The 222996-nt window shown below is 68.9% G+C and carries 223 protein-coding genes, 2 tRNA genes and 5 pseudogenes (1 of these 230 only partly in view); 146 read left to right on the forward strand and 84 right to left on the reverse strand.

Features of this window, described 5'->3' with window-relative positions; all coding sequences use genetic code 11:
* The 3 genes from G406_RS45900 to G406_RS0109910 all read right to left on the reverse strand — a co-directional run.
* Positions 1-200, reverse strand: a 200-nt coding sequence (locus G406_RS45900) for a hypothetical protein (protein ID WP_037075945.1), incomplete at its 3' end; no start/stop codon positions are given.
* 210 nt (positions 201-410) lie between these two features.
* Positions 411-2084, reverse strand: coding sequence for an FAD-dependent oxidoreductase (locus G406_RS45905; RefSeq protein WP_037075947.1), 1674 nt, complete (start codon positions 2082-2084; stop codon positions 411-413).
* Positions 2081-2479: a nuclear transport factor 2 family protein gene (locus G406_RS0109910; RefSeq protein WP_028933703.1), complete on the reverse strand. Its 399-nt coding sequence runs from the start codon at positions 2477-2479 to the stop codon at positions 2081-2083. Before G406_RS0109910 ends, G406_RS45905 begins: the two co-directional genes overlap by 4 nt.
* A 195-nt stretch (positions 2480-2674) precedes the next feature.
* On the opposite strand from G406_RS0109910, the gene G406_RS0109915 reads away from it, so the two are divergent.
* From G406_RS0109915 to G406_RS0109930, 4 genes are read left to right on the forward strand one after another with little or no spacing between them, the layout of a single operon-like run.
* A complete protein-coding gene (locus G406_RS0109915; RefSeq protein ID WP_051341893.1) occupies positions 2675-3955 on the forward strand; it encodes an amidase in 1281 nt (426 codons plus the stop codon).
* A gap of 28 nt (positions 3956-3983) precedes the next feature.
* Positions 3984-4865, forward strand: coding sequence for a nitrilase family protein (locus G406_RS0109920; RefSeq protein ID WP_028933705.1), 882 nt, complete (start codon positions 3984-3986; stop codon positions 4863-4865).
* A 12-nt stretch (positions 4866-4877) separates the two neighbouring features.
* Positions 4878-6065 (forward strand): hypothetical protein, encoded by a 1188-nt coding sequence (locus G406_RS0109925; RefSeq protein WP_051341894.1) that lies wholly within the window; start codon positions 4878-4880, stop codon positions 6063-6065.
* Positions 6066-6083: 18 nt separating this feature from the next.
* Positions 6084-6872 carry an alpha/beta fold hydrolase gene (locus G406_RS0109930; RefSeq protein WP_028933707.1) on the forward strand — a complete coding sequence of 263 codons (789 nt, stop codon included), beginning with the start codon at positions 6084-6086 and terminating at the stop codon, positions 6870-6872.
* A gap of 137 nt (positions 6873-7009) precedes the next feature.
* On the opposite strand, the gene G406_RS0109935 is transcribed toward G406_RS0109930, so the two are convergent.
* Genes G406_RS0109935 through G406_RS0109955 form a run of 5 tightly spaced genes read right to left on the reverse strand, consistent with a single transcriptional unit; the run spans position 7010 to position 15182 of the window.
* Entirely contained in the window at positions 7010-7663 is a 654-nt protein-coding gene (locus G406_RS0109935; RefSeq protein ID WP_037075948.1) for a response regulator, read from the reverse strand.
* Positions 7660-9558, reverse strand: coding sequence for a hybrid sensor histidine kinase/response regulator (locus G406_RS53820; protein ID WP_051341895.1), 1899 nt, complete (start codon positions 9556-9558; stop codon positions 7660-7662). Before G406_RS53820 ends, G406_RS0109935 begins: the two co-directional genes overlap by 4 nt.
* Positions 9555-11456: a hybrid sensor histidine kinase/response regulator gene (locus G406_RS53825; RefSeq protein WP_051341896.1), complete on the reverse strand. Its 1902-nt coding sequence runs from the start codon at positions 11454-11456 to the stop codon at positions 9555-9557. Before G406_RS53825 ends, G406_RS53820 begins: the two co-directional genes overlap by 4 nt.
* Positions 11457-11502: 46 nt before the next feature.
* Positions 11503-13254: a hydantoinase B/oxoprolinase family protein gene (locus G406_RS0109950; RefSeq protein WP_028933709.1), complete on the reverse strand. Its 1752-nt coding sequence runs from the start codon at positions 13252-13254 to the stop codon at positions 11503-11505.
* Complete coding sequence (locus G406_RS0109955; RefSeq protein ID WP_028933710.1) at positions 13251-15182, reverse strand: hydantoinase/oxoprolinase family protein; 1932 nt, start codon at positions 15180-15182, stop codon at positions 13251-13253. The genes G406_RS0109950 and G406_RS0109955 overlap by 4 nt, the downstream gene beginning before the upstream one ends.
* 283 nt (positions 15183-15465) lie before the next feature.
* Here G406_RS0109955 and G406_RS0109960 point away from each other — a divergent pair, with 283 nt between their 5' ends.
* Positions 15466-15717: a hypothetical protein gene (locus G406_RS0109960; protein WP_156934764.1), complete on the forward strand. Its 252-nt coding sequence runs from the start codon at positions 15466-15468 to the stop codon at positions 15715-15717.
* Between the two features lie 28 nt (positions 15718-15745).
* Here G406_RS0109960 and G406_RS0109965 read toward each other — a convergent pair whose 3' ends face one another.
* A complete protein-coding gene (locus G406_RS0109965) occupies positions 15746-16240 on the reverse strand; it encodes a hypothetical protein (protein WP_156934765.1) in 495 nt (164 codons plus the stop codon).
* A 295-nt stretch (positions 16241-16535) separates the two neighbouring features.
* Between G406_RS0109965 and G406_RS45920 the strand changes: the two genes are divergently transcribed.
* Positions 16536-17207 carry a L,D-transpeptidase gene (locus tag G406_RS45920; protein WP_084215934.1) on the forward strand — a complete coding sequence of 224 codons (672 nt, stop codon included), beginning with the start codon at positions 16536-16538 and terminating at the stop codon, positions 17205-17207.
* Positions 17208-17671: 464 nt separating this feature from the next.
* Here the strand turns inward: G406_RS45920 and G406_RS0109975 are convergent, their stop codons facing one another.
* Positions 17672-18088, reverse strand: coding sequence for a MerR family transcriptional regulator (locus G406_RS0109975; RefSeq protein ID WP_028933713.1), 417 nt, complete (start codon positions 18086-18088; stop codon positions 17672-17674).
* Positions 18089-18171: 83 nt separating this feature from the next.
* Here G406_RS0109975 and G406_RS45925 point away from each other — a divergent pair, with 83 nt between their 5' ends.
* The 3 genes from G406_RS45925 to G406_RS0109990 are packed head-to-tail and all read left to right on the forward strand — an operon-like array spanning position 18172 to position 22900.
* The gene (locus G406_RS45925; protein ID WP_051341897.1) at positions 18172-19350 is read left to right on the forward strand and encodes an MFS transporter; all 1179 of its coding nucleotides are present in this window, start codon (positions 18172-18174) and stop codon (positions 19348-19350) included.
* Positions 19351-19400: 50 nt separating this feature from the next.
* Positions 19401-21161 carry an ABC transporter ATP-binding protein gene (locus G406_RS0109985; RefSeq protein WP_028933714.1) on the forward strand — a complete coding sequence of 587 codons (1761 nt, stop codon included), beginning with the start codon at positions 19401-19403 and terminating at the stop codon, positions 21159-21161.
* The gene (locus G406_RS0109990) at positions 21158-22900 is read left to right on the forward strand and encodes an ABC transporter ATP-binding protein (RefSeq protein WP_028933715.1); all 1743 of its coding nucleotides are present in this window, start codon (positions 21158-21160) and stop codon (positions 22898-22900) included. The genes G406_RS0109985 and G406_RS0109990 overlap by 4 nt, the downstream gene beginning before the upstream one ends.
* Positions 22901-22994: 94 nt before the next feature.
* On the opposite strand, the gene G406_RS0109995 is transcribed toward G406_RS0109990, so the two are convergent.
* The 6 genes from G406_RS0109995 to G406_RS0110020 all read right to left on the reverse strand — a co-directional run bounded on the left by G406_RS0109995 (position 22995) and on the right by G406_RS0110020 (position 28678).
* A complete protein-coding gene (locus G406_RS0109995) occupies positions 22995-23420 on the reverse strand; it encodes a hypothetical protein (protein WP_028933716.1) in 426 nt (141 codons plus the stop codon).
* Complete coding sequence (locus G406_RS0110000; protein ID WP_028933717.1) at positions 23417-24046, reverse strand: TetR/AcrR family transcriptional regulator; 630 nt, start codon at positions 24044-24046, stop codon at positions 23417-23419. Before G406_RS0110000 ends, G406_RS0109995 begins: the two co-directional genes overlap by 4 nt.
* A gap of 28 nt (positions 24047-24074) precedes the next feature.
* Positions 24075-25982: an ABC transporter ATP-binding protein gene (locus tag G406_RS0110005; protein WP_037075949.1), complete on the reverse strand. Its 1908-nt coding sequence runs from the start codon at positions 25980-25982 to the stop codon at positions 24075-24077.
* A 31-nt stretch (positions 25983-26013) separates the two neighbouring features.
* Positions 26014-26895: a hypothetical protein gene (locus tag G406_RS0110010; protein ID WP_028933719.1), complete on the reverse strand. Its 882-nt coding sequence runs from the start codon at positions 26893-26895 to the stop codon at positions 26014-26016.
* Positions 26896-26928: 33 nt separating this feature from the next.
* Positions 26929-28236 (reverse strand): preprotein translocase subunit SecY, encoded by a 1308-nt coding sequence (gene secY, locus G406_RS0110015; RefSeq protein WP_028933720.1) that lies wholly within the window; start codon positions 28234-28236, stop codon positions 26929-26931.
* Between the two features lie 91 nt (positions 28237-28327).
* The gene (locus G406_RS0110020) at positions 28328-28678 is read right to left on the reverse strand and encodes a hypothetical protein (RefSeq protein ID WP_028933721.1); all 351 of its coding nucleotides are present in this window, start codon (positions 28676-28678) and stop codon (positions 28328-28330) included.
* Here G406_RS0110020 and G406_RS45930 point away from each other — a divergent pair.
* Positions 28668-29402 (forward strand): adenosylcobinamide amidohydrolase, encoded by a 735-nt coding sequence (locus G406_RS45930; protein WP_211241101.1) that lies wholly within the window; start codon positions 28668-28670, stop codon positions 29400-29402. The two genes, G406_RS0110020 and G406_RS45930, sit on opposite strands and share 11 nt — an antisense overlap.
* A 96-nt stretch (positions 29403-29498) precedes the next feature.
* Here the strand turns inward: G406_RS45930 and G406_RS0110030 are convergent, their stop codons facing one another.
* The 6 genes from G406_RS0110030 to G406_RS58335 form a co-directional block, all read right to left on the reverse strand.
* Positions 29499-30929, reverse strand: coding sequence for a cytochrome P450 (locus G406_RS0110030; protein WP_028933722.1), 1431 nt, complete (start codon positions 30927-30929; stop codon positions 29499-29501).
* A 112-nt stretch (positions 30930-31041) separates the two neighbouring features.
* Positions 31042-31296: a DUF4177 domain-containing protein gene (locus G406_RS0110035; protein ID WP_028933723.1), complete on the reverse strand. Its 255-nt coding sequence runs from the start codon at positions 31294-31296 to the stop codon at positions 31042-31044.
* Positions 31297-31305: 9 nt separating this feature from the next.
* Positions 31306-32763, reverse strand: a complete 1458-nt coding sequence (locus G406_RS0110040; protein ID WP_028933724.1) for a PucR family transcriptional regulator — start codon at positions 32761-32763, stop codon at positions 31306-31308.
* On the reverse strand, positions 32760-33803 hold the full coding sequence (locus tag G406_RS0110045; protein ID WP_028933725.1) for a DUF917 domain-containing protein: 1044 nt from the start codon (positions 33801-33803) through the stop codon (positions 32760-32762). The genes G406_RS0110040 and G406_RS0110045 overlap by 4 nt, the downstream gene beginning before the upstream one ends.
* Positions 33797-35104, reverse strand: coding sequence for a hydantoinase/oxoprolinase N-terminal domain-containing protein (locus G406_RS0110050; RefSeq protein WP_169736669.1), 1308 nt, complete (start codon positions 35102-35104; stop codon positions 33797-33799). The genes G406_RS0110045 and G406_RS0110050 overlap by 7 nt, the downstream gene beginning before the upstream one ends.
* Positions 35105-35329: 225 nt before the next feature.
* On the reverse strand, positions 35330-36769 hold the full coding sequence (locus G406_RS58335; protein WP_211241102.1) for a sigma-70 family RNA polymerase sigma factor: 1440 nt from the start codon (positions 36767-36769) through the stop codon (positions 35330-35332).
* A 172-nt stretch (positions 36770-36941) separates the two neighbouring features.
* Here G406_RS58335 and G406_RS0110060 point away from each other — a divergent pair, with 172 nt between their 5' ends.
* Positions 36942-37655, forward strand: a complete 714-nt coding sequence (locus G406_RS0110060; RefSeq protein ID WP_037075988.1) for an SDR family oxidoreductase — start codon at positions 36942-36944, stop codon at positions 37653-37655.
* Between the two features lie 163 nt (positions 37656-37818).
* Positions 37819-39657, forward strand: coding sequence for an AMP-dependent synthetase/ligase (locus G406_RS45940; RefSeq protein WP_156934767.1), 1839 nt, complete (start codon positions 37819-37821; stop codon positions 39655-39657).
* Here G406_RS45940 and G406_RS0110070 read toward each other — a convergent pair.
* A complete protein-coding gene (locus G406_RS0110070; RefSeq protein WP_211241103.1) occupies positions 39654-40244 on the reverse strand; it encodes a TetR/AcrR family transcriptional regulator in 591 nt (196 codons plus the stop codon). The two genes, G406_RS45940 and G406_RS0110070, sit on opposite strands and share 4 nt — an antisense overlap.
* 90 nt (positions 40245-40334) lie before the next feature.
* On the opposite strand from G406_RS0110070, the gene G406_RS55170 reads away from it, so the two are divergent.
* From G406_RS55170 to G406_RS0110105, 7 genes are all read left to right on the forward strand, one after another.
* Positions 40335-41552 carry an MFS transporter gene (locus G406_RS55170; protein WP_084215941.1) on the forward strand — a complete coding sequence of 406 codons (1218 nt, stop codon included), beginning with the start codon at positions 40335-40337 and terminating at the stop codon, positions 41550-41552.
* Complete coding sequence (locus tag G406_RS0110080; RefSeq protein ID WP_037075950.1) at positions 41518-42447, forward strand: MBL fold metallo-hydrolase; 930 nt, start codon at positions 41518-41520, stop codon at positions 42445-42447. The genes G406_RS55170 and G406_RS0110080 overlap by 35 nt, the downstream gene beginning before the upstream one ends.
* Before the next feature lie 13 nt (positions 42448-42460).
* Positions 42461-43387 (forward strand): fumarylacetoacetate hydrolase family protein, encoded by a 927-nt coding sequence (locus G406_RS0110085; RefSeq protein ID WP_028933730.1) that lies wholly within the window; start codon positions 42461-42463, stop codon positions 43385-43387.
* A 226-nt stretch (positions 43388-43613) separates the two neighbouring features.
* Positions 43614-44786: an alpha/beta fold hydrolase gene (locus G406_RS0110090; protein ID WP_169736670.1), complete on the forward strand. Its 1173-nt coding sequence runs from the start codon at positions 43614-43616 to the stop codon at positions 44784-44786.
* Between the two features lie 78 nt (positions 44787-44864).
* Positions 44865-45071 (forward strand): hypothetical protein, encoded by a 207-nt coding sequence (locus tag G406_RS0110095; protein WP_028933732.1) that lies wholly within the window; start codon positions 44865-44867, stop codon positions 45069-45071.
* Positions 45072-45125: 54 nt separating this feature from the next.
* Positions 45126-45317 (forward strand): hypothetical protein, encoded by a 192-nt coding sequence (locus tag G406_RS0110100; RefSeq protein WP_028933733.1) that lies wholly within the window; start codon positions 45126-45128, stop codon positions 45315-45317.
* An 88-nt stretch (positions 45318-45405) separates the two neighbouring features.
* On the forward strand, positions 45406-46662 hold the full coding sequence (locus tag G406_RS0110105; protein ID WP_028933734.1) for a cytochrome P450: 1257 nt from the start codon (positions 45406-45408) through the stop codon (positions 46660-46662).
* A 62-nt stretch (positions 46663-46724) separates the two neighbouring features.
* Here G406_RS0110105 and G406_RS0110110 read toward each other — a convergent pair whose 3' ends face one another.
* The gene (locus tag G406_RS0110110) at positions 46725-48032 is read right to left on the reverse strand and encodes an MFS transporter (protein ID WP_028933735.1); all 1308 of its coding nucleotides are present in this window, start codon (positions 48030-48032) and stop codon (positions 46725-46727) included.
* A 304-nt stretch (positions 48033-48336) separates the two neighbouring features.
* Here G406_RS0110110 and G406_RS0110115 point away from each other — a divergent pair, with 304 nt between their 5' ends.
* Positions 48337-48786: a universal stress protein gene (locus tag G406_RS0110115; RefSeq protein WP_028933736.1), complete on the forward strand. Its 450-nt coding sequence runs from the start codon at positions 48337-48339 to the stop codon at positions 48784-48786.
* A 43-nt stretch (positions 48787-48829) separates the two neighbouring features.
* Here G406_RS0110115 and G406_RS0110120 read toward each other — a convergent pair whose 3' ends face one another.
* The 3 genes from G406_RS0110120 to mhpA are packed head-to-tail and all read right to left on the reverse strand — an operon-like array spanning position 48830 to position 52135.
* Positions 48830-49753 (reverse strand): VOC family protein, encoded by a 924-nt coding sequence (locus tag G406_RS0110120; protein ID WP_028933737.1) that lies wholly within the window; start codon positions 49751-49753, stop codon positions 48830-48832.
* A 3-nt stretch (positions 49754-49756) separates the two neighbouring features.
* Entirely contained in the window at positions 49757-50608 is an 852-nt protein-coding gene (locus G406_RS0110125) for a fumarylacetoacetate hydrolase family protein (protein ID WP_028933738.1), read from the reverse strand.
* 21 nt (positions 50609-50629) lie between these two features.
* Positions 50630-52135 (reverse strand): bifunctional 3-(3-hydroxy-phenyl)propionate/3-hydroxycinnamic acid hydroxylase MhpA, encoded by a 1506-nt coding sequence (gene mhpA, locus G406_RS45950; protein ID WP_037075953.1) that lies wholly within the window; start codon positions 52133-52135, stop codon positions 50630-50632.
* 85 nt (positions 52136-52220) lie between these two features.
* Between mhpA and G406_RS45955 the strand changes: the two genes are divergently transcribed.
* Positions 52221-52952, forward strand: a complete 732-nt coding sequence (locus G406_RS45955) for a GntR family transcriptional regulator (protein WP_051341899.1) — start codon at positions 52221-52223, stop codon at positions 52950-52952.
* 360 nt (positions 52953-53312) lie between these two features.
* Here the strand turns inward: G406_RS45955 and G406_RS0110140 are convergent, their stop codons facing one another.
* Positions 53313-53942: a TetR/AcrR family transcriptional regulator gene (locus G406_RS0110140; protein ID WP_028933739.1), complete on the reverse strand. Its 630-nt coding sequence runs from the start codon at positions 53940-53942 to the stop codon at positions 53313-53315.
* Between the two features lie 182 nt (positions 53943-54124).
* Here G406_RS0110140 and G406_RS45960 point away from each other — a divergent pair, with 182 nt between their 5' ends.
* The 15 genes from G406_RS45960 to G406_RS0110215 all read left to right on the forward strand — a co-directional run bounded on the left by G406_RS45960 (position 54125) and on the right by G406_RS0110215 (position 70087).
* Positions 54125-54931 carry a hypothetical protein gene (locus G406_RS45960; protein WP_156934768.1) on the forward strand — a complete coding sequence of 269 codons (807 nt, stop codon included), beginning with the start codon at positions 54125-54127 and terminating at the stop codon, positions 54929-54931.
* A gap of 15 nt (positions 54932-54946) precedes the next feature.
* Entirely contained in the window at positions 54947-55996 is a 1050-nt protein-coding gene (locus G406_RS0110150; protein WP_028933740.1) for a hypothetical protein, read from the forward strand.
* On the forward strand, positions 55993-57564 hold the full coding sequence (locus G406_RS0110155; protein WP_037075954.1) for a phytoene desaturase family protein: 1572 nt from the start codon (positions 55993-55995) through the stop codon (positions 57562-57564). The genes G406_RS0110150 and G406_RS0110155 overlap by 4 nt, the downstream gene beginning before the upstream one ends.
* Before the next feature lie 2 nt (positions 57565-57566).
* Positions 57567-58643, forward strand: a complete 1077-nt coding sequence (locus G406_RS0110160) for a phosphotransferase family protein (protein ID WP_028933742.1) — start codon at positions 57567-57569, stop codon at positions 58641-58643.
* A 275-nt stretch (positions 58644-58918) separates the two neighbouring features.
* Positions 58919-59581 carry an ABC transporter permease gene (locus G406_RS0110165; protein WP_245607072.1) on the forward strand — a complete coding sequence of 221 codons (663 nt, stop codon included), beginning with the start codon at positions 58919-58921 and terminating at the stop codon, positions 59579-59581.
* Between the two features lie 69 nt (positions 59582-59650).
* The gene (locus G406_RS0110170) at positions 59651-60391 is read left to right on the forward strand and encodes an ABC transporter permease (RefSeq protein ID WP_245607078.1); all 741 of its coding nucleotides are present in this window, start codon (positions 59651-59653) and stop codon (positions 60389-60391) included.
* Positions 60392-60424: 33 nt separating this feature from the next.
* Entirely contained in the window at positions 60425-61660 is a 1236-nt protein-coding gene (locus tag G406_RS0110175) for an MlaD family protein (RefSeq protein WP_037075958.1), read from the forward strand.
* On the forward strand, positions 61657-63075 hold the full coding sequence (locus G406_RS0110180; protein ID WP_028933746.1) for an MlaD family protein: 1419 nt from the start codon (positions 61657-61659) through the stop codon (positions 63073-63075). Before G406_RS0110175 ends, G406_RS0110180 begins: the two co-directional genes overlap by 4 nt.
* A 2-nt stretch (positions 63076-63077) precedes the next feature.
* Complete coding sequence (locus tag G406_RS0110185; protein WP_028933747.1) at positions 63078-64355, forward strand: MlaD family protein; 1278 nt, start codon at positions 63078-63080, stop codon at positions 64353-64355.
* A 2-nt stretch (positions 64356-64357) separates the two neighbouring features.
* On the forward strand, positions 64358-65776 hold the full coding sequence (locus G406_RS45965; protein WP_156934769.1) for an MlaD family protein: 1419 nt from the start codon (positions 64358-64360) through the stop codon (positions 65774-65776).
* A gap of 17 nt (positions 65777-65793) precedes the next feature.
* Complete coding sequence (locus tag G406_RS45970; RefSeq protein ID WP_051341903.1) at positions 65794-67089, forward strand: MlaD family protein; 1296 nt, start codon at positions 65794-65796, stop codon at positions 67087-67089.
* Positions 67090-67153: 64 nt separating this feature from the next.
* Positions 67154-68443: an MlaD family protein gene (locus tag G406_RS0110200; RefSeq protein ID WP_028933748.1), complete on the forward strand. Its 1290-nt coding sequence runs from the start codon at positions 67154-67156 to the stop codon at positions 68441-68443.
* 13 nt (positions 68444-68456) lie between these two features.
* Positions 68457-69197, forward strand: a complete 741-nt coding sequence (locus G406_RS45975; protein WP_051341905.1) for a hypothetical protein — start codon at positions 68457-68459, stop codon at positions 69195-69197.
* A gap of 8 nt (positions 69198-69205) precedes the next feature.
* The gene (locus tag G406_RS0110210) at positions 69206-69799 is read left to right on the forward strand and encodes a cytochrome c oxidase subunit 3 (RefSeq protein ID WP_028933749.1); all 594 of its coding nucleotides are present in this window, start codon (positions 69206-69208) and stop codon (positions 69797-69799) included.
* Between the two features lie 6 nt (positions 69800-69805).
* The gene (locus tag G406_RS0110215) at positions 69806-70087 is read left to right on the forward strand and encodes a cytochrome C oxidase subunit IV family protein (protein WP_028933750.1); all 282 of its coding nucleotides are present in this window, start codon (positions 69806-69808) and stop codon (positions 70085-70087) included.
* Here the strand turns inward: G406_RS0110215 and G406_RS45980 are convergent.
* The 3 genes and pseudogenes from G406_RS45980 to G406_RS0110230 form a co-directional block, all read right to left on the reverse strand.
* A pseudogene (locus G406_RS45980) lies at positions 70080-70796 on the reverse strand (dienelactone hydrolase family protein). The gene G406_RS0110215 and the pseudogene G406_RS45980 overlap by 8 nt on opposite strands.
* A 21-nt stretch (positions 70797-70817) precedes the next feature.
* The gene (locus G406_RS0110225) at positions 70818-71432 is read right to left on the reverse strand and encodes a dihydrofolate reductase family protein (protein WP_028933751.1); all 615 of its coding nucleotides are present in this window, start codon (positions 71430-71432) and stop codon (positions 70818-70820) included.
* Between the two features lie 74 nt (positions 71433-71506).
* Positions 71507-72193: a TetR/AcrR family transcriptional regulator gene (locus G406_RS0110230; RefSeq protein WP_169736671.1), complete on the reverse strand. Its 687-nt coding sequence runs from the start codon at positions 72191-72193 to the stop codon at positions 71507-71509.
* 89 nt (positions 72194-72282) lie between these two features.
* Between G406_RS0110230 and atpB the strand changes: the two genes are divergently transcribed.
* The gene (gene atpB / locus G406_RS0110235) at positions 72283-72987 is read left to right on the forward strand and encodes a F0F1 ATP synthase subunit A (RefSeq protein WP_028933753.1); all 705 of its coding nucleotides are present in this window, start codon (positions 72283-72285) and stop codon (positions 72985-72987) included.
* A gap of 16 nt (positions 72988-73003) precedes the next feature.
* Here atpB and G406_RS0110240 read toward each other — a convergent pair whose 3' ends face one another.
* Positions 73004-74527 (reverse strand): HNH endonuclease signature motif containing protein, encoded by a 1524-nt coding sequence (locus G406_RS0110240; protein ID WP_156934771.1) that lies wholly within the window; start codon positions 74525-74527, stop codon positions 73004-73006.
* A 373-nt stretch (positions 74528-74900) separates the two neighbouring features.
* On the opposite strand from G406_RS0110240, the pseudogene G406_RS45985 reads away from it, so the two are divergent.
* From G406_RS45985 to G406_RS0110260, 3 genes and pseudogenes are all read left to right on the forward strand, one after another.
* Positions 74901-76237 (forward strand): annotated as a pseudogene (locus G406_RS45985) (fatty acid desaturase).
* Positions 76234-76407, forward strand: a complete 174-nt coding sequence (locus tag G406_RS0110255) for a rubredoxin (RefSeq protein WP_028933756.1) — start codon at positions 76234-76236, stop codon at positions 76405-76407. The pseudogene G406_RS45985 and the gene G406_RS0110255 overlap by 4 nt, the downstream one beginning before the upstream one ends.
* Positions 76408-76424: 17 nt before the next feature.
* Entirely contained in the window at positions 76425-77021 is a 597-nt protein-coding gene (locus G406_RS0110260; RefSeq protein ID WP_051341907.1) for a TetR/AcrR family transcriptional regulator, read from the forward strand.
* Here the strand turns inward: G406_RS0110260 and G406_RS0110265 are convergent.
* Both G406_RS0110265 and G406_RS0110270 read right to left on the reverse strand, forming a co-directional pair.
* A complete protein-coding gene (locus tag G406_RS0110265) occupies positions 77018-77416 on the reverse strand; it encodes a cupin domain-containing protein (protein WP_028933758.1) in 399 nt (132 codons plus the stop codon). The genes G406_RS0110260 and G406_RS0110265 overlap by 4 nt on opposite strands.
* Positions 77417-77493: 77 nt before the next feature.
* Entirely contained in the window at positions 77494-77844 is a 351-nt protein-coding gene (locus G406_RS0110270) for an avidin-fold protein (protein WP_028933759.1), read from the reverse strand.
* 83 nt (positions 77845-77927) lie between these two features.
* Between G406_RS0110270 and G406_RS0110275 the strand changes: the two genes are divergently transcribed.
* The 8 genes from G406_RS0110275 (at position 77928) to G406_RS0110310 (ending at position 84724) form a co-directional block, all read left to right on the forward strand.
* Complete coding sequence (locus G406_RS0110275; RefSeq protein WP_037075961.1) at positions 77928-78728, forward strand: enoyl-CoA hydratase/isomerase family protein; 801 nt, start codon at positions 77928-77930, stop codon at positions 78726-78728.
* Between the two features lie 4 nt (positions 78729-78732).
* Positions 78733-78927, forward strand: coding sequence for a ferredoxin (locus G406_RS45990; protein WP_037075963.1), 195 nt, complete (start codon positions 78733-78735; stop codon positions 78925-78927).
* 425 nt (positions 78928-79352) lie between these two features.
* Complete coding sequence (locus tag G406_RS0110285; RefSeq protein ID WP_028933761.1) at positions 79353-80429, forward strand: DODA-type extradiol aromatic ring-opening family dioxygenase; 1077 nt, start codon at positions 79353-79355, stop codon at positions 80427-80429.
* Entirely contained in the window at positions 80426-81262 is an 837-nt protein-coding gene (locus G406_RS0110290) for an alpha/beta fold hydrolase (RefSeq protein ID WP_028933762.1), read from the forward strand. The genes G406_RS0110285 and G406_RS0110290 overlap by 4 nt, the downstream gene beginning before the upstream one ends.
* The gene (locus tag G406_RS0110295; RefSeq protein WP_028933763.1) at positions 81259-82554 is read left to right on the forward strand and encodes an aromatic ring-hydroxylating oxygenase subunit alpha; all 1296 of its coding nucleotides are present in this window, start codon (positions 81259-81261) and stop codon (positions 82552-82554) included. The genes G406_RS0110290 and G406_RS0110295 overlap by 4 nt, the downstream gene beginning before the upstream one ends.
* On the forward strand, positions 82551-83054 hold the full coding sequence (locus G406_RS0110300) for an aromatic-ring-hydroxylating dioxygenase subunit beta (protein ID WP_051341908.1): 504 nt from the start codon (positions 82551-82553) through the stop codon (positions 83052-83054). The genes G406_RS0110295 and G406_RS0110300 overlap by 4 nt, the downstream gene beginning before the upstream one ends.
* Before the next feature lie 62 nt (positions 83055-83116).
* A complete protein-coding gene (locus tag G406_RS0110305) occupies positions 83117-83890 on the forward strand; it encodes an SDR family NAD(P)-dependent oxidoreductase (protein WP_028933765.1) in 774 nt (257 codons plus the stop codon).
* 9 nt (positions 83891-83899) lie between these two features.
* Positions 83900-84724, forward strand: a complete 825-nt coding sequence (locus tag G406_RS0110310) for a 2-keto-4-pentenoate hydratase (RefSeq protein ID WP_028933766.1) — start codon at positions 83900-83902, stop codon at positions 84722-84724.
* 133 nt (positions 84725-84857) lie between these two features.
* Here the strand turns inward: G406_RS0110310 and G406_RS0110315 are convergent, their stop codons facing one another.
* Together G406_RS0110315 and G406_RS0110320 are read right to left on the reverse strand one after the other, a co-directional pair.
* On the reverse strand, positions 84858-85193 hold the full coding sequence (locus G406_RS0110315) for a GatB/YqeY domain-containing protein (RefSeq protein ID WP_028933767.1): 336 nt from the start codon (positions 85191-85193) through the stop codon (positions 84858-84860).
* A gap of 10 nt (positions 85194-85203) precedes the next feature.
* Positions 85204-85680 carry an Lrp/AsnC family transcriptional regulator gene (locus G406_RS0110320; RefSeq protein ID WP_028933768.1) on the reverse strand — a complete coding sequence of 159 codons (477 nt, stop codon included), beginning with the start codon at positions 85678-85680 and terminating at the stop codon, positions 85204-85206.
* A gap of 104 nt (positions 85681-85784) precedes the next feature.
* Between G406_RS0110320 and G406_RS0110325 the strand changes: the two genes are divergently transcribed.
* Positions 85785-86396 (forward strand): LysE family translocator, encoded by a 612-nt coding sequence (locus G406_RS0110325; RefSeq protein ID WP_028933769.1) that lies wholly within the window; start codon positions 85785-85787, stop codon positions 86394-86396.
* On the opposite strand, the gene G406_RS0110330 is transcribed toward G406_RS0110325, so the two are convergent.
* Entirely contained in the window at positions 86393-87316 is a 924-nt protein-coding gene (locus G406_RS0110330) for an alpha/beta hydrolase (protein WP_028933770.1), read from the reverse strand. The two genes, G406_RS0110325 and G406_RS0110330, sit on opposite strands and share 4 nt — an antisense overlap.
* A gap of 118 nt (positions 87317-87434) precedes the next feature.
* On the opposite strand from G406_RS0110330, the gene G406_RS0110335 reads away from it, so the two are divergent.
* The gene (locus G406_RS0110335; RefSeq protein WP_028933771.1) at positions 87435-87866 is read left to right on the forward strand and encodes an SRPBCC domain-containing protein; all 432 of its coding nucleotides are present in this window, start codon (positions 87435-87437) and stop codon (positions 87864-87866) included.
* Positions 87856-88194: an ArsR/SmtB family transcription factor gene (locus tag G406_RS0110340; protein WP_028933772.1), complete on the forward strand. Its 339-nt coding sequence runs from the start codon at positions 87856-87858 to the stop codon at positions 88192-88194. Before G406_RS0110335 ends, G406_RS0110340 begins: the two co-directional genes overlap by 11 nt.
* A 165-nt stretch (positions 88195-88359) precedes the next feature.
* On the opposite strand, the gene G406_RS0110345 is transcribed toward G406_RS0110340, so the two are convergent.
* Positions 88360-88992 (reverse strand): maleylpyruvate isomerase family mycothiol-dependent enzyme, encoded by a 633-nt coding sequence (locus G406_RS0110345; protein WP_028933773.1) that lies wholly within the window; start codon positions 88990-88992, stop codon positions 88360-88362.
* 1 nt (position 88993) lies between these two features.
* Positions 88994-89881: an alpha/beta hydrolase gene (locus G406_RS0110350; RefSeq protein ID WP_028933774.1), complete on the reverse strand. Its 888-nt coding sequence runs from the start codon at positions 89879-89881 to the stop codon at positions 88994-88996.
* Positions 89882-89959: 78 nt separating this feature from the next.
* Between G406_RS0110350 and G406_RS0110355 the strand changes: the two genes are divergently transcribed.
* The 3 genes from G406_RS0110355 to G406_RS0110365 are packed head-to-tail and all read left to right on the forward strand — an operon-like array spanning position 89960 to position 92553.
* Positions 89960-90607, forward strand: a complete 648-nt coding sequence (locus tag G406_RS0110355; RefSeq protein ID WP_028933775.1) for a TetR/AcrR family transcriptional regulator C-terminal domain-containing protein — start codon at positions 89960-89962, stop codon at positions 90605-90607.
* Positions 90608-90661: 54 nt separating this feature from the next.
* Positions 90662-91348, forward strand: a complete 687-nt coding sequence (locus G406_RS0110360; protein ID WP_028933776.1) for a FadR/GntR family transcriptional regulator — start codon at positions 90662-90664, stop codon at positions 91346-91348.
* Complete coding sequence (locus tag G406_RS0110365; protein WP_028933777.1) at positions 91345-92553, forward strand: CynX/NimT family MFS transporter; 1209 nt, start codon at positions 91345-91347, stop codon at positions 92551-92553. Before G406_RS0110360 ends, G406_RS0110365 begins: the two co-directional genes overlap by 4 nt.
* A gap of 120 nt (positions 92554-92673) precedes the next feature.
* Here G406_RS0110365 and G406_RS0110370 read toward each other — a convergent pair whose 3' ends face one another.
* The 6 genes from G406_RS0110370 to G406_RS0110395 all read right to left on the reverse strand — a co-directional run bounded on the left by G406_RS0110370 (position 92674) and on the right by G406_RS0110395 (position 98727).
* Entirely contained in the window at positions 92674-94053 is a 1380-nt protein-coding gene (locus tag G406_RS0110370) for an FAD-dependent oxidoreductase (protein ID WP_028933778.1), read from the reverse strand.
* A 277-nt stretch (positions 94054-94330) separates the two neighbouring features.
* A complete protein-coding gene (locus tag G406_RS0110375; protein ID WP_028933779.1) occupies positions 94331-94804 on the reverse strand; it encodes a MarR family winged helix-turn-helix transcriptional regulator in 474 nt (157 codons plus the stop codon).
* 23 nt (positions 94805-94827) lie between these two features.
* Complete coding sequence (locus G406_RS0110380; protein WP_028933780.1) at positions 94828-95931, reverse strand: cysteine--tRNA ligase; 1104 nt, start codon at positions 95929-95931, stop codon at positions 94828-94830.
* A gap of 135 nt (positions 95932-96066) precedes the next feature.
* Entirely contained in the window at positions 96067-97107 is a 1041-nt protein-coding gene (locus G406_RS0110385) for an NAD(P)-dependent alcohol dehydrogenase (RefSeq protein WP_028933781.1), read from the reverse strand.
* A gap of 67 nt (positions 97108-97174) precedes the next feature.
* The gene (locus tag G406_RS45995; protein WP_037075965.1) at positions 97175-98422 is read right to left on the reverse strand and encodes an RNA polymerase sigma factor; all 1248 of its coding nucleotides are present in this window, start codon (positions 98420-98422) and stop codon (positions 97175-97177) included.
* Entirely contained in the window at positions 98419-98727 is a 309-nt protein-coding gene (locus G406_RS0110395) for a YciI family protein (RefSeq protein ID WP_211241110.1), read from the reverse strand. The genes G406_RS45995 and G406_RS0110395 overlap by 4 nt, the downstream gene beginning before the upstream one ends.
* 184 nt (positions 98728-98911) lie before the next feature.
* On the opposite strand from G406_RS0110395, the gene G406_RS55550 reads away from it, so the two are divergent.
* The 3 genes from G406_RS55550 (at position 98912) to G406_RS0110415 (ending at position 101116) form a co-directional block, all read left to right on the forward strand.
* Complete coding sequence (locus G406_RS55550) at positions 98912-99394, forward strand: RDD family protein (protein ID WP_051341910.1); 483 nt, start codon at positions 98912-98914, stop codon at positions 99392-99394.
* A gap of 85 nt (positions 99395-99479) precedes the next feature.
* Entirely contained in the window at positions 99480-100502 is a 1023-nt protein-coding gene (locus tag G406_RS0110410; protein WP_084215949.1) for an extracellular catalytic domain type 1 short-chain-length polyhydroxyalkanoate depolymerase, read from the forward strand.
* 8 nt (positions 100503-100510) lie between these two features.
* Positions 100511-101116, forward strand: coding sequence for a TetR/AcrR family transcriptional regulator (locus G406_RS0110415; protein ID WP_028933784.1), 606 nt, complete (start codon positions 100511-100513; stop codon positions 101114-101116).
* A 138-nt stretch (positions 101117-101254) separates the two neighbouring features.
* On the opposite strand, the gene pepE is transcribed toward G406_RS0110415, so the two are convergent.
* A complete protein-coding gene (gene pepE, locus G406_RS0110420) occupies positions 101255-101941 on the reverse strand; it encodes a dipeptidase PepE (RefSeq protein ID WP_028933785.1) in 687 nt (228 codons plus the stop codon).
* A 134-nt stretch (positions 101942-102075) separates the two neighbouring features.
* On the opposite strand from pepE, the gene G406_RS0110425 reads away from it, so the two are divergent.
* From G406_RS0110425 to G406_RS0110435, 3 genes are all read left to right on the forward strand, one after another.
* Positions 102076-103119, forward strand: coding sequence for an AraC family transcriptional regulator (locus G406_RS0110425; protein ID WP_028933786.1), 1044 nt, complete (start codon positions 102076-102078; stop codon positions 103117-103119).
* 108 nt (positions 103120-103227) lie between these two features.
* A complete protein-coding gene (locus G406_RS0110430) occupies positions 103228-104436 on the forward strand; it encodes an acyl-CoA dehydrogenase family protein (protein ID WP_028933787.1) in 1209 nt (402 codons plus the stop codon).
* A gap of 25 nt (positions 104437-104461) precedes the next feature.
* The gene (locus G406_RS0110435; protein WP_028933788.1) at positions 104462-105757 is read left to right on the forward strand and encodes a cytochrome P450; all 1296 of its coding nucleotides are present in this window, start codon (positions 104462-104464) and stop codon (positions 105755-105757) included.
* A gap of 69 nt (positions 105758-105826) precedes the next feature.
* On the opposite strand, the gene G406_RS0110440 is transcribed toward G406_RS0110435, so the two are convergent.
* Positions 105827-106636: an IclR family transcriptional regulator domain-containing protein gene (locus G406_RS0110440; protein ID WP_425414579.1), complete on the reverse strand. Its 810-nt coding sequence runs from the start codon at positions 106634-106636 to the stop codon at positions 105827-105829.
* Positions 106637-106771: 135 nt separating this feature from the next.
* Here G406_RS0110440 and G406_RS0110445 point away from each other — a divergent pair, with 135 nt between their 5' ends.
* The 7 genes from G406_RS0110445 to G406_RS0110475 all read left to right on the forward strand — a co-directional run bounded on the left by G406_RS0110445 (position 106772) and on the right by G406_RS0110475 (position 112814).
* Positions 106772-107335 carry a flavin reductase family protein gene (locus tag G406_RS0110445; RefSeq protein WP_028933790.1) on the forward strand — a complete coding sequence of 188 codons (564 nt, stop codon included), beginning with the start codon at positions 106772-106774 and terminating at the stop codon, positions 107333-107335.
* 37 nt (positions 107336-107372) lie between these two features.
* The gene (locus tag G406_RS0110450) at positions 107373-108932 is read left to right on the forward strand and encodes a 4-hydroxyphenylacetate 3-hydroxylase family protein (RefSeq protein WP_028933791.1); all 1560 of its coding nucleotides are present in this window, start codon (positions 107373-107375) and stop codon (positions 108930-108932) included.
* A gap of 28 nt (positions 108933-108960) precedes the next feature.
* Entirely contained in the window at positions 108961-109812 is an 852-nt protein-coding gene (gene catA / locus G406_RS0110455) for a catechol 1,2-dioxygenase (RefSeq protein WP_028933792.1), read from the forward strand.
* 70 nt (positions 109813-109882) lie between these two features.
* The gene (locus tag G406_RS0110460) at positions 109883-111007 is read left to right on the forward strand and encodes a muconate/chloromuconate family cycloisomerase (RefSeq protein ID WP_028933793.1); all 1125 of its coding nucleotides are present in this window, start codon (positions 109883-109885) and stop codon (positions 111005-111007) included.
* 4 nt (positions 111008-111011) lie between these two features.
* On the forward strand, positions 111012-111287 hold the full coding sequence (gene catC / locus G406_RS0110465) for a muconolactone Delta-isomerase (protein WP_028933794.1): 276 nt from the start codon (positions 111012-111014) through the stop codon (positions 111285-111287).
* A gap of 196 nt (positions 111288-111483) precedes the next feature.
* Positions 111484-112164 carry a 3-oxoacid CoA-transferase subunit A gene (locus G406_RS0110470; RefSeq protein WP_028933795.1) on the forward strand — a complete coding sequence of 227 codons (681 nt, stop codon included), beginning with the start codon at positions 111484-111486 and terminating at the stop codon, positions 112162-112164.
* Positions 112164-112814, forward strand: coding sequence for a 3-oxoacid CoA-transferase subunit B (locus G406_RS0110475; protein WP_028933796.1), 651 nt, complete (start codon positions 112164-112166; stop codon positions 112812-112814). Before G406_RS0110470 ends, G406_RS0110475 begins: the two co-directional genes overlap by 1 nt.
* A 7-nt stretch (positions 112815-112821) precedes the next feature.
* Here the strand turns inward: G406_RS0110475 and G406_RS0110480 are convergent, their stop codons facing one another.
* Positions 112822-113346 (reverse strand): winged helix-turn-helix transcriptional regulator, encoded by a 525-nt coding sequence (locus G406_RS0110480; RefSeq protein WP_028933797.1) that lies wholly within the window; start codon positions 113344-113346, stop codon positions 112822-112824.
* A gap of 104 nt (positions 113347-113450) precedes the next feature.
* Here G406_RS0110480 and G406_RS0110485 point away from each other — a divergent pair, with 104 nt between their 5' ends.
* The 6 genes from G406_RS0110485 (at position 113451) to G406_RS0110510 (ending at position 119083) form a co-directional block, all read left to right on the forward strand.
* Positions 113451-114035, forward strand: coding sequence for a dihydrofolate reductase family protein (locus G406_RS0110485; protein ID WP_245607073.1), 585 nt, complete (start codon positions 113451-113453; stop codon positions 114033-114035).
* Positions 114036-114318: 283 nt separating this feature from the next.
* A complete protein-coding gene (locus G406_RS0110490; RefSeq protein WP_028933799.1) occupies positions 114319-114957 on the forward strand; it encodes an HD domain-containing protein in 639 nt (212 codons plus the stop codon).
* 25 nt (positions 114958-114982) lie between these two features.
* Positions 114983-116227, forward strand: coding sequence for an MFS transporter (locus G406_RS46005; RefSeq protein WP_169736672.1), 1245 nt, complete (start codon positions 114983-114985; stop codon positions 116225-116227).
* The gene (locus G406_RS0110500) at positions 116209-117132 is read left to right on the forward strand and encodes an NADP-dependent oxidoreductase (protein ID WP_028933800.1); all 924 of its coding nucleotides are present in this window, start codon (positions 116209-116211) and stop codon (positions 117130-117132) included. The genes G406_RS46005 and G406_RS0110500 overlap by 19 nt, the downstream gene beginning before the upstream one ends.
* 167 nt (positions 117133-117299) lie before the next feature.
* Positions 117300-118247: an LLM class F420-dependent oxidoreductase gene (locus G406_RS0110505; protein ID WP_028933801.1), complete on the forward strand. Its 948-nt coding sequence runs from the start codon at positions 117300-117302 to the stop codon at positions 118245-118247.
* Complete coding sequence (locus G406_RS0110510) at positions 118244-119083, forward strand: SDR family NAD(P)-dependent oxidoreductase (RefSeq protein WP_051341914.1); 840 nt, start codon at positions 118244-118246, stop codon at positions 119081-119083. The genes G406_RS0110505 and G406_RS0110510 overlap by 4 nt, the downstream gene beginning before the upstream one ends.
* 91 nt (positions 119084-119174) lie before the next feature.
* Here G406_RS0110510 and G406_RS0110515 read toward each other — a convergent pair whose 3' ends face one another.
* Complete coding sequence (locus G406_RS0110515) at positions 119175-120419, reverse strand: haloalkane dehalogenase (protein ID WP_051341915.1); 1245 nt, start codon at positions 120417-120419, stop codon at positions 119175-119177.
* A gap of 158 nt (positions 120420-120577) precedes the next feature.
* Between G406_RS0110515 and G406_RS0110520 the strand changes: the two genes are divergently transcribed.
* Complete coding sequence (locus G406_RS0110520; protein WP_037076006.1) at positions 120578-121570, forward strand: GlxA family transcriptional regulator; 993 nt, start codon at positions 120578-120580, stop codon at positions 121568-121570.
* Between the two features lie 224 nt (positions 121571-121794).
* Here the strand turns inward: G406_RS0110520 and G406_RS53840 are convergent, their stop codons facing one another.
* Positions 121795-122376, reverse strand: a complete 582-nt coding sequence (locus tag G406_RS53840; protein WP_028933805.1) for a TetR/AcrR family transcriptional regulator — start codon at positions 122374-122376, stop codon at positions 121795-121797.
* An 84-nt stretch (positions 122377-122460) separates the two neighbouring features.
* On the opposite strand from G406_RS53840, the gene G406_RS0110530 reads away from it, so the two are divergent.
* The 5 genes and pseudogenes from G406_RS0110530 to G406_RS46025 all read left to right on the forward strand — a co-directional run.
* Positions 122461-123444, forward strand: coding sequence for a DUF7065 domain-containing protein (locus G406_RS0110530; protein ID WP_028933806.1), 984 nt, complete (start codon positions 122461-122463; stop codon positions 123442-123444).
* 19 nt (positions 123445-123463) lie between these two features.
* Entirely contained in the window at positions 123464-124525 is a 1062-nt protein-coding gene (locus tag G406_RS0110535; RefSeq protein WP_028933807.1) for a phosphotransferase, read from the forward strand.
* 150 nt (positions 124526-124675) lie between these two features.
* Positions 124676-126217, forward strand: a complete 1542-nt coding sequence (locus G406_RS46015) for a class I adenylate-forming enzyme family protein (protein WP_051341916.1) — start codon at positions 124676-124678, stop codon at positions 126215-126217.
* Positions 126214-126981 (forward strand): enoyl-CoA hydratase/isomerase family protein, encoded by a 768-nt coding sequence (locus G406_RS46020; RefSeq protein ID WP_037075966.1) that lies wholly within the window; start codon positions 126214-126216, stop codon positions 126979-126981. The genes G406_RS46015 and G406_RS46020 overlap by 4 nt, the downstream gene beginning before the upstream one ends.
* A gap of 37 nt (positions 126982-127018) precedes the next feature.
* Positions 127019-127579, forward strand: a pseudogene (locus tag G406_RS46025) (acyl-CoA dehydrogenase family protein); the annotation flags it as partial.
* Here the strand turns inward: G406_RS46025 and G406_RS46030 are convergent.
* From G406_RS46030 to G406_RS46040, 5 genes are all read right to left on the reverse strand, one after another.
* Positions 127542-128840, reverse strand: coding sequence for an FAD-dependent oxidoreductase (locus G406_RS46030; protein WP_342666207.1), 1299 nt, complete (start codon positions 128838-128840; stop codon positions 127542-127544). The pseudogene G406_RS46025 and the gene G406_RS46030 overlap by 38 nt on opposite strands.
* The gene (locus G406_RS59515; protein ID WP_342666208.1) at positions 128837-129094 is read right to left on the reverse strand and encodes a 4Fe-4S dicluster domain-containing protein; all 258 of its coding nucleotides are present in this window, start codon (positions 129092-129094) and stop codon (positions 128837-128839) included. Before G406_RS59515 ends, G406_RS46030 begins: the two co-directional genes overlap by 4 nt.
* A complete protein-coding gene (locus G406_RS46035) occupies positions 129091-131280 on the reverse strand; it encodes a molybdopterin-containing oxidoreductase family protein (RefSeq protein ID WP_051341918.1) in 2190 nt (729 codons plus the stop codon). The genes G406_RS59515 and G406_RS46035 overlap by 4 nt, the downstream gene beginning before the upstream one ends.
* Positions 131280-132434: an aromatic ring-hydroxylating oxygenase subunit alpha gene (locus G406_RS0110565; RefSeq protein WP_028933808.1), complete on the reverse strand. Its 1155-nt coding sequence runs from the start codon at positions 132432-132434 to the stop codon at positions 131280-131282. Before G406_RS0110565 ends, G406_RS46035 begins: the two co-directional genes overlap by 1 nt.
* Positions 132435-132503: 69 nt before the next feature.
* Positions 132504-133163 carry an O-methyltransferase gene (locus tag G406_RS46040; RefSeq protein ID WP_051341919.1) on the reverse strand — a complete coding sequence of 220 codons (660 nt, stop codon included), beginning with the start codon at positions 133161-133163 and terminating at the stop codon, positions 132504-132506.
* Positions 133164-133318: 155 nt separating this feature from the next.
* Here G406_RS46040 and G406_RS0110575 point away from each other — a divergent pair, with 155 nt between their 5' ends.
* Positions 133319-133927, forward strand: coding sequence for a TetR/AcrR family transcriptional regulator (locus tag G406_RS0110575; RefSeq protein ID WP_028933809.1), 609 nt, complete (start codon positions 133319-133321; stop codon positions 133925-133927).
* Positions 133928-134003: 76 nt separating this feature from the next.
* On the opposite strand, the gene G406_RS46045 is transcribed toward G406_RS0110575, so the two are convergent.
* Complete coding sequence (locus G406_RS46045) at positions 134004-134651, reverse strand: TetR/AcrR family transcriptional regulator (RefSeq protein ID WP_051341920.1); 648 nt, start codon at positions 134649-134651, stop codon at positions 134004-134006.
* A 117-nt stretch (positions 134652-134768) separates the two neighbouring features.
* Here G406_RS46045 and G406_RS0110585 point away from each other — a divergent pair, with 117 nt between their 5' ends.
* Positions 134769-135599 (forward strand): mycofactocin-coupled SDR family oxidoreductase, encoded by an 831-nt coding sequence (locus G406_RS0110585; protein WP_028933810.1) that lies wholly within the window; start codon positions 134769-134771, stop codon positions 135597-135599.
* A 3-nt stretch (positions 135600-135602) separates the two neighbouring features.
* Here G406_RS0110585 and G406_RS53845 read toward each other — a convergent pair whose 3' ends face one another.
* Both G406_RS53845 and G406_RS0110595 read right to left on the reverse strand, forming a co-directional pair.
* Positions 135603-136217, reverse strand: a complete 615-nt coding sequence (locus tag G406_RS53845; RefSeq protein ID WP_051341921.1) for a TetR/AcrR family transcriptional regulator — start codon at positions 136215-136217, stop codon at positions 135603-135605.
* Positions 136218-136303: 86 nt separating this feature from the next.
* Positions 136304-137092, reverse strand: coding sequence for an SDR family NAD(P)-dependent oxidoreductase (locus G406_RS0110595; RefSeq protein WP_028933811.1), 789 nt, complete (start codon positions 137090-137092; stop codon positions 136304-136306).
* A gap of 131 nt (positions 137093-137223) precedes the next feature.
* Between G406_RS0110595 and G406_RS0110600 the strand changes: the two genes are divergently transcribed.
* Positions 137224-138426, forward strand: a complete 1203-nt coding sequence (locus G406_RS0110600) for a cytochrome P450 (RefSeq protein ID WP_028933812.1) — start codon at positions 137224-137226, stop codon at positions 138424-138426.
* A 41-nt stretch (positions 138427-138467) separates the two neighbouring features.
* Here G406_RS0110600 and G406_RS0110605 read toward each other — a convergent pair whose 3' ends face one another.
* On the reverse strand, positions 138468-139091 hold the full coding sequence (locus tag G406_RS0110605) for a TetR/AcrR family transcriptional regulator (protein WP_028933813.1): 624 nt from the start codon (positions 139089-139091) through the stop codon (positions 138468-138470).
* Between G406_RS0110605 and G406_RS59350 the strand changes: the two genes are divergently transcribed.
* From G406_RS59350 to G406_RS46095, 23 genes are all read left to right on the forward strand, one after another.
* Positions 139090-139212: a hypothetical protein gene (locus tag G406_RS59350; RefSeq protein ID WP_281172419.1), complete on the forward strand. Its 123-nt coding sequence runs from the start codon at positions 139090-139092 to the stop codon at positions 139210-139212. The genes G406_RS0110605 and G406_RS59350 overlap by 2 nt on opposite strands.
* Before the next feature lie 92 nt (positions 139213-139304).
* On the forward strand, positions 139305-140174 hold the full coding sequence (locus tag G406_RS0110610) for an SDR family NAD(P)-dependent oxidoreductase (RefSeq protein ID WP_028933814.1): 870 nt from the start codon (positions 139305-139307) through the stop codon (positions 140172-140174).
* A 32-nt stretch (positions 140175-140206) separates the two neighbouring features.
* Complete coding sequence (locus G406_RS46055; protein ID WP_084215954.1) at positions 140207-141712, forward strand: aldehyde dehydrogenase family protein; 1506 nt, start codon at positions 140207-140209, stop codon at positions 141710-141712.
* Positions 141709-141909 carry a ferredoxin gene (locus tag G406_RS0110620; protein WP_028933815.1) on the forward strand — a complete coding sequence of 67 codons (201 nt, stop codon included), beginning with the start codon at positions 141709-141711 and terminating at the stop codon, positions 141907-141909. The genes G406_RS46055 and G406_RS0110620 overlap by 4 nt, the downstream gene beginning before the upstream one ends.
* Positions 141910-141916: 7 nt before the next feature.
* Positions 141917-142861, forward strand: coding sequence for a PDR/VanB family oxidoreductase (locus G406_RS0110625; RefSeq protein WP_028933816.1), 945 nt, complete (start codon positions 141917-141919; stop codon positions 142859-142861).
* 119 nt (positions 142862-142980) lie between these two features.
* A complete protein-coding gene (locus G406_RS0110630) occupies positions 142981-144192 on the forward strand; it encodes an aromatic ring-hydroxylating oxygenase subunit alpha (RefSeq protein ID WP_028933817.1) in 1212 nt (403 codons plus the stop codon).
* Positions 144193-144216: 24 nt separating this feature from the next.
* Complete coding sequence (locus tag G406_RS0110635; RefSeq protein WP_028933818.1) at positions 144217-145212, forward strand: N-acetyltransferase; 996 nt, start codon at positions 144217-144219, stop codon at positions 145210-145212.
* Positions 145202-145945: a Zn-ribbon domain-containing OB-fold protein gene (locus G406_RS0110640; protein WP_028933819.1), complete on the forward strand. Its 744-nt coding sequence runs from the start codon at positions 145202-145204 to the stop codon at positions 145943-145945. Before G406_RS0110635 ends, G406_RS0110640 begins: the two co-directional genes overlap by 11 nt.
* A 16-nt stretch (positions 145946-145961) precedes the next feature.
* On the forward strand, positions 145962-147137 hold the full coding sequence (locus G406_RS0110645; RefSeq protein ID WP_028933820.1) for a thiolase C-terminal domain-containing protein: 1176 nt from the start codon (positions 145962-145964) through the stop codon (positions 147135-147137).
* Positions 147138-147170: 33 nt separating this feature from the next.
* Entirely contained in the window at positions 147171-148694 is a 1524-nt protein-coding gene (locus tag G406_RS0110650; protein ID WP_028933821.1) for a class I adenylate-forming enzyme family protein, read from the forward strand.
* A 25-nt stretch (positions 148695-148719) separates the two neighbouring features.
* Positions 148720-150297: an aldehyde dehydrogenase family protein gene (locus tag G406_RS0110655; RefSeq protein WP_051341922.1), complete on the forward strand. Its 1578-nt coding sequence runs from the start codon at positions 148720-148722 to the stop codon at positions 150295-150297.
* Positions 150298-150411: 114 nt separating this feature from the next.
* Entirely contained in the window at positions 150412-151653 is a 1242-nt protein-coding gene (locus tag G406_RS0110660) for a cytochrome P450 (RefSeq protein ID WP_028933823.1), read from the forward strand.
* A 200-nt stretch (positions 151654-151853) separates the two neighbouring features.
* A complete protein-coding gene (locus tag G406_RS46060) occupies positions 151854-152903 on the forward strand; it encodes an ABC transporter ATP-binding protein (protein ID WP_037075967.1) in 1050 nt (349 codons plus the stop codon).
* Between the two features lie 306 nt (positions 152904-153209).
* Entirely contained in the window at positions 153210-153917 is a 708-nt protein-coding gene (locus G406_RS0110670; RefSeq protein WP_245607074.1) for an MlaE family ABC transporter permease, read from the forward strand.
* The gene (locus G406_RS0110675) at positions 153917-154771 is read left to right on the forward strand and encodes an ABC transporter permease (protein ID WP_028933825.1); all 855 of its coding nucleotides are present in this window, start codon (positions 153917-153919) and stop codon (positions 154769-154771) included. The genes G406_RS0110670 and G406_RS0110675 overlap by 1 nt, the downstream gene beginning before the upstream one ends.
* Before the next feature lie 7 nt (positions 154772-154778).
* Entirely contained in the window at positions 154779-156041 is a 1263-nt protein-coding gene (locus G406_RS46065) for an MCE family protein (RefSeq protein WP_051341923.1), read from the forward strand.
* A complete protein-coding gene (locus tag G406_RS46070) occupies positions 156041-157324 on the forward strand; it encodes an MCE family protein (RefSeq protein ID WP_064742888.1) in 1284 nt (427 codons plus the stop codon). The genes G406_RS46065 and G406_RS46070 overlap by 1 nt, the downstream gene beginning before the upstream one ends.
* Positions 157321-158391, forward strand: coding sequence for an MCE family protein (locus tag G406_RS0110690; RefSeq protein WP_028933826.1), 1071 nt, complete (start codon positions 157321-157323; stop codon positions 158389-158391). Before G406_RS46070 ends, G406_RS0110690 begins: the two co-directional genes overlap by 4 nt.
* Positions 158391-159650 carry an MCE family protein gene (locus G406_RS46075; protein WP_051341924.1) on the forward strand — a complete coding sequence of 420 codons (1260 nt, stop codon included), beginning with the start codon at positions 158391-158393 and terminating at the stop codon, positions 159648-159650. The genes G406_RS0110690 and G406_RS46075 overlap by 1 nt, the downstream gene beginning before the upstream one ends.
* 11 nt (positions 159651-159661) lie before the next feature.
* Positions 159662-160939, forward strand: a complete 1278-nt coding sequence (locus tag G406_RS46080; protein WP_245607075.1) for an MCE family protein — start codon at positions 159662-159664, stop codon at positions 160937-160939.
* Positions 160939-162342 carry an MCE family protein gene (locus tag G406_RS46085; RefSeq protein WP_051341926.1) on the forward strand — a complete coding sequence of 468 codons (1404 nt, stop codon included), beginning with the start codon at positions 160939-160941 and terminating at the stop codon, positions 162340-162342. The genes G406_RS46080 and G406_RS46085 overlap by 1 nt, the downstream gene beginning before the upstream one ends.
* Entirely contained in the window at positions 162339-162872 is a 534-nt protein-coding gene (locus G406_RS46090) for a hypothetical protein (protein ID WP_051341927.1), read from the forward strand. The genes G406_RS46085 and G406_RS46090 overlap by 4 nt, the downstream gene beginning before the upstream one ends.
* Positions 162869-163408 carry a hypothetical protein gene (locus G406_RS46095; protein WP_051341928.1) on the forward strand — a complete coding sequence of 180 codons (540 nt, stop codon included), beginning with the start codon at positions 162869-162871 and terminating at the stop codon, positions 163406-163408. The genes G406_RS46090 and G406_RS46095 overlap by 4 nt, the downstream gene beginning before the upstream one ends.
* On the opposite strand, the gene G406_RS0110720 is transcribed toward G406_RS46095, so the two are convergent.
* Positions 163409-164863: a wax ester/triacylglycerol synthase domain-containing protein gene (locus tag G406_RS0110720; protein ID WP_051341929.1), complete on the reverse strand. Its 1455-nt coding sequence runs from the start codon at positions 164861-164863 to the stop codon at positions 163409-163411. It abuts the gene before it with no gap.
* A 98-nt stretch (positions 164864-164961) separates the two neighbouring features.
* On the opposite strand from G406_RS0110720, the gene G406_RS0110725 reads away from it, so the two are divergent.
* From G406_RS0110725 to G406_RS0110730, 4 genes are all read left to right on the forward strand, one after another.
* The gene (locus G406_RS0110725) at positions 164962-165966 is read left to right on the forward strand and encodes an alpha/beta hydrolase (protein WP_028933828.1); all 1005 of its coding nucleotides are present in this window, start codon (positions 164962-164964) and stop codon (positions 165964-165966) included.
* Entirely contained in the window at positions 165858-166181 is a 324-nt protein-coding gene (locus tag G406_RS59680; protein ID WP_425414581.1) for an ATP-grasp domain-containing protein, read from the forward strand. Before G406_RS0110725 ends, G406_RS59680 begins: the two co-directional genes overlap by 109 nt.
* Before the next feature lie 69 nt (positions 166182-166250).
* Entirely contained in the window at positions 166251-166811 is a 561-nt protein-coding gene (locus G406_RS56695; protein ID WP_156934773.1) for a hypothetical protein, read from the forward strand.
* A gap of 249 nt (positions 166812-167060) precedes the next feature.
* Positions 167061-167363 carry a hypothetical protein gene (locus G406_RS0110730; RefSeq protein WP_028933829.1) on the forward strand — a complete coding sequence of 101 codons (303 nt, stop codon included), beginning with the start codon at positions 167061-167063 and terminating at the stop codon, positions 167361-167363.
* 940 nt (positions 167364-168303) lie between these two features.
* On the opposite strand, the gene G406_RS59520 is transcribed toward G406_RS0110730, so the two are convergent.
* From G406_RS59520 to G406_RS56700, 3 genes are all read right to left on the reverse strand, one after another.
* Positions 168304-169884, reverse strand: a complete 1581-nt coding sequence (locus G406_RS59520) for an ABC-three component system protein (protein WP_342666210.1) — start codon at positions 169882-169884, stop codon at positions 168304-168306.
* Between the two features lie 148 nt (positions 169885-170032).
* On the reverse strand, positions 170033-170308 hold the full coding sequence (locus G406_RS59685) for an ABC-three component system middle component 6 (protein WP_425414580.1): 276 nt from the start codon (positions 170306-170308) through the stop codon (positions 170033-170035).
* Entirely contained in the window at positions 170281-171213 is a 933-nt protein-coding gene (locus tag G406_RS56700; RefSeq protein WP_156934774.1) for an ABC-three component system protein, read from the reverse strand. The genes G406_RS59685 and G406_RS56700 overlap by 28 nt, the downstream gene beginning before the upstream one ends.
* Before the next feature lie 253 nt (positions 171214-171466).
* Between G406_RS56700 and G406_RS0110750 the strand changes: the two genes are divergently transcribed.
* Positions 171467-172018, forward strand: a complete 552-nt coding sequence (locus G406_RS0110750) for an NUDIX domain-containing protein (RefSeq protein WP_028933832.1) — start codon at positions 171467-171469, stop codon at positions 172016-172018.
* On the opposite strand, the gene G406_RS0110755 is transcribed toward G406_RS0110750, so the two are convergent.
* Complete coding sequence (locus tag G406_RS0110755; RefSeq protein ID WP_037075970.1) at positions 172001-173125, reverse strand: NsdA family TPR-like regulatory protein; 1125 nt, start codon at positions 173123-173125, stop codon at positions 172001-172003. The genes G406_RS0110750 and G406_RS0110755 overlap by 18 nt on opposite strands.
* 155 nt (positions 173126-173280) lie before the next feature.
* Positions 173281-173652 (reverse strand): hypothetical protein, encoded by a 372-nt coding sequence (locus G406_RS0110760; RefSeq protein WP_028933834.1) that lies wholly within the window; start codon positions 173650-173652, stop codon positions 173281-173283.
* Between the two features lie 163 nt (positions 173653-173815).
* Here G406_RS0110760 and G406_RS0110765 point away from each other — a divergent pair, with 163 nt between their 5' ends.
* From G406_RS0110765 to G406_RS46110, 4 genes are read left to right on the forward strand one after another with little or no spacing between them, the layout of a single operon-like run.
* Positions 173816-174112 carry a helix-turn-helix domain-containing protein gene (locus tag G406_RS0110765; RefSeq protein ID WP_051341930.1) on the forward strand — a complete coding sequence of 99 codons (297 nt, stop codon included), beginning with the start codon at positions 173816-173818 and terminating at the stop codon, positions 174110-174112.
* The gene (locus tag G406_RS46105; RefSeq protein ID WP_051341931.1) at positions 174109-174483 is read left to right on the forward strand and encodes a WhiB family transcriptional regulator; all 375 of its coding nucleotides are present in this window, start codon (positions 174109-174111) and stop codon (positions 174481-174483) included. The genes G406_RS0110765 and G406_RS46105 overlap by 4 nt, the downstream gene beginning before the upstream one ends.
* Entirely contained in the window at positions 174480-174806 is a 327-nt protein-coding gene (locus G406_RS0110775; protein WP_028933836.1) for a hypothetical protein, read from the forward strand. The genes G406_RS46105 and G406_RS0110775 overlap by 4 nt, the downstream gene beginning before the upstream one ends.
* Positions 174803-177013 carry a hypothetical protein gene (locus tag G406_RS46110; RefSeq protein WP_156934775.1) on the forward strand — a complete coding sequence of 737 codons (2211 nt, stop codon included), beginning with the start codon at positions 174803-174805 and terminating at the stop codon, positions 177011-177013. The genes G406_RS0110775 and G406_RS46110 overlap by 4 nt, the downstream gene beginning before the upstream one ends.
* A 193-nt stretch (positions 177014-177206) precedes the next feature.
* On the opposite strand, the gene G406_RS56705 is transcribed toward G406_RS46110, so the two are convergent.
* Together G406_RS56705 and G406_RS0110790 are read right to left on the reverse strand one after the other, a co-directional pair.
* A complete protein-coding gene (locus tag G406_RS56705; RefSeq protein WP_156934776.1) occupies positions 177207-177896 on the reverse strand; it encodes a hypothetical protein in 690 nt (229 codons plus the stop codon).
* Positions 177897-177990: 94 nt separating this feature from the next.
* Positions 177991-178356 carry a hypothetical protein gene (locus tag G406_RS0110790; RefSeq protein ID WP_028933837.1) on the reverse strand — a complete coding sequence of 122 codons (366 nt, stop codon included), beginning with the start codon at positions 178354-178356 and terminating at the stop codon, positions 177991-177993.
* A 661-nt stretch (positions 178357-179017) separates the two neighbouring features.
* Here G406_RS0110790 and G406_RS0110800 point away from each other — a divergent pair.
* Together G406_RS0110800 and G406_RS56710 are read left to right on the forward strand one after the other, a co-directional pair.
* Positions 179018-180199, forward strand: coding sequence for an NsdA family TPR-like regulatory protein (locus G406_RS0110800; RefSeq protein ID WP_028933839.1), 1182 nt, complete (start codon positions 179018-179020; stop codon positions 180197-180199).
* Positions 180200-180253: 54 nt separating this feature from the next.
* Entirely contained in the window at positions 180254-181201 is a 948-nt protein-coding gene (locus G406_RS56710) for an HNH endonuclease signature motif containing protein (protein WP_156934777.1), read from the forward strand.
* A gap of 106 nt (positions 181202-181307) precedes the next feature.
* Here the strand turns inward: G406_RS56710 and G406_RS0110810 are convergent, their stop codons facing one another.
* The 3 genes from G406_RS0110810 to G406_RS56715 all read right to left on the reverse strand — a co-directional run bounded on the left by G406_RS0110810 (position 181308) and on the right by G406_RS56715 (position 183310).
* Positions 181308-182843, reverse strand: a complete 1536-nt coding sequence (locus G406_RS0110810) for a tyrosine-type recombinase/integrase (RefSeq protein ID WP_028933841.1) — start codon at positions 182841-182843, stop codon at positions 181308-181310.
* Positions 182844-182919: 76 nt separating this feature from the next.
* Positions 182920-182995, reverse strand: a tRNA-Arg gene (locus tag G406_RS0110815).
* A 171-nt stretch (positions 182996-183166) separates the two neighbouring features.
* Positions 183167-183310, reverse strand: coding sequence for a hypothetical protein (locus G406_RS56715; protein ID WP_156934778.1), 144 nt, complete (start codon positions 183308-183310; stop codon positions 183167-183169).
* A 226-nt stretch (positions 183311-183536) separates the two neighbouring features.
* On the opposite strand from G406_RS56715, the gene G406_RS0110825 reads away from it, so the two are divergent.
* On the forward strand, positions 183537-184166 hold the full coding sequence (locus tag G406_RS0110825) for a maleylpyruvate isomerase family mycothiol-dependent enzyme (protein WP_028933842.1): 630 nt from the start codon (positions 183537-183539) through the stop codon (positions 184164-184166).
* Here the strand turns inward: G406_RS0110825 and G406_RS0110830 are convergent.
* Entirely contained in the window at positions 184143-185927 is a 1785-nt protein-coding gene (locus G406_RS0110830) for a chloride channel protein (RefSeq protein ID WP_037075974.1), read from the reverse strand. The two genes, G406_RS0110825 and G406_RS0110830, sit on opposite strands and share 24 nt — an antisense overlap.
* A complete protein-coding gene (locus G406_RS0110835; protein ID WP_028933844.1) occupies positions 185924-186400 on the reverse strand; it encodes a MarR family winged helix-turn-helix transcriptional regulator in 477 nt (158 codons plus the stop codon). Before G406_RS0110835 ends, G406_RS0110830 begins: the two co-directional genes overlap by 4 nt.
* A 74-nt stretch (positions 186401-186474) precedes the next feature.
* Between G406_RS0110835 and bluB the strand changes: the two genes are divergently transcribed.
* The 4 genes from bluB (at position 186475) to G406_RS0110855 (ending at position 190009) form a co-directional block, all read left to right on the forward strand.
* A complete protein-coding gene (gene bluB / locus G406_RS0110840) occupies positions 186475-187116 on the forward strand; it encodes a 5,6-dimethylbenzimidazole synthase (protein ID WP_028933845.1) in 642 nt (213 codons plus the stop codon).
* Positions 187117-187141: 25 nt separating this feature from the next.
* On the forward strand, positions 187142-188020 hold the full coding sequence (locus tag G406_RS46120) for a lytic transglycosylase domain-containing protein (protein WP_211241107.1): 879 nt from the start codon (positions 187142-187144) through the stop codon (positions 188018-188020).
* Between the two features lie 123 nt (positions 188021-188143).
* Positions 188144-189133 (forward strand): adenosine deaminase, encoded by a 990-nt coding sequence (locus G406_RS0110850; RefSeq protein WP_028933847.1) that lies wholly within the window; start codon positions 188144-188146, stop codon positions 189131-189133.
* Positions 189134-189142: 9 nt separating this feature from the next.
* Entirely contained in the window at positions 189143-190009 is an 867-nt protein-coding gene (locus G406_RS0110855) for an NAD(P)-dependent oxidoreductase (RefSeq protein ID WP_028933848.1), read from the forward strand.
* 3 nt (positions 190010-190012) lie between these two features.
* Here the strand turns inward: G406_RS0110855 and G406_RS46125 are convergent, their stop codons facing one another.
* Positions 190013-191278: a L,D-transpeptidase gene (locus tag G406_RS46125; protein WP_169736673.1), complete on the reverse strand. Its 1266-nt coding sequence runs from the start codon at positions 191276-191278 to the stop codon at positions 190013-190015.
* 182 nt (positions 191279-191460) lie between these two features.
* Here G406_RS46125 and G406_RS0110865 point away from each other — a divergent pair, with 182 nt between their 5' ends.
* From G406_RS0110865 to G406_RS53850, 3 genes are all read left to right on the forward strand, one after another.
* The gene (locus G406_RS0110865; RefSeq protein ID WP_028933849.1) at positions 191461-192150 is read left to right on the forward strand and encodes a response regulator transcription factor; all 690 of its coding nucleotides are present in this window, start codon (positions 191461-191463) and stop codon (positions 192148-192150) included.
* A gap of 67 nt (positions 192151-192217) precedes the next feature.
* Positions 192218-193615 (forward strand): HAMP domain-containing sensor histidine kinase, encoded by a 1398-nt coding sequence (locus G406_RS0110870; protein ID WP_028933850.1) that lies wholly within the window; start codon positions 192218-192220, stop codon positions 193613-193615.
* A 118-nt stretch (positions 193616-193733) separates the two neighbouring features.
* Positions 193734-195578 (forward strand): trypsin-like peptidase domain-containing protein, encoded by a 1845-nt coding sequence (locus G406_RS53850; protein ID WP_156934779.1) that lies wholly within the window; start codon positions 193734-193736, stop codon positions 195576-195578.
* A 544-nt stretch (positions 195579-196122) separates the two neighbouring features.
* Here the strand turns inward: G406_RS53850 and G406_RS0110880 are convergent.
* The 3 genes from G406_RS0110880 to G406_RS0110890 are packed head-to-tail and all read right to left on the reverse strand — an operon-like array spanning position 196123 to position 198118.
* A complete protein-coding gene (locus tag G406_RS0110880) occupies positions 196123-196764 on the reverse strand; it encodes a class I SAM-dependent methyltransferase (protein WP_245607076.1) in 642 nt (213 codons plus the stop codon).
* Positions 196761-197462 carry a TIGR04282 family arsenosugar biosynthesis glycosyltransferase gene (locus G406_RS0110885; protein WP_028933852.1) on the reverse strand — a complete coding sequence of 234 codons (702 nt, stop codon included), beginning with the start codon at positions 197460-197462 and terminating at the stop codon, positions 196761-196763. Before G406_RS0110885 ends, G406_RS0110880 begins: the two co-directional genes overlap by 4 nt.
* On the reverse strand, positions 197459-198118 hold the full coding sequence (locus G406_RS0110890; protein ID WP_028933853.1) for a glycosyltransferase family 2 protein: 660 nt from the start codon (positions 198116-198118) through the stop codon (positions 197459-197461). Before G406_RS0110890 ends, G406_RS0110885 begins: the two co-directional genes overlap by 4 nt.
* A 126-nt stretch (positions 198119-198244) precedes the next feature.
* On the opposite strand from G406_RS0110890, the gene G406_RS0110895 reads away from it, so the two are divergent.
* The 5 genes from G406_RS0110895 (at position 198245) to G406_RS0110915 (ending at position 202579) form a co-directional block, all read left to right on the forward strand.
* Positions 198245-198973 (forward strand): response regulator transcription factor, encoded by a 729-nt coding sequence (locus tag G406_RS0110895; protein ID WP_028933854.1) that lies wholly within the window; start codon positions 198245-198247, stop codon positions 198971-198973.
* Between the two features lie 16 nt (positions 198974-198989).
* Positions 198990-200027, forward strand: a complete 1038-nt coding sequence (locus tag G406_RS0110900) for a sensor histidine kinase (RefSeq protein WP_156934780.1) — start codon at positions 198990-198992, stop codon at positions 200025-200027.
* 152 nt (positions 200028-200179) lie between these two features.
* Positions 200180-201502 carry a molybdopterin-dependent oxidoreductase gene (locus G406_RS0110905; protein WP_084215957.1) on the forward strand — a complete coding sequence of 441 codons (1323 nt, stop codon included), beginning with the start codon at positions 200180-200182 and terminating at the stop codon, positions 201500-201502.
* On the forward strand, positions 201502-201957 hold the full coding sequence (locus G406_RS0110910) for a hypothetical protein (protein WP_037075976.1): 456 nt from the start codon (positions 201502-201504) through the stop codon (positions 201955-201957). The genes G406_RS0110905 and G406_RS0110910 overlap by 1 nt, the downstream gene beginning before the upstream one ends.
* Positions 201958-201997: 40 nt before the next feature.
* Positions 201998-202579 carry a Uma2 family endonuclease gene (locus G406_RS0110915; RefSeq protein ID WP_084215958.1) on the forward strand — a complete coding sequence of 194 codons (582 nt, stop codon included), beginning with the start codon at positions 201998-202000 and terminating at the stop codon, positions 202577-202579.
* Here the strand turns inward: G406_RS0110915 and G406_RS0110920 are convergent.
* Positions 202569-203636, reverse strand: a complete 1068-nt coding sequence (locus G406_RS0110920; RefSeq protein WP_028933859.1) for an NAD-dependent epimerase/dehydratase family protein — start codon at positions 203634-203636, stop codon at positions 202569-202571. The genes G406_RS0110915 and G406_RS0110920 overlap by 11 nt on opposite strands.
* A 74-nt stretch (positions 203637-203710) precedes the next feature.
* Here G406_RS0110920 and G406_RS0110925 point away from each other — a divergent pair, with 74 nt between their 5' ends.
* Positions 203711-204205 (forward strand): MogA/MoaB family molybdenum cofactor biosynthesis protein, encoded by a 495-nt coding sequence (locus G406_RS0110925; protein ID WP_425414583.1) that lies wholly within the window; start codon positions 203711-203713, stop codon positions 204203-204205.
* 6 nt (positions 204206-204211) lie between these two features.
* On the forward strand, positions 204212-204397 hold the full coding sequence (locus tag G406_RS0110930; RefSeq protein ID WP_028933861.1) for a hypothetical protein: 186 nt from the start codon (positions 204212-204214) through the stop codon (positions 204395-204397).
* Between the two features lie 303 nt (positions 204398-204700).
* On the opposite strand, the pseudogene mscL reads toward G406_RS0110930, so the two are convergent.
* Together mscL and G406_RS0110940 are read right to left on the reverse strand one after the other, a co-directional pair.
* Positions 204701-205084: pseudogene (gene mscL / locus G406_RS58795) on the reverse strand (large conductance mechanosensitive channel protein MscL); the annotation flags it as partial.
* 28 nt (positions 205085-205112) lie between these two features.
* Entirely contained in the window at positions 205113-205784 is a 672-nt protein-coding gene (locus tag G406_RS0110940; RefSeq protein ID WP_084215959.1) for an SAF domain-containing protein, read from the reverse strand.
* Positions 205785-205994: 210 nt separating this feature from the next.
* Here G406_RS0110940 and G406_RS59690 point away from each other — a divergent pair, with 210 nt between their 5' ends.
* Positions 205995-206186: a hypothetical protein gene (locus G406_RS59690; RefSeq protein WP_028933863.1), complete on the forward strand. Its 192-nt coding sequence runs from the start codon at positions 205995-205997 to the stop codon at positions 206184-206186.
* 14 nt (positions 206187-206200) lie between these two features.
* Here the strand turns inward: G406_RS59690 and G406_RS59695 are convergent.
* Both G406_RS59695 and G406_RS46140 read right to left on the reverse strand, forming a co-directional pair.
* Positions 206201-206440 (reverse strand): annotated as a pseudogene (locus G406_RS59695) (FmdB family zinc ribbon protein); the annotation flags it as partial.
* Positions 206388-207074, reverse strand: a complete 687-nt coding sequence (locus G406_RS46140) for a 5-formyltetrahydrofolate cyclo-ligase (RefSeq protein WP_084215961.1) — start codon at positions 207072-207074, stop codon at positions 206388-206390. The pseudogene G406_RS59695 and the gene G406_RS46140, both read right to left, overlap by 53 nt.
* A 165-nt stretch (positions 207075-207239) precedes the next feature.
* On the opposite strand from G406_RS46140, the gene G406_RS0110955 reads away from it, so the two are divergent.
* The 10 genes from G406_RS0110955 (at position 207240) to G406_RS0111000 (ending at position 217168) form a co-directional block, all read left to right on the forward strand.
* Positions 207240-208151, forward strand: coding sequence for a UTP--glucose-1-phosphate uridylyltransferase (locus G406_RS0110955; protein WP_028933864.1), 912 nt, complete (start codon positions 207240-207242; stop codon positions 208149-208151).
* Positions 208148-209374 carry a molybdotransferase-like divisome protein Glp gene (glp, locus tag G406_RS0110960; protein ID WP_084215975.1) on the forward strand — a complete coding sequence of 409 codons (1227 nt, stop codon included), beginning with the start codon at positions 208148-208150 and terminating at the stop codon, positions 209372-209374. The genes G406_RS0110955 and glp overlap by 4 nt, the downstream gene beginning before the upstream one ends.
* A gap of 9 nt (positions 209375-209383) precedes the next feature.
* Positions 209384-210046 (forward strand): GNAT family N-acetyltransferase, encoded by a 663-nt coding sequence (locus G406_RS0110965; RefSeq protein WP_028933866.1) that lies wholly within the window; start codon positions 209384-209386, stop codon positions 210044-210046.
* Between the two features lie 122 nt (positions 210047-210168).
* Positions 210169-211083 carry a hypothetical protein gene (locus G406_RS0110970; RefSeq protein WP_028933867.1) on the forward strand — a complete coding sequence of 305 codons (915 nt, stop codon included), beginning with the start codon at positions 210169-210171 and terminating at the stop codon, positions 211081-211083.
* A gap of 42 nt (positions 211084-211125) precedes the next feature.
* Positions 211126-211198, forward strand: a tRNA-Ala gene (locus tag G406_RS0110975).
* Positions 211199-211902: 704 nt separating this feature from the next.
* Entirely contained in the window at positions 211903-214656 is a 2754-nt protein-coding gene (locus tag G406_RS46145) for a sensor histidine kinase (RefSeq protein WP_051341938.1), read from the forward strand.
* The gene (locus G406_RS0110985; RefSeq protein WP_028933868.1) at positions 214653-215078 is read left to right on the forward strand and encodes a roadblock/LC7 domain-containing protein; all 426 of its coding nucleotides are present in this window, start codon (positions 214653-214655) and stop codon (positions 215076-215078) included. The genes G406_RS46145 and G406_RS0110985 overlap by 4 nt, the downstream gene beginning before the upstream one ends.
* A 16-nt stretch (positions 215079-215094) precedes the next feature.
* Positions 215095-215472, forward strand: a complete 378-nt coding sequence (locus tag G406_RS0110990) for a DUF742 domain-containing protein (RefSeq protein ID WP_211241108.1) — start codon at positions 215095-215097, stop codon at positions 215470-215472.
* 49 nt (positions 215473-215521) lie between these two features.
* Positions 215522-216043 (forward strand): GTP-binding protein, encoded by a 522-nt coding sequence (locus tag G406_RS0110995; protein WP_245607077.1) that lies wholly within the window; start codon positions 215522-215524, stop codon positions 216041-216043.
* Between the two features lie 9 nt (positions 216044-216052).
* Complete coding sequence (locus G406_RS0111000; protein ID WP_028933871.1) at positions 216053-217168, forward strand: LLM class flavin-dependent oxidoreductase; 1116 nt, start codon at positions 216053-216055, stop codon at positions 217166-217168.
* A gap of 45 nt (positions 217169-217213) precedes the next feature.
* Here the strand turns inward: G406_RS0111000 and G406_RS0111005 are convergent, their stop codons facing one another.
* The 3 genes from G406_RS0111005 to G406_RS0111015 form a co-directional block, all read right to left on the reverse strand.
* Positions 217214-218005 (reverse strand): MIP/aquaporin family protein, encoded by a 792-nt coding sequence (locus G406_RS0111005; RefSeq protein WP_028933872.1) that lies wholly within the window; start codon positions 218003-218005, stop codon positions 217214-217216.
* Between the two features lie 160 nt (positions 218006-218165).
* Entirely contained in the window at positions 218166-218981 is an 816-nt protein-coding gene (locus G406_RS46150) for a phosphotransferase family protein (protein ID WP_051341939.1), read from the reverse strand.
* Positions 218982-219061: 80 nt separating this feature from the next.
* On the reverse strand, positions 219062-219499 hold the full coding sequence (locus G406_RS0111015; RefSeq protein ID WP_028933873.1) for a CBS domain-containing protein: 438 nt from the start codon (positions 219497-219499) through the stop codon (positions 219062-219064).
* Positions 219500-219641: 142 nt separating this feature from the next.
* Between G406_RS0111015 and G406_RS0111020 the strand changes: the two genes are divergently transcribed.
* From G406_RS0111020 to G406_RS0111035, 4 genes are all read left to right on the forward strand, one after another.
* A complete protein-coding gene (locus G406_RS0111020; RefSeq protein ID WP_028933874.1) occupies positions 219642-220481 on the forward strand; it encodes a transglycosylase SLT domain-containing protein in 840 nt (279 codons plus the stop codon).
* A 62-nt stretch (positions 220482-220543) separates the two neighbouring features.
* Complete coding sequence (locus tag G406_RS0111025; RefSeq protein ID WP_037075977.1) at positions 220544-221602, forward strand: ABC transporter substrate-binding protein; 1059 nt, start codon at positions 220544-220546, stop codon at positions 221600-221602.
* Entirely contained in the window at positions 221599-222423 is an 825-nt protein-coding gene (locus G406_RS0111030; protein WP_028933876.1) for an ABC transporter ATP-binding protein, read from the forward strand. Before G406_RS0111025 ends, G406_RS0111030 begins: the two co-directional genes overlap by 4 nt.
* A protein-coding gene (locus G406_RS0111035) for an ABC transporter permease (protein WP_028933877.1) crosses the window boundary here: on the forward strand, positions 222420-222996 show its 5' end (the start). Its footprint extends 998 nt past the window's final position; 577 of the gene's 1575 nt are visible here — the first part of the coding sequence; it begins with the start codon at positions 222420-222422; its stop codon lies beyond the right edge, outside the window. Before G406_RS0111030 ends, G406_RS0111035 begins: the two co-directional genes overlap by 4 nt.

Genomic DNA, 222996 nt, shown 5'->3' on the forward strand with positions numbered 1-222996 from the left:
GCGGCTTTGGCGACGACTCCGCGTTCGGCGAACTCGCCTTCGGCGTCTAGGCGGGAGATGAGGTACAGCTCGTTGTAGCGGGAGCGGCGTTGGATGTGGTGGCGTTCGTATTGCAGTCGGTCGATCAGTTCTTGACCCGCGCACGCGTGCAACGCCGAGACCCCGTTTGGGGTGTCGGTGTGGAGCACGGTTTCGGTCATAACCCTATGGTCTCAGGGGGGTCTGACAGTTTTGCAGCAAAATCCGGGGTTCGAGCGAAGAAAGTTTTAGAGAAGTTGAAGCCCCGGAGGTTGCGTCGCCGACGTACCCGGCGACGGTCCCCGACCCGCGAGCCAAAGGCGCAGGCTGGGTGCCTGCTGACTGGCTGTTGTTGCTGTTTAAAGATTGTTACTGCAAACAAATTCATTCTGTTAGTGGCCGGCGCGGCAATGGTGTGCGGCGATGTAGCCGAACGTGGCCCCTGTGGATATGGAAGCGCCGGGACCGGGATACGTGTGGCCCATGACGGTGGCGGCGCAGGTCCCGGCGGCGTACAACCCGGGGATCACGGACCCGGACGTGTCCAGGACGCGGGCGTTCGAATCGGTCACCAGGCCGCCGGTCGTGCCGACGTCGCCGGGATAGCAGGGCACCGCGTAGAACGGCGCGGCCTCGATCGTGCCGAGTGCCGGATTCGGCACGGTGCGAGGGTCGGCCAGGTAGCGGTCGTAGGCGCTGTCGCCTCGATGGAAGTCCTCGTCCACGCCGCGTACGGCCATGTCGTTGAAGCGGGACACCGTCGTGCGAAGACCGGGAGGGTCGATGCCGCACGCCGTGGCCAGGCCCTCCAGGGTCTCCGAACGGCGCAGGTAGCCCTGGCGGATCAGGGTGCGAGGGGTCAGCCCGGCGATCATGTCGCCGAGGCCGTAGCGGCGTCGGTGGCGCGAGTCCAGCACGAGCCACGCCGGTATCGAGGGCACGGAACGGTTGCGGTGGTACAGCGCCTGGCCGAACCGGGCGTAGTCCACGGACTCGTTGACGAACCGCTGGCCGCTCGAGTCGACGACGATGCTGTGCGGCAGGCAGCGGTCGTACAGGTGCATCTCGCGGGTGCCGTCGGGGCGCACCGAGGTGCCCATCCAGATTGCCTCGTCCATCAGGTCCACCGCGCCACCCACGGCCTGACCGGCGAGGATGCCGTCACCCATGTCGCCGGGGCCGGCAAGCGTCCAGGCCGTGCTCGCCGGCGCGGGCCCGTACTGCTTGCGCATGACGTCGTTGTGGCTGAAGCCGCCGCTGGCCAGCAGGACCGCACCGCAGCGGATCGTCGCGGCGGTGCCGTCGGGTAGCGCCAGCGCCGCGCCGGTCACCGCGGTGCCGTCGTGCACCAGTTCGGTGAGCGCGACCTCCGTGTGCACCGGAATGTCACGCTGGACCAGCGCGTGCAGCAGGCTGCCCATCAGGCCGGCGCCCAGCCCGTCGGGGCGTCGCCCGCGCAGCCGGCCGCCGAGCGCCCGACCGGCGATGCGGCCGACCGTGGTGACACCCGCGCGGGTGCGGGTCACGACGTTCGCCGCCGCGACCTCCTCCATGTGGATCGGTACGCCGGGGAACAGGTTGCGTCTGCGCAGCAACGGGCGCCACGGGCCGAGGCGGTTCAGGTCGAACGTGGCCATTCGCACCGAACGGCCCTGCGCCAGGCCGCCGGGGTGCTCGGGGTAGTAGTCGCTGTAGCCGGTGCATCGCCGCAGGTCCAGGCCCTGGGTGCGCAGGAACGTCAGCATCTTCGGGCCGTGGGAGAGGAATGCTTCGCGGCGCGCCACCGAGGACGGCGGCGTCGGATCGCCCAGCACCGCGTCCAGGTACGCGCGGGACAGCTCGGCCGAGTCGGGGACGCCCTCCTCGCGCTGCAGCGGGTTGTTCGGCACCCACAGCAGCCCGCCGGACATGGCGCTGTTGCCGCCGATCAGCGCGGTCTTCTCGATCACAACCGGACGCAGGCCGCGCGCGTGCGCGGTCAGTGCCGCCACCGCCCCGCTGACCCCGGAACCGACGATCAGCAGGTCCGCCTCGGCCGGTACCGGCCGGTCCCCTGGCGAGATCATGCGCGCGGGACGGCGAGCGAGCGCGCGGTGTGCGCGAAGATCGACAGCTGGGCGATCCTGCCGTTCTCGATGTCCGCTCGCTCGATCAGCTCCACGAGTTCGCCGGTGTGTTTGTCCGGCAGCCCGATGGTCGTGTAGACGGTGTTGCCGTCGGCGTGGATCTCGCCGACGACGAGCCCGGCAAGGTCGGCGTGCGGGGCCATCGCGGCCAGCAGCGCGGCGAAGCCCTCGCTGCCTCGGTAGTCGCCGCCGTAGGGCAGGAAGTCCGGCTCGCTCACCACGACGTCATCGGTGAAATACGAGGTCAGCGCTGCCATGTCGCCGCGAAGCGCGGCGTCGTAGAAGTCACGCAGGAGTGCGCGGTTCTGCTCGGTCAGCGTCTGCGTCGACGTCATGCTGCACTCCAGGAGAGAAGCGGGTACTTACTAGCTAAAGCACGCTATTGCCCGGCCCGGGCACGGGTCAAGACATCCGAACGGTCTTGACAAGCGGCCGCGGTGGTGGCTTTGATTGCCCAAACGTTTGGGCGCCGAAAGTGTGAACGGCCGCGCGAGATACCCAAACGATTGGGCTCATCGAGGAGGTCAGTGATGGCGACCGTTGCCGAGTGGGGTGGACAGCTGCGGGCAGGCACGGTGTCGGTCGAGTCGCTCGTCGAGGACGCCCTCGCGGCCGCCGACCGTGCCCAGGCCCTCAACGCGTTCGTCACCGTGGACGCCGACGGAGCACGGGCCGCCGCACGCACCGCGGCCGCGGAGCTCGCCGACGGCGTCGACCGGGGTCCGCTGCACGGCATCCCGGTAGTGGTGAAGGACATGCTCGACACCCGGGGGCTGCGCACGACGATGGGCTCGCGGCACTTCGCCGACCGGGTCCCGACCGAGGACGCCGAGCTGGTGCGCAGGCTGCGCGACGGCGGAGCGGTCGTCCTCGGCAAGACGACGACCCACGAGTTCGCCTACGGACCGACCGGTGACCGAAGCGCGAACGGTCCGGCGCGCAACCCGCACGACCCGGGCCGGATGTCCGGCGGGTCCAGCGCGGGCGCGGCCGTGGCGGTCGCCGCCGGTGTCGTCGGGCTGAGCATCGGCACCGACACCGGCGGCTCGGTGCGAGTGCCGGCCGCCTGCTGCGGCGTCGTCGGCTTCAAACCGACCCACGGCGTGCTCGACACCCGAGGCGCCTTTCCGCTGGCCCCGTCGCTGGACACGCTCGGGGTGCTGGCCGGCTCGGTCGCCGACTGCGCACTGTTCTGGCGGTTCATGACCGGCACCGCCGAGGCGTCCAGCACACCCGCGCCGCGCATCGGCTGGGTGTCACCGGAGCAGCTGCACCCGACCGATCCACGTGTCACCGACACCGCGCTCGGCATGCTGGCGCGGTTCGACAAGGCGGAGGTGCGGCTGCCGTTCGTCGAGGAGCTGCGCTGGTCCTACCGCGCCATCCAGAGCTGGGAGGCCACCGGCATCCACGCGCAGCGGATGGCCGACGCCCCGGAACTGTTCGACGCCGAGGTGCTCGCCAGGCTGCGCGACGCCGCCACCGTCACCCACGACGACTACGAACGAGCCGCGCGGCACCGCGACGCCGCGCACCGGGCGTTCGACCTGCTGTGGCAGCAGCACGACCTGCTCGCGCTGCCCACCGTCCCCATCACGGCGCCGCCGATCGGCGTCAGACAGCTGCCCCTCGGTGACACCACGATCGACGTGCGCGCGGCACTGCTGTCGCTGACCAGCCCGTTCAGCGTGCTAGGCCTGCCCGCGCTCAGCGTGCCGGCCGGGCTGGTCGACGGCCTGCCGGTCGGGCTGCAGCTCGTCGCACCGCGCGGCCAGGAACAGAAGCTCCTGAACTTCGCCGACCAGCTCTAGAACCAACCCAACGAAGGGAACCCGTTCGATGCCCACCAGCCTGATCGCCGCTGCAGCCGTCCAGTTCGACCCCCAGGTCGGACTGGAGAACCGCGACGCGAACCTGACCCGCACCGTCGAGCTGATCAACCAGGCGGCCGACGAAGGAGCGCGCCTCGTCGTGCTGCCCGAGCTGGCCACCACCGGCTACGGGTTCGAGACCAGGGACGAGGCGTACGCGCACGCCGAGCCGGTGCCGGACGGCCCGGCCGTGCAGGCCTGGATCCGGCTCGCCGAGCAACGCGACCTGTACATCGTCGGCGGCGTCGCCGAGTCCGACGGCGTCGACCTCTACGACACCGCGGTGCTGATCGGCCCGGACGGATTCATCGGCAAGTACCGCAAGACGCACCTGTGGAACCACGAGAAGCTGATCTTCGAGCCAGGCGACCTCGGTCTGCCGGTGTTCCACACCCGCATCGGCCGGATCGGCCTGCTGATCTGCTGGGACATCTGGTTCCCCGAGGTCGCCCGCATCCTCGCCGTGCAGGGCGCCGACCTGATCTGCAGCGTCAACAACTGGGTGTGGACCCCGCCGCCGCTGTTCGACGAGTCCGGCCGCTGCATGGCCGCGTACCTGACGATGACCGCCGCGCACGTCAACAACGTCCCGATCATCGCGGCCAACCGGGTCGGCAAGGAGCGCGGCGGCAGGTTCCTCGGCTGCTCGCTCATCGCGGGCAGCAACGGCTGGCCCCTCGGCGACGTCGCGTCCGCCGAGGACGACGCGATCGTGCACGCCGAGCTCGACGTCGTCGCGTCCCGGTCCGCGCTCATCTGGAACGACCTCAACGACCTAGCCAGGGACCGAAGGACCGACCTGTACGAGCCACTGCTGGGATATCGGCGCGGCGACGCGCTGCCGCGCTGAGCGGAGCCGACGATGACTCGTCGAACCGAGGAGATCGCCGGGACACCGACGGTGACCGCGTCCGCACTGACGGCCCGGCTGGCCGCCGCCACAGCGCTGGTTGGGGTCACCGCCCTGTCGGCCTGGCTGCTGGCCAGAGCCACCGGCTCGCTGCCGCACCTGCTGCCCGACTACGCGCAATGGCAGGACCAGGCGTATCGCACCGTCCCGCAGTTCCTGCGGTGGTGCCTCGGCGACCTGACCGAGGCACAGTTCTACAAGTCCGGGATCGGTGCGCTCGGGCTGCTCGCCGGCGCGTGGCTCGCCCACCGGGGCTGGCGGGCCGGCAAGCGGTGGGCCGGCTTCCCGATCTGCGGCGGCAGCGGGCTGTGGCCATGGGTGCTGGCATCGGCGTCGCTCGGGGTGCTGCTGTCGAACCTCGTGTGGGGCGCCTCGATACCGGCCACCGGCGCGTGGCAGCCGACGTTCGTGCCGTTCGTCTCGGTCCCGCCCGCGATCGTGCTGGTCTACGGCGCCGGGACGGCCGTGGCGCTCACCGGCGCCGTGCTCGGCGCGCTGCTGACCACACCGATCGCACTGCTGATCGTCAACCTGGTCTGCTACCCGCTGCACCTGCCCGCCGTCATCGGCAGCGTGACCAGCATGTGGATCGGCGCGCTGCTCGCGTTCGGTCTGTGCCGGCACCTGCCGTGGATGCGTCGTCCGGCACCCGCACCGGCGATGGCGGCCCCGGTGCATCACGGACCGGTCTGGGTGGTTCGCCGGGTGCTCGCCGACTTCACCGAAGCCCCGTTCTACGGAAACGAGCTGGCCACACTGGGGCTCGTGGCCGGCACGGTGCTGAGCTACCTGCTGAACCCGGCGACCCCCGCCTACGGCAGCGGTCTGCTCCCGGCGATGCTCACCGCGCAGACCCTCGCCGCGACCGTCGCCGTGCTGGTCTACCGCCGCTGCTGGGCCAGGCACGGCTGGTACCCGACGTTCGTGCCCGTCGTGTCGGTCGCCCCGGCCGCCGTGCTCGCCTACGGCGCGACCGTCCCGGCGATCGTGCTCGGCCCGGTGCTCGGCGCGCTCGCCGGACCCCCACTCGCGGCCGCCATCGCGCGGCGGCTGCCGGCGAGCCTTCCGCCGTTCATCGGCTGCGTCGCCGCCATGACGGTGTGCGGCCTGGCCATCCTCCCGCTCCTCGGCCTGCTGTAGAGAAAGGACTGTTCCCCCATGCCAGACATGCACTTCGACCGAGACGGCACGGTGCTCACCGCGACCCGACGAGACGGCGAGGGCCCGCCGCTGCTGCTCGTACCCGGGGTGATGGCGGACGCCGCGACCTGGCAGGCCGTCGTCGACGCGATCGACCTGCCCAACCCGGTGATCACGCTCAACCGTCGCGGCCGGGCCGGCAGCGGGCCGCTCGGTGACAGGTACTCGGTCCGGACCGAGATCTCCGACCTGCACCGGGTCATCGACGACCTCGGTGGGGAAGTCGAGCTGTTCGGGTGGAGCTACGGCGGGTTGATCGCGTTGGAGACCGCCGCCGAGCGGGGGGATGTGCGGTCGGTCGTCGCGTACGAGCCGGTGTCCGCTCCGTTCGCTCCGCATGCCGTTCCGTTGTTGCGGGAGGCGCTGGGACGCGGGGACCTCGATCGGGCCGTGGAGATCGTCAACCTGGACGTGTCGGGGTTCTCCCCGGAGTACGTGGCCGATCTGCGGCGGGAGCCGGTGTGGGCGGTCCTGCGGGAGCTTGCCGGGCCGTTGGCGCGGGAGCTGGCGGCGATCAACGACTTCCGGGTGGATGCGCAGCGGTATCGGGCTCTCGACCCGGTGCCGGTGACGTTGCTGCTGGGGGAGGTCAACGAGGGGCTTGCGCCCTACGGGACGGCGTTCTCGGTGTTCGCGGACGCCTTGCCGAAGGCCGAGGTGGTTCGGTTGGCGGGGGAGGGGCATCTCGCGCACGCGACCGCGCCGGGGGTGCTGGGTGCACAGGTAGCGGCCGCCGTGCGTGGCTGAGTTCGGAGATCCCGTGAGTGGCAAGTGGTCCTATAGCGCCACTCGCCACTCACGACCAAAATGCGGTCGTGAGTGGCGAGTGGTGCTACGCCTTCGGCGCCCCTTCGGGGTAGGACCACTTGCCACTCACGGGGCACTCACGTGAGGAGGCCTCTGCGGATTGCCGCTGCCACTGCTGCTGCTCTGTCGGAGACGCCCAGTTTGTCGTAGGCGTGTTGCAGGTGGGTTTTCACCGTTGCGACGCTGATGTGCAGTTCGGTGGCGATCGACTGGGCCGAGCCGCCGTCGGCCGCGAGGTTCAGGATGTCCAGCTCACGGCTCGTCAGCACCGGGCGGGGCTCGGCCTGCTGGGTGCGCAGCTCACCCGCGAGGCCGAGCTGCGCGCCGGGGGAGATGACGATGCCACCGCCCGCGATCTGCAGGATCGCGTCGGTGATGGTGTCCGAGGACGCGGCCTTCTCCAGATAGCCGCGGGCACCACCCGCGATCGCCCGGAAGACGCTTGCGCTGTCCACATAACCGGTGAGGATCACCGAGCGGGTCTCGATGCCCTCCCGGGTGATCGTCTCGACCAGCTCCAGCCCACCGAGGTCGGGCAGCTGCAGGTCGAGGATCGCGATGTCGGGCGGCGACTGACGTAACCGGCTCAACGCGGAACGGCCGTCCCCGACCGAGGACACCACCCGAATCCGCGGGTGGTCGTCCCAGAGCCGGACCAGTCCGTCCCGGTACACCGGGTGGTCGTCGGCGACCAGAACCCGGATCGGAGCGTCGGCTGGGTCGCTGTTCATGAGGGCGTCAGTGCCTTCCGTACCGCGAGTGCGAAGTTCAGAACGTCGAGCGGCTTCGTGAGGTAGTCGACGATGCCGGCCTCTTCGAGCTCGGCGATGCGACTCGGGTCGGCCTCCCCCGAGACGACGATGACCGGAATGGTACTGGTGCGTGGTTCCGACCGGAGCCGCCGCAGCACCTCCGCGCCGTCGGGCCCGGTGTCACCGTCGTCCAGGTTCAGGTCGAGCAGAACGAGCTCGGGCTGGTGCTGACGAGCCAGGCTCAACCCCAGCTCACCGCCCGCCGCCGCGAGCAGGCTCAGCCCGCCCATACGGTCGAGGATGTTCCCCACGAGCGCCCGGCTGGCCTCGGTGTCCTCGATGTAGAGCACCCTGGCCAGCCCCGGCCCGGTGCCGATCAGCTGCTCGGCGACCGAGTCGGGCAGCTCGTCGCCGGCAGCCGGCTCCTCGGCGAGCGGCAGCTCGAGGTAGAACGTGGACCCCTCGCCGGGTGCGGTGTGCAGGACGTCGACGCTTCCGCCCATCTCCTCGACCAACCGCCTGGTCAGCGCGTGCCGCAGCAGGCTGGCACCGGGCATCGGCCCGCTGTGCTCGAGCGTGGCGAACGGGGTGAACAGCCGGGCCGCGTCGTCCGGGTGGAAGCCGTGGCCGGTGTCGGTGACCAGGAACCGCAGGTGGTCGTCGACGACCTTGCACCGCACCCGGATCGCGCCGGCCGGCCGGTTGTGGGTGATCGCGTGGGACAGCATGTTGATCAATGCCTGCTTGAGCCGTCGCTGGTCGGCGCGCACGTAGCTGTGGAGCGCGCCGTGCAGGTCACTGGTCAGCTCGATGTCCTGCTCGTGCGCGATCGGACGCATCAGCTCCAACGCCTCGCGCAGCGGCACGGCGGCGTGCACCGGACCCAGCGCGAGCCCCGGCGCCCCCGCTTCGATCCAGCTGAGGTCGAGCACCTCGTTGACCAGTCGCAGCAGGTGCTCGCCCGCCTCCAGGATGTGCGTCACGTGAGCCGAGGCCGTGGACGGCAACGAACCCATCCGCAGCAGCTGACCGAACCCGATGACCGCGTTGAGCGGGGTGCGCAGCTCGTGGCTCATCCGGGACAGGAAGTCGCTCTTCGCCCGGTTCGCGCGTTCCGCCTCCTCCCGCGCCTGGCGGGTCTGGTTCGCGGTTCTCTTGCGGTCGGTGATGTCGGTCGAGATACCGCCGAGTGCCACCGGCCTGCCGTGATCGTCGAACAGCGGGAACTTGATCGTCAACATCGCGCGGTCGCCGTGCGGATCGACGCCGTCCATCCGGGGGAACGGCTCCTCGAACTCCATCGACCGCCCGGAGGCGATCACCCGCCGGTCGTTCGCCCGGTACACCCGCGCGGCCTCGGTGGGGAACAGCTCGTGATCGGTACAACCCAGCAGCGAGTCGGCCGGGCGGTCCAACCAGCTCTCGAAGAACCGGTTGACCACCAGGTAGCGTCCGGTCAGCGACTTGATGTACATGACGGCGGGCGCGTGGTCGACGAGGTCGCGCAGCTGCTTCACGGTTCCGCGCAGCTCGCGTTCCTTGCCGGTCATGTCCTCCAGCTGCAGCACCGAGTAGGCGCCGGCCGTCGGCAGGATGCGCACGTGCAACCGCATCGGGCGGTCGCCGCCCACGAGGACCAGGTGTCGGCCGTCCCTGCGTACGGCCGCGTCGAGGTCGTCACCGGCGGGCCACACGATCGGCAGCTCGCTGAGCTTGCGCCCGATGACGTCGTCGGGCGGGATGCCGAGAGCCGACGCGAAGGTGTCGCTCGCGGCGAACATTCCGGGGGAGTGCAGCAGCGCGGTGGGCAACGGTGCATATTTCAGGCTGAGCAGGATCAGCGAGAGTCTCTCGTTGTGGAGTCGTTGGTTCACGAACGCTCCTCCTCTGGCCGCAACGCGGTGCGGACGGCGAGCGCGAAAGCGAGGAGGTCGAGCGGTTTCGTGAGGTAGTCGGCGACTCCGGCGCGTCGCAGCTGTTCGATCCGGCCCGGACTCGCGTCGGCGGAGACGACGATCACCGGAATTCCGCTGGTGACCGGATCGGCACGCAGCAGGTCCAGCACCTCGGCGCCGTCCATGTCGGGCAGGTGCAGATCGAGCAGGATCAGCTCGGGCCGGTTCTGTCTGGCCAGTCGTACACCGCTGCTGCCCTTGGTAGCGGTCAGCACCGTGAGGCTGCCCATCCGCTCGATGATCTTCTCGACGAGTTCGATGTTGGCCTGGGTGTCCTCGATGTAGAGCACTGTCGCGGACTGGCCGGAGTCGGTGCCGAACGAGCCGGTCGCGCGCTGTGGCACCGGGTCGGGAGCCCGCGGCACCGCCACCGGTGACGTGCTGGACGGCAGGTCCACGAAGAAGGTCGAGCCGACCCCTGGCGTCGAACTCTGCACACCGACCGTGCCGCCCATCTGCTCGACGAGCTGGCGGGTCACCGCGAGCCCGAGCCCGCTGCCCTCCCTGACCGCGTTCTGGGGCTCCAGCCGGACGAACGGGGTGAACAACCGACCGACGTCGCGCCCGCTGATGCCCTGGCCGGTGTCGCTGATCAGGAACCGCAGATGTGCGCGGCCGACCTCGCAGCGCGCGCGTACCGTTCCGCCCGCGCGGTTGTACTTGATCGCGTTGGACAACAGGTTCAGCAGGACCTGGGTGAGCCGTCGGGGGTCAGCGAGCAGGTGGTGGCGCGACTCCGGCAGATCGGCGGTCAGCTCGACGCCCCGTTGCCGGGCGATCGGCTCGATCAGCTCGATCGCCTCGCTCAATGCTGAGGCGGCCGACACGGTGGCGAGGGTGGGTGCCGGCGCGGTCCCGTCACTCCAGCTCTCGTCGAGCACGTCATTGACCAGTCGAAGCAAGTGCTGGCCGGCATCGAGGACCCGTTGGACGTGCCCACGCTCCTCGGAGCCGAGCTCCTCCAGCCGCAACAGCGCGCCGAACCCGAGGATCGCATTGAGCGGGGTGCGCAGCTCGTGGCTCATCCGGGACAGGAACTCACCCTTCGCCCGGTTGGCGCGCTCCGCCTCGTCCCTCGCCTGACGAGCTTCCCGCTCCTCCCGTTTCCGGCGGCTGATGTCGGTGCAGATCGCCCCGACCGCATACGGTCTGCCACCGTCGTCGAGCAGCGGGAACTTGAGTGACAACCAGGCTCCGTCGGTGACGTCCGCGTCCGGACGGGCCGCGACGAACGGCTCCTCGACCTCCAACGCTCGACCGGTGCGCAGCACCTCAAGATCGTTGGCCCGGTACGCGTTGGCGGCGGCAGGCGGGAAGTGGACGAGGTCATCGGTGCCGATCACCTGTTCGGGCGGCAGGCCGAACACCGTCATCCACCCCTTGTTGACCATGAGCATTTCACCGTCGAGACCCTTGATGAACATCAAGGCCGGGAAGTTGTCCACCAGCTCCAACAGCCGGTTCGCGGTGCCCCGGAACTCCTCCTCCCAACCGGACAGGTCCTCGAACTGCACCACCACGTGACTCTTCGCGGTCGGGACGACGGCGGCATGCAGCATCATCGAGCGGCCGTCCGGCAGGAGCACCCGGTGGCGGCCGCCGCCGCGGGTCACCGCGTCCAGATCGCCGTCGTCCGCAAGCTCCAGCGGCAGCTCGCTGAGCTGGCGGCGGAGCACGTTGTTCAGCGGTACGCCCAGCATCTCGGCGAAGCTGCCGCTGGCGACCTGGATTCCGTGCGGCCCGAGGAACGCGCTGGGTAGCGGGCTGAAGCGGCTGGAGAGTGCCGCGATGTCGAACGCCCCCGGCGGTCTGGCCACGATCTACGAGCCCCCTGTCGTCGGCCCGACGGCCGATGCGGCCGGGTCAGACCGGGTTCGGCGCTCCCCGCAACCGTGCGGTTGCCGCCTCATCCACCACAAGCGTCCCACGAACCCCTGTGCCGGCAAAGGCCACGCGGTAGATCTCGATGGCGCGGTCAATGGAGACGATGCCGGCGAGCACATCATCTAGAACACGTTCTGGTTCTCGTGTCCGTGGGTCACCGTACCCGCCGCCGCCCGCGTGATGTTGGCCGATCAGCTCACCGGGGGCCAGCTCCACGCGGCCGATCGGGGCGATCTCCGTCTCGTCGGTCCGATCGCGGTCGGAGCGGAAGGGAACCGTGCGCGCGGCCGCGCCGCCGCCCTGGGCGCCGTGCGGCGGGAAGCTCACGTCGTCGGTGGTGTAGCTCGCGGTCAGCTCGTCCCATTTGGGTCCGTACCGCACGGTCAGGCCAGGGGCGCCCCGGCGACGCCCCGCGCCCTCGGAGTCCTGGCGGACACGTACCTCCTCGACCCGGATCGGGAGTCGCAGCTCGACCAGCTCGACGCTGTCCCGCGCGGTTGGCCCGCCGGTCACCAGACCGTCGGTGGTCGACGTCGCCGCGCTGCTGCGCGACCCGAGATGTAGCTGGTCAGTGACGGGTTCGTGGCCGCGTCGCCGGTCGACACCGGTCACCACCGCGTAGCCGGGACCGAGCCCGGTCGCCGCCTCGCCCGCCCCGAAACCGTCCCATCCGTCGGCGATGGTCCGCTCCGTGGTCACGGCCAGCCGATCGGCGAGAGTGGCCGCCGAGACCGAGTGCGGGAAGGCGGGGCGGCCGATGATGCAGTTGTCCCGCAGCAGGACCCGGACCCGGCGGAACGACCCGGAGTTCGCCGGGATGCCCGGCCCGAGCGAGGCGAACACGGCCGCGACCGTGCTGCTCACCGTTCGCGCCTCGGACTCGTTCAACCCGGCGGGCACACAGTCGATGTTGTCGCGCAAATCGACTGTGATGCGTGCGTCCGCCGGGTCGGCGGTGACCGTCACGTTGAGCGGGATGCCGTCCGGCAGCACCCCGTCGACCGGGTCGTGCGCCCCGTAGCCGGTGACCGTGCCGGCGGGCAGCCGTTCGACGGCGTGCGCCATCCGCGTCTCCGAGTAGTCGAACCAGTCGGCGAGGAAGTCACGCACCACCCGTACCCCGTAGCGGGAGCACAGCTCGGTCAGCCGGGTCTCGCCGATCCGGGCGGCGGCGACCAGGCCCCGGTAGTCGGCGTACCAACGGTCGGGACGGCGGATGCGGGCGCGGCACAACCGGACCATGTCGTCGACGTCGGCCCGGTCGCGCTGGATCCGCACGCACGGGAAGATCAGGGCGCCGTCGTGGTAGACGTCGCTGGTGTGGAGCTGGCCGGAGAACGGGTCAGCGGCGCCCGCGTCCGCCTGGTGGGCCTTCGCCAGCGCGGTGAACACGTGCTCACCGTCGTGGAATATCGGGACGAGCACCGTGTGATCGGCCGGGTGCGAGTTGCCCAGGTACGGGTCGTTGTGCAGGTAGGCGTCGCCGTCCGCGAGATCGGGGTGCAGCTCGGTCAACGACTCCGACATCAGCTGCGCGCCGAACAGCTGACCCGGGGACGCCGATGTGGTCGCCACCAGGTCGTTGGCCTCGGTCGTCACCGCGCAGGAGAACCCCGACTCGCGCGCCAGCATGCCGCTGCTGCCCGTGCGCAGCAGGGATCGGCCCATCTCACGGACCGCGCCGGCCAGCCGGTCGGCCAGGACGGCGAGCAGGATCGGGTCGGTCCTCACGACACCGGCACCGGGCCGGGACTGATCAGGTGGTCGCCGTTGTCCGCGATGGTGAGCCGGTCCCCGGGGTGCAGGACGAGCGTGCTGAACGGCTGACGGACGACGGCCGGCCCGGTCACTTTCGTCCCCGGGGTCAGCGGCCAGCGCGCGGGCAGCGCATCCGGACCGTTCTCCAGCGAGGCGACGGCGCGGACCTGCCAGACGAGACATTCCACCCGCTGCCCCGGCTCCCGCGTCGAGTGCACCCGCTCGTGGTTGCGATGGAAGGAGTCGAGCAACGCCGCGATCCCGGCCAGCCCTCGGAACCGGGAGACCGGCAGCCGGGTCTGCAGCACGGTCAGCTCACCCGGGTAGCGCGCGTGCACCGAGAACACCTTGTGGCTGGTCACCGACCCGAGCGCGGTGGCCTTCTCGAGGAACCGGTCGGCGCGGTCCTCGATGTCGCTCAGCAGCTCGTTGATGTGACCGGCGGCGAACGAGTCGCTCTCGGTGTAGCCGGTCGTGTGGAAGTCACGGATGACGTCGGCGTGCAGCGCACCGGCCGCCGCCAGCACCGGCGACACGCTGGGCAGCACCATTCGGGCGCAACCCAGCTCGCGGGCGAGAGCCACGATGATCAGCCCGGCCGCTCCGCCACCGGCGACGAGCGTCGTGTCCCTCGGATCGACGCCGTGCGCCGCCGCGAGCCCCCGGATCTCGGTGACCGCGCGCTGCGCGGCGATCACCATGGCGCCCCGCGCCGCGTCCTCGACGGCCAGGCCCAGGGCAGCGGCCACCGGCTCCCACGCGGCCAGCGCCGCCTCGGCGTCCAGCGGCATACGACCGTCGAGGAATCCCTCCGGATCGAGATACCCGAGAACCAGGGCGGCATCGGTCAGCGTCGGAAGAGTGCCACCGGTGCCGTAGCAGGCGGGCCCCGGCGACGACCCCGCGCTGTCCGGACCGATGTTCATCAGCCCGGCGTCGTCGACCGAGGCGATCGAACCACCGCCGACCCCGATGCTGCGTGTGTCGACGGCCCCGGTGCCGGTGGCGGCGGGGGTGCCGCCGCTCACCAGGCTGACATCGAAGGTGGTGCCGCCGATGTCGCAGATCAGCAGCTCAGGGCCGTACCGGCAGGCGTGCAGCGCCGCGGCGGCCGCCATCGAGGGGCCGCCGCGCACACTGTGGATCGGCTGTTCGGTCACCAGCTCGACCGGCCAGGCGCCCCCGAGGTCGGTGCCGCCGAGCAGCATGCCGGTGAACCCGACCGAGGCGAGGTCGGAGGCGAGCGTGTCGAGAACCCGGCGGATCAACGGCTTGAGCGAGGCGTCGACCACCGTGCGGTGCGCCCGGATGCACTCCGGCGGCACCGGGTCGAGCTGGTGCGACAGCGTCACCGGGATCCGGGGCAGCTCGCGCGCGAGCAGCTCACCGATGCGCAGCTCGTGCTCCGGGTTGCTGATCGACCAGAGCAGGCTCACCCCGATCGCCTCGACGTCCAGCGCCCGGCACCGCGCCGCGATCTCCAGCACGCCGTCCTCGGCCAGCGGGGTGAACACCGAACCGTCGCTGTCGGTCCGCTCGTCGATCTCGAAGGTGAGGTGACGGGGCACGTACGGCGGTGCTCCTCGGCCACCGCCGACCTCGCGCAGCAGCAGGGTGTCGGCGAAACCCCGGGTGGTCAGGAAGGCCGTTCGTGCCGCGCCGCCCTCGACGACCGCGTTGGTGGCATGGCTCGTGGTGTAGACGAGGGACGCGGTGTCGCGCAGCAGCTCGACGACGTCGAGACCGAGAGTGCCGGCGATCGGTGCGAGCGCGCGTGTGACCGCGGCGTAGGCGCGCCCCTCCGGACCGCTCGCCTTGTCGATGTACTGCCTGCCGCTCTCGTCGCACACGACGACGTCGATGAACGTTCCCCCGACGTCGACGGCGATGCGGTACGTCACTCCGGCCCCCCGCCGCACTGTCGTTCGTGTACCAAGCATCGGCCGGGGGACAGCCGACCTGTATCGGCCGATCGAATCAATAAAGGGATGAGTCGGTATCCGACAGACGGATGACCCTCGCACTACCGTGAATCGGCCTGGATTCCCACCAGTCGCACGAGTGCTGATCAGGCCGCATCAATGGCCAGATGGAGGTGGGCGAGTTCTTAACTTTCCCGCACAATTAGGCACGGCTCACCCCGGTGGGTAATCGATATCCCGACGAGTGGAGGCGACGCACCCGATGATCCAGGTCGATGGCGCGCTAGATGATGTCCTGCCCGAGTTCCACGTGTCCCGTACGTCCGACGAGGACGGGACGGAGGCTGTGGAGGTGAGTGCGCTGACCGAAGCCTCGACCCTCGTCGCGGCCGGTCACTGGCTGGAGCGAGAAGCCGCCGAGGGGCGCGGGCGAATCCTCGAGGACCTGGACTGGAGCCTTCCCGGAGTGCGCTCGGTCGGCTACACGATGATCCTGACCGTGTCGCCGGCCTGAACCGGCGACACGGTCAGGACCTCGGTTCTCAGCCGGTAGGTGCGGCGATGACGCCCGGACCACCGGTGTTGCCGAACGAGGGCTGGCTGTTGGCCCCGCGCACGGCGTCGTTGACGATGGGTGTGCCGGGCGGCTGTGCCGGGTGTGTGCCGGCGAAGGTGGGGTGGGCCTTGTTGGGTCCGCGCACCGCGTCGTTGACGATGGGTGTGCCGGGCGGCTGTGCCGGGTGTGTGCCGGCGAAGGAGGGGTGGCCCTTGTTCGGTCCGCGCACCGCCTCGTTCACGATCGGCGTTCCGGCGGGCTGGACCGGGTGTGTGCCGGCGAAGGAGGGGTGGCCCTTGTTGGGCCCGCGCACCGCCTCGTTCACGATCGGGGCGCTGGCCTGGCACGGGTGCAACCCGCCGAGCCGGAGAATCGTGTTCGGCCCCCGGGGACCGAAGGCGGGCGGGGCCGGCAGTGTGTCGCAGCTGTCCGACGCCGCGGCCGGGTGCGGGGAGGCGGTCGCGGCGGAGGCCGTACCCATCGGCAGGAGTGTGGCGGCGATCACAACGGCCGAGCCTGCACCGATGCGAGAGAAACGGTTCAAGGGAAGGCCCCTATCGAAGATCGTGTGTAGGTCCACTATTACCTCGTCAGTAGCTGAGAAAACCTTAGCGACTCGCCGGGAAACTGGCGAACACGCCGCGTCCCTCAGCTGACTGTCAGCGTCGTACAGCAACCTTCTGGGCGGTTCGTACGTCAACCATCGTGGAAGCCGAGTTTCCCCAGAGCTCGGTGGCGGGCGAGTGGCCCGCACACGAATTCCTGAGAGGTTGTGGATGTCCAGCTATCGCCGTACGGGTAGTCCGGTTCGGTCGCGGGTCGCGGTGGTGACGGGCGGGGTCGCGGTGCTCACGGCCGCGGTCGGTGCCGTGTTCGCCGTCCCCGCGCTCGCCGCGACACCGGCCGAGGTGGCCGCCGCGACATCCGCACCCGTCGCCGGCACCCCCTGCACCGCGGCCGCGAGCGCGTGTGTGGACGTCAACAAGCGGAAGGCCTGGCTGATCAAGGCGGGCAAGGTCGTGCGCGGGCCGGTCACGATCGCCACCGGCGGGAAGGGCGAGGAGACCCCGACCGGCGACGTGTTCCGGGTCTACCGCAAGGACAAGGCGCACACGACGGCCGAGTTCAAGCTGCCCAACGGCAAGCCGGCCCCGATGCCGGACTCGGTGTTCTTCGAGGACGGCGGCATCGCATTCCACGCGGGCGACCCGAAGCGCGCATCCGCCGGCTGCGTGCACCTGGGCCTGACCGACGCCGAGGCGTTCTACAACTTCCTGCAGATCGGCGACCACGTGCAGGTCAAGGACGGCCCCGTGGCCGCCCCCGGCCCAGGAGCGGCCAGCGCGTCGAAGAGCGACAAGCACGACGACGGCGACAACGACGACGATGACAGCGGCGACGACGGCGATAGCCACCACCATCACGGCGACGATGACGACGACGACTGAGCCACCACCACTCCCCGCGAGTCGGGCACCACAGCACACCGGGTCGGGCACCTGAGCACACGCAACCCCGTTCCGCCCACCTCGCAGACCCCGATGCTGCGTCGCAGACACTGCAGCGTCTGCGACGCAGCATGACCCTCTGCGAGCTGTGACGGTTGTGATGGTGGTGACCACTGGTGCGAAGTCGCCTCAAAGGGTGCGGCGCAGCCGTGCCCCACGCAGTACACCAGCGGGCACGGCGCAGCCGCCACCGGAGAAAGCTGCCCCTGACAAGGCGCCGCAGATTTCACCTTTCCCCGCGATCCTGGCCTGCAGGGACAGCACCCCACCCCACGGAATCCACCAACTCACGCGGCGGAATCTAGCGACTCGCGCGGACGGAATCCCCGACTCGCGGTGCTGAGGCGCCCGACTCGCGGTGCTGATGTGCCCGACTCGCGGGGTAGGGGGTAGGGGGTAGGGGGCTAGTTGACCATTGCCCAGGGGCGGCCGGCTGTTGTCGCCTCGCGCAGGTAGGGGCAGTCGTCGGCCGGGTGTTCGTCCGGGCAGGTGAGCAGGTGCTCCAGGTGCTGGCGCGCCGCCTCCAGGCGTTGCTGCTGCAGGGTGATCGCGTCGATGCGCTCCTGGACCACCGCGCGCCAGGTCCGTTCGCCGTCGTCACCGGCCAGTACCAGCGCGATCTCGTCCAGGCTCATCGTCCCGGCCTCGCGCCACATCTGGATCAGGCCGATCCGATGCAGCTCGCCGGGCCCGTACCGGCGCCAGTTGCCGCGGCGCTGAGCGGGGGCGATCAGGCCGCGTTCCTCCCAGTACCGCAGCGTCGACTCGGCGAGACCGAAACGGCGCGCCGCCTCGCCTATCCCGACCAACCCGTCGTTCATCCGCGCGAATCCTCCGCAAGGGCTTGATCTCAAGCCGACTTGAAATGCTCTCCTTAGGCGACCCTAACAAAAAGGACGTACGCGTGAGGTTGCTGCTGGTCATCGGATCGCTGTACCTGGTGACCAACATCGGTTTCTCGTTCTTCTTCTTCGCGCTCGGCACGATCCTGCTCGAAGGCGGCGTCTCGACCGGGACGGTCGCGCTGATCAACCTGCTCGGTATCGCCTACTTCGGCCGCATGCTGATCGGCCCGGTCGTCGACCGGTTCGCGACCTACCGGACCTGGCTGATCACGACGCAGGTCGTGCTGGTCGCGGTGCTGCTCGCGCTGACCCCGCTGGACCCGGTCGCCGACCTTCCGGTGACGGTCACCCTGATGGTCGTCGTGCTGGTCGTCTCGGCGTTCCACGACACCGCGCTCGGCGGCCTCGCGGTGCGGCTGCTGCCGCCGACCGCCCGAGGGCTGGCGAACGGGATCCAGATGGCGTCCGCGAGCGCGTCGATCATGATCGGCTCCAGTGGCGCGCTGCTGCTGTACGCCCGCGCGGGCTGGGCCGTCACGGTGCTCGTTCTGGCCGGGGTGTTCGTGGTCCCGCTGATCGTGCTCACCCGGCTGCATGAACCGCCCGGCACGAGAGCGGAACGCGCCGGCCCGACGTGGCCGGTGCTCGTCGGTTTCTTCCGGCGGCCGAGGATGGCGATGTGGGCGCTGGTGATCATCCCGTTCTTCTATCTCGGTGACTGGCTGGCCACCGCGACGCAACCGGCGATGCTGCTCGCCGCGCACTGGCCGCTGGAGGACATCGCGCTCGCCCAGTCGCTCGCGCTCGTGGCGCAGATCGTCGCCGCGCTGGTCACCGGTGTTGCCGTCACCCGCTTCGGGCATGTGTGGTCCGCGCTGCTGATCGGGATTCTCGGGATCGTCGCCCTGGCCGGGCTGGTGCCGCTGGCGACCGGACGAGGAGCGGTCGGGTTCACCGTGGCGGCGATGGTGCTGCTGTCGGTGGTGTTCGGTGCCCGGCTCACCTGGATCGCCACCGTCACGATGGACCTGGCTCGCAGCTCTTCCGCCGCGACCGACTACGCCGTGCCGATGTCGGTCGACGGCATCTGCGTGACCCTCGCGGGCTCGGCGGGGCTCGCGCTCGCCGGCGGTGTCGGGTTCGTCTGGCTCATGGTCATCGCGATCGTGTTCGCGGTGGCGAGCACCCCGTTCACGACCCGCTGGATTCACCGCACCCTTGACCTCAAGCCGACTTGAAGTGTTCTGGTTAGGCAGTCCTAAGTACCACTGTCCGAACTAGGAAGCACATGACAACGACAGCGCCACCATCGGACCGGGGCGCGGCGGCACGGCTGCTGCGCCCGGTCCGTCCCCAGCTGATCGCGTGCGCGGTGCTGTCCGCGCTGGGCGCGGCGGCCGGGTTCGCTCCCTACATCGCCATCGCGGAGATCGCCAGAGCCGCGCTCACCACCACCCTCGACGGCCCGACCGTGTGGCTCTGGGTCACCGTGGGCGCGCTCGGCGCAGGGCTGCGGCTCGTGCTGGTCTTCGCCTCGTCCCGTCTGGGGCACTACGCGGACGCCGCGATCCTGCACACCGTGCGTACCCAGGTCGTACGGCACCTGGGTTCGGTCCCGCTCGGCTGGTTCCGCACCGCCGGCTCCGGCCAGGTCAAGAAGGTGATGACCGACGACCTGGAGGAGATGCACCACGTGATCGCCCATGCGCTGGGCGAGGTGGTCGGCGCCGCCACCGCGATCGCCATCGGGTTCGGCTACCTGGTGTTCGTGGATGTGCGGCTGGCGCTGCTCGCCATGGCGGTGCTGGTCGTGATGGCGGTGTTCTTCCAGACCGCGATGCGGTCCATGCCGTCCCACATCGCCCGCCTGGTCGCCGCCGAGGGTCGGATCAGCGCCGCGAGCATCGAGTACGCCGACGGGATCACCGTGGTCAAGACGTTCGGCGGGAGCGAGCGCACCGGTGGCCGCATCCTGGACAAGTTCGCCGACGCGGTCACGGAGAACACCGAGGCGATGCGTGTCTGGGTCACCGAGACGCGCTACAGCTCCGCGATCAGCAGGCTGCTGTGCTCGGAGATGGCGGTGTTCGCGGTCGTGATGGTCGCGGGGGTCTACCTCGTCAGCAGCGGCAGCCTCGCCATGGCCGACCTGCTGCCGTTCCTCGTCGTCGGCATCGGCCTTCCGACGTCGATCGTGCCCGCCGTCCACGGGATTCAGGGCCTGCGCAAGGGCCGGGTCTCCGCCGGCCGGATCGAAGCGCTGCTCGCCCGCCCACCGCTTCCCGAGCCGATCCAGCCCCGGTTGCCGAAGGGGCACCACATCGAGTTCGACCGGGTGTCCTTCTCCTACGACGGCTCGACCGACGCGGTCACCGACGTCAGCCTCAGCTGCGCACCGGGCTCGGTCACCGCGCTGGTCGGCCCGTCCGGCGCGGGCAAGTCCACCCTGGCCGCGCTGCTGCCCCGCTTCTACGACGTGACCGGCGGCGCGATCCGGGTCGGCGGTGTCGACCTGCGGGACATGCCGCACGCGACGGTGCTGTCCTCGATGTCGCTGGTGTTCCAGGACGTCACCCTGCTGCGCGACACGGTCGCGGAGAACATCCGGATCGGCAGGCCCGACGCGACCGACGAGCAGGTGCGGGGCGCGGCCACCTCGGCGCGCATCCACGAGGTGATCGAACGGCTGCCGGACGGCTACGACACGGTGTTCGACGCGGCCGGGGGTGGCCTGTCCGGCGGGGAGCTGCAGCGGCTGACCATCGCCAGGGCCATCCTGTCCGACGCGCCGATCGTCGTGCTCGACGAGGCGACCGCCTCGCTGGACGCGGACAGCGAGTCCGCCGTACAGGACGCGCTCGCCGAGCTGGCCGTCGGCAAGACGGTCCTGGTCATCGCGCACCGCTTGCACACGATCGTCGACGCCGACCAGATCGTCGTCCTCGACGAAGGCCGGGTCGCCGAGATCGGCACCCACGCGGAGCTCCTCGCGCGCGGCGGCCGGTACTCCCGCATGTGGCGCGCCCAGCAGATCGGAGCAGCGGCATGATCCGCCATCTCTTCCGGCTCTACCCGCACCCCGGACTGCTCGTGCGGCTCGGCATGCTGCACGCGGTGCTCGCCGTGCTCCAGGGGCTGCTGCTCGGTCTGCTCGTGCCGATCCTGCGCGCACTGCTGCAACCGCGCCCGGACTTCGCCGCCGCCACCCCGTGGCTGGTCACCGGCGCGATCGGCATGGTCGGGTACGTCGTGCTCAACGTGACCGCGACGCCGGTCGGGTTCGCGGCGAGCATGCAGCTCTCCGCGCAGCTGCGCCACCACCTGATGGCGCACGTGACGACCCTGCCGCTCGGTTGGTTCGGCACCGAGCAGAAGGCACGCCTGTCCCGCACGGTCACGACCGCGGCAGGCAACATCGCCACGCTGGCCGTGACGATCGGTGCGCCCGCGATCACCTGCACGCTCGTCCCGGCGACCGTGCTGGTGGTGACATTCCTGGTGGACTGGCGCATGGCGCTGCTGCTGTTGCTGGTCGCGGCGCTCGCGGTCCCCACACTGCGCCGTGCCGGCCGCATCGCCTCGACGTCGGAGGAGGAGCTGGAGGCCGCGGCCACCGAGATCGCCGGTCGCGCGATCGAGCTCGGCCAGGCCCAGCCGGTGCTGCGGGCCGCCGGCCACGGTGCCACCGGCAGTGCGCGCATGCGTGCCGCGCTGGACGAGCACCGCCGCAGCTACCGCGTGGGCCTTCGCCGCTCGATGGTCCCGGACCTGACCTACACCGCGGTGGTCATGCTCGGTTTTGTCGCCGTGCTGGTGCTCGGCTCGGTGTTCCTGCTGAACGGGACGCTCCCGGTCGCCGAGGCCGTGGCGCTGGTGGTGCTCGCGGTCCGTTTCCTGGAGCCGCTGGCCAACCTGATCGAGCTCATCGGGGCGCTGCGCGCGTTGGACAACAACATCACCCGGGTCGAGACGATCCTGACCGTGCCCGCGCTACCGAAGGCGGAGAACCCGGTGCGGAACCTGGAGCATTCGGGCATCGAGTTCGTCGGCGTGACCTACCGGTACGCGCCCGATGCGGCACCCGCGCTGGACGACGTGTCGCTGCACTGCCGGCCGGGCAGCACCACCGCGCTCGTCGGACCGTCCGGTTCCGGCAAGACCACGGTGACCCGGCTCATCGCCCGCTTCTTCGACGTCGACTCCGGCTCGGTGCGGGTCGGCGGCGTGGACGTCCGCGAGCTCGACCAGGCGGCACTGCTCGCCGAGATCGCCATCGTCTTCCAGGATGTCTACCTGTTCGACGACACGATCGAGGCGAACCTGCGCCTGGCCAGGCCGGACGCCACCGACGCCGAGCTGGCGGAGGCCGCGCGCGCCGCGCGTCTCGACGAGGTCGTCGACCGGCTGCCGAACGGCTGGCGGACCCTCGTCGGCGAGGGCGGCAGCGCGCTGTCCGGTGGGGAACGTCAACGGGTGTCGATCGCCCGTGCCTTCCTCAAGCAGGCGAGCATCGTGCTGATCGACGAGGCGGGCTCGGCGCTGGACCCGGAGAACGAGGGCGCGGTGAGCGACGCGATCGCCACCCTGGCGAGCGACCCGAACCGCACGGTCATCGTCATCGCGCACCGCCCCGCGACCCTGGCGACCGCGGACAACGTGGTGGCACTGGACAACGGCCGCGTCACCGAGACCGGCCACCCCGAGGTCCTGCGTCTGGCACACGGTCCCTTCGCCCACCTCTACACCCAGTACGAACAGGCCAGAGGCTGGCGCATCACCGCCAGGTGAGCGGGCCCTGCCCGTACCGACCTCGCAGAGCGTCGTGTCGCGTCGCAGATGCTGCAGTGTCTGCGACGCGACGTGACGCTCTGCGAGGTCGGGCTCAGCGTCTGTGCGCACTGCTTCGGGCGTCATGCGGGGTGAACTTCGGGTCGGACAGGAAGGTGTGCAGGGCCGGGCCCGCCGCTGCCAGGCCCAGCACCAGGCCCAGTGCGACGATCATGCTGGATGCGCTGGTCCAGTAGCTGAGCGTCCAGTCGGCCAGCAGCGCGACCGCGATCAGGGCGATCTTCGCCGCGACCATCCTGGGCAGCGACATCTCCTCCAGGATGCCGGGCGGTGCTCCGGCCGCGGCCCGTTTCTTCCGCGCCCGCAGGATCAGCGGGACCGCCACCGCTACCAGGACCAGCGCACGCACGGCGTGTTCCCAGGCGGGCTCGCTCGCGTGCGCCACCCAGATGACGCCCAGGACCAGCCCGATCGCGCCGTAGCGCAGGCGCAGTGCCCGGGTGTCGGTGTGGTCGGTCATTTCTTCTCCTCCAGTCCGGTGAACAACCAGTGGACGGCCTGGCCGAACAGCTGCGGCGGCACGCTGTCCGGGTCCAGCCTGCGTTGCTGGACCAGGCCGTTGAACAGCGCGAACAGCACGGTGGTGACCGTCTCGGCCGGCACGTCCGACGTGATGCCGCGACGAGCCATACCGGCGCTGACCGAACCGCGCATGGCGTCGCGTTGCTGTGCGACGCGGTCCGCCATCGCGTCGAGCGCGTGCGGATTGCGCACCGCGTACAGCCAGAACTCGGCCTGCAACTGCGCGAAGTCCGTGTCCTTGTCCGCGATGTCGACCATGAACCGCCCGAGCGCGGTGATCGGGTCGTCCTCCTCGCGGCGCTCGATGATCTCGTGCGCCCGCGCGGTACGTTCCCGGACCCGGGCGGACTGCAGCTCCAGGAACAGCTCCTCCTTGTTCCCGAAGTTCGAGTACAGCGCACCGATCGAGTAGCCGGCTGCTTCGGCGATCTCCTCGACGGATGCGCCGGCGAACCCCTTGCGGGCGAACACCTGGGCGGCCGAGGCGAGCAACCTCTCGCGGGTCCGGGCCTTCGCCTCCGCCCTGCTCAGCCGTCTGGGCGGCTCTGTCGCTTCGTCATTCACATAGCGAAGGATATTCAGATAGCGGTCACTATGTCAAATAGGCGTGCGCTTGGATGGCGAACAGCTGCTGGTAGGTGCCGCCCGCCGCGATCAGCTGCTCATGGGTGCCCTGCTCGGTGATCCGCCCGTGCTCCAGCACGACGATCGCGTCCGCCGTTCGGATGTTGGCCAGCCGGTGCGTGATCAGCACGGTGATCCGGGGATGCCCGTCGCTCCGGTCGGTCGACAGCTCGCGCAGCGCACTGAACACCGCGTGTTCGGCGCGCGCGTCCATCGCCGAGGTCGGCTCGTCGGCGACGACGACCGCGGCGTCCCGGTAGATGCCGCGAGCGACGCTGATCCGCTGCCACTGCCCACCGGACAGGTCGTGGCCCGCCTGGAACTCGCGGGACAACATCGTGTCGTTGCCCCTGGGGAGCCCGGCGAGGACGGCGTCCGCACCGGACCGGGCGCCCGCGTCGTCGAAGGCGCTGCCGTCCGGGTCGTGGCGATCGAGTCTGCCGATCCGGATGTTGTTCGCCGCGGTCACCGGCCAGCGCAGCGGATCCTGCATGACCACCGCGACCCGGTCGTGCAGCGCGGCCGAGTCGAGGTGCTCGGTGCTGACGCCGTCCCACTCGACCGTGCCCTCGCGCGGCAGGTACAGGCCGGTGATCAGCTTGGCCAGGGTGCTCTTGCCCGACCCGTTCTCGCCGACCAGTGCCACGATCTGGCCGGCGCGCAGCGTCAGGTCGATGCCGTGCAGCACGTCCTCGTCCTGCGCCGGATAGCGGAACGACACGTTGCGCAGCTCGATGACCGTCGGGTCGGTGGTCAGCTCGCGGGTGGCGGGCTTGCGGCGGCGAGCGGCGATGTCGGTCAGGCAGTCGCGGTAGAGCTCGATGAAGACACCCACCTCGAACAGGTTGCTGACCGCGAACACCCCGTTGCTGATCGACTGGTTCGCGGTGCGCATCGCCACGGCGGCCGTCCCGGCGAGGGCGAGCGGCAGCCAGCCTCGGTAGATCATCAGGCCCAGCGCCGCGTACCCGCAGGCGGTGCCGATCCCGGCGAGTCCCTGGCCGGCGGTGGCCAGCACGTTCTGGCGGTTCCGCACCCGGATGGCCTCGAGGGTCAGGTGCTCGGTGATCCGCCGGTGCTCGCCGGTCAGCCGCTGCTCGACGGTGAAGGCCCGGATCTCGGCGGCGCTGTCCCGGCGGGACATGAGGTGCGAGGTGACGTCCTGGCGCCGCACGTGCGAGGACCGCCGGACGAACGAGGCGACGCCCTCCTGCGCTTGCCGCAGGCTGGCCCAGGCCTGCGGCAACGCGCTCAGCGCGACGAGCGGGGCCAGCGCCGGATGCAGCACACCGGCGGCCACCACGGCCGCGAGTACCGAGACGATCGCGGTGAGCAGGGTCCCGGCCAACCGCGAGCCGTTCTGGATCATGTAGAGGCCGCGCAGGCTGGCGCGTTCCACCAGCGAGGTGAAGTCCGGGTCGTCGAAGGCCAGCAGGTCCACCGTGACCAGGCCGGAGAACAGGTCGTCCTGCGCGCGCTGCTCGATGCGGGGCGTCAGGTGCGCCCAGAGCGCACCTTTCGCGGCCTGCAGCAGCCCGCGCACCATCAGCACCGCCGCCACCCAGACCAGCGCGGGCAGCGCCGCCAGCACCCGCTCCGGTGTGGGCCCCTCGGCGAGCAGCTGGACGAACACCGTCGCGGTGGCGAGCAGGCCCAGCGCGGTGGCCGCCGCCCCGGCCAGCTCCACGGCCAGCGCGGACAGGGTGAGCCTCGGCGCTGCCCGCCACGCGAACGACGTCAGCACGGCCATGGTCCTGGGAGCCGCACCCGCGACCGTCCAGACACTCGCCCTGGCCTGGGCTTCGTACGCCTCCGCCCAGAACGGGATCTTCAGGTCGTCCGTGCCGATCAACGGTGCCGCATCCCCCGAGTGCATCGTTATATTCTCGGGTGCCTGTCGACCGGTTTCAGCTGTCCGAGAGGGCCTTCATCAGTTCGGAGTAGCCGTCGGCGAGCTTGCGCAGCAGTGCCGCCGCGCGTGGCCGGTCGTCGACGAGGACCGGGTACTGCAGCGCGCCGACGATCACCGCCTGCCGGCCGAGCACCTCGGCGACCCCGGGGTGTCCGGCGCCGCCGAGGCAGGTGGCCGCGTCGACGAGGCGGTGGGCGCCGACCTTGATGGCGAACTGCACGAGATGGGCGCGCAGCTCCTCATTCAGACCCATTTCGATTGCCTCGGCGAGCTGGTGCGCGGCGGCCGCCGAATTCCCTCGCGTCAGCCAATTCTTGGCATTCGGCAATGAATTCGTCAGAGCGTCGCGGATCGGCACGTCGCGGACCTTGTGGAATTCGGTGCGCATCGTGAACGGCTCGTGCGGATAGCCGACCGACTCGGCGCGCCAGGCGTCGAGGAAGTTCCCGACCGGTAGCGTCGCGAACGGGAAACCCTGCGGGTCGTGGAAGCGGACGACGTCGCCGTCCACGCCGAGCACGACGAGGAAGTGATCGGCTCCGACCAGGTCGCCGGCATCCGGAAGGTGGGCGAGATGCTCCATCGAGACCGGCCCTACCAGCAGCGGGCCGGCGCGGCGCAGCCGATCGGCCGCGGGCTCGCCGGTGACCGTGGTGCAGGTCCAGCCGAGCAGCTCGATCGCGGCGTCGAGCCCGATCTCCGGGGTCCAGCCGTCCGGGTCGAAGAACGGCTGGCTCGGGTCGGCCATGGACATCCCGAAAGGCGAACCGGTCAGCACCTCGATCACCGAGGCCGAAGGTGCTGCGTCCGCGCCGAGCGACATGGCGAGTGAATTCGCGTAACAATAGGGACCGGAACCGATGTACGGCGTACTCATGACTCGACCGTAGCATTTTCAGCCTATTTTCGTTCATCGCAGAAAGCCTTCGTAATTGCGCTGCATCAGCTGCGCCTCGATCCTTTTCACGGTGTCGAGCCCGACCCCGACCATGATCAGGACCGAGGTGCCGCCGAACGGGAAGCTCTGGCTCTGGGAGCCACCCGTGACGCCGAGGAAGAAGTCCGGCAGCACCGCCACGGTCGCCAGGTACAGCGAGCCGGGCAGCGTGATGCGGTTCAGCACGAACCGCAGGTGCGCGGTCGTCGGGTTACCCGGCCGGAAGCCGGGAATGAAGCCGCCGAACTTCTTCATCTCCTCCGACCGTTCCTTCGGGTTGAACGTGATCCCGACGTGGAAGTACGTGAAGAAGACGATCAACGTGGCGTACAGGGCGATGTGCGTCCAGCTGGACTGATCGGCCAGATGGGACTGGACGAACCGGCCGAACCCGCTGTCCGGGCCCGCGACCTGCGCGGCCATGTTCGGCAGGAACAGCAGCGAGCTGCCGAAGATGACCGGGACGACACCGGCCTGGTTGACCTTGATCGGCAGGTAGGTCGACGTGCCGCCGTACATCCGGCGGCCGACCATCCGCTTGGCGTACTGCACCGGGATCCGACGCTGCGCCTGCTCGACGAACACGACGCTGACGATGATCGCCAGGCCGAACAGACACAGTCCGGCGAACACCAGCGGGCCGGCGTTGGTCAGGATGGCCGAGGCCTCGGTAGGCAGGCGGTGCGCGATCGAGGTGAACATCAGGATCGACATGCCGTTGCCGAGCCCCTTCTCGGTGATCAACTCGCCGAACCACATGAGCAGCGCGCTGCCGGCCACCATGACCAGCACGGTGATCGCCATGGTGAGTGGGCTGGTGTCCGGGAAGACCGGCAGCTGGCACCCGCCGAACAGCTGACCACTGCCGGCCAGCGCGACCACGCCGACCGCCTGCAGCGTGGCGATGCCGATGCTCAGGTAGCGGGTGTACTGGGTGAGCGTCGCCTGGCCGCTGCTGCCCTCCTTCTTGAGCTGTTCGAAGCGGGGGACGACCACGGTGAGCAGCTGAACCACGATGCTCGCGGTGATGAACGGCATGATGCCGACGGCGAAGACCGACAGCTGCAGCAGCGCGCCGCCGCTGAACAGGTTGAGCAGCGCGAACACGTCCGGGCCGCCGGTCGTGTCGGTCTGGGCCATGCAGCGCTGGACGTTCGGGAACGAGACGCCCGGCGCCGGGATCGCCGCGCCGAGGCGGTACGCGACGACGACGGCCAGGGTGAAGAGGATCTTTCTGCGCAGGTCCGGGGTGGCGAACGCGGACCGGAATGCTCCGAGCATGAGGTGTCCTGTCGACTCAGGCAGCGCGGCACAGGGCGTTCGAGGGCGCCATGGATGGAGGTGCCGCGAAGAGATGCGGAAAAGGGGAGCGTCAGATCCGCGTGGCGGGCGGTGCGCGCCCTGCCTGGGGTGACCAGGTTCCGGTGCGCTCACCGGCGACGAAGCCGCTGGTCAGGGGTGCGCTGAGAGCCGTGAGCGCGACCGGTGTGCTCGGCTGGTCGGTCCATCCGGACGGCGTGGCGAGATCGGGGGAGGCCGAGGTGTCGGTGTGGCCGAGCAGGACCGCGTGCGGTGTCGCACTGGTGGCGGCCGCGGCGGCGGACACCGCCGACGTGGTCGGGACGGTGGTGCCGGTGACGAGGAACGTGGTGGCCGCGGCGAGCGCCGCGAACAAGGCACCGAACAGACGACGCGGAGCGCGCCGAGCCCGGGTGTGGTCCACGGCACCGTTCTACCAGAGCCGGGGAACAATGCTGCGCATGGAGTGGGAGCTGCACACACGGGAGGAGCCGGGCGCGCTGCTCACCTCCGCGCTGTGGTGGGCCGGGCCGGGCCTGCGGATGATCTCGTCGGCGATCCTCGGCGGCGGTATCGGCACGCGCGAATGGGTGCTGAACGCGCAGGTCCCCGGTGGCTACTCGCGCACGGACCCGGACGTGCACCTGACCGAACTGGCGGCGTCCCATGGTCTGCTCGGGCCCGGCGTCGGGCTGATGACCGCCGCGCACGTCGCCGGCATCGTGCGACGCCGCGACGAGGGGGTCGAGGCCGCCGCGACGGTCGGGCTGCGGGTGCCGACCTGGGCTGCCGCGCCGGTAGGCGCGGTGGACCGGGAGCTCGCGCCGGTGGTGCGCACCGACCACCCGTACCGGCCGGGCACGATCAACATCGTGGTCTCGGTTCCGGTCGCGCTCACCGACGCCGCACTGGTCAACGCCGTGGCCACCGCGACCGAGGCGAAGACGCAGGCCCTGCTGGAGGTCGGCTACGCGGCGACCGGCACCGCGAGCGACGCGGTCTGCATCGCGGCGCCGCTCGACGGTCTCCCGGAGCCGTTCGCCGGCCCCCGTTCCGAGTGGGGCGCCCGAATCGCCCGGGCAGTGCACTCAGCGGTCCATGCGGGCGCAACCACAGACGCCCGCCTCCGATCCGCCGCTGTCTCCTGACCCACACCGCGCACCGTCCGCCCACACCGCGCTCTGTGCACACCGCGCGCCGTGGCCACAACGTGCGCGGCGTCGCCGTGAGGTGCGCGGGGTGGCTCAGGTGGTGGCGTGCTCCTGGTTCGGGAGGGGCTCCAGGGTGATGGGGAGGCCGTCCAGGGGCATGGGGCCGGTTCCGTAGCCGATGGGGGGCTCGTAGTCGGCGGGGACGGTCCAGCGATGCCCCAGCAGGAGCTGGTGCATGATCGCCTTGATCTCCATCGTGCCGAAGTGCATGCCGATGCACTTGTGCACGCCGCCGCCGAACGGGGCCCACGCGTAGCGGTGCACCTTGTCCTCGCGGCGGTCCTCCGCGAAACGGCCGGGGTCGAACTCGTCCGGGTTCGCCCACACCTCACCCTGGCGCTGCGAGGCGTACGAGCTGGCGACGATCATCGCGCCCGCCGGGATGTGGTGGCCGAGGATCGAGGTGTCCCTGAGCGCCTTGCGGAACAACCCGCCGACCGGCGCGTTGAGCCGCATCGCTTCCTTCATCACCTGGTCCAGCGTGGTCAGCTGGTCCAGGTCGGTGAACTCGATGGCGTCGCGGCCCAGCGCGCGTGACTCGGCGCGGGCCTTCTCCTGCCATTCCGGGTACCTGCCGAGGTAGTAGCCCATCATGGCCAGCGTGATCGTGCTGGTGTCGTGCGCCGCCATCATCAGGAAGATCATGTGGTTGACGACGTCGTCGTCGCTGAACGTCTCACCCTCGTCGCTGCGCGACTGGCACAGCACGGTGAACAGGTCGTCGCCCTCGCCGGCGCGGTGCGCGTCGAGCCGGTCGCGGAAGTACTTCTCCAGCACCCGGCGGCCGCGCAGGCCCCGGTGCCAGTTGCCGCCGGGGACGTCGGACCGGATCGCGGTCTGACCGCCCCGCACCGCGTCGATGAACGCCTTGGTGATCCGGTCGGCGTCCGCGCCGACCGACTCGCCGACGAACACCTCGTTGGCGATGTCGAGGGTGAGCTGCTTCGCCGCGCTGTACAGCTCGAACCTCGCGCCCGGCCGCCACTCGTCCAGCACGGTGGCGATCTTCGGGTTCATGACGTTCAGGTAGCCGATGAGGCGGGGCCGGACGAAGGCCTGCTGCATGATCCGGCGGTGCTGCAGGTGCTGCTCGAAGTCCATCAGCAGCAGCCCACGATGGAAGAACGGGCCGATCAGGTACTCGTAGGCGCCCTCGGAGGAGAACGCCTTGTCCGCGTTGGTTGCGACCTGCTCGACACCTTCCGGGCTGACGACCGTGATCATGTCGGTGCCGAACACACGGCTCCAGTACACCGGTCCGAACTCCGCGCTGCGGCGCCTGCTGAACGCCAGCGAGTCGTAGACCGTGCTCAGTGCATGACCGACGAGCGGGGCGCCCGGCTCGCCGAGGACGGGCCGCAGCGCGGGGTCGGGCGACTCCGCGAGCGGTCTCGGCGAGCGCTGCACCTTCCCGACGAGTGCCACCACCGTCGACCGCATCGAGTTGATCAGTGCACTCGTCATGGACACCTCCGGCTGTGCGGCAAGCGCTATAGCAGCAGCATAGAGGAATCTCTTGTATCCGCAAACGCGTGATCGCTGATTTGTGCGGTGGCCGAAGCCGGAATCAGGACACCTAGTGGGCGCGGCGTTTGAAGATCAGCGTGAGTTCACTGTCGTCCAGAGCGGACTCGCGGCGCTCGCACAGTTCCCAGCCGTGCGCGCCCATCTGGTTCAGCTGGTTGCGGACGTTGTCGAGACACTGCCACCCGTCGGAGAACGCGACCGTGGCGTACTCCCAGAGCGGTGCGGACAGCGGTGGCGGTGTCAGGTACCGGCCGAGGTCCGTCGAGTACTGGACCGAGTGTTCCTTCTGTTGCGTTCGCGACATCCGAGCGCCCTACCCCCGTTGATCGTTCTCCCCTGTGGAGCGCAAGAGTAGATGGCATGCCAAGTGGATCGCGAGCCGGTCCGGCAGCTCGGCGGGGTCGATTCCGAGCGTCCGCAGCCGCTGGGCCCTGGCGGTGATCGTGTTGCGATGCACACCGAGCAGCTCCGCGGCCGCCGAGGTGGAACCGCCGGTGTCGAGCAGCGCGCCGAGGGTCCGTAGCAGGCCAAGGTCCGGGTCGTTGCTCAGCAGCGTGTCCAGCGCGCGCCGCGCCGCGCGGGTCAGGTCGGTCGGCAACGCGGCGAGCAGAGCGTTCGGTGTGACCGTGCCGTGCCTGGCGACGAGACCGGGAGCGCCGCCGCGTGCGAGGGCCGCCGCATCCGTCGCGGCGGACAGCCCCTCGGCGAGACCGGCGATCCCGTCGAGCACCGGACCGACCCCGCCGACCAGCGGAACAAGGTCGTTCACCTCGGCCACCAGCGCCTCGACCGAACCGATCGTGTCGTCCGGGTCCTCGGCCGGGAGCCAGGTCACCCACGCGGTGCCGGAGCGGGCGAGCATCGGCGCTCCGCCGGCCGAGGCCCACGCGGCGGGCACCTCGGCGCCGTCGCCCGGGCCGGTGAGCGCGACGGGCAGGACCCGGCCGCGCAACGGCCAGCCGAAGCCGGCGCAGCGCCGCGCCAGTACCGAGCTGCTCGGTACGGTGCCGGTGCGGTCCAGATGTTCCAGCAGCCGCCCCAGCACCTCACCCGCCAGCCGGTTGTCGAGGGTCGCGGCCAGCCGGTCGGCGAGCAGCCGGGTCGCGATCAGCGGAGCGGCCATGCCCAGCGCGATGCGCACGGTCCGGCGCAGGCCGTCGGAGTCCGTCGAGAGCGCCGCGACCAGACGCACGCCGTCCGTCACCGTCCGGACCTCCGGCTCGTCGTCCGCCTCGGCGCCGGTGTCGCCCGCCAGCACGCCCTGATGTGTCGAGACCAGCGCGAACCGGGTCGCGGGCACCGTCCGATGCAGGGTGTCCAGCACGTCCGCGCCGGTCGGATCCGACAGGTCCGTCAGGGCCGCCGCACACTCGGCGACCACGTCGGCGCGCGCCGAACCGGGGGAGCCGATCGCGCGGGCCAGCGCCAGCGCCACCCGGTACGGGTCTTCGGTCACCGTCACCAGCGGCGTCCTGAGCCTGGCCGCGACCAGCGCGGGACCGGGGGTGTCGACCGATGCCGCCGGGCTGACCAGACAAGCCGCCGCCCGTTCCCACGCCCGGCGCAGCGCCGTCTCGACGGCCCATTCACCCCGGGCGGCGCGCGCGGTCAGCACGACGGCCGAACCGGGCGTGACCTGGGTGAGCGCCGCGAGGTCGTCGACGATGCGTACCTCGTGGACCGGCCGGTCGAGGTCCGAAGCCGGGTGCACCGAGGCACCGGACAGCGGGCCGCCGAACAGCAGCTCGGCGAGCGTCGGGCCGGTGGTCACGGCAGGTCGAACCCGAACGCCGCCGGGCCGGCGACGACCAGCCCGTCCGGGGTGTGCCAGCGCGGCGCGGCGGGCAGCACGAGCACCTCGACCCGCATGCCGACCTCCATCCGCTCGATGTCGAGAAGATAGTGGCCGGGCAGCCCGAGCACACAGATGCAGTCCGGGGTGCTGGCCGCGACCAAGCCGTCGACCACCACGACGGCGATCTCGTTGAGCGCTTCGAGCCGGACGATCCGGCGCAGGTCGCGGTCCTCCTCGAGCACGACGCTGACCGGGCGGGCCGGCTGGGCCGAACCGAGCGTCGGTTCGTGCTCGGTCACCGCGAGCACCACGCCGGTGATGAGCCGGGTACCGCCGAGACGCCGGGCGACGTCGCCCCGCGCCGAGGCGTCCCGCAGCGTCCGTCCGGCCTCCACCGTCCTGGTCACGCTGTGTGGGATCGCCACGTCCGCCACCGTCGCGGCGCTCATCGGGTACATCGCGACGGCGGCCCATCCGCCGCAGGCGAGGACGAACGGCCTGGTCACCGCCTCCACCCTGCTCAGCGGCACGTCGAGGACGGCGAGCTCACCGCCGGAACCGGACAGTGCCATCGGCGTCGGGGACACCCCCTCCAGCCGGTACACAGTGCTCTCCAGCAGGGAGAACGTGCGGCCGATGCCGTCCGCGTCGATCAACGGCAGGTCGAGCTGCCGCGCCGCCGCGACCGGCAGGACGGCGTTGTTGCCGCCCGTGTTGAGCGGCACGATCGCGCCGACGTCGCGGCGCAGCCGCTGCTCCAGGGCGCGCACCGCCGCGACGAACTCGTCACCGGTGGGCAGCAGCTCCTCGAACAGCGTCGCCGAACCCGCCATGCCGACGGCGACCACGAGCGTGTCCGGCGCCAGCGCGTCCGCGTCGACCAACGGCACCGGGCCACCGTCGAGCAGCAGCTCACGCGTCCACTCGACCACGGTGGCCGAGGTGCGCCTGCCACCGCCGGATGCGTAGAGCGTGCCGCCGAGCATCAGGTCGTCGAGCTGGTCGGCGGTCACCATGGCGGCTCGTGCGTCCGTCCCCCGGCACGGACGACGATGTGCTGCGCGCCGCGCGGCAGATAGGACAGGGGCGTGGTGCGGACGCTGCCGACCCGCGCCGTGGCCGGGTCCGCGCCGACCCCGGCGACCTTGGCCAGTGCCTCGTCGCCGAGCGCACCGACGGCCTCGGCCAGCTCGTCCGCGCCGTGCACGACGGTCAGCCGTTCCACGGAGGTGCCGGGCGACGCGGTCGCCGCACCCACCGCGGCGGCGATCATCGCGTCGGCGGGACGGATCACGTCCTCGACCCGAACGCCCCATCGGGTCGCCGCGTCCCGCAGCAGCCCGGGGATGTCCGCTCCGACCGCGATCGCGGGCAGCCCGAACGCGCCGTTCTCGGTCGAACCCCAGCAGCGCGGTGGCTCGCCGGTGTGTTCCAGAACCTCCGGGACGAGTGCGCCGACCCGAATCCCTCGGACCGTCTGCGGCGTCGCGGGTGGTCTCGGGCGACCGTCGGTCACCAGTCCGGATCGTGCTCCAGGTGGCGAGATGTCGAGGACCAGCGCGCGGTCGTGCCCGCTGAGCAGCGCCGCGCCGCGAGCCGAGGCCGCCCAGCCACCCGCCAGCGCCACGACCGGGAACCGGCGGAGGTACTCGGCGCTGACCGCCGCGCCGTCACTGGTCACGAACATGAGCGCGACCTCCGGCGGAACGACCAGGTCGTCGACCAGACGGCCGGCGCGGCGGCGCAGCCCCGAGTTCAGCACCGCGGCGTTCTCCCGGTCGCGCAGGCCGAGGCCGCCGAGCTCGTGGGACAGCGTCACGTCGAGGTCGGGGAACTCGTGGCGCAGCAGCTCGGCGACCCGGCGCTCGTGGTCCGGGACCGCGCCGGAACCCACGGCGCACACCGCGACCTCCCGGACCTCGTCGGCGGCGGCGCCGTCGATGAACCGCGCGACCGCGTCGAGGTCCAGCGACGCCAGCTCTCGACCGGACAGGTCGTGCCCACCGGGCAGGGTCGTCTGGTGTCGCCCCAGGTTCGCCCGGATCGAGTCGGGCCAGCCGGAGAGGGGCGCCAGGATCGTTCTGCCCGCCTGGGCGAGGCGCAGGACCGCGACCGGTGCCAGGTCGTCCAGGCCGTCGGAGAGTGTGTCGGTGGCGATGGTGACCGATGCCGGCCGATCCAGGGGGAACGCGTCCAGCATCGCGCCCGGAGCCGGTTCGAGCACCCGATGGTCGAGCACCGTTCCGTCGGCGTCGAGCAGTGCCGAACACACGAGGCCGCGGTTCCAGCCGATCCCGACCCGACGCGCGCCGCTCACCAACCGACAGTAACCCAGCAAATCCCCCGGCTCACCGAGCATGCCCCCAACTCGCGCGGCACAATTCCCCGACTCGCGCGGCGGAATGTCCCGACGCGCGCCGCGGAATCTAGCGACTCGCGGGCTCCGTCCGCGAGTCGCGGGTTTTGGCAGGGTGAGTCGGGACATTTGCTGCGCGAGTCGGGAGATTCCGCGGCGCGAGTTGGGAGATTGTGCAGGTCGGGGCTAGTGGCCGCCGAAGCCGCCTCCGCCGCCGTGGCCACCGCCACCGCCACCGCCGCCGCCACCGCCGTGGCCACCGCCGTTGTTGCCGCCGCCTCCGTTGTTGGAGTGGCTCTGGGAGCGGCCTCCGCCGTGGTCTCCGCCGCCGTTGTTGCCGCCGCCGCGGTTCGAGCCCCAGGAGGAGCCGCGGTTGCCGTTGTCGGAGCGGCCCTCGGTGTTGCTGTTGCTGTTGCGGTCGGAGCGCGAGGGCGACGAGCCCCGCTCCTCCGAGCGGGAGGACGTGTCCCGGTTCTGGGTGCCGCTGTTCTGGGTGCCGCTGTTCTGGGCGGCGCGCGGCGTCGGCTGGGTGGCGGGCTGTTGCTGCACGCCCTGTGCCGGAGCCGAGGGCTGGTTCGCGTTCGGCTGCGCCTGGGTGGCGTTGGGGGTGGCGGCCGACCTCGGGGCGGCCGCGACCGGACGGGGAACGCTGAACCGGTCGGACGACCGATCCGGGTGGTGCGAGGAGCCGTCCGAGTCGGAATCGTCGTCGGATCGGTTCGTGTCGCCGTCGGTGGAGTCCGGCTCGCGCTCGGGCGCACCCAGGCTCGGGACCACGTCGGCGTCGGGGGTGACAGCGGGACGTGAGCCGGCCGGGGCGGGGGCGCCGGGCGGAAGGAGGGGTGCGTCCGGTGCGCGTTCCACGTCGGGCGGCGGCATGAGCATGGCGCCCGGCCCACCCGAGGGCGGCAGCACCGCGCGCGGTGCTCCGGCCTGGTACTGGACGACGGCGAACGTGCCGCCCACACCGACGATCGACAGCGCGGCGGCCGCGGCGGTGGCGACGGTGAGGCGTTGCCGGATGGCCCGGTGGAAGACCTGCTCGGTGGCGCGGCGGTCGGACCCGTAGGACAGGGCGTGCGTCAGGTCGTCCAGCTGCCGCGCCGCCCAGGTGTGCACCGCGCCGGTATCCGGCTGGTGGTGCCCGAGCTGGGCGGCGAGTGCCTCGTAGGCCTGAGCGAGTCCGGTCCCGACGACATCGGGCGTCAGACCTTCCTCCTCCGCGATGCGCGCCTGGTCCAGTCCGGCGACGTGGTGCAGCGCGAGGACCGTGCGCTGTTCGGAGGGCAGGGCGGCGAGTGCCTCGAAGGTCGGCAGGGCGACCGGCGCGATCCACTCGGTGTCGTTGGGGGACCTGTTCTGGCCGTCCGTGGCACGCTTGCGGCGCGGCGGTGCCGCCTGCCTGGCCCTGCGGCGCGTCCAGGCCGCCGGGTCGGGCAGCGCCCGCACGGTGTCCCACCGGCGCCAGGCGTGGGTGAGGGCCCGCTGCGCGACCTTGTGCGCGTGCGCCCGCTCACCGTCAAGAGCGTGCAGCAGAGCGACCAACGTCGGGTAGTTGTCCCCATGGAAGCGAGCGAACTCGGCCTTCCGCGACGTCGGCTCCTCGTCAGCGTTGAACGGGTCCATCATTCAACCCTTCGGTGAGCGGACTCTGATCATCACAGATTTGACATCGAACCATCACATCGAGTGACCTGAAAGAGGGTATCGATTGGGCTGTGCGTGTCGCACATCTGACTCGCTCAACCGTGCTCGACGCACAGGGGTGGACCGGTCGGCCGAGCTTAGGTTGGTCACCATGATGGACGGACAACGCGTGGTGATCATCGGCGGGAGCTCGGGAATCGGGTTCGCGGTCGCCCGGCAGGTCGTCGCGGACGGTGGGCAGGTGGTGCTCGGCGGCCGGGACCGGGAGCGGCTGGACGCGGCGGTCGGGAAGCTGGGTGACGCCGCGAGCGGCGGTCAGGTCGACACCGGCGACAAGGAGTCGATCGCGCGGTTCTTCGACCGGATCGACCACCTGGACCAGCTGTTCGCGCCCGGCTCCAGCTACGGCAGGGGCCGGCTGACCGAGATCAGCGACGAGCTGGCGGAGAGCCCGTTCCGGTCGAAGTTCTGGGGCCAGTACTACGCGGTCAGACACGCGGTGCCGAAGCTCGCCTCCACCGGGTCGGTCGTGTTGATGGGCGGCGCCTACAGCGCCCGGCCGCCGTCGGACGGTGCGGCGTACGCGGCGTGCAACAGCGCGCTGGAAGGGCTGGGACGTGCGTTGGCGGTCGAGCTGGCGCCGGTCAGGGTCAACGTCGTCGCACCGGGGATCGTCGACAGTGAACTGTGGGCGAAGCTGCCGCCGCAGGTCAAGGAGGCGAACTTCGCCTCGTACGGCGAGCAGGCGCTGGTGCACCGGGCGGGCACGGTCGAGGAGATCGCGCAGACGGTCCTCTACCTGATGACCAACCGCTACACGACCGGTTCGGTCCTCTACCCTGACGGCGGTTTCACGTTGCGCTGAGCCAGCCCTGCATGCGACAGCGGATTTCCGTCCGCTTAATGAACTGATGAAAGAATTCAATACATAACTTGTAGTTGCAAGTTATGCTCAGCTTAACTCTCCGCTGGTCCACCCAGGCGATCCGGGTGTGAAGTACGACTCAGTGCACAGTAGAGTGTCCTCGATGAGCGCGAATGGTGTGCGGGGGACCGTCCTCGACCTGGTGGACCGCAACGCCACAGCGCACGCCGGCATGACCGCGATGATCGACAACGGCACCGTTCTCAGCTGGTCGCAGTACCGGCAGCGGGCGCGGGCCGTCGCGCTGGCCCTGCTCGAACTGGGCCTGGAGCGCGGTGAGGTCGTCGGTCTGCACATGGTGAACCGCGCCGAACACGTGCTCGCCGACGTCGGTGTCCTGATGGCGGGTGGCGTCCCGACCAGCTTCTATCTCGGGCTCACCGCCGACCAGCTGTACTACCTGGCGCGTGACTGCGCGGCATCGGTGATCATCGTGGACGCCGACCAGCTCCCGCTGTGGCAGCAGGTCCGCCCCCGGCTGCCGTGGCTGCGTCAGATCGTGGTGCTCGACGCGGACGACGATGACCCGTTATCCGCCGGTGTCCTGCGGTTCGAGCGGTGGATCGACGACGCCGACCACAAGCTGGCGAAGCGCGGGGCCCTGGTCGATGCCTCGCGCGCCCAGGTCAAGGCCGACGACGTCCTGGCGATCGTGTACACCTCCGGGACCACCGGCCAGCCCAAGGGCGTGATCCTCACCCACACGAATGCGCGCTGGATGGTGGAGGAGGTCGCGCGACAGATCGGTGAACATCTCGGTGGCGCGGTGGGCTGGTCGTCCATTTCCTATCTTCCGTTCGCGCACGTCGCTGAACGACTCTTCTCCTACTATTTCGCATTGACCAGCACGGTCACCGTGACATTTGTGCGTGATGTGAACCAGATGTCGGCCGTACTGCCGGTCGCGCGTCCCTATCTCTACTTCGGGCCACCCGCCGTCTGGGAGAAGATCTACAGTTCGGTCCGGGCGCAGATGGCAACCGCGACCAATCCGGCGAACCGGGTGCTGGGTCGCTGGTCGGTGCAGGTCGCGCAGTCGATGGGGCGCAAGACCTTCGGGCAGCGCGCCCCGTCGATGATGAGCCGGATGCTCCACCCGATCATGAACCGCCTGGTCTACGAGAAGCTGCGGGTCGCGCTCGGTATGGACCGGGTGGTGTTCGCGGTGAGCGGCACGTCCTCGCTGTCGCCCGAGGTGATGACCTTCTTCGCCGGTATCGGCATCACCATCATCGAGATCTTCGGGCCGACGGAGAGCGGGATGGTCACGATGAGCCCGCTCGATGCGCCGCGCATCGGCACCGTGGGCCGCTCGATGGCCGGCGTCGAGCTGAAGATCGCCTCGGACGGCGAGATCCTGGTCAGCAGCCCCGCGGTGGCGCCGGGCTACCTGCGCCGAGCGGGCGGGGTGAGCGAGATCCTCGACTCCGACGGCTGGTTGCGGACCGGTGACCTCGGCGAGCTCGACGACGACGGCTACCTGCGGCTGTACGGACGCAAGCAGGAGCTCATCACCACCTCGACCGGCATCGAGATCTCCCCTGGCTACGTCGAGAGCACCCTGACCAGCGGGTCGACGCTGATCGGCTCGGTGTTCGTGTACGGGGACAGGAAGCCAGGGCTGGTCGCGCTGATCACGCTCAACCCGGACACCTGGCAGGACTGGTGCATGGCGAACGGCGTCGTGATGGAGTCGACGAACCAGGCGCTGTACAACCCCAAGGCGCGCTCGGAGATCGTGCGCGCGATCAAGGCGAGCAACGAGCTGCTGCCCGAGGGCGGGCAGATCCGGGACTGGGTGCTGCTCGAGGAGCACTGGAGCTACGAGACCGGTGAGCTCACGCCCACCATGAAGCTGCGCCGGTCGGTCATCCTCGACCGGTACCGGGAGGAGATCCTGCGGCTGTACGCGGGCCTGCCGGCCCTGGAGCAGGAGAGCTAGCCGTACCGGAGCGCGGCGGTGATGAAGGAGCGCAGGACGTCGTTCTTGCGCGCGGCCCCGGGCTCTCCACCCAGCGCCGCGATGCGGTCGTCGAATGCACTCTGGGTCAGCGCGCCGACCGCGAACAGGTACGCCCACTCGTAGAAGCCGGGCCGCTTGCCCGGTAGCGCACCCTTGAGCGCCTCGATGAACCGGCGGGCCATCGGGTCGAACAGGCCGCTGATCACCTTGCGCTCCCGGCTCGACGGGTCCGAGGCCTCCCGCAGGACGAGCTTGCGGTACCAGATCCCGTCGTCGTCGAGCTGGATGACCGGGTCCATGAACGCGGCGACGATCCGCTCCAGCGCATCTGGCGCGGTCAGGTCTTCGACCTTCTCCAGCAGCTCCTGACGTTCGTCGTTGACGTGCTGACGCCGCTCGAACACCGCCGTGTACAGGATCAGCTTCGACTCGAAGTGGTAGCCGATCAGCGACAGCTTGACGTCGGCCGCCTTGGCGATCTCGCGCAGCGCCGTGCCGTGGTAGCCCTCCTCGGCGAACACCCGCTCGGCGGCGTCGAGGATGCGGTTGCGCCGGTCGGGTAACACGGCCCTCCTTGACCAGACTGACTGGACGTCCGTACAGTTTCCTGGGCCAAGCTTAATGGTTGGTCGTGGCCATTCAACAGGGGGCGCGCAATGGGTGCACGCGCGCGGTGGGTGGTACTGGTCGGCGGTTTCATCGCCTACCTGTTCGACGCGTTGGAGATCATCCTGCTGTCGCTCGCCCTGCCGGCGATCCGGCAGAGCATGCAGCTCACCGCCACCGAGGCCGGCCTGCTCGCCACCGCGACGCTCCTCGGCATCGGGCTGTCCAGCGTGCTCGCCGGCTACCTCGCGGACAACTTCGGTCGCAAGAAGGCGCTGCTCGCGTCGCTGCTGCTGTTCGGCACGTTCACCGCGCTGCTCGCCGTCGTCCCGAACTTCGAGCTGTTCCTGCTGTTCCGGTTCATCGCGGGCTTCGGGCTGGGCGGCGTGTGGAGCGTCGTGTCGGCCTACGTCGTGGAGACCTGGCCGAGCCGGCACCGCGGTCGGGCGGCCGCGTTCGTGCTGAGCTCGTTCCCGATCGGCGGAGCGCTGGCCGCGGTCGCGTCGGGGCTGTTCCTGCCGGACTGGCGGCTGCTGTTCCTGGTGGCCGGTGCCGCCGTGATCGTGCCGGTGCTCATCGTCGCGCTGCTGTTCGACGAGTCGGAGCAATGGCGGGACGAGCACACCGAACCGGTGTCCATGGCACAGATCTTCACCGGGTCGCGGGCGCGCACCACCATCCTGGCGACGCTCGTCGCCTCGTTCGCGCTGACCGGCTGGTGGGGTGCGTCGACCTGGCTGCCGACCTACCTCAGCAGCGTGCGCGGCGTCCCGCCGGCGACCGTCGCGCTGTACATGACGGTGCTGAACCTGGGCATGTTCGTCGGCTACAACGTGTTCGGCCTGATCGCCGACCGCATCGGCCGCCGCGCGGCCATCATCGCGTCCCTGCTCGGCGTCGGGGTGACACTGCCGCTCTACGCGCTGACCGCGAACCAGACGGCACTGCTCTGGTTCGGACCGCTGTTCGCCTTCTTCGCCGCGTTCACCGGGCTGTTCGGGTCCTACCTCGGCGAACTGTTCCCCACCCGGATGCGCGCCACCGGCGCCGGGTTCTGCTTCAACGTGGGCCGGGGAGTCTCGGCCTTCGCCCCGCTCGCACTCGGCGCGCTGACCGCTGGCATCGGGCTCAGTGGCGGCCTGCTGATCTGCGCCGGGTTCTTCATACTGGCCGGGTTGGTGACGTTCCTGCTCCCACGTACCGACGGCCGACAACTGAAAGGAACGCCAGTCCATGAGGAAGCTGCTGCCGGACCCCGAGCTGGTTGAGGTCACCTCGGGGGTCTACGCCTACCTGCAGCCCGACGGCAGTTGGATGGTGAACAACACCGGCGTCGTCACCGGCCAGGACGGCTCGTACCTGCTGGTCGACACCACCTCGACCGAGGCGCGCAACCGCTCCTTCTTCGCCGCGGTCGAGACGATCAGCTCCCAGCCACCGACCGCGCTGGTCAACACCCACCACCACGGTGACCACACGTACGGCAACTGGCTGATGCCGGAGCGGACCCCGATCATCGGGCACGTGACCTGCCGCGAGGACGTCATCGCCGCCGGGCTGGTCGCCGCGCAGGTCCTCACCGGACCGGACTACGGCCACCTCGAGGTGCGGCCGCCGAACGTCACGTTCACCGGCAGCATGACGCTGCACCTGGGTGAGCGTCGCGTCGAGCTGATCCACGTCGGTCCCGCGCACACCCGCAGCGACGTCGTGGTGTGGCTGCCGGATGAGCGTGTCCTGTTCTCCGGTGACATCGTGTTCGCCGGCGGCCAGCCGTTCCTGGTCGAGGGCAGCGTCGAGGGGTACCCGAAGGGCATCGCCGCGATCCGCGAGCTGCAACCGGAGATCCTGGTGCCCGGCCACGGACCGGTCGTGCGGGGCGACGACATCCCCGCGCTGCTCGACGACCTCGTCGAGTACGCGGCGTTCGTCGCCGAGACCGGCCGCGAGTCGCACGCCGCCGGGCTGACCCCGCTCGAAGCGGCGACCAAGGCACGCGACAACCGGTTCGCGTCCTGGCAGGAGAGCGAGCGGCTGGTCGGCAACCTGCACCGGGCGTACTCCGAGCTCGGCGGCAACCCGCTCGACACCCGCATCCCGCTCGACGGGGTCTGGCATGACATGGTCGCCTTCAACGGTGGCCCCATCGGCTGTTTCGCCTGATCAGGGAGATCGAATGCGCTGGGTCAGCTATGTGTCACCGGCCGACGGCACCGAGCGTGCGGGTCTGGTCCGCGACGGTGAGGTGCGCGCGCCCTCGTCGACGGCAAGTCTGCTCGACCTGATCGAGACCGGTCTCGACGCGGCCGCGCAGCGTGCGTCGTCCTCGCCTGCCGAGGTCGTGGCGCTGGACGGGCTGCGGTTGCTGTCGCCGATCCCCCGGCCGCCGTCGGTGCGCGACTTCCTGTGTTTCGAGGAGCACCTGCGCAACGCGCTCAAGGCGCTGGGTCGGACCGAGATGCCCGAGGTCTGGTACGAGCAGCCGGTCTTCTACTTCACGAACCCCGCCGCGGTCCGAGGCCCGGACGAGCAGATCCCGGTGTCTCCCGGGTCGTCGTTGTTCGACTACGAGGTCGAGGTGGCCGCCGTCGTGGGGAAGGGCGGCTCCGACCTGTCCCCGGCCGACGCCGAGGCGCACATCGCCGGCTACACGATCCTGTGCGACTGGTCCGCGCGCGACCTGCAGGCGCGCGAGTCGACCATCGGCCTCGGCCCGGTGAAGGGCAAGGACACCGCGACGAGCATCGGCCCGATGCTCGTGACCCCCGACGAGCTGGAGCCCTACCGCGATGGCGCCGGCTACCGGCTGGCCATGAACGGTTCGGTCAACGGTCGGCACTACGGCGGCGGCAGCTGGGCGGACATCTACTGGTCCTTCGGGCAGATGCTCGCCTATGCCTCCCGGGGCACCGTGCTGCGCCCCGGTGACGTGATCGGCAGTGGCACGGTCGGGACCGGCTGCATCCTGGAGTTGTCCGGGCTGCACGGCAGCGAGGCGTACCCGTGGCTGGCACCAGGTGACACGGTTCGCATCGAGGTCGAGCAGCTGGGCGCGATCACCGGCCACATCACCGAGGGCGCGGTACCCGTTCCGCTCCGATAATGTCCGGCCTTCTTTTAACCTGATTGTCATCTGTTCGCTTATTGTTAACCGCTTTCAGGTTAATTCTGCCGCGCATCAAGAATGCGGTATAGCGCATTGTGGTTGCGATCGCACCTGCCGTTGGTGCTTTGTCGAGATGAGTGTGCTCTAATTCAATCCGCGAGGCCGGGAAGAGCGAAGGGGCTCGATCCCGTCACTGACGGATCGAATGGAAGAGGCTCTCGGGATGCGTGCCCTCTCAACTAACGCTGATCTGAAACTATATTGCTTCCCCTGGTCAGGGGCATCTCGATCAGCATATCAGGTATTAGCAGAATTGATGCCCGAGCGGGTCGAAGTGGTTGGTGTCCAGCCGCCGACGACTGCGAATATCGAGGCGATGGCCGCTATTCTCTCGAGTCGGATCGACTCGGATGTCAGGCGTGTGTTCTTCGGGCACAGCTTCGGCGCACTGCTCGCTTACGCGGTCGCCCGACGAATGCCGGTCGCTCCGGAACTGTTGGTCGTCTCGGGGAGCCGGGCCCCGCACGTCCCGGTCCCGGTGCCGCTGCGCGACCTTCCGGACCGGTATCTCGACCTGATGCTCGGACGCATGGGCGGAATGTCACCGGCGCAGCTGGCCGACCCGGAGCTCATGGCCCGGTTCCGGCCCAGGGTGCGCACGGACCTGTCGATCTGCGAGTCCTACGAGGCGCCGGTGGAGACCCTGGACGGGATTCCGATCAGCGCGTGGGCGGGCCGGGACGACTGGTACGCGCCATCCTGGCTGACACGTCCTTGGCAACGCTTCGCGCCCGGCCGCTTCCGACACCGGCTGTTCGACGGCGGACACTTCTTCATCAACGCCGTCGAGCACGTGGTCGACGCGCTGCTCGACGACATCGAATGGGCCGCCACCCAGCGTGCGCTCCCCGGCGCGGGTGACGGTTTCTCCCTCACCGACCTGGCGCCGTCGGATCGCGCCGAGCTGCTCGCCATGGCCGGCCGGTGCTCCCCGGACACCCTGCGTTCCCGGTTCCTCAGCGTCACGCCGACCGCCGCGACCAGTCACGTCGAGACCCTTCTGCGCGCCGCTGACTGCCGGACGGTCGTGGTGCGTCACCCCAGCGCCGGGATCGTCGGCTTCGGGTCGCTCTTCCTGAACGGGACGGCGCCCGCCGAGGTCGCCCTGCTGGTCGAGGACGGCTTCCAGAGCCAGGGCCTCGGTCGTCGTCTGCTCGACACGCTGCACGCGCATGCCGAGGCGGAGAACGTGGCCGCTCTGGAGATGACCGCGCTGGTCGGGAACTCCCGGATGATCCGCTTGTTCCGTGACGCCCGGTTCAGCCCGGCGGGCGCGGGCGCGGTGACCGCGGTGCTTCCCGTTCAACCGGCGCCGGTGGGGGTGGGGCGTCCGTAAACGAGACGCCTACAAAGCGTTGCCGGGCGATACTCTGCGTGAGGGATTCCGTCCGACCGACTCCGAGGAAGTGACGCGATGATGGCTGTCGGGTGCTCGCTGGCGGCGGTGTTGCTCATCGGGCTCGGGGTCTGGAGTCTGCGCACGGTTCCGGAACGGGTGCCGCGCTCGCTCGGCGAGCGCGAGCGCCGGCAACGCATGCGGATGCTGCGCCGAGGCGCCACCGCCTGCTTCCTGGTGGCCGCGATCCTGATCTGCTTCGTGGTCGACGCCGTCGTTCACTGACGGAAGCCCTGTGCGGGGTGGGGGAATCGGGTTAGCGTGGGCGCGGGAGGGTTGATGACCCTGATCGTCGTTGTGCTGGCCCTTGCGCTCATCTGGCTGGAGCACACGCTCGTCACCACCGCGTCCGTCGTGTTCGTGGTCGTTCTGCTCGTGCCCTCGGTGATCGTGGACCTGTTGGTGCTGTTCGGTCCGAAGCCGGACACGAACCACGATCCGCTCGCCCGGTACCGGTCCCGACGCGACTGACCGTCCGACGAACGCGGCCGACGTCTAGCCGCAGTGCTTATTTTAGATTAAAATAAGTCATCCCAAGGTTCGGTTGCGGAAGGCGGCAATGGTGCAGAGCAGGCCCGACTACGACCCGGTATCGGTAGGTTCGCTCGCCTTCTGGGGGCAGCGGCCCGAGCAGCGCGAACAGTCGCTGAAGGTGTTGCGCGACGAACGGCCGGTGAGCTGGCAGCGGCCCGCCGAGGGGTCGATGCTGCCGCAGGCCGAGGACGCCGGGTTCTGGGCGATCACCCGGCACGCCGACATCGTCGAGGTGAGCAAGCGCCCCGGGGACTTCTGCTCCGGCCAGGGCATCATGATCGAGGACGTCCCGGAGAGCATCCTCGAGGCCGCGTCCTCCTTTCTGGCGACCGACGCACCCCGGCACAGCGCGCTGCGCCGGCTGGTCAGCGCGGCGTTCACGCCGAAGCGGGTGGCGAAGATCGAGGAGCAGATCGCCGACCAGGCGCGCCGGATCGTCGACGACCTGCTGGAGACCGGCGACTGCGACTTCGTCGACGAGGTCGCCAGGAAGCTGCCGATGTGGACGATCTACGAGATGTGCGGCCTGCCCGAGGAGCAGCGGCTGCCGGCGGCGCATGCCGCTGACGGCATGGTGTCCTGGTCGGACGAGGACGTGCGCGCCGGGCTGCAGCCCGCCGAGCTGCTCGGGCAGTCACTGTTCACCCTCAGCGGCATCGGGCTCGGCGTCGCCGAGGCCCGGCGCAAGGAGCCGCGCGACGACCTGATGACCAACCTGGTGCAGGCGGAGGTCGACGGAGAGCGGCTCACCGACCAGGAGATCGCCGCGTTCTTCGTCCTGCTGTCCGTGGCGGGCAACGACACGACCCGCAACACGATCAGCTCGGCCATGAAGGCGCTGACCGACTTCCCGGACCAGCGCAAGATCCTGCAGGCGGACTTCGACGGCACGATCGGCACCGCGATCGAGGAGTTCGTCCGCTGGGCGAGCCCGGTCATGACGTTCCGGCGCACCGCGACCAGGGACGTCGAGCTGCACGGCCAGCAGATCCGCAAGGGCGACTGGGTCGTGATGTTCTACGCCTCCGGTAACCGTGACGACCGCGTGTTCGACGACCCGATGTCCTTCGACGTGCGGCGCACCCCCAACCAGCACGTCGGCTTCGGCGGCGGTGGCCCGCACTTCTGCATGGGCAACATGCTCGCCAGGACTCAGCTGCGGGCGATCTTCGACCAGCTCCTGCACCGGGTACCGGACCTGCAAGCGGGTGACCCGGTCCAGGTCGTCGGCAACTTCGTCGACGGCGTCAAGTCAATGCCCTGCACCCTGAACCTCACCTGACGAGGATCACCCGTGAGTGGCGAGTGGTCCCCTGAGACCACTCGCCACTCACGGGTCCTTGACTAGCTGCGGCGGCTCTTGCCCACTCGCACCGCTACCAGGGCCGCCGACAGCATGCAGACGCCGACCACCCACAGGCCGGTGCGGTTGGAGCCGGTGAGGTCGGACAGCGCGCCGGTGACGTACGGCGCGACGAAGCCGGACAGGTTGCCCAGCGCGTTGATCAGCCCGATCCCGGCGGCGGCCGAGGCGCCGGTGAGCAGCGCGGTGGGCAGCGACCAGAACGTGGGCAGCGCGGCAAGCACGCCGCACGCGCAGATGGTCACCGCGATCATCACCATGAGCGGGTTCTGCAGGTACAGCGCCACCGGGATGGCGAGACCACCCAGCGTCGAGGGGATCGCGACGGCGGCGACGCGGTGCCCGGTGCGGTCCGCGCGCCTCGCCCACAGGATCATCACGACCAGCCCGATGAGGTACGGGATCGCGGTGATCACGCCGGTCTCGATGGTGTTGTAGTCGGTGCCGAACGTCTTCTCGAACCCGGCGATGATCGTCGGGAGGAAGAAGCCGAGCGCGTACAGGCCGTACACGATGCCGAAGTACACCCAGGCCAGCGCCAGGACCTTCGGGTTGAACAGCGTGGACCGGATCGACGTGGGTGCGCCCGCCGCCGCGGTCTCGGCCTGCTCGCGCTCGATGAGCGCGGTCAGTGCCTCGCGTTCCTCGACCGGCATCCACTTCGCGTCCTTCGGGCGGTCGGTCAGCAGCCACCAGGTCACCGCCGCGAGCAGCACGGCGGGGATGCCTTCGAGCAGGAACATCATGCGCCAGCCGGCCAGGCCGAACCAGCCGTCGGCGTACCGGATGATCGTGGTGGACACGACGGCGCCGAGCGCGCTGGACACCGGGATGGCGATGAAGAACGCGGCGGTCATCTTCGCGCGCTGCGCGGCAGGGAACCAGTAGGTCAGGTACAGGATGATGCCGGGGAAGAACCCGGCCTCCGCGACTCCCAGCAGGAACCGCAGGATGAGCAGCACCGTCGCATTGGGTGCGAAGGCCATCGCGGTGGCCACGATGCCCCAGGTGATCAGGATGCGGGCGATCCAGCGGCGCGCGCCGAACCGGTGCAGCGCCAGGTTGCTCGGCACCTCCAGCACCAGGTAGCCGATGAAGAAGATGCCGGCCGTCAGCCCGTACATCGTCGCGCTCAGCCCGAGGTCGCGGTTCATGCCGTTGGGGCCGGCGAACGCGATGTTGACCCGGTCCAGGTAGTTGACGAAGTAGAGCAGGATGAGCAGCGGGACCAGTCGCCAGCCGGCGCGTCGGACCGCGGATCGGGTGAGGTCGGCGTCGATGCCGGTCATCGTGAACACCCTTCTACAGCTGTGGCCGCGACGGCGCGTCGCTGAATCAGCCTACTGAATACAGGGCCTTCGGTGTGACCTGTCGCGCAACAGCCCCGCCGTGGGCGGCTCACCAGGCGCCTCTGCCGGCAATTAACAGATTGCTAACCTCTATGACATAAGTGGTGTTATAGAGCGTTGTGACGGCACTCGCAGTAAGCCCGGCTTTTTCTGTGACGGTCTCGTGTGCTCTAATTCGGGTTGTTGGATATGGGAAGGGCAATGCGGCTCACGTCCCCTCGCTGGTCACTGAGGAGGGTTTCTGATGGGTGCCTACAAAAGGATTATCGTCGGTTCGGACGGCTCGGCGACGTCGCTGCTGGCGGTGGACCGGGCCGGTGCGATCGCGGCGGAGGCCAATGCCGAGCTGCTCGTCGTGTCGGCCTACGAGCCCGCCGACAAGGCCGAGGTCGCCGCTGCCTCGGACGCGCTGAAGGCCGACGCGTTCCAGGTCGTCGGGTCGGCGCCGGCGGAGAATGCGCTGCGTGAGGCTGCTGACCGGGCCCGCGCGGCCGGTGCGACGAAGGTCGAGACACTGGCTGTGCAGGGCGCCCCGATCAAGGTGCTCGACGACGCCGTGACCGACTGCGACGCGGACCTGTTGGTCGTCGGTAACGTCGGCCTCAACACGCTGACCGGTCGGATCCTCGGCTCGGTGCCCAGCGGCGTCGCCCGCAGGGCCGGCGTGGACGTGCTGATCGTGCACACGTCCTGAGGATATCGAATTCCTGCATTCTGATAATTGTCAGGAATGGTGGTCAACCCGCCGAATGCGCTCCGGTCATGAGCGCGGCCAGATCGTCCGGCTGCAGGAATGACGGGGGCGGCGGCGGGCCCCACGAGTAGAGACCGGCCATGCCGTGCAGCACGTCGGGACTCCACAGCTCGTCCTCACCGATCGCGTCCATGTCGGAGTAGTACTCGGAGAAGTTGCCGGCGGGGTCCTTGAGGTAGTAGAAGAAGTTGGCGCCGGCGAAGTGCCTGCCCAGACCCCAGATGTGCCGCTCGGGGTGACCGTCGAGCATGGTCTGCGCGCCCCGGCCGACCTCGTCGACGTCCTCGACCTGCCAGCTCGTGTGGTGCAGGAAGTTGACCGGAGCGGCCATGACCAGCACGTTGTGGTGGTCGACCGAGCAACGCATGAACGCGGCCCGGTCACCCATGTAGTCGCTGACCTTGAAACCGAGCCCCTCGGTGAAGAACCGCATCGCGGCGGCCAGATCGGTGCTGCCGAGCACGGCGTGGCCGAGCTTGCGCGGCGTGACCGGGTCGGTGCGGGTGAGGAACGGCGCGCGTCCCCACCGCTCGACCCGGCCCGGCCCGTTGTACGGGGTGGGCGAGGGCACCGGGTCGACGATCAGGCGCGGGCGGACCGTGACACACACGGGTGTCCCGGTCGACGGCTCGGTGGCACGCAGTGAGTCGTGCTCGACCGAGACCGGCAGGTCCAGCGCACGCAGCCGGCTGGCGATCGAGGCGATGTCGTCCGGGTCGTCGGCGGCGATCGTCAGCTCGGCCAGCCGTCTGGTCGGGGCGTGCACGATCTCCAGCTGGTCGCCGCCGTCGCGGGTGGCGAACACTCCGTCGCCGCGAGGCCGCAGCCCGAAGTCGGTGTAGTACGCGATGGTCTCCGCGACGTTCGGGACGCCGATGCGGACCTTGGCCAACCCGTGCAGTGCCATGGCTCAGTCCTCCGCCACGAAGCGCTGGTGCAGTTCGCCGATGCCGCTGATCCAGCTGTCCAGCTTCTCGCCAGGTCGCAGGAACCGCTGCGGCGTGCGTCCCATGCCGACCCCGGCCGGCGTCCCGGTGAAGATCACGTCGCCCGGGTACAGCGTCACGGTCTCGGAGAGCGCGGCGACGATGCGCGGCACCGAGAAGATCAGGTCGCTGGTGCGGCTCTTCTGCACCTGCTCACCGTCGATCGAGCAGCCCAGCTCCAGGTCGTCCGGGTTGTCCAGCTCGTCGGGGGTGACCAGCCACGGGCCCTGCGGCGAGAACCCGGGCAGCGACTTCGCCAGACCGAACTGCGGCGCGGGCCCACGCAGCTGCGCGGTGCGCTCGGAGATGTCCTGGCCGACGGTGAGCCCGGCGACGTGGGACCACGCGTCGTGCGCGGTGACCCGGCGGGCGGTGCGGCCGATGACCGCGACCAGCTCGACCTCCCAGTCCACCGTCGTTCCCTCGGGGATGACGACCTCGCTGTCCGGGCCGGCGAAGCTGGAGACGTACTTGGTGAACACCGGCGGCAGCTGGGTCGGCGCCTCGAAGCCCGACTCGGCGGCGTGGGCCTGGTAGTTCAGCCCGATGGCGAACACCTGGCGCGGCTCCGGCGAAGGAGCACCGAGCCGGGCACGGTCCAGAGCGATCGTGTCGCCGGGGGACAGGCTCGCCGCCCACTCGACGACTTCCTGCCAGGACTCGTAGACCGACTGCAGCCCCGGCCCGAAGCGGCCCTGCGACGCGGTGGCGATGTCGACGGCCCGGTCGGAATCGACGACCAGGGCCGCGCGGTTGTCGAGGTTGGCGATGCGCATGGACTCTCCTAGCGGTACTGATTAGTGGGCAGGGCTGGTCAGCGTGTGGGCAGTGGTCAGGAACTGCGTGGTCAGCGCCGCGCAGTCGGCGTGGTCGGCGACGGCGCCGAAGATGTAGCGGTCCGGTCGGAGCAGGACGGCGGCGGCGCCGCGCTCGGTGAACCAGCGGGTCGCCGCGCCGGTCACGTCGTCCAGGTCGGCGCCGGCACCGATCGAGAGCGCCGGTAGCCCGGGGCTGACGACCGGGTCGAGGGTCAGCAGCACCGGGCCGTCGCCGAGGAGATCGTCGAGCAGCCCGGTCCGGCCGTCCTGGGCGACGGTGAACTGCGGGAGGAGCGTCCCGCGCAGCGCCTCGATGTCGACGTCGCGCGCCGTCACGCCGGGCCCGAGCACCGGCAGCGCCGCCACCGGCAGTACCCGGCGCGGATCGGCGCCACCGGCGATCATCCGGGCGTCCCGCCGCGCCGCCTGTTCCGGATCGAGCACGCAGATGACCCTGCCGAGCTCGACCGACAGCGCGATCGCGTGCTGCAGGTGCACCAGGCGTTCGTCGGTGTAGGTGTCCAGGAGCGCGGGCCCGGACTCGCGGCGCAGTACCCGGTCCAGCTTCCAGACCAGGTTCGCCGCGTCGCGCAGGCCCGAGCACATGCCCTGCCCGGCGAACGGCGGCATCTGGTGCGCGGCGTCGCCTGCGATCAGCAGCCGGCCCTGGTTCCACCGGTGCGCCCAGCGCGCGGCGAACGTGTAGACGGCGTGCCGCTCCAGGGTCGTGTTCGACGGGGCGCGACCCCAGGCTTCCAGCAGCTGCCAGGCCTTCTCGGTGCAGTTGAGCTCGTCGCGGGTCTCGCCGGGCAGCCGCATGAACTCCCAGCGCCGCCGCCCGGGACCGCCCGACACCACGGTCGTCGGCCGCGCCGGGTCGCACAGCTGCCAGTTCTGCGGCGACCACTCGCGGTCGTCGAGGGGGATCGTGTCGACGATCAGCCAGTCGAAGAAGAACCCCTGGTCCCGCACCTCGACGCCCATGTGGCGGCGCACGAAGCTGTTCGCCCCGTCGCAGCCCACGACGAACCGCGCCCGAGCCTGCTCGCCGTCGCCGTAGGTCACGACGACCTCGTCGTCGTCCTCCTCGATGCCCACGACCTCGGCACCGCGCAGCAACGTGACGGTCGGCATCGCCTCGACCGCGGTGGCCAGGACCTGCTCCAACTGGGGCTGGGAGAAGAAGCTCGCCGTCGGCCAGCCCGACGGCCCGGCGCCGGACCAGTCCATGCGTACCAGCAGCTCACCGGCGGCGTTGCGCCACTCGTAGTGGTCCGGCACCGCCTCGGACACCGCCCTGACCTCGTCGGTCAGCCCCATCGACTGGAAGATCCGGCCGATCTCGTCGTCGAAGTGCACTGCGCGCGGCAACGGGTACGGAGCAGGCCAGCGTTCCCGGACGAGCACGGCACGCCCACGCAGCCCGAGCAGCCGCGCCGTCGCCAGCCCGACCGGCCCGGCGCCGACGACCACCACGTCCCACATGCCTACTGTCTACTCAAGCGATAATCGAACTGTCAATGAACTTTCGAAAGTTAGTCCGACTGTCGTATCTTGTTAGGGTGACGGCATGGTGAGCACGGCGAAGCTGACCCGCGCCGAGAGCGTGTACGCGCGACTGCGCGCCGACATCCTCGGCGGGCGGCTGGCGCCCGGGCAGCGGTTGAAGTTCCCTGAGCTGCTGGAACGCTACGGAACGAGCGTCGGCGCGGCACGTGAGGCGTTGACCAGGCTGGCCGCCGCCGGGCTGGTTCGTGCGCAGGCGCACCAGGGATACATGGTCATCCCGCTGTCCCACGAGGACCTCGCCGAGCTCACCCAGGCACGCGTGGAGATCGAGTCGATGGTGCTGCGGCTCTCCGTCCGGCACGGGGACCTGCGGTGGGAGGCCGAGGCGGTCGCGGCGCACCACCTGATGGAGCGCACGCCGTTCCTCGCCGACGACGATGCCGACCACCCGGCCGACAGCTGGTCCGCCGCGCACGCCGCGTTCCACCTGGCCCTGCTCGCCGGCTGCCCCAACCAGCGGCTCCTCGCGATGGCTCAGGGTCTTCGGGAGGAGGCCGAGCTGTACATGCACTGGTCGGTCTCGTTCGGGCGCGAACCCGACCGGGACGTCCGGGCCGAGCACCGGGCGATCCTGGACGCGGCCCTCTCCCGAGACGCGGACCTGGCCGGCAACCTGATAGCCGACCACATATCCCACACAGCCCGCCTCCTGATCACCTGCGCCCCAGACGCCCCCAACCCTCCCCTCGTGAGTGATGAGGGCGTCTACCCCGAAGGGGCGCCGAAGGCGTAGCCGGAGTGGGCACTCACGACAGCTTTTCCGTCGTGAGGGTCCAGTCCGGCTATAGGCGCCCTCATCACTCACGAGGGCACCCCGAGGCAGCGCAACTCTGTGCACGCGGTCGGGACCACGGCCGTCGTACCCGGCTTAGCCCGTGCCCGGCTTAGCCCGTGCCCGGCTTCAAGGCATCTCGGCTTCGCCGTCGACTCGTGAGTGGCAAGGGCGCCTATAGGCGCCCGGAGCACTCACGACGAAAAGCGTGTCGTGAGTGCTCCGAGCGCCTACGCCTTCGGCGCCGCTTCGCGGTAGACGCCCTTGCCGCTCACGATGGCGCCGCTTCGGGGTAGACGCCCTTGCCACTCACGGAGGGGGTCAGGTGAGGCGGGCTGCTGCTGTTACTGCTTCCGCGTCGGCTGGGGTCAGGCCCAGGGAGGCCAGGACGTGTCGGGTGTAGGCGTACTCGGAGCCCGCCTCGTGGTGGGCGGCGAGGATTTGGCGGATCAGTGCCAGCGCGCTGGAGATGACCGCGGTGAGCGTCACCTCCAGGTCCGGGATGACGAACCGTCCGCTGTCGATCCCGCGTTCCAGAGCGGCTCTGGCATACGGATGAATGGTCGTGTCGAACAGCGCATCGGCGCTGGACAGATTCACCAGAAGCTGGGCGAAATCGGGCTCTTCATAAGCCAATCGGATGAACCGGAAGCAGGAGATCGCCACGGCTTCGGCCGGATCACTGTCCGGAGCCGACGGCGTGCTCGCCGTCGCGGCGAGGTCGGTCAGGCTCTCCGTGACCACGGCCTCGACGAGCTCCTCCTTGGTGGAGAAGTGGTTGTAGAACGAGCCGAGTGCGACGTCGGCCCGCTCGGTGATCTCCTGAATCCGCAGGCCGGCGACGCCTCGCTCGGTGATCAGCATGCGGCCGGCGTCGAGCAGGCGTCGTCGGGTTCGTTCACGTTGCCGGTCGCCGCGGGTCGGACCGGTGCGTTGGGTTGCCTGCGCCACGGGCCCATTCTGCCACGTTCCGTGACCGCTGCCCGCCACGAATGAGTGTTTCCTCAGTCTTGAAAGTTCGTTCAGTCTGCCGTAGCTTCCTCCGTCAACGACAGAAATACGTTTCGTGACGGGAGAAGTGGATGCTGGCAGCGCTGCTCGGTGCTATCCCTCAACCTCCGGTTGATGACCCGATGCCCAAGACGGCCGAGACGATCTTCAATATCTTCATCTTCATTCCGCTCGGTATCGCACTGGCGGTGGCCGTCAGAAAGATCATCAAGGGTAATGGTCCGGTGTTGCTCTACTGCATCATCGGCGGAGCATTCGCGGCGACGATGGAACCGATCGTCGACGTACTGGGCCTGGTCTATCTCAAGGAAGTCAACGCGTTCGGGACCTTCACCGTTCTCGACCGCACCATGCCGCTCTACATCTGCTTCGTCTACCCCTGGTACGTGGGCGGGCTCGGATATCTGGCCTCCCGCCTGTTCCGGCGCGGCGTCACGATGAAGAACATGTTCGCGCTGTGGGCGCTGGACTGTGTCGTCGACATCTTCCTGGAGACCCCGGGAATCCTCGCCGGAACCTACCTCTACTACGGCCACCAGCCGTTCAACTTCTGGGGATTCCCGCTGTGGTGGGGATTCGTCAACCCGGTCATGCCGATGCTGGCCGGCGCGCTGATCTACCACCTGGAACCGCGGCTCGACAACGCCTGGAAGAAGCTGGCGATCATCGCGTGCATCCCGATGGCGGACGGCATCGCGAACGGCGCGGCCGCCTGGCCACTGTGGGCGGTGCTCAACCAGGACGACGTGTCCTACGTCTGGACCCACCTGGCCGCGCTCGTCGTGCTCGGACTCGCGCTGTTCTCGGTCTGGATCATCGGCCTGACCGTCGCGCGGCCCGCCGACCAGGTCCCCGACGAAACGCTCGGACAGAAGCTCAAAGCGCTCATCATCCCGACCTCGCCGGCCAAAACGACCGTCGACGCCTGAGGAGAAGAAACAGACATGCCGATCGGAATTCATCCCCCGGAGTCCGACCTGATCCTCCCGCTCCCCGCCGACGGCGAGCAGTGGGACCCGCATCTGATCCACACGCACTATTTCGGCTTCTCGATTCCGGAAGCGCGGATCGGGGCCTTCCTCTACGTGCGCTACCAGCCGGCGTTCCCGTTGTCCCAGGGCGGCGTGTGCATTTTCCAGGGAACGGACAACTTCGAGCCCACCGACATGGCGTTCATGGACTACGAGATCACCATGCCGTGGCCCGAGATCGACGGAAACAAGATCACCACGGCCAACGGCCTGTCGATCGAGTTCCTCGAGCTGGGCCGGGTCGCCCGCATCACCTACACGAGCAGCGACGGCTCGACGAGCGTGGACGTCACCGCCACCGCGGTCACCCCGCTGCTGGCCAGGGGCCACATCATGCCGGGCGAGGAGGACCACCACGCCGTCGGCAGCAAGTCGGGTGGCACCGAGCAGTTCATGCACATGACCGGTGAGCTGGTGCTGCACGGCGAACGCCACGCAATCGACTGTTTCGCGCCGAGGGACCGCTCCTGGCGCCAGGTCCGGCTGGAGACCCGGGGCGGTGCCACACCGGTCCCGCCGATCGGCTGGTCACCCATGTACTTCGGACCCGACCTCATCTTCAACCAGATCAGCTTCGAACCGCTGGACACCGACCCGGCGTGGGCCGGGCTGTACAACGTCGGCGACCGGCCGTCGCACCACTACGCGTGGATCCAGCTGGGCGACGAGACCCGGGCGATCACCTCGGTGCGGCGCAACGTGCTGGAGTACCACGACCGGATCCACCTGCCGGTCCGCCAGGAGATCACCGCCGTCGACGAGCACGGCGCCACCTACGGCTTCCACGGCGAGGCGATCGCCTGCGCGACGCTGCCCGCCTGGCCGAACACGTCGTTCCACGACAGCGTCTACCGCTGGGAGGACGAGCAGGGCCGCGTCGCCCATGCCACCTACCAGGAGCTGTGGTTCGACAAGTACCAGCGGCACATGAAGCAGCGCAGCGCACAGTTGGTGAGCAGATGAGCCACGACGTCATCGTCATCGGCGCCGGCCACAACGGCCTGACCGCCGCCGCCTACCTGGCTCGCGCCGGCCTGCGGGTCGTCGTCCTGGAGGCCTCGCCGACCTCCGGCGGCATGCTCGGCACCAACGCGATCTTCCCGAGCGCGCCGAACCACCTGATCAACGAGGGTGGCATCCAGGCGTCGATGTTCCGCTCGACGAGCATCATCAAGGACCTGGAGCTCGACCGGCACGGGCTGCGGCAGATCATCGCCGACCCGTTCCACGTGCACCTGGACCCGGACGGCTCGTCGCTCGCGTTCTGGAAGGACCCGGCGCGCACCGCCGAGGAGCTGAAGCGGTTCTCGCACAAGGACGCGCGTGCCTACCTGGAGTTCGCGAACCAGTGCGACGCGGCGATGGACCTGGCGCTGCCGTTCATGAACGGCCACCCGACCCGCCCGTCCGGCAAGGAGATCCTCAAGGCGATCCCGAAGGCGGTCCGGCGGCGCAAGGAGCTGACGCCGTTGATCAGCTTCCTGACCCGGTCGCACGCGGAGATCATCACCGAGCGGTTCGACACCCCGTTGCTGCAGGCGGCGCTGGCGTCGATGCCGCCGTTCTGCTGGATGACCCAGGACGGCACCGGCTGGGCGCTCATCTACGTGGCGATCTGTCACAAGCTGAACTCCTCCCGCATGGCGGGTGGCTCCGGGTCGCTGCCGGCCGCGATCCAGCGGTCGTTCGAGTCCTCCGGCGGCACGGTCCGGACCTCGGCGCGGGTCCAGGAGCTGCTGCTCGACGGCAACAACAAGATCACCGGTGTGCGGCTCGAAGGCGGCGAGGTGCTGCGCGCGCCGTACGTGCTGGCCTCGTGCAGCCCGAAGGCCACGTTGACCGACCTGCTGCCGCGCGGCGTCCTCGACGACACGATGCAGCGGCGCGCCGACGCGATCCCGATCGACACCGTCGAGGCGGCCTCACTCAAGATCGACGTGGCGCTCGACGGCCAGCTGACCTTGCCGAGACACCAGGCCTGGCGCAAGGACGATCTCAACCTGCGCGAGCCGATCATCGCCTGGCAGACGTTCGACGAGCACATCCGGGCCTGGGAGGACACGATCGCCGGCCGCTGGCCGGACCCGATCTGCGGTATCGGGATCATCCCGTCCGCGCTCGACCCGAGCCAGGCCCCGCCCGGCAAGGACACCTTCTGGTACTGGTCCGGCATCACTCCGGCGCACCCGACGGAGCCGTGGAAGGACGTGCGGGACAAGATCGGCGACCGCGCGCTCGGCGCCGCCGCCGAGATCTTCGAAGGTCTCGACTCGATGGTCATCGAGCGGCGGGTGTTCAACATCCCGGACCTGGAGACCCGCTTCAACGTGCCCGGCGGCAACGTCTACCACGTGGATCCCGCGCTGATGCGCATGGGACCGCTGCGTCCGGCCAGCGGTTTCGGTAGCTACCACACCCCCGTCGAGGGTCTGTTCCTCAGCGGCGCCGGCACCCACCCGACCGGCGGGATCAGCGGCATCCCGGGCCAGCAGTCGGCGAAGTGGCTGCTCAAGAAGATGGGGAAGAAGTAGCGATGGCGCTCACCAACAAGATCGATCCCGTCGAGGCGGCGATGAGTCTGACCCGCTGGTTGTCCGAGCGGATGCCCGAGGCGACCGGTCTGCGAGTGTCCGACGTCCGGGTACCGAGCTCGAACGGCCTGTCGACCGAGACCGTCCTGTTCACCGCGTCGTGGCAGCAGGGCTCACAGGCGATGGTTGCGCGGGTCCAGCCCGACGGCGAGGGCGTCTTCCCGTCCTACGACCTGGCCAAGGAAGCGGCGGTGATGCGCGCGCTGGCGGACAACACGCCGGTGCCGGCGCCCCGGGTCCTGTTCTACGAGGACGACCCCGCTGTACTGGGCGCCCCGTTCCTGGTGATGGAGCACGTCGACGGCCGGATCCCGTCGGACGACCCGCCGTTCACCGCCGCCGGCTGGGTCCTCGATCTGGAACCGGAGCAGCGGCTGGCGATGTGGGAGAACAGCCTGACCGTTCTCGCCGACATCCACGCCGCCGACCACCGAGAGCTCGGCCTACCCGAGGGCGGATTGCCCGAGCAGCTCGCCACCTGGGAGGACTTCTTCCGGTGGGCGAGCAAGGGCGAGCCGAACCCGACGATCGAGGCAGCGCTGGCCTGGCTGCGCGACAACCAGCCCGCCGATGACGAGAAGGTCCTGAACTGGGGTGACGCCCGGGTCGGCAACCTCATCTTCGGTGACGACCTCGGCGTCGGGGCGGTCCTCGACTGGGAGATGGTCACCCTCGCCAGTCGTGAGCAGGACCTCGGCTGGTGGCTGTTCCTCATGCGCCACCACACCGAGGGCATCGGACTGCCTCTACCCGACGGCATCCCCGATGCGGCCGAGACGGTCGCCTTCTACGAGAAGGTCGCCGGAACCCAGGCGCGCAACCTCGAGTACTACGAGGTCTTCGCCGGGACCCGGCTGGCGATCATCATGGTCCGTGCCGCGCACATGCTGATCGGTGTCGGCGCGCTTCCGCCGGACAACCCGATGGCGCTGAACAACCCGGCCAGCCAGCTCGTCGCGAAGCTGCTCGGCCTGCCCGCTCCGAGCGGGGACACCACGAGCTTCATCGGTAACCGCTGAGCCGAAAAAAAGAAATAACCGACAATTCATCGTAACTCCACCTCGGACCCTCTCGTTTGATTAATTGGATAGCGCGAATTGAGGAGATGGGTGGCATGGCTACATCTGTCGTGGCTCAATCTGTACCCAGGAATCAGAGTCGATGGGCCGGACTCGTACCCGGTCCGGTATACCGGCCCATCGAACTCGTGGGTGGATTGACCGATCTTGCCGGCAAAGTGCTCTACAGTGCCATCAGGCGCCCGCGAGGTTATTGGACCACTGCTCGGGACGAGATGTATTACGTCCTGCGGGTCGCCTGGTTCCCCATGGCGCTGGCGGTCTTCACGTTCGGACTCATGGTCGGGATCCTGGGGATCAACTTCACCACCCTGCTCGGCGCGAACAACCGGTACGGCCAGTACTTCTTCATCATCAATATCCGCGAATTCACGCCGTGGATCAACTCGATGGTCGTCGCGGGGATCGTCGGTGCCTCGATGTGTGCCGACCTCGGGTCCCGGAAGGTTCGCGAGGAGCTGGACGCGCTGGAGGTCCTCGGCGTCGAACCCGTCCGTGAGCTGGTACTTCCCCGGATCGTGTCGGTCACGCTGCTGACCCCGCTGCTGATGGTGGCCTCGCTGCTGATCGGCGTCGTGTGTTCCGCGGTGAGCTCGGTGACCTACGGAACTGTGCCCAGCGGCGAGTACTTCGCCACCGTGTACGCGAACCTGACCGTGGTGGAGATCGTCGTCGCGCTGCTCAAGAGCGCGATCATCGGCTTCGTCATCGGGGTGGTGTGTTCGTACATGGGCCTCAACGCCACCGGTGGTGCCTCCGGAGTGGGGAAGGCGGTGAACCGCGCGGTGGTCATCTCGTTCGCGCTCGTGTTCATCGTCGATTTCATCGTCAACCTCATCGCTCTCGGGTTCTATCCCGAGATGCAGACCGTTCGTTAAAGGGGTCGGGTCGTGACTGGCTCAATGGTGCGCCAAGGGGTTTCGGACAAACTGACCAAGTTGACCGAGATGGTGGTCTTCTTCGGTCAGGTCTTCGCCTCGGTCCCTCGGACCAGGAAGTACGCGAGCGAGGTACTCCGGCAGGCCGGGATTCTGATCCTGTCCAGTGGACTGATCATCTGGTTCATGGAGCTGCTCATCGGGGCCGTCTTCGCGGTCCAGGGGCACTACCTGACCAGGCAGTTCGGCGCCGGCGGCTACGTGGGGATCTTCCCGGCGCTCGGCGGCCTCCGTACCTGCGCACCGGAGATGTGGGGCTGGATCCTGGCCGCGAAGGTCGGCTGCGGCCTGGTCGCCGAGATCGGTTCGGCCCGGATCTCCGACGAGGTCGACGCGCTCGAGGTCATGGGCATCGAGTCGAAGCCGTACCTGATCGCCACCCGGTTGATCGCCGCCCTCATCGCCATGCCGTTCCTCTACATCGTGGGCCTGGGACTGCTCTACATCTCCTCCTGGTACATGGTGGTGCACGTACTGCACACGGTGTCCGAAGGCGGTTTCCTGACGATTCTGTGGGCATTCCAGAGTCCGTTGGATCTGCTTTTCTCGATGATCTGGACGATGGTGCTCGGTGCCATCGTCATTCTGGTCGGCTGTTACTACGGATACACCGCGAGCGGTGGTCCGGTGGGCGTCGGCCTGAACACCGCTAAGTCGATGGTCGTGAACATGGTGCTCGTCAGTGTCATCGGTCTTCTCGCGCAGCAGGCTTTCTGGGGCGGTTTTCCGAATGCGCCTATCGCCAACTAGCCGCATCGCTACACGTCCTTGGAAGGTCCGGAAATGAGCAACAAACTGACGTGGGTCGCCTTCGGGGTGGTCGGTGTCCTGGCTGTTCTCCTGGGTTTTGTCCTGGCTGGTCGATACAGCGGGGACGACTACACGGTCGTGCTTCCGAATGCGATCGGAGTCGTCGAGGGAACGCCCGTCCAAATCGCCGGACGGGACGTCGGAAACGTCACCGAGGTCACCGTCAAGAATGACAAGGCGATCGTCGGAATGCGTGTCGGTAATCTGCCCGCACCGTTGCGTACCGGCACCACGGTCACCGTGGAATGGCGCTCGGTGCTCGGTGAGCGCTACCTGCAGCTGCAGCCCGGCCCCGGTACGAACCCGGTGCTGCCGGCCGGCGCGATGATCCAGGCAGGCTCCTCGCAGGTGGTCGTCGAGGACCTCCTGGAGGCGCTCGACACCCCGACGCGCACCCACCTGGCATCGATGCTGCAGCAGCTGAACGTGACGATGGCCGGTCATCAGCAGGACTTCAACCAGACCCTGAAGGCGGCCGGCCCGTCGGTGCAGGCGGTCGGCTCGGTGCTGAAGGCTGTCGGCTCCGACGGTCAGGCCATCCGGACGGTGCTCGCTGACCTGCACAAAGTTACCTCTGTGCTCGCCGAGCGGCGAGGCAGGCTGTCCTCGACGGTCACCGACCTGAAGCAGCTCACCAGCACCGCCTCGGTCCACGAGCAGCAGCTCAGCGACAGTGTCGCCGAGCTGCCGGGCACTCTCGACTCGGTGAAGACGGCGCTGGACAAGGTGCCGGCCGCCGCGGACGCCACCGTCCCGCTGCTGGACGACCTGGCCCCGGCGACCGAACAGCTGCCCGGGCTGGCCGCCGACCTGAGCCCGATGCTGGACGACCTGCGCCCGAGTGTGAAGCTCCTCGGTCCGACGCTGGACGCCGCGGACGGGCTGCTCGACGTGGCCCCCGATTTCCTCGACACGTCCAGCCATGTCCTGCCGGTATTGCGGACCACACTGGACACCGCCAATCCGGCTGTTGCATTCCTGCGGCCCTATACCCCGGAGATCATGGGATTCCTCTCCGGGTGGGGCGGCGTCTTCTCTCCCTATGACTCCATGGGCCACATGGGTCACCCGATCGTTCCGGCGGGTCAGACCGCCAACAACAACGGCCCCAATGTGCAGACCCCGGGCGAGACCATCTCGCCGGTAATCCTGCCCGGCGCGATCGTGAACCAGCCGTGGGCCGACGCAACCGGGAGTGCCCCGCGATGAAACCTCGTCGATTTCTGGTGGCCGCGCTCGCGGTCGCAGTGATTCTGCTCGGCTGGCTCGCCTATGCGAAAACGCAGGACAATGCGCGGGCGACCGTCACGGCCGTGTTCGTCGATTCCAGCCCATTGGCGCCGGGGAACAAGGTGCAGCTCGACGGCGTCGAGGTGGGCACGATCTCCTCGATCAGCCTGGTCGGCGGCCAGTCCCACGTGCGGATGTCCCTGGACCGTTCGGTGCTGCCGCTGCACACCGACGCGACCGCGAAGATCCAGCCGGTGAGCCTGCTGGGTGAGCGGTTCATCGCGCTCGGCCAGGGAACGCCGTCCGCCCCGGTCCTCGCGCAGCCGATGGTCATCCCGGCGAGCCGGACCGGTTCGTCGGTGGACCTCGACGACCTGCTCAACACGCTCAGCGACCCGACCTCGACGGCGCTGGCCGCGACGGTGACCACGCTGGGCCAGGGGATCGCGGGCCAGGGTGACTCGGTCGCCAAGGCGCTCACCGTCGCGCAGCCCTCGCTGCACCAGGCCGACCAGCTGTCCCGGCTGCTCGACCAGCAGAACTCGTTGCTGACCAACCTCATCGTGGCGGCGCAGCGCAACGCCACCGCGTTCGCGCAGCCGCTGGACTCGCTGGTCGGTTCCGCGCGGCAGTCCCTGGGTGCCGTTGCCGCGAACCGGCAGGCACTCGACGGTGCCGTCGGTGACCTGCCCAGCACATTGGCCAGCGCCCGGCGCACGCTGGGCAACCTGGGCACGATGGCCGACAACACCACCGACGTACTCGCCGGGGTCCGGCCGCTGACCGACAACCTGGTCGACGCCAGTGGCGAGCTGAGCGACTTCGCCGATGCCGCGAAGCCGGCGCTGAACGCGGCGCCCGACGCGCTCGACCGGCTCGACCACCTGCTGGACGAGGCACGTCCGGTGATCCACGACCTGAAGCCGGCGGCCGGTGATCTGCGGTCGGTCGGCACGTCGCTCAACACGCTGAGCAACCAGATCCTCACCCACGACAAGGGCGTGCCCAGCCAGCTGGAGAACGCCATGACCGGCCTGGCCAACTGGGCCATGACGACCACCGGCTACGACGGGCTCGCCCATTACTTCCGTGCCGTCGTGGTCGCGTCGCCGTCGACCGTCGGCACGACGCTGCTCGGCCCGCTGCCCCCGGTCGGCAAGAACCAGCCGTTCAACCCGGTCCGCGACGACCCCAGCGGACAGAGCGGCTACCCGCCCACGAAGCCGTTGCCGTTCGTCCCGACGCTGCCGAACCCCGACGGTGCCGAGAACGGCGGCCACGCCCCGAAGAACGAGCCTCGAACGAGGCCGGAGCCGGAGCCGGGCAACGCGACCGGGCTGACCCCGAAACAGGAGTCGAACATGTTCGACCAGCTCCTCGGCGGAGGCAACTGATCATGGCTCCGACCAAGGAATCAGCCCGCAACTTCACCAAGGGCCTCGGCACCGTCGTCGTCGCCGCGATGATCGGCTACCTGGCGTTCACCGCGAACGAGGGCCGTCTGCCCGGAGCGCCGGTCACCACCGTCAAGGCGGAGTTCGACGACGTCGGGCAGCTGCAGCCCGGCTCGGAGGTCCGGCAGAACGGGATCGTCGTCGGGCAGGTCTCGGCGGTGCAGCTGGTCAACGGCAAGCCGCTGGTCACGATGGACACCCACGACGGCGTCCCGATGTACCGGGACGGCTACGCCGGTATCTGGGACCAGTCGGCGCTGGCCCAGAAGTACGTCGAGCTGCGCCCGGGCAACCCGGCCAGCGGGTTGCTCGGGACGGCGACACTGCCGGTCCGCCAGACCGAGTCCACGCACGACGTGGTCGCCCTGCTCGACGTGTTCGACCCGGCCACCCGCGCCGCGTTCGGCAACTCCATGCGGCAGCTCGGCGGCCTGGCAGGCTACGGCCCCGGTCTGCACGACTTCGTCGCGGCGGCACCCGGAGCTCTGACCGACCTCGGAACGATCAGCACCACGCTGGTGTCGCAGCGGACCGACCTGCCCAGTCTGCTGCGCACCTCGGACCGGCTGTCCGAACGCTTCAACGGCCGCCAGCAGCAGATCACCGAGCTGCTGCACCAGACCGACGAGACGCTGCAGGCGCTGGGCGTCGACGGCGGCAAGCCGCTGAGCGACACCGTCGCCCAGCTGCCCACGACGCTGAAGGCCGCGCGGACCGCTCTGGACGACGCCGACGCCCCGCTCGCCGACCTCGCCTCGGCCACCGGGAGCCTGCGCTCCGGCGCCGGTGCGCTCGGCCAGGCAACCCCCGATCTGCGGGGAACCTTCCGGGACGCACGCGCGCCACTGCGCCAGGTCCCCGACGTCGTCGACGACGCGAAACCGGCGGTGGACGACCTGTCCGACACGCTGTCCGACGCTCGCGGGTTCACCCCGAAGCTGGCCGACGGGCTGTCCTCGGCGGCGCCGCCGCTGAAGGTGCTGGCGCCCTACAGCCGCGACATCGGCACCCTGATGACCAACGTCGGCCGCCTGTTCACCAACCACGACGGCTGGGAGCACCGGCTGCGCCTGATGGTCGACGCGCCCGAGGCGAACACCGTGCTGCCGAACCAGGTCAAGGACGCCAACAACCCCTACCCCAAGCCCGGTGAGGCGTTCCGTGACCGGGACAAGAACGGCGGCCTGATTCCCGGCGATCCCGGTCGTGGAGGGAAGTGACCATGAGGACTTCAGAACTCTTGCTCCGCCGACCGGCACTGACCGGTCTGGTGCTGATCGGGGTCGCCGCGGTCATCGCGGTCCTGCTGTTCCAGCGTTCGGCGATCGTCACCGCGCTGGAGCCGGGGGAGACGCTGACCGTTCAGCTCGCCAGGGACTACAAGGTCGCGCCGTACGGCACGGCCGTGAAGATCGCCGGCACGAAGGTCGGGGTCGTGCAGAGCGTCGACTCCGACACGGGCGGCCCGGTCGAGATGACGCTCAAGCTGGACCACGGCACCCGGGCGCTGCTCGGCACCGAACCGAGGGTCGTGATCCGGCCGGCCACCGTGCTCGGCGGTTCGTACTACGTGCAGCTGTATCCCGGTGGCGCGCCGGGCACCTCGGCGACCGACGTCGTCCCGGTGCAGCGCACCAGCCTGCCGGTGGAGCTGGACGAGCTGCTGTCCGCGATCCCGCCGGACGCGCAGCACGGCCTGCAGGGCATGACCGAGCGGCTCGACAGCACGTTGAAGGCGGGCGCGGGCAACGATCTCAACCAGCTGCTCGCCGACGCACCGGCGGCACTGCGGCCGACGGGTGAGGTGGCCGACGCGCTGCGCGGGCTCAACAAGGACACCGACCTGGCGACGATGGTCACCAACCTGGACCGCACCGCCAAGGTGCTGTCGGAGAGCCCCGGGCAGCTGGGCTCCATCGCCGACTCGCTGGCGAACGTCTCGAAGACGTTCGGGACGAACGCGTCCCCGGTGGACCGGACGATCACGACGATGCCGGAGACGTTGCGGGCCACCCGCACCGGAGCCGACGACCTCGCCGTGACGCTGGACAAGGTCACCGACACCGCGGATGACGCCCGCCCGACGGTCAAGGAGCTGGACCCGCTGCTGCACGACCTGCGCCCGGCGATCGCCGACCTTCGGCCGGTCGTCGCCGATCTGCGGCCGCTGCTGGAGGACGCCGAGCCGCTGGTCCGCCAGCTGGAGCCGACCGTGGGAACGGCCACCGACGTGCTCGACGACCTCAAGGGGCCTGTGCTGGACCGGGTCAACGGCCCGATCCTGGGTTCGCTCAACACCGAATGGCACGGGCTGGCGCCGAAGTACCCGAACGGCGGCGGTGACGGGCAGAAGTTCTACCAGGAGATCGGCTACACCTTCGCGCACCTGGCCGACTCGGTCCGCTACTACGACGCCACGTCGCACCTGCTCGGCTTCCAGGTCGGCGCCGGTTCCACGTCCGTCGAGGGAACCGGGATCACCGCGCAGCAGCTGCAGGACTACCTGTCCGAGTTCCCCGGCAAGCCCGGAAGCCACGGACCGCCGCTGAAGGTCGGGCCTGAGCTCAAGAACGGCGTTCCGCTCCCTGATCCGGGCATCAAGCCGCCCGTGCTCGACCTCGACAAAGGACCGGTCCGATGAATGCTGCTGGTGCAACGATGAGGCAGCGGTGGCAGCGCCTGCGGACCGTGCCGGGACTCGGCCGGGACGTCAGCGCGGTGGTGGCGCTGGTCGTCGTCGGGCTGGTCGCGGGCGGGATCATCCTGTCGCAGATGAACCTGACCGCGCCGTGGGCTCAGCGGTTCACCTTCAAGATCGAGTTGGCCGACGCGGTCGCGGTGAGCCCGGGCAACTCCCAGGAGGTGCGGATCGCCGGGGTCGAGGTCGGCCAGATCGTGGCCAGCGAACCGACCGCGCACAACACCTCGCTGGTGACGCTGTCGATCGAGCCCGGTCACCCGATCTACGACAACGCCCGCGCGGTGCTGCGGTCGGTCAACCCGCTCAACCAGATGTACGTGACGCTGCAGCCCGGTGGGCCACCCGGGCATCTGATCCCGTCCGGCGGTGTCCTGCCGGTCACCCAGACGTCCCGGCCGATCCAGCTGGACGAGGTGTTCTCGAAGTTTGACGACCACAGCAGGGCAGCGCTCACCCAGCTGCTCGCCGAAGCGGACAACGCGCTGGTCAACGCGCCGAAGACGCTGCCGGTGGACCTGAAGGCGGCGGACACCTCGCTGGAGACGCTGCGTCCGGTCATGGAACGGCTGCAGACCCGCAGCGACAACCTCCGGGGCCTGATCGGCGCGCTGTCCCAGCTGTCCGCGGCGCTGGGCAGCAACGACGGGCGGCTGCGTGACCTGGTCGCCTCCACCCAACAGACCCTGGGGGTGCTCGCCCAGCGCGACGGTGACCTCGGCGAGGCGCTGCGCCAGCTGCCCGACACCACCGCCGCGCTGCACCACGGGCTGGACAGCACGTCCAAGCTGACCCACGAGCTCAACCCGACCCTGGACGACATCCGGGAGGCCTCGACGGCACTGCCCGACGCACTGTCCGACGTGCGCGACATGGTCGGCCCGCTGCGCGACACCACCGACGCCGCGCGCGACGTCGTGTCCAAGGCCCGCCCGGTCGTGTCCGACCTGCGGCCGCTCACCGACGACCTGCGCGACGCGGTCGACGAGCTGCAGCCGGTCAGCCACTGCCTCGACGACGTGACGTCGAAGGTCGCGCCGTGGATGTACGACCTCGGCGGCTTCTTCTACAACACGAACTCGGTGTTCAGCACCCGCGACGGCATGGGCACGTGGGGCCGGGGCCACCTGACGATCGCCACCAACGGTCCGACCGGTGTGCTCGCGCCCGGCGAGCGGGACAGCAACACCTACCAACAGGGAGGCAGCCCGTTGGGGCCGTATCCCGCCATCGGAAGCGGGAGCTGCCACCGATGAACGCCTTCCCGAGTCCTGGCCCTGCCGGTCGTTTCGCCGTGTGTCCGAGTGGGAGCTGCCACCGATGACTTCGCATTCGTCGTTCCGCAACCTCACGCTGCTCGCGTTCTTCGCGGCGTGCCTCACGTTCCTCGGCTACCTCTACGCCCAGGCCGGGGGCTCCCTGCCCGGTCTGGGCGGTAGGGACTACACGGTCTCGTTCGACACCGAGACGCTCAACAACCTCGTCGAGTACGCCGACGTGCAGATCGCCGGCGTCCCGGTCGGCAAGGTCGGACGGCTCGAGCGCATGTCGCCGGACCGCATCCGCGTCCCGCTGCGGATGGACGAGGTGGCGACGCCGCTGCACCAGGGCGTCACCGCGCAGATCAGCGAGAAGTCCCTCGCCGGCCAGCCGGTCGTCGTGCTGGTGGACGGAACCGGCCCGGCGCTGCCGGACGGCACCGTCCTGCCGGCGGCCTCGGTCAAGGACTCGGTCCAGTTGCGCGACGTGCTGGCCAGCCTCGACAAGCCGACCCGCGACTCGCTCGGCGGCGTCATCCGTTCGCTTGGCCAGTCCACCGACGGCCGCCGCGACGACATAGCCGCGCTGGCCGACGGCCTGTCCGGCTTCGGCGGCGGCGGCGCCACCGCGTTGCGTGCGGTCGCCGAACAGTCCAGCGACCTGGAGGCCATCTCCCAGCAGCTCAACCAGGTCTTCGACTCGCTGGACGTGGGACGCGGACAGATCGTGGACCTGGTCTCGACCGCCGACCGGCTGAGCTCGGCCACGGCGCGGCAGCGCCCCGCGCTGGAGGCGAGCATGCGCAAGCTGCCTGCCGTCCTGACCAGCGCCACCCAGGCCAGCGACGGTGTCTCGCGCATCGCGCACTCGCTGTCCCCGGTGGCGGCCGATCTGCACCGCGCCGCACCGGACCTCAACGATGCGCTCGACCAGCTCCCGGAGACCAGCTCGGACCTGCGCGGACTGATGCCCAGCCTGCACGCCGTCCTCGACCACGCGCCGGACACGCTGGACCGGGTGCCGGACTTCGGGCACGAGGCGCGGGAGTTCTTCCCGCCGGCCACCGGCGTGCTGCGCGACCTCAACCCGGCGCTGCGTTACCTGAAGCCCTACGGCCTGGACATCGCGCAGTTCTTCGCCAACTTCGGCGCCGCGGTCACCCACTACGGAGACGACGGCGAGGCGTGGGTCTACGTCCGGCCGCACGTGTCCGCGATCAGCGCACGCCCCAGTCCGGTTGTGCTGCCCCAGTCGTTGTTCCCGTCGAACCCGTATCCCGCACCCGGCGGCATGGTCGATCTCAAGCCGTTCGTAGGGAAGTACCCCAGGCTGGAGCGCGACGGTGAGTGAGCGAAGGAGAGACATGAACGCACGCAACCAACGGCTGTGCGCCTGGAGCGGCCCGGCCATGATGGTGGTCTTCGGAATCGGCTTCTGGGGCATCGCCGGGCTCATCCCGCCGCCGTCGCCGTCGATGCCGGCAGCGGAGCTGGCCCGTTTCCTCACCGAGAACCAGGTCCGCATCCGGCTCGGCCTGGTCCTGTCGATGCTCGGTGCCGCGCTGGGATTCGCCTTCCCGGTGGGCATCCTGCTGCAGATGCGGCGCATCGAGGGTGAGTCGTCGCCGCTCGCGTACATCCAGCTCATCGGGGGTCTGCTGACGCCGGTGCTGTTCATCTTCCCGATGTTCGCGATGGCGGCCGCCGCTTACCGGCCGGAGACCCGGTCCCCGGAGATCACCCAGGTGATCAACGACTTCGGCTGGCTGGCCCTGGTCGGCTTCGGCGGTCCGGCGATCCTGCAGAGCATCGTGATCGCGCTCGCGGTGTTCGGCGACCGTCGTCCGGAGCCGGTGTTCCCGCGCTGGGTGGGCTACTTCAACGTGTGGGTCGCGCTGTTGTTCCTGCCCGGTCTGCTGGTGATCTGCTTCCACCAGGGGCCGCTGGCGTGGAACGGCGTGTTCGCGTTCTGGGTCCCGCTCAGCGTGTTCGGTGCCTGGTTCGCCGTCATGGCCGCCGTACTGCTGCGGGCGATCGGCCAGGAGGAACGCGAGCTCGACTCCGTCGACGGACCGGTTGGCCTCGGTCAGCCGCAGTCCGCCTGAGGCCGGGGATGTCCGTCATCTCGCGCCGGACCGAACCTCAGCGAGCCCAGAGCCGCCACACCCCCGGTGAGGAGGGGGTGTGGGTCTTCATCCTCGGCGACATGGTGGTGTTCGCGGTCTTCTTCGCGACCTACCTCTTCTACCGGGGCCAGCAGCCCGACCTGTTCATCACCGGGCAGCAGACACTGAGCCAGACCTACGGCGTGATCAACACGCTGTTGCTGCTCACCAGCTCGCTGTTCGTCGTGATGGGAGTCCGAGGGCTCCGCTCCCGAGCCCGCGTGGCGCCGTGGCTGTTCGCGGCGTCGATGGTGTGCGGGTTCGGGTTCGCGGTGGTGAAGTTCCTGGAGTACAGCGCGAAACTGGCCGCGGGCGTCACCCCGGCCACCAACGACTTCTACATGTACTACTTCGTGCTCACCGGGCTGCACTTCTTCCATCTGCTGCTGGGCATGGTCGTGCTCGCGTTCCTGGTTCGCCTGGCCAGGAAGCCGGTGCTCACCGACCGGCAGTTCGGCTTCGTCGAGGGCGGCGCGTGCTTCTGGCACATGGTCGACCTGCTGTGGATCGTCCTGTTCCCGCTCCTGTACCTGATCAAGTAGGCATCGATGACCACTCTCAACGTGCTCCTGCGCACCCGGATCACCGTGGTCTGGGTGGCGCTGGTCGCGGCGACGCTGCTGTCGTTCTGGCTGGGCACCGACCACGGGCTGTCCTCCACCGAGGCGCGCACGATCCTCATCCTGGTGGTGGCTTTCGTGAAGGTCCGGTTCGTCGGCCTGTACTTCATGGAGCTGCGCGCCGCGCCGGTCGTCCTGCGGAGCCTCTTCGAGGGCTACTGCCTGCTGGTCTGTGTCGTCCTGCTCGGCCTGTATCTCGGGGTCAGCTGAACGTCTCGTCGAACAGTTCGAGCATCGCCCGCCACGACCGCCGCGCGGACAGTTCGTCGAACCGCAGGCCGGGGACCTCGACGCGATCGGCCTGCGGGTGGGTGAAGCTGTGCTGCGCTCCGCCGTACAGGTTCATCCGCCAGTCGACGCCGGCAGCGGTCATCTGCTCCTCGAACACCAGCCGCTCGCCGGTCGAGATCAGCGGATCGTCGGTGCCGATACAGACGAGCACCGTGCCGGTGATGTTGCCCGCGTCCAGCGGCCGGGTCGTCGCCAGCCGGGGATGGAACCCGACCACGGCCGCCAGGTCGGTGCCGCTCCTGGCCAGCTCCAGCACCAGGTGCCCACCGAAGCAGTACCCGATCGCCGCGACCTTGCCGGGGTCCGCGCGCGGCTGGGCGAGCAGGATGTCCAGGCCGGCGCGAGCGATGCCGCGGGTCCGTTCCGGGTCGTGCCACAGGCCGTCGAGCCGGGCGATCATGGCCGCACGGTCGGTCATGACCGTGCCGCCGCCCTGCTAGTCGAGCGCGAACGCGACGTAGCCCAGCTCGGCGAGCTCATCCGCCCGGTGCCGTTGATGATCGTCGAGCCCCGGGCCCTCGTGCGCGATGAGCACCGCGGGACGGCGGCCCTCCCCGTCCGGCAGGGTCAGCCGTCCGACCATCGTCTTGCCGTCGGCCCGGTACTCGATCTCTCTCGCGGTGGTCATGACCAACGTTATAGCGCTGGGCTACCGTCCGTCCGGCACCTGGTCCTTGACCTCGTCGTAAGCGACCTTCGCGGGTGCCTCGGTAGGTGCGTAGATCACCCGGATCACGCCCGTCGGGTACACCTCGGTAGCCGTCACCTTCAGGTGGTACGGGACGTCGCCGTCGTCGAAGAGCTTGCGGCCCTTGCGCGCGGCCACGGGATGGACCAGCAGGCGGAGCTCGTCGATCAGCCCCGCGGCCAGCAACTGCTGTACGACGGAGATCGAGCCGGCGACGAGGATTGCGCTGACGTCCTCGTCGGCCTTGAGTGCGGCGACCGCTTCGACGAGGTCGCCGTCGAGCAGCTCCGAGTTACGCCAGGAGAACTCGAGCGGCTGACGAGAGACGACGATCTTGCGCATGTCGCCGAGCTGCGTCGCGAACGGCGCGTCCGCCCCGCCCTCTACCTCTCGGACCGGCCACGCCCCGGCGAAGCTGTCGTAGGTCTCGCGGCCGATGAGCAGCACCGCGGTCGCATCGTAATCTTCGCTGACCGCGCGACCCATGTTCTCGTCGAAGTACGGGAAGTGCCAGCCCGGGTCGATCTCGGCGATGCCGTCGGCCGAGACGAACAGACTCGAGATGATCTTTGCCATTGCTGTGGGCTCCGTTCGAAGCGAGTGATGTCGGTAGGTAGACCAGCGAGACGCTGAAATCTCATCGGGCGGGCTCACGACTCGGGAAGCAGGCCGTCGAGGTTGAGCCGGAGTATCCGCGCCAACCTGTCATCGATCGAATCGCCGGGCTGGAGCCCGACTCCGGTCAGCGCGGCCGCGAGGTGGGGATAGGAGCCGTCGCGGGTCATGTGCCGCAGGTACGCCGCTTGCGCGAGGGCGAAGTCCTCGTCGAGGACCCCGCCCAGCCGTTCCTGCTGCGCGTGCATCCGCACGATGCCGGTGAGCGTTCCGAGAGCTTCCATCTTCGCCGAGGCAGGAGCCGGGTGACCGGACATCCGGGTGAGGACGCCCTCCACGATCCCCACGACCCGAGGGCCGAGCCCGGGGCGTAGCGCGATCGCGTCGACGAGCCACGGGCGAGCCCGGAACAACGCCAGCTGCCGCAGGTAGTCGGCCACGAGATCCGCTCTCCAGTCGCCGGTGTCCGGAGCCGGCTCGTACTCGCAGAAGGCCTGGTCGATCATCAGGTCGAGCAGGTCATCGCGCGTCGACAGATGCCGATACAGCGTCGCCGCGCCGGTCCCCAGCTCGTTCGCCACCCGCCGCATGGTGACCGCCGCCAGACCGTCGGCATCGGCGATCGCGATCGCCGCGGCGGTGATCTGCTCACGGCTCAGCTCGGCCGGTCGTCCCGTGGTCGCCTCGACCACGGGCCGCATCCAGATCAGTTCGTGAGCCACGCCAGTCCTCTCCATTGCGAACGCCGTACGCTAACAGCTATGGTCGTTTGCGAACGTCGTTCGCAAACTAGGCTGAAGGGCGCGACCGAATGATCATCGAGCCTGGCCACCACTCGACGTTCGAGTTCCTCGGACTGACCTTCAACACCGACACCCTGATCGGCACCGGCGCGGCCGGGTCGATCGTGCTGGGCGCCGGTCTCCACATGGCCCGCCACGCGAGCGCCGGGCGGCCGAGCAAGCTGCAGCTGCTGTTCGAGACGTTCGTCGAGTGGGTCCAACACCAGGTGGCCGAACAAATGGGCGTTCGGGCGCCCCGTGGTGTCGTACAGCTGGGTGTCACGACGTTCGCGTTCCTCCTGATCGCCAACTGGTTGGCGGCATTACCCACCGAGTCGGTCGTGCCGTCGCCGACCGCGGACGTCAACCTCGTCTACCCGATGGCCCTACTGGTGATCATCTGGGTGCACGTGGTGAGCATCCGGAGTAAAGGCGTCAGGGGCTACTTCCGCCACTTCCGCGAGCCCTACGCGTTCCTGGCCCTCAACGAGTTCGTCATCCAGTACTTCGGTCGCCCGGTGTCGCTCGCCCTGCGGTTGTGGGGGAACATGTTCGCCGGCGGCCTGATGGTCATGGTCGTCGGCCGGTTGCCCGCCTACGTGCTGTGGCTGCCGACCGCGGCGTGGAAGCTGTTCGACATGTTCATCGGCCTGCTCCAGGCACTGATCTTCACCGTCCTCATGATCATCTACTTCGGCGAGGCGGTCGCCGACGGCGAGGAGACGTCACGCTGAACCAGGCTGCCGCTGGTCAGAAAGGTGGCGGCTCGTCGTCGGGTGTGGAGGGTGGTGGGGTGATGACCGGGTCGCCCCGGGTCCGGTAGGTCTGGCCGAATGGGCTGGTCCAGCGGAACTGGCCTGGTGTGGGTTGTTGGAGGCGCCATCGGCCTCGGGTTTTGAGGTCGTGGTCGTGGGCGCAGAGTTGGCCGGCGTTGGTGTCGGTGGTGGGGCCGCCGTGGTGGAAGTCGATGGTGTGGTCGAACTCCGATTCCCGGGCTGGGCGGCGACAGCCTGGGCCGAGGCAGCCGCGGTCGCGGATCTGGCTGTAGAGCCGGAGTGCGGCGACCGGGAAACGACGTTCGGGTCGGGAGTTCAACGTCGTGCGGGTGTCGGACCAGGCGTCGCACTGGGCCGCGATGTCGGCGATGACTCGTTCCCACCCCGGCGGCGGGTTCTGCACCAGCTGGGCGAGCAGCGCGGCGGTGAGTTGTAGTTCGACCGTGCCACCGGCACGCCCTCGGGTGGCGTGGGTCGGGCGGGAGCGCAGGACCCCGGGCACCGGGAGGTAGCCGTGTTCGTCGCACACGGCGAAGGTCCACGACCCGCCCCGCTGCTGCAGAACGGTGCGGCGGGTGTTGGCGGCCAGGATCGGTCCCCAGCCCGGTAGCTCGCCCGGGCGGTCGCTGAGGTCGAGCAGGGTGGCGAGCTCGGCGCGGACCTCGATCCCTTGGGGCTTTCCCGCCGATGCCTCGCCCCGGAAGTGCGCGATGATCGCGGCGCGGTCCAGGCCGTGCAGGGTGCCGTCGAGTAGCCCGCAGAACACGTCCGCGCGAATCTGATCCACCCGCGCCGGACACCCAGCCCGCTTGATCGCCTGGGCCAGAGCATTGACCCGAGTACACGCGGCGGCCATGTCCTCCGGAGCGATACCCGAGGCGGAGAGAGTCGCGGTGCCGTCCTCGTTCAAATACCCGACCACGCTGCGGCGGTCGAACGCCTTCTCATAGAGGTCCTGGGCACGGTCGGGGTCGGAGCCGATGACCAGCTTGCGCAGATAGGCGGCCAGCTTCCCAGTCGTCCATGGCGGAGTCTTCGGCAACACCGCCTGACAGATTTCGGCGCGCCGGGCCTCGGGGAGATCAGCCAGGTAAGTAGCGAAGATGCGGGCTTTGGGCAGATCGATACACCCCGAATCCAGGGCATCGAACACCAACGGCAGGCACGAGAGCAGCAGCCAGGAGAAATCCAACTCCGCATCCGACTTACGCCGAGTCCACGACAACGCCACCCGCAACTCATCCGCCACATAGCGGCCCGGCTCGGCCACCAACGCGACCTCACGCGGATCAGCCTCGGGGTCACGCCCACCCAACGCGGCAATGTCCGCCGCCAACTGAGCAGCAACATGCGCCTGCAACCGATACCGAGCTTTCAGCACCTCAACAAGGTCACCGTTGCACACCGAGGACCGATCAACCCGAGCCAGGGCAGCGGCGAGTTCCGGGCCTGGCGCCATCGACGCCAACCCCTCCGGAACCACACCAGCCGCTGCCACAACCCAGACGCTACGGCCGACCCCCGACAAAAACCGGCGCCAGAGACTAGACCAAAAGGGTGATATATCCAGGCCAGGAAGCTACACACGCACAAAACACGCAACCGCCTACGGCGTGCACGCACACCACCCCCATCCCCGCGATCCTGGCCAGCACTTGGCGTGGCCGCCCGCTGTCAACCCTGAAACCTCGCCCCCGAACTACGCGCAACCAGGAACCCGCGCGAGGCCGGCGCCAGCCGGGGGTTGATAGCGGGCGGCCACGCCAAGCACACTCGACGGCCAGCGGGGATGACACCAAACAACCTCTTGTCGCAAATATGTACAACAGCTACGCTTCTGTAAACCAAGCCGGCAGAGGGAGCGAAGAAGAATGACAGTGGAGTCAGAACCGACGCGAACGACGACAGAATGGCGAGACGGCAAGCGCTACCTGTGGATCCTCGGCGCGATCATCCCGCTGCTACCGCTCGCCAGCTGGGGTCTGGCGGCGAGCACGGGTATCGAGGCGTTCTGGTACTTCACCCTCGTCTTCCTCTTCGTCCTCGTCCCGCTGGTGGACCTCGTCGTCGGAACGGACAAGAACAACCCACCGGACGAGGCGGTCAAGAGCCTGGAGGAGGACCGCTACTACCGCTGGGTCACCTACGCGTTCATTCCGGTCCAGCTGGGCGTCCTGGTCTGGGGCATGTGGATGCTCGGCAGTCTCGACGTGACGGCCAGGATCGGCCTGGCGCTCGGCCTCGGCGTGGTCGCCGGCATCGCGATCAACACCGCCCACGAGCTGGGTCACAAGAAGGAACAGCACGAGCGCTGGTTCGCCAGGATCGCGCTGGCCCAGACGTTCTACGGCCACTTCTACATCGAGCACAACCGAGGCCACCACGTCCGCGTCGCGACCCCGGAGGACCCGGCCAGCTCACGCATGGGCGAGACCGTGTGGGGATTCCTGCCGCGCACCGTACGGGGCAGCCTGACCAGCGCATGGAGCCTGGAGAAGAAGCGACTCGCCCGCCTGGACCAGTCGCCGTGGACGCTGCGCAACGACGTCCTCAACGCGTGGGCCATGTCGGTCGTGCTGTGGGGCGGCCTGGTGATCGCGTTCGGCGTGGGCATCCTGCCGTACCTGGTGCTGCAGGCGCTGGTCGGAATCTGGCTGCTGGAGACGATCAACTACCTCGAGCACTACGGCATGCTGCGCCAGCAGACCGCGTCCGGGCGCTACGAGCGGGTCAACCCCAGCCACAGCTGGAACTCCAACAACCTCGGCACGAACGTGCTGCTCTACCACCTGCAGCGGCACAGCGACCACCACGCGAACCCGACCAGGCGCTACCAGGCGCTGCGTGACTTCGCCGAGTCGCCGGTGCTGCCCACCGGGTACGCCGGGATGATCGTGCTGACTTGGGTACCGGCCATCTGGCGTTCGGTCATGGACAAGCGTGTCGTCGCGCACTTCGACGGCGACCTGACCAAGGCGAACCTGCAGCCGAGCAAGCGCGACCGCATCCTCGCCCGGTACGGGGTCGCGGCATGAGCAGGTTCCGCTGCCCCAACTGCGACTACGTCTACGACTCCGAACGCGGCGAGCCCCGCGAGGGCTGGCCGGCCGGCACACCGTTCGACCAGATCGACCCGGACTGGTGCTGCCCCGACTGCGGCGTCCGCGAACAACAGGATTTCGAAGCTCTCGAAGGAGCGAACTCATGAAGGTCTGGCGTTGCGAGGTCTGCGGCTTCGAGTACGACGAGGCGCAGGGCTGGGCAGAGGAAGGCATCGCGGCGGGCACCCGCTGGGAGGACATCCCGGACGACTGGAGCTGCCCGGACTGCGGTGCGTCGAAGGAAGACTTCGAAATGGTCGAGGTCACCCGCGTCTAGGCAGATAGCCTCGAGGCATGAGCACCGACGCCGCGACCTTCCGGGACACCGTGCGGTCCCTGCTGCGGGACAGACTGCTCGACGCCGCCGCCGCGATCACCTCGTCGGAGGGGTGGACGGCGGTGACGATGAGCAAGCTGGCCGACGAGGTCGGGGTCAGCAGGCAGACGGTCTACAACGAGTTCGGTTCGAAGCCGCGCATCGCCGAGGAGCTGGTGATGCGCGAGCTCGGCCGGTTCCTGGAGCTGGTGCGCGATCGCATCCGAGCCCAGAGCACGGTCGTCGAGGCGGTCCGCGCCGCGTGCGAGGGCGCATTGCAGACCGCCGCCGACAACCCGCTGGTCAAGTCCATTCTCGACTCGGCGCACACCGGCGGCAGCGACCTGCTGCCGCTTCTCACGACGCACTCCCAAGGTCTGATCGAGCGGGCGACCGAAGCGGTCGCCGAGGGCCTCGGCTCGGCGGGACTGAGCACGGGACTCGAACCGGCGCGCGAACGCATGGTGCTGGACTCCGTCGTGCGCATGGTTCTGAGCCACGTCATGCAACCGTCGGGCTCGCCGGCCGAGACGGCCGACGGCATCGCCTGGATCGCCGCCCAGCTTGTGCGTTAGCCCCTGGGAAGCCGCGCGTCGGCCTTCGCGGCCAGCTCCTCCTCGCTCACCATGGTGATCATCTCGACGTCCGGTGCGCAGAGCATCACCACGAGGAACCTGCTGTTCCGATCGTCCAGAAGGTTCGCGGCGGTGTAGTGGATGACGTCGCCGCCCGGCTCCCAGAACGCCTCGCCCTGCTTGATCACGTAGGGCGCCGCACCCTCCAGCTCGAAGAGCATCTCGCCCTCCAGCATGTAGCCGAAGACCGGTCCGGAGTGGCGGTGCGGGCCGAGGCCCGGGTCGCCCGGCGGCAGGTCGAGGATACGGGTCATCACGTGCGAGCCCTGGGGGATGAACGGTGGCACGACCTGCTGCAGGTCGGTGCCGGTCATCCTGGTGGTGATCGTTGCCATGTCCATCAGGCTAGGTTCGACCGCCGCCGTTCTCGCGGGCCAATCCCGAGGAGAACGGCTGGTCCACCGTGTGCCCGTCAGCTACGGAACTCCTCGACGGCGCTGGTGCCCGAGCCCGTCCTGGACTCCCATTCCCAGGTTTCGGTGAGTCGCACCCTGCCGTCGGTGAGCACGTCGATCCGGGACCGGCAGTGCCCGCTGGAGGTCTCCCCGTCGATGTTGAGCTGGGAGTAGCGGAAGTCGAGCTGGTCCCCGGTCCTGGTGCCGACCAGGAACCCGCGCCGGACCGAACCACCGGAGTAGGAGCCCCAGATCTCTCCGTCCTTCTCGCGGTACTCGAAGGTCGTGTCGAGCCCGACCTCACCGTGGGCGTCGACGTCGGTGGCGGCGAAGCGGCGCCCGTCCAGGGAGGGTGCATGCGAAGTCACGCCCACAGGATGGCGCACTCAGGCCCCGGTCGCCGGAACACGACCGCTTGTGAAGCATGTACTTGCTACACTAAGGTCGCCGCATGAGCATCGGCGCCGGGTACCAGAGCCTGACCATCTCGCGGGCCGACGGCATCGCCGAGGTCCAGCTCAGTCGGCCCGAGCTGCTGAACCGGTTCGACGACGTCCTGCACCGCGAGCTCACCGCCGCACTGACCGAGCTGGCCGCCGACGTCGAGGTCAGGGCGGTCGTGCTGTCCTCGACCGGCAAGTACTTCTCCTCCGGCGGGGACACCGCGATGATGCTCGCGGCCAACCGGGACGCCCAGGTACGCCTGGCGATGCTCGACGACGGCCGCAGGCTGTTCCACGCGCTCGGGGACTTCCCGAAACCGCTGGTCATCGCGCTGGCCGGGGACACTTACGGGCTCGGGGCCACGGTCGTGCTGCTCGGCGACGCGGTCGTGACCGCGCCGGAGGTGAAGATCGCCGACACGCACGTCCGGATGGCGCTCGTCGCCGGTGACGGTGGCGCGATCGTGTGGCCGCTCAACATGCCGTTCGCCAGGGCGAAACGACATCTGCTCACCGGCGACCCGTTGACCGGCGCCGACGCGCACCAGCTCGGCGTGGTGAGCGATCTCGTGGACACCCGCGATGAGGTGCGTCCGGCCGCGCTGGCCCTCGCCGTGCGGATGGCCGAGCTACCGCCGCTGGCCGTTCAGCTGACCAAGCGGGCGCTGAACAAGTTTCTGATGAGCAGGGCGAACGAGGTGCTCGACCTCAGCTTCGCGCTGGAGAGCACCAGTCTGGCCAGCGACGACCTGCGCGAGGCCGTCGACGCGTTCGGAGAGAAGCGCGCCGGTAAGTGGACCGGGAACTAGAGCGATGTCCTTCACCGTCAGGATCGACTCCGAGCTGTGCATGGGTGCGCAGCGCTGCATGTTCCTCGCGCCCGAGGTCTTCGACCTCAATGACGAGGGCATCGCCGAGGTTCTCGACACGTCCGGTCTGACCCAGGAACGCGCCGAGAAGCTCGCCTACGAATGCCCCAACATGGCCATCGAGATCACCCGTTCTTAGCCCAGCGGCAGGGCTCGCACTGAGCCTAAGTGGATCATCGTGCGTGAACCATGATCACCACGGCCTGGTGGCTGTTTCCGGGCGAAAAATCAGCCACCAGACCGTGGTGATCATCAAATGCCGGTCGGGGGCGAAGTGCCGCTGACGGGGCCGCTGGTGCTGGTGGTGCTGGTTTGGGAAGCGTCCGGGCGCAGCCCGTGCACTCAGCCGCCGGCCGGCCACCCACGTCCGGCCCCGAGCCTCACCGCCCCGGTCCAGGCCGCGGTAAACGTCACCACCGGTGAAGCCGCGGCTCAGCAACATGATCGAACTGAGCCGAGTGGCATTGGGTTCCAGCCTCTGTGCGAGCTGCCAGTTCGCATACCGCCCCTTGAATCTTGGTACTAGAATCTCTAAAGTTCTCGACAGACTTCAAGGAGGATGTCGTGGCGGAGTTTCTCGGCCTTGGGCTGACCCACTACCCCCTGCTGTCGGTTGCCGACGATCGCATGGCCGATCTGCTGCGCTGGACGTTGGCCGATCCCGGCATCCCCGACCAGCACAAGGACCCGGCGGCCTGGCCGGAGCTGATGCGCCGGGAATGGGCTGCCGACGGCGGAACGGCGGCGGCGGCCGGCCACCGCAAGCACCTGCGGGAAGACCTCACCGCGTGCCGGGCGGCGCTCGACGAGTTCAGCCCCGATGTAGTGCTGGTCTGGGGTGATGACCAGTACGAGAACTTCCGCGAGGAGGTCGTCCCGCCGTTCTGCGTGCTGGCCTACGGCGAGACCGAGGTCTGCCCGTTCGAGGTGATGAACGAACGCGGCGCGCCCAACGTGTGGGGGCTGCCCGACGACATGACGTTCACCCTGCACGGGGACGAACCGGGTGCCCGCAGACTTGCCAACGAGCTCCTCGAAGACGGTTTCGACGTCGCCTACAGCTACCAGAAGCGCGAGGCGGGGCACTTCCCGCACGCGATCGCGAACACACAGCTGTTCCTGGACTACGACAACGCCGGCCGCGAATTCCCATACAAGATTCTGCCGATCACCGTGAACTGTTACGGCCAGCACGCAATCGCCCGCAGGGGCGGTCTCGCGCGGTTCGCCGACATCGAAGACGAACGCCTCGATCCGATCGGCCCCTCACCCCGGCGCTGTTTCCAGCTGGGCGGCGCCGTGGCCAGGGCGTTCGCCGGCACCGATCTGCGGGTCGCGCTGGTGGCCAGCTCCAGCTGGTCGCACGCGTTCCTCAACGACAAGGACTGGCACCTGCGCCCCGACACCCCGGCCGACCAGGTGCTCTACGACGCGTTCGTGGCGGGTGACTGGGACACCTGGACCGCTACCACCGGCAAGCAGGTCGTCGACGCCGGTCAGCACGAGATGCTCAACTGGTTCTGCCTCGCGGGCGCGATGCACGAGCTGAACCTGCCGCTGACCTGGTCGGACTTCGTCGTCACCGACGTATTCAACTCCAACAAGTGTTTTGCGATCTTCGACGGAAAGGCCACCTCGTGACCAGCACGCAGACCGAAGAGGCAACCGTCCTCACGAACGGCTTCAGCACCCACTTCCACGAGTACGGCCCGAAGGACGGCACACCGCTGCTCATGCTGCACGGGTCCGGCCCCGGTGTCTCGGCCTGGGCCAACTGGCGGCTCAACATGGCGCCGCTCGCCGAGCGCGGCTACCGGGTCCTCGCCCCTGACCTGGTCGGGTTCGGCTACACCGAGCGGCCGGCGGACGTGTACTACTCGCTGGACACCTGGCGCGAGCACGTCTGGTCGTTCATGGACGTCATGGAGCTGGGCCGCACGTCGATCGTCGGCAACTCACTCGGCGGGCGGATCGCGCTGCACATGGCGGGCCAGCACCCGGAACGCATCGAGCGCATGGTCCTGATGGGCGCTCCGGGCGTCGGCATGACGATCACCGAGGGGCTCAAGGCGTTGCGCGCCTACCAGCCGTCCGAGGAGAACATGCGGCAGATGCTGCTGGACTGCTTCGCCGTCGACAAGTCGATCATCACCGACGACCTGGTCCGGACCAGGTACAAGGCGAGCATGGAGCCGGGCGCGTTCGAGGCCTACACCGACATGTTCTCCGAGCGGCACGCCGGTAGCCAGCTGGGGATCACCGAGGAGCAGGTCCGCGCGATCGGGACCCGCACGCTGCTGCTGCACGGCCGCGAGGACAAGGTCGTGCCGGTCGACGTCGCGTGGAACATGGTGCGGCTGCTGCCCGACGCCGACCTCGCGGTGTTCGCCCACTGCGGCCACTGGACCCAGATCGAGCGGGCGACCGACTTCAACGCGGTGGTCCACCAGTTCCTGAGCGGAGGCGGATCATGACCCTCACCGAAGACGCCCCGGCACGGCTGACCGGGTTCCCGCTGGTCGACGAGGACCCCGAGCACCACAGCTTCCGGGTGCATCGCTCGTCGATGGTCTCGCCCGAGATCTTCGAACAGGAACGGCGCCGGATCTTCGACCGCTGCTGGCTCTACATCGGCCACGAGTCCGAGGTGTCGAAGCCCGGTGACTTCGTACGCCGCTCGGTGGGTGGTAGGGCCCTGTTCATGGTCCGGGCCGCGAAGTCCGGCCAGGTGAAGGTCTTCCACAACTCGTGCACCCACCGGGGCGCGATGATCTGCCGGCAGGCGTCCGGCAACTCGAAGACGTTCCCGTGCTTCTACCACCACTGGAGCTTCGACTCCGAGGGCGACCTCAAGGGTGTTCCGGACCGCGCGGGCTACGGCGACAACCTGGACTTCTCGAAGCTCGGCCTGAAGTCGCCGAAGGTCCAGAGCTACCGGGGGTTCGTGTTCGTCAGCTACGACCCGGACATCGTCGACCTGGTCACCTACCTCGCCGGGGCGCGCGAGTACCTGGACCTGGTGATCGACTCCGCCGACGGGGAGATGGAGATCGTCCGGGGCACCAACGAGTACTGCATGGACGCCAACTGGAAGCTGCTGTGCGAGAACAGCATCGACGGCTACCACGCGGTGTCGGTGCACGACACCTACTTCAAGTACCTGGTCGCGCTGGGTACGGACCTGAAGGGCGGGGTCAAGGGCACCGCGCGCGACCTGGGCAACGGGCACGCGGTGCTGGAGTACTCCGCTCCTTGGGGCAGGCCCATCGCTAAGTGGGAGCCGCTCTTCGGTGAGCACGCGAAGGAGGAGATCCTCGCGCTGCGCGCCGACCTGGTCGCCAAGCACGGCGAGGAACGCGCGTCGCGCATGGCCGACACCAACCGCAACATGCTGATCTACCCGAACCTGGTGGTCAACGACATCATGGCGGTCACGGTCCGGACGTTCATGCCGCTCTCGCCGGGCCGGATGGACATCACCGCGTGGGAGATGGCGCCCCGAGGCGAGCTGCCCCAGCTGCGGCAACGCCGGCTGGACAGTTTCCTGACGTTCCTCGGACCGGCCGGGTTCGCCACTCCCGACGACGTCGAGGCGCTCGAGTCGTGCCAGCAGGGCTTCAACTCCGGCGGCGTGGAGTGGAACGATATCTCCCGGGGCATGGCACGCACCCCCGAAGGCAACGACGAGCACCAGATGCGCGTGTTCTGGCGTCGCTGGGCTGACCAGATGGGTGAGGCCGCGTACGGAAGGGTCGAAGGCCGATGACCGCCACACTCCACCCGCTGACCTCGCTGGACCGTTCCGCCGTCGAGGACTTCCTGTACAGCGAGGCCGCGCTGCTCGACGCCTGGGACCTCGACGGCTGGTTCGCGCTGTTCGACACCGAGCTGCGCTACGTCGTGCCGTGCAACGACACCCCGGACGGCGACCCGACCCGTGACCTCGTCCTGATCGACGACGACGAGCTGCGGCTGCGGCTGCGGGTCGAGCGGCTCAACAGCCGCAAAGCGCACCGCGAGTACCCGCATTCACGCACGAACCACCAGGTCACCAACGTCCGGCTCGGGGTGGTCGTCGATGACCAGCTGCCGGTGGACGCGCTGTTCACGGTGTGGCGGTTCCGCAACGGCAAGGCCAGCTACTACGTCGGCCGCTACCGGTACCGGCTGGTGCTGCGTGACGGTGCGCTGCGCATCCGGTCCAAGCGGTGCGAACTGGATATGACCGAGCTGCGCCCCGCCGGTGACCTTGCGGTGATTCTATGAGCCCTCCGGCCCGCGAGACCGGGCACTCTATGAGCCCTCCGGCCCGCGAGACCGGGCACTCTATGAGCCCTCTACAGGGCAAGGTCGCGATCGTCACCGGCGGCACCAGAGGAATCGGCTTCGCCATCGTCGAGCGGTTGCTGGCCGACGGTGCGGACGTGGTCATCGGAGCGATCTCCGACGACGAGCTGACCAAGGCGCTGGATGCGCTGCGTTCGGCAGGGCACAAGCCGGTCGGCTGCGTCGGCAACCTCGCGTTGCCCGGCGAGGCGGACCGGCTGCTCGCGGTGGCGACCGAGGCGTACGGCGGAGCGGACATCCTGGTCAACAACGCGGGCGGCGGCGTCATCCGGGCGACGCTGGAGCACACCGAGGAGACCCTGCAGGCGACGATCGACAACAATCTGTGGACCACGATCCGCGCGACCAGGGCACTGCTGCCGCACCTGGTCTCCCGCGGTGGTGGCCGGATCGTCAACATCGGGGCGGAGTCGGTGCGCAACGGGCTGCTCGACCACGCCATGTACAACGCGGCCAAGGGTGGCGTCCACGCCATGTGCACGGCGCTGGCCAGGGAGTTCGCCACCTCCGGCATCACGGTCAACACGGTCGCGCCGTCGTACGTCGAGACACCGGAGATCACCGCCGGGGTCGAGGCGGGCAGGTTCGACGAGGCGTTCCTCGCGGTGCTGGACGCGGCGACCGACCTCATCCCGATGGCGCGGCCCGGCCGCGTCGAAGACGTCGCGGGCGCGGTCGCCTACCTGGTCGGCCCAGACGGCGCATTCGTCACAGGACAGGTGGTCAGTGTCAACGGCGGAAGCAGCATGGGTTAGGAACGTGGAATGACAAGCGCGCTCACCGATCCCGAACTGCACGTCCTGGCCGCCGACAGGCTCCGGCAGGCGGCGGCCGACCGCACGCCGTGCGCCCCGATCCGCGACCTCCTCCCGGACGGGGAGGCCACCGACCCGGCCGACCAGATGGAGTTCGGGTACGCCGTGCAGCGGCTCCTGACCTCCTCGTCGCTCGAGTCCGGGCGGCGCATCGTCGGGTCGAAGATCGGGCTGACCGCGCCGGCCGTGCAGGCGCAGCTCGGTGTCGACCGGCCGGATCTCGGGATTCTGTACGAGGACATGGCGTTCGGCGAGGGCGAGACGATCCCGATGTCGCGGCTGCTGCAGCCCAAGGTCGAGGCCGAGGTCGGGTTCGTGCTGGGTGCCGACCTGGACCGCGACGACCTGACGCTCGACGTCGTGCGCGACGCGGTCCGCTCGGTCGTCGCGTCATTGGAGATCGTCGACAGCCGGATCGCGGACTGGAACATCCGCCTCGTCGACACGGTCGCGGACAACGCCTCCTGCGGCGTGTACGTGCTCGGCTCGCAACACCTGTCCCTGGACGGGCTCGACCTGCCCGGCGCGACCATGTCGATGACCGCGAACGGTGAGGTCGTCTCCGAGGGCGCCGGGTCGGCGTGCATGGGCGACCCGTGCATCGCGCTGCAGTGGCTGGCCGAGACCGCCCGCCGCTTCGGCACCCCGCTGCGCGCGGGCGACGTGATCCTGTCCGGCGCCCTGGGCCCGATGGTCCCGGCCCAGCCCGACACCACCTACGAGGCGACGATCACCGGCCTGGGCACGGTCCGAGCCACCTTCGGCCCCGCCTGACCCTCGTGAGTGTTGAGTATGGCTATAGCCACACTCAACACTCACGAACCCTGACCTGCGGCTCAGCCCCACACCTCGTGAGTGGTACGGGCGCCTATAGGCGCCCGTACCACTCACGAGCTGTGACCTGCGGCTAGAGGTAGCGGGCGAGCACGGCGGCCTCGGCGTGCAGGCGTTCGGCGGCGTCCTCGCGGCCCAGGCGCTCGTACTCCGCCGAACTCGTCGAGCGCTCCTGGACCTCCGCCTCGACGATCGCGCGCACGTCGTGCTCGGTCAGCACGCGGCGGGGAACCTCGGCGCCACCGGCGACCGAGCCCGCGAAGTGCGCGTTCCCGCTCGGCGACGGAGCCGTGTTGTCGGCGGCCTCGGCGTTCTCGATGGCGGCGAGCGCCGACCGCAGCGCGGTGATGGCGACGCGGTCCCTGGCCTTGATGGCCGAGGTCAGATCCTGCCGGAGCACGGTACGCATGAATCCGATGCTAAGCGGGCGGCGAAGCGGGTTTCGCGGTCGGCAGCGGGCGGTTGTCGACCACTCGCTTCATGACCAGCGTCGAGTTCATCCGTGCCACCCCGGGCAGGAGAGACAGCGTGTCGTCCTGCAGCTGCTGGTACGCGGCCAGGTCCTCGGTGACGATCCGCAGCAGGTAGTCGGGGTCGCCGAACAGACGCTGCGCCAGCAGGACGTTCGGGATGCGGGTGACCGCCTCCTCGAAGCTCAGCAGGGTCTCCCGGTCCTCCTGCAGCATCGTGACGAACACCAGCGCCTCGAACGTCATGCCGAGCGCGACCGGGTCGACGACCGCGCGATAACCACGGATCGCGCCGCCGCGTTCGAGCTCGCGGAGCCTGCGATGGCACGGCGACACGCTCAGCCGTACCCGGGACGCGAGCTCGGTGAGCGTCAGCCGCCCTTCCTCTTGCAGCACGGCAAGAATCTTCCGGTCAACCGCGTCCATGGAGGAAATCTTTCCACTGTTACGGCTGATCGAGGTAATTCTTGGAACCACATTCCGGCGAGTCGGTCATAGCGTTCTTGGCAGACCGCAAGGAGTGAAGACCCATGCCGCTCAGCGCACTGCTCGGATTCTGGGCCGTCGCCGCCCTGCTGATCATCGTCCCGGGACCCGACTGGGCGTTCGCGATCAGCGCCGGTCTGCGCGGGCACGTCCTCCCGGCCGCGTCGGGCATCGTGCTCGGCTACCTCGCCATGACGGTCGTCGTCGCGGCCGGTGTCGGTGCGCTCGTCGCGTCCAGCCCGGTCGCGCTGCGCGTGCTGACCGTCGTCGGCGGCGCCTACCTGGTCTGGCTCGGGGTCAGCACACTGCGCCACCCGGCCACCGCACCCGGTGGGCAGGAACGCACCACAGCCACCCGACGGGCCACTCTGGCCAGGGGGATCGGGGTGAGCGCACTGAACCCGAAGGGCCTGCTCGTCTTCGTCGCGATGCTGCCCCAGTTCGCCAGCCCCGGCGCGCCGTGGCCGATCGCCTGCCAGCTGGGTGCGCTCGGGCTCGTGTTCACTCTGACCTGCGCCGCCGTCTACCTGGTGGTCGGCGCCTGCGCGCGGCGCGTGCTGCACTCGCGGCCGAGTACCGCACGCGCCGTGTCCAGGGTGTCCGGGGTGTGCATGGTCGTCATCGGGGTCGCACTGCTGGTCGAGCGCTTCGTCTAGTTCCAGACGCCGCGCAGGAAGGCGACGATGTCGTCGACGACATGCGACGCGCTCGGCGTGGCCGCGAGGGTCCAGAAGAAGCCGTGCACCATGCCGTCGAACCGGGCCGAGGTGACCGAGACCCCGGAGTCGGCGAGCCGCTTGCCATAGCTCTCGCCCTCGTCACGCAGCGGGTCGAACTCGGCGGTCGCCAGGTAGGTGGGCGGCAGGCCCTCGAGGCTCTCGGCGCGCAACGGTGCCGCGTACTGGTCGGCGTCCTGGTCGCCGAGGTAGTGCGCCCAGAACCACTGCATGGACCCTCTGGTCAGCAGGTATCCGTCGGCGTTGCTCAGGTAGGACTCGGTGTTGAAGTCCGGGTTGGTCACCGGGTAGAGCAGCACCTGCGCGCTGATCGCCGGGCCGCCCTGGTTGTGCGCGGCCAGTGCGACGACCGCCGCGAGGTTGCCACCCGCGCTGTCCCCGGAGACGGCGAGCTTCGACGCGTCGACGCCCAGCTCGTCGGCGTGCCCGGCGACCCATGCGGTGGCGGCGTAGCAGTCCTCGAACGCGGCGGGATAGCGGTGCTCGGGGGCCAGCCGGTACTCGACGGAGACGATCACCGCGCCGGCGGCAGCGGCCAGCTGCCGGCAGGGCTTGTCCGAGACCTCGATGTCGCCGATGACCCAGCCGCCGCCGTGGAAGTACACGATGACCGGCAGCGGACCGTCACCTTCGGGGGTGTAGATGCGCACCGGGACGTCGCCGGCCGGCCCGGGGATCGTCCGGTCGACGACCGAGGCGAGCTCGACCGGGTCCCCCTGCAGCTCGGCGAAACCCTTCGCGCTCGCCCGCGCGTCCTCGACGGTCATTTCCTCGAAGGGCGGAACGTTCTCTTCGGCCAGCGCGGCGAGCAGGTGCTGGGCTTCGGGATGGAGCGGCACGATCGAACCTCCAGGTGGGCAGACTCTCCGGCGAAAGTATGCCCACCCCGGTGCGATCGCGCTGATGAAGAAGCCACTAGAGTGGCAACCGAGTAGTTGCTACTTCTGGAGGCTGAGGATGGGTTTTCCCGATCGCATCGAACGGACCCTCGAGGTCACCCAGCCACCGAAGACCGTGTGGGCGGCGATCACCACCGCCGAGGGTCTCGGTACCTGGTTCGGCGAGGCGGCGACGATCGACCTGCGCCCCGGCGGCGCGGCTCAGATGAGCTGGACCGGCGGGCACGTCGCCAACATGCGGGTGGAACGGGTCGAGGAGCCGTCGGTGTTCGGTTTCACCTGGCAGCTCGAAGGCCTGCCGGACGACGATCCGCGCCGCACCTACGTCGAGTTCACCCTGGAACCGGTCGGCGGGGGCACGAGGCTGACGGTCGTCGAGACCGGGTTCGCACAGCTACCCGAGGAGACCTACCGCACCGAGTACGACGCGCACACCGAGGGATGGCGCAGCGAGCTCGGTGAGCTGATCGACTTTCTAGATGCCGCCTGACACCGACAGCGAAGCCGTCGCCGAACAGGTGTTCGTGGCACTGGCCGACCCGAGCCGGCGCGGCATCCTCGCCACGCTCGCCTCGGGCGGTCCGGCCACGGCGACCGACCTCGCGGACCGGCTGCCGATCACCCGGCAGGCGATCGCGAAACACCTGGCGTTGCTGGCCGAGGCGGGCCTGGTGACGGCGGAGCCGGGCGAGCGCAGACGCGTCCGGTACCGGTTGCGTTCCGCGCCGATGCGGGTGGCGCAGCAGTTCCTCGCCGCGCTGGCGCGCGACTGGGACGGCCCGCTCGACGCGTTGAAGAACCATCTGGATCGTCACTGAGCGAGCCGCCGCTCCTGTATCGGGATGCCGTCGCCGCCCAGCCGCGTCACCGCGTGACGGCGGCCGAACCACTGATCCGATGACACGAATGTGGCTTTAGGGACGTTCAACGTCCCTAAAGCCACATTCGTGCCGCGGCGGGCGGGGTTACGGGGCGGGCGGGGGTTACGGGGTGAGGCGCTGCTGGAGCCGGGGGACACCGGTGCCGGTCAGGCGGGATAGGGCATGGGGGCGGCCGGCCAGCACGGAGGCCAGGTCGGCGGCGGCGCCGGAGACCGTCCACCGGGATGAGCCGGGACGGGTCCAGCCGATGTCGGTGGCGTGCAGGGTCAGGTCCCGGGCGCGGTGACGAGCCGGGACGAACGGGTTGGGGACGGTGACCTCCGTGGTCAGGACCGAGGCCAGCACGTCGGCGGCCACGGTGGACGGCCGGCCGAGCGCGAACACGATGTCCAGCTCGTGCATCACGTGGTCGCCCAGCATGAGCCGGTCGGGGAGCAGCCGCCCCAGGCCACGACGACGGTCGCGCCCGCGCTCGAAGTCCGCCAACAGCTCACCCGGGGCCCTGCGGGCCGCGAGCTCGGCGGCCAGCGCGGCGTTCGCCACGTCGAAGCTGCCCCGGGCGCCCACCATGCGCGCGGAGAACTCGACGATCGGCGCGGAGAGCCCGTGCACGAGGTGGGCGAGGACCTCGTGGTTCGTCCAGCGGGCGCACAGGCTGGGGGCGGCCCAGTCCGACTCGGTGAGCGTGTGTGCCGTGGTGAGAAAGCGTTCGTCGTTGCCGGCCAACAGCGGCACGTCACACCCCCGCCGGGAGTCGGAGCGTCTCGCACAGGAACGTGGTCTGGTCGGCGACGACCTGATCGACCAGGGGCGGGTGGTAGACCTGGAAATGGTCGGACGGATAGTGGATCGCGCGCCCCTTCGGCGCCCGCCTCGCGGCGCGTACGGCGATGGCCGGGTCCATCAGGGTCTCGTTGTCGCTGACGCACACCAGGAACGGACACTCGACGCGCGGCGCCACCCGGACGGCCCGGTAGTGGAGGAGGTCCACCGCCACGGCGGCGGCGCAGCGGTTGTCCCACGCGCTGCCCTCGGGGATGAGCGAGTACCAGCCCGCTTTCGCGCCGGGGCTGTTGATCAGCGCGAACTCACCGGGCTCGCCGACCATCGGGACGTATCGAGGGGCGCGTCGCAGCAGGTCCGAGGTGACCGGTCCTAGAAGTCTGAGCAGTTGGGCCGGACCGAGGCGCAGGGCCGCGTTCAGCCCGTCGATCATCGGACAGTTGACCACCAGGCCGGCGATCTCCGGATGCCGCGAGGCGACGACCATGGCGTGGCTGGCGCCGAACGACGTGCCCCACAGCGCTGTCCGGTCGGGGTCGACCGACGGCAGTGACCGGGTGAAGCGCAGTGCGGCTTCGACGTCGGTGAGCAGGTGGCGGACGCGGATGAGCTGGCGTGGCTCGCCCGGCGAGGCGCCGGTGAAGCGGTAGTCGAACGACACCACCGCCATGCCGGCTTCGCTGAACCGTTGCTCGTAGTGGGCCAGAGCCATCTCGTGGGTTGCGCCGAACCCGTGTATCAGCAGTACCGCCGGGTGCGGGCCGGGAGCCGGCGGCAGCGTGACCCACGCGGTGCACTGCCCGTCGCCGCTGGGGAATGTGGTCTGTTCGGTCCGTGGCATGGGTGCGCCCTCCATAAACTTACGTTGTAAGTGAATGTAAGCTTACGCAGTAAGCTTTGACAAGTGTGGAGGTGTTCCGTGCCGCGTCCCGCAGTGCTGAGTCGGGAGAAGATCGCCGAGGCCGCGCTGAGGGTGATCGACCGCGACGGGCTCGCGGCGCTCACCATGCGTTCGCTGGGCCGGGAGCTAGGGGTCGCGGCGATGTCGCTGTACAACCACGTGGCGGACCGTGCCGGGCTGGAGAGCCTGGTCGCCGAGGCCGTCGTCTCGAACATCGAGCTCGGGGACGTCGCCGCCGACGCCGGGGTGGAGGTGCGCCGGCTGATGGTCGAGCTGCGCGGCTCGCTCAACGCGCACCCCGCCGCGATCCCGCTCATCCTCACCAGGCCGACGGCCAGCGAGGCGGCACTGGCGCCGATCGAGGCGCTGCTGGAGGCACTGGCCAGGGCCGGTTTCACCGGGTCGGACCTGCTGGGGGCCTACCGGACGCTGTTCGCGTTCCTCGTCGGCTTCGCCCAGGCCGACCTGGCCGGCCCGGTGTCCTCGGGGCAGCCGGCGACGCTCGACGAGGTCGCGGCGGGCGTGCTGCGGCTACCCGAGCACGCCTTCCCCCGCCTGCGCGCCTGCGCGGTGGCGGCGAAGACGTCCACCTCCGACGCGGAGTTCGACTACGGCCTGACGACCGTCCTGCGCGGCCTGGGGATCACCTCGGACGACTTCGCATAGGCAGTGCGCACTATTAGTTAGCCAAATGACCTACATTTGGCTACCGTTGCCGGCATGGTGCAGCTGCGTGGGCCGCGTCGGTCAGTGCCGTTGTCCCGGCAGGTGGCCGAGCAGATCGAAGAGCTCATCACCTCGGGGCGGTGGGCGGTGGGTGAGCGGGTTCCTTCCGAACACGAGCTGGTCGAGCAGCTCGGGGTCAGCCGCAACACGGTGCGGGAGGCGCTGCGGGCGCTGGTCTACACCGGGCTGCTCGCCGCCCGGCCCGGGGACGGCACCTACGTCCAGGCCTCGAGCGAGCTGGACGCGGTGCTGGCCCGTCGCTCGCGGCGGTGTGGCGTGGAACAGGTCCGTGAGGTTCGCGCGATGCTGGAGACCGAGGCGGCGCGGCTCGCGGCGCGGCGTCGCAGCGCGTCCGACTCGGAGCGCCTGCGAGCCCTGCTGAACCGTCTGCACGAGGCGGAGGCCGTCGGTGACCCGGTCGAGATCGCGCTCGCGGACGGCGAGCTGCACCGGGCCGTCGTGGCCGGCGCGGCGAACCCGCTGCTCACCGATCTTTACGACAGCCTCGGCAGCGCCCGCGCCGAAGCGCTCGTCTCCGCCGTCGAGCGCCCCGACCAGGCGGGACATCAGCAGCGTCAGCACACGCGGTTGGTCGATGCCATCGCCGAGGGCGACGAGACGAGCGCGGCGGCGGCAGCCGCGGCGATCGTGGCGGGCGCGGAGCAGGGGGCGGCGAGATGAGCCGGCCGGCCGAGCGCACCGTGCCCACCCGGGCCCGGCGTCTGGTGCTGGTCCTCGGGATCGTGCTGATCGCGGTCAACCTGCGTGCGAGCCTGACCGTCGTCGGACCGCTGGTGGCGACGATCAGGGCCGATCAACGCCTGTCGGCCACCTCGGCCGGACTGCTGACCACGATCCCGCTGCTGATCTTCGCCGCGGTCTCTCCGCTGGCCCCTCGGCTGGTCGGGCGCTGGGGCGAGACGAGGACGCTGTGCGGCGCGATGGTGGTGCTCGCGGTCGGCACGGTGCTCAGGTCCGTGCCGCTGACCGGGGCGTTGTTCGCCGGGACCGTGCTGCTGGCCGCGCCGATCGCGGTGGCCAATGTGGTCCTGCCGGGCGTCGTCAAGCGCGAGTTCCCCGAGCACGTCGGGATCCTGACCGGCGTGTACGTGAGCACCATGGGCCTGCTGGCCGCGCTCGCCTCGGGGGTGGCGGTTCCGCTGGCCGGCGCGACGCCGGCCGGGTGGCGAGGCGCGCTGGCCTGCTGGGTCGTGCTCGGGCTGTTCGCCATCGCGGTGTGCCTGCATCCGTCGTTCGCCGTCGACCGGGGTTCGGCATCGGGCCCGGTGCCGGGCATGCCCTGGCGCAGCGCGGTCGCCTGGCAGGTCACCGTCTTCATGGGACTGCAGTCCCTCGGCTTCTACGTCATGATCACCTGGCTGCCCAGCATTCTGGTGACCCACGGCTTCACCGAGGACCGGGCCGGCTGGGTGCTGTTCCTCTTCCAGCTCGTCGCGCTCGCGGTGAGCCTGACGTTGCCGATCGTCACGAGGCGGCTGAGCGGCCAACGAGTGGTCGCCGCCACCTGTGCGTCGTGCTGTCTGCTCGGCTACCTGGGACTGGCCGTCGCACCGGGCTTCGCCATCGCCTGGGTGGTCCTCGCGGGCCTCGGCGGTGGCGGCACCCTGGTCCTCGCGCTGTCGTTCATGGCGCTGCGCTCCACCACCCCGTCCGAGACCGCCGCGCTGTCCGGCATGGCCCAGTCGATCGGCTACCTGCTGGCCGCGATCGGTCCGGTGCTCCTCGGCGCGCTGCACGACCTGACCCACAGCTGGACCCCGTCGATCTACATCCTGGCCGCGACCGCCGCGCTCCTCACCCTGACGGCACTGGGCGCGGGTCGCTCCCGAACCGGACCACCCCGCCGCGAGACCGGCTCCGCATGATCACCACCGCCTGACGGCACTTTTCGAGCCCCGTAACAGCCCTGAGGCGGTGGTGATCATGGGAGCCGGACGTACCAGACGGTCGAACTCGGGGTTCTCCGTCACTCGACTTAGCGAGCCTTAGTTGCTGACGATCGTGGCGAGCACCTCGTTGAACGCCTCGGTCGAGCTCGGGTGGGTGTAGATCGAGTCGCGCAGCTCGGTGGCCGTGACGCCGTGTCGCATGGCCAGCGCGACCGTGTTGACCAGTTCCTGCGCGTCGATGCTCAGCAGTGCGGCACCGAGGATTCGGTCGGTGTCGGAGTCGATCACGAACTTCATCAGCCCTCGGGTGTCGCCCATGATCCGCGACCTGGGCATGGCCGCGATCTGCCCGATCGCCTTGCGGGCCACGCGCACCGGGTGTCCCGCCGCCCGCGCGGCCTTCTCGGTCAGCCCGACGGTGGCCAGCGGCGGAGTCATGAACACCGTCGTCGGCACCGCGACCCGGTCCGCCGTGCTCCGCTTGCCGGCTCCCGCCAGCTGGTCGAGCACGACGCGGCTGTCGTCCAGCGAGATGTAGGTGAACTGCGGTCCGCCGTTGACGTCACCCAGGGCGAAGATGTGCGGCTGGCTGGTCCGTAGGTACTCGTCCACGACGACCGAGCCACGCGGTCCGGTGTCCACGCCCGCGGCCTCGAGGTTCAGGCCGTCGGTCGCGGGTGCGCGCCCGGCGGCGACCAGGACCTTGTCGGCGGTGAGTGAGCGCTGCTCACCGCCGCGCTCGTACGAGATCGTGACGCACTCGCCGGTGTCCTCCAGTGCGGTGACCGCGCTGCCGGTGAGCAGCGTGATGCCGTCCCCGGCGAGGATCTCGACGGCGGCCTCGGCGACGTCGTCGTCCTCGCGGCCCAGCATCCGCTCGGCGGCCTCGAACACAGTGACCTCGGCGCCGAACCGGCGGTACATGGCGGCGAACTCGACGCCGAGGTACCCGCCGCCGAGGATGGCGAGGTGCTTCGGCAGGTCTTCGGTGCTGAGCAGATCGGTGCTGGTCACGGTGTGGGCGCCGGCGGCGAGGCCGGGAATGTCCGGCACCACCGGCAGTGAACCCGTGTTGATCGCGATGGTGTCCGCCGTGATGGTGAGCCGGTCGTCACCGGCGCGGACCTCGACCGTGTGCGGGTCGACGAAAGTGGCCTGCCCGGTGACCACGGTGACCGCGTCGATCGTGTCCAGCATGCGGAAGTTGTTGCCCCGCAGGAGTGTGGTCAGCGACTGCACCGAACCGATCGCCTGTCGGTACCAGCTCCCCGGCTCGTCCTCGTCGCGGCGCTCGTCGGCCTGGTGCACCAGCGCCTTCGTCGGTACGCAGCCGATGTTGATGCAGGTCCCGCCGTACATCTGGTCGGACTGTTCGACGAGCACCACTCGCTTGCCGGCCCGCCCCATGGCGGCGGCCAGCGTCTTGCCGCCCTTGCCGAACCCGATCACCAGCAGCTCTGCGCGCACGGTGTCCATGTCCCACTCTCTGGTAGTCCTGAAAAGTTACGATATTCGATCGAGCTGCCCACCGCTGGGCGAGCTAGTTGCGCGGCTCTCTGGCGTGAGAGTCGCATCCATATTAGTCATGATCGCTGACTACTTCAGAGGGTGTGTTCAGGAACAGGTTGACAAGAACCGACCGTGCCGATGTGACGGACGGGGCGCTCGACTGACTGGCACTGTGCACATCTACGTGCTGCGTCGCACATGTCCGGACATGTGCGACGCAGCACGAAGGCGTGCACAGTGCCAGTCAGTCGTCCGAGAGGTCGTGCACGTAGCTGCGCTGGTTCTCGGTGATCTGGAAGAAGAGCTCCTTGAAGCGCTGGTAATCCTCACGGCCGACCATCTGCGCGTGCCGCCGCTGCATGGCCGCCAGGATCGAGTCGGCGGCGCGCATCTGCGCCAGCCCGCGCTCGGTCGGGAACACCAGCTTCGCCCGGCCGTCACTCGGGTCCGGCCGGCGCTCGACGTAGCCCAACGCCTCGAGCTCGTCGATGAGCGTCCCGATGACCTGCTTGTACTGGTGCGACAGGCGGGACAGCTCGGTCGGCCGCACACCGTGCGCGTCCAGGTAGGCGAGCACAGCGCCGTGCCGGTGTTTCAGGTCGTCGAAACCCAGCTCGGCCAGCGCCGTGAACAGCTCGCGCTGCACCCCGAACAACAGCCGACCCGACAGCACGCCCAGGTCCGGGTCGGTCGAGTTCCGCTCCGCGCGAGTCACCACCCGCCGTCTCCCCTCACCAGAGCTCAGGCCAGTGCCAGGGTTCGTAGCACGAGTCGAGCGGCGTCGCCGCCTGCTTCCTCAGCGATGTCCAGCGCGGTGGGTACGTCCAGCTCACGCAGCAGCGCCGAGGTGACCGCGTCGAGGGAACCCTTCTCCTCGCCCCGGGTGCCCGCCGCCGAGTAGATGCGGTCCAGCCGGGCGGCCGACGCCGTGAGGTCCGCCGGATGGAAGTCCCACGGCTCGCGCCAGTCGCGATCGAGCAGCAGCAGCCGGATCGCGGCGGGCGAGTGCTCCCGCAGCAGGTCGGCCACCAGCACGAGGTTGCCGGTCGACTTGGCCATCTTCTCGCCGCCGATCCCCACGGTGCCGACGTTGAGCCGGGACCTGGCGAACGGCCGCACGCCGGTGGCGGCCTCGACGAGCGCCGCCTGGTAGGCGTGGTGCGGGAACGCCAGGTCGGCACCGCCCGCGACCAGGTCGACCGAGGAGCCAAGCACGCTCAGCGCGATCGCGGCGCACTCGGCGTGCCAGCCCGGCCGCCCCAGCCCCCACGGGCTCGGCCACGCCGGTTCGTCCGGCCCCGAGCTGCGCCACACCGCGACGTCGTGCGGCTCCCGCGCGGTGTGGTCGCCGGTCAGCTCGCCGTGTTCGTCGGCGTCGGCCGGTACACCACCGGGGATCGCGGGGAAGCCCCGGAAGTAGACCTGCCCGTCGCGGAGATAGCCGTGGCCCGACTCCAGCAGCGCGGCCGCCAGCTCGATCACCCGGTCCACGTGACGCCGCGCGCGCGGCGTGTAGGTGGGCGGCCGGACCCGCAGCGCGGTCATGTCCTGGTCGAACAGGTACTCCTGGGTGGCGGCGAGCACGTCGTAAGGGGTCTCGCGCTCGGCCGCGGCGATGGTGAGCACGTCGTCGATGTCGGTGACGTTGCGGCACACCAGCACCTCGACGCCGGCCATGCGCATGATCGAGGTGGCCGCGTCGGCCCACACGAACGTCGCGGCATGACCGAGATGGGTGACGTCGTACGGCGTGATCCCGCACAGGTAGACGCGGGCCGGACTGATCAGCGGCAGCGCCTGGCCACCCAAGGTGAGGCAGCGAGGGCCGGCAGGCAGGGGAGTCACACGACCGAGTTTGCCAGGCCACCCGGTCAGGCACCGGACCGGCGCGCGGGTCCGATTCCTAAGATCACCACGGCCCCATGGCCGTCGTCGGCGACGGAACAGCCATGGCGCCGTGGTGATCTCGGGCCGGACGGGTCAGGGAACGAGGATCGCCCGGCCGAGGACCTTGCCGGCCGCGAGGTCGTCGAAGGCCTGCTGGAAGTCGGCGAGCGGGTAGCGGACCGTCTCCACGACCAGCTTGCCCTGCTGCGCCAGTGCGATGACCTCCAGCAGGTCGGCCCGGGTGCCACCGTAGGAACGTTGTGCGTTGACGCCCCACGGCAGCGACACACTGTCTGCGTCGGCGGCGAACGGGAACCGGCCGCCGCCCAGACCGACGAACCTGATGAGTCCCTCGGGAGCGACGACGGCGGTGGCCAGGTCGACGGTGGGCTGCGCGCCGACGAAGTCGAGAACGACGTCGACGCCGTAACCACCCGTGTCGTCGAGAATCCGCTGGGCGGCCGAGGAGTCGCTGGGGAGCACGAGGTCCGCGCCGTGCTCGCGGGCCACGGCCAGCTTCGCCTCGTCGGTGTCGAGCGCGATCACCCGCGCGGCGGTGGTGGCCTTCATGATCTGCAGGCCGAGGTGCCCCAGCCCGCCGATCCCGATGAGGACGGCCGTGGAGCCGGGGGTGAGCCGGTCGCGCGCGGAGTTGATCGCGTGCATCGGGGTGAGCGCCGCGTCCGCGAGCGGACCGGCGATGACCGGGTCGATCGCGCCGAGCTGCTCCAGCTGGCGTGCCGGCACCAGCATGTACTCGGCCATCGCGCCGTCCGGTCCGAGACCCGGTGTGGTCGGGAACAGGTTGCGGCTGCCGTTCACCCGGCAGGCGTTGTCCCTGCCCTCGGTGCACGGCCGGCAGTGGCCGCAGCCCCACACGAGGTTCACGATGACCGCGTCACCCTCGGCGAGCCCGGCCACCTCGGAGCCGAGCGCATCCACCCAGCCGGCACCCTCGTGCCCGACCGTTCCGCCGAAGAACGGCCACGCCTCGCCCATCTCCAGTACGTGCAGGTCCGAGTGGCACAGCCCGGCGCCGGCGATCTTGATCCGGACCTCGCCGGGACCCGGCACGGGAACATCGACCTCGGCCAACTGCAGTGTTCCGGGACCGACGAGCTTGACTGCGCGCATGTGCCGTGGTTCCTCTCAGACGCGTCCGGCGCCGCCGGCCGGCGGCGCCGGGGCAGCGTTATCACGTCTAGTGTCGCGCATCACTCCCGCAAGTGGGTGCGGCGACCTCACCCAGCCGCCTGACGAGGTAGCGCCGCTCGGTGTCGGTCGGTGCCAGCGCGAGTGCCTCGCGGTAGGCGGCGGCGGCCTCGTGCCGGCGGCCCAACCGCCGGAGCAGGTCGGCGCGGGTGGCGGACAGCAGATGGTGACCGCCGAGCTCGGGCGCCAGCGCGTCCACCAGCGCCAGCCCTTCGGCGGGACCGTCGGACATGGCCACCGCCACGGCGCGGTTCAGCTCGACCATCGCCGAGCCGTTCATGACCGCCAGCCTGCCGTAGAGCTGCGCGATCTGTGCCCAGTCGGTGTCCGCCGCCCGCCGCGCGGTGCTGTGACAGGCCGCGATCGCCGCCTGGACCTGGTACGGCCCCGGACGTCCGTTGCTCAGGGCCGTGTCGAGGAGATCGGCACCGCGGGTGATCTTGTCGGTGTCCCACCGGGAGCGGTCCTGCTCCTCCAACGGCACCAGCTCACCGGAGCCGTCCATCCGGGCGCCTCGCCGTGCATCGTGCAGCAGCATGAGTGCGAGCAGTCCGAGCGCCTCGGGTTCGTCGGGCATCAGCCGGGTGAGCGTCGTGGCCAGGTCGATCGCCTCGGCGCACAGCCGCCGCCGGATCAGCGCCGCACCCGCCGACGCAGCGTAACCCTCGCTGAACAGCAGGTACAGGACGGCGAGCACCGCGTTGGTGCGTTCCGGCAGCAGGTGTGCGGGTGGGACCCGGTACGGGATGCCCGCGTTGCGGATCTTCTGTTTGGCGCGCACGAGCCGTTTGGTCATCGTCGCTTCGCTCACCAGGAACGCGCTCGCGATCTCGGCGGTGGTCAGGCCGGTGACCACCCGCAGCGTGAGCGCCACCCGAGCCTCCGGCGGCAGCGCGGGGTGACAACAGGTGAAGATCAGCCGTAGCCGGTCGTCCTGGATACCGCTGTCGTCCGCCGGCTCGTCACCCTCGACACGTTCCGCGACCTCGCGCAGCACCGAGGTCTCGGTGGCGGTGCGCCGCAGCCGGTCGAGTGCGCGGTTGCGCGCCGCGGTGGTGAGCCAGGCACCGGGGCGGCGCGGGACGCCTTCGCGTGGCCAGCGTTGCAGCGCTGTGGCGAAGGCGTCCTGCACACATTCCTCGGCCAGGTCCCAGTCGCCGGTCATGCGGATCAGGGTCGCGACGATGCGCCCGCGCTCCGCCCGGAAGACAGCGGTGACCTCGGCCTCGACGCTCACTCGCGAAGCGGCCTGATCTCGACCGAGCCGAAGTGGGCCACCGGGTGCGCCGCCGCGATCTCCATCGCCTCGTCGAGGTCGGCGCACTCGATCAGGTCGTACCCGGCGATGTGCTCGCTGGTCTCGGCGAACGGCCCGCTGGACAGCAGCACCTCGCCGCCGCGCGTCCGGACCGTCGTCGCGTCGCTGATCGGCCGCATCTCCGACCCGTGCAGACGGCGGTCGCCCACCTTCGCCAGCCACTGCTCGATGTTCGGCGTGCCCGCCGGCACCTCGGGGTCCTCGCCGGCACAGATGAGGAGCATGTACTTCACGGTTTCTCCGTTCTTCGGGGTCATCTCACCACTACGACGAACGGGAACGGCCGGACAGGACACCCTGGCCGCCCATCACCCGGAAGGGGGCGATGAGCGTGTCGCGGGCGGGTGCGGGTACGTCCGAGGTCGTCGACGACCCACGATGTGCTCTCGGCGACCTGTGAGGAGACCTATGACCGCCGTCGACACCGGACAGACGCGGGTGACCGGCCGTCGCATCGTCCAGTACGTCCTGGACCTGTTCCTGGCGGGCTTCATCCTGTCGTTCATCGACATCGCGCTGAACGCCGTCACGCCCGGTTGGGGGTTCCGCCGAGGCGACGGCTCGTGGACCGAGCTGTACGGCCTGGTCGCGCAGCCCGGATGGCCTTCCTTCTTCGCGGGCCTGCTCACCGTGGTGGTGTGGGCGCTCGTGTTCATCGTGGTGCCGATCCGCTCCGGCCGCACACCGGCGATGGCGCTGATGGGCCTGCGTATCGTGCGCCTCGACGGCGGACCGCCCTCCGCCGGGCAGCACACCGGCAGAGCGGTACTGCTCGTCGTGGACATGTTCCTCGGTGGTCTGCTGGGCTGGCTGGTGATCGTGTGCTCGCGCCACCGCCAGCGCATCGGCGACCACGCCGCCGGCACGCTGGTCGTCCGACACCTCAAGTAGGCACCGTGTCTAGTGCAAGTGACGCTGTGTAAAGTTAGAGTTGCATGCGTCACCCCGGCGCGGCGCCGACCCCCGGAGGTCCTGGATGAGATCGCTGCGCAGCGCGCGGGTGTGGCTGGCCGCGGCCATCGCCGTCGTCGCCACCGCCATGACCGCACTCCCCGCGTCGGCGGCACCGGTCCGGGAGACGTCGGTGGCCACCGTGCTCGGTCTCGACGAGACCGGGGTCTACAGCAGCGACCAGGGGCAGGTCAGCTACCAGGTCCACGTGCCGCCGGGGCGCCGGCCCGGCACCCGGCTGCCGGTGATGATGGCGGTGCACGGCTGCGCGATGACCGGCTACGGCCTGAACTCGATGAAGAGCACCACCCAGTTCAACCGGCTGGCCGACCGGGAGGGGTTCATCGTCGTCTACCCGACGCAGTCGCTGCTGCGCAACACCAAGCTCTGCTGGAACTCACTCGACCCGGCCCACCAGCACCGAGGCCGGGGTGAGCCGGAGCTGCTCGCCGGTGTCGCGCGCAACGTCGTGCGCGACTTCGGCGGCGACCCCGACCGGGTGCACGTCGCCGGGGCCTCCTCGGGCGCGGGCACCGCGGTGATCCTCGCCGTCACCTACCCGGACGTCTTCGCGACCGCCACGTCCGTCGCCGGCGGCGAGTACGGGTTCTACCGGGTCGACCTGAACAAGCCGGACGAGGTGACCCCGACCGACAACGCGCGGCTGGCGCTGGCGGAGATGGGGCCTCGGGCGCGGCAGGTGCCGCTGCTGGTCGTGCAGGGCGACAAGGACACCACGGTGCCGCCGGTGATGGCCGAGCGCCTCGTCCAGCAGTGGGCCGCGCTCGACGACCTGGTGCCCGACGGGCGCATCGACGGCGACGTCGACGACCACGCCGACGAGACCACCCGCCACACCCCTCCCGGCATCCACCCGTACACGTATCGCGGCTACACCGATGGGCAGCGGACCCTCATCGAGTACTTCCTCATCGAAGGCCAGGGTCACGCCTGGTCCGGCCCCGACGGGTTCGGCCTCTTCACCGACCGGCAAGGACCCGATCTCGCCGAGATCACCTGGAAGTTCGCCTCGAACCGACGTCGCTGACACCACCCATGACCCCCTCGGCACCACGACGAACCCGGCTGTCCCGGGAAGCACGCGCCGCGCAGCTCCTCGACGTCGCGGAACGGCTCTTCGCCTCGGCCGGTTTCGAAGGCACCGCCATGGAGGACATCGCGCGCGCCGCTGGCGTCACCCGTCCCATGGTGTACGCCCACTACGCCACGAAGGACGAGATCTTCCTGGCCTGCGTGCGGCGGGCGCGCGCCGAGCTGGAAGCACGGATCCGGGAACCGGAGATCATGATCGAGGCCGGCGCCGGCGCCCCGGCGGTCATCGAGCGCGCCGGCACCGTGTTCTTCGAGATCCTCGAACGCGACCCGGCCCGGTGGATGGTGCTGTTCAACCCCAGCACGGCCCTGTCGAAGGAGCTGGCCACCGAGCTCACCGCGATGCGGCAACGCACCATCGCCCGCATCGCCGACCTGACCCGCCACTTCGCCACGTTCGACGAGGAACGCAACACCGCGTTCGCCTACGCGATCAGCGGAGTCGGCGAGCAGCTCGGGCGCTGGTGGATCAACAACCCGGACGTGCCGCGCTCCCGCGTCGTCGAGCATTACCGCGACTTCATCGTCGGCGGCCTCGCCCTGCCCTAGCCGTAGGGCGACCTCGCGGATCTTGCGCCCTTCTCATCCCACACCGCGCACCGTGTAGTCACACCGCGCTATGTGCACATGGCGCGGTGTGGACTCACGGTGCGCGGTGTCGCTCTGCGAAGCGGTGCTGGCCTGACCCTAGGAGATGGTGAGTCTTGTGCCGACCGGCAGCTCCCGCGCCGGAGCCGCGCGACTGAAGAGGACGGCGTCGCGGCCGTGCAACCGGGTGCCGTCGGACGCGATCCGGAGCCAGGCGCCCTCGCGCAGGCCGAGTACGGGCACGTCGTTCTCCTCGAGGAACTCGCCGATGCGTTCGGCGCGGGTCTCGCCCATGTGAACCGAGTCGGGTGAGCTGTCGAGGTAGTGCGGGTTGATCTGGAACCCGATCAGACCGAGTGCGTCGAATCCGCCCGGGTCGACGATCGGCATGTCGTTCGTGGTCCGGATCGACGGACAGGCCAGGTTGGTGCCGGCGCTGGCCCCGCCGTAGCGGGCGCCGGCGTGCACGGCCGAGCGGACGGCGTCGAGCAGACCACCGCGACGCATCGCTCGCAGCAGCCGGAAGGTGTTGCCGCCGCCGACGAACACCGCCTGGGCGCCGGCCAGTGCCGAGGCCGGGTCGGGGGCCGTGTGCACGCCACGCACCCGCACTCCCGCCGGGGCGAAGGCGTCGGCGATCGCGGCGGTGTAGGCGTCGTGGTCGGCCAGCGCGTACGGGACGAACAGCACCTCGCGGTCGCCGTAGAACTCCCTCAGCTCGGCGCGGACGTGCCCGAGCCGCTCCTGGCCGTGGTTGGTCGAGTTGGACAGCAACAACAGGTCCATGGGGCCTTTCCCGTGGTGCGAGGCATGTTCTTCGACCGCGACGCGCACCCGAGCCGTTGACACCGCTGTCCGCGAGCTCCACTATCCAGGTGCCGAAGCCGTGAGCGCACCGTAGCGCCCGGAGGGAGCGCCAGATGACCGCGCGAGAGCATGTTCCCGAAGTGGCGACCCTGCCCCCGTGGAACATCGGCCAGGACGAGGGCCTGCTGGTCCAGCGTGAGGTCTGCCGTTCGGGGCTGCTCGACGAGTTCCGTGCCCAGCTGAACAACTACTTCTACCCGGCACGGGTGGAGACGCTGAGCCGCGACGCCGACCTGCAGACCTCGTTGCTCAGCGCCGTCCATCTGGAGCACATCACCATCGGGTTCGTGCGGTTCGGTTCCGAGGCGATGGTCGATCCGGGGGCGCTCGGCGCCTACCACATCAACGTGCCGCTCTCCGGGCGAGTGGCGTCCGAGTGCGGGCCCCGGCAGGCGCTGGCCACACCCGGCCGGGGCGCTGTCTTCACGCCTCGGGAGCACACCGTGCTGCCGTGGTGGAGCGCGGATGCGTCGCAGCTGTGCATCAAGCTGTCGAAGGCCTCGGTCGAGGACGAGCTCGAAGCACTGCTCGGTCACCCGATCACCCACGACATCCGGTTCGACCTCGCCCTCGACCTCACCACCGCCCCGGCGGCCAGCTGGCTGGCGACGATCCGCCTGCTGATCGAGGAGCTCGACCGGGCGGACGGTCTGCTCGCGCGGTCCGGCAGTCACCGTGCCTACCTGGAACGGCTGATCATCGCGGGGCTCCTGCACACCCAGCCGCACGACCATCTCGAAGAGCTGCTGGCCCCGGCCGCCCCGGCGCGCCCACGCACGGTCAAGCGGGTCATCGACCTGATCGAGTCCGGTCCCGAGGTGAACCACACCCTGTCCGACCTGGCACGCCACGCCGGGGTGTCCGCCCGCAGGTTGCAGATCGCGTTCCAGGACGCGTTGGGCACCACGCCGACCGCGTACCACCGGAAGGTCAGGCTGGAGCACGCCCGCGCCGAGCTGCTCGACGGCCAGGACAGCGTGACGACCGTGGCCTATCGGTGGGGGTTCAACCATCCCGGCCGGTTCGCCACGCACTATCAGAACGCGTTCGGTGAGTCCCCGTCGCAGACCCTGAAACACGCCCGGCGCCACGGCTGAGCGCGCGGTTCGCATTGTGTACCGCGTGCGTCGCAACGTGGCTGGAGAAATTCCCTCGCCCGCCTAGCGTCTTGCCCCAGGTGAGTGCTGGTCGAGTGGAGGAACGTCATGACCGAGATCCTTGATCGCCCCAACGTGGCCTGGACGGGCGCCGGTGTCGCCGTCGACCCGGAGATGGTTGCGCACGCCACCGCCCTCGTCCCGCTGATCAGGGAGCACGCGCAGCGCTCCTCCGAGGACCGCAGGGTGGTCCCCGAGGTCGTCGACGCAGTTGAGGCGGCAGGGCTGTTCAAGTTGCTCGTGCCCCAGCGGCTCGGCGGCATGGGGGCGAACCTCCGGACGATGATGGAGTGCGTCGCGGAGGTCGCCCGTGGCGACGGCTCGACGGCCTGGGCGGTCGCGCTGCTCAACGTGTGCTCCTGGTTCGCCACGACGTTCTCCGACGAGGCGCAGCGTGACATGTACTCGACGCCCGACGCGAAGGCCTGCGGCATCTTCTCCCCGCCGCTGAAGTCCGAGCGGGTCGACGGGGGTTACCTGGTCAGCGGCCGCTGGGCCTACTCGTCCGGTTCGTTCGCCGCGACCTGGGCGACGCTGGGGATCGCGCTGGACAACGGTGACCCACGCGCGCTGGCCCTCATCCCGTCGAGCGCGTGGACGATCGAGCCGACCTGGTTCGTCGCCGGTATGAAGGGCTCCGGCAGCGACACGATCGTCATCACCGACCACTTCGTGCCCGACCACCGCATCCAGCGGTACCTCGACATGGCCGAGGGCGACTTCAGGACGACACACAAGGCCGACGAGCAGAACTCCAACATGGCGTTCCTCCCGGTCGCGGCGCTCGTGCTGGTCGCCGCGCAGGTCGGGCTGGCCCGGCACGCGATGGAGCGGACGCTGGCGAACCTGCCGAAGAAGAACGTCGCCTACACCTGCTACACCAACGCCCGCAACTCGCCGACCCACCAGGTCGGCGTCGCCGAGGCCGCGACCCGCTTCGACCAGGCCGAGCTGCTCATGCAGCGGGCCTGCGCGGACATCGACGGCGCGGCGGCGCGCGGCGTGCACCTGGACAAGCTCACCCGGGCACGGGTGCGGATGGACACCGGCGTCATCGCCGAGCTGGTCAAGGACGGCCTGGACCGGCTGATGTCGGCGAACGGCGCATCGTCCTTCGCCGACGCGAACGTGCTGAGCCGGATCTGGCGTGACGCCGAGATCGCCGGCCGGCACGCGCTGGTCATGCCGGACCTGGGCAAGGAGGCGTACGGACAGCTGCTCCTCGGCGCCGACGAGCCGTTCAGCCTCGACGTCTGAGCCCCAGCCACCGAAGGAGCAGGCCATGACGACCTCCGCATCGAGATGCCCCGTCACCGACGTCGCGGACGATTTCGACCCGTTCGACGAGCCGTACCTGGACGATCCGTACGCGTTCTGGAAGATCGCCCGCGAGCAGGCACCGGTCTTCCACAGCCCTCGGCTCGGCTACTGGGTCGTCAGCCGTTTCGACGACGTCCGCGAGGTCTTCCAGGACACCGACACGTTCTCCGCGTCCATCTCCATCACCCCGCTCAGACAACTGTGCCCCGCCGCGGTCGACGAGCTGGTCAAAGCGGAGATGGCGATGGGACCGAGCCTGGTCAACGAGGACCCGCCGATCCACACCAGACGCCGTCAGCACGTCCGCAACGCGCTGGTGGCCCCCCGGCGGATCGAGGCGGTGCGGCCCCGGATCCGGGAGCTGGCCAACCGCTACATCGACGGGTTCGTCCGGCGCGGGCACGCCGATCTCGTCGCCGACTTCGCCTGGGAGATCCCGGCGCTGGTGGCATTCGCGGTCATGGGCGTTCCCGACGAGGACGTCGAACGCGCGAAGGAGTTCTCCGGCCGGCTCGCGCTGTTCACCTGGGGCTACCCGTCGGACGAGGAACAGACGCAGCTGGCCGCCGGGATGGGCCAGTACTGGACGTACGCGAAGGAACACGTCCAGCGGCGCCTGCGCGAGCAGACCGACGACTACATCAGCGAGCTGATCAGGTCCTGGCGCGCCGAGGGCAACGAGGAACTGTTCGACGAGGACTACCTGGTCACGACGATGATGAACTTCCTGTTCGCCGGGCACGAGACGACCACCAACGCCACCGCGAACGGCATGCGGGCGCTGCTGGAGAATCGTGACCAATGGGACGCGCTGTGCGCGGATCCGTCCCTGGCGCCGGGCGCGGTCGAGGAGATCCTGCGCTACAGCTCCTCGGTCATCGCCTGGCGTCGTGAGGTCGTCCGCGACGCCGTCATCGGGGGCGTCGCCATCCCGGCGGGTTCGAAGGTGCTGGCGGTCACCGGCTCGGCGAACCACGACGAGTCGGTCTTCCCGTCGCCGGAGACGTTCGACATCACGCGGCGCAACGCCAGGAAGCACTTCGCGTTCGGCAACGGCCGCCACCTGTGCCTGGGCGCGCCGCTGGCCAGGCTGGAGATGCAGATCTTCCTGGAGGAGCTGGGCCGCAGGCTGCCGCACATGAGGCTGGTCGAGGACCAGACCTTCACCTACTCACCGAACACCTCGTTCAGGGGCCCCGACCACCTCCTGGTGCACTGGGACCCGCACGCCAACCCCCAGCACGCCGATCGCCCCTGATCAGAACCCGTGAGTGGCGAGTGGTCCCCTGGGACCACTCGCCACTCACGGGTTGTGACCTGCGCTGTGTCAGAAGAAGCCGTCGCGGGCGTGGGGCTGTGTGCGTTGGGTGTAGCCCAGCTCCTGGGACAGGGCGGCGGCGGTCTCCAGCAGCGTCGGGACGGTCTCGGTCTGGAGTCGCTCGGGCGCGAGCCGCCCGGCCGAGGTCGAGGACGCGAGGGCCGCGACCACGGCGCCGGTGCGGTCGCGGACCGGCGCGGAGACGGAGATGAGGCCTTCCTCCAGCTCGCCGTCGACGAGCGACCAGCCCTGTTCGCGGACCGTCGCCAGCGCGGTGCGCAGCTGCGCCGGATCGGTCAGGGTGCGCGCGGTGTGCGGCCGCAGCGGCGCCTCCTCCAGGAAGCGGGTGATCCGCTCGGGACCCGACCAGGCCAGCAGCACCCGGCCCATGGACGTCGCGTGCGCCGAGACCCGGGTACCGACGGCGACGTTGATGCTCATGATGCGGCGGACCGGGACGCGCGCCACGTACACGACCTCGTTGTGGTCCAGCTCCGCCAGCGAGGCGGACTCGCTGGTCCGTTCGGCCAGGCGCAGAAGGTGTGGGTGCGCGAGCTCGATCCGGGCGTTCGTCGCAGTGTAGTGCTGCCCGATGGTGAGCACCCGAGGGGTCAGTGACCAGCGGGTTCCCTCGTTGGCGACGTAGCCGAGGCGCTGCAGGGTGAGCAGCAGCCGACGTACGGCGGGGCGGGAGAAACCGGTCGCCGTGGCGAGCTCGGCGAGCGTCGGGTTGGTCAGGTCCTCGTCGAAGGCGAGCAGCACCGCGAAGCCGCGTTCGAGGCTCTGGACGTAGTCCCGGTCGGTGCCAGCCGTGCTCATGGTTTCCATCTTTGCCTATTCGGTCTTGAACCGGCCCTTGACCGCCAGGGGTGGCGTGGGGCACTCTTCATCGCATCGAACGCAAAGCGTGCAGAACGTACGCATAGCGTACAGCCTCGGAGAAGGAGGCGCGACATGGCGGTCGCACCCAAGGAACTACGGGCTGCCTTCGGTCGGTTCGCCACCGGTGTCACGGTGGTGACCTGCCGAAACAATGACGGCGAACCGCACGGTGCCACGGTCAACGCGTTCACCGCCGTGTCACTGGAGCCGGCGCTGTGCCAGGTCACGCTGACCCGGCAGTCGAAGGCGTGCGGCTATCTGGACGGCTCGCCGTTCGCGGTCAACGTGATGGGCGCCGGCCAGACGGACACCGCATGGCATTTCGCCGGGCGCCCCTGCGCTCCCGGCCCGGAGTGGGCCGACGGGCCCACCGCGCCGGTGCTGGTCGGGTCGGCCGCCGTCTACTCCTGCCGGCCGTGGCGCACCTACGACGGAGGCGACCACCTCATCGTCGTCGGCGAGGTCGAGCACATCGACGTCACCGACCACGACCCGCTGCTGTTCTTCGCCGGCGCGTTCCGGGCGATCGGTCCGAAGGAGACCGGCACCCACTGGAGCGGCTCGCTCGACTGCCCGGAGGCCGGCTGGTTCGACGCCTCCACCAGGTTCACGCCACTGCGCCCGCACGCCGCCTGAGCTTCCCCATTCCCCAGCAAGACGAAGGGCTACCCGGATGACCATCCAGCAGGACCGACCCGCCCCCACGGCCACCGCGCCGATGACCGGCGACGAGTACATCTCCTCCATCCAGGACGGCCGGGAGGTGTGGGTCTACGGCGAGCGGGTGAAGGACGTGACGACCCACCCCGCGTTCCGCAACCCGGTCCGGATGACCGCGCGGCTCTACGACGCGCTGCACGCCCCGGACACCCGCGACAAGCTGACCGTCCCGACCGACACCGGCAACGGCGGCGTCACCCACCCGTTCTTCCGCAGCCCGCACTCGGTCGACGACCTGCTCGCCGACCGTCGGGCGATCGAGACCTGGGCGCGGATGTCCTACGGCTGGATGGGACGCAGCCCCGACTACAAGGCCAGCTTCCTCGGCACGCTCGGCGCGAACTCGGAGTTCTACGCGCCGTTCGAGGACAACGCGAAGCGCTGGTACAAGGAGTCGCAGGAGAAGGTCCTGTACTGGAACCACGCGATCATCAACCCGCCGGTGGACCGCAACCTGCCGCCGGACGAGGTCGGCGACGTGTTCATGAAGGTGGAGAAGGAGACCGACGCCGGCCTGATCGTCTCCGGCGCGAAGGTCGTCGCCACCGGCTCGGCGATCACCAACTACAACTTCATCGCGCACTACGGGCTCCCGATCAAGAAGAAGGAGTTCGCGCTCATCTGCACCGTCCCGATGGGCGTGCCCGGGGTGAAGCTGATCTGCCGCACCTCCTACACCCAGCAGGCCGCGGTCATGGGCAGCCCGTTCGACTACCCGCTGTCCTCGCGGATGGACGAGAACGACACGGTCTTCGTGTTCGACAAGGTCCTGGTGCCGTGGGAGAACGTCTTCCTCTACGGCGACATCGAGAAGATCAACGGGTTCTTCCCGGTCTCCGGATTCATCCCGCGCTTCACCTTCCACGGCTGCATCCGGCTCGCCACCAAAATCGACTTCATCGCCGGGCTGCTGCTCAAGGCACTGGAGATCACCGGCAGCAAGGACTTCCGAGGGGTGCAGACCCGCGTCGGTGAGGTCGTCGGCTGGCGCAACACCTTCTACGCGCTCGCCGACGCGATGGCCCGCAACCCCGACGAATGGACGAACGGGGCATTGCTGCCGAAGCTCGACTACGGGCTGACCTACCGGATGCTGATGATCCAGGCGTACCCCCGGATCAAGGAGATCATCGAGTCCGACGTCGCCAGCGGCCTGATCTACCTGAACTCCCACTCGATCGACTTCAAGACCCCCGAGGTCCGTCCCTACCTCGACAAGTACCTGCGGGGCTCGAACGGCTACGAGGCCGTGGACCGGGTGAAGGTCATGAAGGCGCTGTGGGACGCGGTCGGTTCCGAGTTCGGCGGCCGCCACGAGCTCTACGAGCGCAACTACTCGGGCAACCACGAGAACGTCAAGGCCGAGCTGCTGTTCGCGGCCGAGGCGCAGGGCACCACCGCGGCGATGAAGGGCCTCGCCGAGGCGTGCCTCAACGAGTACGACCTGGACGGCTGGACCGTCCCTGACCTCATCGGGAACGACGACGTGTCGTTCCTGGCCAACCGGCACTGACGCAGTCGAGGACAAGGGAGTTCACGACATGACCACCACACATCCGTTACCCACCGCGGCAGGCTCCGGCGCGAACGCCTCCGAGGCGTTCCGGGCCAGTGCCGGGCGCGTCGGCGCGGCCGGCACCGACACCGAACGCGTCAGCCTGCTGGTCAGCTCGACCCTCGAAGCGGTCCACGCGGTGATCCGCGAGCACGAGGTCACCTACCCGGAGTTCCAGGCCGCGAAGGCGTGGCTGATGGCGCTCGGCGAGGGAGGGGAGTGGCCGCTGTTCCTCGACGTGTTCGTCGAGCACGAGGTGGAGCAGGTCGCGGAGAAGGCTCAGCGCGGCACCGCCGGAACCATCCAGGGCCCCTACTACCTGCCGGACCAGGTGCGGCTGCCGGCGGTGGCGACACTGCCGATGCGCACCGACGAGAAGGGTGACCGCCTGGTCTTCAGCGGGCAGGTCACCGACCTGGACGGTGCCCCGCTGGCCGGCGCGGAGGTCGACTTCTGGCAGGCCGACGCCGACGGCTACTACTCCGGCTTCGCGCCGCACCTGCCAGACGGCAACCTGCGCGGGGTGATCACCGCCGACGACGAGGGCCGGTTCGCGATCACCACGATCCTGCCCGCGCCGTACCAGATTCCGACCGACGGCCCGACCGGAGCCATGATCGCCGCCGCCGGCTGGCACCCCTGGCGCCCCGCGCACCTGCACCTGATGGTGCGTGCCGACGGTCACCGTCAGATCACCACCCAGCTCTACTTCAGCGGCGGGGAATGGCTCGAGTCCGACGTCGCTCGGGCGACCAAGGACGAGCTGGTCCTGTCCCCGGAGAAGCGGGACGACGGTACCCATCGGGTGGCGTACGACTTCGTGCTCGAGCCCGCCTGACACCATGGCCCGGCCCGACCAAATGATCTTGGTCGGGCCGGGCCCACCTACCTGTTCCGAGAGGACCTCCGTGAGCGACGACCTGCGGATCGACCGAGTCGAGACCGTGCTGCTCGACATCCCGCTACGCCGCCCGCACCGCTTCGCGCGCGCGAGCATGGACGCGCAGCCGGTGCTGTACGTGTTCGTCCGCACCGCCGGCGGGCTCACCGGTGTCGGTGAGGGCGTGGTGCCCGGCGGGCCGTGGTGGGGCGGGGAGTCCGTCGAGACCATGCAGCTGGTCGTCGAGCGCTTCATCGCGCCGATCCTGCTGGGCCGCCGCGTCGACGACATCCACGCCATCGTGCGTGACGTCACCGACGTCGTCGCCGCGAACCTCTACGCCAAGGCCGCCGTCGAGGTCGCGCTGCACGATGCGTGGGCGCGTGGCCTCGGGGTGCCGGTGCACACCCTGCTCGGCGGACTCGCCCGCACGTCGATCCCGGTGACCTGGGCGTTGGGCACCGAGCCGGCACCGGTGGTGATCGAGGAGGCGCTCGGCAAGCTGGACGCGGGACTGCACCGTTCGTTCAAGCTCAAGATGGGCGCGCAGGAACCGGCCGACGACGTGGCCCGCATCTGCGCGGTCGCGGAGAAGCTGGCCGGCGTCGCCGGCGTGCGCGTCGACATCAACGCACGCTGGGACCGCCTCACCGCGCTGACCCACCTGCCGAAGCTCGCCCAGGCCGGTGTGGAGATGATCGAACAGCCGGTGCACGGTTCGGAGATCGACGCGCTTGCCGAGATCAACGCCGCACTGCCCGTCCCGGTCATGGCCGACGAGGCGCTGCGCACCCCGTCCGACGCGATCCGCATCGCCGACCGCCGCGCCGCGGACATCTTCGCGGTCAAGACGACCAAGTGCGGCGGGTTGCGGGCCAGCATGGAGATCGCCGCGATCGGCGCGGCCGCCGGCATCCCGTCCCACGGCGCCACGTCGATCGAGTCACCGGTCGGCACGGCGGCGTCGCTGCAGTTCGCGTGCGCCGCGCCGGGTGTCACGTGGGGCAGCGAGCTGTTCGGGCCGCTGCTGATGGCGGAGGAGATGCTCGTCGAACCGCTGCGCTACGCCGACGGCGAGCTGCACCTGCCCGACGGTCCCGGCCTCGGGATCGAGCTGGACCCCGACAAGCTGCGCGCCTTCCGGAGGGACTGAACCCATGCTCTTCCACGTCACCATGGACGTCGACATCCCGGCCGACCTCGACGCGGGCGTCCGCGCGGACACCGTCGCGCGGGAGAAGGCCTACTCGCAGGACCTGCAGCGACAGGGCAAGTGGCGCCACATCTGGCGGGTCGTCGGGCAGTACTCCAACGTCAGCGTCTTCGACGTCGACTCCACCGACGAGCTGCACGACATCCTGTGGAACCTGCCACTGTTCCCGTACATGTCGGTGAAGGTCACGCCGCTCTGCCCGCACCCGTCCGCGATCTGACAGACACTGACGATATGGAGATTGCGATGACGGCCGCGGACCGCGCGCCAGAATGTCCCGACTCGCGCGGCACTATCCAGCGACTCGCGCCGCGGAATGTCCCGACTCGCGGAGGCATGCGCACCTACCTCGGCGAGTCGCTGGATTCTGCCGCGCGAGTCGCGGGATCGTGCCGCGCGAGTCGGGAGTCGAGCCGATGATCGCCGTCGAGATGGAGGCGGATGTAGCGGTCGGTGAGATCGGCGACGGGGCGACCGTCTTGATCGGTGGCTTCGGCACCGCCGGTCAGCCCGTCGAGCTGATCGACGCGCTGCGCCGCTCCGGTGCCCGGGACCTGACGGTGGTCAACAACAACGCCGGCAACGGTGAGGAGGGTCTCGCGGCCCTGCTTGCCGCCGGGCAGGTTCGGAAGATCATCTGCTCGTTCCCCCGGCAGCGGGACTCCTATGTGTTCGACGAGCTGTACCGGTCGGGCCGCATCGAGCTGGAGGTCGTTCCGCAGGGCAACCTGGCTGAGCGGATGCGCGCGGCCGGCGCCGGGATCGGGGCGTTCTTCTGCCCCACCGCGGTCGGCACCTCGCTGGGCGAGGGTAAGGAGACCCGCGCGATCGACGGTCGCGAGTACGTCCTGGAGTACCCGATCCGCGGTGACGTCGCGTTGATCAAGGCGCATGTCGCGGACACCATGGGCAACCTGGTGTACCGCAGGACCGCGCGGAACTTCGGCCCGGTCATGGCCACCGCGGCCGCGACCACGATCGTGCAGGTCGACCGCGTCGTCGAGGCCGGTGAGCTGGACCCCGAAGCGGTGGTGACGCCCGGCATCTACGTCGACCGCATCGTCGTGACCTCGGCGAAGAACGAGGAGGCTGCCTGATGACCCGCGAGCACACCGACCGGGGCCCGTTGAGCCGCGACGAGATCGCCGCCGCTGTCGCCGCCGACATTCCACGTGGCTCCTACGTCAATCTGGGCATCGGGCAGCCGACACTGGTCGCCGACTTCCTGCCCGGCGACAGCGGGGTGGTCCTGCACACCGAGAACGGGATGCTCGGGATGGGCCCGGCCGCGCACGGCGACGCGATCGACCCGGACCTGATCAACGCCGGGAAGATCCCGGTGACCGAGTCGCTCGGAGCGTCGTACTTCCACCAGGCCGACTCGTTCGCCATGATGCGCGGCGGTCACCTCGACGTGTGTGTGCTGGGCGCGTTCCAGGTCGCCGCGAACGGTGACCTGGCCAACTGGCACACCGGTGAGCCCGATGCGATCCCGGCGGTGGGCGGCGCGATGGATCTGGCCATCGGTGCCAAGCAGGTGTTCGTCATGATGTCGCTGTTCGCCAAGGACGGGTCGTCCAAGATCGTCCCCACCTGCAGCTATCCACTGACCGGTCGCGGCTGCGTCAACCGCGTCTACACCGACCACGGCGTCTTCCTCCTCGGCGACGGTGTCGTCCGGGTCCGCGAGACCTACGGGCTGTCCCTGACCGAGCTGCGCGCCCGAATCGACGTCGACCTCCGATGAGCCTCGGCTAGCCCCGTTCCTGGTTCGGGTCGAGGGCGAGTGCCTCGGCGTGCGCGGCTGCCAGACGCTCGCCGACGGTCGGCCCGGTTCGCGGTGGGACGGGTGTGCCGAGGTGCTCGGCACGCAGCTCGGCCATGAAGTCGTCCCACAGGCCGGGCCCGCCGTCGGCGAGCACCTCGGCCCGCACCCGCAGCGCCGGCGTCGTGGGGCGATGGCGCGCACCCCACTGCCCGAGCACGGCCATGACCGGGACGAGCTGGATGGCGGCTTCGGTGAGGCTGTACTCGGCGCGCCTGCCCCGGCCCGCGTCCGCCCGGGTGAGCAGGCCTTCGGCGACCAGGCGACGGAGCCGGTCGGCAAGGATGTTCGAGGCGATGCCCTCCTCGGAGTGCTCCTGCAGGACGCGGAAGTACCGTCGGTTGCCGAACATGACGTCGCGCAGGACCAGCAGCGACCAGCGGTCGCCGATCACCTCCACCGCGGCGTTGATCGCGCAGCCCGAGCGCGGTTGGTCCGATCTCCCCGTCACCATGCCGTGTATAGCACTTGCGGTTTGCCACCACCTGCTACCGTCTGCCCAACCGCTTGCAAGTCACAATCACTCAGGGGTTGGCGATGCCGGACACCACCTGTCACATGTCCATCTCGCTGGACGGCTTCGTCGCCGGACCGGACCAGAGCCGGGACAACCCCCTGGGCAAGCGGGGACTGGAGCTGCACAGCTGGCACATCGGCGACCCGAGGGCCACCGACGCCGACAGGGCCGCGAACGACTGGCTCATGCGTCCCCGAGGCGCATACGTGATGGGCCGCAACATGTACGGCCCGATCCGAGGGGACTGGGACGAGGACTGGTCGGGCTGGTGGGGCGCCGAACCGCCGTACCACGCGCCGGTGTTCGTGCTGACCCACCACAGCCACGACCCGATCCAGATGGACGGCGGGACGACCTTCCACTTCATCACCGACGGCTTCGACGCGGCCTACGCCGCGGCGCGCGAGGCCGCCGGGGACAACGGTATCGACATCGCCGGTGGGGCCTCGACCGTCCGGCAGGCGCTGAACGCCGGGGTGGTCGACGAGCTCACCCTCGACATCGCGCCCGTCCTGCTCGGTTCCGGCGAGCGCATGTTCGACGGCGTCGAGTCCTTCGGCTTCGAGCCCGTCGAGGCGCTCCACTCGCCGCTGGCCACCCACATCCGCTACCGCAAGGTCAGCTGATTCGGTAACGAAACGGCGCCTCGATCTGAACCAGGCGTCGGGAGGCGCTGACCACGAACTCCGCACTCGGTCGGCAACGCCGGTGAGGTAGCCCCGCTGCCCCGGCCACAGCTTTCTCGGCTTCGGCGACCTGTCCTTCGTACCCACCCGGCGCACGGTGCCGCCGCGCTCCCGGCGTCCGGATTTGAGGGATTCCTGGCCGGATGAAGGCGGCGGAGAATGGGGGCGGGTCGGCAGCATGGAACTCACATTCCAGTAGCTGTTGCCCGAAAGCGAAGAGGCCATGTCTGAGGTCATCGCGGGGGTGGAGGTTCCGGATACCGAGGCGGTCGCCGAGGCGACCCGTCTCGTCCGGGACACGACCAGCCCGCTCATCTACCACCATTCGCGCCGCGTCTTCTTCTTCAGTGAGATGCACGCCCACCGGCTCGGGGTGACACCGGATCCGGAGCTGCTCTACCTCACCGCCATGTTCCACGACACCGGTCTGGTGACGCCGTTCTCCGAGGTGGAGCAGCGGTTCGAGGTCGACGGCGCCGACCACGCGCGGCGGTTCCTGCTCGACCGCGGCTTCTCCCCGGCCGCCGCCGACACCGTGTGGACGGCGATCGCGCTGCACACGACGCCGGGAATCCCCGGCCGGATGGGCCCGGAGATCGCCACCACCCACCTCGGTGTGCTGACCGAGATTCTCGGTTTCGGGCTGGACGACCTGAACACCGATCAGATCGCCGCGATCGTCGCGGCCCACCCACGTGGCGATTTCAAGAACGAATTCCTGCTGGCCTATTTCGAAGGGCAGAAGAACCGTCCGGAAACCACCAACGGAACGGTGAACTCCGACGTTCTCGAGCATTTCCTCCCCGACCTGCGGCGTACGACGACCGTCGAGCGCATCGTCGGCTCGGCCTGGCCGAGCTGACCCGACGACCATGAAGGACACCGTGATGAACGGGGGGCGGCTCGGGCGGGGCGCCTCGTTCGCCCTGCTCGTCGTCGCCACCGTGCTGATGATGGCGGCCTCCAGCGTCCCGTCGCCGTTCTATCCGCTGTACCTGCAGCGCTGGGGCCTCTCGGTGACGACCCTGACGGTGGTCTTCGCGGTGTACGTCGCGGGACTGCTCGTCGCGCTGCTGACCGTCGGGTCGTTGAGCGACCACATCGGCCGCCGACCGGTGCTGGCCGCGTCACTCCTGGTGGCGGCCGGTGGTACGGCGGTCTTCTTGGCGGCCGACGGGGTCGCCGCGCTCGTGGTTGCGCGGATCGTGCAGGGCGTCGCAGCGGGAACGGCCACCGGTGCTCTCGCCGCCGGGCTGGTCGAGCTCGCCCCGGCGCGGCGTCCTCGGCGTGGCCCGACGATGACCGCGGTGGGTACGAGCTTCGGCCTGGCCGTCGGCGGTGGTGTGGCGGGGTTGCTCGTCCAGGTGAGCGAGCGTCCCGACCGCTACGTCTTCGCCGTGCTCACGCTCGCGTTCGTGGTGCTCGCGGCGCTCGTTCTCGCGCTCCCGGAGACGAGCACCGGATGCACCGGAGCGCTGGCCTCGCTGCGCCCGCGAGTCCGTGTCCCTGTCCGGACGCGGGCCGAGTTCGTCGCCGCCGTCCCGGCGATCGTGGCGGGGTGGTCGGTCACCGGGCTGTTCCTCGCCCTGGCGCCGTCGCTGGTGAGCGATGTCCTGCACGTGCACTTCGGTGCCGCGGGCAGTCTCGGCATCGCGGTGCTGTTCCTCGCCAACAGCGCGGGCGGACTGTGGTCGGCGCGATACGCGGCGCCCACCGCCACCCTGCTGGGCTCGGTCGCGTTGACGGTGGGCGCGGCAGGCCTGGCGGGCGCACTGGCCACGGCCTCCGCGCCCGTCTTCCTCGGCGGAGCCGTGGTCTCCGGGCTGGGCGTCGGCCTGACCTTCAACGGGACGCTGCGCGGTATCAGCGAGGCCACCGAGGCGCCGTCACGGTCGGAGGTGTTCTCCGCCGCGTACGTCGTCAGCTACGCGGCGCTGAGCCTTCCGTCCCTCGCGGCGGGCCGGGCCGTGCCGGTCTGGGGGCTCGCGACCACCGGCTACCTGTACATCGCGGGTGTCGCGGCGCTGTCCGTGGGCGCCGCCGTCCACACGGCCCACCGTCACGCGGCACCGCTGCCCGCTCCCCGAGCACACGCCATCGAGAAAGGAACCACATGCACGCCATCACCGTGACCGACCGCGACGCCGGTCTGGACGGGCTCACCCTGACCGAGATGCCCTACCCGTACGCCTCGGAGAACGACGTCATCGTGCGGGTCCACACCGCGGGCTTCACCCCGGGGGAACTGGACTGGCCGGGCACCTGGACCGACCGGGCCGACCGGGACCGCACCCCCAGCATTCCCGGGCACGAGCTGGCCGGAGTCGTCGTCGAGCTGGGCTACGGGACCACCGGCCTCACCGTGGGCCAGCGGGTGTTCGGGACGGTCGACTGGACCCGCAACGGGACCCTGGCCGAGTACACCGCGGTCGAGGCGCGCAACCTCGCCCCGCTGCCCGCCGACATCGACGACACCGTGGCGGCTGCGCTGCCCATCTCCGGGCTGACCGCGTGGCAGGCCCTGTTCGACCACGGCGGGCTCACGGCGGGCCAGACCGTTCTGATCCACGGCGCCGCCGGTGGTGTCGGGTCGCTCGCCGTGCAGCTCGCCCGCGAGGTGGGCGCGCACGTGATCGCCACCGGCCGTGCCGACGACCGCGACCTCGCGCTGGACCTCGGCGCGCACGCGTTCCTCGACCTGGGTGCCGACGAGCTGGAGAGCGTCGGCGAGGTGGACCTGGTCCTCGACGTCGTGGGCGGGGACATCCTGGAGCGGTCCACCGCGCTGGTCCGCCCCGGCGGGACCCTCGTGACGATCGCCGAGCCTCCCTCGACGCAGCCCGCGCACGGGATTGCCAAGTTCTTCGTGGTCGAAGCCGACCGCGCCCGGCTCGCGGACCTCGCCCAGCGGGTCCGCGACGGACGTCTCAGGCCCCTCGTCGGCGCCGTGCGCCCGCTCACCGAGGCGGCCGCCGCCTACGGCCGCGACCGGCGGACCCCCGGCAAGACCATCATCCAGGTGACGAAGGACCAGTAGGGCACGGTCCGCAGCCAGCCCGGCCCCGGACCCAGCTCGACTTCGCAGAGCTTCACGTCGCGTCGCGGACACTGCAGCGTCTGCGACACAACACGACGCTCTGCGAGGTGGCACGGACCAGGGTCGCGCTCCGCGTCCCGCACACTCATGACCACCGGAGGATTCACGTGAAACTCGGACTTCGTCTGCCCCAGAGATTGGGGGTGGACCTGCGCCACGACGTCGCCGAAGCGGCCAGAACAGCCGAAGCGGCCGGCTACACCAGCGTCTGGACCTATGAGAGGTTGCTCTTCCCGGACACCCCGGTCGAGTCCTACGCCGCCCTGTCGGACCTGCCGTGGCCGGAAGGTTCACGGCAGGCTGCCGACCCGCTGGCGCTCCTCACGGTCGCCGCGATGGTGACCGAGACGGTGCGGCTGGGCACGTCCGTCCTGGTCGCGCCGCTCCACGGGCCGGTCCAGCTGGCGAAGGCGCTGGCCACGGTCGACCAGATCAGCGGCGGCCGCATGATCGCGGGCATGAGCACCGGCTGGTCCACCGACGAGCTGCGGGCCACCGGCGCCACCCGCGCGGACCGCGGACGGTTCCTCGACGAGACCCTCGACGTCTTCGACGCCGTGTGGGGGCCGGACCCGGTGAGCTTCCGGGGACCTCGCGTCGTCATCGAGAAGGCGTCGGTGCTGCCCAAGCCCGCGTCGAGAATCCCGGTGATGCTGGGCGGCGGCGGTGGGCCCTCGGTCGTCCGGCGCATCGCCCGCCGCGCCGACGGCTGGCTCCCGCTGCTCACCACACCCGGGCCCGCCGGGGCGGCGGAGCTGCGCGCGGACTGGGACCGGATCCGGGACATGGCGTCCGGGTACGGCCGGGACGCGAGCAGCATGGAGATGGTCGTGGTGGGCAACGTGACCTTCACCGACCGCCCGGCCGGACCTGACCGGACCGCGTTCGTCGGCACGCTCGACCAGATCCTGGAAGACATCCACACGGCCGAGGAGGCCGGTGCGGACGAGCTCATCGTGGACCTGAACCTGCACGATTGGTTCACCAGCACCCGGCAGATGCTGGAGACCGCTGTGGAGATCCGCGAACGCACGACACTTCGGGAGCAGACGTGACCTCGACCGAGACATCCATCGACCTGACCGGCCGGTCCGGGGTGATCACCGGAGCGGGTAGCGGGATCGGCCGCGCGCTGGCCGAGGAGTTCGGCGCGCGCGGCGCCCACCTGCTGCTGGTGGGACGCCGGGAACAGGCGTTGCGGGAGACCGCCTCCGCCGTGGTGCGGGCGGGCGGCACGGCGGAGGTGCTGGCCGTCGACATCACCGCCGAGGGTTCCGTGGAGAAGGTGGCCGACGTCGCGCGCACGGTGCTGGGCAGGGTCGACCTGCTGGTCAACAACGCCGGCAACGTGCGCGCCGGTCGCCTGGAGGACTGCGATCCGACGGACGTACTGGCGATGGTGAGCCTGAACCTGACCGCGCCGATCCTGCTCACCCGCGCACTGCTGCCCGACCTGCGCGCGGCCGCCGAACCGCCGCGCCGCAGCATCGTGCTGGACATCGCGAGCGGTATCGCGCTGGTCCCGCTGCCGTTCTACACGACCTACGCGGCGACGAAGACGGGACTGGCCGCGTTCGGCCACGCGCTGCGCCGGGAGCTGCACGGCACCGGTGTGCACGTCGCCAGCGGCTACCTCGGGGCCATGGCCACCGCGATGATGGACAGCTCGACCGCGGGCGAGGACCTCGGTTTCGGCCGCCGCTCGGTGCAGGACGTGGTGACCGACCTGGTCGACGCACTCGGCCGGGGCGAGCACGAGATCAACACCAGCCTGCCGAGCCGCCGGGCGATGCAGCGGCTGCACGCCACCGACCCGCTCGCGGTGGACGCCGACCTGGCCCCCCGCCTGACCGCTTTCGAGTCAGCCGTACGAGACCACCGCAGCATCTAACCCGCCGGACATTCCCTCCGAGTGGCACGAATGTGGCTTTAGGGACGTTCAACGTCCCTAAAGCCACATTCGTGCCATTGCGGGCGGGCGCCTAGGGGAGTGTGGGCAGCCAGGTGGTGAGGGCCTTGCCGATTCCGTGCGGGTCGTCCTCCGGGGTCCAGTGCAGCCCGTTGATCTCGATCCGGGTGAGGTTGCGGTACCGCGCGATGCTGTCCCGCCGCCGTCCGCCGATGTGGTCGATCCCGCCCGGGACCGCCGCGAGGTGCAGCGTCGGAACGGAGCCGGCGGCCAGCCACTCCGCCTGGGCCTCCAACGCCTCGCGGGTGGCGGTCCGGTCGTCGCCGAACGGGACCTCCCGGGGCCAGTCGTAGGTGGGCCTGCGTCCCTCGCCGGGCTCGGCGTACGGGCGGACGATCTCGGTCCACTCCTCGGCGGCCAGCATCCGGGTCATGGACTCGGTGGAGGCGTTGACGAAGTAGTTGTCGTCCAGGATCGCGGCTTCGGCGTCGGGGCCGCGCAGGAAGCGGAACTGCTCGTGCATCTCCCGAGGCCAGTCGTCCCACTCGAAGGGGGGCAGCAGCGCCTCGGTGAACGCGACGCCGGCCACCCGACGCGCGTTGCGGCGGGCCCACTCGATGGCGACGTTCGCGCCCCAGTCGTGCCCGACCAGCACGGTGTCGTCGCCGAGGTCGAGCTGGTCCATGAACGCGCTGAAGTACTCGACGTGCGTCCCGAAGCGGTAGGTGCCCGGCCCTGACCCGGGGAGCTTGTCCGAGTCACCGGCGCCGATGAGGTCGACCGCGACGGCCCGCCCGTGCGGGCCCAGGTGCGGGATGACGTTGCGCCACAGGAACGAGGACATGACGTCACCGTGCACGAGCACGATCGGGCGCCCCCGGCCTTCATCGACGTACGCCATACGACGGCCCAGCGCGGTCACCTGGTGCTTGCGGTACGGCGAGACGGGTGAGATCGGTGGCCCCTGCCCGGTCGCGGGCGCGAGCGCGGCGTTGCGCAGCAGCGCGCCGACCGGGGACAACGCGGCGCCGCTGACGTTGACCTGCTCGAAGTAGTCGTACCATCCGGACGCGGCGATCGCGGCCTCGAATTCCCGTTGCAGCTCCGCGTTCGGCACCCGGTAGGCCGAGAAGAAGTCGTAGGGTGCGCGGCGATCGGTCGCCGGGTCGTTGACCCCGAACCCGAGGATCTCCAGCCCTCGCTCCCGGAGGGAGGCCAGCGCCGCCGGAAGCGCGGTCACGAAGGCACGGCGCTGCTCGAACGGTAGCTCGGTCCATTCGTCGCGGTAGTTGTAGAGCTCGACGAAGAGCTGTTGCATCGATCCTCATTCCGTCAGCGATCTTCTCCGTCGATCGTGCAGTGAGACCCGTGTGGCCGCACTGACCAGTCATTGTCAGTTCCGGACAGGGCGACGATGTCCGTTTCCGACAAGACCTGGTCCTTGAAGACATCACCGCCGTGGGGAAGGGTGACCTGGTGACGGCCGTTCCCTCGCACCTCGTCCTCGTCCCTCTCTTCGAAGGCGTCGACGCGCTCGACGTGACCGGCCCCGCCGAGGTCTTCACCATGGCGAACCTGCTGCTCGCACCTGAGCAGGCTCGGTACGAGGTGCGGACGGTCGGCGTCCGCCCGGGTGCGGTGCGCGCGTTCTCCGGGATCCGCCTGCTGCCCGACACGACCGTCGACGAGGTCCACGAGCGGCCGGACACGCTGCTCGTCCCGGGACGCATGGACATCGTCGACGGGTACCCGCGCCCGTTCGTCGACCAGGACGTCGTGGCGTGGCTGCGCCTCGTGGGCGGTCGTGCCGGGCGCATCGCCGCGGTGTGCGCCGGCAGCCACCTGGCGGCCGAGGCCGGTCTCCTGGACGGGCACCGCGCCACGACCCACTGGGCCACCGTGGAGCAGCTCGCGGCGGCGCACCCGACCGTCGAGGTCGAGTCCGACCCGATCTTCGTCCGATCCGGGCGGGTGTGGACCAGCGCGGGCATCACGGCATCCATGGACCTCGCGCTCGCGCTCGTCGCCGAGGACCACGGCGACCCGCAGGCGCTGCGCATCGCCCAGCTGATGGTGATGTACCTGCAGCGCCCCGGCGGGCAGAGCCAGTTCAGCGCGCCACTGGCCTTCGCGCCGAGCAGCCGGGCGGACATGGCCGACCTACGGCGATGGATCGTCGAGCACCTCGACGCCGACCTGTCGGTCACCGCACTCGCCGGTCGCCTCGCGGTCAGCCCACGCCACCTCGCGCGACTGTTCCGCGCCGAGACCGGGACCACCCCCGGCGACTATGTCGAGGCACTGCGGGTGGAGCACGCCAGGAGACTGCTGGAGAGAACCTCACTCAGCTCCAGGGCCGTGGCGGGCGCGAGCGGCCTCGGCTCGGTCGAAACGCTGCACCGGGTCTTCCAGTCGCGCCTCGGAACCACCCCGGGGGAGTACCGAAAGCGTTTCACCACGGCCCGGTGACCGGGCCACGAAGGCCGCATCGAGCATCAGCGCTGATCGGAGATGGTGCCCTCGGCAGGATTCGAAACAGATGAGGACGGGTGCGACCTGCGGCGATTCGCGCGGACGGTTACTCATCGAGCGTTCCCTGCCGTTGGAGCACAGGGTTTCCGGACCTGCTCGGTGAGACCGATTACTTGTCCTGATGTCTCGCCCGTTGTCGATCTCGGGTTGAGGAGCGCGTCTCACGATGCTGCACCCGGATCGAGGCTCAGATCGTGGCGTAGGCCGGTGATCAGGTACCGCATCCCCCGCTCGAACGATGCGGCTGATCCACCTCGCCCGCGTCGTGTCTCGACCATGGCGTCGCCGAGTAGGTAGTTGAACACCACGCTGATCCCGTCGATGGCCTCCGCCTCCGCGCACCCGGTCGACCGCAAGATGTCGAGCAGCTGCTCCCGGACCTGTACGAGCGACGGGCCGGCGAACTCCCGGGTCACCAGCAGCTCGGCGATGCCCGGTCGTTTCAGCAGGGCCGCGTGGATGTCCCGCATCCGGTGCAGCAGGGCCTCGTGCCAGCTGGATGCGACGCCGCCGGAGCTCTGGGACTCCGCGAGCGTGCGCGCGACGAGTGCTTCGAGCAGCTCGTGCTTGGAGGGGAAGTAGCCGTACAGGGTCATGTGGCTGACGCCCAGCTCCGAGCTCACCCGGCGGAAGGTGACCGCGGTCAGACCCTCGGTGTCCAGGAGCTCCAGCGCGGCGTTGACCACCCGCTCGGCGTCCAGCAGTTGTGGTCGCCCACGGGGAGTCTCGGCGGCTGCGCTCATGATGGGGAAACCTTACCTCGAATTCTTTGACAGCGTAAATTTTACGGTGTAAAGATTGTCACCTCCCCGTAGAGAGGTTCATCGATGACTGGCGAGCTGACCCGTGAGATCGTCGCCGAGGACGATTCGTGGAAGCATCACCCTCGGCCTGATGACCCGTTCTGGAACGAGTCCGGCCTGTTCGGGTTCATGGTCCCCGAACGCAAGATCGACGGATACTTCTACGTCTGGCACCGGCCGAACATGAACCTGACCTCCGCCGGCGTCGCGCTGTGGGACGACAAGGGCACCGAGACCCACAACTGCCTCTACTCGGAATGGTTCCACTTCAACCCGATGTCCCCGGACGCCGACCTGTTCGACTTCGAGCTGGGCAACAACATGCGATGCACGCTCGTCGAGCCTCTCAAGCGGTACGAGCTGGGGTTCATCAGTGACGAGATGACGCTCGACCTGCAATGGACCGCCGCCTACCACCCGCCGAACCTGCACTACACCGCCGAGCACGGTTTCGACATCTACGGTGGGGTGCACTACGAGCTGCTCGGTTCGGTCACCGGCACGATCACTCTGCACGGCGAGACCATCCCGGTGGACTGCCACCACTTCCACGACCACTCTCGCGGCCCACGCCCCGGGCCGGCCCGCAACGTGCCCGGCGGCGGCTTCGACTTCGGCTGGGCCTCGGAGAACACCTCGTTCGCGGTCACGTCCGCCCGGCCCGACTCGAAGGCCCCGGTCACCGCGAAATCCGTCGACCAGATCAGCTACGGCCACTTCACCAAGGACGGGGTCCTAGGGCAGGTCACCGGCGGCACCCGGGAGGTCATCGAGCGTGAGCCGGACGGCCGGCCGCGGCGGGTGGTGCTGCACCTGGAGGACGAGCACGGGCGGACCCTGGACGCGCAGTCGCAGGTCCAGAACTGCCTGAAGTGGCACAGTCTCTGGCACATGCAGTGGTGTCTGGCCAGCTGGACCATCGAGGGCGAATCGGGTTGGGGCGAGAACCAGGACTGGTTCGACATCGAGGTCATCCGGGCACACCAGCGGCGAGCGCTCGGTGCCTGAGTGCGTGGAGGGGCAAGCCGTGTCGATAGTGGCGGACGTCCGGCAGCTCAGTCCGGAGTGGTTCACCTCGGCCCTCGGTCGCGGGCGCGTTCTCGGGGTCGACGTCGAGCCGATGAACATCGGCGCGATGTGCCAGATGGTCCGCGCGGACCTGAAGTGGGAGTCGGGGGCTTCTGGACCCGGCTCGGTCGTGGTGAAGTTCCCGACGACCGAGACGAGCACGTTGGGCCTGGCCCGGGCCATGGGGATGTACGGGCTCGAGGTCGGGTTCTACCGCGATCTGCTGCCCCGCCTGGGTCCGGTCAGCGTCCCGACCTGCTACGCCGCCGAGTTCGACTCGGAGACCAGCCTGTTCACCCTGGTGTTGGAAGACCTCGGCGGACGCGCCCGTCCCGGCGACGTCCTCACCGAGAGCACTCCCGAGGAGTGCGCTCTTGTGCTGACCGAGCTGGCTCGCCTCCAAGCCGCGTCCTGGAATGATCCGGCGCTGCTGGAACTGCCATGGCTCGCCGGCCGTCAACGGACCTACGAACTCTTCGACGCGATGCCCCGGGGCCTCGAACCGTTCGTGAAGCGGTTCGGACATGCCCTCGAAGCCCGACAGATCGAGCTTTTCGAGGAAGTCATTCCCCAAGCCGGCAGCTGGGTCCGGTCCTGGAGCTCACCGTTCGTTCTGCAGCACGGTGATCTTCGCACCGACAACATCCTCTTCGGCAGCGAGGACAAGGCGCCGCCGGCCACATTCGTCGACTTCCAGACCGTCCGCCTGGGGCCGCCCGGCATCGATGTCGCCTATTTCCTCGGTTCGTCGCTCTCCACTGCCACGCGTCGCTCGGTCGAGCGAGAACTCGTCCTCGGCTACCACACCCAACTGACTGCCGCCGGTATCGAGGGCTTCGATTTCGAGCACTGCTGGGCGGCCTATCGAGAAGGCGCGATGTACGCCGTGTACCTCTTCTGCGGGTTGTCGAGCCAGGTCGCCTCCTCGCCACGAGTCGACCAGGTGATCGCCGATCAGACACGGCGCTACGCCGATATGGCCCTCGACCTCGATGCGCCTCGAATCGCGGGCCTCGCCTGAGACGGAGGCTTGGTCCAGAACACCTCAGGTATCCCGGCTGACGCCCCTGAATCGCTCTGCGTTACATAGTACAAAAAACGACAGATGTTCTGTAGTTTGACCTCAGGCGTGGGTGCGAGGAGATCGCATGGAGTTGGAGGATGACGCGGCGTGAACCTGGCGGAGACCTGTGAGTTCTGGGCGCGGTGGCAGCCGGAGGCGGTGGCGATGTCTCAGTCGGGCCGTCACCGGACCTGGTCGGAGCTGGAAGAACGGACCCGCCGCATTGCGGTCGGTCTGCGCGGGAAGGGGGTGACCGCCGGAGATCGGGTGGGCATCCTCGGCGCGAACGCCCTGTCCTGGTGCGAGCTGGCCATCGGCATCCTGCGTGCGGGGGCCGTTGTCGTGCCGCTCAACGTTCGGGCCACGACCTCGGAGCTCGCCTACATGGTCGACGCGGTCTCGTTGTCGGCGATAGCGCACGACGCGACACTGGTGGACAGGTACGAGCCGTTGGCGGCCGAACGCCCGAACACTCTTCGGATCGCGCTGGACGACCGCGCTCCCTCGGACATCACCCTCTCGGCGCTCGCCGCGCAGGGCCATGACCTGGACCCGACGATCGTCGCGGGGATCGCGGGTTCCGACCCGGCCGTGGTCGCGTTCACCTCCGGCACCACCGGCTATCCCAAGGGCGCCGTCCTCACCCACGACAACGTGTTCGCCACGGCGAACAACTACACCCGGACCGAGGGCTGGGACTCCGGGACGGCGATGCTCTGCTGCGTCCCGCTGGCCTTCACCGGTGGAGTCATCAACAACTTCCTGATCACCTTCGTCGTGGGCGGAACGCTCCTGCTGGAGGAGTTCGACCCGGTGACGGCGCTGAACCTGATCGTGAGCTGGCCGGTCAACGCGATGACCGGCGTGCCGATCATGTACGAGGGAATCGCGTCGGCGCCGGGATTCGACTCGGCCGACCTCTCCTCGCTGGGTACGGCCATCACCGGTGGTGCCCTGGTACCGGCCCCGTTGCTCCGGCGGTACGAGGCCAAGGGCGTGTATATCCGCCAGGCCTACTCGCTGACCGAAGCCACCGCGAGCACGACCGTGCTGCCCCGCTCGCACTTCCTCTCCAAGCGGGACGCCGCCGGTCTGCCCGCCCCGCACACCCGGGTCAGGATCGTGGACGGCGGTCGCCGGGAGGTACCGGTCGGTGAGGTCGGGGAGATCGCGGTCAGCGGGCCGCAGGTGTGCGCCGGCTACTGGGGCGACCCGGAGGCGTCCTCGGCGGCGGTGGCCGACGGCTGGCTCTACACCGGAGACATGGGCACGGTCGATGCGGACGGGTTCCTCCGCGTCGTCGACCGCAAGAAAGACATGATCATTTCTGGTGGGCTGAACGTCTACCCCGCCGAGATCGAGCGGGTGGTGGGCGAGTTCCCCGGTGTCGGCGAGGTCGCCGCGGTCGGCACCGACCACGAACGATGGGGCGAGACGGTGGCAGTCGTGATCGGCGGCCCTGGCGTCGCCGATGTGGACCTGGCGAAACTGCACGAGCACTGCCGCACGCACCTGGCCGACTACAAGCTGCCCCGCTACATCGTTCGCTCGACCGAGGCGCTGCCGCGCAGCATGTCGGGCAAGGTCCTACGCCGGGTTCTGCGGGACGGGCTGGACACCTCGGTCGCCCACCGGACTCCCGCGCGATGAGCCTGGTCGCCTACCGGGAGCTCGACGGCGGGGTCGGCCTGATCGAGATCCGGCGGCCAGAGGTTCACAACGCGCTGAACCGTGTGGCGCAGCAGGAGTTCGACGAGTGCTTGGCGGCGGCCAACGCCAACGCCTCCATCGGCGCCGTAGTGCTGGCCGGGGCCGGCGGTAAGGCGCTGTCGGCGGGTTGGGACATCGAGGAGATGCGGTCGCTGTCGCGCGACGACAACGTCGCGCTGCTCCTGGAGCGGGAGGAGTGGCTGTGGCGCTGGTACACGAGTCCGACACCCACGGTCGCCGCGATGCAGGGTCTCGCCTACGGGGTCGGTGCGCTGCTGGCCGCGTGTGCCGACCTGCGGGTGGGCGGCCCCGGCACTCGGTTCAAGGTCACCGGGATGACCTACGGCTACGCCAACCTGACCTGGGTGCTGCCCGACCTGATCGGCGAGTCGCAAGCCAAGCAGGTACTACTCGCCGGGGGCGCTGTCGACGGCACGCGGGCCGACGAGCTCGGGCTGTTGGCGGAACTCGTCGCTGATGAGCGGGTGCGCGACACCGCCGTCGCGCTGGCCGCCCGTGTCGCGGCGCTCCCGCCGGGCGGGGTCCGCGCCGCGAAGTCACTGATTCGTGACGGCGCGGGCCGGGACGTCCGCGGCCGCTACGACGCGGAGAACCTGCTCGCACGGCAGGCGCTGAGTCTCCGGTCCGCCGATGATGTGTTCGCCGGCTTCACCGAACGAAAGAGAGCCTCCGATGAGCATTGACGTGTAGGCCCGGCGCCCGTTCTTCACTGAGGACCACGAGGCCTATCGCGGGGCGGTGCGCACCTTCATCGAGCGGCACGTGGCGCCGTTCGTCGAGGACTGGGAGCGGGAGCGCCTCGTGCCGAGAGAGCCGTGGCTGGAAGCCGGGCGACAGGGTTTCCTCGCCCTGTCCGTGCCCGAGGAGTTCGGCGGTGCCGGGGTCGGCGACCACCGGTTCCAGGCAGCGGCGACCGAGGAGTTCGCCAAGATCGGCGCCATCGCGATGTCCGAACCCGCTACCGGCAGCGTCGCGGCGCCTTCCGACCCGGACGCCGGGTCGCGCGGCATCAGCCTGTTCGTCGTGGAACGCAAAACACCCGCCTTCGAGCGAGGGCGCAAGCTCGACAAGATCGGGCTGCACGGTCAGGACACCGCCGAGCTCAGCTTCACCGACGCGCGCATCCCGGCCGAGAACCTGCTCGGCACCGCGGGGCGCGGATTGGTGCACCTAATGGAGCGTCTGCGCAGCTCACCTGCCGTGAGTGGCGAGTGGTCCGGGAGGACCACTCGCCACTCACGGCTCAGCGGGCGTGCGCGAGCAGCTGGGGCAGGTCGGTGAGCTTGACCCTGGGACGGTGCAGCGCGGCGCCCTGGCGGCGCTCGTGGGTGTCGATGGCCGTCCAACCGTCGATACCGATGGGGTCCGCCGCACGGTCGGTCACCAGTGAGTCGAAGCCGTCCACCGGATCGGGCAGGTGTCCGGCGCGGGCGTCGTCCAGCAGCGCCCTGACCGTCTCGGCGGCGTCGTGCTTGTTCGTCCCGATCACCCCGGTCGGTCCGCGCTTGATCCATCCCGCGACGTACACACCCGGTTCGACCCTTCCCCCGGTGTGCGGCACGGTGCCCGAGCGCTGATCGAACGGCAGCCCGTCGATCGGCTGTCCCCGGTAGCCGATCGAGCGCAGCACCAGACCCGTGTCGAGGTCGGTGGTCGTGTCGGTCGGCACCGCGCGGCCGTCGCGCAGCTCGTTGTGGCACACCCGGATGCCGCTCGCCCGGTCGCCGCCAAGGATGTCGACCGGCGAGCTGAGGAATCGGAAGACGATCCTGCGACGGGCTCCTCGAGGCTCGCGCTCGGCGAGCTCGCGCAGCAGCCTGAGCTTCAGCCGGTCCCCGTATGCCCTGGGCTCCGCGCCGTCACCCAGGTCTCCCTCGACCACGACGTCCACGTCGTCTCGTTGCGTCAACGCGAGCAGCTCCGGGCTGGTGAACGCGGCGGTGTCGGGCCCCCGGCGGGCCAGCAGCACCACCTCTTCCACCCGGCTGTCCCGCAGCGCTGCCAGGGCGTGGTCGGCGATGTCGGTGCGAGTCAGCTCGTCGACCGGCCAGGTGAGGACCCTGGCGATGTCGAGCGCCACGTTGCCGTTGCCGACGACGACTACGCGCGGCGAGGTCAGGTCGAAGGACCGGCCGGAGAAGTCCGGGTGGCCGTTGTACCAGGCCACGAACTCGGTGGCCGTGTGTGAACCTGCCTTGTCCTCGCCCGGGATGCCCAGCTGCCTGCTGCCCGATGCGCCGACCGCGTACACCACGGCGTGGTGGTGTGAACGCAGCTCGGCGTGGGAGATGTCGGAGCCGATGGCGACGTTAAAGTGGCACCGGACCCGGGGGTTGCGCAGCAGGCGCCCGAACCCCACCTGCACCTTCTTCGTCTTCTGGTGATCGGGAGCCACACCGGCACGGACGAGCCCGAACGGTGTCGGCAACCGGTCAAGCACCGTGACCGACTCGACGATGTCCGCATCGTTGCCGAGCAGATGACCCAGCGCGTACATCCCCGCCGGGCCGGTTCCGACTACGGCGACCCGCAGACCGCTCATCGGGACGTGAAGTAGTCGGCGTTGATCGCGAGGTAGGGCACCATCGGCTCCGGAAGGTCGAAATCGGGATGGATCGCCTCGACCGGGCACGCCTCGAAGCAGGCGTCACAGTCGATGCACGAGCTCGGGTCGATGTAGAGCTGTTCCGCCGTCGCGTAGTCCGGTGACGAGGGCAGCGGATGAATGCAGTCCGCCGGGCAGACATCCGCGCAGACCGCGTCGTTGCAGCAGCTCTGGGTGATCACATAGGTCATCGCGCCGCTTCTTCCCGCTCGGGAACGCCGGAGACCACCCGGACCGGTTCCACCCGGACGGCGGTCGAGTTGAACGCCGGTGTCTGGGACAGCGGATCGAGGCGTCGGTTGTCGACGAGCAGATTGCGGTTCACCCCGATCCGGTCGGCGGCACCGCCCCCGGCCGGATCGAACTGCCCTCCGCCCCAGCCGTGGGCACAGGCCACGACGCCCGGTCGGATCCGCTCGGACAGCTCGACGGTCAGCTCGATCGAACCGAGCGGCGAGGTGACCCGGACCTGGTCGCCGTCGCCGATCCCGAGTCGGTCGGCGTCGTCGGGGTGCATCTCCAGCGGGTTGGCGCGGGTGGTCGTGAGCCCGGGTGACTCGTTGAGCCAGGAGTTCATCGCCTCGCGGACACGCTTGCCCGTCAGCAGGAACGGATAGTCGGTGTTCTCGACCGTCGGGTCGCGCAGTGCCGCTCGTGTCGCGTCGAGGAAGGCCGGCGGCGCGATCCGTACCGCGCCCCCGGGGTGCGCGATGATGCCGGCGAGGTCGCCGTAGCGCTTCCGCGCGTACCGCAGGCCGTGGGGAGCGTTCAGCACGTCCCGGTACTTCACCCGCCGGCCAGCCTTGATCATTCCGGCGGACACCCAGTTCGGGTTCATGGCCAGCCCCGGCCGACCGGTCCATCCCGCGAGTTTCCGCATGACCTTGACAAAGATGTTCACCCCGGGCCTGCCGAACAGGTTGCGCCCCATCTTCAGCGCGAGCGCCTCGAAGAACTCCCACTCCTCCATGACACCCTCGGGCTTGGCGAGGGCCTGCGCGCCGTAGTGGATGTAGGGCTGTTCCTGCAGCGAGGCGAACAGCGGGGACAGCTCCGCGCGCTCCAGCCAGTGAGTGCCGGGGATCAGCCAGTCGGCGTGGCGATGGCTTTCGCGCTGGACCAGGTCGATGGCGACCAAGAAGTCCAGCTGCTCCAGCGCCTCGTCCAGCGCACGTCCGTCCGGACCGGACACCACCGGGTTGCCGAAGGCGATCATCATCGCCCGGATCCGGCCGTCGCCGGGCGTGGTGATCTCCTCCGGGAGCTCGGACAGCGAGTGGAACCCGACGATGGCAGGCAGGCCGCGCACCCGGGTGCGGTGCACGCTCGCCGGCGCGAACAGCGACATCACCTTGGGGATGTCGATGACGCCCCGCTCGAAACGTCGTCCGCCGGGTCGGTCGGTCCGGTCGGTGATCAGGTTGAGCACGTGCGACAGCCACTCGCCGACGGTGCCCATCTCGTTCTGCGAGACGCCCGTGTGGCACACGCACATCGCCCGGTGCGCTCCGGCGAACCGTCGGGCGACGTCGGAGATGACGGTGGCATCGACGCCGCACCGGGCGGCCAGGTCGTCGAGGTCCGCCTCCGCGACGAGACGCCGCAGGTCGTCCACGCCCTCGATCGGCAATGTCGTGGACAGTCGTTCCAGACCCCGATCGAGTATGACCTTGACGAGCCCGAGCAGGAACGCCCAGTCGCGGCCCGGCAGAACAGCGACGTGGGTGTCGGCGTTGCGAGCGGTGGCCGAACGGCGAGGGTCGACGACGATCACATCCGCGCCGGCCGCCTGGCGTTTCAGCACCCGCTGCCAGCCTCGGGGGTTGTTCTCCATCCAGTTGAACTTGGAGACCGCCGGGTCCATGCCCACGAGCAGGAAGCAGTCGCTCTCGTCGATGTCCGGGACGAGCGAGACAAGCTCCACCCCGTAGAGCGCCTGCGCGACGACGTGCCCGTTGTTCTGGTCGATGGAACCGACCCAGTACCGGTTGCCGGTCCCGATGGCGTCCAGCAGCCCCGTCCACCACGTCGTGGTGGAGAACGAGAACCCCATCGGATTGCCGTGGTAGGTGCCGACCGCATCCGGCCCGTGGCGGTCGATGACCTCGCCGAGACGCCGTGCGATGTCGGTGATGGCCTCGTCGTAGGTGGCTCGGACGTACCGATCGCCCACTCGCTTCATCGGCGTGGTGATCCGCCGAGGATGCTCGACCACCTCCGCCGCGGTCTTGCCCTTCCGACAGAAGTCACCCCAGGTGTAGGGGTTCTGCCGGTCGGGCTCGATCGACATGACCTTGTTGCGCTCCCGGTCCACCGTGACCTCCAGGCCGCAGCCGGCCACGCAGATCCGGCAGAACGTCGTGACCACGTGGCTCATCAGTCCGTCCCGTCGACGTCGCGGGCGAGCTGGGCGTGCAGCAGCTGGGTGGCTTTCTCGTTGCGTCCGAGGATCATGTCCGGCGGCTCGGTGTGCGCCAGACCGTCGGAGATCGTCCTCGCCACCACCCAGTCCTCCTGCTCCACGGTCCTGAGCAGCAGGTCCCAGTTCTTCTCGAAGAACCTGACCGCTTTCTCCGACGTCGGCAGGGTCGGCACCAGGAACATCAGGGTGACCAGGCACCTGGTCAGGTCGGTCGGGTCCGGCCGAACGGTCCACGCCTCGAAGTGCCCCGGCTCAGTGGCGATCACGACGCCCGGATAGATGGTGAAGTTGGTGATGGCGTACTTGGCGAACTCGTCGAGGTCGATGTTCTCGTCGCGGAACTTCTCGATACCCCGCCGCGCGACGGCCATCCGCCAGTTCTTGCCGTACGAGTCGACCTTGTAGATGTTGGTGTGGAAGAACGGGCCGACGGTCTCCGGGTGCACGAACTGCAGGTGGTAGGCATCGGTGAGGCCGTCCATGACGACCTTCCAGTTCATGTCGAGCCGGAAGGACCGCGTGCGGAAGACCTTGGCCTCGCTCACCCCGGAGGCCTGGACGTCCAGATCCATCTCGGGGCCGACGTGCGCGGTCATGTCGAGCTCGGCACCGGCGGTGGGGAGCACCCAGACCAGGCCGGCGTACTCGTCGGCGGGGTACTCGGCGAGCGCGTACTCCCGGCGGTCCATCCCAACGAAGCCGTCGTCGAACGGGATGTTCCGGATTCCGCCGTCGCGGTTGTAGCACCACTTGTGGTACGGACAGTTGAACATCTTGCGGCGGCCCGACGGGCGGGTCTCGACCTGCGCGCCTCGGTGGCGACAGATGTTGACCAGCGCCCGTACCTCGCCGTCGTCCTGGCGGACCAGCAGCAGTGGCGTGCCGGCGAGATCGACGGTCAGGAAGCAGCCCGGGTCGGGCAGCTGCGACGAATGGGCGACCACCATGGGGTGCGTCTTGAACACCTTGTCGTGCTCCCGCGCGAGGTAGGCGGGATCGGTGTAGCGCCAGGAGTCGACCCGCATGGTCGAGTCCGCGTAGTCCGTCGTACGGGTGTCCACGAAGCCGACGAGATGTTTGCGCAGCTCTTCCTTGCTGTTCCTGTGCATCGACGCCCGCTTTCTAACGAATGACGTAATCTGTCGAATGTATCATTCGATTGTCGTTCGTTCGAGCGCTCAGGCGACAACGGACAGCACCCCGAAGTCGAGGACCGAGGTGCGGAATCCGCTCGTGGGGTCACGCACGTGATCCAGGTAGTCGGGTTCGTGGCTGTCGTTGAGCACGAGGGCGCCCGGTCGCAGTCCGGGCCGGATCAGTTCGAGCACGCTCAGCGCCAGGGAGGGTGCGCCCAGCTCGGGCCAGCCGTCCAGGTAGGCGAGGTCCACCGGGCCCGGCAGGCTCCGCAGCGTGTCGAGCGGGTTGCCGAGGCGCAGATCGACATAGTCGATCAGGCCCGCCTCGGTCAGGTTGTGTCGCGCCGCACTGCGCCGGTCTTTCCGGTGGTCAGAGCTGATGACCGTTCCGGCGCCGTTGTCCCGCAGGGCTGCCGCGCAGTAGATCGCGGTGGCGCCGGCCGAGGTGGAGAAGTCCACGACTCGACGCGCGCCGATCGAGCGGCACATGAGGTACAGGAACTCTCCCTGTCCGGGGCGAAGCGAGTAGCCGAAGTCGCCCAGCTCGTCGGCGGCGCGTGGAAGCCCGGATGGCGCGGCTCGGGCATCGTCCGCCGCTCGCTGTGCGTCCGAGTAGATCCGCTCCAGGACGAGCTCGATTCGCGGGTCCCTCAGTATGTGGGACGTTCCGGCAAGGATGTGGTTGATCAGGCGCCGAGCCACGATCCTCCTCGATTTGTTATGCCTTATCGATAGACGAAACGTGTCAATCGTCTCATGTAGTGGTGAGTCGTGTGGAGGGCTCGGGCGATGCGGCACGCGCTCCCTGTCGGGTGCATGTCCTAAGCTCCGGTCGACACCGGGCGAGGGGGGTGCGCATGGCTCGCGGACGAGGACCGTTCGCCGGAGGTCTCGAGCAGGCGCGGCGCCAGCTGATCAAGGCTGCGGAGGCGTGCTTCGCGGACTACGGGCTGACGCGCACCAGGATGGACGACGTCGCCCGTCGAGCGGGGGTGTCCCGACCCACCGTGTATCGGTACTTCCGCGATCGGGATGCGCTCGTCGCCGCCGTCATCGAGCGTCGTGCGACCCGGTTCGCCGCGCGGGCACGCGAGTACATCGGGCAGTTTCCCGAGTTCGCGGACAAGGTCGTCGAGGGTCTGGCGTTCGCGATCGCGGCGGGTCGCGGCGATGAGATCGTCAGCAAGCTCGTCGAACCGGAGAGTCTGAGCTTGGCCACCGACGTCCTGACCGGGTCCAACTTCGCCCAGGAGCTGACCGACGAGCTGTGGCGGCCGATCTTCGAAGCAGCACAGAGTGCCGGACAGATGCGACCGGAGCTGGACCCCTTCGAGATCAGTTCGTGGTTCTCCGACATCGAGCTGATGCTCGTGGGGCGCCCGGACCTGGTCGATGCCGGTGACACGGACTTCCGCGAGACCATCCGGCACTTCGTTCTGCCCGCGCTGTTGCCCGACGTCGGGTGAGCGTGTGGCTGATTCCATGATCACCACCGTCTGAGGGCTGTTTTTTGGCGCGAAAACAGCCCTCAGACGGTGGTGATCATGGAGGGAGTGTGTGGCCGGCGGGTGGCGCGGCCCGATGCAGCGCCGGGGTCACGAGCCGGTGCAGTGTGGCCCGGTGGACGTCCTGTGCGCCGGGAGAGCGATCCACCCGGCCCACCATGATCAGCTCGACGAACAACAGCCATCGACAGGCGCGGGTCACGTCGATCCCGTCGAGGATCTCCTGTGCCGCTTCGGCCTCGCGCAGGAACGGTGCCCAGAGCGAGTCGTTGAACTCGATGGCGAGCTGAGCGCCCGCATCGAGGCGGCCGAGAGCCTGGAGCGGCTCGGGCACCAGCAGCAACCGCAGCACATGGTCCTGTCGGGCCTGATTGACGAGGAACAGGATGCCGTCCACGATCTTGGCGTCGATGCTGGCCCTGGTCGAGGCGAACGCGCGGACACGTTCGCACAGCTGCCAGGCGCGCGCCACGACGACAGCCACGACGAGGTCCTCCTTGGCCGCGAAGTGTCGGTAGATCGTCGGGCGTGACAGGCCCGCCTCAGCGGCAACGTCCTCCATCGTCGTCTTGTCGATGCCGCCGCGGTCGTAGCAGGCGGAGGCGGCGGCCACGATCCGGGACGACTGGGTGCCCGGGGGGCTGCTGACGATGCGCTGCGCCTCGGTGTCCTGGCGCGCGTTCATCGTTGCCTCCTCCCGTCGAACAGACGCCGAAAGTACCGCAGCCGAGATCTGGGAGCGCACCAAGACTGTCTGATACAAATGACGTAACTTGACAGTCGTTAGATACGAGGTGTGCAGATGGGCAGACTCACCGGCAAGGTCGCTCTCATTTCGGGAGCCGCCCGAGGCCAGGGCCGTTCGCATGCGGTCCGTCTCGCGGAGGAAGGCGCCGACATCATCGCGTTCGATCGCTGCGAACCGATCGGATCGGTGCCCTACGACCTGGCGACCGAGGCCGATCTCGACGACACGGTCAAATCGGTCGAAGCACTGGACCGGCGGATCGTGGCGCGCAAGGTCGACGTCCGGGACACCGCCGGGCTGGCCGCGCTCGTCGAGGAGGGTGTCGCCGAGTTCGGTCGGCTCGACTGCGTCGCGGCCAACGCCGGGATCATGCCGCTGCAGCCCTTCGCCGAGACCTCCGACGAGCTCTGGGAGGACGTGATCGGGACCAACCTGACCGGGGTGTTCAAGACCGTTCGGGCCGCCCTGCCCGCGATGCTGGCCGGTGGCCGGGGTGGGTCCATCGTGATCACCTCGTCCACCGCTGGTGCGAAGGGCGTGCCCAACACCGCTCCCTACACCGCCGCAAAGCACGGGGTGATCGGGCTGACCAGGGTGATCGCCAACGAATACGGCCAGCACTGGATCCGTGCCAACGCTCTGCTCCCCACCTCGGTCGGCACAGACATGATCTTCAATCAGGCCACCTACTCGATCATGACCGGCGGTGTCCCCGACGCCACTCGGGAGATGGCCGCACCGGGTTTCGCCTCGCTGAACACGCTGCCGGTGCCGTGGATCGAGCCGATCGACGTGAGCAATGCCCTGGTCTGGTTGTGTTCGGACGAGGCGCGTTTCATCACCGGAGCCGCCCTGTCGGTCGACGCCGGTTCGATCCAGAAGTGAGGTTCAGGCGCCGGCGCGCAGGAAGGCCGGCGCCAGGAACCGTCGCAGCATCTCCTGCTTGTAGCTCAACGGCTGGTCGTCGTAGTCCTGCCAGCCGATCAGCATGAAGTTGATCGAGGTGAGCCAGCGGTAGGCCATCCGCTCGTCGAAGTCCTCGGGTAGGAGCCCGTCGCTGGCTGCTTTGTGCAGCGTCGGCGACCACACGGCGTCGGCGAACGCGGTCGCCGTGCCCTGCTCGATCATCAGCTCGTTGGTGAAATGGTCGCTGTCCGAGCGCAGCAGCTCCCGGATGAACTGGTCGTTGCGTCCGATGTCGACCAGGAACAAGGTTCCGGCGATCAGCTTGTCCGCCAGCGTGGCCTGTTCGTCCAGCAGTCGGTGCACCTTGCTGACGAGTTTGCCCGCGCGATGATCGACGATGCTCTTGATCAGCGAGTCGCGGTCACCGAAGTATCGGTAGAGCGTCGGACGGGACACGCCGGCGGCTGCCGCGATCTCGTCCATCGTGACCCGCCGCACGCCGTAGCGCTCGAAGCACTCCTCGGCGGTCTTGAGCAACGAGAGCTGAGCGGCCTCCGCATCGTTGGGCAGCGACCGCGCGCTGCGTCGGCCAGCCAAAGAGAACTCCTCGAATGCGCACGTCAGGGGCAGTTGATGAACCTGAAAAGCATATCAGGGCGACCTTGTCGGACCCGGCAAAGGCGCTAGTGACCGGACATCCCGCCGTCCACCGCGAGCGTGGCGCCGGTGATGTAGCTGGAGGCGGGGGAGGCGAGGAACAGGACCGCGGCGTCGAGCTCGCGTTGGGTGCCGAGCCGGTTCAGCGGGGTTCGGTCGAGGAACGGTGCCAGCGTCTCGGGCGTCATCTCGGCGGTCATCTCGGTGGTGACGAAACCGGGTGCCACGGCATTGACCCGGATGCCCCGGCGGCCGGACCACTGCTGGGACAGGTCCCGGGTCAGTCCGATGAGTCCCGCCTTGCTGGCCGAGTAGGCGGCCTGTGGCAGGACGGAGGCGACCAGACCGAGCACGCTCGCCACGTTGACGATGCTCGATCCGGGCTCCATCCTCCGGGCGCAGGCCTGTGCCATCCAGTAGGCGCCCATGAGGTTGGTCTCCACGACCCGGCGGAAGTCGCCTGGCTGTTCCCGAAGCGCCGGGGTGACCGTGGAGATCCCCGCGTTGTTGACCAGGATGTCCACTCGGCCGAGGTCGGTGGCGGCGGCCTCGGCGAGCCGCTCGCACTGTTCCGGTTCGGCCACATCGGTCGGTACCGACACGCATCGGCGGCCGAGTGCTTCGACCGAGGCCGCGGTGCGTTCCAGGGCGGTGACCCGTCGGGCCCCGAGCACGAGGTCGGCTCCCGCCTCGGCCAGTGCGATGGCGAAACCGGCGCCCAGTCCCGAGCTCGCCCCGGTCACCACGGCGACTCGTCCGTCGAGGCGGAAGAGGTCGAGCACACGAGATCTGTCGAGCTCTTCAGGGGTCGTCATGAGGATTCTTCGCCGCCTTCGCTGTCGCTCGCATCGTAACAATGAGACACTTGACGATTCTTGTATCTTGCATCAAGATAAGTCGTCGCCGGACACCACACCCGCAACGCGGCCGGAATGGAGTTCCCGAGTTGACGATCGATCACCAAAGAACGCCCGAGGTCGGTGAGGCTTTCGATCCCGCTGCATTCGACCACTTCAGCCAGGAGTACGCCGAGCGCCCCGAGGGGGTGTGGGCGGCGCTGCGGGAGATCGCCGGGCTGGCCAGGAGTGAGCGGTACGGCGGGTTCCGGATCATCTCTCGCTACGACGAGATCTGTGCGGCCGCACGTAATCCCGCGGTGTTCGCGTCCGGGCAGGGGGTGGCCATCCCCGACCACCAGATGCCGCCGCTGATCCCGGTGGGGATCGACCCGCCACTGCACGGGCAGTACCGCAAGGTGCTGCTGTCCGACCTCGGTCCACCCGCCATCGCGCGCAAGGAGGCGGAGTACCGCGAGCTCGCCGACCAACTGCTCGCACAGATCGGTGAGGGCGAGTTCGACTTCTGCGCGGCGTTCTCCTCGCAGTTCCCGGAGCGGGTCGCGCTGCGCACCATCGGTTTCGACCTGTCCGACCGCGAGCGCATGAGTGCCTGGTTCCACGACATGACCCATCTTCGCGGAATCGACGACGAGGCGGTCGGTGCGGCGATCGCCGCCATGTTCGGCCGGGTCGCCGAGGTCGTTGCGCAGCGGCGGGCGGAGCCTCGGCGGGACGACCTGCTCAGCACCATGCTCGACGGAGAGGTCGACGGTCGAGCGCTGCGCGACGACGAGATCCTGATGTACATCGCGCTGCTGTTGTTCGGCGGTCTGGACACCACGGCCAGCGCGATCGCGGGTGCCTTCCACTACCTCGCGCAGCACCCCGAGGATCGGGCACGCTTGTTGGCCGACGAGGTTGCGTTGGACCGGGCGGTGGAGGAGTTCGTCCGCTGGACCAGCCCGGTCCAGGCGCTGGCTCGGACCGTCACCGAGCCCATCGAGCTGGGCGGATGTCCGCTCGAGGCAGGGGAGAAGGTGCTCCTGCTGTGGGGCGCCGGCAATCGTGACGACACGGTCTTTGAGTCTCCCGACGAGATTCGGCTGGACCGTTTCCCGAACCGTCACCTGGGCTTCGGCATGGGTCCGCACCGGTGCATGGGCTCGCACCTGGCCAAGGTGATGGTCAAGATCGCCATCGAACGAGGGGTGAAGGTGCTCGGGGATTTCGAGCTGGCCGACCCCGCGCGCGTCCGCTGGGCGACGGGCGAGGCGCGCGGCATCGTCGAGCTCCCGCTCCGCAGGCGCTGACCCCTGTGAGTGTTCCGGCCGCCCATAGGCGGCCGGAACACTCACGGGGCGGCGGCCTCCACTCCGGCGAGAAATGCTCGCAGTGACGCCACGAAGAGCTGCTCGGTGTTCGCTTTGTTGGCCCGGCTGGCCGCCGCCAGCTGGGGCATCTGTTCGGGGTCGATGTCGCGGAATGCCATGTCCCCTGCCTCGGCGTCGCGCGAGGCCTCGATCAGCGCGGTACCGATCGTGAGCCGTTCCAGCCCGTCCATGACCAGGACGTGGCTCGACAGCGGCAGACCCGAATGCTCCTTCAGTACGACCGCGTGGAGCTCGTAGAGGGAGACAAGTAGATCCCTGGGGAGGAACTGCACGAGTACCGGCGCGGTGTTGCGGTGCCGCAGGATCGTGCGCCGGAAGTTGACCGAGAGCTCCACGAAGTAGTCGGTCCAGTGCGCGCCCGGCCGCCACGGGGGGCGCTCCGTCTCCAGGACCACCGTCTTTGCCACCTCGACGAGTATCTCGGTCCGGTCGCGGAAGTGGTGGTACAGCGACGGGGTTCGAATGCCGAGAGCGTCGCCCAGCTTCGGCATGCTGAATGCCGCATAGCCGTCCCGGTCCATGAGCGCCAGGGCTGCTTCGACGATGACCCGGCGACTCAGCGTCGGCGGGGTGTAGTTCGTCATGGCAGCGGATTATGCAGCATTGCCCGCCGATCCGGTGTTTTCGTCGATCTTCAACGTGTCGGCCTCGGCACGCTCGACCAGGTTCCGCGGCGTAGCGGGCGTGCTGGACGATCTCGCTTGACGTCTTTTCCCTAAAGCTATAAGGTACTTTCGTTACGTGATTTCCTTGAATGTTTTCAATGCGCGCATGGTGGACGTCGGAGAGGACGTGTCGTGGCGAGGTTGAATGGCAAAGTCGCCGTCATCACCGGGGCAGGCTCAGGCCTGGGGCGCCAGGCCGCCCAGATGTTCGCCGCCGAGGGCGCGAAGGTCGTCGTGATGGACATCCTGGGTGACCGCGCCGAGGGAACCGTCAAGCTCGTCACGGAGCAGGGCGGCGAGGCCGTTTCGGTGGAAGCGGACACGACGGTCGAGGCGGATGTCGCCCGTACCGTCGACACGGCGGTCCGGCGGTTCGGCAAGTTGGACATCATGTGGGCCAATGCCGGGATCGTCTCCCGAGGCGGGGTGCCCTCGGTCCTCGGCGGGGAGCAGCTGGCCTTCGAAGACTTTCCGCTGGAGGACTGGAACAACGTTCTCGCGGTCAACCTCACAGGCTCGTTCCTGTGTGCCAAGCACGCCGTACCTGCCCTGCGTGCCAACGGCGGCGGCGTGATCCTGATGACGTCATCGGCGTCCTCGTTCGTCGCCTACCACAGCATCGCGCCCTACTCGGCGACGAAGGCCGGCATCAACGGCATGGTTCGCGCACTGTCGTTGGACCTGGGCAAGTACGGGATTCGGGTCAACGCGATCGCACCGACCCACGGCATGTCGCCGAACTTCCTGATGGAGCAGGGCGCGCCCGTCGTCGGGCAGTCCTACGAGGAGGTTCAGGGAGCATGGGACCCCTCGGTGTCGCCGATCCCGCTGAAGCTCGACCGCCCACCGTCACTGACCGACAACGCCAACGCCGCCCTGTTCCTCGTCTCGGACGAGGCGGCCTACATCTCGGGGCTCACGCTGCCCACCACGGACGGCGGCACGCTGGCCCGGGTCGCCATGCAGTTCCCCGAGGACATGGCGTCGCACCCGAGCGGCTGAGCGGTCCTCGTCGAAGAACAACCGGAGTTCGCATGGACACCGAGCTGAGGAACCGGGTGGGTGTCGATTGGCTGCCGCCGGCGGGTGGCGGCTGGGATGCACTCGAGGATCCGTCCTTCGGGACCGTCTTCGGTCGCGTGCCGCACAGCGGTCCCGAGGACGTCGACGCCGCCGTCGCCGCCGCGCGGAAGACGGTTGATCGTGGCCACTGGGCGGCTACGCCGCCCTGGCAGCGGGCCGGTTTCCTGCGGCGCATCGCCGAACGCCTGGACGCGATCGCCCCGGAGCTCACCGCCGCGCTGGTGCGTGACACCGGGACCGCCGCGCGGCTGTGCGGCGCGGTTCACGTGTTGGGGCCGGTCGCGCACCTGCGGGAGTTCGCCGGGATGCACGCGCTGCTCGCGCCGGTGGAGCGTGAGCCGTCCAACCCGTCGGGAACCGGCAGGTGGACGATCCGGCGGGACCCGGTGGGAGTCGTCGCCGGACTGCTCCCGCACAGCTTCTCCGTGCGGTCGGCGGTGTGGAAGTTCGCGCCGGCGATGCTGGCCGGTAACACAGTCGTGCTGAAGGCGCCGAGGCTGGCACCCCTCGGCGTCCACGAGCTGGCTCGAGCGGCGGAAGAGGTCGGTCTGCCACCCGGTGTGCTGAACGTGGTGCACGGGGGAGTCGACGCTGGCCGCGCGCTCGTCGGCCACCCCGACGTGGACTTCGTGTCGTTCACCGGTAGCTCGGCGGCCGGGCGTGAGGTCATGGCTGCGGCCGCGTCGGGACTGACGCCGGTGTTGATGGAGCTGGGGGGCAAGACGCCGGCGGTCCTGCTCGACGACGTCGACGTCGAGTGGGCGACGCGAGCGGTGATGTTCTCATCGGTGATCGGCTCGGGGCAGGGCTGCGTCGCGGTCACCCGGATGCTCGTTCCGGCCTCCCGCTACGCCGAGGTCCTCGACGTCGCTGTTCGCTACGCGCGGGACGTCGTGGTCGGGCCGGCCGGCGAGGAGGGCACCGACGCCGGGCCCCTGATCAGCCGCGCCCACCGGCGCAAGGTCGAGGAGTTCATCGCGACCGGTGTCGCCGAGGGTGCCCGGCTGCTGGCCGGCGGCGGGCGGCCGGACGGCGTGCCGGAAGGGGGCCACTACCTGTCCCCGGCCCTGTTCGGCGACGTCACCCCGGACATGACGATCTACCAGGAGGAGATCCCCGGCCCGGTGCTCGTCGTCGTGCCGTACCGGGACGACGACGAGGCCATCCGGCTGGCCAACGACTCCCGCTACGGCCTGGCGGCGTCGGTGTGGGGTGCCGACCCGGACCGGGCCCGCGGCGTTGCCGCGCGGCTGCGCGCCGGGCTCGTCTGGATCAACGAAGCGGGTGTGATGGACGTGGCGCTCGCCCCGCTGGCCGGCCGGGGCGACAGCGGGGTCGGAGCGGAACTGGGGCCGGAAGGTCTGCTGGCCTACACGTTGCCCAAGAGCACCTGGCACGCCGGGGCCGCGCGACGCGACGGCGGCGCCCGGGTGGAATCTGTGAGGGAGTCGGGATGAGTACACACCTGCGGATCGACCGAGGTGCCTGCGCGGGGCACGGGCTCTGCTACGGCACCGCCCCCGACCTGCTGGACAGCGACGAACAGGGCGACCCGGTCCTGCTCACCGAGCCGGTACCGGACGACCTGCTCGACGACGCCGACCAGGTCGTCGAGATGTGTCCGGAACGTGCGCTGACCATCGAGCGGGACTGAGCCCGGGGTGGAAGCCGAATTCGATGTCGTCGTCCGTGCGCGGGACGAGCTCGCGGACGGTGTCGTGGCGTTGGAGCTGGAGCGCACCGACGGCGCCGAGATGCCGCACTGGCGGCCGGGTGCCCATCTGGACCTGGTGCTCACCGACGACCTGATCCGCCAGTACTCGCTGTGTGGTGATCCGGCCGACCGCACGATGCTGCGGGTCGCCGTGCTGCGCGAGGCCGACGGACGAGGTGGTTCCGCCCACGTCCACGACCAGGTCGGCATCGGGCAGAAGCTGCGTGTGCGGGGGCCGCGTAACCACTTCGCGCTGGAGCCCTCGGACAGCTACCTGTTCATTGCCGGCGGCATCGGCATCACCCCGATCCTGCCGATGATCCGGGCGTGCGAGGACGACGGAGCGCGGTGGCGGTTGGTCTACGGGGGGCGTCGACGTGCCTCGATGGCGTTCCGCGACGAGCTGCAGCGCGAGTTCGGTCAGCGGGTCACCCTGTGGCCTCAGGACGAGCGCGGGCTGATCGAGCTCGCCGGGGTCGTGGATGCCGCCGCCGAGGGCACGTCGGTCTACTGCTGTGGTCCGGAAGCGTTGATCGCGGCGACCGAGGCGGTGTGCCGAGAGCGTCCGGGCGTGACGGTGTACGTCGAGCGGTTCGCGCCGAAGGACCAGGCCGTCGGTGAGTCCGGTTCGTTCGAGGTGGAGCTGGCCCGCAGCGGCCGGACGATCACCGTCGCGGCCGGGGTGAGCATCGTGGACGCGCTGGCCGAGCACGACGTCCAGGTCGACACGTCCTGCAGGGAAGGGACCTGCGGGACGTGTGAGACGGCCGTGCTGAGCGGCGTTCCGGACCATCGAGATTCGCTGCTCACCGAGGAGGAACGGGCCGAGAACGATGTCATGTTCGTCTGCGTGTCCCGGTGTCGGTCCGGCAGGCTCGTTCTCGATCTGTGAGCCGTCGGAGGCTGGCATTAATTGCCTAAAAGCGTTAGACTAATTTGCATATCGCACAGAGAAATGGCGATGCGGGTTTTGCCTGTTGGTCCAGCGGTGAACTCGTCGAGGAGGACGTAATGACAAGCTCGATCGCGCCCCGCGAGACCAGGATTCGGCGAGCACTCGATCATCTTCGGAACGAGACGACCGACGAGTACGACCGGATCACCGGGTTCCGAGCAACGGACTTCACCGATCCGGTGATCGCGGCGAGGGAACGTGACCTGGTGTTCGGCAGGGTGCCCTCGATCGTGGCGCACAGTTCGGAGCTGCCCAAGGCCGGCGACTTCATGACCCTGCAGCTGCCGCGTAACAAGGTCATCATCGTGCGCCAGCGAGACGGCGGGTCGAAGGTGTTCGTCAACCTCTGCCGGCACCGGGGCGCCTTGCTCGAAGAACAGGAGAAGGGGCGCTGCAGGCTGTTCTCCTGCGGTTACCACCGCTGGTCCTACGACACCAACGGTGAGTTGCGCACGGTGACCCGGGGCTCCACCTTCGGTGAGATCGACCGGTCCCGGTACGGGCTCATCGAGCTACCGAGCCAGGAGCGGCACGGGTTCATCTGGGTCGTCGACGACGCGGACGCGACGATCGACGTCGCCGACTGGCTGGGCCCGGAGATGGACGACGCGCTGTCCCAGTACGGCCTCCAGGACATGGTCGCGTTCCAGGCCGAGGGTTTCGACGAACCGGTCAACTGGAAGATCATGCAGGATGCGTTCCTGGACGGCTACCACATCCAGTACGCGCACCCGAACACGGCGGCGAAGCACGTGCACACCAACGTGCAGGCCTTCGAGGACTGGGGGCGGCACTGCCGCTTCATCGCCCCTCGCAAGACCATCGATCGGTGGATCGATGAGGACCCGGGTGACCTCAGCCTGGCCAAGCACGTCATCGAGACCCACTTCCTCATGCCGAACAGCACGCTGCTGCGTCAACCCGACCATTTCCAGCTGCTCACCTTCCGCCCACACCCGAAGGATCCCGGTTGGTCCCGCATGGAGATGCGGCTGATCGTGCCCAGGTGCGAGGTCAGCGGGATGGACGAGGGAACCTGGTCGAAGATCTGGGCCAAGAACTGGAAGATCCTGCTCGCGGTTCTGCACGAGGAGGACTTCCCGCTGCTGCGTGGTTCGCAGGCCGGGATGGAGAGCGCGAGCGCGGGCCCCATGCTGCTGGGTCGCAACGAGGTCGCCAACCACGTGTTCCACCGCGAGCTGCACCGTCTCGTGAGCCCGGCCGATGAAGCGGACCGCGCGGTCGATGGAGCCGACGATCGCTGCTGAGGTACCCGGCGTCGCACCGCGGCGATGCACACCACCACGAACCCGACGACGTGCCCGTGGAGCGACGAGGTGATCACCTACACCTGGTACGGCGAGCTGCCGGCCGACCATGTCGACGAGCTGCGGCGGATGCTGCGCGACTCGGCCGTGGAGGACGACGAGGCGGGCTTCCCCAAGATCACCGTCGACGGGCCGTACCCCGCCGGCTGCGCTCACCTGCTGGTGTGGCTGGTGCCCGACGAACGGCCCGGCGCCGGCGCCCCCACCGAACGTCCCCGGCCGATACTGGCTGCCTACCTCAGGGTCGAGCCCGAAGACGGTGTCGGTTTCGTCCGGTTCGTGGTTCGTCCTGAGCTGCGCTCCAAGGGCATCGCCACGCTGTTGTTCGAGCAGCTCGGGTTCGACCTGACCGCTCCGGACGGCTGGGCGGGAACGGGCGTGTCCGCGCTGTACACCTGGGCCAGGGGTGACCACCCGGCCGCCGACCGCATCTCGTCGCGGTTCTCCGGCGGCGGGGTGCGTCGCACGCATCGTGAGTGGCAGCTGCTGGCGCCGCTGCGCGGCGACGCGACCCGGCATCCCGACGGCGCCGACGTGCGGCCGTTCGAACCCGGGACCGACGGTGAGTCCTTGGCGGTGTTGCGTTCGAGGTGCGCGCGGGCCGCGCCGGACCGAGAGGTGCCACCGGAGCTCTTCGTTTTCGTGGCACCGGGCACTGACGGGCTTCGTGGCGCGGTCTCGGTGGACCCGGATGCCGGCCAGCGAACCGACTTCGGCACGGCGGGCCGGATCGCGGAGATCCTGGTGGACCCCGACCACGCCGACGGCCCGGTCCGGCCGAGCCTGCTGGGCCGGGGCCTGGACTGTCTGCGTGAGAAGGGTCTGCGGGTCGCCGGGATCACCGTGGACTCCGCGGACCGGGAGCTGGTCCGCGACTGCCGGTTGATCGGATTCATGCACGACCGCACGGACGCCGAGTACCGGGTCACTAGCGCCAGGAGCCCCCGCAATGCCACCTGAGATCCTCGGCTCGGTGCCGATCGGCCTCGCGGAGATCGTCGAGCGCCACGGCCGGGCGGTCGCCGAGGGCGACCAGCACGCCACGCTGAACGATTTCCGCCCGGATCGGATCGGCCAGCTCGTCGCCTCCGCGTCACTTCCCGAGCAGCTCGTCGGGTCCGAGGTCCTGCGGCTGACCGCCGAGCCGGATGGCAAGGTCACCGCCCTCATCCGGTACACGGCGGCGGACGGCGAACGGATCGTGCTGCGGTCACGCTGGGTGGAGCTTGCCGAGGGATGGCGGGTCCACCACGTACGCAACCTCCCGGAGACACCGCCGAGGCTGCCCGCCGAAGGCCCGGCCGACGACGGGCTGGACACACCTCACTGGGACGGGCTTCGTGCCGGTGAGCTGCGTATCCAGCGCTGCACGGCGTGCGGTGAGTGGATCTGGGCGCCCCGACCGATGTGCCCCGTGTGCCATAGCTTCGAGCTCGGCTGGCCCGCCGTCGCACCGAGGGGAGAGATCTACTCCTGGACCCGCACCTGGCAGCCGTTCGCGCCCCAGCTCAGCGGCCACCTCCCGTTCGTCGTGGTGGTGGTGGAGCTGGCGGAGGCAGGCGGTCGGCGACTCGTGGGCGTGCTGCGTGACGGGGAGAGCGCCGCGCTGCGTGTCGGCCAGCCGGTGAAGGGCGACTTCGACCCACCGCCGGATGAGCACGGTTGGCCACTGCTGCGCTGGCAGCTGGCATGAGCAGGGGAACCAGACCATGAGCGAGTCGAGGACGCTGCGCGGCAAAGCGGCCGTGGTCGGCGTCGGCAGCACGCCCTACTACAAACGCGGCACCGCGCCGGACACCTCGGCGCGGCTGATCCTGCGCGCCGCGCTCGCCGCCTGCAAGGACGCCGGAGCGGACCCCCGGAGCATCGACGGGTTCGTCTCCTACGCGGGCGACCTCAACGAAGGCCTGGCGATCGGCGCGGCGCTGGGCGTGCACGAGGTCCGCTACACGACCCAGGTGTGGGGCGGCGGCGGAGGCGCGGTGGCCGCGGCCGTCAACGCGGCGGCGACCGCGGTGGCGACCGGCCAGGCCGACCGGGTCCTGGTGTACCGGGGCATCAGCGAGGTGGCGGACGGTCGCCAGAGCTATGGGAAGGGCCATTTCCCCCCGTTGCTGTCCGCGCACGGGGTGCTGACGCCCGCGCAGATCTGTGCGCTGCGCACGCAGCGGATGCTCAGCGCGGACGCGGTACCCGCGTCGGCGATGGAGGCGCTCGTCCTCGCCGACTACCACCACGCCCAGCGCAACCCCGACGCGGTCGCCTACGGCAGGCCGCTGACCCACGAGCAGTACCTGGACGCACGGATCGTGTCCGAGCCGTTCCGCCTCTACGACTGCTCCCGGGAGAACGACGGCGCCTCGGCGCTGCTGGTCACCTCGGCACAGTCGGTCGAGGAGTTCGCCGGGCAACCGGCGTACCTGCTCGGGGGAGTGCAGGGCGCCGGCCCGGACTGGTCGGAGTCGATCGAGAACATGGCGGCCTACAGCAGCGCCGGTTTCCACCCCGCGATGGTCGAGCGGCTCTGGGCGGAGGCGGCGATCAAACCGAGCGAGATCGACGTGGTCCAGGTGTACGAGAACTTCAGCGGCCCCGCGGTGGCCTCGCTGATCGACTTCGGTCTGTGCCCGACCGGGCCGGAGGCGGGCGCGTTCATGACGGTGCACAACCTGGTCGCACCGACGGGTCGGCTGCCGATCAACACGGCGGGCGGCAACCTTGCGGAGGGGTTCGTCCACGGCATCGGCCTGGCGGTCGAGGCGGTCCGCCAGATCCGGGAGAGCTCCACCAACCAGGTCCCGGGCGCGGACATCTCACTGCTGATCGGCGGCCCGATGGCCCCGCTGGTCAGCGCCACGGTATTCGGCTCGCACCGCACTCTCTGACCGACAAGCTCCCTCCCACCACACGAGGTAGACATGACGACATCAGCGGCATCGGCGCTCAACTGGTGGGCGCGGACCAAGGGCGACCAGACCGCGATCGTCTGTGGCCCCGACCAGCTGGACTACCGGACGCTGCGCAACTGGTCGGGCCGGGTGGCGCGCCGGCTCGCCGAGGACGGTGTGCGACCCAGCGACCGGGTGGCGGTGCTCGGCGGCAACAGCCTGGACTGGGTGGCCTCGGCCTACGGCGTCATCAAGGCCGGCGGAGTCCTGGTCCCGCTCAACCCTCGGTTGGTCGCGGTCGAGCTGCACAAGTTCCTCGTCGAGTCCGGAGCCTCCGCCGTGCTGGTGGAGGCACCACACCGGGCCGCCGTCGACCGGGCCGTCGAACTCGGAGCCGACGTTCGAGTTGTGGACTTCGACGTGGTCGCCGGCCTGCGCGAGGGCGAGGACGACGAGTTCCGCATCGACCGGGAACCGGACGAGCCGGTCGCCATCCTGTTCACCAGCGGTTCCACCGGCCTGTCGAAGGGCGTCGTCTGTACGAACCGGACCCTGCTGGACATCGTCTTCGAGGCGTCACTGGTGGAGGAGGGGCTGCGGCCGGGCGCTCGAAGCCTGCTGCTGCTCCCGCTGTGCTTCACCCCCGGCCTCGTCTGGGGACTGATCATGACGACCGTCCTCGGCGGAACACTGGTCGTCGAGCCCGACCTGAACGCCTCCCGCGCGGTCAGGCGCCTCGACGAGTTCGACATCCAGGTGCTCTTCGGCGTACCGCTCATCTACGACGTGATGGCGAAAGCCCCCGAGTTCGCGACGGCGGACCTCTCACACCTGAAGACCGCGGTGGTCGGCGGCGCCGCCGTCCCGCTGCCGTTGCTGAAAGCGTGGGGCGACAAGGGGGTGAAGCTGCGCCAGATCTACGGCATGACCGAGGTCGGCGGCATCGCCACCGCCACCTGGCCGAGCGAGGCGGAGCAGCACCCCGACTCGTGCGGGAGCGGGTCGGTGTTCACCGACCTGTTGGTGGTCCGCGAGGACGGCACCGAGTGCGATCCGGGAGAGGCCGGCCAGATCCTGATGCGCGGCCCCGGCATGACCATCGGCTACTGGGAGGACCAGGAGTCGACCGAGCAGGCACTGCGCGGCGGATGGCTGCACAGCGGCGATCTCGGCGTCCGCGACGAGGCAGGACGGCTCAGGTTCGTCGACCGGCTCAAGGACCTGATCATCTCCGGCGGGATCAACATCTCCCCCGTCGAGATCGAGGCGGTCATCGCCCGGATACCCAACGTGGCCGAGGTCGCCGTGATCGCCGCGCCCGACGAGCGGTTCGGGGAGACACCCGCCGCGATCGTGAGCCGTAGCGGCCCGCTCGACACCGACCAGATCATCCAGCAGTGCCGCGACGAGCTCGCGGACTACAAGGTGCCCAGATACGTGGTGCTGCGGGAGGACCCGCTGCCCCGGCTGCCGAGCGGCAAGCTCTCCAAACGCGACATCCGCGCCGAGTACGCCGACGTCACAGCTCGTTTCCAGAAGATCACAAGCCCGTGAGGGTATTTCTCGGGAGGCATCGTCCATGAGCACCACCACCGACGGCCCGGCGGCACCGGGCGAGACCAGCCGGCGGGACATCGTGGTCCGCTGTCCCGCCGACGGGCGTGTCGTGGGCAGCGTGCCGGACCTCGACCCGGCCGCGATCGGCGCCGAAGCGGCCCGGTTGCGCGCCGCGCAGCCGGACTGGGAGGCGCTGGGGCCGAAGGGTCGAAGCGCCCATCTTCTGCGCTGGCTGGACTGGCTGCTGGACAACGAGCAGCGGCTGCTGGAGATGGTGCAGGCCGAGGCCGGGAAGTCATGGGCGGATGCGTCACTGGAGATGGTGGTGACGATGGACGTCATCAACTACTTCACCAAACATGCGGCCGAGTTCCTCGGCGACCGCGCCATCCGTCCGGCCGGGATGGCGAATGCCGCCCGCAAGCTGCGGGTCCAGGTCCGCCCCCACCAGCTCGTCGGGCTGATCACCCCGTGGAACGGTCCGCTGGCCGGCCCGATGATGGACGTGGTCGGTGCCCTGGTCGCCGGCGCGGCGGTACTCAGCAAGCCGTCCGAGGTGACCCCGCTGGCCTGGAGCGAGGCGGTCCGGGGCTGGCGGGAGATCGGCGCGCCGCCGGTGCTGGCCTGTGTGACCGGTGGACCGGACGCGGGTGTCGCCGTCGTCGACGAGGTGGACATGGTCATGTTCACCGGCTCGGTCCGCACCGGGCGCAGGATCGCCGCCCGCGCGGGCGAACGGCTGATTCCGTGCAGCCTCGAGCTCGGCGGCAAGGACGCGATGATCGTGCTGGCCGACGCCGACATCGAACGGGCGGCGGGCGGAGCGGTCTGGGGCGCCATGACGAACGTCGGCCAGGCGTGCATCTCGGTGGAGCGGGTCTACGTCGAGGCCGCGGTGTACGACGAGTTCGTGGCGAAGGTGGTCGAGAAGGTCCGCGCGCTGCGCCAGGGAATGGACGGCCCGGGGACCTTCAGCACCGACATCGGCGCCATGGTCACGTCCGGCCAGGTCGACATCGTCGAGCGACACGTCCGCGACGCGGTAGCCAAAGGGGCTCGGGTGCTGGTCGGCGGCGAGCGTGGACCGGGTGAAGGGAACTTCTTCCAACCGACCGTGCTCGTGGACGTCGACCACTCCATGGCCTGTATGCGCGAGGAGACCTTCGGTCCCACGCTGCCGATCATGAAGGTGTCGGGCGAGGACGAAGCACTCGAGCTGGCGAACGACTCGGAGTACGGCCTCAGCTCCAGCCTGTGGACCGGCGATCCGGAGCGGGCGGACCGCCTGACCCGTCGCATCGAGGCCGGTTCGGTCGCGGTGAACAACGCACTGGTCGCCACGTTCCAGCTACCCACCCCGATGGGCGGCTGGAAGCAGTCCGGGATCGGGGCTCGGTTCGGCGGCGCCGCCGGGGTTCTGAAGTACTGCAGGCAGCAGACTGTGGTCTCGGAACGGATGACCATGAAAGCCGAGCCGAACTGGTACCCGGTCCAGCCGCGACGCGGCCGACTCATCGCGAAGGTCGCGCGGATGCTGGGCGCGAACGACTGGCGACGGCGGCTGGGGCGCGACCCGGAAAAGCCCAGTTCAGCGACCTGATGGGTATCTTGACACAAATAACCTAAAGCAATAAGGTGACTGCACCCGAGAATTGATCCCGAATTCTGACCATTGTCCGATCCGCATTTACTGGCTAGGGCAGGAGTACCCGTCATGACCACCAGCTCGACCGAGAGCAATGTCGTTCAGGTCGACTTCGACATCTACGACCAGGCGCTCGTCGCCCCGACCGACGTCGTCCGGGAGAGGACCGCCGAGGTGGCGGCACTCGGGTCCGTCGTCTACTCGACGGCCCATGGCGGGCATTGGGTGGTGACCGGCTACAACGAGATCCAGGCCGTGATGCGTGACCCGGAGACGTTCTCCAGCTGGCCGAACAATCTGGTCCCGCACGGCGCGGGCAAGTTCCTGCCGCTCGAGCTGGACCCGCCGGAGCACACCGCGTACCGTCGCGCGCTCCAGCCGCTGTTCAGTCCGAGCAGAATGCGTGCGCTCGAGGACGAGATCCGGGGGATCGTCACCGAGCTGATCGACGGTTTCGCCGAAACCGGAGAATCGAACTTCATCTCCGATTTCGCCCACGAGCTGCCCGCGCGAGTCTTCCTGGCGCTGATGGACTGGCCGCTCGAAGACGCGCCGATGTTCACCGAGGCCACCGACATCACGCTGCTGGGCAAGCCGGGCGCGACCGAGGAGGAGTCCAACGCCGCGCGCGCCGAGGCGGCCATGCGCATGTTCACCTACTTCGGCCAGGTCGTCGCCGATCGGCGGGCGCGCCCGGAGGATGCCGACGACGTGACGACGGCCATCGTGCGCACCCCCATCGCGGTGGACGATGGTGAACGACTGCTCACCGACGAAGAGCTGTGCAACATGTTCTTCCTGCTCCTCATCGCGGGCCTGCACACGGTGCAGGGGTCGCTGGCCTGGAGCCTGCTGCAGCTGTCCGCTCATCCCGAGCAGCGGCAACGCCTGATCGACGACCCCTCGTTGATCCAGCCCGCCGTCGAGGAGATTCTGCGGATCGAGGCGGCGGTCTCGCCGGGGCGCTGCGCCACGAAGGACACCGAGCTGGCCGGCGTGCGGATCAGGAAGGGCGACCAGCTGCTGCTGATCCTCAACGCCGCCAATCACGACGTCGCGGAGTTCGCCTCGCCCGACGAGCTGCAGCTCGACCGCAGTCCGAACCGGCACCTGTCGTTCGGGTCCGGGCCGCACCGCTGCCTCGGCTCGCACCTGGCGAGGGTCGAGTTGCGCATCGCGCTGGAGGAGCTGCACCGCAGAATCCCGGACTACAGCATCGCGCCGGGTCGGTCCCCGATCTCGCACGTGAGCCAGGTCCGAGGGGTGGTCCAGCTCCCGATCGTCTTCACCCCGGAGCGCCCGACAAGCTGACCCGCAGCTCGCACAGAGCGAGTGCACGCCGCACAGAGGCTGGGGCCTCTGTGCGGCGTCGAGCACGTCTGTGTGAGCTTTTTCGTCGGCGTGATCTTGAGACGAATTACGATGTTTGTAACAACGTATCGTTCTGGCGAGACGCTCGTTACATCTGGTGAGAGCCCGGCGAGCTTCCCCCGGGTGGACGAGGAGGTCCGATGAGTGCCGGTGTCGAGGTCCGGGTCGACGGTCTGTCGAAGTCTTTCGGCAGGTCGAACATCTGGTCCGATGTCACGCTGACACTGCCGCCGGGTGAGGTGAGCGTGTTGCTGGGCCCGTCGGGTACGGGCAAGTCGGTGTTCCTGAAGAGCCTGATCGGACTGCTGAAACCGGAGCGGGGTTCGATCGTCATCCACGACACGGACCTGGTGCGGTGCACCGAGTCGAAGCTGTACGAGATCCGCAAGCTCTTCGGCGTGCTGTTCCAGGACGGTGCGCTGTTCGGGTCGATGAACCTGTTCGACAACATCGCCTTCCCCCTTCGTGAGCACACGAAGAAGGGCGAGAAGGAGATCAGGGACATCGTCATGGAGAAGATGACGATGGTGGGCCTCGTCGGCGACGAGATGAAGCTGCCCGGTGAAATCTCCGGCGGAATGCGTAAGCGCGCCGGTCTGGCCCGCGCGCTCGTGTTGGACCCGGAGATCATCCTGTTCGACGAGCCGGACTCCGGTCTCGACCCGGTCCGTACCGCGTACCTGAACCAGCTGATCGTCGACCTGAACGCACAGACCGACTCGACGTTCCTGATCGTCACCCACGACATCAACACCGCGCAGACGCTGCCGGACAACATCGGCCTGCTCTACCGCAAGCACCTGGCGATGTTCGGACCCCGAGAGGTGTTGTTGACCTCGGAGGAGCCGGTCGTCTCCCAGTTCCTCAACGGGCGCAGGGAAGGTCCGATCGGGATGTCGGAGGAGAAGGACTCCGAACAGGCCGCGCGGGAGATGCAGGAAGCAGGCGACCTGGCCGGCCTTCCTCCGCTCAAGCCGCAGCTGCAGCCGAGTCCCGGAGTGGGCGAGCGGCCGGCGGTCGGGCGACGCAGGGCCAGGGTGCGGGACATGATGCACACGCTGCCCGAGAGCGCGCAGCGGGCGATCAGGGAAAGCATGACGTCAGAGGGATCGGGCGACGAGTCGCCCGGCGGGCCTCGGCGTGGTCGACACGGGATGGATGACGCCCCCACGGAGCAGTTCCGCCGCTGACCTGGCCCGCCGGTCCTGGAAAAAATCTGTCAGCAACGTCACCTAACACATTTAGGTTCGTTGTCCAGGCAGAAGGAAAAGTGCTGCACTACCTGAACCAGTTCGGCAAATGAATATGGCGAACTGGACGACGAAACGAGGCGTTGCCGACCCCGTGTTGAACCATGCCTCTGTTCACGATTAAAGGAGCCGTCGTCATGGCGACGTCGCTGGGTAGAGTCTGATGGGGAGAATGTGATGTTGGAGATCAGTGCCAAATCGGCCGTTACTCCAACCGGCAGGTTCTTCGCATTTACCGCCGACACGATGGTTGCGATCTTCAAGCGCCCGTTCCAATGGCGAGAATTCATTCAGCAGACCTGGTTCGTGGCCAGTGTCTCGCTCGGGCCCGCCGTGCTGCTCGGCATTCCGTTCGTCGCGCTGGTGACGTTCCAGTTCAACCTGATCCTCAAGGAGATCGGCGCGATCGACCTGTCCGGCGCCGGTTCCGCGTTCGCCACGGTCACCCAGATCGGCCCGGTCGCCACGACGTTCATCGTGGCGGGCGCGAGCTCGACGGCGGTGTGCGCCGACATCGGCGCCAGGCGCATCCGCGAAGAGCTGGACGCCATGGAGGTGCTCGGCATCGACGTCGTCCAGCGGCTCGTGGTGCCCCGGGTCCTGGCAACGGCGCTGAACGCGTTCCTGCTCAACGGCGTCATGATCCTCATCGGGCTCAGCGGCGGCTACTTCTTCGGCGTCTTCCTGCAGGGCGCGGCACCCGGCCAGTACCTGGACTCGCTCAAGCTGCTCGTCGGCTTCGCGGACCTGGTGCACGGTGAGCTGCGGGCCGTCGTCTTCGGTGTGGTCGGCGCACTCATCGCGTGCTTCCGGGGAATGAACTGCAAGGCCGGACCACGAGGTGTCGGCAACGCGGTGAACGAGACGGTCGTCTACACGTTCCTCGCACTGTTCCCGATCAACATCATTCTCACCCAGGTGCCGTACTCCCTGGGCATCGTAGGAGGCCACTGATGGTCGTGGACAAGGACACCACGGCTGGTCGTCGCCTGGTCCGCGCGCTCAGCGCACCGTTCAACGCCCTCGACGACCTCGGCAGACAGGCCGAGTTCTACGGCGCGTCGATCGGCTGGACCTACAAGGCCGTCGCCCGCTACAAGAAGGAACAGGTGCGCCTGATCGCCGAGGTCGGCATGAGCACGGGCGCGCTCGCGGTCATCGGCGGTTCCTCGGTGATCACGCTGTTCATCACGCTGTTCGCCGGTGTCACCGGTGGCGTGCAGTCCTTCGACGCGCTGAAGAACCTGCAGCTCGAAGCGCTCGGTGGGTTCGCTTCGGCGATCATCAACCCTCGGCTGCTCACCCCGATCATCGCCGGTGCCTCACTCGCCGCGACCGTGGGAAGCGGGTTCACCGCCCAGTTGGGTGCCATGCGGGTCGCGGAGGAGATCGACGCGCTCGAAGTGATCGGCGTCCGGTCGCTGCCGTACCTGGTGACGACCCGGCTGGTCGCCGGAATGGTCACCATCATCCCGATCTTCGCCATGGCCATGGTGGGCGCCTGGTTCGGCTGGAAGATCACCCAGGTCGGATTCTTCGGACTGTCCGAAGGGACGTTCGACCACTACATGGACACATTCATGCAGTGGACCGACATTCTCTACTCGTTCGCACAGGCAATCGGCATCGCCGTCGTCGTCATCCTCATCCACACCTATTACGGATACACCGCATCCGGTGGGCCGGCCGGTGTGGGGCAGGCGGTCGGTAAAGCCGTGCGTACCTCCCTCATCGCCGTGCTGTCCGTCGAGCTGTGCATCTCGATGGCGCTCTACGGCAACTCCGACGTGTTCCGGATCTCGGGGTAACAACACAATGGACCAGACATTCTTCGGGCGGTTCAAGTACAAGATCTATGCAACGATCTTGCTCGCTCTCATCGTCGGTTTCGTCGCCATCTGCGTCGGCGGCTACAAAGGCACCTTCACCCCGACCACTCCGCTCTACATCCACGCGGACCGCAGCGGTCTGCAGATGTACCCCGGTAACCGCGTGCTGCTGCGCGGCGTGGACGTCGGAACCGTCGGCGCGGTCGCCATGGCCGCCGACGGCAACGGCGTGGACATCACGCTGAAGATGAAGCCGGAGATGGTCTCGAAGGTCCCGGCCAACGCGACGGTCTCGCTGGACCAGCTCACCGCGTTCGGTGCCAAGACCGTGACGCTCACGGTGCCGGACGGCGCGGCACAACCGGGCGTCCAGCCGGGGACGACACTCGCGGCGGGGCGGGTCACCGTCGAGGTGAACTCCGTCTTCGACCAGCTCACCCGGGTGCTCAACGACGCACAGCCGGCGAAGGTGAACGCGGTCCTCGGAGGTCTCGCGGAAACGCTGCACGGACGCGGCGAGAAGATCGGCCGCACGGTCGGCACGATGAACGACTACCTGGTCAAGTTCAACCGTGACCTGCCGACCCTGCGCGAGGACTTCCGCAAGGGCGCCCAGGTCGCCGACCTCTACGCGGGCGTGACACCGGACCTGATGAGGCTGTTCGCCAACGGCACGGTCACCGCCGACACGATCGTCGACCAGCGCGACAACCTGGACGAGGCGCTGCACCAGGTCACCAGGGTGTCCGGGATCGGTGAGGACTTCCTGACCGAGAACGGCGACGACATCATCGACGTCGCCGGCAACCTGCGGCCCACGACGAGCCTGCTGCGCAGGTACTCGCCGATGTTCCCGTGCTTCCTGCAGGGCCTCGCGGTGTCGAACAAACAACTGATCACCTCACAGGGCAACACGGTGCCCGGCCTCGTCGGTGTCACCACGTTCGTGCCGGGCACCAACCCGTACCGCTACCCGGACGACCTGCCGAACATGAACGCCAACAGCGGCCCCGCCTGCCACGGGCTGCCGAACTGGGACGGCGTCGACACGCCACCCGGTCTGGACCGGAACTTCTCGCACGGCAACCAGAAGGACAACCGGGGCGACAACACACCCCGGATCGGCGACCCGCCCGCCGTCGCCCAGCTGTTCGGCGGATCGGCCGTGACCCCGCGAGACGGCGCGGCCGAGAAGAAGGCCGCCGAACAGAAGCAGCGTGAGATGCAACAGAACGGGGGTGGCCGCTGATGAATCGCAACAACGCACAGGCGATCGCGGCGCCGCTGGTCAAGAACATCATCTTCGTGGTCGCCACGCTGTCCGTGCTGGTGCTCGTCGCGGTCCAGCTCGGCGCGAACTTCACGCTGAACGAGACGAACCGCTACACCGCCGCGTTCACCGACACCTCCGGGCTCAAGAGCGGTGACACGGTCCGCATCGCCGGTGTCGAGGTGGGCACCGTGCACAGCGTGACCGTGCAGAACAGCAAGATCGGCATGGTCTCCTTCGACGTGGACTCCGCGCGAGCGCTGCCGAAGAGCGTGCGGCCCTCGATCCGGTTCCTCAACCTCACCGGCGACCGCTACCTGGAGCTGCAACAGGGGCAGGGTTCGCAGGACCGGCTGCCGCCCGGCGCGGTCATCCCGATCACCCAGACCACCCCGGCGCTGGACCTGGACGTCCTGCTGCAGGGTTTCAACCCGCTGTTCGAAGGCTTGGCCCCGGACCAGATCAACCAGCTGTCCGGCAACCTCATCTCGGTGCTGCAGGGCGAGGGCGGCAACCTCGACGGTCTGTTCTCCCACGCCGCGTCGCTCAGCGGGACACTTGCGACCCGGGATAAGCAGATCGGGTCGGTGATCGACAACCTGAACGTCGTGCTCGGCACCCTGGACCAGCGCTCACCAGAGCTGGGCCAGACGATCGAGCGGCTGCAGCAGCTGGTCAGCGGCCTGTCGCAGGACCGCAACCGACTGGGGGAGTCCTTCGACTCCACCAACAAGCTGGTGACCAGCGTCAGCGACCTGCTGGACAAGGTTCGGGGCCCGCTCAAGGGCACCGTCGACCAGATTCACCGGGTCGCCGAGCAGGCCAACAAGGGCGAGTTCGCGATCGACGACGCGCTGAGCACCTATCCCGGCGCCTACCTGCGAGTCGGCCGGATCGGGGCACGCGGCGCGGGCTACAACCTGTTCATCTGCGCACTGCGGGTCAAACTGACCGGCCCGGACGGCAAACCGTTCTTCACACCCTGGCAGGGCCCGAACCCCAACCTGAAGCGCTGTCAGTCCGGCAACGTGTACCCGCTGGAAACCCCGCAACAGCGCGAGGCGAGCCACGGCTGGGACGACGTCGTCGGACACCGCCCACCGGGACAGGGGCCAGACGGCCGCCTGATCGACGACAAGCGCCCCATGGCACAGACACAGCAACCGGAGCAGCCCGCCACCGATGAGGGTGTTCTCGACGGAACCCTCCCCGGCGGCCTGACCGGCGGCCTGGAGACCCCGAAGGAGGGTGGCACCCGATGAGGCTCCGCTTCCGGGAGAAGAACCCGGTCACCATCGCGTTCGTCGGCATCGCCATCCTCCTGGTGCTGCTGTTCGGCTCGTTCCAGCTGGCCGCGCTGCCGGTCTTCGCCGGCACCACCTACAAAGCGGTGTTCGACGAAGCCGGTGGGCTGACCGCCGGTGACAAGGTCAAGGTGGCCGGGACCGAGGTCGGGAAGGTCTCCTCTGTCGACCTGGAGGACGGCGACGTCGTCGTCACCTTCACCGCCAGGGACGTGACGCTGGGACAGCGCTCCACCGCCGCGATCACCACCCAGACCCTGCTCGGTGAACGCGATCTCGCGCTGGTCAGCACAGGTCCCGGTGCGATGGGGTCGGGTGACACGATCCCGATCGAGCGCACCCGCTCGCCGTACAACCTGACCGATGACCTCAACGAACTGAGTGACCGGACCAGCCAGATCGACACAGTCCAGGTCGGCAAGGCCCTCGATGCCTTCTCCCAGGCCTTCACCGACACTCCGGACGACATCAAGCCGACCTTCGACGGCCTGACCCGGGTCTCCCGCACGATCAACGAACGCAACGAGGCGTTGCAGACGTTGCTGCACCACGCCGAGCAGGCCACCGGTGTGCTGCGTCAGCACACCGGTCAGCTCACCACACTGATCGGCGACGGCAACCAGCTGCTAGAAGAGCTCGACGCGCGGCGCCAGGCGATCCACCAGCTGCTGGTCAGCACGAAGGACGTGACCGATCAGGTCAGCGGTCTGGTCCACGACCAGAACGACCGGTTGAAGCCGGCGCTGGACGAGCTCAACCGCACGATGGAGATCCTGCGCCGCAACGAGGGCAACCTCACCTCGGCCGTCGGCCGGGTCGCGGCCTTCATCACCCCGCTCGGCGAGGGCCTCGCCGGTGGCACCTGGTTCCAGGGCTTCGGTGACCTGAGCGGCTCGGTCGCCACGAAGTTCCCGACCAACAACTTCATCCCCGGAGCGCCGGTGCCGATCAAGCCGGCTCCGAAGGGCTCGATCCCGACCGTGCCGTCGGTGCCTGGCCTGCTCGGTGTGGGAGGTAACAACTGATGCGCGCGCTCAACCTCAGCTCGGGCCTGGTCCGGCTGCTGATCGGAGTCGCGGTGCTCGTCGTCGCGGCCGTCGCGGTCGTGGGCTTCCTGTCGACCCAGAAGAAGCACGGCGTCGCCTACTTCGCGTCGGTCAAGAGCATCTACCCGAAGGACCACGTGCGCATCAAGGGCGTGGACGTCGGACAGATCACCGCGATCACCCCGGCGCCGGGACAGGTACGGGTCGAGTTCAGCTACGACAGTAAGTACAACCTGCCGGCGGACGTCCGCGCCGCGATCGTGTCGCCGACCCTGGTCTCGACGCGGTTCATCCAGCTCACCCCCGCCTATAGGCACAGCGGGGCGGTGTTCCCCGACAACGGGGTCATCCCGCTGAGCAGGACGGCGTCGCCGCTGGAGTTCGACGACCTGAAGAACGAGCTGTCCCGGCTCGCCACGTCGGTCGGCCCGAACGGCATGGACCGCGACGGTGCGCTGTCCCGGTTCCTCGACGTCGCCGCCCGCAACGGCCATGGCGGCAACGGGCAGCGGTTCAACGACCTCATCCACCAGGCGGCGGGCGCACTCGAAGCGATCGACAACGGCGGCGGCGACCTGTTCGCCACGGTGGGCAACCTGCAGGTCTTCGTGAACTCCCTCGGACAGGTCGACGGCGAGATCCAGGAGTTCAACTCACGCCTCGGCTCGGTGTCCACGACGCTGGACGACAACAAAGACGAGCTGGCCAGCGCGTTGGACGGGGTCAGCAGGGCCGCGAAGGACATCGACGGCTTCGTCAAGGACAACGGCGACACGCTGAACGAGTCGATCGACCGGCTCGGGCAGTTCACCCGCACCGTGGCCCAGTCGCGCGACAACCTGGCGACGATCCTGCACGTCGGGCCGAACACGCTCACGAACCTGATGGACATCTACTCCACCCGCGCGGAAGCCATCACCGGTTCGCTGGAGTTCGACAACCTCAACACCCCCGCCGACTTCGTGTGCTCGGCCTACGCCGAGGCGACCGCGTCGAAACCGGAGGACGCGGTGAAGTGGTGCGGCAGCTACCTCGGGCCGCTGCTCAACGTGATGCGCATGGCGCAGCCACCCGGCGGCGTCTCGCCGGTCATCGTCAAGGACAACGGCACCACGGCGGTCAAGCCGGGTGACCGTGATCCGAAGCAGAACAACGCGCCCGCGACTCCCGAGTTCCCGCCACCGTCGAAGCCGCTACCCGGCCTCGGTGGCCTGACCACACCCTCCGGGGGCAACTGATGATCAGCGCGATGACCAGGCGAGTTCTCGCTCCCCTGCTGGTTCTGCTGGTTCTGCTGCTCACCGGTTGCGACCGGTACGCGCTCAACTCGCTGGCGCTGCCCGGGACCCAGGGCCGGGGCGACGGTGCCTACGAGGTGAAGCTCCAGATGCCGAACGTGGGCAACCTGGTGCCGAACAACCCGGTGCGGCTACACGACATCGAGGTCGGCAACATCCGTCACATCGACCTCGACGGGTGGCACGCGGTTGTCACGGTCAGCCTCAACCGCGACGTCTCGCTGCCGCGTGACGTCGTGGCGCGGGTCGGACAGGCGAGCCTGCTGGGTGCGAAGTACATCGAGCTGGACGAGCCGACCGGCCCGGCCAAAGGCGCGCCGATCCCGGCCGGTTACACCGTGCCGCTGGCACAGACCGGCCGCTACCCGGAGACCGAGGACACCCTCGCCGCGGTCGCCGCGATGCTCAACGGCGGCGGATTGCAGCAGGTCAGGACCATCTCGACCGAGCTGAACCGGGCGATGTCCGGCCGCACGCCGCAGTATCGGTCGCTGCTGACCCAGCTCAACACGTTCGCCGCCGGACTGGACGCACAGAAGGCCGACATCGTCCGCGCGATCGACGGACTCGACCGGATGAGCGCGGGGCTCGCCGCTCAGGACAAGACACTGAACGACGCGCTGGTCGCGTTCCCGCCGGCGCTGGACACACTCCAGAAGGAACGGAAGAACCTGGTCGACACACTCGTCGCGCTCGGCCAGTTCGGCGACCAGGCCGACCGGGTGTTCAGGGAGAGCGACGACAACCTCGCCGCGAACCTGGACGATCTGCGCCCGGCGTTGAAGGGCCTCGCCGATGCGGGCGACAGCCTCACCCAGTCGCTGTACCTGCTCGGTTCGCTGGTCTTCCCGATCAAGTCGTTCCCGTACTTCTTCCGGGGCGACTACATCAACTTCTGGCTCAACCTGGACCTGACCCTGCCCACGCTCGACCGGAACTTCCTGACCGGCACCCCTGCCGCCGGTTCGCTGGGCAGGGCGCAACAGGAGCTCGCCCGCGCGATCGGCGGCGGCCCCACCGGACCGGGCAGCCCGCTGCTCTCCCCGCTGCGCCCACCCGGCCCGGCCGACGGCCAGCAGAAGGACGGCAGCGCGATGGCCGACAACGGCTACACCTCGCCGAAGGAGACGAAGAAGGCGCCGCCTCCGCCCAGCAAGGACAGCGGGCCGCTGCCGCTGCCCAAGGAAGGTCTGGGCAACGGGCTGCTCCCGGGCGGAGGTAACAACTGATGATCGCGCGTACCGTCAAGCTCCAGCTGATCATCTTCTCGATCCTGACGCTCATCGCGGCGCTGCTGATCGTGTTCGTCTACGCCCGCGTCCCGATGCTGCTGGGCTACCAGCAGATGTCGGTGTCGGTGGACCTGCCCAAGACCGGCGGGCTCTACCCGAACGCCAACGTGACCTACCGCGGCTACACCATCGGCAAGGTCAAGAACATCGACCTGATCCCCGACGGGGTCCGGGCACGCATGTCCATCGACTCCAGGCACGCGCCGCCTGCCAACAGCCGCGCGGAGGTGCACAGCGTCTCGGCGATCGGCGAGCAGTACCTGGACTTCGTGCCCGGCGACGGTCCCGACCAGCCGATGCGTGACGGCGCGATGATCCCGATGTCACGCGGCAGCGTCCCGGTCCCGGTCGCCGACGTCCTGCAGAACAGCCAGAACCTGCTCACCTCACTCAAACAGAAGGACCTGACGACGGTCCTCGACGAAGGGTCGAACGCCTTCCACGACCTGGGACCGGACCTGGGCAGGGTCATCGACCACACCGACTCGCTCGTCGCGCTCGCGGACAAGAACTACGACGCGACGCACCAGCTGATCGACCAGGCACCCAGGTTCCTGGACAGCCAGACCGCCAGCAGCCCAGCCATCCGCTCGTGGACGAAGGACCTGGCGTCGTTCTCCGACCAGCTGCGCGACAGCGACGAGTCGTTCCGCGACGTGCTGCGCAACGTGCCGTCCGCGGCCCGGAACGTCGGGGACTTCGTCGACGACCTGAACTCCAGCGCACCGACCCTGCTCAGCTCGGGCAACGTGCTGGCCAAGCTGGCGAAGGCCTACCACGCACCCATCGAACAGGTACTCGTCCTGTACCCGATGTGGGTCGCCGCCGACGAGATGGTCGTTCCGCCCGACCAACCGGGCGTCCTGCGGTTCAACCTGCAGACCTCGACCAACCGCCCCGGCTGTCACATCGGCTGGGTGCCACCCGGCCAGCCGGGCGGCATCCGCGAGGCGAACCAGCTCACCGACGAACCACTGCCGTCCGACACCTACTGCAAGCTCCCACAGGGCGACCCGACACTCGCCCGCAGCGCGCGCTACCTGCAGTGCTTCGAACCGGGATCGCCTCCCGGCAGACGCGCCGCGACGATCTACCAGTGCCGAGGCAAGGGATACACCACCGACCAGCCGCGCAGGGTCAACGTGCCCGGCGGCAGCACCGCGCCGATCGGCGGCGCCCCGTTGTCCCCGCCAACGGGTGCGAAGGCCAAGGGCAAGGAGGACCTGTCCATGATGGCGGTCGACGACCCGATGGCGGCCTTCGGCGGCACCGGTGAACCCGCGCCGAAACCCCAGGACATGACGTGGCAGAGCCTCATGACGAACGGAATCCCGAAATGACGGCGACCCTCGAAGCGGCCGCCAGGGACACTCCTGTGGCCACACCTGGTCGGGGGTGGACGCTGCTCGTCCTCGCTCTGAGCGTGTTGACGCTGGTCGCCTTCGCCGCGGCGGTGGTGACCGGCCTGCGCTGGAACAGCGGGCGGGCGGCCGACTCCGGAAGGGCCGAGGCGCTGGCCGCCGCGCAGCAGGCCGCGACCGACCTCACCACCGTCGACTTCCACACCGCGCAACCCGACGTCGACCGCGTGCTGGGCAACTCGACGGGAGAGTTCGCCGACGTGTTCCGGACGAACGCCGACTCCTTCATCGGGGTACTCAAGGCGGGTGAGGTCGTCTCCAAGGGCACGGTCGTCGGCGCCGCGGTGAAGGACTTCGCCGGCGACACCGCCGACGTGCTCGTCGCGCTGCGCGCCACCGTCACGAACAAGGACAACCCGACGGGACAGGACCGGTCGTACCGGATGATCGAGAAACTGAAGTACCAGGACGGCGACTGGCTGGTGTCCCGAGTGGACTTCATCCCGTGAGCGCCCTGGTGAAGGTCCGTGACCTGGTGTCCCGGATCCGGGCGAGCGCGGTGGGGCACCCGAGGAGAACCCTGGCCGCACTGAGCGCCGCGACGGCGGTGTTCGTCTGTGCCGCCATCGGGTTCAGCCTGCTCACCGCCCATCGGAGCCAGGTGGAGCTCGCGCGTGGGCAGGCGCTGACCGCCGCTCAGCGGTCGGTCACCGAGCTGCTGTCCTACGACTACCGCTCGCTGCCCCGCGACCTGGCCGAGCGGCAGAGCCTCGTCGCCGGCAGGTTCTCCGGCGACTACACCGGTCTGCTGACCACGGTCATCGCACCGGCCGCGACCCGCACCCAGCTGCTCACCAGGGCGAGTGTCGGAACCGCCGGCATCGCGGACAACCAGGGAACCGACGAGGTCACGGTTGTCATGTTCGTCAACCAGACCACGCGCTCGGCCGCCACCCCGGACCCTCAGCTGGTGAACACGAGACTGAGAGTGACCATGGTCCACCAGGACGGCCGCTGGCTGGTCTCGGACCTGCAACCCGTCTGATCAGGCCCGCACCGTGGGTGTCGCGGCGCCCGGATGGAGGGCGAGCACCTCGGCGAATCCGTCCCGCACACAGCTGACGAACGTGTCGGGCTCGGTGAACGCCGCCGCGTCCATGTTGATCCCCACGCAAGCCGTCCGGCCGTGCGTGATCAGAGTGATCATGGACGCGCAGCCCGGCAGCGGGCCGAAGCCGTACATGCGCTCGATCTTCGCCCCGGCCAGGTAGAGCTCCTCACCGAGCCCAGGCACGTTGCTGGCCTGCAGGTCGTTCCCCTTGGTCATCGGACCGGCGAGCTGCGCGATCACCGAGCCGGGCAGCCGGGCCAGAAGCGGTGACGCAAGCCCGATGACGTCCACGGCGGGCTCGGTGCGGGCAGCGCCGACGAGCTGCCTGATCCGCTGGATCCGGTCGGTGGGATCGGCCATCGCAACCGGGCCGGCGAACCGCGCGGACGCGATGTGGTTGCCGCCCTGCGCGTCGTCACTCGTGCGGATCGACACCGGGATGGCCGTGGGTATCGCGTCGACGACCGGTACCCCCATGGCCTCGTGATACAGGCGGAAACCGCCGAGCAGACCCGCCATGAAGGCGTCGTTCAGCGAGCCCCCAGCAGCCTTACCCGCTGCCTTGAGGTCGGCGAACGACATCTCCAGCACGGCGAACCGCCAGTTGAGACTCCGTTCGGCCAACAGCGGGGAACCCACACAGTCAGGCGGTGACAGCACACGCTTCAACGAAGCGCCGTACTCGACCGCATCCCGCACCGAACGCGTCGGCGACGCGGCCGCGCGGAACAGCCGTGACCCCAGCGCCCAGGTGGCCCTGGGCAGCTCCTGCGCGTCGGCCCGGACCTGGTGCAGCAAGGCGTCCACCGGCGTGATCGGCTCGGCGGCGGCGTAGGCGGGCTGGGGCTTGGTGCCGGGTTCACGGGTGCGGGAGTGCAGCTGGCCGAGCAGCTGCATGAACCCGTGCCCGTCGGTGGTCGAGTGGTGCAGCTTGAGCATGTACCCGGCCCGACCGTCCGGCAGACCCTCGAACAGCACGACCTGCCACGGCGAACGGGAGCGGTCGAGCGGCGTCATACCGATCTGTGCCGCGGCGTCGAGCAGCTGTGTCCAGCCGCTGCCTTCGGGCAGCCGGATCCGGCGCACGTGATAGCGGACATCGAACTCCGGATCGGTGGTCCAGCGGGGCGCGCCGACCCCGAGCGGCCCTTCGACGACACGTTGCCGGAAACGGGGCGCCATCCGTGTCGCCCACTCGTGGGCGGCGACGAAGCGGTCCCAGTCCGGCGTGGTGTCCAGCTCCTCGATGGCCATCGCCGACGCACGCTGCATCGGGTCGGCCTCGATCCGCCACATGACCGCTTCGAACGCGTTCATGTCGTCGGTGGACGCCCAGGCCAGCGGAGCGTCACCCTGGGAGCCATCGGCCTTCTCAACGGACGGGGACATCAGGAAGCCGCCAATCGATCTCGGACACCACTCGTGATTAGAGTGACGTTAGACGTCAAGTGTCAGATTGTCGCATATTTCGTGCCTGGAGGTCCGTCATGTCGAAACCCGCAACCCTGCTGGTCGAGCGGCAGCGGTCGGTGAGCCTGCGGTCACGTGCGCTCACCGCTCTCGTTCAGCAGGGTGCGAAGCGTTACCTCGCGGACCTCGGCAACCAGACCTTCGGCCCGGTCCTCCTGGAGCGAACCGCGAAGATCGACACTCTCGCCGCGAAGATGCGCCCGCCGCGTGGTACCCGAACCGAGCGGGTCGCACTCGGGGACTTCGGCGGCGAATGGGTCCATGGACCAGGTGTAGCGACCGGGCGCAGTCGGGTGATCCTCTATTTGCACGGTGGTGGGTGGTTCTTCGGCGGCATCAACACCCACCGTTCACTGGTCGCGCGCATCTCGGCGGCCGCGAGAATGCCGGCGCTGTCCCTCGCCTACCGGATGGTGCCGGTCGTCCCGTTCGAAGCCGAGGTCGAGGACTGTGTGGCGGCGTACCGCTGGTTGATCGACAACGGGGTCGCCGCCGCCGACATCGTGATCATGGGTGATTCCGCCGGAGGCCACCTGACCTTTGCGACCGCGCTGAGGGCCCGCGAGGAAGGACTGGCAGCCCCAGGGTGTCTCGTCAGTATCTCCGGGTGCCTGGACCTGGACCTAGCCAGCAAGCATTCCCACGCCAACGCCGCGGCGGATCCGACGGGCTCGATGGCGGCTCTGCAGTTCCTGGTGGAGTCGATCGCCGGTCACCTCGATCTGTCCGATCCGGCCGTGTCGCCGATCCACGCGGACCTGTCAGGACTACCGCCGACGCTGCTGACCGTGAGCTCGTCCGAGGTGCTGTTCGAAGACTCCGAGATCATGGCCAAGCGGCTGGCCGAGGCCGGTGTGCCGTGCACACTTCAGATCTGGGGTCGCCAGCTCCATGTCTTCCAGGCAGCGGCTGCATTGATCCCGGAGGCCAAAGCCTCGATCGGCGACATCGGCCGTTTTGTGCGGACCGCGTTCGACGGTGTGTCGAGGGACTCGGCCTGGCGCTCGCCCGGATCGACGTGATCGGCGGACAACTGATCGAAATCAACGTCACGAGCCCGACCCGGGATACGCGAGACAGAGGCATTGTCCGGCGAGGTGTTGGCGAAACAGATCGTCGACCGGGCTGCGGGGTTGAAGCAGCAGGCGTGTTGGAAGAGCGGGTGACGCCAGACCTCAGCGCGGAGCACGGACACGCAAGACATCGATGCTGGGTGTCAGGGGATAGCGCGAGGTGACCTCGCCGCGGGAGTTGCCGCGGGCCAGGGTAGCGCGGGACCTGACCTGAGGGTGGATAGTCTTTTGTGGTGTCCGGCGGCGAGGCTGAGTGGCGGCGGTTCGGCGAGCGGGACGTGTACCGGTCCTGGGCCGCGGCGGCTGCCGGCTACGTGTCCGTGGGGCCATCGGTGTATCTGGACCGATTTGTCGATGAGTTTGGCTTAACCGAGGAAGAGGTACGAGGGCGGGTTATCGCCAAGCTGAACGTTCCGTTCTGGAGTGATGGGGCACGCAGCAACGAAGAGTGGTTCGTTCATGAATCGTTGCTCCGTTCATGCGGAGAATTCCCGTGCGCGGGCGACGCGAAAGCTCTGGAATTCTGTCGGGAGATAGTCGAAGAGATGGTGACCACTCTGGGCGTGCCCCGGGATGAGGCAGTAGCCAGAGTGAACCGCCAATGGTCAGTACCAGGGGAAAGCGGAGACGTGCCGAGGGTGTGGATCGTCGGGCTCAGCATCGCCTACCACGAAGACCCGCACACTTGGGCGGGCAACATCTACTACGGCCACGGTTCGCGATGGTGGGACCCGTCATCAACACCGAGCCCACTTCCTCCCCCTGTTCACGGTCGGCCAGACACAGCCGGCTAGTGGCCACGGCGGACCCAGGCTGGGCGGTCGACCTTAACCACGTCGAGGTTGACGTGTGGGTGTTTCCGCGGGTGCGGCGCTCGAACTCGGACCTGCCGTGTCCGGCCGGGATCGCGTGCACTTCTGGCCCGCGTCTCCTGGGGGTATTGCAAGTGGCTACCCTTCGCACCTTCGGCTTGCTGACGCCTGGACCCCGCGTTGCGACGGATCAAGTTTCTTCTTGACGAGCGGGTGACGCGGGGGTCTGGCGTGGGCAATGATTCGGCGTTCGTCCTGCTGTGGATGGACTTCATCGGGGAACCTGGCCCGGAGACGGAGCCGGATGCACTTGTTGTGCGGGTGCCAGGTGGGGTCGGTCCCGGCTGGCCTCGGGAGCTCTGGTCGGAGCTGGAGGGAGCGCTGGAGCAGGCGGCCGGACGCTTGGTGGTCGCGGACCTCACGTGGGTCGTCGGACTGACCGGACGGGCCGTCCGGGTCCTGGTCCTCGTTGCCGAGGCGGCTGCGCGTCGGCACGTCGCTTTCTGCGCGATAGCGCCGCTTCACAGTCCTTGAACCACTATCTGAACCGCTGCGATCCGACGCACGCACTCAGCGTGTACAGCTCGACCATCGGTGCCCTGGCCGTACGGTCTTGACTCCTGGCTCCCGGATCGCCTGTGGTATTCGATCTTGTCCGCTCCCTATGAGGGCGGCGGTCCGGGCTGCGAGCCACACCGACGTTGGTTTGCGATCCGGGCCACCACCTCCGACGGCTGGTAGGCACAGCGTTTCGTTTGAGGCGCAGACCCAGTGTCTCGGCAATCGTCGCCAGAGGCGGAGACCATTCGTCCTGGACCAGCTGGTTGGGTCGACCTGGACCCGTATTTGGCCCAACTACCCGGTTCCCGGCGGTATCCAGCCGTACAACGCACCAGCAGACTCCTCCCCAGTTCTTGCTGGTGAGGGGCCTGTCCTGGCTGGTAGATGCTGGTTCTTGATGGGTGCCCTCGGCAGGATTCGAACCTGCGACACACGGTTTAGGAATGTTTGCTGGGGCTTACACACCGGCTTCTACCAGCGACTATGGTTCACTCTGGCCCGCACCACGAGCCACGTTCGCTACCGCTGGCTGCAGTTCGCACCACGATCTGCACCACGGGATCGTGGGCTGTCACACCAACAGTCGCGCTGGGCGATCGCCAACTTGGCAGCCGACTCAGGCCGCCGATGTACGACCGGACTTGGAAACGAAATTCCAGGTAGGAAATCCAACTTCTCTCGAATCTGGGAGTAACGGGCTAGCTGTGTACATCCGGAGCCTGCCATGGAATTTTGAATCCATCTGCTCTAGACAAGCTCGCATCGCCCGATCGGCCATCGTACATGACTACGTCCCTCACGCGGCGACCGCTGAATGTTCGATTGAACGCCAGTACACGGGCTGGTCAGATGTGCGCAAAAAGAACTGGAGAGTGGAACGTTACATTCTCGGGAAGCGGCATTCCTGGAGTACCTACTGGAATGAGAAGCCAAATAGTCCGCCGTCTTCATGCCAGTCGGTCAACTGAGGCGGAATAACGGAGTTTCCAGCATCGAAGCCCTGATCTATGGCTTTCGTGAGATCATCCGAATTCATTGTCACGATGTACTGAATTCGCTCGCTCTCGCTTATTTCCTGAGCCAACTGGAGGGCGCGCGTGACTTGGCGCTCATCGACTCCATCAAATAGATGACTGTCATGAACCAAGAAGTCGGGCCCACGTCCAGATCTATGTGCGATAACAGCTACCGTAAGATCAAAGCAGAAGATCACCATATTGCCGATCCCGCGGCTCTCTTGACTGTCGATGTGTGGTGTTATCTTTAGTTGAGTCGCAGTCGGATCAAATTCCAGGTATGCAGCACGGCCATCGCCGTAGAGCCGCTCGGCATATTTGAGGAAGAGTAGAGTACATTCCGTGACTAGCCGATCACGTTCCCTGATATCGGCACGCATCTCCGACTCAAGCTGGTTCCGCTCGGCAGCAATCTCAGCCCTACTGGCTTCTAGCGACTGCGCCGCCTCGTAGCGATAGCGCAGGGCGCTTAGCGACGCCCGCTCCTGCGAGAGCAGCTCTTGTAGAGTTGTCAGGGCATCAAGCGCGCCGCCATCGCTCAACGTCTGGAGAAGGCGAGCCTGCTCCTCTCCTAAGGATTCTCGCTGGGCCTGACGGGCACTTATTCGACTACGTGTGGCACGGATTTCGTCTTCTAGGTAAGAGCGTCTATTTTGTACTATCGCCCGATGAAAATCGGACACATCTTCGAATTGCTGTCGTACCGATGATCCTAGCGTCAGGCCGAGGTCTTCGTATACGTCGAATAGGTATCCGGTGTCCGGTTCCACAGACTCAGCAGTAGCGGCCTCTAGATCTTGAAGATTTCGACGGTCAGCTAGGTCTTGCATTCTAAGTTCTCTAATATGACGATCAACCTCGTCTGCCTGCTGCTGCAGCCTTTCGTATTCGGGGACGATTTGAAATGAAGAGACTTGTCGCTCCAAGTCTTGGACTCGCTTGTCGGTTACAGTGATCTGACCGCGTAGTTCAGACGATCGCCCTACTATGCGTCCCCACACGGGGTCCCTTGTAGCTGCTATCAGTTTACGGCGAACTGACTCGCGCGCTGCCAGATCTCGGTAACGAAGCGCGAGACTGTAATCGAGACCTAGGAGGTATGCTACATTCGCCGAGGCTTCCGCCAAAGACTGCTGCGGGTGTATTCTGACTGCATCGTTGAAGGCATGACCGCTTATGCGGCGCATGTATAGGGACAACATTGCGCGACCGCTAATTCCCTCGATTCCCGAGCGCAGGCCGAATAGCTGCTGCTCTAGGAGTCGCTGCCATTCGGTGGAGGTGACGGAGCCTGGTGCAGGAAAGAGGTGATCTAATTGCGAGATATCTGGCTCAAGTGAGATTCTGTTAGCCTCAGCAGGGCACCTTTCGACCCATAGGCCGTCGTCTACTGGAGGCCAGTCAAGATGAAGGTGGAAGACATTTTCACGCAGCGAGGGCTTGGATAATACGGTTCCATCAGCTCGAGCGCCGAGCATGAAGTGAAGTAGTTCTATAATGCTCGATTTCCCCGAGCCGTTGCGGGTATCTGTCTCAGTCGAATGTATTGCTTTATCGGCCACTACAATATTTAGGCCGTCTCTGAAGCTGATCGTCTTGAATCGCTCGTCGTCGGATCCTAACTCTCTAAGCACTTCGATTCACCCGGACTAGTAGGTCATTTTGCATCTCAAGAAGCCCGATTGCGTAGAGGACGTCGAGCGACAGAGCAAACCACCAGAACGGCAACGTGGATCGATGGCTATGTTCATCTCGCCAGGCTTTTAGCCGCAGCCAAGCTTGGCTAACAGTCAAGGGTTCATCTAGGATCGACAGGACCTGTGCACCGACGGCTAGAAGCGAACGTTGCGGCGGGATTCCCTTCGTGGGGAGTATCATCTCCTGGCCCCGCTGATTGACCATCCTGCAGGCGGGTTTTCAAAAATGTCGCAACTTTCAAAAAAGTATGCAAGTATCGCTGAAGCTGCTCTCCTTTTTGGGTACGATGCGGAAGCATTACCAAGTATGTACTGCTCCAAGTTGTGCAGAATTTGCTCAGGGTCTGCGGTTTTCTCTCGTATCGACATGTACTCTGCATGGAATGCCAGCGCTACTTCGTCTCTTTCGGTAATGTCATCGCGCAGTTGGTAGTACTGGTCTATTTCTCGGGTTTGGACCATCGCTTTTCGCAGTTCGTCTTTGGTGTCGGCGCAAAATTCGTTGAAGTCGAGTTTGTCGGCTGATGGTTGCACGATTGACTGCTGAGGGGAATGTGGCCGTTCGCGACTCAGGTGCTCTAGTAGCGGTATTACTTCATCGAGCGAGACGCTGAAGACCATGTTGACGGGTATTTCATGCCCAAGGAGATCTTCGACCTGATCACGTCTGAGCTGGCACGCTTCGTCTCGAAACCTTCGCATTCCAAAATTCTCAAAAGCGAGGTGAGGATGGCGAGACCTGGCTGCACTGAGCTCGCTAGTGACAATGGGGTGCATGCCGCGCAGCTCGCTGTGCACGAAAACGAAGACGTCGAACTCCTTGGCTCGTTTCGAAAGGGCGCCCGCTAGATCATCTTTAAGCTTCTTAATCACTTTGTATGCGCTGAATACTTCGGGTCCATAGCATGCGTACAACTTCCGGTTGACCAGGCTAAGCCCGTCGCTGGATAAATCTCCTAGACTCCCTGCGGTCCGGACGTCAGCGAAGTCTTTATATCTAAGGCACATTAAGTCTTGGAAGAACTCTTCAAAACTTGGTCCGTGAAGCTCTGACAATTTCATTTTAACCATATGTCTAACTGCGATTCTCGAATGAAAGTCGAGTGTCACGTTTCGCTCCCGGCTGTGATCATTCAATTGCAGTCTGTCGCCAACTGTAGCGCATGTCGCCGTGGTTTGTATCGCCCTGCATCGGTCGGATATGTAGTTGTTGTGGCAGCTTGCAGCAAGCTGCCCACATGTATGCCTAACGTCGGAGTACACGCACGGGTACGCGTTGAGCTTCGACTAGGCGAGTGCGCAGGCAGCTGTTCTCCGTCTGGAGCGTGTTTCGTGACGATTTTCGTGCCTCTAGGGTACGGGGATGGTGGACGAGCGGGGTGCGTGGCGGACGTTCGGCGAGCGGTTGGTCTATGACAATCGGTGGGTGAAGCTCGGGCTGGTGGATGTCGAGGCGCCCAATGGTGAGCGGTTCGACTACCACGTGGTTCACCTGGATCGGATCGCCATCGCGCTGATCGTCAATGATCAGGATGAGGCGCTCATGCTGTGGCGCTATCGGTTCCCGACCGAGCAGTGGGGCTACGAGCTGCTGGGCGGGCTGGTTGAGGAGGGCGAGGCGCCGGCTGCGACCGCCGCCAGGGAGGCTGCCGAGGAAAGCGGCTGGGAGCCGATCGGAGAGCCAGAGGAGCTGATCAGTTTCGAGCCCTTGCCGGGGCAGCTCACGGCTAGGGTGGATGTGTATCTGTGGCGCGGTGCGCAGCACATCGGCGACCCCACAGACACGGAGGAAGTTGGCCGGGTCGAGTGGGTGCCGTTGTCTCGCGTGCCTGAGCTGGCGCAGCGTGGCGAGTTGCTGGGTGCCGGGGCGTTGGTCCCGTTGCTGTATTACCTGGCCTCACGCAGCGCCAGGTAGTACGAGCTGACCGAGCCTGTGCAGTTGGCGATCCGACTTGATCTGCATGGCCAGGTGGCGGGCGTCGCGCGCGTAGGTGCTGGCGGCGTCTCGGTTGCCGGTGGCGGCGTGGGAGTAGGCGAGGTCCACAAGCAGACCGGCGCGAGCGCGGACGAAGTCGGCAGGCATGCGCTCGAGTGCGTGTGCGAGGTGTTCGATTGCGTCGGGGTCGCCGAGTCTGGCGAGGGCGTTGCCGTGCCAGCGTTGTAGGTGGCCGTCGCCGAGGAACAGGAACGGTAGACGCGGGTCCACCGGGTCAGCCGGTAGCTGTTGGTTGGCGGCATCGAACGCACGGCGTGCGCCGTCGGCGGCGCCGTTGATGGCGAGGACTTCTCCGTGGGCGGCGGCGAGCCAGGCCCGGATTAGCGGTGACTCGCGGTCGGCCAGGGTGCGGGCGTGGCTGATGTGTTCGGCTGCCAGGGCGGTCTCTCCGATGTCGATCAGGATGTAGGCCTGTTGCGCGGTGGCGTGCGCGAGGAGCGCGGTCGATCCGGCTTCACGAGCCGCGTGTTTGGCGCGTTCGTGATGCTGCCACGCCTGGTTGTGCGCGTTGCGATCCAGCGATAGCCACCCGGCTAGGGCGGAGGCCTCGCAGAGCACCCCGGCGAGTTCTGCGCGGTAGCCCTCACCAACGGTGTTGGTGAGTAGGGCGGTGACCTGGTCGATGTGGTGGCGGAGCTGTTCGAGTTGGGTGAGGCCGCCGAACTGGCGGTCGACGCGGCGGGTGTGCTCGATCTGGCTGCGGAACACATCGATTGTGGCGGTGTCGATGGTGCGGGCGATGGCCAGGCGGGAGCGGAGTTCTTCGGCTTCGGAGTCGATGTGTTCGTCGGGGAAGCCGAGTTCGGCGTTGGTGCGCCCGTAGATCTCGCGGAATAGCTGCCGGTACTCCGGTAGGCCTACGCCTTCGTGGCCGTTCTCCCAGCGCGACAGCTTTGTCTTGAGGCTGGTCGCGGTCATGATCGGAATGCTGTGCTTTGCGGCCCTGGCGCCCAGGAGCGCGATGGTGTCGGCGGCGGAGTAGCCGAGCTGTTTACGGGTCGCTTGGAGCTTTGTCGCGTAAACCATCGCTGCCTCTCCAATACGGCCTCTGACCTGCGCGGTTAATACCGGTTATCACCGTCTGAGTTATCCGCTGCCAACTATTTAATAACTCTGCCGAGTTGTTTCCTTGTGTCATGACAGCAGAGCGGAACGAAATGCGGGCGGCGAGGCGGGACGGCTCATTCATTGATGTCGCCCTTCGCCAGATAGGCGTGCACCTCGTCGAGTCGATCCTCGATAGAGCGCAGCCGCGACTGGATCGCGGCGAGCTGGCCGGCGATCTCGTCGGCGGCCAGCGGAGTGGCCTCGGAACGGGCTGGGGGCTGCTCGCCGGACAGGATGGCATGCAGGTGGCGGGGGTGCCAGCCCAGCGCGGTCGACAGAGCTTCGAGGGTGCGGGCGCTGCGTCGGCGTTGGGCGGTGTTGTGCTGCAACTCGCGCACGATGGCCTGGGACACGTGGGCGCGTTCAGCCAAGTCGCGTTGCAATATGCCCAGCTCGACCATTCGCTGGTCGATTGCCGCCGCGACCGCCGCCCATTGCTCGGACACCCATTCCTCTTTCTCCGCGCTCCGCCTGCTGACGTTCGACAGTAACGGCAGTCCCTGACCGGCCGGGGCCGAATCGCGTATTCGCGCTCGAACCAACTCATCGAGAGCTGATATCAGCTCTCCAATCGCTGAAATCACTTCTTCTGAAATGGACTTCACTGAAATGACTACGCACGACACGTCGATCGACCGGCCCGCCGAGAGGCGAGCGAACTTCTACACCGTCGCGGAGGTGGCCCGGCTGTTGAGGGTCGACGCGGCGACGATCTACCGGGCCATCCGGGAAGACGCCTTCCCCGCTGTTCGGGTCCGCTCCCGCTATGTCATTCCGGCCGCCGCGGTGGAGCAGCTCGCCGAATTGGCTACCGCGTCCGGCGGCTGTGTCGACGTGGCCGCGATCGCGGCTGAGCGTCGGACCGCTCGTGAGGTCGCTCGCCTGACCAACGGAGGCCAGCGATGAGCGCGCAGCGCAAGAGCTTCGAGGAGATGGCGGCTGGGCTGGACGAGTTGGCCATGGTGCCCACAGAGGTGCTTGCCGACTGGGTGACCGCTCGGGGGAAGTGTCTGTGGGAGACCACGTTCGGCGAGCCGCCGGAGTGGACGTGTGAGGCCGACGCTGATCGGGAGCTGGCGCACCGGTTGTGCTCGGGCTGCCCGGTCCGTGGGGAGTGCCTGGAGTTCGAACTGCGTATCGCCGGTGAACGGACCCTCGGTGTGTGGGGCGGACTCAACACCGATGACCGGTTGGCCCTGCACAAGGTGTGGGCGTCGCGCCGCCGCGACGAGGTCGCCGAGCTGCCCGAAGACGACGAGGAAGGAGAACGGTCGTGAGCGGCGTCGAGTTGTTCCTCGGTGGTGTCGCCGCGCTGGCCGCGTCGTGGCTGGTCGTGAAAGCCAAGATCAGCGCACACCGTGCCCGGACGGCGGCTGAGATCGCCCAGGTGGGCACGAGCCCGGTCTCACTATTGGGGCGAGTGATCGTCACGGCCCTGGTCATCGTCGGTGTCCAGTGGTTCGTGATCACCCACCCCGGCAACAAGACACTGCTGCTGGTGGTGCTCGCGTTTCCGGCGTTGGTGACGGCATTCACGCTGGTCAAAGCGTTGACAATCACGCAGGTTCGGCCGTCTCGGAGTCGAGGTGGTCGGCGATGAGTATGCCGCCGCAGGGCGGTTCGGTCGGTGGGCGCGGCGAGGACGCCGCGCCCACCGGGCGTGACCTGCCAGACGATGACGTGTTCGAGGCTGAAGTGCTCTCCGATGAGGAGAGCGCGGAGGTTGCCGCGCGATTCGCCAAGACCGGGGAGATCGAGAAGCGCGGGCCGGGTGAAGTAGCGCGCCGTGGGATGTTGACGGTTCGGCGCGCGGTGGGAGAAGCGTGGCGCTCCGATCAGGCTGCGCGGGTGCGGTCGGTGGTCGCGTATCGGTTGCGACAGGCGCCGCGTGACGTGGTCCGGTTGGTGTGGTTCGTGTTGCGCGGCCACGGCCGGTGGATCGGCAAGGCCTGGACCTATCTCACCTACGGAGATCTGCGAGCCGATGTTCGGGCGGCACGGTTGTCCGGGGACGCGGAAGCACGCCGGAAAGCGCAGGAGATGCTGCGCGCTGATTCTCACGCGCGGTGGGCTCGACTGGTCATGGCCGCTGAACGGCTCGCAGCCGCGGCGGGCTCGGTGGCTGTGGTCGCGGGGGTGTTGTGGTTCCTGGATTCGGTGATGACTCGGGCGGAGATGTGGCCGTGGTTGGCCGGGCTGTACTCGATCTTGGCCACCACCGGAACGATCATTATGGCCACACTGCCGACCGTGGCCGCGACGTTGGCCGCGGGTTGGGTGGTGGCCGCGGCGTTCGAAGGACGCGACAGAACACCCGGTGCGGGGTGGCTGGTCCGTCCCGATCGTGATGACGCTGATTCGTGGATCGATGAACGGATGATCTCCCAGGCGTTGGCGCATCTGGGTATCTCGCCGCTGGACAAGTTCTTCAAAAACAGCGGCGAACTCGTCTACACCGTCCCCGCCCGGACCGACGGAAACGGAACATACGCCCAGGTCAGACTCCCGATGGGAGTGACTGCGGACATGGTCGCGGATCGGCGGGACCGGTTGGCGGCGAACCTGGGGCGGGCGAAGCTGGAGACCTGGCCCACCGAGGGCGCCGAAGCCGGCCAACTCGATCTGTGGGTGGCAGACAAGGGCAAACTCGGCCACGGCGCCGGACCATGGCCGCTGTTGGCCGATGGTGCGGTTGATGTGTTCGCCGGGGTGCCGTGTGGCCGTTCGCAACGCGGGCAGGTGCTGGATGCGCCGATCATGGAACGCAACTACGTGATCGGTGGCATGCCCGGCCAAGGTAAGTCCACCTGGATTCGCACCCTCTGTCTGGGCTGCGTACTCGATCCGACCGTCGAGTTGAAGGTGTACGTGTTCGCCTCCAACCCGGACTTCGACCCGTTCGAGCCTCGGCTGTCGGCCTACGTCAAGGGCGACGACGACGGCGCGATCGAGGCCGGGTTGGGTGAGTTGCGGTGGCTACGGGAAGAGGTCACCCGGCGCGGCAAGCTGCTGGAACGCCACGGCGCGGCCAAAGTCACCCGCGCGCTCGCCGCCCGTGTCAGGGGGCTGCATCCGATGGTCGTGGTGTTCGACGAAGCACACGAGATGTTCGAGCACTCCAAGTTCGGCGGTGAGGCCGGGCCGTTGGCGATCAAGGTGGTCAAGAAGGCCCGCAAATGCGGAATCGCCTTGATCTTCGCTACCCAATCACCGACCGCGGCGTCGATCCCGAAGGATCTCACTCGCAACTGTTCCAACGGCGTCGCACTCGCGGTCGCCGATCAGGTCGCCAACGACGGTCTGCTGGGCTCCGGCAAATACAGGGCCGGTATCCGGGCGACGGAGCTGCGCCCCGGAGAGGACCGGGGTACGGCAGTCACCACAGGGCTGACGGCGAACCGGTTCGAGTTGGTCAACGGGTTCTACATCCCGTTCGACGAAGAGCGCGACGATCTCACCCCGGTCATCACCCGAGCCATGGCGCTACTGGCCGAACACGGCGGGCAGGTTCCGGCTAGCCAGAGCACCGACGCGCAGGACCAGTCCGAGGAAGCTGATCACCTCGGTGACATCCACCGAGTGATGCGCGGTGAGCCGCGCGTACGGACACAGATCGTGCTGCAAAGGCTCACCGAGCTGAACCCCGGCGAGTACGAGGACTGGACATTTCAGAACCTCGCCGCGGCGCTGGCCGTCTACGACATCGAGCCGGTCAAATCCCACGGCGTCAAGGTCGTTCGTGCCACCGACGTCACCGAGGCGCTCGCCGAACGTGACCAGGATGGAAGCGACGAAACGGGGAGGTAGCGGGGGAGGAACGTGGGGACCCGGGGAGAACTCCCCACCCGGGTCCCCACGGCCACATCCCCCCGACTACCTGCACAAACACCCTGTGGGGACCCGGATTAGCGACCCCAGCGAAGGGCCGTTCCAGGTCCGTAACCGCTGTTGCTCGGAAGTTGGCTTGCGCCTCTCCCCGCACGCTCGAGCCGCTCGCATCTCACCTGGCTGCGGCGCGCTGGTAGGAGTCGAGCAGCCGCACGGTGGCGTCGGTGCGATTGCGCCACGGTCCACCTGGCAGCTTCGTGAGCTGAGGGGTGACCGCCAGCCAGCGACCGCTACGACGCCCGGTACTGCCGGAGAACACCGGTTCCAGAAAACCCACCACGGTTGGCGCCTCATCTGAACCCGCCAGCACCCGCCAGCCGGATTCCGGCTCCTCACGCCGTTCGAGTCTCACTGAGTCGAGGTCGAGGGGCTTCGGCCTCGGACGCCGTGACCGCGCCGCGGAGGCTACGTGTCGAGGCGGCTTGGCTTTGGCGCCTCCTTTTTCCGTGACAGATTCCGTGACCACGCGTGGAACGACCGGCGAAACGTCGATGCGTTGAGCGGAGGTCGCGGGACGTTTTGCGTCGGTGTCTGCGGCGACAGGTAGGGCGGTGACCTCGTTGATCTGCCGCAGAGCTTCGTTGGTGGCCTCGCTCAGGTGGCGGCCAGCGTCGCTGGGGAGCTCCTGTCCGCTGAGAACCGAACGTCTGATCTCGCTGAGCGCCGATTCGATCGTGACCAGCGTTGAGAGAAGTTCTTGATGTCGGACAGCGAGGGCCGCCCGGTGCGCACGTTGCCTGCATGTCGCGTTGTGGAAGCGGTTCGGTCTGCCGCGGGTGCTCGATCGCGCCGGGAGCTCCATTCCACATCCTGCGCAGATCATCGGAGACCGCCTCCAATTTGGTGACATATTTCGTGACCGGTCGAAGCGAAGGTACCTCTTGTCACGGAAAATGTCACGAATTTGATGGTTCGGCGACGGCCAGGCGGGCGAGCCGGTCGCAAGCGGTCCAGTGCGCAGCGTCGAGGCGACCGGACCGGCGTGCCTCGGTTGCACGGAAATGAGCCTCTTCAATCGCGGTGCAGCCGCCATTGATCACCAGCTCGGCTACCCATCGTCGGGCTTCGGTCGGATCGTCGGCGTGCATCTGGCGGGTGTCGAACACGTCGTAGAGCACCGCGGCGACTTCCTCGATGGTTAGCGGTACCGGAGCGTTGATCCAGGTGGCGGCCGGTGTTGGGGACGGCAGCCATGCGCGATGGAGCAGAACGACCCCGGTCACCTCGTGTGTGCCGAACCGTGCTGTCGTGGTGACCTGCATCAATTCCTCTCCTCGGGCTCCATGTCGGAGGTGTTGGTTCCCCAGGCTGATCGGCCAACCACCCAGGTCGGGCCGCCCGCCGGGCAGCGGTGCCGGTGTTCGCCCAGTGCCAGCTCCGCTGGGGTGCACCAGCAATCGCGCGGAGCGAACGGGTCTACCGGCTCATCCATGTCGGTGCCATCCGCTGCGAGTGGCGTTCGGCTCGACTGGTCGACGCACTATCGCCGCGGCCTGACGCAGGCTTCGAGCGAGCAGGTTGAGAGGCGTCGGTGCCACCGATTCTTGGTGCGCTCGAACGATGTCGCGGCAGAGCGTGCACCTCGGAGCCGGTGGCGTGAGCATCGATCCCGCGAGGAACACGGTCCCGCACAGGCCACGGTGAACGCCGGTCTTGACCGCGATAACCATCTGTTCGTCGGTCACGGCGTGACTCACCCGGGGCTTGAACGCCGCCGCCACCCAGATGAACAACAGCCGATCCTCTGCCGCGTTCACGCGCGGCCCCCCGGGGCCGTCAACCTCTGCGCACACACTCGCTGATTCCTCGTCTCCCTGAACACAGCATGACTGAAATCAGCGTTTCATCAGCGCTATATTGAGCGGAATGACGCGGCGAGGCCATAGACGTGCCACCGCACGGGGCGAGGGGGGACGCGGGATAGTGGAGAAGAACGGACGCCGGGCTGGCAGGACGGTGCTGGAAGAGCAGATCCGGGCGCGGCGGATGACGTTCGAAGAGTTCGTCGGCTACGCCGAGACGTTCGCCCGTGAACATGGTGAACCCGGCACACTCAGCCTCCGTCACCTGAAACGTCTGGCGGGCGGCAAGTACGCGGGCGAGGCTCGTCCGGCCACCCAGCGTCTGCTGGAAGCAATCTTCGGTCAGTCGTGGGAAGAGCTGCTAGCCAGCCCTTCAAGGCACCGGCAGGTCGTCACTACGACGTCCAGTGCGGAGCTGCTGTCGGCTGAGCTCCGTAATGCGCGACGAGTCGACGCTGAGACGGTCCGGTTGCTGGCCAGTCAAATCGACACCGTTCGACAGCTTGACCGCCGATTCGGTGCTGGGGCTCTGCTGGACCAGCTACTCAGCCATGCGGTACACGTCCGCCGCCTGCTCGACTACACAGTCGACGACGACACGCGTCGAGCGTTGGCGTTCATCCTCGTCGACGCCTACACCTTGGCTGGGTGGCAGACCCTTGACCGGGGCGAAACGCTCGGGTCCTGGAATCACTACCGGAATGCATGCGAGGCGGCGCGTATCGCCGAATCACCCACCTGGCTCGCGCACGCCCAAGCGGAACAAGCCGTAGTCCTCTCGGACACGGGGGAGACTGCGCTCGCGGTAGATCTCACCGAACATGCGTGCGAGAGCACCCGTCGGTCCGCTCCTGCGCTGTTGCGCGCCTGGCTCGCCGCTGCCCATGGTGAAGCTCTCGCCGCGAATGGCCAGCAGTCCTCGAGTCTCCGCGCGTTCGACCAGGCTGCCGTGCTGTTGCCACAGAGCCTGCAACCGGAACCCGGGAGCCCGTACATGGCGCTGGATGACGTGCATCTTGCGCGCTGGCGTGGTCACGCTCTTGCTCGGTTCGGCCATCCTGATGCCATCGCTGTTCTGAGCGAAGCGCTAGCCCGACACGACTCGACATTCGTCCGAGCCGAGACAGGTCTACGTGCCGACCTGGCTCTGGCGCACCATGCTGATGGGGAGTTGGACGAGGCCGCTAAGCATCGCGCAGTTGCGACCGTACTTGCCGACGAGATCGGGTCTGTGCGACAGCGACGGCGGCTGAATCGATCGATGGGCATCCGGCAGTCCGTGGATTGGCCGAAACTGTCGTAGCTGCAGGCTAACGTATACCCATCCCTTCTGCGGGGTGCGAGGAAGGACATGGGTGTGGGCGAACGCAACTACAGCAAGGCCACCGAAGCTGCAATGTTCGCGATGAGCATAAAATGCTACTATCCAGGCTGTCGGGTGCCAAGCGTCAGTATCTTTGGAAGCGATACGAAGAAGAACGTCCAGATTGCGCACATAGTGGCGGTCTCGCCAGGTGGTCCACGCTATCGGATGATGTCGGTAGATAAGCGGGATAGTTTCGGGAACCTGATCCTTCTCTGTGCTTTCCATCATGCACCTGTAGATCGAAAAGCCAATGAGAAAAAATATACTGAGCCTCGACTTCTGCAGTGGAAGGAGGAAAATGAGAAAGATTTAAAGTCTAAGATTAAGGGACTGAGTAGTTTCACTGAGGGAAAATTGGAGCAGATGCTGAACCTTGCAGTATCTTCCACAAAGATGGAGATCATGACTGCTCTGGACAAGTTGGAAGATGTTAGTAGAGATACGTCGAACTTGCTCCGGCTCCTTCTGGATAAAGTCGAGCGCCATTACATTGATTCTGATTCGGTGGCAGCGCTCTACGCTGCATCGCTGAGGTTCGGTCATCTCGAAGAGAATGCATCGACGCTCTACGCAGCGGCAGTACGGCTCGGTAACCTAGAAGAGAACAGTGTCAATATGGTGAGAGCAGCGGACGCGCTCACGGCGATTGATACCAATGCAATCCACGCGGCATCTGAAAAATTTGAGCAGTTTTCGCAGGACTTCTCTGGGATGATCCGGTATCTCCCAGACGTCTCTGGCGTGAGTCATTCCGTCGCAGAGGCAGGTCGAGAGATTGTGGCTGACATCAAGACGGCGATGGGATCGATCGAGAATGGTCCGCCAGTTGAGTTTGTGGCTGACCGCCAGCGGTGGAAGTTCTTCCTGGTTGGTTTTTTCTGTGCGGTCGTTGCTGTCCTAGCGATTGCGATTATGCTGTCATCCCGTGGCTCAGTTTGACGGGCTTATTTAAACCTTGAGCGGCCTCTGACTTCGCATCTGCTGAAAGTGTGGTCGCTTGCGGCTATTGAGCGGCGGTCGTGACCGTATTCGGCGATCATTATTCTCACAGCTCAGGTCTGCTGACGGTCGCCCGACGGCCGCGACCGGCCGTAGCGAGACCTGCTGCAGTGAGCAGACCGAGGGCGCGGTGGGCTGTACCGACAGAGACTCTGTAGCGTTCCCGAATGTCTTTGATCGTGGGTAAGTAATCGCCGGACTTCAGGATGCCGCTATTGATGGCGCCACGTAGATCGGACGCGATTCGCTGGTAAGGGGCGCCCTGTTCATCCGGTTCCGGCGTTGGCTTAGCCGCCGAAGGTCCAGCAAGCAAGTCTAGATCGATGGGCAGCGTGGGCATTCGGCCGTCGATGTTTCCAGCGGCGCGCTGGTCGGCCTCAGAGACCCATGCTGTGTAGACCCGCAGTGTGGTCGAGCCTCCGCCACCGTGACCGAGGCGACCGGCGACGGTGCGAACGTCCACGCCAGCCGCAATCAGCTCGGTCGCCGAGTAATGGCGGAGCTGGTGAATGTGCATGTCCCAGCCGAGCCGCGCGCACATCCGGTGAAAGCGCTGCGTGACGGTGCTCGGCTTCAGCCAGTCGAGATGGTCGGGCGACGGCGAGAACAGCCGCCCATCCTTCGGGATCGTGATGCCAAGCTCACGGGCGTCAGACTCACGGCTGGCACGGTAGGCGGTCAGGAGCGAGACGGTGACCTTGTCGAGTGCGATACGTCGCTGCTGGTGCGTCTTGGTGGGCTTCTCCCATGTCTTCGCGCCGTCCTGGGCGATGCTCGTCTTGATGGACAGCGTCGCCGTGTTCAAATCGAGGCGGTCCAGACGTAGCGCGCACATTTCGCCGCGCCGGGCTCCGGTGGTCATGGTCAGCCAGACGAACACACCCCATGCCGGGTCCTTGAACGCCTCGTTGACGATCGAGGCGGCCTGTTCCGGGGTAGGCGGGTCCGGATCGCTCTTGACAGCCTTCGGGGGCTCAGCCTGGTCGAGAGGGTTGACGGTGATCCAACGCCAGCGGACGGCCCTCGTCAGCGCGCCGCTGAGACAGAAATGCACCTGGCGGATGGACGACGCCTTGAGGGGCTTGCACGTGTGCCAGCGGCACTGGTCGTCGCATTCGTGGTCGTCGTCCGAGCTGCTGTGCTCCATGAACGCCCGTCCGTCGCAATGCGTTCGGCAGCGGCGCAGGATCGAGTAGAAGGAATCGAGCACCTCGCCGTCGAGCTTGGCCACGGACAGCTCGCCGAGGAGCGGGCGGACGTGGTTGCGGATGTAGCCCTCATAGCCTTTGCGGGTGGTCACATCGACGTCGAGCAGCTCCAGGTAGCGATCCATGAGCTGGTTGACGTTCGCCTTCGTTCGCGGGTTGCGCTGCTCGTCCACCTGGTTGATCAGACGGGTGCGCGCGGCCTTCGCATCCTTGAGCGCCGCCGGGCTGTCCGGGATGACCTCGGTGAGGTAGTTGCGCTTGCCGGTGAGTGGGTCGATGCCCGCGTAGACCTTCACCCGCAGCGAGCCGCTGGGCAGGGTCTCGATCTCGCCGCGCTTGCGGCCTTCAGCGGGGCGGGGTCGCGAGGCAGCCATGGTGCGCATTCTAGGCGACTCGCACCACGAATAGCACCACATCTGCGATCCAAGATCGCTGGTCAACGTTCTGACCTGGTGCCCTCGGCAGGATTCGAACCTGCGACACACGGTTTAGGAAACCGATGCTCTATCCCCTGAGCTACGAGGGCGTGCGCTATTCGTCTGTGCTGGTCAGAGCCACTTCCGTGAGAAGTGGAGAGTGGCTCACGGGACCAGGGCCCGCGAGGAGCCCGTAGTCCGTGACACAGTCTAGAGCCTGCCGGTCGACACCTGGGCAACGGCCACGGGACCGGTGATCCGGTGTCGTGATCTTGCTCGGCCTAGTCGCCGTCGCGGTACTTGTGGCGGCCCTTCCACACGTTGTCCTGGTCGAAGCGCGCCCTGCGGTTCTCCGCGCGCCAGCGACCGAGGTAGTAGCCGGGCACGGCTCCGATGAACAGCATGATCCATAAGGTCGAGGTCACGAGTCTGCTCCTTCTCGCCTGGGTTGCCAGCCGGAGTGCGGCATCCAGGGCCGACCGTGTCACGATCGTGGAAGTGCCTGGTCAGAACCTGATATTTCATTCGCAGTCGCATCGGTTGTTCGCGCAATCACGAGCGTTCTCACCGGGTTCGCGTGCGAGCGATGATTTCCGGGGGCCTCTCCGGTCTCACCTCCGGACAGGATGGATCCGAGCGGAGGAGGCAATCATGAGCGACGTCTGGCCACTGGTGCACGTGGAGCGTGCGGCCCTGATCGACGACCTCGCGCAGCTCGACGACCGCGGCTGGGACGTGCCGTCGCTGTGCGCGGGCTGGACGGTGCACGACGTCGCCGCCCACCTCGTGGACACGGCGAAGACCACGCGACTGGGGTTTCTGGTGGGGCTCGCCATGGCGCGCTTCGACTTCGACCGGCAGAACGCCGTCGGGGTGGAGCGGGAGCGGGGGGCGTCGCCGGGGGAGACGCTCGAGCGGCTGCGGCACGTCGCCTCGCGCACCTCGACCCCGCCCGCGCACCTCGACACCCGTCTCGTCGAGGAGGTCGTGCACGGCGAGGACATCCGCCGGCCCCTCGGGCTCACCCGCGCCTACCCGGGTGAGGTCGTCGTGCGGGCGCTGCGGCTCCAGGCGCGTACCCCGGCCTCGTTCGGTGGCGCCAAGGAGCTCGTGTCCCGTGTCCGGCTGACGGCCAGCGACGCGGACGTGGAGCTCGGCGACGGTCCACGAGTGGCCGGCACCGCGCTGTCGCTGCTCCTGGTCATCTCCGGACGGAAGGTCGCGCTGGACGAGCTCGACGGGCCGGGGATCGAGGCACTAGGCACGGCGGGCCCACGGTAGGGGCAGGACGCGCTCGCTCGTGCGCTCCTCGACCAGGTCGCGGTGGCGGCCCTGCAGCAGCTGGGTGACCGTGATGATGCCGAGCAGCACCCCGTGGTCGTCGCGGTCGACGACGGGAGCGCGGGCGACACCGTGTTCTGCGAACAGGTTGGCCACCTCGCGCAGCGTGTGGTCGGCGTGCACCACCAGCGGCGACCGGACCATGACGTCGGACAGGAGCCGGTCGTCGTCCGGGCCGAACGTCACCTCGAGCATGTCGCGGCGGGTGACGACGCCGGCCAGGCGGTTGTCCTCCAGGATCGGGTAGAGCCGCTGGCGGTGCTGGCGGTCGCGTTCCTGGACGTGTTCCGGCGAGGTGAAGTCGTCCAGGGCGGCGCGCAGGCTCAGGTCGCCGGGCAACGTCACCATGTCGGTCCACATGACCTCGCTGGCGAACAGCACCTCCAGCGGATCGACCGAGTATTCCCTGGTCAGGTGGTAGCCGCGGCGGGCGACCTTTTCGGTGAGCACGGACCTGCCGAGCACCAGCGCGGACAGCAGGTAGGCGATCGACGCGGCGACCACGATCGGGAGCAGCGCGTTCCACAGGTGGGTCAGCTCCAGGGAGAAGATCACCCCGGTGAGCGGCGAGCGCATCACCCCGCCCAGCACCGCCGCCAGGCCGAGCAGCGCCCAGAAACCCGGGTTGACCGGCGGGAACAGGTGCCCGACCAGCGCGCCGAGGGCCGCGCCGATCATGAACGTCGGCGCCAGGACACCGCCGGACGTGCCCGAGCCGAGCGAGATCGACCAGATCAGCGTCTTCACCACGAGGATGCCGAAGATCAGCCCCAGCGTCGCGTTGCCGTGCAGCAGCTCGTCGATGACGTCGTAGCCGACGCCGAGGGCCCTCGGCTCGACGAGCCCGCCCGCGCCGATGACCAGCCCGCCGATCGCGGGCCACCACATCCAGTGCAGCGGCAGCCGGCCGAACAGGTCCTCCGACAGGTACACCAGACCGGTCGCCACGATGGCGAGCAGCGCGCCGAGCACACCGATCGCGGCACAGCACAGGAAGATCGCCGGGTCCAGGTGCAGCACCGTGTCCGGCAGCCCGAAGATCGGCGCCGTGCCCAGCAGCGACCAGCGGCAGATCGTCGCCGTCGTGACGGCCAGCGCGGTCGGGAGCATGCTGCGCGGCCGCCACTCGAACAGCAGCAGCTCCACCGCGAGCATGATCGACGCAAGCGGAGCGTTGAAGGTCGCGGACATACCCGCCGCCGCGCCCGCCACCAGCAGCGTCTTGCGCTGGTCCGCGGTCAGCCGCAGGAACTGCGCGATGACCGAACCGACCGCGCCGCCGGTCATGATGATCGGTCCTTCGGCGCCGAACGGGCCGCCGGAGCCGATCGAGATCGCGGCCGACACCGGCTTCAGCACGGCCACCTTGGGCTGGACCTTGCTGCCGCCGACCAGGATCGACTCGATGGCCTCCGGCATGCCGTGACCCCGGATCTTCTCCGACCCGTACCTGGCCATCAGGCCGACGATGAGCCCGCCGAGCACCGGCACGAACAGCACAACCCACCAGTGCGAGTTGTGCGGCGCGACCAACGTCGTGTCCAGGCGGCCGGCGAAGAACAGGTTCGTGAACAGGCCGATCAGCTGCAGCAGCGCCCACGCCACGACGGAGGCCACCGCGCCGATCGGGATCGCGAGTGCGCAGATCGCCAGGACGTCGGGTCTGAGCTCGAAGTCACGCAGGTGACGCGCCGTGCTCACAGCGGCCCCGGTCCGGTCCAGTGCAACGCCGGCACGTCGGCCGCGGTCGCGCAGAACTGCCGCGCGCCGTCGACGACCGACGCCCGGGTCTGCTCCGGCATGCGGTCGAGCGCGTCGCGCAGTGCGATCTGGCGGACCGCCAACACCTGCGCGACGACCGTCCGGCCGGTCTCGGTCACCTCGACCGTCACCACGGCACGATTGCGCTCGTCCGCGCCGCGCTCCAGGTATCCGCTGGTCACGAGCTTGTCGGCGAGCCGGGTGACGGTCGAGGCATTGACCCCGAGTGCCGCCGCGAGGCGCGAGGACGGAACCCTGCCGAGATGGTGCAGCACCAGCAGCAACCGGAACTGCGAGAACGAGAGACCGGAGGGCGCCGCGTGTGCGCTGTTCCAGGCGAGACCGACCAGGACCCTGGTCAGCATCTCCAACGCGGCGACCTCGGGGTCGGTGTCGGACGCTAGCTCTTGCATTAGGCAATACTTGCTTTCAGCAAAGCCGGTCGTCAACGCGAGGTGGCTCACCCACGGTTTGAGAGGGTGGCGGGGTGCACACCCTGAGCGAGCTGTACGAGGTCATCCATCGCCGTCGGGATGTCCGGGGCCAGTTCACCGGCGAACCGATCGAACCGGCGGTACTGGACCGAGTCCTGGACGCGGCGCACGCCGCGCCCAGTGTCGGTCTGAGCCAGCCGTGGGACTTCGTCCTGGTCCGTGACGACGTCACCCGGCGCTCGTTCCGGGAGCACGTCGAACGGCAACGCCGCGAGTTCGCCGCCACGCTCGACGGGGAGCGCGCCGACCGGTTCGACAACATCAAGGTCGAGGGCATTCTCGAGTCGACGCTGTCGATCGTCGTGACCTACGACCCCGCCCGGGGTGCGCCCGCCGTGCTGGGGCGTCATTCCATCGCCGACGCGGGGCTGTACTCGGTGTGTCTGGCCATCCAGAACCTGTGGCTGTCCGCGACCGCCGAAGACCTCGGCGTCGGCTGGGTGTCGTTCTTCGCCGAGTCCTTCCTGTCCGAGCTGCTGGCCATCCCGGACGGTATCCGCCCGGTCGCCTGGCTGTGCGTCGGACCGGTCAGCCACCTCGAAACGGTGCCTGACCTGGAACGTCACGGCTGGCGGTCGCGGCGCCCGCTGGCCGCCGCGGTGCACCACGATCGGTGGGGCGGCGCCAGGGCCTGAGTCGTCGGCTACCGTCGAAGGCACTGTGGTTTCCCGATTATCAGCGGTTGTCCTCGCCCTGCTGCTCCTGACGTCGGCCGGTTGCTCGGCCGGCGGCGGCAACGCGCCCGGCCCGGCCTGCGCCTCGACGCCGGACCCGGCCACACTCGCCTGCCGGATCGGCGCCGCGGAGGGCGTGATCCACGATCCTGAGGTCACGCGGGAGGCACTCGCCTCGGCGGGACGCGACGCGCAGGACGCCTACCAGGAGCTGGGGTCCCACCCGGAGTGGGACGCCCAGGTGCTCGCCGCGCTCGACCCCGCGCGCCGCGAACCGGCCCGCTACGCCGCCGACGCCTACCGGCAGCTCACCTCACTGGCCGGGGCGCCAGGCGCGAACCTGCCTGCCTGGCGGATCGTCGACCCGCTGCCCTCGGACACCCTGCGCGGCCTGTACGGCGAGGCGCAGCAGCGGTTCGGTGTCGACTGGACGGTCCTTGCCGCCGTCAACCTGGTCGAGACGCGCATGGGGCGGGTCGTCGGGCTGTCCAGCGCGGGAGCGCAGGGGCCGATGCAGTTCATGCCGCCGACCTGGGCGCAGTACGGCCTCGGCGGCGATGTGTGGCAGCCGAGGGACGCGATCCTCGGCGCGGCCAACTACCTCGCGGCGAACGGCGGAGCGGACCCGGCACGGCTGGACCGTGCGCTCAAGCGTTACAACAACGACGTGCGCTACGTCCGCGCGGTGCGGGACTACGCGGCCATGATGGCGGCCGATCCCCGGGCGTTCGTGGGATTGCACGCCTGGCCGGTGGAGTACCGCTCGGTTGCGGGCGACATCCCCCTCAACACCGGCTACGCGTCCGCACGCCCGATCCCCGTGGCCGAATGGCTCGCGACCAACCCGCCGCCCGCCGTCCGATAGCCGGCCGTCGGTGACACCGCGCACCGTCCGTCCACGCCGCGCTACGTGCACATCGCGCGGTGTGACCACAGGGTGCGCGGCGTGGCCGTGATCATGATCGGTCGCGCCACTAGCCTGGGGTGCGTGCCGATTCCCAAAGCCGAGCTTCACCTGCACATCGAGGGCACGCTGGAGCCGGAGCTGGCGTTCACGCTGGCCGAGCGCAACGGTGTCGACCTGAGCTACGCCTCACCGGACGAGCTGCGCGAGGCCTACTCGTTCGCCGACCTCGGCTCGTTCCTGCGGCTCTACTACGCGCTGATGCAGGTACTGCGCACCGAGCAGGACTTCGCCGACCTCACCGAGGCCTACCTGGCGCGGGCGCGGGAGCAGGGCGTCCGGCACGCGGAGATCTTCTTCGATCCTCAGGCGCACACCGCGCGGGGTGTCCCGATCGACGAGGTCATCGGCGGCATCTCCCGGGCGCTGGACGCCGCGCCGGAGCGGCACGGCATCAGCACCGGACTGATCCTGTGCTTCCTGCGCGACGAGAGTGTCGAGTCCGCGCGCGCCACCTTCGAGGCGGCCCGCCCGCACCTCGATCGGATCAGCGCGATCGGTCTCGACTCGGCGGAGGTGGGGCATCCGCCGTCGAAGTTCGCCGAGCTGTACGAACTGGCCGAGGCGGCCGGGCTGCGGACCGTCGCGCACGCCGGTGAGGAAGGCCCCCCGGAGTACGTCTGGGAGGCGCTCGATGTGCTGCGGGTCGAACGGATCGACCACGGTGTACGCAGCATGGAGGACGCCCAGCTCGTCGCGCGGCTGGCCGAGCAGCAGATTCCGCTGACCGTGTGTCCGCTGTCGAACCTGCGGCTGGGGGTCGTCGACGACCTGGCAGACCACCCGCTGCCGAGAATGCTGGCGGCCGGTCTGCTGGTCACGGTCAACTCCGACGACCCGGCCTACTTCGGGGGATACGTGGGGGACAACTACACGGCCGTGCGTGAGTCACTCGGCCTGGACGACGACCAGGTACGCACCCTGGCCCGCAACTCCTTCCGGGCCGCGTTCCTGGACGAGCCGACCAAGCTGCGCTATATCGCCGAGGTCGACGCGCACCCGATGCGTTCGTAGCCTGGTGCCATGACTGTCGCACTGCTGGGAACGGGGATCATGGGCGCCGGCATGGCGCGCAACATTCTGGCCGCGGGGCTCCCGCTCACTGTATGGAACCGGAGCAGGGACAAGGCGGCCCCGCTGGCCGACGAGGGCGCGACGGTCGCGGACACTCCCGCCGAGGCGGTACGCGGCGCGGACGTCATCGTCACGATGCTGCGCGACGGGCCGAACGTGACGCAGGTGATCGCCGACGCCGAAGCGGGTCTGCGCCCCGGCCAGGTCTGGGCGCAGTGCACCACGGTCGGTCCGGCGGCCGCCGCCGAGCTCGCGGAACTGGCATCGAAGCACGGGCTGGTGATCGTCGACGCGCCCGTGCTGGGTACCAGGGCACCGGCCGAGCAGGGCCAGCTGCTGATGTTCGCCTCCGGGGCGCGCGCCGAGGCGGAGCCGCTGCTGACGCCGGTGTTCGACGCGGTCGGACGCAAGACGGTATGGCTCGGTGACGACCCGACGGCGGCCAGCAAGCTCAAGCTGGTCGCCAACAGCTGGGTACTGGCGATCACCGGCGCCACCGCCGAGACGCTCGGGTTCGCCCGCGCGCTCGGCGTCGACCCACAGGCGTTCCTCGATGCGGTCGCGGGTGGTCCGCACGACCCTCCCTACCTGCGGATGAAGGCTGCCGCGATCCTCGGCGAGGAGTGGGAGCCGAGCTTCACGGTGAACAACGCGGCCAAGGACGCCGATCTGATCGCCGACGCCGGTCGCGCTGGCGGCGCTCGGATGGACATCGCGGAGGCCGTCGCGGCGCGGTTGCACCGGGCCGACGCACAGGGTCACGGCGACAAGGACATGGCCGCGAACTACTTCGCCAGCTTCGACGCCGACTCCTAGGAGCTACTTGTTCTGGGCGGCGGCCGGCGCGGCGGACGGGTTCGGCGTGGCGACCGGCGCGGGCGGCTTGTTGTGCAGCGCCGAGCCGGCCACGTAGTCGTCCCAGCTGAACAACCAGTCGGAGATGTCACCGTCGGCCGGGGTCAGCGGACGGCTGGTGTTGACCACGTTCACCGGGTCGCCGATCTGCACCCAGTCGTAGAAGAACTTGCCGTTCGCGGGCGACAGGTTGACGCAGCCGTGCGACACGTTCGCCCGGCCCTGCTGACGCACCGTCGCTCCGTTGACGTGTACGAACTCGCCGTTGCTCGAGATGCGGACGGCGAGCGGCAGCACCTCGTCGTAGAAGCCGTCCTCACCTTCCTGCGGGCCGCCCCAGCTGTCCGAGCGCATCCGCTTCGTCGGGTGCTTCTCGTAGGCGACGTGCATGCCCCACTGGCTGGGGTACTTCGCCTGCCCGAGCGACGCGGGGAACGTCTTGATCGGCTTGTCGTTCTCGAACAGCGTCACGGTGTGGGTGCCGGCGTCCGCCGTCACGTAGTGGTGGGCGCCGATGGTGAACGACGAGGTGTGATCGCCCGCGCCGAACGTCCCGTTGCCCGCGTTGACCCCGCGCAGCGACGAGTTGACCTTGACGGTCGTGCCGGGCTTCCAGAAGTCCTTCGGACGCCAGTGCACCCGCTGGCTGCTCATCCAGTGGAAGGACCCCTCGGTGGCGATGCTCGGCGAGACGCTGAGCGCGCGTTCCACCGCCGCCTTGTCGGTCACCGGCCGGTTGAAGTAGATCGAGATCGGCATCGCGATGCCGACGGTCTGCCCGTTGCTCGGGCGGACCGCGGTGACGGCGAGCGTCCGCGCCGGTGCCACGGTGGTGAACGTGCTGTTCAGCGGCTGACCAGGGGTGCCGTCCGTGCCGGCACCGGTGGCCGCGACGGTGTAGTTGCTCTTGAACGCCAGCGGCGCCGAGGTCCAGCGGGTCTTGTCCGGGCTGAGCGTTCCGGATACCGGTTTGCCGTCCGGACCGGTCAGCGTCACGGTGTTCAGCGTGCCGTCGGTGGCGGTGACGACCAGCGGATCGACGATGCCGACCTGCTGCGCGCCGGGCGGCACCGAGGACGCGAGCCGGACCGGTGCAACGGCGGGTGTCACGACGTCGGCCAGCGGCGCCGAGGGGCCGGAGGACTGGACGGACACGGTCACCAGACCGGCGGAGAGCGTCAGCGCCACCGCGGCGGCCAACATGCCGCGCATGGTTCGTGTGTTGCGCACCCGGGCTCCCCCTTTCACCTGGCCCGACCCCCACCGGGACTGATCCTCAGGTCGTTCCATCACTCCTGAGGGTTACTCAGAATAATCGGAAGCCCGCTGATCGGCATGACCCGAGGGGTATGTCGCACCGGATGAGGTGGTCCGCTCAGGTGAATCTCAGGCGTTCGGTTCACACTGGCCGCATGCGAATTCTGGTGGTCGACGACGACCGGGCGGTTCGGGAGTCGTTGCGGCGATCGCTGTCGTTCAACGGCTATCAGGTCGACCTGGCGACCGACGGGCAGGCGGCGCTCACCGCGGTCGGCATGGCCCGGCCGGACGCGATGGTGCTGGACGTCATGATGCCCCGCCTCGACGGGCTGGAGGTGTGCCGCCGGCTGCGCGGCACCGGCGACGACCTGCCGATCCTGGTGCTGACCGCGCGGGACGCGGTGTCCGACCGCGTCGCCGGTCTGGACGCGGGCGCCGATGACTACCTGCCCAAGCCGTTCGCGCTCGAAGAGCTGCTCGCCCGGCTGCGCGCGCTGCTGCGCCGCCGCACCGGCACCGACGTCGACGCCGAGCTGGACCCGCTGACCTTCGGCGACCTGTCGCTCAACCCGGAGACCCGCGAGGTCAGCAGGGGTGACCGGCCGATCAGCCTCACCCGCACCGAGTTCTCGCTGCTCGAGCTGCTGCTGGCCAACCCGAGGCGAGTGTTGACCCGCACCCGCATCCTGGAGGAGGTCTGGGGGTACGACTTCCCGACCACCGGCAACGCGCTCGAGGTCTACATCGGGTACCTGCGGCGCAAGACCGAGTCCGAGGACGAACCGCGGCTCATCCACACCGTGCGCGGGGTCGGCTACGTCCTGCGGGAGAGCCCCCCGTGATGAGGCCGGCGTGTTGAGAAGGGCCACGTCAGGCGTACATGAGGGCTGGCAGCGGCTCGTCGCGGCCATGCGGGAGCGCTCGGCGGAACAGGGCGGTGCCGCGTGGCGGGGCGCGACCGACCAGGTGTCGCTGCGCATGCGGGTCGCGTTGCTCGCAGCGATCATGGTCGGTCTGGCCTCGGCGGGTGTGTCGGCCGCCGCGTACTTCGTCGTGCGGGGCTCGCTGTACTCGGACCTGGACGACCAGCTCGTGGTGCGCGCCAACACGGTCGTGTCCAGCGGCATCCTGAACAACCAGAACGCGCTGCCGGTCGCCGCGCTGTACGGCTCGGACATCCGGGTCGGTCTGATCAACTCGCAGGGTCACGGGGTCGCGGCGCTGGGGTCGCCCCCGCCGCCGATCGGGGACGCGGAACGGGACGTGGCGGGCGGTGAGCTGGCCAGCTCGCTGCGCACCGTGCACGACCTGCGGGTCCTCGCGGTGCCGGCCGGACCGCGGGGTCTCGCGCTGATCCTGGCCCAGCCGATGGACCCGATGCGGCACACACTCGCCGGACTGGGCGTGGTCCTCGCCCTGGTCGGTGGGGCGGGTGTGGTGCTGGCCGGGCTCGCCGGAGCCGCCGTGGCCGGCGCGGGTCTGCGCCCGGTCCAGCGGCTGACCGCCGCCACCGAGCGGGTGGCGTCGACCGGTGACCTGCGCCCGATCCGGGTCACCGGCAGCGACGAGCTGGCCAGGCTCACGCACAGCTTCAACGTGATGCTCGGTGCCGTCGCCGCCGCGCAGGAACAACAGCGCAGGCTCGTCGCGGACGCCGGACACGAGCTGCGTACCCCGCTGACCTCGCTGCGCACCAACATGGAGCTGCTGATCGCGGCCAGCGCACCCGGCGCGCACCTGCTGCCCGAGTCCGACCGGCTGGAGATCTTCGACGACGTCCGGGGACAGATCGAGGAGCTGACCACGCTGGTCGGCGACCTGGTGGAACTGGCACGCGACGACGCCCCGCAGGCCGTGCACGAGTCGGTCGAGCTGGTCGAGGTGATCGAACGGTCCCTGCAGCGCGTCCGACGTCGAGCCGGTGAGGTCACCTTCGAGCCGCAGCTGGTGCCCTGGACGCTGCTCGGTGACGCGACCGCGCTGGAGCGGGCCGTGCTGAACCTGCTGGACAACGCCGCGAAATGGAGCCCGCCGGACGGCGTCGTCCAGGTCGGGCTGCACCAGGTCGGTGACAACACGGTGATGCTGGAGGTCGCCGACTCCGGCCCCGGCATCGCCGACGCCGACCTGCCCAGGGTCTTCGATCGGTTCTACCGGGCGACCGAGGACCGGGGACGCCCCGGCAGCGGGCTGGGCCTGGCGATCGTCAAGCAGGTCGCCGAACGCCACGGCGGCACGGTCCGCGCTGGTCGAAGCGTGGCGGGCGGCGCGCTGCTGGCCGTCACACTGCCCGGTTCAGCCGGGTGAGTTGTGCGGGTCGGCGTTCGCACGGGGCCTCGGGGGGATAGGGACATGCCCTACTCTCGGGGGCCGAGGCCCGCGCGCTTCTGTTTCTTCTACCGCTTTTGTGAACGACGGTGAGGGTATGGCCTACGACGAGACGCCAGGGCGGCGCGACGACGCCGCCGAGCAACTCGAGCAGAAGGCGGGGGTCCCAGCCGAGGATCAGCGGGCTTCCGCCGAGCGAGAGCAGTTCGAGCGGCAGTTCGCCGAGAAGGCCGCGCAGACCGAGACGTCCGACAAGACGGCCGAGGTGACGCCCGCCGAGGACAAGCCGTCCGATGCGGCGCCGGAGGCCGACGAGAAGCAGGCCTCCGCCGAGACGACCGCGCCGGTCGCGAGCGAACAAACCGCCGGCTCTGAGGAGAAGGCCGCCGGAGAGTCACCGGAGCCGACCGAGGGACCCACCGAGCCGAATCCGCCGACCGAGCCGATCTCGACGAAGCGCCCGGACGCTCCCGGCGACGGGTCCTCACCGTGGGCCCGCCCGGACGGCCAGGCCTCACCGACCGCCCCGGTCCCGACGATCCCGCAACAGGCCGTGCCGACCGGTGCGTTCGCCGGGCAGCAGCCTGCCGCCTACCCCGGGACGCAGCCGTACCCGGGTGGTGCCCCGTATCCGGGGGTCCCGGCCTACCCGGGCGCCCCGGCCCAGCAGGGCGCCCCGGCGCCGGGCGCTCCTGGCCAGGCGCCGGGCCAGCAGCCCTCCTCGGCACCGTCCACCGGTAGCTCCACCCGGCGGAAGCTGCTGGTGGGAGGTGTGGTGCTCGCGTTGGTCGCCGCGCTGATCGGCGGCTGGCTCGGCGGCATCGTCGGCTACCGCTACGCGGCCTCGGGCGGGCACCTCAGCGTCCTGGACGGCCCGTCGCCGGACGCCGACGCGGGCGCGGCGCCGGAAGGTGTCGTTGAGGAGGTCGCGCAGGGCACGCTTCCGACCGTGGTCCAGATCAGAGTGACCGCCGGGCAGCAGTCCGGTGCCGGCTCTGGCATGGTGATCAGCCCCGACGGGCTGATCCTGACGAACAACCACGTCGTGTCGATGGCCGCGGCGGGCGGTGACCTCAAGGTCCTGTTCCAGGACGGCAGGGTCGTGCCCGGCAAGATCGTCGGACGGGACAAGACGTCGGACATCGCCGTGGTGCAGGCACAGAACGTGTCCGGCCTGAAGCCGATCACCCTGGGCAACTCCGACTCGGTGCAGATCGGCCAGACCGTGATGGCAATCGGCTCTCCATTGGGCCTGGGTGGCACGGTCACCACCGGAATCGTCAGCGCACTGAACCGTGCGGTCTCGGTCGGTTCCGACGGCGACGACCCGGCACCGCCGGACCTGCCGAGACGACCGCTGCCCCGGCCGAACGGGGGACTGCCCCCGCTGCCCGGACCGGCCCCGGAGAACCCCGACTCGCTGAAGCTCCCGATCTCCAACGACGAGGTTCTCAACGCCATCCAGACCGACGCGGCGATCAACCCAGGCAACTCGGGCGGCCCGCTGGTCGACCTGGAGGGCAACGTGGTCGGGATCAACACCGCGATCGCCAGCGTGGCGGGAGACGGCGGCCAGGGCGGCTCGGTCGGCCTCGGCTTCTCCATCCCGATCAACCAGGCCAAGCGGATCGCCGCCGAGCTGCAGCACACCGGCCACGCCATGACCGCCTCGCTGGGCGCGAGCGTGCAGACCGCCGGCCGGCTGGCGCCCCTCGCCGAGCAACCCGGCGCGCTGGTGGTCGGTGTCGAGCCGAACAGCCCCGCCGCGGCCGCCGGTCTGAAGCCGCAGGACCGCATCGTGAAAATCGACAAGCGGCCGATCCCCGGCGGCAGCGAGCTCGTCGCCGCGATCCGCAGCCACGCGCCCGGTGACACCGTGGAACTGGTGTTGAGCGATGGACGCACGTTGCGTGCGGTGCTGGCGGGAAAGCCTGACAACTGAGTGAACGGTAGCCAGCAAGCGGCGGAAGGGTCACCGTTCGAAAACAGCCTCATTTTTAAGGGGTCGAATCCGCCAAATGCGGGTACCGTAGTAGGTATCCAGCCAGTCCTGGTCCGCAGTGCCGGATCGGGCTTTAGCCGCCGCACCGGCGTAGGTCCCCCCTCCCAACGCCGGTGCGGCTCCTAATTTCCCCCTCGTGAGTGATGAGGCTGCCTACCGCGAAGCGGCGCCGAAGGCGTAGCCGGGGTGGGCACTCACGACAGCTTTTCCGTCGTGAGGGTCCAGTCCGGCTATAGGCGGCCTCAGCACTCACGAGAACCCCGAGGCTGTGCACTCTCTGCACGCGGTCGGGACCACGGCCTCGTACCCGGCTTAGCCCGTACCCGGCTTCAAGGCATCTCGGCTTCGCCGTCGACTCGTGAGTGGCAAGGGCGCCTATAGGCGCCCGGAGCACTCACGACGGAAAAGCTGTCGTGAGTGCTCCGAGCGCCTACGCCTTCGGCGCCCCTCCGGGGTAGACACCCTTGCCACTCACGAGGGCCACTCACGCGGTGGGGGTCAGTTCGGCGTAGGGGCGTCTGCCGGCTCGGCTTCGTCGCACGGACAAGCCGGCCGACGCGGCGACCGCCGGTAGCGCGTCCAACCCCACCTGCGCCCAGGGGAACCAGCCGCTGTCCGACCCGTCCGAAGCAACCAGCCGGGCGGGTCCACGCCACAGGCCGGACCGCCGGGTCAGCTCCACCAGAACCGACCCGCGCCGGGACAACAGACCCCGCACCCGGTGAAGCAGAGCGACAGGATCACCCCCGATGCCGATGTTGCCGTCGGCGAGCAGCGCGTGATGCCAGCGCCCCTCCCCGGGCAGTGGCTCGAACACGTCCCGGCGTAGTGCGACAGCACCTCGTGCGCGGCACAACCGGATCGCCACGTCCGAGCTGTCCACCCCCAGCGCCGGGACGCCACGCTCGGCCAACGCGGCGACCAGCCGGCCGGGCCCGCATCCCAGGTCGACGGTCGGGCCCTGGCACGCGCGCAACAGCCACCGGTCCGAACGGTTGGCGTCGGCCCGCCACCGCCGAACCGGCAGCGCGATCGGCGGCGCGCCGGACCGGTCCAGCCGGCAGAACTGCCCGGCGAGGCCCGCGTCGAATGCGCGGGGCAGCCGGGGACCCGCGTCGATGCTCACGAGCGCGAGGCGTGCAGACGGGCCGCACCCAGCACCGACGCGACCTCGGCGGCGAAACGCCGGCCCGCCGAACCGGACCCCGCGACGGCCAGCGCGTCCTCGGCGGTGTCGACGTCCCTCAGCTCGGGCAGCAACGCGACGGTCAACCCGGCCGCGCGCAACGCGTGCAGCGTCCGGTCCCCGGTGTCGTCGCGGGAGGTCGGGACCGACGCGACCAGAGCAGCGGCCCTCGGATCCCGCAGCCCGAGCGCCCACCAACCGCCGTCGAGCGCGGGCCCGAGTACCGCGTCGAAGCGTCCCCCGAGCACGCGCAGCGCCTCGGTCAGCACACCGGAACCCGCCTGTGGGGTGTCCATGCCGATCTGCAGCACGGCGGAACCCGGCGCGCGATCGGCGACCTCGGCGTGAGCAGCGGCGATCCGCTCACCCAGCGTCCCGCCGCGCTGCTCGAAGCGGACCACCCCGGCCAGCGACGCGACGACCTCGTCGTGCCGCTGTGCGTCCGCCAGCTCCCCACTCCAGGCGACCATCGGTGTGGCGCCGGGTACGGCGGACACGGCGTCCACCGTGTCCAGCAACGACGCGGCCGCGATCCGGGCCGCACCGACCGGCGAGGCGGGTGGGCAGAGCCGGGTCTTCGCGCGGCCGGCGACCGGCGACTTGGCGAGTACCAGCAGCACCGGGTCGGGGGCGGTCATCGGATGGTCGCCAGCACGGACGTCATGTTCGCGGCCGCCTGCACCGTGCCGCGCAGCGAACCGGACACCTTCGAACGACCCCCGGTCCGAGGCCGGTAGGGCACCTCGAGCTCGTGCAGCCGCCAGCCAGCGGCGGCGGCCCGCAGGAGCAGCTCGAGCGGATAGCCGGACGCGCGGTCGCGCACGTCCAGCGCAAGCAGGTCCGCTCGACGGGCGGCCCGCACCGGGGCGATGTCGTGCACCGGAACGCCGCGGTGGCGCAGCAGCGCCGCGATCGCCACGTTGCCGGCGCGCGCATGCCACGGCCAGGCTCCCGCCCCGGTCGGCATCCGCCGGCCGACCGCCATCTCGGCCCCACCCTCGGCGACCCGCGCGACCATGACCGGGAGCACCTCGGGCGGCAGCGAACCGTCCGCGTCGAGCACGCACACGTATGTCGCGGTGGCCGCCTCGAGCCCGGCATGGACGGCGGACCCGTAGCCCTTGCGGGGCTCGTGCACGACCATGGCACCCGCGTCGGCGGCGACGCGCGCGGTGTCGTCGGTGCTGCCGTTGTCCACCACGATCGCCCGGTAACCGGCGGGCAACCGGCGCAGTACCCCGGGCAGCGCCTCCCGCTCGTTGAGACAGGGCAGCACGACATCGGCTGTGATCATGGGTCCGACAGTAGGAACACCGGAGGTCCGAGAGGGTACTTCCGCTGCTTACGGAGTGATGACGGTGAGACCCGTGTGGTGCAGCACGACCCTCGACGTGGTGGGCCGCACCGTAGGTTCTGACCTATGACTGGTGCGGCCGGACACGTTCTGGTGATCGACGACGACCCGACGGTGCGCGACGTGGTGAGCCGCTATCTGACGAAGGCCGGCTACCAGGTGTCGCTCGCCGCCGACGGGGAACACGGCCTCGCGCTGGCGGGTGACCCGACCACGACGCGGCACCCGGACCTGGTGGTGCTCGACCTCATGCTGCCCGGCCGGTCAGGGCTCGACGTGTGCCGTGAGCTGCGCAGACGCGACAGCGGTGCCTACCTGCCGATCATCATGCTGACCGCGCTCGGCGAGGAGGAGGACCGGGTCGTCGGCCTCGAGCTGGGTGCCGACGACTACGTGACGAAACCGTTCAGTCCCCGTGAGCTGGTGCTGCGGGTCGGTTCGGTGCTGCGCCGTTCGAAGGACGTCGCGCAGCCGTCGGCGATCCCGCCGGCCTCGGACGGGGATCTCACCGTCGACGCGTCCGCCCGGCGCGCCGTACTGGCCGGGGAGGAGCTCGCACTGACCGTCCGGGAGTTCGACCTGCTCGCGTTCCTGATCAGACACCCCGGTCAGGCCTACACCCGCGCCGAGCTGCTGGAGAAGGTGTGGGGGTGGAGCTTCGGCGACCAGTCCACGGTCACCGTGCACGTGCGGAGACTGCGCGAGAAGGTCGAGCCCGATCCGACGCGGCCCCGGCGGATCAGCACCGTGTGGGGCGTCGGCTACCGCTACGACCCCGTCACCGACCAGGCCTGAGTAGAGGAGACGCTCGATGAGCATGGTGTGGGCCGAACTCGGCGAGGTGTGGCAGCTGGCCCTGATGTTCACGCTGCCGATCGCGCTCGTCGGTGCCGTACTGCTGCAGCTGATGCGGCGCTACTCGATCATGGCCGCGGTGACCGTGCTGGTGCTGATGCCGGTGCTGGCCGCGTTGGTCGGCGTGCTCGGGGTCAGCGGTTTCATGCTGGATCCGCAGCTCAACCGCACCGTCGCGGTGTGTCTGGTGGTGGCGGCCGTATCGGTGCCTGCCGGTCTGCTGCTCGGCAGGGGACTGGCCCGCGACAGCGTGTGGGAACGCGAGGCCAGGGATCGGGAACGGGCGGCGGAGTCGGCGCGGCGTGAGCTCGTCACCTGGATTAGCCATGATCTGCGCACCCCGCTCGCCGGCATCCGGGCGATGTCCGAGGCGCTCGCCGACGGCGTGGTGAGCGAGCCCGAGGAGACGGCCCTGTACGCGCGGCGGATCGGCAAGGAGACCGAACGTCTCGCCGGCATGGTCGAGGACCTGTTCCAGCTGTCCCGGATCACCTCCGGGGCCCTGCGGCTCAGCCTGGCGGCGGTCCCGCTGGAGGAGGTGGTGTCGGAGGCGGTCGCGGCCGAGTCGGCGCGCGCGACCAGCAAGGGCGTCCGGCTCGCCGCCGAGTCGGACGCGGTGTGGCCGGTGGTCTGGGGCAGCGACCCCGAGCTCGCCAGGGTCGTGCGCAACCTCGTCTCCAACGCCGTCCGGCACACACCTCCGGACGGGACCGTGGTGCTCGCGGCGGGCACCGAGGACGGGCATGCCTGGCTGCGGGTGCAGGACGGCTGCGGCGGCATCCCCGAGCACGACCTCGAGCGGGTGTTCGACGTGGCGTTCCGTGGAACCACGGCGCGCACCCCGACCAGCACCGACGATCTCGCGGACTCCGGCGCCGGACTCGGCCTCGCCATCGCGCGCGGCCTCGTAGAGGCGCACGAGGGGCACATCTCCGCGCGCAACTCCGGACCCGGATGCAGCTTCGAGGTCCGGCTCCCGCTGGCGAACCGCTAGTGCGTTGACCACGAAGCTGGGACGTCGAGGGCCGGTGAAGGTTCGTGGCCAGCGCACTAGCTCTTACCAGGTTGTTGCTGATCGCTTACCGCACGCTTACAGACGGCCCGGACCAGCCCGAACACCGTGATCACCTGGCTAACGTCACCGCCATGACCTCCGGTGACTACGGATTCCCCGCCGCGCTGTGGCGCACGATCGCACGGTTCCGGCCGCCGTTTCTAGGCCGGACCAAGGCGTGGCGCAGCCCGATCCGAGGCACCTGGCTGACCTCGATCTTCGGCGCGGTGCTGCTGGTGACGCTGCCGGTCGTGATCCTGACCGGGCTGCTCGACTACATCGCGTACGGCCCCCAGTTCGGCCAGGCGTTCCCCGGGAACGTCGGCTGGCTGCACCTGCCGTACTTCTCCTGGCCGGCGCGCCCGTCGTGGCTGTTCCGGCTGACCCAGGGGCTGCACGTCGGGCTCGGGCTGGTGCTGATCCCGGTGGTGCTGGCCAAGCTGTGGTCGGTCGTACCCAGGCTCTTCTCCTGGCCGCCTGCCCGTTCGCTGGCCCAGCTGGTCGAGCGGCTGTCGCTGCTCGCGCTGGTCGGCGGCATCCTGTTCGAGCTTGCCACCGGCGTGCTGAACATCCAGTACGACTACGTGTTCGGTTTCGACTTCTACACCGCGCACTACTACGGCGCGTGGGTGTTCGTGGCGGGTTTCGTCACGCACGTGGTGGTCAAGCTGCCCACGATGCTGCGAGGCCTGCGGTCCCGTTCGCTGCGTGCCGAGCTGCGCACCGGCGTCGCCGACACCCGGCCCGAGCCGTCCGACCCCGCCGATCCGGACAGTCTCGTGGCGATCGAGCCCGGGCCGCCGACCGTGTCCCGCCGGGGCGCACTGGCTCTGGTCGGCAGCGGGTCGCTGCTGGTCGCCGCCCTCACCGTCGGCCAGACCGTCGGAGGGGTCCTGCGACCGGCGGCACTGTTGCTGCCCCGGGGCCGTTCCTACGGCGACGGCCCGACGGACTTCCAGATCAACCGGACGGCGAACGCTGCCGGTGTCGTGGGCGCCGACGTCGGGGAACACTGGCGGTTGTCGCTCACCGGAGGAACCGAGCCCGTGCTGCTGGACGCGGCCACACTGGCGGCGCTTCCCCGGCACACCGCGACCCTGCCCATCGCGTGCGTGGAGGGCTGGTCGAGCACCCAGACCTGGTCCGGGGTGCGGCTGCGCGACCTGGCGGCCCGCGCCGGCGTGCCGGCCCCGACCTCGGCCCGCGTGCGCTCGGTGGAGCGGGCCGGGGCGTTCAACTCGGCCCAGCTGACCTCGGCGCAGGTGCTGCACCCGGACGCGCTGCTGGCCACCCACGTCAACGGCGCGCCGCTGAGCCTGGACCACGGCTTTCCCGCCCGCGTCGTCGTCCCAGCCCTGCCCGGGGTGCACTGCACCAAATGGGTCGGCTCGATCGAGTTCCGGAGTGCCTCGTGATGATCAGACGACTTACCGCGCTGTACGGTGCACATCCGCTGCAGCTGGTGCTCATGCTCGCCGCGCTGGCACTGGCCGGTGGCGCCGCGCTCGGTGTCGCGGACAACCCGCAGTGGCTGCGCATGCTGGTCTGGTTCGCCGCCGCGATCGTGGCGCACGACCTCGTGGCGTTCCCGCTCTACGCCGCGGTCGACCGGCTGTTGTCCCGGTGCAGGGCGGTCAACTACGTGCGTGTCCCGCTGATGGCGTCGGCGCTCACGTTCGTGCTGTTCCTGCCCGGCATCATCCGCCAGGGCGCGGTGACCTACCAGGCCGCGACCGGGCTGACCCAGGAGCCCTTCCTCGCCAGGTGGCTGATTCTCTGCGCGGTGTTCTTCGCGGCGTCGGCGCTCGTGTATCTCGTCCGAGGATGGGCATTCGGCCAGCGGATGGGACGTACCGCCGACGTCGACTAAACTAGGGGAGGTAGATCTTCCGAGTGCGAGGTGAGGCTGAGTGGCTGCCGCCGCCGAGATATATCGGCCGATCGGCCCGCACACCGTGTCGGACTGGCTTGCTCTGCCCCCCGCCGCGGACGGCTCTCGCGTGGAACTGATCTACGGATACCTACACCTGACTCCTGCACCATCGGGCGAACACCAGTTCGCGTCGTCTCTCCTGATCGACCAGATTCGGTTGGCGACGCGCGGCGCAGGCCGCGCCGACCTCTACGTGGTTCCGGCGATCAATGTCGAGATCAGCACGGCCTGGCGCACCGCGCTCATCCCGGATGTCGTGGTACTGAACACCCGGCCGGTCGGCGTGGCATTCGCCCCCGAGACGGTCGTCCTGGTGGTGGAGGTCTGGTCGCCCGGCAACGACCGGCACGAGCGCGAGACAAAGAGAGCCGGGTACGCCGCCGCGGGCGTGCCGTTCCTGTGGACCGTCACCCAGGACCGTAACGGCGCGATGCTGACCGCACACCGGCTGGTCGAGGGTACCTACGAGGTCGAGAACATCGCCACAGCCGCCGCCCGAGCCACGATCACGGCGGCCCCGGTGCCCGTCGTGGTCGACCTCGCCGAGTTCACCCGGTAGCGGCGGCGGGCTCGCGCAGCTCGTCGGTAGCGAACGCGGCGACGCCGTCCGCGAAGCTGGTGCGCGCGGTGAACCCGAGCAGCTCACGTGCTCTGGCCGGTGAGGCGACCACATGCCGTACGTCGCCTGCCCTCGCACCGCCGACGATCACCGGCTCCGGCCCGTTCATGGCGGCGGCCAGGGTGCCCGCCAGCTCGCCGACCGTGTGCGGCTCGCCGGAGCAGACATTGACCGCGGTCAGCCCGCCGGGCTCGGCGTCGGCGGCCAGCGCGAGTGCGTTGGCCAGCGCGACATCGGTGACGTGCACGAAGTCCCGCCGCTGACGGCCGTCCTCCATGACCCGGGGAGCCTCGCCGCCGGCCAGTGCGGAACGGAAGATCGACGCCACCCCGGCGTACGGGGTGTCCCGGGGCATCCGGGGGCCGTACACGTTGTGGTAGCGCATCGACCAGACCGTCCCGCCGGTCTGACGGGCCCACGCGGAGGCGAAGTGCTCCTGGGCGAGCTTGCTGGCCGCGTAGGTGCTGCGCGGATCGAGCGGGGCGTCCTCGCCGACCAGCCCGTCAGTCAGCGGAGCGGCGCAGTGCGGACAGGGCGGCTCGAACCGGCCCGCATCGAGGTCCTCCCGCCGTCGTGGGCCGGGGCGCACGACACCGTGGTCCGCGCACTCGTAGCGGCCTTCGCCGTAGACGACCATGGAGCCGGCCAGCACCAGCCGGTGGACACCCTCGGCGTGCATCGCGGCGAGCAGCACCGCTGTCCCGTAGTCGTTGTGCGAGGCGTACTCGGGGGCGTCGGAGGGGTCGACGCCGTGGCCCACCATCGCCGCCTGGTGGCATACCGCGTCGACCCCACTCAACAGCGAGGCCAGCAGCTCGCGGTCGCGGACGTCGCCGACGACGAGTCGGTGGCGCTCGCTCCAGCCTGGGGCGCCCGATGATCCGTGTGCCTGCGGCAACAACGCATCGAGCAGAACTACTTCATGGCCGGTGTCGGCGAGCAGGTCGGCGATGTGGGAACCGATGAACCCGGCACCGCCGGTGATCAGGACGCGCATGTGAGTGAGGCTAGGACACCGGCCGGGCGCCGACGGTGCTGAAGGGATTACAGACTAGGGTTTGTTCCATGGAGATGGCACCACCCCGGATCGGTCGTGCACTGGTCGTGATCGTGGACGACCGCGCGACACACGGTGAACAGAACGACACGACAGGCCCGCTGGTCACCGAGCTGCTCGAAGAGGGCGGCTTCGTGGTCGACGGGGTCATTGCGGTGCCCGGTGAAGCGGTGGCCATCCGCAATGCACTGAACACAGCCGTGATCGGCGGAGTCGACCTGGTGATCACGGTCGGCGGGACCGGTGTGTCGCCGCGTGACGTCACCTCCGACGCCACCGCGGGTGTGCTAGACCGGCCGATCCCCGGCATCGCCGAGGCCATCCGCGCATCCGGCCTCGCCGCGGGCGCGGTCGACGCGGGGCTGTCCCGTGGTCTTGTCGGCGTCTCCGGCAGCACCCTCGTGGTCAACCTCGCCGCGTCCCGGGCCGCCATCCGCGACGGCATGGCCACGTTGACCCCGCTGGCGCCGCACGTCATCGAAGAGCTTTCCGGCCTCGACGAGGCCTGAACGCTCGTGCCGGACCAGCCGACCACCCCCGGCTCCGCCGACGATGCCGCCGCCCGGCGGCGTCGCCTGGCCGAGGTGTTCGGCGATGTGCTGCCCGAGATCACCGGTGACGACGTGCCGGACCGCACGGCGGACGGTGCCGATGAGCGCTGGTACACCGAGAACCGTCCACCGCATCACGACTCGGGCTGACCGCGCCGCGGAGCAGGCTCAGTGGTCGCGGCTGTGACGCCCGCCCTCGGCCGCGTTGGGCTCGCCGACCGCCTGCTCCGGGCCACCGATGGGTCGGATGGTCTGGGTCGTGCCGCCGACCGGTCCGACCGCCTGGCGACCACCGGTGCCCATGCCCACGCCAGAGGGTGCCGACCTGTGCGGCTGGGTGAACAGCGTCGGCTCCTCCTCAGCGGCTTCGTCGCTCGTCGTCGCCACCGGTTCCGCGCCGGCTGCATGAGCGGTGGATGACTCCGTCGCGCTCGATGTCGTCGCCGAACCGGCCTGGCTACGCAGCAGGTCGCGGATCTCGGTGAGCAGCTGGACGTCCGTCGGCTCCGCCGGCCCGCTCTCCTCGCCCCGCTTGCGCCTGTTCTGAATCTTGCGCATCGGCATCACGATGACGAAGTACACGACCGCCGCGATCATGACGAAGTTGACGACCGCGGTGATCGCCGCCGCGAAGTCGATCGCGGTGCTCGGCTTACCCGCCACCAGCTCGACGCTCATGCCCGGGCTCGCCGGTGGTGTGATCGCGTTGAGCAACGGCCGAAGAATCTTGTCGGTCAAGGACGTGACGATCGCACCGAACGCCGCACCCATGATGACCGCCACCGACAGGTCGATGACGTTGCCGCGCAGCAGGAAGTCCTTGAAACCCTTCAGCATCGGTCCCCTCCGAAGTCTTGACGCATGCTCAGCGGAGGGTAACTGTCACCTCCCTGCCCAGTGTTGCCGCGGCAAGTTTCGTCGCCGAGGCCCTCGGGACCGCCACCAGCACCAGACGGCCGCGCCCGCCCGGCGACCGTGCCTCCGGCGGCAACACCGTCAGGACGATGGCGGCCGAGGCCAGCACGAGCGACCCGTCGGACCGGCCGTCACCCGCTACGACGTCCACGACGCGGCCCGGGCTGAGCAGCGCGACGACCTCCGCGTCGGCCAACCGGATCGGCACACTGGCCGCGTCCGCTCGGCCGCTCGCCCGTCGCGCCAGCTCGGGCCCGGCGAGACGGGGCGCCGTGAGCGGTTCGCCGGCACCGGCCGCTCCGGCGAGCACCCGACCCTCGACCTGGTCGGCCGTATGCAGTGCGCCCGCCGGCGCGAGGTCGGGCGGCCACTCCCGCACCTGCACGTCCTCGGCGCGCAGAGTGACGCCCGGAGCGAGATCGCGGACCGTGACGAGCACCGGTACCGCGGCCGTGGAACCGGGCGGGGCACGGACCGCGAGAACGAGGGCGGCCACCGCCAACAGGCCGGCGAGTACCCGCCTGGCCAGCACCGCGCGGCGCCAGCCCCAAGCTTCCAGCCACGCGGCTCGCGCCGAGGGGCCACGTCGTTCGGGATGGGCAGGACGTTGTGTGTCGGTCATGGGTCCGACGCTAGGACGAATCCACGCCCGAGCAACCGACTCCGGTTCCGCCTGTGGATAACCGGGGTGAGTCCGAGGCGAAATCGGCCGATTGTGGATAACTCGGCCGTTTCACGCCGAGCGAGGCACGTCCTGCTCGACCGACGGGCATCCTGGCGCCATGACGAACGACACGCGGGGCCTGACCCCGATCAGGAAGCCTTCGCCGCCGTGCTGGTGCTCGAGCCGGACGACGAGGACCCCGACGACGACGAACCCGAGCTCGACGAGGAGCTGGACGAGCTCGAGGAGTCCGACGATGAGGACGACGACTCCGACGAGGTCGACGACTTGGAGTCCGAGGGCTTCTCCGAGGAACCGCCCGCCGCCACACCCGAGCCCGATCGGCTGTCGGTGCGGTAGAAGCCGCTCCCCTTGAACACGATCCCGACTGACGAGAACACCTTCCGGAGGCGACCGGCGCACTCCGGGCATTCGGTCAGGGTCGAATCCGTGAAAGCCTGCACAGCCTCGAAGCGGTGGCCGCAGGCCGTACACGCGTACTGATAGGTCGGCACCGCTCTACCTCCGCAAGACTGGCACTCGCACCGTACGAGTGCCAGTCTAGTCCAGACGATCCGCGAGCGCCCGCAGCCCGCCCGTGGGAGTGAGCACACCGTGCATGAGGACGTCGTGGCGCTCGGCCGGCAGTCGGTCCACCCACTCCTCGTCGCGCACCACGGCGACGAGCGCAGTGGTGGGCTTCGCCAGGGGAAGGGTGCGGTCGTACCAGCCCGCGCCCCGGCCGAGGCGTACTCCTCGGCGATCGACGGCGAGAGCGGGTACGAGAACGAGGCCGGCGACGGCGATCGCTGCCGGCCCCCATCCCGGTCCACCCGGCTGCCGCAGCCGGTGCGGGCCTTCGACGAGACAGGAGGGACCGCTATAGGGCGCCCAATCCATCGGGCCTGATGGTGCGCGGGTCAGCCGGGGCGCCCCGGCTGGTGCCGGCTCGCGGTTCGGTACCACGGGCAGCAGCACTTCGTGTCCGGCCGATCGCAACGCATCGAGCATGCTCATCGAGCCGGGCTCGCCGGGCATCGGTACGTAGCAGCACACCGGCCCGTCACGTCCCTGCGCCGCGGCCACGGCGGCCTCGGCGAGCGCGTCGGCCTCTTCGGCGTGGACGGCGGCGGGCACCGCGCGACGGGCGGCCAGCAGACGACCGCGCCACGCCGTCTTGTCGGTTGCCCCACCATCGGGTGCGGCAGTGGTGCTGTCGTCGGGCGGCGGGGCGCCGGCTCTGGTCACGGGAGGTGCTCACCTGTACTCGGTTCGGCCACGTCGACACCTCCAGGTTAGCCGCTGCGCCGGCGCCGCATACCGGCCACGACACGGACCATCCGGGTAGTTCGAGATCGATACGCCGCGTGCTCAGTGCCGAGTTCGGGATCTGTGCGGCTAGGCTCGCCGACCATGCAGGCACCTCGACCGTTCCGAACCGCGATCGTCCCTGCCGCAGGCATGGGGACGCGATTCCTGCCGACCACCAAGACCGTGCCGAAGGAGCTTCTCCCGGTGGTGGACACACCGGGCATCGAGAGGGTCGCCGCCGAGGCGGCCGAAGCCGGGGCAGAGCGGCTGCTGATCGTCACCTCACCCGGTAAGGACGCCGTGGCGGCACACTTCGCGCCGCAGCCCGAGCTGGAGTCCACCCTGGCCGCAAGGGGCAAGGACAAGCTGGTGGCGAAGGTGCGACGTGCCGCCGAGCTGCTCGAGGTGGCGACGGTCACCCAGCACGAGGCGCTCGGACTCGGCCACGCGGTCGGGTGCGCGAACGACGCGTTGTCGGCCGACGAGGACGCCGTGGCGGTTCTGCTGCCCGACGATCTGGTGCTGCCCTCGGGCGTGCTGACCAGGATGGCCGCGGTGCGCGCCAGGTACGGCGGCAGCGTCCTGTGCGCCTTCGACGTCCCGAGGGAACAGATCAGCGCGTACGGCGTGTTCGACGTCGAGGACACCGACGACCCCGACGTGAAGATCGTCAAGGACATGGTGGAGAAGCCCCCGGCCGACGAGGCGCCCTCCACCCTGGCCACGGCGGGCCGCTACCTGCTGGACCGGCAGATCTTCGACGCGCTGAAGCGGATCACCCCGGGCGCGGGTGGTGAGCTGCAGCTCACCGACGCGGTGGCGTTGCTGATCGCCGAAGGCCACCCGGTGCACGTCGTCGTCCACCACGGCGGCCGTCACGACCTGGGCAACCCGGCCGGCTACGTGCGTGCGTACGTCGACTACGCGCTCGCGGACCCGGAGCTCGGACCCGACCTGCGCGACTGGCTGGCCGAGCGTCTGGAGTGGACGGGCGGGGGAGTGCGCGGGGCGTGAGACCGGTCGACGAGCAGCTCGCGCGAGTACTGGACGCGGCCGTTCGGCCGGCTCCGGTACGGGTCGCGATCGCCGACGCGCAGGGCATGTTGTGCGCGGAGGAGGTCGTGGCCCAGCGTGCGCTGCCCGGATTCGACCAGGCGGCGGTCGACGGGTACGCGGTGCGCAGCGTCGACCTCAGCGGCGCGGGGCCGGATCACCCCGTTCAGCTGCCGGTCGTCGGCGAGATCCCCGCGGGTTCCCGGCAGCCGCACCGGCTGCAGCCGGGCCAGGCGGTCCGGCTGGTCACCGGAGCGCCGCTGCCCACACTCGCCGACGCGGTCGTACCCACCGCCGACACCGACGGCCACCCGGCCACCGTGTCGATCTACCGCGCCGTGCCGTCCGCCGCGTTCGTGCGGCGCATCGGTGAGGACGTCATGCCGGGCGACGTCGCGGTCCGGCGCGGCTCGGTGATCGCCGCCGCTCAGGTCGGGTTGCTCGCCGCCGTGGGCAGGGAACGCGTCCTGGTGCACCCGAGACCCAGGGTGGCGGTGCTGTCCATCGGCGACGAGCTGGTCGACGTCGCACGCAACCCCGGCGCGGGCGAGGTCTACGACGTGAACTCCTACGCGTTGGCGGCAGCGGCGCGGGACTCCGGCGCCGACGCCATCCGGGTCGGGCTCGTCCCCCGCGACCCGATGCGGCTGCGCGCCGCAGTCGAGGACCACCTGGCGAACAGCGAGGTCATGGTGATCTGCGGCGGGATCGGCGGCGTCGTCGGCGAGCAGGTCCTGTCCACCCTCGGCGAGCTCGGCGACCTCGACGGCAGCCGCGTCGCGATGCACCCCGGGTCCGTGCAGGGCTTCGGCAGGCTCGGCAGGGAACGCGTCCCGACGTTCCTGCTGCCCGCCAACCCGGTGAGCGCGCTCGTGCTCTTCGAAGTGCTCGTCCGGCCGCTCATCCGCACCACGCTCGGTCGCAACGACCCTCGGCGACGACGGATCAGCGCACGGCTGCTGTCCCCGCTCAGCTCGATCCCCGGCCGGCGTGGCTACCTGCGCGGCCAGCTGTTACGCGAAGAAGCCACCGGCGACTACCTCGTGCAGCCCCTGGGCACCTCGGGCACCCAGCTGCTGTCCGCGCTCGCCGAAGCCAACTGCCTCATCGAGCTCGCCGAACACGTGACCGAAGTGACCGTCGGCGAACAGGTCACGGTCGCCTTCCTCGCCCCGCGCAGCTGACCGGTATCCGTGGCTCACTTCCCCGACTCGACCCGTCTCGGCCGTCACCCCGGCTGGCCCGCGACACTCGGCCCGCTCCGCACCAGTGGCGGAGTCGTGCGCCTGCGCCCCGTCCGGCTGCGTGACGGCGGCCGATGGTCCGACATCCGCACCCGCGACGAACGACACCTCGGTCCCTGGGAACCCGACGCCCCGGGGCTCTGGGCACAACGCAACACCGTCGTCGAATGGCCCGCCCGGTGGAGCGCACTACGCGCCATCGGCAGACGCGGAATGGGCCTGCCGTTCGCGCTGCTCGTCGACGACCAGTTCGTCGGCCAGGTCATGATCGGCAACGTCCTGCGCGACCCGCTGTGGTCCGGCTACGTCGGCTACTGGATCGGTAGCCACGTCGCGGGCCGAGGCCTCACCACCGCCGCCGTCGCGCTCGCCGTGGACCACTGCTTCGGGCCCGTCGGACTGCACCGCATCGAAGCCACCGTGCGCCCGGAGAACCACTCCAGCCGTCGCGTCCTCATCAAACTGGGCTTCCGGGAAGAAGGACTGTTCCGACGCTACCTCAACGTCGACGGAGCCTGGCGCGACCACCTGATCTACGCCATGACACCCGAAGACCTCGAGCACAGCGTGGTCGAACGGTTGGTCAGAAGGGGCCTCGCCGAGCGCGTCTGAGCCGGTACCGGCGCGTCGTCATGATCGCGGACGGTTCCCTGGTTACCGTGAGCGAACACCGAAGGTGCCCTCTACTTCCCGGGCTCCCCAGGTGCGAGCCGGTACGACCAGCGGGAGGCGGGATGCCCAGCTCCCTGCTGTTCGCCGGTCTAGTGGCCACCTGGCTGGCCGTGTTGGTACCGATGGCCGCGCGGCGACGCCAGCAGACGCCGCGCCCGAGCGACGCGGCGTTGTCCGGACGGGTGTTGCAGCGCCCACGCCGCCGCAACCAGGAGGTGACGATGGACGACGCCGCGGACGGCCGTACCGGTCCCGAGGCGCCGGAACCGTCGGATCGACACGATCCTCCGGGCAGCCGGGACGACGCGGTCCACCCGGAACCCGACCGAGGTGAACGCCTCGCGAAGAGCCCCTACCGCCCCGGCCGAGGTGGATACGACCCCGAGGCGGCTGCACTCGCCGCGCAGGCCAAGTACACCTTCCGGCAGCGCATGGTCCTCCTGCTCGTGCTGTTCGCCGTCATCTCCGCGCTGCTCGCGGCCACCCTGCGCATGTCCGACGCCTGGTACCTGCACGCCGCCGTCGACCTCAGCCTCATCGGCTACCTCGTGTACCTGCGCCGGCAGGTCCGGATGGAACAGGCCATCCGCGAACGCCGCGCCGCCCGCATGGCCGGTACCCGCCGCGACCACACCGGCGGACGTCCACGCACCGTCGCCGACGAGGTCGCCGCGCGCGAAGCCGCGAAGACCAACCCCCACGGCGACGAGCGCGCCACCGAGGGCAGGCCCTCACGCGACCACGACAACGGCACCGACACCGGCGACGGCGCCGACGACGCGGAGCCCGAAGACGCCGGCTGTGCGGAGCACACCGACGACGAGCCCCAGACTCCCGCGCTGCCCCGGCTCACCCCCATGCGCCTGCCCCAGCCACCACCCGGAACCGTGCGGCTCGAACTCGACGCAGAGGACCCTGAGCTGCACGAGCTCGCCGAACAGGCCTATCGGGGATACCGACGTGCGGCCGGTCAATGACCGACTGCTAAGCTTTGATCGCTCCGCAAGCGGAGCAAGTTTGGGGCTGTGGCGCAGTTGGTAGCGCGACTCGTTCGCATCGAGTAGGTCAGGGGTTCGATTCCCCTCAGCTCCACCCGACTGGATGGCTCGTGCTCGCGGAGAGCCCGAGCCTTTGTCGTGTGGTCATGGCATTGGGGGGCCGAGCCCCCCAAGCCCCCCACGGTGCGGCATCCTCCGACCCGGCGTGGTCACCCTTCGTGAGCGCTCGCCTTCGGCATCGTTGTTCGTGGGCTCTCCTGTGGCGTCGTTGTTCGTGGGCTTGCCTTGGGCGTCGCTCCTGTTCGTCGGTCTTCGCTCTTGGTGTTCGGCGATTCGGCTCGGGTTCTTGCCAGCGTTCTCCTCGGGTTGACATCTTGTTCCGCTGCTTTGGTGGTGGGGCCGGCTTGGCACGGGCTTGCCGTGGGGCTCGGAGTGACGTTGATCATAAGGCTCGATTGTGGCAGTTATTGCTTTGGCAATTAGTTCACTGGGAGTCGGGAGTGGATTACCGGTGGGTGGTGTGGGGGTGGAGATGTGCGCAAGATTGGGCCGGGAACGGTCAATTTTGGTGATTCTTCGACCGTTGTGCCGGGTCTAGCCTCTGTGTGCGGTCTCGGGGTGTCTACCTGTGTTATCTCAGGTTAGATCTTGTGTTGGCTTCCCTCGCTGGGGTGGCTACGCTACCCCCGAAATCTGTGCGTGCATTCGGCTCGGGGCGTTTCGGAGTGTGTGTCGGATGGTGTCAATGGTGCAGCTCGGCTACTGATGGTGGGTCCTGTGGTGCGAAATGGAGGAGCGGTGAACGGACGTCATCGGGCGCTCTTTGCCGACGACAGCGAGGGGTCCGCTCCCGGTGCGCCCGAGCAGTATCGGGACCACGAGCCATCACTGATCCCACGTACGCTGCGCGTCCTGTTCCGGCCGACGTCGATCCGGGCGAAGCTGAGCCGCATCCTGGTGGTGGCTCTCGTCCTGGTGCTGCTCGCGCTGGGCTTCATGGTCACCGGGAAGCTCGGTGAGTTCCGAGACGCCCAGGGCACCTCACGCATCGTGACGGTGACCCTGCAGACGCAGGAGCTGGTGCACTCGCTGCAGAAGGAACGCGGCCTGACCAACGGTCTGCTCGGCGGTGGCCGCTACTACCAGGCGTCGGTCACCGCACAGCGCATCCAGACCGACGCCGCGCTCGTCACGCTCAACCAGCTGCTCGACGACCCGACCTACCAGGGTCCGACCTCGGACGCGGTGCGTACAGCGCTCGGCAGGCTCGGCGATCTGGCCTCGGTCCGAAAGGACGTGGACAGCGGCGCCGCCGACCAGGCGACGACCCTGTCCTACTACACCGACGCCACCGCCGCGCTGAACGACCTCGACCTCGGTCTCGACCGTGCGCAGGACCGGGTCCTGCGCAACGGGCTGCAGGCGCTCTACACGCTGGGTGACGCCAAGGACAACACCGACCGCGAGCGCGGGCTGCTCAACGGTGTGTTCAGTGCGAACGCGATCTCACCGCAGCAGTACCAGGAGTTCTCCGAGATTCGCGCGGCCAAGCAGATCGCGCTCGACGCCTTCGAGCACTCGGCGACTCCGCAGCAGCGCTCGGCCGTCGACGACGCGCTGCAGTCGCCGGTGGCCACCAGGGCCGCCGAGTTCGAGGAACTCGCCGCCGCCAGCGTCACCGGGGTGCTGGCCCGGCACGTGGACGCGCAGAACCACTGGTGGAACCAGATGACGCTGGTCATCAACGATCTCCACACGGTGCAGCAGTCCATCGGCACCGAGCTGGCCGACCGCGCCGACGCGCTGCGCAACGCCGCACTGCGCGAGCTGATCGCGTACCTGGTCGCCGCCGCGATCGGCATCGCCATCCAGGTGGCGCTCGTGATCGGCGCCGCCCGATCGATCATCGGCCCGCTCGGCGCACTGGCCGCCGAAGCCGACGACGTGTCGGCCAACCGGCTGCCGAAGGCGGTCGAGGACCTGGAGAACCCGACCGACGACGAGGAGATCGAGCTCCCGAGGCCGGTTGCGCTCCCGGTCCCCGAACACGCGGGCACGGAGATCCGGCAGCTGGCGCGTGCGGTGAGCAGGCTCCAGGAATCGGCGCTGACACTGGCCACCGAGCAGGCGTTGATCCGCCGCAATACGACCGCGTCGCTGGCGAACCTCGGCAGGCGCAACCAGAACCTGGTGCGCCGCCAGCTGGGCCTGATCAGCGAGTTCGAGCGCGAGGAGCTCGACCCGTCGACGCTGGCCAACATGTTCGAGTTGGACCACCTCGCCACCCGTATGCGCCGCAACGCGGAGAGCCTGCTGGTGCTCGTCGGCGAGTCCGGCCCGAAGACCTGGTCGAGCCCGCTGTCGATCTACGACGTGGTGCGCGCCTCGCTGTCCGAGGTCGAGGGGTATCAGCGGGTCTCGCTCAAGCGGATCGACGACGTGCACATCGCCGGCTCCGTGGTGACCGACCTGGCGCACATGCTGGCCGAGCTGATCGAGAACGGTCTCGCGTACTCGCCGCCGGGCGTGGAGGTCGAGATCTACGGCCGCCGGATGGGCAGCCGCTACACGATCGCGGTGGTCGACCACGGTGCCGGCATGCAGCCGGACGCACTGGTGAAGGCCAACGCCCGGCTGCACGACGAGGAGAACTTCCTGGTCGCGCCCACCAGGTTCCTCGGTCACTACGTGGTCGGCCGCCTGGCGAGGCAGCTCGGCGTCGAGGTCACGCTGGCGCCGGCGCCGATCACCGGTATCACCGCGAGGATGCTGCTGCCCTCGATCATGCTGGTCGATCCGGCGGGACCGGACGCGGACCAGCCGACCGTGTCGGTCCGGCCGGTCGGCTACGCGGAGAAGCCGAACGAGGCGGACACCGAGGCTCGGGGCCCTCAGCGGACGCCGGTCCGCACCTTGTCAGCGCCCGCCGACGCGGTGCCCACGCAGCAGGGCGCCACGACCGGCGCACCTATGCCCCGGCAGGAACGACCGGCACCGGCACAACGGGTCAGGGTGGATGTGAGCAGCGAACGCACTCGTAACGGACTCGCCAAACGGCAGGCGAAGTCGGCGCGCCCGAAGCAGTCGACGCCCGCCCTGCGGCCCGCGGCGCAGTACATCCCGCCGAAGGTCTCCACCCCCGAGCGGGAGCGCTCGCCGAGCGACGTCAGCTCCATGCTGTCGGCGTTCCGGGCAGGTCACCAGCGTGCCGCGCAGTCCGGCGTCGAACGGGACATCTACCAGCAGTCGACGCAACCCGCGCCCGCGTGGGCCAGCCCGGCGCCGTACTCCGGCCACCAGGAGCCGAACCACGAGCAGAGCTACGCCCTCTCCGTGGGCGGCGAGGGACCCCGGCACGACGAGCCCCCGTACTCCGAGCCCGCCCAGCGGGAGCCCGGCTTCTCCGACCAGAGCACCGCCGAGCTTCGCGCGGTCGCCTACCGACAGCCCAGTCCACCGGAGCACGTACCGCTCGAGCTGACCGTCGAACCGGCGGCCGACGGGACAGATGAGCCGGCCATCCACACCGCGTCGCAAGGAGGACAGGCGTGAGCATCGACTCCCACGCTGATCCGCAGAGTTTCAACTGGCTGATCACGAACTTCGTGCGCGGCACCGACGGCGTCCGCGACGCGGTCGCCGTGTCGTCGGACGGGCTGCTCATCGCCATGTCCGAAGGGCTCGACCGGGACTCGGCGGACCGGCTGGCCGCGCTGGTCTCCGGACTGGCGAGCCTGTCGCGCAGCGCATCCCGCTACTACGACTTCGACGGCCTGCGGCTGATCATGATCGAGATGAAGCGGGGCTTCCTGCTCGTCTCGACGGTCAGTGACGGCAGCTGTGTCGCCGTCCTCGCCGACGAAGGCTGCGACATCGGCCTGATCGGCTACGAGATCGCGGTGCTGGTGGAGCGCGCCGGAAGCCTGTTGACCCCGACATTGATCTCAGAGCTCAGGGCAGAGCTGATGTTATGAGAGGGCTGGTGTGACGATGGTTCCTCCACGACTTCCGGAGCCGGGAGGTACGCACTTCTCGGCGATGACCGACGACGCGGCGAGAGTGCGTCCGTTCATCGTGACCGGCGGCCGGACCCGTCCGCTGGACAACAGCCTGCGGATCGAGACCCTGCTGCTGGCGATGCCGGCCGCATTGTCGGCGCCGCTGCGGTTCGAGCAGCGCCGCCTGGTCGAGCTCGCCCAGCGCGCCGTATCGCTGGCCGAGGTGGCTGCCTCGTTGTCCGTCCCGGTCGGTGTGGCGCGCGTTCTCGCGTCGGACCTGCAGCACCAGAACCTGATCACCCTGCACGAACCACGCAGTCTGTCGTATGACGCCATCGAAAGGATCCGAGAACTTGTACGGGCGCTCTGAACATGGTTCGGCGTCGCAGTCCGGCCATCTGGCGCCTATCAAGATCGTTGTGAGCGGCGGGTTCGGTGTCGGGAAGACCACGTTCATCGGCGCGATCTCCGAGATCGATCCGCTGGTGACCGAGGCAGCGATGACCGACCTGTCGACGAAGGTGGACGACGCGAGCCTGCTCGCCGAGAAGTCGACGACCACGGTCGCACTGGACTTCGGCCGCATCACCCTCGACCGGACCCTGATCCTCTACATGTTCGGCACTCCGGGCCAGGACCGGTTCACCTTCCTGTGGGACGACCTGGCCGACGGGGCGCTCGGCGCGGTCATCCTCGCCGACACCCGGCGCATCGAGGACTGCTACCCGGTGCTCGACTACTTCGAGGAGCGGTCCGAGCCGTTCGTCGTCGCGGTGAACATGTTCGACGGGGCCGATCGGTTCGATCTGGAGGAGGTCCGGGAAGCGCTCGGGGTCGACGACACGATCGCGCTGGTGCACTGCGACGCGCGGGAACGCGAGTCGGTCAAGGACGTCCTGATCGCCCTGATCGACCAGGTGTTGTTGCAGCGCGCCGCGTAATCTAGGCGCGTGCTGAACACCTTGGTCGACGGTCAGGACTTCAAACTCGGTCTGTTCGCCCCCAACTGTTCGGGCGGATTGGCGGTGACCAAGGTTCCGGAACGGTGGAGCGCGAGCTGGGCGGACAACCTCCGGCTCGGCCGGCTGGCCGACGAGGTCGGTATCGACTTCATCCTGCCGATCGCGCGCTTCGTCGGCTACGGCGGCGAGACGAACTTCCACGGCTCGGTGCTGGAGCCGATTCCGTGGGCGACCGGGCTGTTGGCGCACACCAGCAGGGTCGTCGTGTTCGCCACGGTGCACACCGCGTTCAACCATCCGGTGGTCAGTGCCAAGCAGCTGGCCACGATCGACCACGTCAGCGATGGCCGGGCCGGGGTCAACATCGTGGCCGGCTGGAACCAGCCCGAGTACCTGGCGATGGGCCTGGACCTGCCGACCGACCACGACGACCGCTACGCGATGGCGCAGGAATGGTGGGAGCACGTCCGCACCCTCTGGACCTGCGAGGGCCGCATCGACCTCGAGGGCCGGTTCTTCTCCTCACACGGTGTGGAGGCCGAGCCGAAGCCGCTGCAGGGGACGCTCCCGGTGCTCAACGCCGGTTCGAGCGCGCAGGGGCGTGACTTCGCGGCACGCAACGCCAACTACGTCTTCACCATCATCGGCGACGCCGACGAGGGCGCGACGCTGACCAAGCAGCTGACCGAGACCGCGCGCAACACCTACGGTCGCGAGGTCGGTGTGATGAGCCCCGCGCACGTGGTGTGCAAGCCCACGCGCGCCGAGGCGCTGGAGTACCTGCACTACTACGCCGAGGAGAACGCCGACTGGGACGCGGTGGACAACCTGATGCGGCTGCAGGGCCTGCACGCGCAGTCGTTCACCAAGGAGATGCTCGCCAGCTTCCGCCCCCGGTTCGCTGCCGGCCACGGCACCTGCCCCCTGATCGGCACCCCCGACGAGGTGGCCGACGAGATCGAGCGCTACGCGAAGGCGGGCCTGGCCGGGATGACGTTGGCCTTCGTGGACTACGTGACCGGCCTGGAGCACTTCGCGGCCGAGGTCATCCCGAGGCTGGAGGCCAAGGGGATCAGGGTGCCCCGAGCCGCACTCTCGAGCTAGGTACAACCCGTGAGCGTTGTGGGTTGCCAGAGCAACCCACAACACTCAGGGGGTTTTCTCCGGAGCGGGCATGTATCGGCCGACCAGGAGCTTGTACAGGCCCAGGCCCAGGACTCCGCCGATCAGCGGGCCGACGATCGGGACCCAGAAGTAGACGTTGCCGTACTGGTCGAGCCACGCCGTGTCGTAGCCGGTGATGAACGACGCCAGCCGGGGACCGAAGTCGCGGGCGGGGTTGATGGCGTAGCCGGCGTCGGTGCCCCACGCCATGCCGATGGCGACCACCAGCAGGCCGATGACCAGTGGGGTCATGTTGGCGCCGGGTGCTTCGGTGTTGCGCAGGTTGGTGAGCGCCGCGATGACGAACAGCAGGATCGCGGTGCCGATGATCTGGTCGCGCAGCGCGCCCAGGTCGCTGACCGGGAGCGTGCCGTTGCCGGGCAGGGTGGAGAAGACGCCCTGGGTCTTGACCGTGTGACCGGGGTCGACCGAGGCGAGCACCTCGCTGTAGTTCCACCGGACCAGCAGCGCGGCGACGAACGCGCCCGCCGTCTGGGCCAGCGAGTAGGGCAGGACCTTGCGCCACGGCACGTCGCCGAACACGGCGAGAGCGAACGTGACGGCCGGGTTGAGGTGCGCGCCGCTGATCCGGGCAGCCACGTAGACACCGAGTGTCACACCGAGGCCCCAGGACCAGGCGATGCTGTCGTGGTCACCGATCTGACCCGCGACGACCTGGGCGACGACGCCGACGCCGAACAGGATCAGGATCATGGTTCCGGCGAACTCGGCGAGCAGCTCCCCGAGCAGACTTGGACTCTTGGCCGTATCCGTCATGGGCCGCTCCCCACTCCCAGTGCACGCCTCGTCGCGCGAACACCGAACGGTACAACTGGATCACCCCGGGCGGAGCCGCCAATTGGTGTCCTGAGAACGATTCTTGCGCAAGCCCGAGTGGCGCGGACCGAGTTCGCCGGAAACCGGTTTCCTCTCGGGCTCAGCTGCCGGTGGCGAGCAGGTGCGGGCCGAGCACGTCGGCCAGCCGGTTCCGGGCGCGCTTCCACAGCGGTTCGAGCAACGCCAGGCCCTGGTCGCGGTGCCGACCGGCCGGGAGGTCACGGTGCCGGCGCAGCTCCCGGGTGAGGACCACGGCGAGGTTGATCACGAACGGCACCTCGATGCGGCGCCGGGCGACGGCCTGCTCGATGCGACGCAGCGCGTACGGGGTGTTGGTGAGCATCGTGAAGAGCACCGCGAGGTCGAACCCCGGCAGGAACCAACCGGCGAACTCCCAGTCGACCAACAGGGTGTCTCCGTCCTCGTCGACCAGGACGTTGCTGGGTACCGGGTCGCCGTGGTTGAACTCCCATGCTCCGGCCAACGGGCTGAACGCGCTGGTCAGCGCCGACTCCTCCGCGTCGCTCAGCAGGCCGTGATCGCGGTACCTGCGGAACCGGTCGGGGTAGTTGAACACCACCGGGAACTCCGAACGGGGCGGCTGCCACTCGTGCAGCTTCTCGAGGTTGCGCAGCAGCGAGTCGAGATGCGTCGATTCCGCGAGGTTGCCCGGAAAACGTTCGGAGTTGAGCTGCTCGCCGGGCAGCCGCTCGACGACCAGCAGGCGGAGCCCGTCGGTCAGCACCAGTTTCGGTGCGCGGATCGGCGGTGGGTACGCGATGAATCGGCGGTGGACGGTGGCCTCGTGGGCGAATCGTGCCCGCGCGTACTCACCGTCCACCGCCAGAGACTTGGCCACCACTCGTTCACCGATGGCCACGACGGACTTGTCAGTCCGCTCGTAGCGGGGAGTCACAGGGGTAATTGTGACCCTCTTCTCAGGGTCGGGGAAGGTGCCCGGCCCAATTAGCACACGGTTGTTACGGCTGAACCCCTCTAATGGCGGGCCACGTAGAGGTCGCGCAGCACTCCGGTCTCCAGCTCCATCTCGTCGAGCCTGCTGCGGACGACGTCACCGATGCTGATCAAGCCGGCGAGCTCGCCGTGGTCGAGCACCGGCACGTGGCGGTACCGCGTGCGGGTCATCTGCATCATGACGGTAGCCACCGTGTCGTCCGGAGAGCAGGTCGGCACGTGATGGGTCATGAGCGTGGACACCCGCTGCTCCAACAGTGCGGGGCCGTGCATCTTGAGACCTCGGATGACGTCCCGTTCGGTGATCATGCCGGTGAAGCCGCGCGGGACTCCGGTGACCACGAGCGCGCCGATACGGGGCGGTCCGTGCAGTCGGTCGACCGCGTCAGCGATGGTGGACCAGGGCTGGATCGTGGTGACGGAGCGGCCCTTGGCGCGCAGGATCGACTCGATCTTCATCACTGACCTCCGTGTGGAGAGTGCTGAGAGACGTGCACTAGAAATCGTTCACACGGCTTACGAGGTTAGGCTCATGACCAGGTCAGGGCAATGAACGCGCCGCCCCGCAGCTGAGAGTCACCCGTCCCCATACCCTGGTCGGGTGAGAGCGCCGTCGGCCGGGACCCGCAGGACGCTGGTTCTCGCGTGCGTGGCGCTGCTGGGCGTCGGCGGCCTGTTGTTCGTGCTGTACCGGGCGAGCCCGTTCGCGCATCCGGCGCCGGGTTGCACGGTATCGCTGCGGGTCGGAGCGGTGGACGACCCGGATGCGATGTCGGATTTCGCGTTGACGGTCGAGCAGGCGGAGAACGGTGCAACGATTGCCGGGGTCGGCGCCAGGCTGGGAATGCCGGACCACGCGGTGACCGTGGCGATCGCGACCGCGTTGCAGGAATCCGGGCTGCACAATCTCAGTTACGGCGACCGCGACTCGATCGGCCTGTTCCAGCAGCGGCCCTCCCAGGGCTGGGGGACCGTCGCGCAAATCTCGGATCCGGTCTATGCGGCGACCGCGTTCTACCAACGCCTTCGCCAGCAACGGAACTGGACGACCCTCGAGGTCACCGACGCCGCGCAGCTCGTGCAGCGCTCGGCAGCGCCGCAGGCCTACGCGCAGTGGGAACCGCAGGCCAGGGCAATCGCGGCGGCGTTGACCGGCGAGGCGGAGGGCTCGTTGACGTGTCACGACCTGAAGCTCACCGTGCCGAAGGAATCGCTGGTCACAGTGGCGAAACGGGAGCTCGGCACCGCCGCGCTGACCGGCCGGCACGAACCGGGTCGCAGCTGGGCGCTGGGCAACTGGCTCGTCGCGCACGCCGCCCGGCTGGGTATCGACCAGGTGACCGCGAACGGGCGAACCTGGACCGCCGACTCCGGAGAGTGGGCGAACACGGGTCCGGCGGACGGTAATTTAGCGCTTCACCAGATTCCGCCACCCACCTGAGTGCCTTGATCGAGTCCGGACTGATATGTTATAGCAACTATCGGTTTGGAAGGGGACACTCAATGAACGACGCACGGTCACCGGTGCTGCGCACGCCGATGCGCAGGCGTGGGTTCCTGACGGCGGCGTTGGGTGGCGCCGCCGCCCTGGCGGCCGGCGGCAGCCTGCTGTCCGCGTGCGGTGGCCAGTCGGCGACGTCCGGCAGTGCTGTCGGTCTGCAGCTGAACTACCTGAAGAACGTGCAGTTCGCCGGCAGTCTGATGGCTGCCGAGAAGGGCCTCTACAAGGCGGGCGGCCTGGATGTCACGCTCATCGCGGGCGGTCCGAGCGTCGCGCCGGAGCCGGTCGTGCAGAGCGGCAAGGCGCTGGTCGGCATCACGCACACCGCCGAGGTGGTCAATGCGATCACCAACGGCGCCGACCTGAAGATCATCGGTGCCGGCTACCAGAAGAACCCGTTCTGTGTGGTGTCCACGGCCGAGAAGCCGATCCGGACGCCGCAGGACATGGTCGGTAGGAAGATCGGTGTCTCGGACACGAACACGCCCGTCTGGCAGGCCTTCCTCGCCGCCAACAAGATCCCTGCCTCGGCCATCAACGTGGTGAAGATCCAGTTCGACCCGACACCGCTGGCGACCGGCGAGGTCGACGGCTTCATGGCGTTCTACACGAACGAGCCGATCATCCTCGAGGTCATGGGCATCCCCGCGGTCACCTTCATGTTCGGTGACTTCGACTACCCGCTGCTCGAGGACGTCTACATCGCGAAGAGTTCGTCGCTGACCGACCCGGAGCAGCGCGCGAAGGTGATCGCGCTGATGAAGGCCGAGGCGCAGGGCTGGCAGCTGGCGGTCAAGGACCCGGCGGCCGCCGCGACGCTCGCGGTGACCAAGTACGCCGTCGAGGCCAAGCTCGACCAGACGCAGCAGGTCCGGCAGGCGCAGGCGCAGAACGCGCTGGTCGTCGACGCCGACACCCGTGCGCACGGGCTGTTCTGGATGACCGATCAGAAGATCGCCGACTGCTCGCGCTCCCTCGCGCTCGGCGGTTCGAAGGCCACGCCGGACATGTTCACCACCGAGATTCTCGAGCAGGTGTACCAGGGCAAGGCGACTGCATGACGGCTCGCGTTGCCGCCGAGGCGACCGAGATGCACAGCGGGCAGAGCGACGGCATCCATGTGCGCGGGGTGAGCAAGCGGTTCACCGCGCGGGGCAGGACGGTCGAGGCGCTGTCCTCGGTCGATCTGTCGGTGCCGAGGGGCGGGTTCCTGGCACTGCTCGGTCCGTCCGGTTGCGGCAAGTCGACGATGCTGCGCGTGCTCGCGGACCTGGAGCAGCCCAGCGCCGGTGAGGTGCTGGTGCACGGCGAGGCCCCGGCGGCGGCGCGGGCCGCGCACCACCTCGGCATCGCGTTCCAGGACGCGGCGCTGCTGCCCTGGCGCAGCGTCGTCGACAACATCAAGCTGCCGTTGCAGGCGGCGGGGCAGCGGATCGACATGGCCGACATCGACGAGCTGGTGGAACTGGTCGGTCTCGCCGGGTTCGCCAAGGCCAAGCCCGCCGAGCTGTCCGGTGGCATGCGGCAGCGCGTCGCGATCGCCAGGGCCTTGGTGCACGACCCCAGGGTGCTGCTGCTCGACGAGCCGTTCGGCGCGCTCGACGAGCTGACCCGCCAGCGGCTCAACCTGGAGCTGCTGCGGGTCTGGGCACAGCACGCGACGACGACGCTGCTGGTCACGCACTCGGTCAGCGAGGCGGTGTTCCTCGCCGACCAGGTCGCGGTGCTCGCCCCCCGGCCGGGCAGGGTGGTCAGGCACGTGACGATCGACCTGCCCAGGCCGAGGACGATCGACATGCTGCGCACGTCCCGGTTCCACGAGCTGTGCGACGAGCTGACCGACGTGCTGTTCGGTGTCTCGACCTCGGCACCGGTCGAATGACGACGCTCGCGCCCCGGGCGGTGCTCAGCGGCAGGTGGTTCCCGGCGACGCTCGGTGTCGCCGTGCTGCTGGGCGTCTGGTCGATCGCGGCGGCGATGGGCGGGACCAGGCGGCACGTCGTGCCGGCGCCGACGGCGGTGCTCGACAAGCTCGTCGCCGACGGCTTCTACCTCGAGAGCCTGCTGACCACCGGGTGGGAGGCGCTGCGCGGCTTCCTGATCGGCAACGTCATCGCGCTGGCGTTGGCCGCGGTGTGTCTGCTGCTGCCGGCGACCCGTCCCACGCTGACCCGGCTGGCCGCCGCGAGCTACTGCGCCCCCGCGGTTGCGGTCGGCCCGGTGCTCGCGGTGCTGCTCGACGCCGACCAGGCCAAGGTGATCATCTCCGCGCTGTCGGTCCTGTTCATCACGATGCTCGGTGCGGTGCTCGGGCTGTCCAGCGCCACGACGTCCGCGCTGGAGCTGGTGCACGTGACCGGCGGGAGCCCGGTGTTCGCGCTGCTGCACATCCGGGTCCGCGCCGCCGTGCCCGCGCTCGTCGCCTCGGTGGGGCTGTCGGCGCCCGCCGCGGTGC

This window comes from Actinospineispora spinosispora DSM 44797 (assembly GCF_000429025.1).
GTDB classification, from domain to species: domain Bacteria; phylum Actinomycetota; class Actinomycetes; order Mycobacteriales; family Pseudonocardiaceae; genus Pseudonocardia; species Pseudonocardia spinosispora.

What these genes read in the sequence shown, in the direction of transcription:
- G406_RS45905 (WP_037075947.1), bottom strand. Translation starts at nt 2,084, where the DNA reads ATGATCTCGCCAGGGGACCGGCCGGTACCGGCCGAGGCGGACCTGCTG.
- G406_RS0109910 (WP_028933703.1), bottom strand. Translation starts at nt 2,479, where the DNA reads ATGACGTCGACGCAGACGCTGACCGAGCAGAACCGCGCACTCCTGCGT.
- G406_RS0109915 (WP_051341893.1), top strand. Translation starts at nt 2,675, where the DNA reads ATGGCGACCGTTGCCGAGTGGGGTGGACAGCTGCGGGCAGGCACGGTG.
- G406_RS0109920 (WP_028933705.1), top strand. Translation starts at nt 3,984, where the DNA reads ATGCCCACCAGCCTGATCGCCGCTGCAGCCGTCCAGTTCGACCCCCAG.
- G406_RS0109925 (WP_051341894.1), top strand. Translation starts at nt 4,878, where the DNA reads ATGACTCGTCGAACCGAGGAGATCGCCGGGACACCGACGGTGACCGCG.
- G406_RS0109930 (WP_028933707.1), top strand. Translation starts at nt 6,084, where the DNA reads ATGCCAGACATGCACTTCGACCGAGACGGCACGGTGCTCACCGCGACC.
- G406_RS0109935 (WP_037075948.1), bottom strand. Translation starts at nt 7,663, where the DNA reads ATGAACAGCGACCCAGCCGACGCTCCGATCCGGGTTCTGGTCGCCGAC.
- G406_RS0109960 (WP_156934764.1), top strand. Translation starts at nt 15,466, where the DNA reads ATGATCCAGGTCGATGGCGCGCTAGATGATGTCCTGCCCGAGTTCCAC.
- G406_RS0109965 (WP_156934765.1), bottom strand. Translation starts at nt 16,240, where the DNA reads ATGGGTACGGCCTCCGCCGCGACCGCCTCCCCGCACCCGGCCGCGGCG.
- G406_RS45920 (WP_084215934.1), top strand. Translation starts at nt 16,536, where the DNA reads ATGTCCAGCTATCGCCGTACGGGTAGTCCGGTTCGGTCGCGGGTCGCG.
- G406_RS0109975 (WP_028933713.1), bottom strand. Translation starts at nt 18,088, where the DNA reads ATGAACGACGGGTTGGTCGGGATAGGCGAGGCGGCGCGCCGTTTCGGT.
- G406_RS0109985 (WP_028933714.1), top strand. Translation starts at nt 19,401, where the DNA reads ATGACAACGACAGCGCCACCATCGGACCGGGGCGCGGCGGCACGGCTG.
- G406_RS0109990 (WP_028933715.1), top strand. Translation starts at nt 21,158, where the DNA reads ATGATCCGCCATCTCTTCCGGCTCTACCCGCACCCCGGACTGCTCGTG.
- G406_RS0109995 (WP_028933716.1), bottom strand. Translation starts at nt 23,420, where the DNA reads ATGACCGACCACACCGACACCCGGGCACTGCGCCTGCGCTACGGCGCG.
- G406_RS0110005 (WP_037075949.1), bottom strand. Translation starts at nt 25,982, where the DNA reads ATGCACTCGGGGGATGCGGCACCGTTGATCGGCACGGACGACCTGAAG.
- G406_RS0110010 (WP_028933719.1), bottom strand. Translation starts at nt 26,895, where the DNA reads ATGAGTACGCCGTACATCGGTTCCGGTCCCTATTGTTACGCGAATTCA.
- secY (WP_028933720.1), bottom strand. Translation starts at nt 28,236, where the DNA reads ATGCTCGGAGCATTCCGGTCCGCGTTCGCCACCCCGGACCTGCGCAGA.
- G406_RS0110030 (WP_028933722.1), bottom strand. Translation starts at nt 30,929, where the DNA reads ATGACGAGTGCACTGATCAACTCGATGCGGTCGACGGTGGTGGCACTC.
- G406_RS0110035 (WP_028933723.1), bottom strand. Translation starts at nt 31,296, where the DNA reads ATGTCGCGAACGCAACAGAAGGAACACTCGGTCCAGTACTCGACGGAC.
- G406_RS0110045 (WP_028933725.1), bottom strand. Translation starts at nt 33,803, where the DNA reads ATGGTGACCGCCGACCAGCTCGACGACCTGATGCTCGGCGGCACGCTC.
- G406_RS58335 (WP_211241102.1), bottom strand. Translation starts at nt 36,769, where the DNA reads ATGGACCCGTTCAACGCTGACGAGGAGCCGACGTCGCGGAAGGCCGAG.
- G406_RS0110060 (WP_037075988.1), top strand. Translation starts at nt 36,942, where the DNA reads ATGATGGACGGACAACGCGTGGTGATCATCGGCGGGAGCTCGGGAATC.
- G406_RS45940 (WP_156934767.1), top strand. Translation starts at nt 37,819, where the DNA reads ATGAGCGCGAATGGTGTGCGGGGGACCGTCCTCGACCTGGTGGACCGC.
- G406_RS55170 (WP_084215941.1), top strand. Translation starts at nt 40,335, where the DNA reads ATGGGTGCACGCGCGCGGTGGGTGGTACTGGTCGGCGGTTTCATCGCC.
- G406_RS0110080 (WP_037075950.1), top strand. Translation starts at nt 41,518, where the DNA reads ATGAGGAAGCTGCTGCCGGACCCCGAGCTGGTTGAGGTCACCTCGGGG.
- G406_RS0110085 (WP_028933730.1), top strand. Translation starts at nt 42,461, where the DNA reads ATGCGCTGGGTCAGCTATGTGTCACCGGCCGACGGCACCGAGCGTGCG.
- G406_RS0110090 (WP_169736670.1), top strand. Translation starts at nt 43,614, where the DNA reads ATGCGTGCCCTCTCAACTAACGCTGATCTGAAACTATATTGCTTCCCC.
- G406_RS0110095 (WP_028933732.1), top strand. Translation starts at nt 44,865, where the DNA reads ATGATGGCTGTCGGGTGCTCGCTGGCGGCGGTGTTGCTCATCGGGCTC.
- G406_RS0110100 (WP_028933733.1), top strand. Translation starts at nt 45,126, where the DNA reads ATGACCCTGATCGTCGTTGTGCTGGCCCTTGCGCTCATCTGGCTGGAG.
- G406_RS0110105 (WP_028933734.1), top strand. Translation starts at nt 45,406, where the DNA reads ATGGTGCAGAGCAGGCCCGACTACGACCCGGTATCGGTAGGTTCGCTC.
- G406_RS0110110 (WP_028933735.1), bottom strand. Translation starts at nt 48,032, where the DNA reads ATGACCGGCATCGACGCCGACCTCACCCGATCCGCGGTCCGACGCGCC.
- G406_RS0110115 (WP_028933736.1), top strand. Translation starts at nt 48,337, where the DNA reads ATGGGTGCCTACAAAAGGATTATCGTCGGTTCGGACGGCTCGGCGACG.
- G406_RS0110120 (WP_028933737.1), bottom strand. Translation starts at nt 49,753, where the DNA reads ATGGCACTGCACGGGTTGGCCAAGGTCCGCATCGGCGTCCCGAACGTC.
- G406_RS0110125 (WP_028933738.1), bottom strand. Translation starts at nt 50,608, where the DNA reads ATGCGCATCGCCAACCTCGACAACCGCGCGGCCCTGGTCGTCGATTCC.
- mhpA (WP_037075953.1), bottom strand. Translation starts at nt 52,135, where the DNA reads ATGTGGGACGTGGTGGTCGTCGGCGCCGGGCCGGTCGGGCTGGCGACG.
- G406_RS45955 (WP_051341899.1), top strand. Translation starts at nt 52,221, where the DNA reads ATGGTGAGCACGGCGAAGCTGACCCGCGCCGAGAGCGTGTACGCGCGA.
- G406_RS45960 (WP_156934768.1), top strand. Translation starts at nt 54,125, where the DNA reads ATGCCCAAGACGGCCGAGACGATCTTCAATATCTTCATCTTCATTCCG.
- G406_RS0110150 (WP_028933740.1), top strand. Translation starts at nt 54,947, where the DNA reads ATGCCGATCGGAATTCATCCCCCGGAGTCCGACCTGATCCTCCCGCTC.
- G406_RS0110155 (WP_037075954.1), top strand. Translation starts at nt 55,993, where the DNA reads ATGAGCCACGACGTCATCGTCATCGGCGCCGGCCACAACGGCCTGACC.
- G406_RS0110160 (WP_028933742.1), top strand. Translation starts at nt 57,567, where the DNA reads ATGGCGCTCACCAACAAGATCGATCCCGTCGAGGCGGCGATGAGTCTG.
- G406_RS0110165 (WP_245607072.1), top strand. Translation starts at nt 58,919, where the DNA reads ATGTATTACGTCCTGCGGGTCGCCTGGTTCCCCATGGCGCTGGCGGTC.
- G406_RS0110170 (WP_245607078.1), top strand. Translation starts at nt 59,651, where the DNA reads ATGGTGGTCTTCTTCGGTCAGGTCTTCGCCTCGGTCCCTCGGACCAGG.
- G406_RS0110175 (WP_037075958.1), top strand. Translation starts at nt 60,425, where the DNA reads ATGAGCAACAAACTGACGTGGGTCGCCTTCGGGGTGGTCGGTGTCCTG.
- G406_RS0110180 (WP_028933746.1), top strand. Translation starts at nt 61,657, where the DNA reads ATGAAACCTCGTCGATTTCTGGTGGCCGCGCTCGCGGTCGCAGTGATT.
- G406_RS0110185 (WP_028933747.1), top strand. Translation starts at nt 63,078, where the DNA reads ATGGCTCCGACCAAGGAATCAGCCCGCAACTTCACCAAGGGCCTCGGC.
- G406_RS45965 (WP_156934769.1), top strand. Translation starts at nt 64,358, where the DNA reads ATGAGGACTTCAGAACTCTTGCTCCGCCGACCGGCACTGACCGGTCTG.
- G406_RS45970 (WP_051341903.1), top strand. Translation starts at nt 65,794, where the DNA reads ATGAGGCAGCGGTGGCAGCGCCTGCGGACCGTGCCGGGACTCGGCCGG.
- G406_RS0110200 (WP_028933748.1), top strand. Translation starts at nt 67,154, where the DNA reads ATGACTTCGCATTCGTCGTTCCGCAACCTCACGCTGCTCGCGTTCTTC.
- G406_RS45975 (WP_051341905.1), top strand. Translation starts at nt 68,457, where the DNA reads ATGAACGCACGCAACCAACGGCTGTGCGCCTGGAGCGGCCCGGCCATG.
- G406_RS0110210 (WP_028933749.1), top strand. Translation starts at nt 69,206, where the DNA reads ATGTCCGTCATCTCGCGCCGGACCGAACCTCAGCGAGCCCAGAGCCGC.
- G406_RS0110215 (WP_028933750.1), top strand. Translation starts at nt 69,806, where the DNA reads ATGACCACTCTCAACGTGCTCCTGCGCACCCGGATCACCGTGGTCTGG.
- G406_RS0110225 (WP_028933751.1), bottom strand. Translation starts at nt 71,432, where the DNA reads ATGGCAAAGATCATCTCGAGTCTGTTCGTCTCGGCCGACGGCATCGCC.
- atpB (WP_028933753.1), top strand. Translation starts at nt 72,283, where the DNA reads ATGATCATCGAGCCTGGCCACCACTCGACGTTCGAGTTCCTCGGACTG.
- G406_RS0110255 (WP_028933756.1), top strand. Translation starts at nt 76,234, where the DNA reads ATGAAGGTCTGGCGTTGCGAGGTCTGCGGCTTCGAGTACGACGAGGCG.
- G406_RS0110260 (WP_051341907.1), top strand. Translation starts at nt 76,425, where the DNA reads ATGAGCACCGACGCCGCGACCTTCCGGGACACCGTGCGGTCCCTGCTG.
- G406_RS0110265 (WP_028933758.1), bottom strand. Translation starts at nt 77,416, where the DNA reads ATGGCAACGATCACCACCAGGATGACCGGCACCGACCTGCAGCAGGTC.
- G406_RS0110275 (WP_037075961.1), top strand. Translation starts at nt 77,928, where the DNA reads ATGAGCATCGGCGCCGGGTACCAGAGCCTGACCATCTCGCGGGCCGAC.
- G406_RS45990 (WP_037075963.1), top strand. Translation starts at nt 78,733, where the DNA reads ATGTCCTTCACCGTCAGGATCGACTCCGAGCTGTGCATGGGTGCGCAG.
- G406_RS0110295 (WP_028933763.1), top strand. Translation starts at nt 81,259, where the DNA reads ATGACCCTCACCGAAGACGCCCCGGCACGGCTGACCGGGTTCCCGCTG.
- G406_RS0110300 (WP_051341908.1), top strand. Translation starts at nt 82,551, where the DNA reads ATGACCGCCACACTCCACCCGCTGACCTCGCTGGACCGTTCCGCCGTC.
- G406_RS0110305 (WP_028933765.1), top strand. Translation starts at nt 83,117, where the DNA reads ATGAGCCCTCTACAGGGCAAGGTCGCGATCGTCACCGGCGGCACCAGA.
- G406_RS0110310 (WP_028933766.1), top strand. Translation starts at nt 83,900, where the DNA reads ATGACAAGCGCGCTCACCGATCCCGAACTGCACGTCCTGGCCGCCGAC.
- G406_RS0110315 (WP_028933767.1), bottom strand. Translation starts at nt 85,193, where the DNA reads ATGCGTACCGTGCTCCGGCAGGATCTGACCTCGGCCATCAAGGCCAGG.
- G406_RS0110320 (WP_028933768.1), bottom strand. Translation starts at nt 85,680, where the DNA reads ATGGACGCGGTTGACCGGAAGATTCTTGCCGTGCTGCAAGAGGAAGGG.
- G406_RS0110325 (WP_028933769.1), top strand. Translation starts at nt 85,785, where the DNA reads ATGCCGCTCAGCGCACTGCTCGGATTCTGGGCCGTCGCCGCCCTGCTG.
- G406_RS0110335 (WP_028933771.1), top strand. Translation starts at nt 87,435, where the DNA reads ATGGGTTTTCCCGATCGCATCGAACGGACCCTCGAGGTCACCCAGCCA.
- G406_RS0110340 (WP_028933772.1), top strand. Translation starts at nt 87,856, where the DNA reads ATGCCGCCTGACACCGACAGCGAAGCCGTCGCCGAACAGGTGTTCGTG.
- G406_RS0110350 (WP_028933774.1), bottom strand. Translation starts at nt 89,881, where the DNA reads ATGCCACGGACCGAACAGACCACATTCCCCAGCGGCGACGGGCAGTGC.
- G406_RS0110360 (WP_028933776.1), top strand. Translation starts at nt 90,662, where the DNA reads ATGGTGCAGCTGCGTGGGCCGCGTCGGTCAGTGCCGTTGTCCCGGCAG.
- G406_RS0110365 (WP_028933777.1), top strand. Translation starts at nt 91,345, where the DNA reads ATGAGCCGGCCGGCCGAGCGCACCGTGCCCACCCGGGCCCGGCGTCTG.
- G406_RS0110370 (WP_028933778.1), bottom strand. Translation starts at nt 94,053, where the DNA reads ATGGACACCGTGCGCGCAGAGCTGCTGGTGATCGGGTTCGGCAAGGGC.
- G406_RS0110385 (WP_028933781.1), bottom strand. Translation starts at nt 97,107, where the DNA reads ATGCGCGCAGTCAAGCTCGTCGGTCCCGGAACACTGCAGTTGGCCGAG.
- G406_RS0110395 (WP_211241110.1), bottom strand. Translation starts at nt 98,727, where the DNA reads ATGCTCCTCATCTGTGCCGGCGAGGACCCCGAGGTGCCGGCGGGCACG.
- G406_RS55550 (WP_051341910.1), top strand. Translation starts at nt 98,912, where the DNA reads ATGACCGCCGTCGACACCGGACAGACGCGGGTGACCGGCCGTCGCATC.
- G406_RS0110410 (WP_084215949.1), top strand. Translation starts at nt 99,480, where the DNA reads ATGAGATCGCTGCGCAGCGCGCGGGTGTGGCTGGCCGCGGCCATCGCC.
- G406_RS0110415 (WP_028933784.1), top strand. Translation starts at nt 100,511, where the DNA reads ATGACCCCCTCGGCACCACGACGAACCCGGCTGTCCCGGGAAGCACGC.
- pepE (WP_028933785.1), bottom strand. Translation starts at nt 101,941, where the DNA reads ATGGACCTGTTGTTGCTGTCCAACTCGACCAACCACGGCCAGGAGCGG.
- G406_RS0110425 (WP_028933786.1), top strand. Translation starts at nt 102,076, where the DNA reads ATGACCGCGCGAGAGCATGTTCCCGAAGTGGCGACCCTGCCCCCGTGG.
- G406_RS0110430 (WP_028933787.1), top strand. Translation starts at nt 103,228, where the DNA reads ATGACCGAGATCCTTGATCGCCCCAACGTGGCCTGGACGGGCGCCGGT.
- G406_RS0110435 (WP_028933788.1), top strand. Translation starts at nt 104,462, where the DNA reads ATGACGACCTCCGCATCGAGATGCCCCGTCACCGACGTCGCGGACGAT.
- G406_RS0110440 (WP_425414579.1), bottom strand. Translation starts at nt 106,636, where the DNA reads ATGAGCACGGCTGGCACCGACCGGGACTACGTCCAGAGCCTCGAACGC.
- G406_RS0110445 (WP_028933790.1), top strand. Translation starts at nt 106,772, where the DNA reads ATGGCGGTCGCACCCAAGGAACTACGGGCTGCCTTCGGTCGGTTCGCC.
- G406_RS0110450 (WP_028933791.1), top strand. Translation starts at nt 107,373, where the DNA reads ATGACCATCCAGCAGGACCGACCCGCCCCCACGGCCACCGCGCCGATG.
- catA (WP_028933792.1), top strand. Translation starts at nt 108,961, where the DNA reads ATGACCACCACACATCCGTTACCCACCGCGGCAGGCTCCGGCGCGAAC.
- catC (WP_028933794.1), top strand. Translation starts at nt 111,012, where the DNA reads ATGCTCTTCCACGTCACCATGGACGTCGACATCCCGGCCGACCTCGAC.
- G406_RS0110470 (WP_028933795.1), top strand. Translation starts at nt 111,484, where the DNA reads ATGATCGCCGTCGAGATGGAGGCGGATGTAGCGGTCGGTGAGATCGGC.
- G406_RS0110475 (WP_028933796.1), top strand. Translation starts at nt 112,164, where the DNA reads ATGACCCGCGAGCACACCGACCGGGGCCCGTTGAGCCGCGACGAGATC.
- G406_RS0110480 (WP_028933797.1), bottom strand. Translation starts at nt 113,346, where the DNA reads ATGGTGACGGGGAGATCGGACCAACCGCGCTCGGGCTGCGCGATCAAC.
- G406_RS0110485 (WP_245607073.1), top strand. Translation starts at nt 113,451, where the DNA reads ATGTCCATCTCGCTGGACGGCTTCGTCGCCGGACCGGACCAGAGCCGG.
- G406_RS0110490 (WP_028933799.1), top strand. Translation starts at nt 114,319, where the DNA reads ATGTCTGAGGTCATCGCGGGGGTGGAGGTTCCGGATACCGAGGCGGTC.
- G406_RS46005 (WP_169736672.1), top strand. Translation starts at nt 114,983, where the DNA reads ATGAACGGGGGGCGGCTCGGGCGGGGCGCCTCGTTCGCCCTGCTCGTC.
- G406_RS0110500 (WP_028933800.1), top strand. Translation starts at nt 116,209, where the DNA reads ATGCACGCCATCACCGTGACCGACCGCGACGCCGGTCTGGACGGGCTC.
- G406_RS0110515 (WP_051341915.1), bottom strand. Translation starts at nt 120,419, where the DNA reads ATGCAACAGCTCTTCGTCGAGCTCTACAACTACCGCGACGAATGGACC.
- G406_RS53840 (WP_028933805.1), bottom strand. Translation starts at nt 122,376, where the DNA reads ATGAGCGCAGCCGCCGAGACTCCCCGTGGGCGACCACAACTGCTGGAC.
- G406_RS0110530 (WP_028933806.1), top strand. Translation starts at nt 122,461, where the DNA reads ATGACTGGCGAGCTGACCCGTGAGATCGTCGCCGAGGACGATTCGTGG.
- G406_RS46020 (WP_037075966.1), top strand. Translation starts at nt 126,214, where the DNA reads ATGAGCCTGGTCGCCTACCGGGAGCTCGACGGCGGGGTCGGCCTGATC.
- G406_RS46030 (WP_342666207.1), bottom strand. Translation starts at nt 128,840, where the DNA reads ATGAGCGGTCTGCGGGTCGCCGTAGTCGGAACCGGCCCGGCGGGGATG.
- G406_RS59515 (WP_342666208.1), bottom strand. Translation starts at nt 129,094, where the DNA reads ATGACCTATGTGATCACCCAGAGCTGCTGCAACGACGCGGTCTGCGCG.
- G406_RS46035 (WP_051341918.1), bottom strand. Translation starts at nt 131,280, where the DNA reads ATGAGCCACGTGGTCACGACGTTCTGCCGGATCTGCGTGGCCGGCTGC.
- G406_RS0110565 (WP_028933808.1), bottom strand. Translation starts at nt 132,434, where the DNA reads ATGCACAGGAACAGCAAGGAAGAGCTGCGCAAACATCTCGTCGGCTTC.
- G406_RS0110575 (WP_028933809.1), top strand. Translation starts at nt 133,319, where the DNA reads ATGGCTCGCGGACGAGGACCGTTCGCCGGAGGTCTCGAGCAGGCGCGG.
- G406_RS46045 (WP_051341920.1), bottom strand. Translation starts at nt 134,651, where the DNA reads ATGAACGCGCGCCAGGACACCGAGGCGCAGCGCATCGTCAGCAGCCCC.
- G406_RS0110585 (WP_028933810.1), top strand. Translation starts at nt 134,769, where the DNA reads ATGGGCAGACTCACCGGCAAGGTCGCTCTCATTTCGGGAGCCGCCCGA.
- G406_RS0110595 (WP_028933811.1), bottom strand. Translation starts at nt 137,092, where the DNA reads ATGACGACCCCTGAAGAGCTCGACAGATCTCGTGTGCTCGACCTCTTC.
- G406_RS59350 (WP_281172419.1), top strand. Translation starts at nt 139,090, where the DNA reads ATGGCAGCGGATTATGCAGCATTGCCCGCCGATCCGGTGTTTTCGTCG.
- G406_RS0110605 (WP_028933813.1), bottom strand. Translation starts at nt 139,091, where the DNA reads ATGACGAACTACACCCCGCCGACGCTGAGTCGCCGGGTCATCGTCGAA.
- G406_RS46055 (WP_084215954.1), top strand. Translation starts at nt 140,207, where the DNA reads ATGGACACCGAGCTGAGGAACCGGGTGGGTGTCGATTGGCTGCCGCCG.
- G406_RS0110620 (WP_028933815.1), top strand. Translation starts at nt 141,709, where the DNA reads ATGAGTACACACCTGCGGATCGACCGAGGTGCCTGCGCGGGGCACGGG.
- G406_RS0110630 (WP_028933817.1), top strand. Translation starts at nt 142,981, where the DNA reads ATGACAAGCTCGATCGCGCCCCGCGAGACCAGGATTCGGCGAGCACTC.
- G406_RS0110635 (WP_028933818.1), top strand. Translation starts at nt 144,217, where the DNA reads ATGCACACCACCACGAACCCGACGACGTGCCCGTGGAGCGACGAGGTG.
- G406_RS0110640 (WP_028933819.1), top strand. Translation starts at nt 145,202, where the DNA reads ATGCCACCTGAGATCCTCGGCTCGGTGCCGATCGGCCTCGCGGAGATC.
- G406_RS0110645 (WP_028933820.1), top strand. Translation starts at nt 145,962, where the DNA reads ATGAGCGAGTCGAGGACGCTGCGCGGCAAAGCGGCCGTGGTCGGCGTC.
- G406_RS0110650 (WP_028933821.1), top strand. Translation starts at nt 147,171, where the DNA reads ATGACGACATCAGCGGCATCGGCGCTCAACTGGTGGGCGCGGACCAAG.
- G406_RS0110655 (WP_051341922.1), top strand. Translation starts at nt 148,720, where the DNA reads ATGAGCACCACCACCGACGGCCCGGCGGCACCGGGCGAGACCAGCCGG.
- G406_RS0110660 (WP_028933823.1), top strand. Translation starts at nt 150,412, where the DNA reads ATGACCACCAGCTCGACCGAGAGCAATGTCGTTCAGGTCGACTTCGAC.
- G406_RS46060 (WP_037075967.1), top strand. Translation starts at nt 151,854, where the DNA reads ATGAGTGCCGGTGTCGAGGTCCGGGTCGACGGTCTGTCGAAGTCTTTC.
- G406_RS0110670 (WP_245607074.1), top strand. Translation starts at nt 153,210, where the DNA reads ATGGTTGCGATCTTCAAGCGCCCGTTCCAATGGCGAGAATTCATTCAG.
- G406_RS0110675 (WP_028933825.1), top strand. Translation starts at nt 153,917, where the DNA reads ATGGTCGTGGACAAGGACACCACGGCTGGTCGTCGCCTGGTCCGCGCG.
- G406_RS46065 (WP_051341923.1), top strand. Translation starts at nt 154,779, where the DNA reads ATGGACCAGACATTCTTCGGGCGGTTCAAGTACAAGATCTATGCAACG.
- G406_RS46070 (WP_064742888.1), top strand. Translation starts at nt 156,041, where the DNA reads ATGAATCGCAACAACGCACAGGCGATCGCGGCGCCGCTGGTCAAGAAC.
- G406_RS0110690 (WP_028933826.1), top strand. Translation starts at nt 157,321, where the DNA reads ATGAGGCTCCGCTTCCGGGAGAAGAACCCGGTCACCATCGCGTTCGTC.
- G406_RS46075 (WP_051341924.1), top strand. Translation starts at nt 158,391, where the DNA reads ATGCGCGCGCTCAACCTCAGCTCGGGCCTGGTCCGGCTGCTGATCGGA.
- G406_RS46080 (WP_245607075.1), top strand. Translation starts at nt 159,662, where the DNA reads ATGACCAGGCGAGTTCTCGCTCCCCTGCTGGTTCTGCTGGTTCTGCTG.
- G406_RS46085 (WP_051341926.1), top strand. Translation starts at nt 160,939, where the DNA reads ATGATCGCGCGTACCGTCAAGCTCCAGCTGATCATCTTCTCGATCCTG.
- G406_RS46090 (WP_051341927.1), top strand. Translation starts at nt 162,339, where the DNA reads ATGACGGCGACCCTCGAAGCGGCCGCCAGGGACACTCCTGTGGCCACA.
- G406_RS0110720 (WP_051341929.1), bottom strand. Translation starts at nt 164,863, where the DNA reads ATGTCCCCGTCCGTTGAGAAGGCCGATGGCTCCCAGGGTGACGCTCCG.
- G406_RS0110725 (WP_028933828.1), top strand. Translation starts at nt 164,962, where the DNA reads ATGTCGAAACCCGCAACCCTGCTGGTCGAGCGGCAGCGGTCGGTGAGC.
- G406_RS59520 (WP_342666210.1), bottom strand. Translation starts at nt 169,884, where the DNA reads ATGCTCGGCGCTCGAGCTGATGGAACCGTATTATCCAAGCCCTCGCTG.
- G406_RS59685 (WP_425414580.1), bottom strand. Translation starts at nt 170,308, where the DNA reads ATGGTCAATCAGCGGGGCCAGGAGATGATACTCCCCACGAAGGGAATC.
- G406_RS0110750 (WP_028933832.1), top strand. Translation starts at nt 171,467, where the DNA reads ATGGTGGACGAGCGGGGTGCGTGGCGGACGTTCGGCGAGCGGTTGGTC.
- G406_RS0110755 (WP_037075970.1), bottom strand. Translation starts at nt 173,125, where the DNA reads ATGGTTTACGCGACAAAGCTCCAAGCGACCCGTAAACAGCTCGGCTAC.
- G406_RS0110765 (WP_051341930.1), top strand. Translation starts at nt 173,816, where the DNA reads ATGACTACGCACGACACGTCGATCGACCGGCCCGCCGAGAGGCGAGCG.
- G406_RS46105 (WP_051341931.1), top strand. Translation starts at nt 174,109, where the DNA reads ATGAGCGCGCAGCGCAAGAGCTTCGAGGAGATGGCGGCTGGGCTGGAC.
- G406_RS46110 (WP_156934775.1), top strand. Translation starts at nt 174,803, where the DNA reads ATGAGTATGCCGCCGCAGGGCGGTTCGGTCGGTGGGCGCGGCGAGGAC.
- G406_RS56705 (WP_156934776.1), bottom strand. Translation starts at nt 177,896, where the DNA reads ATGGAGCTCCCGGCGCGATCGAGCACCCGCGGCAGACCGAACCGCTTC.
- G406_RS0110790 (WP_028933837.1), bottom strand. Translation starts at nt 178,356, where the DNA reads ATGCAGGTCACCACGACAGCACGGTTCGGCACACACGAGGTGACCGGG.
- G406_RS0110810 (WP_028933841.1), bottom strand. Translation starts at nt 182,843, where the DNA reads ATGGCTGCCTCGCGACCCCGCCCCGCTGAAGGCCGCAAGCGCGGCGAG.
- G406_RS0110825 (WP_028933842.1), top strand. Translation starts at nt 183,537, where the DNA reads ATGAGCGACGTCTGGCCACTGGTGCACGTGGAGCGTGCGGCCCTGATC.
- G406_RS0110835 (WP_028933844.1), bottom strand. Translation starts at nt 186,400, where the DNA reads ATGCAAGAGCTAGCGTCCGACACCGACCCCGAGGTCGCCGCGTTGGAG.
- G406_RS0110855 (WP_028933848.1), top strand. Translation starts at nt 189,143, where the DNA reads ATGACTGTCGCACTGCTGGGAACGGGGATCATGGGCGCCGGCATGGCG.
- G406_RS0110865 (WP_028933849.1), top strand. Translation starts at nt 191,461, where the DNA reads ATGCGAATTCTGGTGGTCGACGACGACCGGGCGGTTCGGGAGTCGTTG.
- G406_RS0110870 (WP_028933850.1), top strand. Translation starts at nt 192,218, where the DNA reads ATGCGGGAGCGCTCGGCGGAACAGGGCGGTGCCGCGTGGCGGGGCGCG.
- G406_RS53850 (WP_156934779.1), top strand. Translation starts at nt 193,734, where the DNA reads ATGGCCTACGACGAGACGCCAGGGCGGCGCGACGACGCCGCCGAGCAA.
- G406_RS0110885 (WP_028933852.1), bottom strand. Translation starts at nt 197,462, where the DNA reads ATGACCGCCCCCGACCCGGTGCTGCTGGTACTCGCCAAGTCGCCGGTC.
- G406_RS0110890 (WP_028933853.1), bottom strand. Translation starts at nt 198,118, where the DNA reads ATGATCACAGCCGATGTCGTGCTGCCCTGTCTCAACGAGCGGGAGGCG.
- G406_RS0110895 (WP_028933854.1), top strand. Translation starts at nt 198,245, where the DNA reads ATGACTGGTGCGGCCGGACACGTTCTGGTGATCGACGACGACCCGACG.
- G406_RS0110900 (WP_156934780.1), top strand. Translation starts at nt 198,990, where the DNA reads ATGAGCATGGTGTGGGCCGAACTCGGCGAGGTGTGGCAGCTGGCCCTG.
- G406_RS0110905 (WP_084215957.1), top strand. Translation starts at nt 200,180, where the DNA reads ATGACCTCCGGTGACTACGGATTCCCCGCCGCGCTGTGGCGCACGATC.
- G406_RS0110910 (WP_037075976.1), top strand. Translation starts at nt 201,502, where the DNA reads ATGATCAGACGACTTACCGCGCTGTACGGTGCACATCCGCTGCAGCTG.
- G406_RS0110920 (WP_028933859.1), bottom strand. Translation starts at nt 203,636, where the DNA reads ATGCGCGTCCTGATCACCGGCGGTGCCGGGTTCATCGGTTCCCACATC.
- G406_RS0110925 (WP_425414583.1), top strand. Translation starts at nt 203,711, where the DNA reads ATGGCACCACCCCGGATCGGTCGTGCACTGGTCGTGATCGTGGACGAC.
- G406_RS0110940 (WP_084215959.1), bottom strand. Translation starts at nt 205,784, where the DNA reads ATGACCGACACACAACGTCCTGCCCATCCCGAACGACGTGGCCCCTCG.
- G406_RS0110955 (WP_028933864.1), top strand. Translation starts at nt 207,240, where the DNA reads ATGCAGGCACCTCGACCGTTCCGAACCGCGATCGTCCCTGCCGCAGGC.
- G406_RS0110970 (WP_028933867.1), top strand. Translation starts at nt 210,169, where the DNA reads ATGCCCAGCTCCCTGCTGTTCGCCGGTCTAGTGGCCACCTGGCTGGCC.
- G406_RS0110990 (WP_211241108.1), top strand. Translation starts at nt 215,095, where the DNA reads ATGGTTCCTCCACGACTTCCGGAGCCGGGAGGTACGCACTTCTCGGCG.
- G406_RS0111005 (WP_028933872.1), bottom strand. Translation starts at nt 218,005, where the DNA reads ATGACGGATACGGCCAAGAGTCCAAGTCTGCTCGGGGAGCTGCTCGCC.
- G406_RS0111015 (WP_028933873.1), bottom strand. Translation starts at nt 219,499, where the DNA reads ATGAAGATCGAGTCGATCCTGCGCGCCAAGGGCCGCTCCGTCACCACG.
- G406_RS0111025 (WP_037075977.1), top strand. Translation starts at nt 220,544, where the DNA reads ATGAACGACGCACGGTCACCGGTGCTGCGCACGCCGATGCGCAGGCGT.
- G406_RS0111030 (WP_028933876.1), top strand. Translation starts at nt 221,599, where the DNA reads ATGACGGCTCGCGTTGCCGCCGAGGCGACCGAGATGCACAGCGGGCAG.